Consider the following 230,686-nt stretch of genomic DNA (forward strand, 5'->3'; position numbering starts at 1 on the left):
AGCTTTGATGACCGGATAGATGCTGTGCGCTATATGGCGGCTCACCGCATGAACGCCTTCATGCATGCTCCCAAGGATGATCCCTATCACCGTGAGCTGTGGCGTGAGCCTTATCCTGAGGCTATGTTTGCCCAGATTCGTGAGCTCAAGCAGGAATGTGATGCCCAGATGGTGGACTTCTATTATTGCATTAGTCCGGGAAATGATCTGCAGTTTCGCAGTGAAGATGATTTTGCCAGTCTGGAAGCGAAGCTGAGAGCGATGATTGCCATCGGTGTCCGGCATTTCGCCCTGCTCATGGACGACATCGACTACGCATTGACAGGGGAGAATCTCCATTACCTGGAGCGCTCCGGACTGGCGCATGCTTATGTGGCAAACCGTGTCTATGACTATTTAAGCCGTCAATTGCAGAAGGTTACTCTGGTGATGTGCCCCTCAGAATACTGGTCTAACTGGGATACCGAATATAAGCGGGATATCCGCGAGAAGCTGCATACGGACATCAACATATTCTGGACCGGCTCTTCCGTCTTTGCCCGGCAAGTCGGAAGCAGGGATGCACGGAATAATTACAGCTATTACGGACATGAGCTGTGGCTGTGGGATAACATTCCCGTCAATGATGCCGACTACGACCGGTTGTTTCTGGACCCGGTTCGCGGACGTTATTCGCAGCTTGGTCAGACCGGGCATCAGGCAGTGGTAGCGAATCCGATGGTTCAATGGGAATGCTCCAAGATTACACTGAACACAATGGCCCACTATATGTGGAACAGTGAGCGTTATATGCCGGAGCTTTCCTGGGAGCTGTCGGTCCGGGAATTCGCCGGAGAGCTGGCAGAGGATATGATGTTCTTCTGCAGCCAGAATCTAAATAGCCAGCTCTATAGCGGCGGGTATGAGGAACTGAAAGAGGCCTTGCAGAGCAAAGATATCCCGAGGCTTGATTTGTATTTCGACCGCCTGGAGAGCGTCTCCTACCGGTTACTTGAAATGGAGAATTCCAAGTTTAAGGAAGAGGCAGGACCCTGGCTGCAAAGAGCCCTGGCGGATGTAGAGCTGTGGAGAGCCTTGCGGCAGAAGGTTGCCGGGACGCCTCTGCCCGGAGCCGGTGAAGAATTGCGCAAGCGGGCCGAAGCCTGTCAGGCCTTTGAGGTCCGGCTGGGGAGTGATCCGGCCTGGAGAGCCGCCGAGGCCTGGGGATTTGCTGCCAGGGAAGGAAAGAACGGATACCGGCTGACGTTGGATGCGGAGGCTGGAATATAATCGGCAGAGCACAATGTCGGCAGAGCACAGTGCCAGGCAGAAAAGTAATAAGCCAAGCGTAAACAGTTCTCCTGACTCATCATGCTTGGGGAAGCTGGAATTATAGCGCCCGCGCTTCAGACGACATGTTTAAGCCTTCCCTTACCCTTCAGGGTGGGGGAGGGTTTTTGGTATTTGAATTTTTGTAAGGTGTAAAGTGAATGAAATCACAATCTATTTTTGCCGGAGTGGTAAATTAAAGCTATCAAGTTAATCCGGGAGGAACTGTTATGACCAGATATGAACAACAAAGAAATTTTCTGAAATCCAATTTTCATGAATTCAAACATATTAAAACAGACAAGATCAAAGGAATTGCCCAGCCGCCAATTGTTAAGCCGTTTGATCCGGAATCACTAATTATTGATCTGCCGAAGGTTAGCAGAGACGTAGTGAGTAAAGAGGATTTTTTTGATTGTATCGGGCAAAGAAGAAGTACACGCTTCTATTCTGCCGACACTTTGAGTCTGGAGGAGTTATCCTATTTATTATGGGCGACCCAAGGGATCACCGGCATGAGCAAGAACGGGCTTACGCTGCGGACCGTGCCCTGCAGTGGGGCGACACACACCTTTGAAACCTATTTAATGATTATGCGGGTAGAGGGCATTCCGCAAGGGATCTACAGATACCTCCCGGTGGAGCATAAGCTCCTATTTATGTTTGAATTAGATCAGCTGGAACAGAAGATTGATGCGATCACTTTGGATCAGCCCTTTGTCCCTAACTTTGCCCGCAAAGCTTCTGTGCTGTTTGCCTGGAGTACCACACCCTACCGCTCCGAATGGAAATATGATATTTCCGCCCACAAAAAAATCCTCATCGATGTAGGACATGTCTGCCAGAACCTGTATTTAGCCAGCGAATCCATTGGTGCAGGTGCCTGCGCCATTGGCATCTATGATCAGAAGCTGATTGATGAGGTTTTAGAGTTAGACGGCGATGAGGAGTTTGTTATCTATCTTGGCGCAGTGGGGAAGAAACGGGAATAGCTGCCTTGGCGAATTGAAAGTATAGCTTCCGTCTTCTGAGGAGACGCGTTTAAACCTTCCTTTACCCTTTGGGTGAGGGAAGGTTTTTTCACACCCTACCGGCAGTAATGTTGTACATATTGCAACTCTGAGCCCTAGATATCAAGGTATTTCATAGGGATTGTTGTATAAAATGCAAGAATTATCCGGTTAAGCCGCTTGGAGGAAGAGAAATCCTGCCTTTTGTACAACATTTTTGAATTTTGACCGAGATGAGTGGGGAAATGTTGTATTTTGTGCAGGATTCTCAAAAGTAAGTGAGAGGGAGGTTTGTGAGCCCTTATCGATTCTCAATAATATATTGAAGATAGTCTGCTGCGCTCTGATTGATTGCTTCATCACCCGCCTGAAAGGAGGCTCCGAAGACGGCGAAATAGGGTAATGCGATCGCACCCACATGTCCTGCGCTGGCTTTAAAGGGTGCAATAACCTCATCTACAGTAAAAGAAACGGAACCGGCAGGCAGGTAATTTTCCTGCTTATCCCCAATGGACATAGCTATCCCCAGCTTCTTTCCTCTCAGCTTATTCCCGTTTGAACCATACGCCCAGCCGTGGGTGAAGACGTCATCCAGCCACTTTTTCAGTAAAGGCGGGTAACTATACCAATATAAAGGAAATTGAAAAATAATATGGCTGTGTGCTTCGAGTAAACTTTGCTCTTTCGGAACATCAATGCTCCAGTCCGGATATTCCTTGTAAAGCTCATGGATCGTAACTTCCTCTGGATGCTGCAGCAGCTCCTGTTTCCATCTTTTATTTACTCTTGAATTCTCAATATGAGGGTGTGCTAGGATCACAAGGGTTTTCATATTTAATCACCTTTCCGGCGGATATTGGTTTTGTGCAGCTGTTTATATTATTTTGGATGCCTGTAAAAATGTAAATACACACAATAAAGTAACATGGTTACCTCAAAGTGTGCATTGGACTCCGGATCGTTATATGGCATGATAGAAATCATAAGATAAGATAGGCTAAATTAATTAGGGTGTGATGAGGTGGAAGGTATGAAAGAATATCATTTAGGCATAGAAGCAACGCTTGAAATTCTCGGAGGAAAGTGGAAAGCGTTAATCATATGTAATCTAATGTCGGGTAAGAAACGGACAAGTGAATTACAGCGCAGTATCCCGGGCATCTCGCAAAAGGTTCTGATCCAGCAGCTCCGCGAACTTGAAAGGGACGGAATGATCGGCAGACAGGTCTATAATCAAATGCCGCCCAAAGTTGAATATTATATAACGGAATATGGAACTACAGCCAATGGAATTATTGACGTAATGTGTTCATGGGGCAGAGCCAACATTGCAATCAGACAGCAGCAGGGTGAAGATGTGGTGTTGCTGGAAAATATTCCGGACGATGAGTAAACCTGCGTTGCCTCACTATATAAAATGCCCGCCATTGACAATGGTTTGATATCAAACTATAATCCCTGTATGGAAACTAGAGATGTGATTTCGCTGATCTCCAAGATCAGGGAGAAGGTTAACCGGTTCATTGTTGCAGAGATGGTGAAGCAGGGGCTGGAAGGTATCGGCACTTCGCACGGGGACATTATTTATGCGCTGCTGCAGAAGCCCAGACTTACAATGGCAGAGATCTCCGCCAAAATTAATAAAGACAAATCGACCGTCACGGCACTGGTTGATAAGCTGGTCCGGCTTGGCATGGTGACGAAGGAAAGGGAGAAGGAGGACACCAGGTTTGTATACGTTGCTCTGACGGGGAAGGGGAGGGAGCTGGAAACGGTTTTTGAGGCGATATCTGCAGACATGCTGGAGCAGTTTTACCTCAATGTCACCGAACAGGAGAAGGAAGCGCTGCTGGGCATTCTAATTAAAATCAATAACAACTTCTAAAAAATATATTATATAGTTTGATATCAAACTAAAGTTCAAAGGAGGAAATACTTGTGAGAGATTACACGACAGAATTGCCGCCGCACACAGAGAAATACATCGGAGAGAACGATCTGTATCTGCAGATATTCGCAGGAAGGAACCTCCCGGAGGATGCTGACCGCAGGCCTCCTTTACTATTCGTGCATGGTGCCTTTACCGGAAGCTGGATGTGGAGCAAATACATTCCCCATTTTATCCGTGAAGGCTGGACCTGTTATGTCATGAATCTGAGAAGCCATTACAGAAGCCGGGTGCTGGATATGACGGAGATAACCTTCGGGGACTATCTGGAGGATATAAGCGAGGTTATCGCTGAATGCGGGGCTCCGCCTATTGTGATCGGGTTCAGCATGGGCGGGATTCTAAGCCAAAAGCTGGCGGAAACGGCAGATCCGGCCGGGCTCGTGCTGATCGATTCAAGTATTTGTAAGGAAGTTCATGACCAGGTGCCTTACCGGGACATCGTCCGGACACAACCTGGCCTCGTAGTGCCTGCCCCGGTTCGTGAGGAGCTGACGGGCATAGATGAATCGGCAGAGGATATAGCTTTTCAAAGAAAGTACCTGACTATGGAGTCTGCCAAGGCGTTTAGCGCTTTTTCTTATCATTACGGTGCGGACGGAATCCCGGTGGACAGCCGGTCCATTAAGTGCCCTTGTCTGGTTATCCATGCTGTTAACTGTGCGGAGGACGACCGCCGGGGCAAAGTGAACGCAGAGCATTTCCATGCAGACTACAAAGGCCTGTGGGACACCACGCATACCGGTCTGCTCGTAGGGCAGCGGTATCTGGAAGCAGCGGAGACTGTTCTGGAGTGGCTGAGAAGAGAATTTTAACCAAAATAAGCATAAAGATCCGAGGTGACAAAATCTCGAATCTTTATGCTTTCTATTTGTTTGTTTATTGCTTGCAGTGGGCTATGAAATTCTCCAGCCACTCTATCGTTACCGTCTCACGCAGAATTGCGCCATCCAGCACAAGATAATCACCGAAATTATCGCTGTCGAGTGGGGGGATGCTGTCATACCGCTCTTTATTCCTGCTTAAATGCTTCAGTCTCTCCTGATGCTGATGCAGCTGATGCTCCAATAGATGAATCCGGGTGGCTATATCCAGATTATTGGAGAAGTACATTCTCAGCCGGAACACATCTTTAGGCGTAGGCTCAAGCGGCTCTTCTTTTTTCAGCCATTGCAAAAAAGCCTTCTTGCCCTGCTCCGTAATCGAATACAGTTTTTTCTCCAGTATTTCTCCGCTAATTTGGATCTCGAATACAATAAGTCCCTCATCCAGCAGCTTTTTTAATTCCGGATAGATCTGACTGTGCTTGGCATTCCAGAACTCACCTAAATCCTTGCCGAATTCCTTACCTATATCATAGCCAGTCATTGGCTCTTTGTTTAATAACCCCAAAATAGCGTATTTCAAAGTTCTCATAAGCTTCGCTTCCTATACATATTCGTCGTTTTCTACTTCGTTAGTATAGCATATTTAGCCAGTCGACAATAACATTTGTTACATATGTGAATAAACGTGTTTTATTAAACATATAAATATATACATGTTTGTATTGATATAAATAAGAGCCTGTGCTAATATGAAATCGGATTAGATGTGAATAAATTCACAATACGATTGATGAAGGAGAAGAAGATTGCAGTGGAACTTACAAAGAAGAGATGGATTATTCTGATTGCGAGCTGCTTTATTAACCTGTGTATTGGCTCAATCTACGCCTGGAGTGTGTTTGCTGCCCCGATGGCAGCGTATTTGAGCGAACTGACAGGACTCAGCTTAACGCCGGGGGATTTGGCTATCGCTTTTACGATTACCAATTCAGTCGGTCCAATTACGATGATTTCAGGCGGATGGATTAATGACAGATTCGGGCCTAAGCGGGTAATTCTGGTAGGTGGCCTGTTATTCGGGGGCGGGATGATATTGTCCGGGTTTGCAACCTCGGTTAGTTTCCTGGTCCTTACGTACGGCATCGTACTTGGCCTTGGAACTGGCATGGTCTACGGCTGCACTATCAGTAACTCCATCAAGTTCTTCCCTGACAAACGGGGATTGGTTGGCGGAGTAACCACTGCTGCCTATGGATTAAGCTCTGTCATCATCCCTCCAATTGCCAATGGCTTGATTAGCTCGTCTGGAGTGAAATCAGCATTCTTAATCATCGGCAGCGCATTTCTTCTTATCATCTGCTCCGCTTCTTTCTTCATTGAGAAATGTCCGTCTGATTTCGTTCCGGCAGGCTGGACAGCCAAGTTGCCGGGTACTGGCCGTTCTCTAAAAAGCGACAAAGACTGGAAAGGCATGCTGGCAAGTCCGCTATTCTACGTAATGATCCTGTTATTAATCAGCGGTGCTTTTGCCGGACTAATGTGTACCTCACAAGCTTCACCTATCGCTCAAAAAATGGTTGGCCTGTCTGCGGCGGCGGCAACGACTGTGGTTTCTGTACTGGCTCTGTTCAACACGGGCGGACGCATCCTAGCGGGCTATATTTCTGACAAAATCGGCCGGATCAACACGCTTACCTTTGCTTCACTCTTATCTGTAGTGGGGCTCACCCTGCTGTATATTTCAGGAGCTAACAGTGTGGCGACCTTCTATATCGGTATTTCTGTGATCGGCTTAAGCTTTGGCTCCCTGATGGGCGTATTCCCCGGATTTACTGCAGATCAGTTCGGTGCCAAGAATAATAGTGTGAATTATGGAATTATGTTTATCGGCTTTGCATTAGCGGGCTATTTTGGCCCGTCCATTATGAAGAATGTGTACAGTGCAGACGGCAGCTATCAAAGAGCCTTTGTGATTGCGGCCATCTTTGGCATCACCGGAATTATCCTGACCTTTGTCTATAAGTGGGCTGTCAAATATCAGGCGAGAACTGCTGCTAAGCCTCAGGAAGCTAGTATATAAAGAACAGAAGCAATGTATAGAGAGAAGGAGAATGAAATCATGATTAGAAAATATCCGAACCTGTCTAAACCCATCACAATTGGTAATGTAACCTTCAGAAATAGAATGTTTGGCTCTCCTATGGGCGGAACCGATATTACAGCAGACTGTACGATTGGACCCAAATCCACAGCGTTCTATGAATTAAGAGCTAAAGGCGGCGCTGCCTCAGTTACAGTCAGTGAAGTTGTTGTACATCCCGAAACCGAAGCCTCCCATATGTACCATCTGGACCTGGGAACTGTAGATTCTCTTGCCAGCTTTACTTATACTGCAGATGCCATCCGCCGTCACGGAGCTATTGCGAGTGTGGAGCTATCCCATTCCGGACAGTACGCCGGTACATATCTGACGGACAAGAATAAGAAGCAGGAATTGGCCCAGTGGGGGCCCAGCCCCGGAGTACGCCCAGACGGCAGGGAAGTGAAGGAGCTTACACAAGCACTAATTGATGACATCGTAGCAGCCTATGGCAGATGTGCCGGACTGGCTAAGAGAGCCGGTTATGAGATGATTATGGTCCATGGCGGACATGGCTGGCTGATCAATCAGTTCTTTTCTCCGTACTTCAACCGTAGAACCGACAAGTATGGCGGAACTTTGGAGAACCGGGTACGGTTTGCCCAGGAGGTTCTTGACAGTGTCCGCAACGCTGTAGGCCCTGGCTTCCCTATCGAGTTCAGAATAAGCGGTTCGGAGTTGTTTGAAGGCGGATATGACCTTACTGAAGGTATTGAAATTGCCAAGCTTGTCGAATCTAGAGTCGACCTGCTGCATGTATCTGCGGGCACGTATCAGACCGGCTTCGGAATCACCCATCCGTCGATGTTCTTGCCGCATGGCAGTAATGTGTATCTGGCAGCAGAGATCAAGAAGCATGTAAGTGTCCCCGTTGCTACGGTCGGCGGTTTAAATGACCCGGCTCAGATGGAAGAGATCATTGCCAGCGGTCAGGCGGATGTGGTTGAGATGGCCCGCGCACTGCTGGCTGATCCAGAGCTGCCCCGGAAGGTCATGAGCAACCGTGACGAGGACATTATTAAATGTCTGAGATGCTTCACCTGTATGGCGGAGCGTGCGGAGACCTCTACAAGACGCTGTACGGTGAACCCGTTAATCGGCCGTGAAATGGACGGGACAGAAATTTATCCTTCGGCTAATCCGCGTAAGGTTCTGGTAGCGGGTGCTGGCCCAGGCGGGCTGTATGCGGCGATGACTGCTGCCAAACGCGGACATCAGGTCATTTTATGTGAGAAGTCGGATGATGTGGGCGGTATTCTGCGGGGAGAGCAGGCGCTGCCCTTCAAATATGAGATGTATGAGCTGGGAGTTACTCTCGGGAAATTAGCCATAGACGCAGGCGTCGAGATTCGTCTAAATACACCTGTGACCCAAGCGTATGTTGATAATGAAAATGTGGATGCGTTAATTATAGCCGTCGGTTCCGCAGCCATTGTCCCGCCAATCCCGGGACTTGATGGTGATAATGTAGTTGTAGTTAATGACTACTATCTGGAGAAAGATAAGGTTACCGATAGTGTGGTTGTACTGGGAGGGGGCCTTGCGGGCAGTGAAGCAGCGATTCACCTTGCCCAGGAAGGCAAAACGGTACATTTGGTCGAGATGAGAACTGAGCTGGCACCGGATGCCAATATCAGACATCGCCCGATTACGCTGAAGGAGATCGACAAGCTGAATATTAAGGTTCATCTGGGGTACAAAGGGTTATGTGTTACGCCGGAGGGCGTAGTTTGCCTGAATCCAAGCGGGGAAGAGCAGCTGATTCCGGGAACCTCCGTAATATGTGCACTTGGACAACGGGCAAGAAGAGATATCGTAGAGGAGTTAATTGATTGTGCTCCTTATGTGGCTCAGATCGGGGACTGTGTAAAAGCGTCAACGATCACTACTGCAATTTATCAGGGATATCATGCAGCGCTTGATATTTAGTTTGACACATATCCCCCCCCAGGGGGGATACTGGGTATAGATGTTTATATAGGATATGGGGAATTCCATAGGCAACAAAGCAAAGAACTGCGGTCATTTGGGCGATCCTCGCGGCTGCACTATATGCCATCCGCACGCCGGTATCCAAAGAGCTATATCAAAGGGTTCGGTTCAGGGTTAGGCGCACGAAATAAATAAAAGGCCGCATGAACCGGATGATCCGGTTCCTTGCGGCCTTGTTTGAGTGTGGATTTTTAAGTATCAAATATTGTTCAATCTATATACATCCGGTTAGATTAATGGAATTTGACAGTCTTGATCCGTGATTCCTGTTCGTAAGTAAGCGGGCTTGGCGTTTGCGGTGTGTGCAAATGGCGCTCTACGCTGTATTCCATTTTCCGGTAGTCTTCTTCTCCCGAAGCCATTCCAGGCTGCCACATTCCGGTTACCCAATTCTTCAGTTCCTTAATTCCTGCCAGCATTGCATTCATCCTCCTTGGCGATGAAATCCGATGGAAAATAGGGTTTCGATCACTTTTGTTTACGCTTTCATTATAACACGGATCAGACGAAAATCAAAGGTGTGTCCGTGTGAAATAGACAATAAAAGAGTACAAAGTGTGAATTGGAGAGGCTTTGTGCTTTGTGAAAGGAGTTATGTCCTTGTGGGAGAGACAATAGGGGATGAGGAATGGTAAAAGAAAAAGCGACTGCCGGATATGGCGGTCGCTTGCAGCAAACTCCTGTAGGGAAAGCTTATTTGATACGTTTCAATGCGGCTTCCTGATCAATAGAACGTCTGGCCAGCATGTCCAGTGTAGCATCATGTACGGTTAATGTTTTGTCTATCCGCTCAAGAGTGTCCCGGGTTGCAATGACTTCAGCATTGACTTCGGATACAGCCTGCTGGATCAGCGGGATCAGCTTCGTATCTTCTTTGATGCTGTCAATATCAGCCTTCATTGTGCCCAACTCGGACCGTATCTCTTTGATATCGGATTTCATATCTGTAAATTCAGCCTTCATCTCTGTCACTTCAGATTTCATTCCCTGTAATTCCGTAAGAATCTGTTGCAAAATCGGATCGCTCATCGTCACAGCTCCTCAAATATGGATTACATCAGAAGCGGGCTCTTTGGATTATGTTTAATTATTATAGCATAAGACGGGGGGACAGGCCGAGGAAAAAGAGCAAAGTTGCGGAAGCACGGCATTCCTGCCTGGAACAAAGAAAATCTCTAATTATGAGTGTTTTTTACACTAATAATTGGGATATTTACCAATCGGCAAAGATGCTATATTAATTTTGGTAAGCGGTTGCATAAAAATCATGAAGCTGATTTTATGCATCAGCCGATCACAACAAACCGGGAGGAATAAACGATCCATGCCAAAAAAGAAATCGTTTCTTTCATTCATCTTCACCTTTGTCTTGCTGTTTGCTTTGGCCACACCTATGGTCTCTGCCGCAACGGAAGAACAGGCGCCGCAGGCGCAAGCACCCGCAGCTGCAGCTGCATCCACGGGTCTTCAATCCTACGTAGATGCCATGCAGCCGGGATGGAATCTGGGCAATTCACTGGATGCGACCGGAGCCGATGAGACTTCCTGGGGCAATCCGGCAGTCACACAGGCTCTGATCAAGAAGATTGCTACCCAAGGCTATAAGAGCATCCGGATTCCCGTGACCTGGGATGTACATACGGGAGCGGCTGCCCCCTATACAGTGGATGCAGCCTATCTGTCCCGTGTCCAGCAGGTTGTTGATTGGGCAGTAGCGGAGAATCTGTATGTCATGATCAACGTTCATCATGATTCCTGGCTGTGGATCAGCAAAATGGAGCAGCAGCATGATCTGGTACTGGCCCGCTATAAGGCGGTCTGGACACAGATTGCGAACCGCTTCAAGGGATATTCCGCCAAGCTGATGTTCGAGAGCGTCAATGAGCCGCGTTTCACCGATGGTGGAACGACGGATGAAGCGAAGGCTATTCAGATGCTGGATGAGCTAAATGTGGCTTTCCATGGCATCGTCAGAGCCTCCGGAGGGAATAATACCACCCGTCCGCTGGTGCTGTCCACACTGGAGGCTTCACCGACGCAGACCCGGATGGATGCCCTGTACCAGACCATCACCAGGCTGAACGACTCCAATCTGATCGCAACCGTACACTATTACGGGTTCTGGCCGTTCAGTGTCAATATTGCCGGGTATACCAGGTTCGAGACCGATACCCAGAACGATATCGTGACTACCTTTAATAATGTCTATAACACCTTTACGGCCAAAGGCATTCCCGTTATTGTGGGCGAGTATGGGCTGCTCGGTTTTGACAAGAATACAGGTGTGATCGAGCAGGGGGAGAAGCTGAAATTTTTCGAATACCTGGCTTATTATCTGAAGTCCAAGCAAATTACACCGATGCTGTGGGACAATGGCCAGCATTTCGGCCGCACTTCCTTCCAGTGGTCCGATCCGCAGCTCTACAATATGATGAAGGCAAGCTGGACCGGCCGTTCGTCCACTGCTGAAAGCGATCTCATTCATTTGAAAAAGGGTGCCGCAGCCAAGGATGTGACGGTTAAGCTGAATCTGAACGGCAATACGCTCTCTTCAATTCTATACGGTAGCCAGCAGCTGGTGCAGGGAACGGATTATACCCTAAGCGGTGACCAGCTGACGTTCAAAGCAGCGAAGCTCACCAGCCTGACTTCTTCCGGTAAGCTTGGCGTCAATGCAGTTTTGACGGCCCGCTTCAACAAAGGAGCGGATTGGAATTTTAACGTAATTCTCTATAATACGCCAAAGCTAAGCAGCGTTCAGGGAACAGCCAGTGCTTTTAAAATACCGGCTGTGTTCAATGGCGATACTCTCGCTACCATGGAAGCCGTATATGCTTCAGGAGGGAATGCCGGCCCGCAAAACTGGACGTCTTATAAAGAATTTGCTTATACGTTTACGCCTTCCTATACCACGGGTGAAATCAGTCTGCTGCCGGCGTTCTTCAATGAAGTGAACAATGGTGACGTGATCCTGAAGTTCCATTTCTGGAGCGGCGAAGTCGTGAATTACAAGATCACCAAGAACGGAACGAGCGTTACCGGTACGGCAATGTAGATGTAGCACAAGCAGAAGATGTACATGATAGCCTTCTTTTATCCTGCGGGATGGAAGAAGGCTTTTTATTGCGGCAGCCTTAAATATCCAAGAAAATCTTGGGGATACTATACCAAACGAACGGGGAAGGAGGGCATCTATGGAACCGGACACACAGAATATTCCTACGCTGCGGCATATTCTTGATGAATTCGATCAGTGTGCGGATCTCAGCCACCGGCGCTTTCCTGAACTCTCCGCCGATATTGTGTATTTCCCGCATACGGTGGATAACAACCTGCTAATCCAGGAAATATTGCTGCCCTTTGACCGGCTTCAGGCGGATGGGCTGGATAAGTTGTTCCTCCAGTCCCAATTTGTTGAGACAAGAGAGTCCAAAGCCGTGGTGGTCGGCATACTGGAGGGCTGTGTAGCTGTCTTCCACGGGGAAGCTGTCTACTTACTGGACGCCTACGGCCCGGAAGGCCGCAGTGTACAGCAGTCGGAAACGGAGACGGTAATTGCCGGCCCTCATGATGCCTTCGTGGAATCCGCTCCTACTAACCTGAGCTTAATCCGCCGCCGGATCAAAAGCTCGCATCTGAAAATTATCCGGTGTGAGATCGGAGAAATTTCCAAAACAACTGTGTACATCCTTTATATCAAGGATATTGCCAATCTTAAATATGTCCAGGATCTGCAGAACCGGATCAACCGGATTGAGACAGATGCGATTAATGACGGCGGGACGCTGACCCAGTTCATTGAAGATATGCCGAATTCGGTGTTCCCGCAGTTTCTGACTACGGAAAGACCTGATGTGGCTGTGTCGAAGCTGGCGGCCGGGCGGATCATCACCATCGTTGACAATAGTCCGACAGCGATCAGTGCGCCCTCCTCCTTTTTTGAATTCTTCTCATCACCGGATGATTACTACCAGCGCTGGGCACTGGGGACGGCACTGCGGCTGCTCCGGTTTCTGGCTCTTGTAATAACGATATCATTCACGGCGATGTATGTATCGGTAACTACCTTTCATTACGAGATGATTCCCGAAGCGCTGCTCCGAACGTTGGCTGAATCACGGAACAGGGTGCCGTTTCCTCCTGTTTATGAAGCGCTGCTGATGGAAATCATGATCGAGCTGCTGCGGGAAGCCGGAGCGCGCCTGCCAACCAAGATTGGGCAGACGATCGGGATCGTGGGCGGGATTGTGATTGGTCAAGCGGCTGTACAGGCTGGCCTGACAAGCAATGTGCTTATTATCGCAGTAGCCTCATCTGCCATTGCCTCTTTTGTGATTCCCAGCTATATGATGAGCGCCTCTATCCGCCTGATCCGCTTCGGAATCATAATACTCACCGGAATATGGGGCAATATTGGACTTGTAATGGGTATAGCCCTGATCGTAATTCATTTATCCAACCTGACGAGTCTGGGTTCGTCCTATCTGACCCCTATTGCTCCAATGAAGACGGGAGACTGGAAGGATGTGTTTATCCGTGCTCCTTTCTCGAAGCTGAGCAGCCGTCCGTCCCAGAGCAAGACCATGAATTCCATCAGGCAAAAAAACAAAAAGTAGGAGTGGACGTTATGCCCGAAAAGCTGCGCCCCTTTCATATTGCCGTTCTAATGCATATGACCCAATCCGGAATTGTGATCTTCACATTGCCCCGCAATCTGGCCGACTATTTCGGTACCAACGGATGGCTTTTTCTGGTGCCGTGTATCGTAGTCTCTACCTTCAATATCTATTTAATTTCACTGGTCTTCCGGCTTGGCCAAGGGAGGTCTGTATTTGAAATTATGGAGCAGACAATTCCAAGGCCGGTGCTGTATCCCTTTTATGGCGGCCTGGCTGCGGTCTGGCTTGTTTTTGGCTGCATGATCGGCAAGAAATACGTACTAATCTTCCAAATGCTGTCCTTCCCGACAACGAATCCCATGGTGTTCAAGCTGGCTGTGGACATTCTGGCCTTTCTGATGATTACCAAAGGAATCTATTCCATCTCCAAAGCGGCAACGCTGTTCTTCTGGCTGTCTGCCTGGATGTATCTGCTCATGCTGTGGTTTTTTCCGGCGTTCCGCTGGGAACGCCTGACTCCGTTTATTCTCAAAGGCGGGCATAATCAGTTCAAAGGAGCGATGGAGATCTATTCCGCTTTTCTCGGTTACGAATTATCGATACTGCTGTTCCCTTACGTGAACAAGAACAAAAAGGCTATGGCGGGCGTCTATGCGGGAAATCTCTATTTAGCTGTGCTGTATATCTCGCTGGCGATCATCTGCTTCGGGTTCTTCAGTCTGGGGCAATTGAAAAAACTGCTCTATCCCTTGCTTGATTTGCTGGCGTATATCCAATTTCCGTTTATAGAGAGGCTGGAGAATCTGCTGTACGGGCTGTTTCTGTTCCCGGTTCTGGTCACTGTTGTAATGTACTGGTGGGCGGCACAAGAGTCGGTACGAAGAATGCTCCCCAGAATAAAACTATCCGTGCTCTCTTTCTTACTGATTGCGATTTCCTACAGTATCTCTTTTATTCCGAAGACACTGGATGCAGTGGGGGTCTGGATCACTAACCTGGGGTATGCGGTGACCGGGATTGCTTTCGGGTTTCCTGTACTATTGCTTCTATTGCTGCTGATTCAGCGGAAAGGGGGAGAGGTCCGTGCATAGACAGATTTATAGCTTGGCAAGGTTGTCCCTGAGTCTATTGCTTCTGCTTCCTCTGCTGCTGACCGGATGCAAAAGCGACGAGAGAATCCTTGAGAAGCTGGGCCTGGTGCAGACGGCGAGCTATGATCTTGCAGAGAATAACAGGATCAAAGTTACCTCCTGCGTCCCGGTCATTGACCCGGATTCCTCCGCACGCCGTGAGCTGTTGTCTACTGTCTCGGATAGCATTAAGGAAGCGAGAATCATGTTCTCCAGACAGACGGATTTGACGGTTGTCAGCGGGCAGCTCAGAGATGCATTGTTTGGTCTGAAGCTGGCCAAAGCCGGACTCGGGGATTACATTGATACCCTGCTGCGTGATCCCTCTATAGCCCTTGGCGTCAAGGTTACAATTATTAACGGGGATGCCGGTGAAATTCTGGCCAAGGATTACGAGCCGCATACGGATACCGGAAGATATATCAATCATCTGCTGGAGAAAGAGGCGGCCGGCAACAGCATTCCCAATACCACTCTGTATGAATTCTCCCGTGACTATAATGACGATGGCATAGATCCGGTGGCACCGATAGTAAAGGATAGCGGGGACAAAGCCGTTATTGACGGCATTGCCTTGTTTCAGGAGGACCGTTACAGAATGAAGATTCCGGCTCAAGACGGGATCTTCTTCGGGCTTTTCCGTGATGACCTGAGGCAAGGGGAGGCCGCTCTCCATTTGGGGGAAAAGGATGGCCGGCAGGTGGTAGTGATGTTCAGTTCATTATTGAATTCACGCAAGGTGAAGGTTCATCGTCTGGGGCCCGGCCGGTTCAAAGTCGAGCTTCTGGCGAATATCCAGGGCTCCGTGCTTGAATATACCGGACACCATTATCTGAATAAGGCCGGGGTAAGACAACAGCTGGAGCGGGATATCGCAGATGTGATTATGGCCAAAGCCAAAGAAATGGTGTCGCAAATGCAGCAGCATAACGTAGATAGTCTCGGAATCGGGATACAGATAAGGAATACTTTGAGCTATAAAGAGTGGAATCAAATGAATTGGCGGGAGGTTTATCCGCAGGTGGAGATAGAGTGCAAGGCCAAGGTGACAATCAAGGATTACGGGAAATACATGTAGGCACTACCCTGATTATTTCAATTTATAAATATACAAAATAGGGCAATGGGTGTAAAATTGCATTACTTAGGTCTTCCCGGCGAGCAGAATAGCATGGATATACAGAGAAACGGGTGCTGCCCTTCAAAGGGGGGGCATTAACGTTTCTACTTCTATGCCTATATGTGAATAAATGCGCATGGACCTCAGGCCTGAGGGGATTATGCTGCATTGCACCACAGGGTTATCCTGCTCCCGGAAGCAGAAGCGAAGGTACAGCAACAAGATGAACCGAAAAGAGACGGAGGAATTAAGAATCATGGAGAGAAGAAACTGGAAGCACCTTATGAAAATAGCAATGTTGACCGCTGCGGTTGGTCTGGTAGCGGCTGGCTGCGGAAATTCGAATAATGCCAATGCAGGCAATGCCAATACTGCAAGTACCGGAAATGCTGCGGAAGCTCCCGCCGAGGCGGTTACCATATCGCTGGGTCTGCTGCCTTCTATTGATGCGATTCCGTTTATTATTGCGCATGAGCAAGGCTTTGATAAACAGCATAATGTAAACCTCGATATCCAGACCTTCAAGAGCGCCAAGGACCGTGATGTAGCTTTTCAAGCCGGCAAAGTAGATGGTCTCAGCGCAGATCTTGTAGCGATTTCCATCTATAATGAAGCGGGACTGGATGTCAAAATTACCAGTACTACCACGGGTGAATTTGATCTGCTGACCGGAAATGATGAAGTCAAAGAGGTGAAGGATCTGAAGGGCAAAACTGTCATTCTGTCCAAGAATACCTCGACCCAATATACCGTGGCGATGATGCTGAAGCAGGCCGGTCTGACCGAAGACGATATTACAGTGACCGAAGTGCCGCAGATTCCAACCCGTCTGGAGCTGCTGAAAAGTAATAAGGCTGATGCAGCCGTCCTTCCGGAGCCGTTCGTGACCATGGGCAAAACTGCTGGCCTGCGTGTCCTCAGCTCGACCCATAGTGCGGGAATCAATCCGTTCGTGCTGGCTTTCCCGCAGAGTGCGATTGATGCCAAGGGACAAGGTATCCGTGATATGTACGCCGCTTATGATGAAGCTGTAGATTATATGAAAACGCATGACCAGTCGGAATATATCGATCTGATTATCAAGGAAGTGGGTTATCCGGACACGCTGAAGAATGAGATTAAGGTGCCGGAATATCTCCCTGCTTACCAGGTGGATGTGAAGGAAGTAGAAGCGGCCTTCGCCTGGGCGCGTGAAAAAGGACTGCTCACCAAAAATATATCGGCTGAAGAAGTGATCTCCGATGTCCAGTTTAAAGAATAGCGGACTCCGCATTAACAACCTTCATGTAGCCTACGAAAAGGGACAGCTGGCACTCGGAGAGATGAATCTGACCCTGCCGGAGCATGGGATATACACAGTAATCGGTCCTTCCGGCAGCGGCAAATCCACGCTGCTGCGGGCGATTGCCGGCCTGCTGCCGGGGTATGAGGGGGAACTGCTCTTCAACGGCAGATCCGTCCATGAGAAGGAGACGCTGATTGGCCTGGTGCCGCAGAATTATGGCCTGCTGCCCTGGAAGACAGTCCGTGACAATATCAGGATTGCCATGAAAATTGCCCGCCCCGGCAGCGGGAGCACAAACAGGCAGGAGCAGGACGTGCAAATCCTGCATTGGCTGGAGTCCATGGGTATAGCCGGGCTGGCCGGCCGGTTTCCGCTCTCCCTGAGCGGAGGACAGCAGCAACGGGTAGCTATTGCCCGTGCATTCGCCATTCTGCCGACTATTCTGCTGCTGGACGAGCCGTTCTCGGCGCTGGATGCCATTACGCGGGAAGGGCTGCAGCAGATTTTTATCGACAACTGGCAGGCGCATCCGGCAACCACGCTGTTCGTCACCCATGATATAGAAGAAGCGATTCTCCTGGGACAGAAGATTATCGTGATGCTGCCCGGGCAACAGGAGCCGCCGGAGATTCTCGATAACTCCGCTGTGTTTGCCATGAAGCATGTGGACAAGCGGGAGAGCGATGAGTATTTCGAGCAAAGTAAGAGAATCAGAAAGGTAATGATGGAGAAATGGTGAAAAAACGGCATCTCCCTCACCTGCTGCGGCTGCTGTTCGTTTTTGCGGGCATGAATGTAATCTGGTATATAGCCTATCTGCTGATGAATCATTCCATTCTGCCAAGTCCGGGTGCAGTCTATGAAGCTATGTTTCATCTGGGTGCGCGTGATGTGGCGCTGAACGTCGGCTACAGCCTGCTCCGGATCTTCGAGGGTGTGCTGCTGGCGCTGCTGCTCGGACTGATGGTAGGCCTGCTGATGGGCCGCTCTCCACTCTGGAACAGGCTGCTGGATCCGGTAGTGTATCTGACCTATCCGATTCCCAAGATTGCGCTATTGCCTGTAGTGATGCTGTTCTTCGGCCTCGGAGAGACCTCCAAAGTGCTGATGATCATGCTGATCCTGCTGTTCCAGGTAATCATATCCGTACGTGATGGTGTGAAGGCGATCCCTGAGAGTACATATGATGTTCTGACGAGCATCGGCGCCAGCTCCATGCAGAAGTTCTGGAATGTGACGCTCCCCGGCGCATTGTCGGTCATTCTCAGCACCATTCGTATCTCCCTTGGAACGGCAATATCGGTGCTGTTCTTCACCGAAATTTACGGTACGGAGCATGGCATGGGCTTCTTCATTATGGATGCCTGGCTGCGGCTGGATTATCCGGAGATGTATGCGGGAATTATGCTGTTCAGTCTGGTAGGCTTTGTCCTTTTCCTGCTGGTGGATCTGCTGGATTACCGGTTTATGAAGTGGCGGCGGTAGTCTGTACACGGGTATTGTCCGCATAAGGACGGTGCCCGTTTTTTTTGAAATATAAGAATTTATATGTTTCACACGATAACTTATCCTTCTATTTCTCGCTGAAACAACACCGTCCCTTAAAAGGACGGCAAAGCCGTTTCTACTTGTTTGAGAATGCTGTAATTTCCTGTCGCAAATATAACATGGTAAATATATCTAAATATAATTATAATTAGAATATTCATGTTACTTATTTGAGGAGGATGAAATGTTTTGAACAGTAAACGCAATCAATTTATTCAGCAAACCGCCCGGACAGCCCTGATTACTTCGGTAGCGCTTGCATTACTGCTGCCTGGCGGGCTGGCTGCTGCGGATTCCAGCTACACTTCGGTAAGGGTGCCTCTCTCCACAGCAGCTGCCGGACAGGCCGCCAATTCCGCAGCCCCGGACCCGGCCAAGGCCAAAATCACACAGGAGCAGGCCATTGCCAAGCTAAGAGAGCTGTTTCCCGTTCTGAAGGAAGCGACGGTATCCAATGTACGGCTTGGCACGGATTCTTACCCTCCTTCCGGGAACCAGATGGTGTGGAATGTCCAGTGGCAGTACCAGCTGGGCAGCTCAGGTTACGGGTTCTCCAGTTTGGTCGATGCGATGACAGGTGATCTGGTGAATACGTATATTTCTTATCCTATGTTGAGGGAGAATGCCTTTTACCCTCCGGAATTCTCCCGGGAGGAGGCGCTGGCGAAAGCCCGCAGCTTCATTGCCGCGGCCGCACCATCCCTGGCAGCCAAGGACCTTGTACTGGATGATAACGACCAGACTTATATGGGCAGGGACGCGCTCTTTGGTATGTTTGAATATAGATTTCCGTTCAGAATCTTGAGAAACGGGCTTCCCTCAGCAGCGGATATGCTGAACATCTCCGTCGATGGAAACGGGAATATCGTTCAATTCAGCAAACCGGCTACAGACGGAGTGTATCCGTCAGCGAAGCCGGCGGTCTCCCCGGAATCAGCTAGCAAGCAATTTGCCGGGAACTTTAAGGTTGGCCTCTATTATATCCCTATATATAAAGATGGCGCGGCAGTGCGCTGGATTCTGGGCTGGCGCCCTGAGAGTGAATCCCTGTCCCTTGTAGATGCCCAGACTGGCAAAAGCATAGATAATGAAGGCGAAGCAATTACGGCAGCTGTCACTTATGAGGCGGTTCCAGAGCGGAAGAATACTTTCCAGCCTGCAAGCGCCGCCGGGCTGACCGCAGCTGCAGCGGCGAAGCTGGTACAGCAGGTCGCTGCGATTCCTGCAGAACGCAAGCTTTCAGGCCAGAACTCTGGCGTGAATTCCCAGAATGATAAGCAAAAGCTCTGGAGATTATCCTGGGAAGCAAGCCGCACGGCTGCTAATATGGCAATGCCGGAGCGTACGTACGCTGAAGTAGACTCCAGCACCGGAGAAATCATTCAATTCCAGCTGGAGCAGTATGGAGGCCAGGCATTGAAGGAACAGCCTGCACCTGCAGGCGGAACCAAACTGACGCAGGCACAAGCCAAGGAGAGGGCGATAGAGCTTATCAACCGTCTGTATCCTAAGGCCAGCGGAAGTCTTAAGCTGGCTGAGCATGGAGGAAAGTGGAGTATCCTTGAGGACGGGAAGGGGTACCGTTACCAGTTCTTGCGCTATTATCAGGGTATTCCGGTTAGTGACAGTAATATAGTCATGACTATGGATGTTTACGGCAGACTGCAAAGCTACATGAATACAGGCAACACCGGTTATGAAGCGCTCAAAGATAAGCCTGTTCCGGCAGTTTCCGGGGCGGAAGCACTTCAGAGCTATCTCGGCCGATATGATCTGAAGCTGCAGTACAGCAGTATAGGCGGATATAATATAGACAATAAGTATGTTGAACCGGTAGTTAAGCTGGTATATGCTCCGACTCCGGCAGATTCTCAGGATACCTATAAGGTACTGGATGCGCAAACTAAGGAATGGGTCACGACCTACGAGAGCCCGTTGCAATCACGGAGTGGAGCGGAGGCAGTTGATCTTAAGGGGCATGCAGCAGAGCAGGCACTGACCGAGCTGCTGAACTACGGCGTGCTGAGCGTAGATGCGGATAAGAAGGTGAATCCGGACCAGGAGATAACGGCCGGAGACTGGTTCACCCTGATTGCCAGATCCTCAACACCGTATTATGCAGGGTATTCGAATGGTTCTGAACCTAAAGCCGTGGCTGGAGTGAGTCCGGACAGCCCTTATTATGAAGCCGTCAGCTATGCGGCAGAGCGTGAATGGATCAGCAGAGGGGCTGCGCTGCAGCCTGAGAGTAAGTTAAGCCGCGAACAGCTTGCTGTTCTGCTGGCCTCCTTCCTGAAGTACGATAAGCTTTCAGCTTTTCTGGGTAATGATTCTGTCATAACCGGCTTCAGTGACAATGCGGCAATTCAGGATAAAGGGGCAGTAGCACTGGCTGTTAAGCTGGGATTGCTGCAGGGAGAGAACGGGAAGTTCAATCCACAGCAGATTGTAACCAAAGCGCAGGCAGCTAATGTGATCATGAAGCTCGTAGAGCTGCAGGGCAGAACCGATCAGGTGATCGGCCAATAGAGAATGGAGCACAGCAAAGCCCGTTTCCGCCACTATGGCGGGAACGGGCTTTTTGACGTCGCATTATGAAGTGGAGAAGCTTATTTGCCGAGCTGTTTGTCGACTTCCTTGACGGGATTCTCGCCGACATTGTCTTCGGTCTTGATGCTGCTCATGAACCAGCCTGTAGCCGCAATAATAATCAGAACCACGTAGAAGGTCAGTTTCCACCAGGTGCTATGCGCGAAGTCTTCAGACAATACACCCAGCGAAGGATGTGCAAGAGTGATGACGGCAAGCTTAATCCCTACCCAGCCGACAATGAAGAAGGCGGCAATTTCGAGACCTGGACGTGTGTGGAGCAATTTGACGAAGAAAGAAGCGGCAAATCGCATAATAACCAGGCCGATGAATCCGCCCGCAAAGATTACCAGGAACTGTCCGCCGTCAAGCCCGCCAATGTGGCCGATTCCGCTTGGCGGAAGAGCAACGGCGAGGGCAACAGCTGCGAGGATGGAGTCTACTGCAAAGGCGATATCTGCAATCTCAACCTTAAGTACGGTGAACCAGAAGCTGGATTTCTTCTTGTTGACAGCCCCGGAAGTGCCGCTTTCAGCTGCTTCATCCGTGACCGGTTTCTTGAACAGCAATTTCCGGAAGATATGATTCCCCGCGATAAATAACAGATAAATTGCGCCGATAGCTTGTACCTGCCAGATGTCGACCAGATAAGAGATGACGAAAAGTGATCCAAACCTGAACACAAACGCTCCTGCCAATCCGTAAAAGAGCGCCTTCTTACGTTCCTCATCAGGAAGATGTTTAACCATGATTGCCAATACAAGTGCGTTGTCTGCGGCAAGCAGCCCTTCCAGTGCGACCAGAACGAGCAATACCCATCCGTATTCTAATAATAATCCCCAATCCATTGCTGTTTCCTCCTCATGTGGCTCTGGATACTTTTCGTAAAAAATACCCTTATTACCATTATTGTAACCAAAACTATATAAAAAAGACCTTTACCAAACAGATTAGCCTTTGGAATAAAGGTAACCTGATTGGTAAAGGTCTCGCTAACAATGATAAATTGCCGATAAAACCGGAGAATATCCTCATATTCTCGTATTGACGATTTTATCTAACAGCTACTCCCCTTTACGGGATATATGAAATTTTAGGATTTACGTATCTGACTAAAAGTATCATATATGAGTTGAGAGGCGTTGTCAATGTTTATGAGAATAAATATCATCAGGAAATGATTGTTTTGAAAACGGAAACATGGCATATACGAGTTATATAACTTGACATACCATATGTCGAAACTGCAAACATAAGGAAATTAAGGGCAAATCAAGCTTTAAGCTAATTGACGATGCCCTGTTATGAAAATATGATGAGACTAATTAAAGCAGCAAGCAAGGTTTGTGTTAATTAACATAACATTAAACCGAGCTGGCAGCCAGTTGACTGTCGCATATGGGAATGTCAGGGAAGCTTAGCTTACAAAACTTGAGTGATGCTTCCGAAGCGAGTTTTACTGCGAAGTGGTTTCAATGGAGTAATACTCCGTAAAACTTTTAGGAGGTGGGAAATGATGCAGCCGTCATGTATATCAAGTGAAGCGGAGGAGGAGATTAGCCGCCACCCTTGCTACAGCGAGGAGGCCCACCGGTTTTATGCCCGGATGCACATCCCGGTTGCTCCCGCCTGTAACATCCAGTGCAATTACTGCAACCGCAAGTTCGACTGTGTAAATGAAAGCAGGCCGGGCGTGGTCAGTGAAGTGCTTACGCCGGAGCAGGCAGAACGTAAGGTGAGAGGCGTTGCTGCCCAGCTGATGCAGCTCTCGGTAGTGGGTGTGGCCGGACCCGGAGATCCTCTGGCGAATCCGGAGCAGACGTTTGATACCTTTGCCCGGGTCAAGAAGTATGTGCCAGACGTGTCACTCTGCCTTAGTACCAACGGACTTACGCTGTACCGGCATGTGGATGAGATTATCGAGCTTGGCATCCGGCATGTCACCATCACCATCAATGCCATTGATCCTGATGTCGGCCAGGCGATTTATCCCTGGGTATTCGATGAAGGGGTCCGGTACGAAGGAAGGGAAGCAGCTGAGCTGCTGATCAGCCGCCAATTGCTGGGGCTTGAGATGCTGGCGAAGCTGGGGATTCTGGTCAAAGTGAATTCGATTATGATTCCGGGGGTCAACGATCATCATCTGCCCGCCGTGTCCCAAAGAGTAAAAGAACTCGGGGCCACGCTGCATAATGTAACACCGCTGATTATCGCGCCGGGCAGCCAATACGAAGCGGATGGACGCAAAGCGCCCCGTCCGAAGGAATTGCTTAACCTGCAGGAGCTGCTAGGCCGTGACGGGATGAAGGTCATGCGCCATTGCCGCCAATGCCGGGCGGATGCGATCGGGCTGCTTGGCCAGGACCGCAATCAGGATTTCCAGCTTGAAGCGATGGAAGCTGAACCGGTCATTAATGAAGAAGCCAGGGCAATGTTCCAGAGTGAGCTGGATACCAAAATCCGCGAGCGCGTCAAAGCCAAGCAGGCCAGACGCATTCAGGCAGGCGGGCCGAAGACCAGAGTCGCAGTTGCCACTAGAGGAGGCGATAAGGTGAATCAGCATTTCGGTCATGCCACTGAGTTTCTGATTTACGACACTGACGGCGCAGATGTACAGCTCCTGGGTGTCCGCAAAATACAAGCATACTGTCATGGCAAAGCAGACTGTAACGGCGACAAAGCCGCCACGCTGCAAGAAATCATCTCTATTCTAAGTGATTGCCGCATTCTTCTCTGCTCCGGTATCGGCGATGCTCCAAGAGCCAGCCTGAACAAGATCGGAGTCCTGCCCCTCGTCCGCAAAGGCGGAATTCAGGAAGCCATTCTCGAAAGCGTCAAGTACAGCTCTTATTTTGAAAATATAAACATTTCGAAGGGATGATGAACAATGAGACAAATAGCTTTCTACGGTAAAGGCGGTATCGGTAAATCGACAACTTCACAAAACACCCTGGCTCAGCTGGCTACAAAATTCGGACAAAGAATAATGATCGTAGGCTGTGACCCTAAGGCAGACTCTACCCGTCTGATCCTGAACACGAAAGCCCAGAACTCGGTGCTTGAACTGGCGGCTGAGCTTGGCTCGGTAGAGGATCTTGAGCTTGAAGATGTATTGCAGACAGGTTTCGGTGACATTATCAACGTAGAATGCGGCGGCCCTGAACCTGGAGTAGGCTGCGCAGGACGCGGGATCATCACCGCCATTAACTTCCTGGAACAGGAAGGTGCCTATCAGGATCTGGACTTCGTATCCTATGACGTACTTGGTGACGTTGTATGCGGCGGTTTCGCCATGCCAATCCGCGAAGGCAAGGCGCAAGAGATCTACATTGTCTGTTCCGGCGAGATGATGGCGATGTACGCAGCGAACAATATCGCCCGCGGTATCCTGAAATATGCTACCAGCGGCGGTGTAAGACTGGGCGGCCTGATCTGCAACAGCCGCAACACGGACCGTGAAGATGAGCTGATTATGGAATTGGCCCGCCGCCTGAACACACAGATGATTCACTTTGTGCCGCGCGATAACATCGTTCAGCATGCCGAGTTGCGCAGAATGACTGTTGCCCAATATAATCCTACCCATCAGCAGGCGAAAGAATATGAAACGCTGGCTGAGAAAATCCTCAATAACAAAATGCTGACCATCCCTACTCCGATTTCCATGGAAGAGCTGGAAGAGCTGCTGATGGAATTCGGCATCATCGAAGATGAAGAAGCGGCAATCAAGAAGCTGCAGGCTTCCGGTCAATAAGACTCTAAGCCGTAATCTACAGAGTGATCCGGTGAACGGGAGTGGAGAGACGGCCTTCGCCGGATCATCTCAGGTGGTATTAGCCACGCAGGCGGCTTAGACGTCCTGCATCAAGAAAAGGAGGGTCAATACATGGGACTGAATATCGAAGATAATAAAAAACTGGTAGAAGAAGTTCTGGAAGCTTACCCGAAAAAAGCGAAAAAAGACCGCGAGAAGCATTTTCAGGTCGCTACAGATAACGCAATAGATTGCGGTACTTGTGCAGTCAAGTCCAACATTAAATCCCGTCCGGGTGTGATGACTCCGCGCGGTTGTGCCTATGCAGGTTCCAAAGGGGTAGTCTGGGGCCCGATCAAGGATATGGTTCACATTAGTCACGGACCGGTCGGCTGCGGCCAATATAGCTGGGGCTCACGCCGTAACTTTGCGAACGGGACCCTGGGCATTGACAACTTTACGGCGATGCAGATCACCAGTGATTTTCAGGAGACGGATATTGTCTTCGGCGGAGATAAGAAGCTGGCCGTAATCATGCGTGAAATCACCGAAATGTTCCCGCTGGCCAAGGGGATCTCAGTTCAATCCGAATGCCCGGTCGGTCTGATCGGTGATGATATTGAAGCGGTATCCAAAAAGATGTCCAAAGAGCTGGATATGCCGATTGTTCCCGTGCGCTGTGAAGGGTTCCGGGGGGTCAGCCAATCGCTGGGTCACCATATTGCGAACGATGCTATCCGCGATTTCGTCATGGGCCGTGCGGACCTGGCGGAGACAGGCCCGTATGATGTCAACATTATCGGCGACTATAATATCGGCGGTGATGCCTGGGCATCCCGTATCCTGCTGGAGGAGATGGGCCTGCGCGTGATTGCCCAGTGGTCCGGTGACGGCTCCCTCAATGAACTGGAAGTAGCTCATAAAGCAAAGCTGAACCTGATTCACTGCCACCGTTCGATGAACTACATGGTGGATCATATGGAGAAGGCCTACGGTATTCCCTGGCTGGAATACAACTTCTTCGGACCGACCAAGACCTATGAGAGTCTGCGGGCGATCGCCGCCCTGTTCGATGCTACGATTCAGGAAAACTGCGAGAGAATGATTGCCAAATATAAGCCGGTGATGGATGCCATTATCCATAAATTCAGACCCCGGCTGGAGAACAAAACGGTCATGCTGATGATCGGCGGATTACGTTCCCGCCATACCATCGGAGCGTATGAGGATCTGGGGATGGATATCGTAGCTTCCGGTTACGAATTCGCCCATAAGGATGACTATGAGAAGATGCTTCCGATGCTGCAGGAAGGAACGATCATTATGGATGACCCAACAGCCTATGAGCTGGAAGAGATCACCCAGAGAATGAACATAGATCTGGTAGGTTCAGGTGTGAAAGAGAAGTATGTGTATCACAAAATGGGTGTTCCATTCCGCCAGATGCACTCCTGGGATTACAGCGGTCCTTATCATGGCTTCGACGGCTTTAAGGTTTTTGCCAAGGATATGGATATGACTGTGAACAGCCCGGTATGGGATCTGGTAACCCGGAAATCCAAAATCCAGCCAGAGGAGGCGAGCATATGAGCAAGGACGATCTGAACATTAAAGATAATACCAGCTTGTTTAAGGAGGAGCGTTATGTTCAGCAGCGGGAGAACAAGAAACAGTTCGAAGCGCCTTGCAGCGAGCAGGAAACTGCTGAAGCACTCGCTTACTCCAAATCCGCTGAATATATGGAAAAGAACTTTGGCCGCCAGAATGTGGTCATCAATCCGCATAAAGCCTGCCAGCCGCTGGGTTCCGTAATGGCTGCGCTCGGATTCGAGAAAACACTGCCGTTTGTACATGGCTCGCAGGGCTGCAACGCCTACTTCCGCAGTCATCTCAGCCGTCACTTTAAAGAACCGACGCCATCCGTCTCCACTTCAATGACCGAGGATGCGGCCGTATTCGGCGGAATGAACAACCTGATCGACGGTTTGGAGAACAGTGTCGCGCTGTACAAACCGGAGATGGTTGCCATCTGTACCACCTGTATGGCTGAGGTTATCGGGGATGACCTCAACTCTTTTATCGGCAATGCCCGGATCAAAGGGGTGATTAGTGAAGAATACCCGGTAGCTTTCTGCAACACACCAAGCTTCGTAGGTTCGCATATCACAGGCTATGACGCCATGATCAAAGGCATTCTGAGCTACCTCTATACCCGTTCGGGAATCGAGAGTAAGCCGGGAAGCGGTGCGGAAAGCGGAGAGAAGCTGAATGTTCTGCTGGGGTTCGAGCCGTACACCGGCAACTTTGCTGAACTGCGCAAGATTCTGGCGGCTTTTGATACGAAGTACACCATCCTGGGAGACCACAGCGGAAACTATGACTCACCTGCTACAGGAGAATACGAGTATTACTATGGCGGCACGAAGCTTGAGGATGTTCCGCAGGCAGCGAATGCACTGGGAACCCTGTCTCTGCAAAAATATACGCTGAAAAAGACGCAGGAATATATCAGCGGAACCTGGAAGCAGCAAATCTCCGCATTATCGACACCGCTTGGGATTAAAGGTACTGATAAATTGCTGGAAACGATCAGCGAACTGACCGGCTTGCCGGTTCCTGCTTCACTTACCGAAGAACGCGGCCGCGTAGTAGATGCGCTCATGGACAGTCATCCTTACCTGCACGGCAAGCGGGTTGCGCTTGTAGGTGATCCGGATCTGCTGATCGGTCTGATCGGATTCTGTCTGGAAACCGGGATGGAGCCGGTGCATATCGTCTGCTCGAACGGTGATGTTGATTACAATGAAGTGAAGTTCAAGGATGAAGCAGAGGCGCTGCTGGCGGCAAGTCCCTACGGTTCAGAAGCAACTGTGCATGTGGGTAAAGACCTGTGGCATATGCGCTCGCTGCTGCTGAATGATACGGTTGATCTGGCAATCGGCAGCTCCCATCTGAAATTCGCCGCCAAGGATGCCGATGTTCCGCTGATCCGGGTCGGATTCCCGATCTTTGACCGTCATCATATGCACCGTTATCCCATTATCGGGTATCAGGGGACGTTGAATCTGCTCAGCTTGATTGTGAATACCATCCTCCAGCAGCTCGATGATAATAATTCCGGATTTAACTTTGAGCTGGTGCGCTAAACATAGTTTTATCAGCTATCTAAGTTAAAGTGATCACTAAGAGTGAGAGGGATTACTGAAAATTTCTGAAATGAGATGTATATTATCAATGTAATTATTTGAATAAATGTAAAAATACTCAACCTGGCATCCTTCGTCCCCCGGTACATTTCGGCAGCAGTTATTATGACCGGAATCCGCGGGGGCAGCGGAGGGCCGGGATTCTTGCCATCATGTGCAAATGCCGCCTCAGGAACAGCGCAAGATTTGCGTGAAACACAGCATCTTAAGCGAAGGAGATGAAGAGCCGATGGACCCTGTTCGAAAAGACGGATTTGATTCCGAGGCTTGCGGGAGCATAGCCCCAAAAGCAAAGCCCTGTCCGCGGCCCAAACCGGGTGAAGCAGCTGGAGGCTGCTCCTTCGACGGAGCCCAAATTACGCTGCTGCCGATTATGGACGCTGCACATCTTGTCCATGGACCGATTGCCTGTGCCGGTAATAGCTGGGAGAGCAGAGGAACGTTATCAAGCGGCCCCTCCCTGTCCCAATATGGCTTCGCTACGGATCTTACGGATTCCGATATTATTTTTGGCGGCGAGAAGAAATTGAAGGAGAGTATCGACTATATTGCCGAGCGCTTTGCGCCTCCGGCAATATTTGTATATTCAACCTGTGTGACAGCGCTGATTGGCGAAGATATGGATGCGGTCTGCAAGACTGCGGCAGAGCGGATCGGGATTCCTGTGATCCCCGTGAACAGTCCCGGCTTCGTCGGCAGCAAAAATCTCGGTAACCGCCTGGCCGGGGATGCCCTGCTGCAGTACGTCATCGGTACGGGAGAGCCGGAGCCGTTGACGCCGCTGGGCGTGAATCTGATCGGAGAGTATAATATCGCCGGTGAGATGTGGGATATCGAGAAGCTGATGAACAGCGCAGGGATAGCGGTAACCTCACGGATAACGGGAGATGCCCGTTACAAGGAGATTACATGGGCACACCGGGCGAAGGTGAATATGGTGGTCTGCAGCCGGGCGCTGCTGGGCCTTGCCAAGGAGATGGAGTCCAGATACGGCATTCCTTATTTCGAAGGTTCGTTCTATGGTGCCAAGGAAACGACCTATTCGCTGCGGCAAATGGCGTTTCTAATGAATGACCGTGAGATGGAGCGGCGGGTGGACCGGCTCACCGAACGGGAAGAGGCCCGGTTAAGCCAGGATCTGCGCCCATACCGCAAGCTGCTGAAGGGGAAACGGGCAGTGCTCTATACCGGCGGCGTCAAAAGCTGGTCGGTGATCTCGGCGCTCAAGGAGCTGGGTGTCCAGGTAGTCGGGGTAGGCACGAACAAGAGTACTGAGGATGATGTGCGGCGGATTGCCGACCGGGTGGGCGACGATACGGAATACATTCCCGAAGGCGGAGCAAGCCGGATTATTAAGACGGTCAGGGAACGCAAGGCTGATATTATGATTGCCGGCGGACGCAATATGTACGTGGCAATGAAAGAGCAGATCCCGTTCATCGATATTAATCAGGAGCGGCACAAGGCATATGCCGGATATGAGGGACTGCTGAGGCTGGCCAAGGAGCTGACCTATTCGCTGGCTAATCCAATCTGGAAGCTGGCCGCAAGTCCTGCTCCATGGGATAAGGAGGATCCTCCTTATGACCGTTAACCGGAGAAAGAAGCCGGCATCGGTCAACCCGATGAAGATCGGGCAGTCGCTGGGTGCCGTGCTGGCACTGCAGGGCTGTTACCGGGCCATGCCGCTGATTCACGGCTCCCAAGGCTGCTCCGCTTTTCCGAAGGCGCTGCTGACCCGGCATTTCCGGGAACCGATTGCCGTGCAGACCTCGGCGCTGCAGGAGATGGATGTCATCTTCGACGCCAACCGCAATCTGGAAGAGGCGCTGAATCTGGTGCTGAGCAAGCACCGTCCCGATATCATCGGCATTATTGGAACAGAGCTGACTGATGTGGCGGGTGTGGATTATCAGAACATGCTTAAGACGTATAAAAGAGAGCGGAATATGCGCGGCGGCCTCGCCTTCTCCGTCGTGCTTCCTGATTTTCGCGGATCACTGGAATCGGGCTTCAGCTCTACGGTAGAAGCCATGATTGACGAGATGATCCAGCAGGTCGGACACCGGGGATCCAGGAGTGTAAACACCCGGCAGATCACCTTGCTGCCGGGATCATTCTTAACCCCGGCCGATGTAATGGAGCTGAAGGAGATCATCTCCTCCTTCGGGTTCGAGGTGATTGCGCTGCCGGATATCTCAACGTCCCTGTCGGGCCATCTGCTGACAGGCTTCTCGCCGCTGACCCGGGGCGGGGTTCCGCTGGATTCCATGCTGCAGAGCCTGCAGTCCGGGCTGACGATTGCCATAGGCGGCAGCATGGAGCGTCCGGCCCGGCGGCTGCACAATGCTCTGGGCACGCCTTATAAGGTATTCGAAGGCGCAATGGGGCTAAAGGCTTCTGATGAACTGCTGCATTTCCTGCATCAGATCAGCGGGGAGCCGGTGCCGCTGCGTTATTGCTGGCAGAGGGAGAATCTGCTCGACAGCATGCTGGATGCCCATTTTCAGTTTGCCGGAATGTCGGCTCTGACGGCGCTGGAACCGGATCATTTGTATTCGGTCTCGGGATGGCTGGAGGAGCTGGGGGTAGAGCAGAAGGCGCTGATTACCTCATACGAAACTCCGCTCGTTGCCGGAATGGAACGCGAGGTATGGGTGGGGGATCTGGATGATGCCGAGGTACTCGGCAAAGGAGCGGATTTGTGGATCAGCAATTCCCACGGGCTCGCAGGTGCGCAGCGGATCGAAGCAGCGTTTATGCCGGCCGGATTCCCGGTCTGGAATGAGCTGGGTGCTTATATGTCTGTCTCGGTCGGGTACCGAGGCGCTATGGAATGGAGTAATAAAGCAGGGAATTTGTTAATGCAGAGGGAGGCAGGACACCGTGAAAGTAGCGTTCGCCACAGATGATGGAAACCGTGTAAATGCCCATTTCGGCCAAAGTCCGATGTTTGCTGTATATAATGTAACGAAATCAGGCGCCTCACTGGTTGAGCTGCGCAAGCTGCCAGCGGTGCTGAACCAGGATGAAGCAGGCAAAATCGACAGCCGGCTGGATGCGGTAAGCGACTGTACCCTGATCTTCATCATGCAGATCGGTGCGTCAGCGGCCGCACGGGTGACGCGCCGCAAGATCATGCCGGTGAAGGTGCCTTTCGGAAGTCCCATAGAGGAACAGCTGAAACGGCTGGTGGAGATGCTTCAGGGTAAGCCGCCCATGTGGCTGGCCAAGGTTCTGCGGGCGGAGGAGAATAGCGGGAGTGAAGGGGGAGAAGCAAATGGAACCCATGGCTGACGAGCATGCGGTGCAGCAGGATACGGGGAACACGGAAGCCCCGGCAATGAGGCTGCGCAGCCGGAAAGTGCGCAAGGAACTGAATCAGGAGACAGCGGATGCTCTGGTCCGGCGGCTGTGCCATCTGCTGGATGCCGGAGATTTCTTCGGGCGTAATGCCATGCTTCCGCCGCTGGAGAAGATCGGGAAGCTGTTCCTGGCTACTGCCGAGGATCAGAATCAATCCGAATTCAATTGTGCCGTGTCACCGAAGGTGCGCCAGCAGGTACCGCTGCTGTTCCAGGCGATGGCCGGAGTGATGGAAGAAAGAACGGGCCTTATGATCCAGAGTACCGCTGAGATTAACGGCGAGGGTTTTGGACGGGGGCTGCTGTATAGCGGCAGAGTTATCCTGGTGCTCAAAAGCTTACGGGCGGGCGCACCTTTCCCGTTCACTTCTGCAGAGAAGACGATCCGGTACGGGGTGGAGTGTATAGAAGAAGGGCAGGCTTTTCTGGATAAATACAAGGCGATGACTTCAGAGCACGGGCTGCTCAGCCTGGAGGGCTAGGGCAGATCTCAATTCGCAGTTACAGGGGGATTCAGGGATGGAGCAGCTTGCCGGAGAGTTGGAGCTGGAACGGTATACCCGGCAGCTGAAGCTGCTCGGGGAAGACGGGCAGAAGGCACTGAAGGAAGCAACGGTCATGGTGGCCGGCATCGGCGGACTTGGGGGAACAGCTGCACTCTATTTGGCGGCGGCGGGTGTCGGCAGGCTTATTTTGGCCCATGAGGGAAACATTCTCGCGCCGGATCTTAACCGGCAGATTCTGATGGATAGTGATCATTTGGGGCAGGAGCGGATGAGTACGGCTATTGCCCAGCTGCAGCGGCTGAATCCGTATGTGGCAATTGAAGGCTATAATTCTAAGATTGAATATAACGCGGCCAGACCCTGGGTAGAGGCTGCCGATATTGTAATTGACGCCCGGTATGACTTCCCTGAGCGGTACGCGCTGAACCGTCTGTGTGTCGATACGAACACGCCGATGGTGGAAGCGGCAATGTATGGCTTTGAAATATCGCTGACTACTGTGATTCCGGGACTGACGCCTTGCCTCGAATGCCTGTATCCGGATGTGCAGCCGCAGTGGGAGCCGTTCGGATTTCCTGTTCTGGGTGCGACTTCCGGGATTGCAGGTTGTCTGGCAGCGCTGGAAGCCGTAAAATGGATTACAGGGGTAGGGACAACTTATGCGGGCGTAATGCATCGCTTCAGCTCACTCGACTTCGCCTGTTATAGCGTCCATATTACCCGTAATCCGAATTGCGCTTGCTGCGGAGAAGGAGGTAAACCGTGAAAAGTCTCAAGCTATGTGACACGACACTGAGGGATGGTGAACAGGCGGCTGGAGTTTCATTCACGAGGGCGGAAAAGCTGGAAATCGCAAAGTTGCTGTCGGAGTGCGGAGTAGAGCAAGCAGAGGTAGGAATTCCTGCCATGGGCAAACGGGAGCAGGAGGATATCGCGGCCATCGCTGAATTGGGACTCCCCATGAAGCTGATGACGTGGAACCGTTCGGTTCCCGGAGATATTGACAAGGCAAAGGCTACCGGAGTGAACTGGAGTCATATCTCCATTCCGGTGTCGGAGATTCAGCTGCAGGGTAAGCTGGGGTTGTCGCAGCGTGAAGGTCTGAACAAGCTGCTTCGTGCAGTGGAATACGGGCTACGGCAGGACATGACGGTGTCGGTAGGCATGGAGGATTCCTCCAGGGCAGATATGAATTTCCTCATTGAAGTGGTAAATACATTATATAAGGAAGGTATCCGCAGGTTCCGTTATGCGGATACCGTCTCGGCGCATCATCCGGGGCAGATGGCAGACCGCGTGAGCCGGCTGCGGGGTGCAGTGCCTGGGGATGTGGAGCTGGAGGTGCACTGCCATAATGATTTCGGTCTGGCCTGCGCGAATACGCTTAGCGGCATCGCGGCAGGGGCGGTATGGGCCAGCACAACGGTAGCCGGAATCGGTGAACGGACCGGCAATGCGGCCATGGAGGAAGTAGCCATGGCCTGGCGCTATTTGTACGGCGGAGAATGTGCGGTCCGGCTGGAGCTGCTCAAAGGCTTGGCTGACAAGGTGATTGCCGCCTCCGGCCGCAGTGTCGGCGACGCGAAGCCGATTGTGGGGCAGCTTGCCTTCACCCATGAATCGGGGATTCATGTGGACGGGCTGATGAAGGAGAAGTCCACGTATCAGTCCTTCGATCCTGCGGAGGTAGGCCGGGCTCACCGCTTCGTGCTCGGCAAGCATTCCGGCAGCGGCGGTGTGACCCATGTGCTGGAGCAGCGGGGGCTTGAAGTCAGTGCCGATACGGCCGGCCGTCTGCTGGAGAAGGTGCGTGAATATGCGGAAGCCCGCAAAGGCACCGTGCCGGAGTATATGCTGGTGCAGTGGCTGATGGAAGAGCAGCAGCGGGCCCAGAATGCGGTATAGGACAGCTTTGGAATGTTGATTATTTTAAGCAGTGCTGATTTTCCTTAGGGAGAACAGTGCTGCTTTTTTGCTGTGAAACCGCCATTTTCAGAAAAGATAACTTGCATCGCTTGCAGGAAGCATCTACACTTTGAGCAGGATGTTACTTCGGAAGAAAGCAAGGAGAATGGGCAGCTATGACATTGAGGAAAACGATCTTTTTTGATATTGACGGCACGATTTATGATGAGGAAAAGCAGATTCCCCCGTCCGCCAAAGAAGCGATAGCTGAACTGAAAAGACGCGGCCACCATGTGGCGATTGCTACCGGAAGAGCGGACTATATGTTCGAGGAGCTGCGCGCGGAGCTGGGGATCGATTCCTATGTTTCGCTTAACGGGCAATATGTAGTATATGAAGGAAAGCCGGTGTACAGCAATCCGATTGAGAAGCCTACACTGGAGGAGCTTACCTTGTTCGCTGAGAAGCTGGATCATCCGGTGGCATACACAGATACGGCGGGCATGAAAGTAAACGTGGCCGATCATGAGTATATCAAGACGAGCATCGGTTCGCTGAAGCTGGTGTTTCCGACGCATGATGCAGAATATTTCCTGAAGAATGACACGCATCAGGCGATGATTTTCTGCCCGCAGGAGAGTCAGGCTATATACACTGAGCGGTATCCGCAGCTGAACTTCATCCGCTGGCACCCGCTGTGTATGGATGTGCTGCCGGGCAATGGCTCCAAGGCTAACGGAATTGCGGAAATGCTGAAGGTTATCGGCGTCCGGAAGGAAGATGTATATGCTTTTGGCGATGGTCTGAATGATGTAGAGATGCTGGGGTTCGTCGGCTACGGTATTGCTATGGGCAACGGGGAAGCTGAAGCGAAGGCTGCCGCCGCTTACGTAACGAAGCATGTAAGCGAGGACGGGATTTACGAAGGCTTGAAGATGGTCGGACTGCTGTAAGGCAGGGATGGATGGTGTAAGCGGAAGCCGGGCGTTACCTGGCCTGAGAGATGCCGAAAGAGTATTCTATTGCAGATTGTGCAGTAGGATGCTCTTTTTTTTGTGCCCGGCTTCCAAAGGGCGGGTTGTCCGGCAATAGTATATGTTTTGGCTGGACGGGGTGTGATAAGGCGGGTGAACAATTTTGGCTCTGCCCGGTTGAAAACAGGTTGTCCAGCCGGTACAAACAACCCGTTTCTCCAAAAATAAATATTTGCCTACGGGATGAATGTCCATGCCCTATCTGGGTCAACGGAGTAGGATACATAAAGTCTATTGGAGGTGCTAATTATGGGTCGTCCGGAACTTAAGAGAAAAAAACGTATTTGCAAAGACGATGTATTGGAGTGTCCGCTGCCAAAAATTAAACGTCCGAAAAGAAAAGTGCATGATAACAAATGCAACTGCAAGAAGATTATCGTCAAAAAGCAGATCGTACGCGTTAATATTCCATTAGGGGCATTGGGGGCAGCCGGGGCAGCAGGTGCCCTGGGTGCTGCCGGAGCTGTAGAGGCGCTGGGAGCAGCTGGCGCTGCAGGTGCGGCAGGTGCGCTTGGCGCAGCAGGTGCAGGCGGAGCGCTCGGTGCACCGGGCGCCGCCGGAACACTCGGCGCAGTCGGTGCGGCCGGAGCGCTGGGCGCTGTAGGCGCAGCGGGTGCCTTGGGTGCCCGTGGAGCAACCGGCACATTGGGCGCCGTAGGTGCCGCCGGGCTGCTGGGAGCGGCTGGAGCCGCTGGAGCGCTAGGCGCAGTTGGAGCCACAGGCGCACTCGGCGCTGCGGGAGTCGCCGGCGCCTTGGGTGCTGCCGGAGCTGCCGGTGCAGCGGGAGCGCTGGGCGGGATCGGTCCGGCGGGAATTGCCGGACTGGTCGGTCCCGCAGGGCCGGCGGGCGCAGCAGGACCTGCAGGACCTGTAGGACCGGCAGGAGCAGTGGGGCCTGTAGGGCCAGCCGGAGCAGCCGGAGCAGTGGGGCCAGCAGGACCGGCCGGGGCAGCCGGGGCAGTGGGGCCTGTAGGACCGGCCGGAGCAGCGGGGGCAGCCGGGGCCACTGGTGCCACAGGTGTGGCCGGCCCGGCGGGAGCCGCAGGAGCGGCAGGTCCGGCGGGGGCTACCGGAGCAACCGGACCCGCTGGCGGGATTGCCCAGTTCGGTTATGTATATAACCTCGGCGCACAGGTGGTGCCGATTGAGGCGGATGTATCTTTTGATACGAATGGTTTCCTTACGCCCGGGATTACGCATGCTCCGGGTACAACCACCATTTCGGTCACCAATGCGGGTGTCTACGAGGTTAATTTCTCGGTATCCGGTGTAGAGCCGAGCCAGTTTGCCCTATTCGTGAATGGTGCCCAGGTTCCGGGGACGGTATATGGTTCGGGTGCAGGAACGCAGCAGAATACCGGGCAGGCCATTTTCTCCCTGTCATCCGGAGATGTGCTGACGCTGAGAAATCACAGCTCGTCGGCAGCAGTCACACTGCAGACACTGGCTGGCGGAACACAGGCGAATGTCAATGCGTCGATTGTCATTAAGCAGCTGGCCTAGCAGTAGCAGAAAGCAGAGTGAATTGAAGGTTACAGAACAGGCTTGGAGGGAGGCGGGGTACCGGGTAGAGGGTATCCTGTCTTTTTGTTGTGCAGGAAATTACAAAATATAGGGTATCGCCGCAACCTAGAACCATTAGCCTCCGTCAGATTAAGAGCTGGAGAGGGAGAGGGGGGAGATCATGAGTGTAGCCGCAAAGGTTAACTACAGGTATCTGATGATGATCATTGTGCTGATCTTGACGGCCGGATTCGCCCTGCTATTAGCAGGCTGCAGGCAGGCGGAGAATTCTGCACCGGAACAGGTCCGTGTGCTGTCCCGGGAGGATGTCATTGCTGTTTTTGCCGATCAGGGACTGTCGCTGCAGACGGGGGAAGAGGTACCTGGCTCTATTTTTCAGCTGGAATTGAACGGGCTTAAGCCGCAGGTCTGTTCCATGGACGGAGTGGAGCTGTCGCTATATCTCTTCGCTTCAGCAGAGGAGCGGGCTGCAGGCTGGGGAGAATTCGGGGAGCTGACGGCTGCTGCGGATTTGATTCCTTTTAAAGCCTATCAGGAAGGGGCCATACTTATGTTCTACATCCACGGGGAATCTGCGGCAGAGGGGCAGAAGTGGAATGAGCAGCTCGATAAGCGGCTGAAGGCAGCCATACGGGGATTGATTGCGGCGGAGTAGGCGCATGCTTTTCGAATAAATTGTTATCCTCTTCCTTCGGTCTGGTTAAGATATATTAATATGTCTTACAGAGGCAGGAACCAATAGAAGCGGAGGGAATCTAAATTGAACCCCAAATGGTGGAAAGAAAGTGTTGCCTACCAGATTTATCCGATCAGCTTCATGGACAGCAATGGTGACGGGAAGGGTGATCTGCGCGGAGTGTTATCGAAGCTCGATTATTTGCAGGACCTCGGTGTAGATGTGATCTGGATCTGCCCGATTTATAAATCACCGAACCATGACAACGGCTATGATATCAGCGACTATTGCGACATTATGAAGGAATTCGGCACGATGGATGATTTTGACCTGCTGCTGCGTGAGATGCATACCCGCGGGATGAAGCTGATGATGGACCTGGTGCTGAATCATACCTCGCATGAGCATCCGTGGTTCGTTGAATCCAGAAGCTCGAAGGATAATCCCAAACGGGACTATTATATATGGAGAAAAGGGAAAAACGGCGGTCCGCCGAACAACTGGGAATCCTATTTCAGTGGTTCGGTCTGGGAGCTCGATCCCCGTACGGATGAATATTATCTGCATTTGTATTCCCGTTTTCAGCCCGATCTCAACTGGGAGAATCCCGCGGTGATCGACAAGCTGCATGAGATGGTGGAGTGGTGGCTGAAGAAGGGGGTTGACGGCTTCAGGTTTGATGCGATTGCCCATATTGTGAAGGCCGAGGGTTATCCGGATGCCCTGAATCCCGGCGGCACGCCGACCGTGCGCGCGTATGATATGTTCTCGAACCTTGAGCATGTGCATACGCTGCTGCAGAATCTGCATGATCAGGTGCTCTATTACTACGATATTATGACGGTGGGGGAAACCTCGGGTCTTGGGCCGGAGCAGGCGCTCGATTATGTCGGTGACGGACGGCGCGAGCTGAACATGACCTTCCAGTTCGAGCATATGAATCTGGATGCCGCTTCACCAGGCAGCGGGAAATGGGATGTCGTGCCCTGGAAGCTGGGTGACCTGAAGAAGATCATCAGCAACTGGCAGACCGTTCTGCATAACCGGGGCTGGAACGCCAACTATCTGTGCAACCATGATCAGCCGCGCTCGGTGTCGCGGTTCGGCAATGATCTGTTCTACCGTATCCCGTCAGCCAAAATGCTGGCCACCTTCATCCACATGCTGGAAGGCACCCCCTACATTTATCAGGGTGAAGAAATTGGGATGACCAATGTCGCTTTCGAGTCGATTGATGATTACCGGGATGTAGAGACGCTGAATTTCTACGAGGAAAAGCGGACCGCCGGCGTACCCGAAGCCGACATTATGGCCGCTATTCATACCAAAAGCCGCGATAATGCCCGCACGCCGATGCAGTGGGACGATAGTGAGGATGGCGGATTTACGACGGGGGTTCCCTGGATCAGGGTGAACTCGAACTCCCGGGAGATTAATGTGGCTAATGCAGTCAAGGACCCGGACTCCATCTACAATTACTATAAAAAGCTGATTCAGCTTAGAAAACAACATCAGGTGATCGTCTACGGCGAATATGGTCTGCTGCTGGAAGAGCATCCTGAAATCTATGCCTACACCCGGACGCTGGAGGACCAGCGGCTGCTGGTCATTCTGAATTTCTATGAACGTGAGCCGATATTTGAGCTTCCGGAGGAATATCAGGCGGCGGAGAAGCTGGAGCTGCTGATCTCTAATTATCCAGCAGCCAAAGAGGATGATCTGCGCAGTCTAAAGCTGCGTCCGTATGAGGCGCGCGTATATCTGCAGCGCTTAAGCAGCAAGGCGTAAGGCCGGACCCGGGTTCCCCGGACCGCCGGCTGAAGAAACCAAAACAGCAGTCCGGGAGTGGTCTCCGGGGATTGCTGTTTTTTTTCACGAAAATAAATAATTATTCAATCTATGTTCCGGCGAATTGTGATCCTGATGCTTTGTTTCCACAGTAAAAGACGGTACAATAAGCGTTATTAAAGAGAGGCATAAGACCGTACTGGGAAAAAGGCTGTGGAGGGAGTAATAGAGAGATGAGTGAGTGGTACGAAACAAGCTTTGGCGAGGACTATTTAATCGTTTATAGACACAGGGACTTCGGCGGTGCACGCCATGAGGTGGAGACGATGATCGGCTGGCTGGACTTGCACAAGGGTGCCAGGGTGCTTGATCTCTGCTGCGGTATGGGCCGCCATTCGCTGGCTTTGTCGGAGGCCGGTTATGAGGTTACCGGGGTTGATCTATCCGAGGCGCTGCTGCATGAAGCGCGTTCGCAGGCGGGTGCGGAAGCCGTAACCTGGCTGCGGTCTGATATGCGTGAGCTTCCCTTGGAGGGCGGATTCGATGCAGTGGTCAATTTGTTTACTTCGTTCGGATATTTCGAAGAAGACGAGGAGCAGATCAAGGTGCTGAAGGAAATCTGCCGGATGCTGAAGCCGGAGGGCAAATTTATTATTGATTTTCTGAATCCGGCTTATGTCATCCGCCATCTGGTGCCCCACTCTGTCCGTGAGGACGGGGATACTCTGATCGATGAATCACGCCGGATTGAGGAGGGTTACGTGAAGAAGGATATCCTTCTGATCTCGAAGGCCGGGGGGGCGCCCCGGAAATATCATGAACGGGTGAAGCTCTATTCCGTGGACAATTTCCGCGAGATGATCGCTGCTGCCGGGCTGCGGCTTGAAGCTGTGCATGGCAGCTACGATGAAGAGGAATATGATGCTGAGTCCTCAACCCGGATGATCTTCACAGGAGCTAGACCATAGATGGCGGCGGGAAGAAGAGCCGGAGGAGGAGAGAGGATTTTGCACAAGGCGGATATTCAATCTTGGGATGGCGGAGTTCTGCAGGTATCTGTGCCGATGGGGCTGCCGCTCCGTCAGGTGAACAGTTATATTCTGCCTGACCGGGACGGCAGGATTACGGTGATTGACCCGGGCCCTCACACCCCGGATGCAGAGCTTGCCTGGCAGGGCGTGCTGGAGGAATTGGATCTGTCCTGGTCCAAGGTGCGGGACATCGTCGTTACCCATCATCATCCCGACCATTATGGTCTTGCCGGCTGGATGCAGTCGCGCAGCGGTGCTCGGGTATGGATGTCGGAGCGGGCTCATGCTGAAGCCGGCCTGGCCTGGGGCAGCGGGGCGATTCTGGATGAGGCTTTGCCGCTGTTCTTCCTGCGGCACGGCATGCCGGAGGCCTGGATTCAGGGCATCCGGGAGCATCTGGAGAGCTTCCGGCCGGAGGTGACCCCGCAGCCGGAGGTCACCTATATCAATGAGGCGGAGCCGTTTGTGATGGGCAGCCGCAAATGGCAGGTTCTGATGACCGGCGGGCATGCGCCGGGTCATGTGTCGCTCTACCACGGCGGCAGCGGGCAAATCTTCTGCGGCGATGCTGTGCTGCCGCAGATTTCGCCCAATGTCGGCCTGCAGCCGGGCAGCGATCCGCAGCCGCTGCGGACGTATCTGCAGGGGCTGCGGGAGCTGCGCAGCCTTGAGGTAGAGCTGGCGTTCCCGGGCCACCGGGAACCGTTCAGCGGGTTCACGGCGCGGGCGGACAGCCTGCTCCGGCATCATGAGGAGCGGCTGGATACTACAGCCGCATTGCTTGCCGGCGGACCGCTGAGCGGGTTCGCCGTCTGTGAGGGGCTGTTCCGCAGCCGGATCGCGACTGCGCATCAGATGCGGTTCGCGATGAGCGAGGCGCTGGCCCATCTGGCCGAGCTGGTGCGCCGGGAGCGGGCGGCCGAGACGGAGGGCGGCCCCGGCGGAGGCATATTGTTCACGGCGGCGGTGTCCGGGTAAGCTGCAATAGGATGCTTGTTGCAGACATAAGTCCATCTGTGCCCGTTGCCGTCTCTCCTTGAGGCTGTTCTTACAACAGTCGCGGGAACCTTACCCTTTACTGTTACCACTACTACTACGACGACTACTACGACTATTTCCAATACCAAACAACTACCAGAATACAGCATACTTAAGAGAAACGGGCACTATCCGCTAAGGAGGGTACCCGTTTTTTGTGTTAGTTAGAAAAGTACCAAGTTACTCCGAGCATGAAAATAAGAAGCTTCTGAAACCGCCGGAAGTGGGCATATGGGCCAAATGTATGCGAAAAATCGCATACAATGAGCTACCCCGAAGGTAATCAGGCCGAATGTATGCGAAAAATCGAATACAATGTGCCAGCGAGAGGGTAATCGGACCCAAGGTATGCGAAAAATCGAATACAATGTGCCAGCGCGAAGGTAATCAGGCCAAATGTATGCGAAAAATCGAATACAATGTGCCAGCGCGAAGGTAATCAGGCCGAATGTATGCGAAAAATCGAATACAATGTGCCAGCGCGAAGGTAATCAGGCCAAATGCTCCACAGCCCCCTAATGAAGTTGGAGTCCTCCCCCATAAAAATGTAGACTGAATACAGGAGGAGGATGAACACAATGGGACACTTAACGGGAACAAGAGAGAAGGCAGCGCAAGAGGTGTTGTCTGGCATTAAGGCAGCGGTGGTTGCCCGAAAATATGGGGTGACCCCAGCGACGGTGAATCAGTGGGTGAGAGATTACCGAGGGGCCCATGGGGAACAAGATCATCCGTATCCCCAGGAGCAGGTGGAGGAACTGAAGCGCCTCCTGGAAGTGGAGCAGAAATACGAGAAGGCCGTCAAGATACTCGGCGAAAAGGAGTTAGAGATTGAGATTCTGCGTGAACTGCTAAAAAAGCCAACCCCTGCTTATCCGAAAAAATCGAGGTAGCCGACATGTTCATTAAGCAGGGGAATACCGCAGCTTTGGTACTGCGTCTCATGGGGCTAGCAGAGTCCACGTACTACGACCGTAAGAAACGCAGGTCACTGTCCCCAAAGGCCGATCAAGGGGGGCGTGGAAGACCCCAGCCAGGCTACTCCTTTAACGAGTCTGGGGAAAAGATTAGTGACGAGGAGATCCAGGAATGGCTGCTGGAATTAATCGCTGGAGAAGAGCACGTGTACGGGTACAAACTCCTGGCCAAGTGCTTGTGGAACCAGCACCGGTTGAAGCTCAATCACAAGAAAAGCTACCGGCTGTGTCAGGAGCTGGATATCCTGCAGCCCCAGCGTCAGAAGCGCTTTAAGCATCCCCGGAAGCTGCCGGAGAACCGAGTCATTACAGGAGCGAGCCAGCTCTGGCAGATGGACATTAAATACGGGTATGTGGAGGGACGTGACCGGCATTTCTTTGTCCTGAGCATTATCGATGTGTTTACCCGTGTCATCGTCGGCTACCACCGGGGATCGTCGTGTGAGGCCAAGCACGCCTGCCAGACGCTGGCGCGCGCCATGGAGCATCACTGCGCCCCTGACAGCGCTCGCCCTGTGATCCGCACCGACAACGGCCCACAGTTCGTCAGCCACCTGTTTGGCGACATGTGTGAAAGCTGGGAAATGACCCATGAACGTATTCCGCCTCGAACGCCGGATTTAAATGCTTTTATTGAATCATTCCACAGTAATATCGATCGGGATTTGTTCCGCAAAGAGGCATTCGAAACGTTCGAAGAGGCCTATGAAGCGGTGGACCGGTACATGGACTTTTACAACAATCGCAGAATGCATACGAGCCTTCGTAACCTGCCGCCAGCTACCTTTGCAGAGTGGGTGCTGACCCTAGAAGACCGCTCCCGCTTCTTCTGGCCGAGAGAAAAAGCGAAATAAAGAGCATATCTACAACAAGTACTGATTTTATACGGAGGACTCCGGGATAAGGGGGTCGCACCGAATGTATGCGAAAAATCGAATACAATGGGCTACCCCGAAGGTAACCGAGCCCAATGTATGCGAAAAATTGAATATAATGTGCTACCGCGAAGGTAACCAGCCCAATGTATCCCGTTGTGCTGAACCGCTGGGCGCATATAGCGCAGTATGGCGGGCAGAGCAGAGCACGGTGACGATGTGCACACTTGTTGATTTATTGACATTTGTTAAATATAATAAGTGCACTAAGCAACTGGATGACAAGTGAAAGGGAGAAGCTTATGGACAGACGTATAGGCAAAACGCGGGAAGCTATTTTCGAGGCTTTTATCAGCCTGATGGCCGAGAAGAACTTTGAGCAGATTACGGTAAATGAGATTGCAGCGCGTGCCAATGTAAGCAGAGGAACAATCTATCTCCATTATGTAGACAAGTACGATCTGCTGGATCAGTGTATAGAGACGCAAATGGAACAGCTGTGCGAGAGTTGCCTGGCCGGCGGGGAGGACGCCCATATCGCCTCCGGGGGCGCGCTGCTGCGCACAGCCGAATATCTGGAGCGGCACGCATGGGTCTTCACTACACTGCTTAACAATAAAGGCGTTCCGGCCTTCCGGACCCGTCTGCATGCGATTCTGCTGCAGGGTCTAAGTGAGCAGATCGACATGAGCGGCCTGAACCGCGGGATGAACAAAGAGATGCTGATCCAGTTCCTGGCATCGGCTGTAGTAGGTGTAATGGAGTGGTGGATCACCCATTCGATGCCATACCCGGCCAACGAAATGATCGAAGACATCCTGGCTCTGATGGAGCGCAATCAAATGGCACCACGGCCGCTGGATACTGTGCAATAGATCTGTAGAAGCTGGTAGGTTGCAACATTATTCCGAAAAAAAGACATCCCGCTGTTTATATGCAGCAATTGATGTAGTAGCTCCGAGCGGAATTCAGTGATAGTTGTAGAACGTACACTTAAAAACAGCTAAACGGTACTCTAGTATCATATAACTGTATTCTGTACAACTAAATCTGCCTGAATGGTGAGAACCAATCTATAAATCGCAGTTTAATTGTACGAAATACAACTAAACGGTTAATCGGTTGAAAATCAGACGATTTAGTTGTACAAAGTGCAATTAAGCATACCGCCTGATACGCAATCGGGTCATTGCATATCTTCAGCAAGCAATTTACTAGGACTCTAGGAATCCTATGAATCCGGATCGATTTTTTTCATTTTGGACGGGTTGTTGACCTTGTATTTAACCGGATGCTGCGTGAGCTTCTTGGCGACGATCTTGGCTTCGAAGGATACTTTATCGCCGGGATTAAGCTCCAGCTTCTTCAGCGTGGCGCTATGGCTGGACCAGACTTCCTCAATCGCCAGATCATGGCCTTCGACCGAAACGGCTTCATATATAATAACTTCATCATCGTTGTCCGAGAAATGATTGGGGACGGTTGTGAACTCTTTGACCCTAGCGGTAATCGCGAGCTTGTCTTCAGGCAGCTGGACAGCGGCTTTCTTTTTGGAGGCGGCTGCTTTTTTCTGCGGAATTTCCGGTATCGCTTGCTTTGGTGAATCTGAATCTGCGCTGTCCGGAGCAGCCAGAATCTCCTTGCTTGCTGTTTCTGCTTCCGGTACTTCCTGGCTTTCCTGCTCCTCCAGAACGTTCACGGCTGGCAGAGTCTCTTCCGTTACCTCTGTGGAATCATCCGCCTTGGCTGCTTCAGCCGCCGAAGCGCGTTGTCCAAAAGCAGCCGTCTGCATTTCTTTCAGATAAGCGGGATGTATGCAGTGCTGCTGTTTATTCTCAAACTGTATCACCACGGTCAGGCTGTCCACGTAGCCTACAATTTCTACCGGCAGTGTCAGGCCGTTTCTTTTATACTGATAAGTTTTGACCCGGGTGGCTGTAGCGGGCAGGAGATTCCATTCCTTACACCGGTCAATCAGCTCATCTTCACTGTCAAAATCAAGAACGGACACAGGCTCAACTACAAACGAATAGGTCATTCACACTTCGCACCTTTCAAAATAAAATCAATGTAATATCGGCTTACTCCAGCTCCTCATTCTCCGGAACCTTTCTCCGCGCGGCCTCTTCAACATCCTCCGGTGCATGCGGCAGCCCAAGCTCCTGTTCGCGTTCTGCCTGCTTCCGGTGGGCAATACGGCTGCTGGCAGCTGCGGCTACAGCACCTACGATGTCATCCAGATACGTATGGATCTGGCCGGTTGTCTTGTCATTCAGCCTCTCCAGTACTCCGGGCTTCAGCTTGTCCACATAGCCATAGTTAGTGAAGCCGATGCTGCCATATACATTCACGATGGAGAACGCCAGAATCTCATCCACCCCGTACAGCCCTTCATCATTCTCAATCATATCCTGCAGGGGAGCGAACAGCTTGCCTTCCTCGGCCAGTACATCAAGCTGGATGCCGGTCAGCACCGCATTCTGCACCTCCCTTTTGCTCAGCACCATCTCCACATTATGAACGCATTCCTCCATGGTCAGGTTCGGATAATACTTCTTCTGCAGCAGCATGACAAGCTCGGCAATCTCAAGTATGGTTACCCCGCGTTTCTGCAGCCAGAACCGGGTGGCTTCGGCGACGGCTTTGCTGTTGAGGCTGTAAGGGATTTTGGAATCAGTCATGAGAAGTCCTCCATTCGTAATTAAGTTAGGATAGCTGTTTGTACTAAATTGTACGCAAGCGGCAGACTGATGTCCAGAACCGTGCGGATTCATGGGCTGTATCTGGCTGCATCGGTCCGGATCTGGCTGCATCTGCCCGTCCAGACAGAACTTCTGCAATTTAGGATAAGCTGTTGTTATTTTTTGGACTAAGGGCTCGTATACATAGCAGTACAAACTGATCTTAGCGTTGAAAGGGGTAATGAAGATTGAATAAGCCTATGAAACACATCCGCGGGGTTTCCGCGGCTTGCCTGCTGGCCGTTCCGATTATGCTCTCCGGCTGCAGTCTGTTCGGTTCGGAATCGGCAGCGGTAGACCCGCCTCCGGGTGAAGTCGAAGCACAAATGCTGCAGGTCAGCGGAGAAGGCACACTCGACACCGGGGTTCTAGGACCGGTCTCGCTGGATGAGAGTGATCTCGCAGCGGGGGTTAAAGATGCGGCAGTCTCCGCTGCGGCTGGAGAACGGACAACCGTGTACCTGGAGGATCAGCACGGCCTGCTGGCACCGGTGTCTCTGGCTCTTCCGCAAGGGGAGGGCACAGCAATGCTGGAGGATTCTCTTACTGCGCTAGTCAGCAAGGGGGCATACAAATCTGTACTGCCCGAAGGCTTCCAGGGCGTACTGCCGGCAGGGACGGAAGTGAACAATGTATCTATCGGCCAGGATAAGGTGGCCATCGTTGAATTCAATTCGGCATTCAATGACTATGATCCGGCGGATGAACGCAAAATTCTGGAGGCAGTCACTTGGACCCTGACGGGTCAGGAAGATATCCAGGGCGTACAGCTCTGGGTCGATGGCAAAAAGCTTACCGAAATGCCGCTGCAGGGTACTCCGCTGGATCGGCCGCTGTCCCGCGCCATGGGCATTAACCTGCCGAAGCAGAGTGCGCTCATGATGAACTCCAGCGCAGTGACCGTCTACTTCTCTGCTGCTTCTCCGGATGGCATTCATCAGTATTATGTTCCGGTTACGCGCTTTGTACCCGCAGGGGGAGATTCGGTGAAGGCAGCTCTGAACGAGCTGATTGCCGGACCACAGTCCGAGAATGGCCTGGAGATGGTCATGACGCAGGGCACGGTGGTTGATTCCGTAGAAGCAGGCCAGAATGGGGTAGTTACCGTTTCCCTGAAGGATGAGATGTTCGAAGGCAGCACAAGCGTTCCTGAGGAAATGCTGGAATCGGTCGTGCTGACGGTTGCCCAGAATACGGACGATGCCCTGGTGCAGATCCGCCTGAACGGTAAAGAAACAGTTACGGGAACCAATAATATCGATTACGGCCAGCCGGTCTCGGCACCGGAATATGTGAACGAGCTGCCGCTGTAGAATGATATGCATGCCTAAAAGATGCTTTTGTGCCTGCTCTTTGATAGAATAAAGGTTCATTGATCCGGATATCTTGACAGGAATAGCGGTGCCGTTCTCTGAAGCAGAGGACGGCACCCGTTTCTGCGTATAAGATAAGGGATGGATTCGTGTACACACAAACTTAGGGCTATACGATGTAGGAGGCAGAAAAGATGAGATCAAACGGGCGCCAAGAAGACCAGCTCCGGCCGCTGACGATAACCACCCAAACCAACAAATATGCAGAGGGCTCTGTAATTATTGAGATGGGAGATACCAAAGTCATCTGCACGGCAACCGTGGATGAGAAAGTTCCGCCGTTTCTGAAAGGACAAGGCAAAGGCTGGGTCACTGCCGAATATTCCATGCTTCCCCGGGCCACCCAGACCCGTAACCAGCGCGAAGCAGCACGCGGCAAGCTTACCGGACGGACGATGGAAATTCAGCGTCTAATCGGACGGGCACTCCGTTCCGTAGTGAATCTGCAGGCACTGGGCGAACGCAGTATTACGCTGGATTGCGATGTGATTCAGGCGGACGGGGGGACACGGACAGCTTCGATTACGGGCGCTTTTGTAGCGATGGCCTTTGCCATGAATAAGCTTGCGCTGCAGCACAAGCTGGCCGTATTTCCGATTACGGATTACCTGGCGGCGATCAGCGTCGGTGTCGTCGGTGACAAAACGCTGCTCGATCTGAACTATGAAGAGGATTCCAAAGCGAAGGTTGATATGAATGTGGTTATGACAGGCGGCGGTGCGTTTGTTGAAGTGCAGGGTACAGGCGAAGAGCGGCCGTTTACCCGCCAGGAGCTTGACCAGCTGCTGGGTCTGGGCGAGAAGGGGATCTACGAGCTGATCGCCGTTCAAAAAGAAGTACTGGGCCCCATTGCGCTCAAAATCCCTTCCGGCCAGCCTGGCCAAGAGGTGTAATATGAAGTCCGGCAGCGGGATTCTGATTGTCGCGACGAAGAATAAAGGCAAGGTGCGGGAGTTCCAGCACGCCTTTGCTCCCCTTGGACTCACCGTCAAAAGCATGTTCGATTACCCCGATCTGCCGGATGTGGTGGAGGACGGGGTGACTTTTGCCGAGAATGCCTTCAAAAAATCCCGGGCGGTAGGGGATGCACTCGGATTTCCGGTGCTTGCGGATGATTCCGGTCTATGCGTGGAAGCGCTGGACGGCAGTCCGGGAGTATACTCGGCACGCTACGCCGGGGAGCCTGCAGATGATGAAGCGAACAACCTGAAGCTGCTGAGCGAGCTGGAGAGGCTGAAGCAGGGTGAGGATACCGGCCAGCCGTTGCTCAGTCCGGCCCGGTTCGTCTGTGCTCTGTCGCTGTATGATCCGGCGGACGGGCGGGAGCTGACGGCGGAAGGAACAGTGGAAGGCTGGATTACCTCGGAGCCTGCGGGCGGAGGAGGCTTCGGCTATGACCCGCTCTTCTATCTTCCGCAGTTTGAGAAGACGATGGCGGAGCTGACGCTGGAAGACAAGCAGGCGGTCAGCCACCGTGGCGCGGCACTGCGTCTGCTGACAGAGAAGCTTGCTGCCGGCAGCGGGACGTGAAATAGAAGCTGAAGCTTATCCGGAAGCCTCCATGCATGTGTAACATGCACGGGGCTTCCGGATTTTTTAAAATATAAGAATTTATATATTTCATGCTATAAATTATCCTTCTATTTCTCGCTGAAACGGTACCGTCCTTTAAAAGGACGGCAAAGCCGTTTCCACTTGTTGAGATATGGAAATTAGATGATAATCCCCCCTCAGTATGGAAATTTACCCCTAGCGCAGCAGCGTGCTTTGTATGAGAATAAGAGTTGACTTCACCCCTTTCGAACATTCTGCATTCTTCCGCTACCCCATTCCCTTCACAAGTTTTGCAAACAGAGGCAGCCTAGCTGAATGACGCAAAACTTACTACACAAGCATAAGCCATAGTTACGAGTAGACACCCGGCAAGAGAGCACGAGATCCGCAGGTATGCAGCTTAGCTGCGCTTTTTTGGGCTGGCCTATAGCATTTCAGCCTGCTAGTTGTGAATTTAATAGATTTACAGGGTGGGGGTCAATAGGGTCCTGGAGGTGAGCGCTGAAGCTTTCTGATTGGGTAACGCATTGAACCGGGGAGGTAATAACGAAATGTTCTTTATCAAAAGTAAAGCTCGTAAACCCTTTGTGCTTGGCTTGGCGGCAGTTCTTATCCTTACCCTTTTTTCGGCTTTCGGTACAAATCCCAGAACGGCTAATGCAGCTTCGGATTACAAGCTTGTCGGGTATTATGCTTCCTGGGCCGCTTACGGGCGGGCGTACAATGTAACGGATATTGATCCTAATAAAATGAATGTAATCAACTATGCGTTTGCGGATATTTGCTGGAACGGGATACATGGCAATCCAGACCCTACCGGTCCGAATCCGGTAACCTGGTCCTGTCAGAACGAGCAAGGCCAGACGATCAGCGTTCCGAACGGAACCATTGTGCTGGGTGATCCCTGGATCGATGCCCAGAAAAGCTTCGGCGACGATAAATGGGATGACCCGATCAAGGGTAACCTGAAGCAGCTCTGGAAGCTGAAGGAGAAGAATCCAAACCTGAAGACGGTCATCTCCATCGGCGGCTGGACGTGGTCGAACCGCTTCTCGGATGTGGCTGCTAGTGCGGCAACCCGTGAGGTATTCGCCAATTCAGCCGTTGATTTCATCCGCAAATACCAGATGGACGGCGTTGATCTGGACTGGGAATACCCGGTCAGCGGAGGACTGGCGGGCAACAGCTACCGTCCGGAGGATAAACAGAACTATGTTCTTCTGCTGCAGAAGATCCGCGAGAAGCTGAATGCGGCAGGAACTGCCGACGGCAAAACGTATCTGCTGACCATTGCTTCCGGCGCAGGACCTGCTTATATCCAGAACAATAATCTCAGCGGGATCGCTGCAGTGGTGGACTGGATTAATATCATGACCTATGACTTCAACGGAAGCTGGAATACAACTACGGGACACAACGCGCCGCTCTATTATGATCCGGCTGCAGCTTCATCGGGGCTGACCGAGCCGGCGAATTACAATATCGACAAAGCGGTTACCAGCTATCTGAGTGCCGGCGTGCCGGCGGGTAAACTCGTGCTCGGCATGCCGTTCTATGGCAGAGGCTGGGGAGGTGCTCCGGCTGCGGGGAATGGCCAGTACCAGGTCTCGGCGGGAATCTCCTCCACAGGCACCTGGGAGAAGGGCAACTATGATTTCAGTGATCTGGAAGCCAACTACATCAACAAGAACGGCTACACCCGCTACTGGAACAACACTTCCAAGGTTCCTTATCTTTATAATCCTTCAAATCAGACATTTATCAGCTACGATGATGTAGAATCCATTGGCTACAAAACAAGTTATCTGAAATCCAAAGGCCTGGCCGGAGCCATGTTCTGGGAGACCAGCGGCGACCGTAACCGGACACTGCAGACGAAGCTAAGCGCTGATCTTAGCGGCGGAGTGGTGACTCCTTCACCAACGCCTTCGGCGACGCCAAGCCCTACGCCAACAGCAACAGTGAAACCGTCGGCAACGCCGAGTGCAACGCCATCGCCGACACCTACGGCAACGGTTAAGCCGAGTGCCACACCGACTGCAACAGTTACACCTACTGCAACACCAGGCCAATGTACGGCAGCGGCTTGGAGTTCAACCGCCGTCTACACTCAAGGACAGCAGGCCTCCTACGGCGGACTGCTCTATCAAGCCCAGTGGTGGACGCAGGGCGAACGGCCGGATCTCAGCGGTGCCTTCGGAGTCTGGAGGGTTGTCGGCACTTGCGGCAACACTACACCGCAGCCTTCCGCTACAGCCACTCCCACTGTAAGTCCTTCGGCTACGCCGACAGCAGCACCAACCGCGACGCCTGTGGTCACGGCAACCCCGACGGCAACCACGGGTGCCTCAGCCTGGGCTGCCGGAATTGCTTATAAAGCGGGTGATGTTGTAACCTACAGCGGGAAATCATATACATGTCTGCAGGCACACACCTCGCTGGTAAGCTGGGAACCGTCTACAACACCGGCTCTTTGGAAGCTGAACTAAGAAATGAAGACTTATCAGCAATAATATATCTCCACACGAAGAAACGGTGCCGGCATAAGCCTGCACCGTTTTTTATGCGCTCTAGCCAGAGTATCATTTTGCCATTCCCGCCTTTTACTGCTTCGTTTGAATAATTAAATGTTTACATATACTTAGGTGGAAATTATGCGTTGTAATACATAGAAGTACTGCCAGCGTTCATAAGCTTCCATAAGCTGAAATATAATGAAGAGGCAGGCTGCTGTCCCGGTTTTATTTATTTATGAAACGTGATGCTGTTTATTTCGTTATAGTAGTATATAGCGGAAGGTGGTGGGTTCACCGATGGTTGTTTGGGTATTATGGTTGATTGCCGCTGGCGTCTTGTTTGTTGTAGAAATGTTTACGTTTACATTCTACCTATTATGGCTTAGTCTCGGAGCATTGGTTGCCGGCTTGGTCGCGCTTCTGCTCCCGGAAGCATTATTGCTGCAAGTGGTGGCCGGTTCACTGGTGGCCTTGATATTGACGGTTTTCACCAAACCCTTGGCAGCGAGATTACGCAATTCCAGGGGCTTCAAGGATACCGGTACCGATATTGTCGGCCGAAAGGGTCTGGTCGTCGAAGCGATTGAGCCTGGCCGTTACGGACAGGTCAAGGTAGGCGGCGATACATGGAGTGCAACATCCACGGTGGCGCTGGGCAAGGATCAAGAGGTTATTGTTGTAAGAAGAGGCACCACAATTATCGAAGTAGAACGATGGGGGGATATGTACTGATGGAGTTAGCTATTATCGGAATTATTGTTGTTGTTGTCGTAGTATTTATCGCACTGACTATCAAGATTGTCCCGCAGCAACGAGTGGGGGTCGTGGAGCGTCTCGGTAAATTTAACCGCCTGCTTACACCGGGTCTGAATATTCTGATTCCGGTAATTGATCAGGTGCGGGTCTATCATGACCTGCGGATTCAACAGGCGAATGTACCGCCGCAGACGGTAATCACGAAGGATAACGTACAGGTACAAATCGACACGATTATTTTCTATCAAGTGGTAGGACCGGAAGAAGCAACTTACGGAATTTCCGATTATGTCTATGGTGTACGTAATATCTCTACAGCCACGATGCGGCAGATTATCGGTAAGCTGGAGCTGGATGAAACCTTGTCCGGCCGTGAAAAAATCTCCTCGGATATCCGTCTTGCGCTGGATGAAGCCACTGAGAAATGGGGCGTGCGGATTGAGCGTGTAGAAGTTATCGACATCAAGCCTCCGCTGGATATCCAGGAAGCGATGGACAAACAAATGAAGGCTGAGCGCAGCAAGCGTGCGATTGTACTGGAGGCGGAAGCCGCCAAACAGGATATGATCCTCCGCGCTGAAGGGGATAAGCAAAGTAAGATCCTGAAGGCTGAGGGGGATAAGGAAGCGCGTATCCGTCAGGCGGAAGGTCTCGGCCAGGCGCAGGAGCTGGAAGCCCTCGGCCAGGCCAAGGCGATTGAAGCGGTCGCGCAAGCCGAGAAGATGCGGATTGCCCTGATCGCCAGTGCAGGACTGGATGAAAGAGTACTGGCTTATCAGTCCTTCGAAGCATTGACTGAAATCTCCAAGGGACCGGCGAACAAAGTGTTCCTGCCGACCAGTGCTGTTGAAACGCTTGGCAGTATCGGAGCTATTGCAGAAGTATTCAAGGCGAGCAAGGACGGCAAATAAGCTCAGAACTATTTTACAATTGCGGCACATTCCGTTAAAGTTAAAAGCAAAACTAAGCCTATGCTTACGAAGCATGCAACGCAAAACTAAGCCTATGCTTACGAAGACAGTTTTGCTACGCAAAACTTTAAGGAGAAGATACTGTGACGCAAAAAGAGATTTCACCGCTCGTAGAAACGCTGGGGCTGCAGCCTCACGTTGAAGGCGGATGGTACAAGAGACTTTGGAATTCATCCTTCGAGATTCCCCAGGAGACTCTGGGCGGAAGCTATTCGGGGCCGCGTGCTTCAGCTTCCTCGATCTATTTCCTGCTTCATGCTGACGAGACTTCGGATTGGCATACTGTGCTGTCCTCCGAAATCTGGCTGTATCATTCCGGTAGTCCGATTGTGCTAAGCCTGGGCGGCAGCGGTGAACAGCCGGAGAACGTGACGGAAGTGATTCTGGGGCTGGACATCGCCGCAGGCCAGCAGCCGCAGGTAGTTATTCCTGCCGGAGTATGGCAGGCAGCCCGTCCGCTGGGTGAAGAGCCGGTGCTGGTCTCCTGCATCGTATCACCGGAGTTCCACTTTGATGATTTCAAGCTGATTGACAAGAAATAAGAGCAGGAATGAAATGGAGTACAGCCGGAGAATAGGCTGTACTCCATTTTTTATCCGAAGCAGCCAACGATGACCGGACATGTTTTTGCCACTTTTGGCGGCTTTGCTCCTATCTGTTATACTGATTCTGATTTTGGATGATTATGAAGGCGCTTTTAAGGTTAAGGATGCTTGATGAACTCAAATTAGGCTTGGAGGGTAAACATATGAGTCAATTAAACGCACCATTTACAGGCGGGCCTACCTTGAACGACGGAGTGACCATGCCCTGGCTGGGTCTTGGCGTATGGCAGACCAAGGATGGCGATGAAGTTATCCAGGCAGTGAAAGCTGCCGTGGAGACCGGGTACCGCAGCATTGATACGGCAGCCGGGTACAACAATGAAGAAGGCGTTGGACAAGCTATCCGTGAATGCGGGGTACCCCGTGAAGAGCTGTTTATCACCACTAAAGTGCGCAATCCTGATCAGGGCTATGAATCTACGCTGAAGGCTTTTGAAGTCAGCCGGAAGAAGCTGGGTCTGGAGCAGATTGATTTGTACCTTATTCACTGGCCGGTTGCCGGCAAATATAAAGAGACCTGGAAAGCACTGATTCATCTGCAAAAGGAAGGCCTGGTCAAATCAATCGGCGTCAGCAACTTCCAGACCCATCATCTGCAGGATATCATCGATGACAGCGGTGTTGTACCTGTGGTTGACCAGGTCGAGTTCCATCCGCTGCTAACCCAGAGCGAACTGCTGAAATATACACGGGAGCATGACATTCAGCTGGAAGCGTGGAGCCCGCTGATGCAGGGGAACCTGGATGTGCCGCTGCTGAAGGAGCTGGCGGAGCGGTACGGCAAGACCGTGGCGCAGATTGTCCTGCGCTGGGACCTGCAGCAGGGGGTTATCACGATTCCGAAATCCGTGCATGCGGAGCGGATTATTGAGAATGCAGGCTTCTTCGACTTCACCCTCAGCGATGACGATGTTAAGGCCATTGAGGACCTGAATCAGAATCACCGCTTCGGCCCGGACCCGGATAATTTCAATTTCTGAGGTGGGATAGATTGACGAAGAACAGTTTACAATTTAGATGTTGGCCGTAACTGCGGTGAATATTTGGACTTCCGGCCGCTGTTGTCCCCAGATTTCTTGATTCATACCGCTATAAGCGGTAGAAATCCGGGGACTGCTTATGCTTCCGTTGCGAGCTTTCCTTCGGAAAGCTTTCAGGCGGTCGCTGACGCTCCTACAGTTCCAAAATCCCCCTCCGTACGATCATCTTTTATTGGTTTTCTCTTAGTTCAATCTATGGGTGGCGGCGTATAAAGAAAGGAGCAGGCTCTAATGGGGCCTGCTCTTTGCTTTTAAAAGCAGGACAACAATCCAATGGCAAGACATCAAAGCTCATCGACATCCGCTGCCCCGGCTTTTATGCTGAGAAAAGAAGGAAGCAATGGGAGGGCACAACGTTGGAATTGATAAGAGATTATCCGGAGAAGCATGGATTATCTTCGCAGGCTTTAAGCCGTTTTGTCATGGAGGTCAGGGAGCGGGGGCTTGAGGTTAACAGCTTCATGCTGCTGCAAGGCGGCAAGGTTACGGCAGAGTTTACCCGGATGCCGTACCGTCCGGATACCCCGCAGCTGCTTTATTCACTTAGCAAAAGCTTTACCTCTATAGCCATAGGCATTGCCTGGGACGAGGGATTGCTGCAGTTGGAGGATGCGGTGATCTCCTTTTTCCCGGACAAGCTGCCTGAAGCTGTATCTTCTAATCTGGCGCAAATGACAGTGCATCATCTGCTCTCCATGAATGCGGGCCATCATGAAGATATTTATCCTGCTGTAGTCAAGGAACAGGACTGGATCACCGCCTTCCTCGCCCAGCAGGTTGAGCATGAGCCGGGAAGTTATTACCGCTACAGTACCCCCTCCAGCTATATGCTGGCGGCCATCCTCGAACGGGTGACCGGGCAAAGTATGGTCGATTACCTGATGCCGCGTTTGTGCGGACCACTGGGTATCCCGAGACCATCCTGGGAGACTTGTCCGCAGGGAATCACTGCTGGCGGGATGGGACTCAGCCTGTCTACAGAAAGTGTAGCCAGGTTTGGCCTGCTGCTGCTGAATAAAGGCATATATAACGGGCAGAGAATTGTATCGGAGCAGTACATACAGCGTGCTACAAGTGAGCAGAGCGACAACCGTTCCGGAGCGCAGCGGATTGACTCGGCGCAGGGCTATGGTTACCAATTTCATCTATGCCGTAGGGGCTGCTACCGGGGAGACGGATCTTTTGGACAGCTGTGTCTGGTGGCTCCGGAGCAGAATATAGTCATTGCTGTGGCGGCAAGCTTCGGGAGTATGAACCGGCTGCAGGTATTGCTGGATCTGATTTTTGAGCATATTTTTGATACGCTTGGGGGCAGTCCGCTGCCGGATTCCGGGGATAACGCCGGTCTGCAGGAGCTATTGTCCGATTGGAGTACTTCAGCCTTACCTGTGGCGCAGCAGTCTTTTTCGGAGAAATGGCTGATGTATGGTCTCAGCGGTACATACCAGATCAGCAGCAATCCCCACGGGCTGCGGGAGATTTCTTTTACCAGGAATAACACGCTGCTTAAGCTGCAAATGGTGTATGGCGATCAGCGGGACAATGTGCTGCCATTCGATTTCAGCAAACCGGTATGGACGGAGGATGTGTTTAGCAAAGACCTCTCGTTACACCGGCAACAGGTAATCACTTACGTAAACTGGCTGGCTGAGGATACGCTGAAGCTTACGCTGTACTACATTGAGACTCCTTATGTGGTCACGTACACGATTATTTTTGAGGACAACAAGCTGGAATTCCGGTTCAATATTAACGTTTCGCTTAATATCCCGGAGTATGCGGCTGTAGGCGGGCTTGTACAGGCTTAGTTCATATTAATGTAAAAAACATGCCCGCCTGAACGTATGCTATACGGTCTTGGCGGGCATGTTCACATCTAATTGGCATTAGCCGATGGAGACATTGTATTTCCGCAGCCACAGATCCACCTGGGCCAGATAAGCGAATAATTGCGGGCCGGACATCAGCTGGCCGAACCACGGCAGATTGCTGGAGGATTCCGGTGATGCGGCGATTTCCCGGATTTTGGCCGGATCAATCAGCGGAAGGATTGGCGAAGAAGGATCATCCAGTATACTCAGTACCTGTGAGCGCACCTTGTTCAGATAGGCAGGATTATGTGTTTTAGGGTACGGGCTTTTTTTGCGGTAGAGCACATCGTCCGGCAGTACACCTTCGAGTGCTTTGCGCAGGATGCCTTTTTCACGGTTGCCTACGGTCTTGATCTCCCAGGGAATATTGAATACATACTGCACCAGGCGGTGGTCACAATAAGGAACGCGTACCTCCAGGCCCACGCCCATGCTCATCCGGTCCTTGCGGTCCAGCAGCGTAGGCATGAAGCGGGTAATGTTGAGGTAGGACATGACGCGCATCTGCGCCTGTTTGCCGGTCTCACCGTCAAGCTTCGGCACCTCGGCCACGGCGTCGCTGTACCGGTCACCCAAATATTCCAGCGGACGTATCCACTCATTCATTTCCGGCGACAATAGACTGGCACGCATTTTGGGTGCTACCGACCAGGGGAAGGTGCCGGAAGACAGCATCTCCTCACGGTGGAACCAGGGGTAGCCGCCGAAAATTTCATCTGCCGCTTCGCCGGAGATAGCGACAGTCGCCTTCTTTTTGATCTCCTGGCAGAATAAATAAAGTGATGAATCCACATCGGTCATCCCCGGCAAATCGCGGGAGTAGAGGGCGTTGTCGAGCGCTGTTACCAGTTCAGGTGTATCAAAAGCAATAAAGTGATGGTTCGTATTCAGTTCATCGATCATCCGCTGAATCCAGGGGCCGTCGGCTCCGGGCTGGAAGGAATGGCTTTTGAAATGCTTGTCGTTGTCTACATAATCCACCGAGTAGGTATCAACCCGGCCTTGGCCGGTCCGGTTGTAATAATCTACGGCAAGCGCAGTTAAGGCGCTGGAGTCCAGTCCGCCGGAGAGCAGAGAGCAGACCGGAACATCGGAAACAAGCTGGCGCTCCAGCGTATCCTGGAGTAATTCCCGCACCCGGGCTGCCGTTTCATCCACGTTATCCGTGTGCTGGTCGCTCTCCAGCTTCCAATATGCGTAGGTACGGATACCGCTGCGGCTATAAATCATGGCATGACCTGGACGAAGCTCGAATATATCTTTGTATACACCATGTCCCGGTGTCCGGGCCGGACCGATAATGAAGATTTCGGCAAGGCCTTCCGGTCCAACCTTCGGCTGGACTTTGGGATGCTGCAGCAGCGCCTTCGGCTCGGACCCGAATACGAAGACATCGTCCACTTGGCTGTAGAACAAAGGCTTCACGCCCAGGCGGTCGCGGGCCAGAAAGACCTGATCGCGCAAGCTGTCCCAGACGGCAAAAGCGAAGATGCCATTCAGCTTCTCCGTGCAGTCCGGTCCCCATTCGATATAGGCATGCAGGAGTACCTCGGTATCGCATTCTGTGAGGAAATGATGGCCGCGCTGCTTCAGCTCTTTTTTGAGCTCAGGGGCATTATATAGCTCGCCGTTATACACAATTGCATACACCTTATCGTCATGGCGGGCAATCATCGGCTGTGCGCCGTTCTCGGGATCAATGACGCTGAGTCTGCGGTGTCCGAAGGCAATGGGTCCTGAAATCCAGGTTCCGGCTGCATCCGGTCCGCGGTTCGCTAAAGTTTCAGTCATTCTGACAAGCAGTTGCGAGTGCCCTGTAAGATCACCGCGCCACTGGACAAATCCGGTTATTCCGCACATGTTGGTTCATCCTCTCTTTTGTGCGATTGTTGTCTGTCCTTTCTTTTTTGCCAAGTAATACAGATATATGCCGAAGGAAGGGATAAAATGTATGTCCTTATCCGAACACTAGGGGAGAGGGAAATTTGCCAGGAGGGATGGATGACAAGTGTATTACATTAAAGACGCCAAAATCCGCAGAATGACCGAGTATGACGGAGCACCTTGCGCAGAGGTTGGCGTATTGCCTGGAGCTGTGGGCGATTCAGCACTTTTGGTGTATATTGTTGAGGACCAGCGTGAGGAGGGTTACGAAATTGTCCGTATTTTGACGAATGACGCGGACACCGCCACCGATTGGTTTGATAACAATCTGCATGATGCTTTCAAGGATGTGACGGTCAACGGCTTCACCGGCAGCACTGTAATGAGCCCGGAGGATGAACGGTCCAAGTTCCAGCGTGAGCTGCTGATCTTCGGAGAGCTGAAGAAGCAGCTGGGTGAGCATTTCAGGCAGTACTCTTGATTCCGGCGGGACCTCTTGCTTCGAAGCTTCACTGCACAATTACCAACCAATAACCTATAGGATGGGCCATAGAGCAGGAAGCTTGCCGCATTCAGGATGCGGGAGGCTTCTTTTTTATTGGGGTTTGTGTATCGGGAAATCTCATGGACTGATCAGAAGTCGCCTGCACGGTGGGATGTAGGGGCTTCTTTTGCCGGCTGGGAGAGTTTAGTCTTGATAAATTCTGTGATTCAGGTATAATAAATAACGTTGCATTAATACATATGATCTTTACAGCGTTAGGTTTCATGATTCTTCATTTGTCCCGGTAGCTCAGTTGGATAGAGCATGCGCCTTCTAAGCGCACGGTCGGGGGTTCGAATCCCTTCCGGGACGTCAAGTAAGAGCCTTCCTTCGGGAAGGCTGTTTTGTTGTCCGGGGGGATGAGAACCCTAGGCGCCAGCCGGGGACGTTGGAGCATAAGCTTCGATAGGAACACATCGCAATCAGCCGAAATTTGGCTGTATCCCTTCCGGGACGTCAAGTAAGAGCCTTCCTTCGGGAAGGCTGTTTTGTTGTCCGGGGGGATGAGAACCCTAGGCGCCAGCCGGGGACGTTGGAGCATAAGCTTCGATAGGAACACATCGCAATCAGCCGAAATTTGGCTGTATCCCTTCCGGGACGTCAAGTAAGAGCCTTCCTTCGGGAAGGCTCTTTTGTCGTCCGGAGGATGAGAAGCCGGGCGGCAGCGGGGATACCCAAGCGTCTGAGCATTCAAGTCACTCTTTGTACAGCCATCCGCTAGACTATTACTATTGTTACTCAAACCCAAACCCCCGCTCGCCTACAGCGATCCCCCAAGTAACCAACATCATTTTCACCCGATGAGTACAGTTATCTACTATAAGCCCTACTTGAACTATGCGGGACTCTCTACCGCTTCTTCGTCCCAGCTTACATCCGCTCCGGCTTAGGCAGACCGAGTACATCCAGCGCCTCGCCTAAAGTATCGGTGAAGCTCCGGGTTAGCCATAGACGGAAGGCTACGCTGGAAGCCTCTCCTTTGAGGATCGGGCAGCCGGAGTAGAAATTGCTGAACAGTACGGCCAGACTGTGCGCATAGTTACAGATCGTATTCGGCGTAAGCTCCCGGCTTGCCGTATATAGGGTATCCTGCCACAGGCTGAGCTGTCTCAGCAGGGCGAGCTCGGCTGCCTCAAGCTGCGGCGGAAAGAGCGGAAGCCCGCCATGCGCGTTGCTCCCGTCAGGCCCGCTGCTCGCGCTATGCTTGCTGCTCCCGTTATCCCCGCTATTCCCGTGCCCCCCGTACTCCCGGCTCCCGCCATGCTCGTTGCCGCCGCTATTTCCGGTACCTCTCTCCGCCAAGGCGCTGCCTTTACTGAGCACACGGCTTGCCCGGGCATAGGCATACATCAGATAAACGCCAGTGTTGCCGGAAATCTCCATGGCCTGTTTGAAATCAAACACAATCTCTGTACCCAGATTGAAGCGCAGCAGATAGTAGCGGATGGCAGCGGTGGCGATGAGCCGGCTGGACAGGCCGTTTTTGTCGGAACGGGTAGCCTCAATGGAATGCTCCATAAGCCGGACCAGCTCGGTAACCTTGATGCCGATGCCCTGGCGTCCGGACATGGCGTAGGAGCTTTTGCCGGCGGAGGTATCAATACCAAGTTCAGCGGCGGAAGCCGGACTTAGCGAAACCACACCATAACTTACATGATGCAGCCGATCCGCCTGCTCGCTGTAGCCCAGTGCCTGGAAGGCCTGCTTTACCATCGCCTGCGGATACTCCTGTCTGTAGTCGATCACGTTCACGACCTTATCTGCGCGTCCAAAAGGCAGCGTCTCACCCCTCAAGCCGGTCGTCCACAGCCCGCTGCCAAATTCACTGTAGGCGAAGTCCTTGTCCAAGAGGCCGAATTTCCACAGATGATAAGCGATATCCTTGGCCGTATAGGTCAAAATCCCGTTCGAGCGCACCAGCACCTTATCCTTCAGATGCTCCTCTTCTGTCTCCTGTGTCTCCTGTGCGCCAGTGCCAGCGGATTGCTTCAGCACCCAGCAGCCGGCCAGCTTGCCTTCCTTCTCCTGAACGAACACTTCTGTCTGCGACAGAAGGTCAAAGGCAGAAGACCAGAAGCCTTCCTTCAGAATACTGCTCTCCCAAACAAGCAGGTCGTAGTGAATGCCGAAGCTGCGCATCTCCTCCACATGCTCTTTTACAATCTGTCCGGCGACAAGGTTGCCAATCCAGGCGGTATTGCCATGCCCCTCTTCCAGCGCGTGAAGAATTTCAGTCCGTTTATTTACACTTTCAGGATGCTCCGCGTACTCCTTGTTGATCTCAGCGTAAATATCCCAGCAGTAATCTCCGAAACGGACATGCTCCCCGGCAAGCGGGACATTCAAAAGGCCGACTACAGTATCTGCAAGCTGATTGCCGAGATCATCCACGTAGTTATGTACCTCGACCGTATAGCCGGTTTTTCTCAAAATTCTAACCAGTGCATCCCCGATACAGGAGTTTCTCAGGTGTCCTATGTGCATGCTCTTATTCGGATTAACGCTAGTATGCTCTACAATAACCTTCTCACCGTCAGCCTGCGGAATTGCAAAATCAGTCTGGGCCCACACCTGCCAATCGATGTACATATTAATGAAACCCGGCGGCGCAACCTCAATTCTCTGCAGCAGTCCGTTTACGGAGCCCGATGACTTCAGCTCGGCGATGATCAGTTCTGCGATGACGGCCGGGGCTTTGCGCAGGGTGCGGGCCAACTGCATGGCAATATTGCTGGAATAGTCCCCATGCTCCGCATTCGCAGGCTGCTCCAGAGCCGCTTTTACCTGAGTGCTGCCGGGAACTCCCAGTTCTTCAGATACTTTGTGAATACATTGTTCCAGACTGTCTTTAATTAGCTCGCTTAACATGAATAAGTACCTCCCGAAATAGTTGTGAATGGTGTAAGCAGTGGCTGAGGGCGGAAGACTTCAAGGGTCCGTAAGGTGAAAAAACAACAAAAAAAGCCTTCGTCTCAAAAGAGACGAGGCTTATGCGCTCGCGGTACCACTCTCGTTGCTGAACATACAGTTCAACCACCTTGCAGGTTAACGGTCTTTAGCCGGGGCTTCCTACTCTTAAGGTTCAGAAGTCCATCTCACGGGTGCGCTTCATAATCCTGATCTGTACCGGCTTACACTCTCCCGGCTCGCTGGGGACTAGGGTTCAGGGCCATTACTCTCCCGGTCATTGATTCAATATGATTTTTATCAGTATAGCGAATTTCTGGAAGAAAGCAATAGCGGAATGTCAAGCGGAACCTTGTTTCCGGAAAATGCAACCCATAACATCCGGTATTTGCAATAGATATCCGGCTTTGTCCACACCTCCAGTGATGGCTCGAATATAGTAAGTTGTTATCACTATTAAAATATTCGGAGAGGAGAACTCAAGATGAGCTTTTTATCTACAGGACCGATTGAAAATAATGCGGTAGGCGGGCTAAGACCTACCCAGCAGGTCACGGTCAAAATCGATAACCGAAGTGATACCATGTCTTCCTTGGTGACGGTAGAGGGTTACTATCTGGATGGAACCCGCACGCTATATGTCAGTGAAACGTTGAATGTACTGCCTAATCAGGTAATGACAACCACGTATTATGCGGATCTGGATGCATTTGAGTTTATTTTTGTCACTTCAGGAACCATTGATGAACAGGTGCAAATCTCAGTCTGGGGAAAAAATAGCTCAGGCGGCTTAGTAACGCCACACCGCCTGGTTTCTGCTGAACTCCTGGGAGCTACCACAGGAGTGACGGGCATCACAGGCGCGACCGGGGTTACGGGTGCGACGGGCGTAGCTGGAGCAACTGGGGTTACGGGTGCGACGGGCGTAGCTGGAGCAACTGGGGTTACCGGTGCGACAGGCGAAGTAGGCGCGACTGGGGTTACAGGCGCAACAGGCATAGCTGGCGCAACTGGGGTTACCGGTGCGACGGGCGTAGCAGGAGCAACTGGGGTTACGGGAGTGACGGGCGAAGCAGGAGCGACTGGGGTTACAGGTGCGACAGGCGCAGCAGGAGCAACTGGGGTTACAGGTGCGACGGGCGTAGCAGGAGCGACTGGGGTTACGGGTGCGACAGGCGTAGCTGGTGCGACTGGGGTTACAGGTGCGACAGGCACAGCAGGAGCGACTGGGGTTACAGGTGCGACGGGTATAGCAGGAGCAACTGGGGTTACGGGAGCGACAGGCACAGCAGGAGCGACTGGGAGTACAGGTGCGACAGGTATTGCTGGAGCGACCGGGGTTACAGGTGCGACGGGCACAGCAGGAGCGACTGGGGTTACAGGTGCGACAGGCACAGCCGGAGCGACTGGGGTTACAGGTGCGACAGGCACAGCCGGAGCGACTGGGGTTACGGGAGCGACAGGCGAAGCAGGAGCGACTGGGGTTACAGGAGCGACGGGCATCACAGGCGCGACCGGGGTTACAGGTGCGACAGGCGTAGCTGGTGCGACTGGGGTTACAGGTGCGACGGGCATCACAGGCGCGACTGGGGTTACGGGTGCGACAGGCGAAGCAGGAGCAACTGGGGTTACGGGAGCGACGGGCGAAGTAGGCGCAACTGGGGTTACCGGTGCGACAGGCGCAGCTGGAGCGACCGGGGTTACGGGTGCGACGGGCGTAGCAGGAGCGACTGGGGTTACGGGTGCGACGGGAATCACAGGTGCGACAGGAACCAGTCCGGCTGGTCTTTCCGAGTATGCGTATATTTATAATTTGGCTGCCCAAACGGTTCCATTGGAGGCCGATGTCACTTTTAGTAATAATGGTCCCATAATTGGGGCGATTACACACACGCCAGGGAGCTCTGTGATTACTATAGGTACTGCTGGAGATTATGCAGTCTGGTTCAACGCAACGGGAGTGGAGCCCAATCAATTTTCACTTTTTCAAAATGGTACTTCTGTTGCAGGCGGCATATATGGTTCCGGCGCCGGAACTCAGGCCAATCCCGGAATGGTGATTGTTGTAGCGGCAGCGGGAGATTCCCTGACTCTGCGCAATCATTCCAGTTCAGCGGCAATTACGCTGCAGACGCTGTCAGGCGGAACACAAGCCAATGCCAACGCCTCTATCCTGATTCAAAAAATAAACTAAGCTTGGCAGAGTAGAATTCAGAGATATTCGGATTCCAGTAAAGCTAAATAGCCCGTCACCGATGGATTGTCGGTGACGGGCTGCTTAAACTTACCAGGCGTTTTGATCCCTGCCTCACAAACAGGGTACAGTCCCCAGTAAAGTTAAGGCAGCTTTTTGTATCATAAGTAATCACATGGATGCCGCTTGGCAATGGACTACAAAGCCAGCTCGGCAAGCAGACCTCTTCAGAATCTCTGATAGAGGAAATGCCTAGTCCGCAGTAGGCGCACCGGTCAGATTCTTGATGTCCGTAGAACCATAAATCAGCAGGGCAATTACAATCACCAGCAGCAGACCACCGGCGAAACCCTCCCCGTCAAAACTGTCCATATCCCCGCGCCTCACTTTCACTTTCTAATTAGGTGGTCAGGAGTTTTCGGCTTTCTTTTTCAAAGCGGTCATAATCTCGTTCAGGGTGAGACTGCTGTTGTCATCAAGGAAGCTGACCAGCTTATCGACGTTGTCGTTGCTCAGATCACTTAAGGTTTTATATTTGCCTACCAGACTGACGAACATGGATGCGTCCGTGTACATCTGGATGGAGTCTACTTTCAGCTTGCCGGTCAAAAGAAGGGCAGCCACGGCGAACTCAAGCCCTTTTGGAGTTTGTGTTTTGGAGCTGGCTGGTGGTTTTTTGGCGGCAGGTCTCTTTCCTTTTCCAGGAGGGGGCATGGGACTCCCTTCTTCCGTTGGTCATTCTGCAGGAAAGCGGCAGCAAGGGCGGTCTCTCCTTAATTAAAAGATATGCGCCCCCGCAGATATTGGTGAATGGAACCTGTCTTATGTCCACACCGACCGGAGGACGCCAGAATATTATTATATTGTGCGATTAAAGATCAACCGTCGCTAGTAACTGAGTTTCACGCCGTAAATGCTAGATATGGAAGGAGGGATGAGACGGGATGCCGATTTTATCAACAGGACCTATCGAGAACAATGCCGTTTCGGGAATAAGACCTACGCAGACAGTTACGGTAAAGCTGGTGAAGCGTGATGGCATGGTAGGCTCTTCAGTCAGTATTCAGGGCTACTTGCTGGGAGCGACAAGAATATTGTATGTAAGTGAGGTTATTAATATTGCTCCGAATGAAGTGGTAACCAGGGATTACTTTGCCGATTTGGATGCGTTCGAATTTATTTTTACGATCGGAGAAGCAACCGGGGAGGAGATCGGGATTTCAGTATGGGGCAAGTCTTCTACCGGCCTGCTGGTGAATGCCCATCGCATTGTTACACATGAGAAATTAAGCTCCGAAGTATAGAGATTCATCCTATTCTACTAGGAAAAGGAGTGCTGAAACGATGAGTTTTTTATCCACGGGACCGATAGAAAATAATATGGTTGGCGGTGTGAGACCAACTACCCAGGTTACAGTCAGAATTGATAACCGCAGTGATATCACTGCCTCCACAGTATCGGTTCAGGGATACTATTTGAGTGGCAGCGTCAGAAACCTGTATGTCAGCGAGGCGATCGATGTTGCTCCGAATCAATCGATAACCACTACCTACTTTGCTGATCTGGATGGTTTAGAGTTTACTTTCTTAACACCTGCCACTGTGAATGATCCGGTCCAGATTTCGCTCTGGGGTAAGAGCAGCACCGGGGCACTGGTAACCGCGCACCGTCTGGTTTCTGCAGAACTGCTGGGCGAAATCTTCGGTATTACCGGAGCAACGGGTGCCACCGGAGCTCAAGGCGCCACAGGAGCGACAGGTTCGGGTGGCGGAGCTACCGGTGCCACAGGTGCAGCAGGAGCAACAGGTGCCACCGGGGCTCAAGGCGCTACAGGAGCGACGGGTTCTGGCGGCGGAGCGACTGGGGTTACCGGCGCGACAGGCACAGCTGGAGCGACTGGGGTTACCGGCGCGACAGGCACAGCCGGAGCGACTGGGGTTACCGGCGCGACAGGCACAGCTGGAGCGACTGGGGTTACCGGCGCGACAGGCACAGCCGGAGCGACTGGGGTTACAGGCGCAACAGGCACAGCTGGAGCGACTGGGGTTACGGGTGCGACAGGCACAGCTGGAGCGACTGGGGTTACCGGCGCGACAGGAACTGCTGGAGCGACTGGGGTAACCGGCGCGACAGGCACAGCTGGAGCGACTGGGGTTACCGGCGCAACAGGCACAGCCGGAGCGACTGGGGTTACCGGCGCAACAGGCACAGCTGGAGCGACTGGGGTTACCGGCGCGACAGGCACAGCTGGAGCGACTGGGGTTACCGGCGCGACAGGCACAGCCGGAGCGACCGGGGTTACGGGTGCGACAGGCACAGCCGGAGCGACCGGGGTTACGGGTGCGACAGGCACAGCTGGAGCGACTGGGGTTACGGGTGCGACAGGCACAGCCGGGGTTACCGGTGTTACTGGCGCGACAGGGGCAACGGGTTCAGGGGCAATCATTCCGTATGCTTCCGGCCTTCCAGTATCTTTGACAACGGTACTCGGCGGACTCTTGAATACGTCCAGTCTTGTAGGTTTTGGCAGCAGCTCTGCAGGTGTTAGTGTTACAGGCGGGATCATTGATTTGACAGGTGCGGCTGGAACCTTACTCAACTTTGCCTTCTCAGTACCGCGTGCAGGCACCATTACCTCACTGGCAGGCTATTTCAGTACGACTGCGGGACTTAGCTTAGTGGGTTCAACCGTAACCATAACTGCGAGATTATTCCAATCGACTACACCCAATAATAGCTTCACGGCAGTACCGGGCGCCACAGTAACTTTAGCTCCGCCATTGACAGGAGTTCTTTCCCTCGGTACGATCAGCAGCGGTCTGACTACCGGGCTTAGTATACCGGTAACTGCCGGCACTCGTTTGCTGATGGTCTTCTCGGCAACGGTATCAGCCGGAATTGATGTAGCGACAACGGTTGCCGGTTATGCCAGCGGTGGAGTTACAATTGTCTAAACCCGGCGCTGCAAGCCAAAAGAAATAAAACAGGGATGCTCCCAAGCCTATAGGCTCAGGAGCGTCCCTGTTTTATTTACATAGAGCACTCAATTGTAGTTGTATATTTGTACTTCTGTATAGCTAATGTTGAAGTAGGGGGGGGCTGATTTCATCCGCTGTTGGTGGCACAGATCAGGTAACTTTAATAAAATCCTGCACAGAATACAACATTCCCCCCATTAACACGCCCTAAATCTATAATTGTTGTACAAAAGGCAGCAATTCCCTCGTTCCAGGCCGATCAACGAAGCTATTGTTGTATTTCATACAACAATCCTCCCGCACACCCAGGTATCTAGGGATCAGAGTTGCAAAACGTACAACATTTATGCCTTCGTGCGTACTAAGAAGCCTACATTCTGCCGGCAATGAATTGTGTGTAAGGAATTAACAAATTCCTCTCGTCCCGCCGCGATTAACCAGTAAGCTGGTTAGGTTGTTGTCATAAGTGTGGTTTATATAGCCGGCCGTGTTACACCAGATCGCAAGCCTCAGCCGGCATCCAGTGGGCATCCTGGCCGTCCCATTTCACATTGCAGCCGATCGGGTTGGTCAGGGGTTCACTGACCGGTTGCCCGGATACCAGCTCTGTCAGGGCGTTATCCAGATTGTTGACGGTCAGCTTGCCGGTCTCGCGCGGATTATCAACGCCGCGTCCGGTGTAGACCAGCTTGCGGGCTTCATCGAAGATATAGAAGTGGGGCGTGCGCAGTGCGCCATAGGCCCGGGCGGTCTCTTGCGTATCGTCACGCAGATAAGTCCAAGGGAACTTATGCTCCTCCATCCGGGCAACCATATGCTCGAACGAATCATCGGGATGCGTGGTTTCACTGTTGGCATTGATGCCAACGAATTGGACACCCTGATCGCAGAATTTCTCCGCTGCCTCACGGGTAAGCTCATCGGAACCGACTACAAACGGGCAATGATTGCAGGTGAAAAAAACAACCAGGAACCTGGCGGACGCGAATTGCTCCAGGGAATAAGTCTGTCCGTCCGTCGCCTTCAGGGCGAAGTCAGGGGCTGAGTCTCCAAGCGCCAACGTAAAGCTCATTTACAAGCACCTCCTGAATAAGATACAAGCCTTCCCTTGTATTATACCGGACTTGCCAAACGCTTCCAAACTGAGCAAGATTACCTTCATTCCCCAAGCATCACAGGAGATCTTCAGCATGATTGTACTTTGTGCAACAGAAGCCGTATGATTTGGCGCAGAAAGCTATTCTATTGCAAGCCTGCCGTTGTCATATCGCGAGTATCTCGCGGATGTCCTGCTCGCTCAGGCTGGACAGGGCTTCCTGTCCCGGCTGAATTACTTCATCAATCAGATTCTTCTTCTTCTGCTGCAGCTCGTACATCTTGTCTTCTACGGTTCCCTGCGCAACCAGGCGGATGACCTGCACGACCTTCTTCTGTCCGATCCGGTGGGCGCGGTCAGCAGCCTGCTGCTCGACAGCCGGATTCCACCACAGATCGTAGAGAATGACCGTGTCGGCTCCGGTCAGATTAAGGCCGGTGCCGCCCGCCTTCAGCGAGATCAGGAATAGATCACGTTCCCCTTCATTGAAACGGGTGCACAGCTGGGTACGCTGGGAAGCCGGTGTTTGTCCGTCCAGATAGAAGTGCGGCACACCCAGCAGGGCCAGTTCGCGCCCGATCATCCCCAGCATTTGCGTGAACTGTGAGAAGATCAGCATCCGTTTGCCGGAGCTGCGGCATTCGTCGATAATCTCCAGCAGCTGTTCGAATTTGCCCGATCCTCCAGTGTACCCGTCCACGAACAGGGAGGGGTGGCAGCACAGCTGGCGCAGCCGGGTGAGACCGGCGAGGACTTTGATCCGGCCGTTGCCGAAGCTGTCGCTGTCCAGATGCTTGAGCGCTTCCTTGCGCAGTCTGGCCAAATAAGCGACGTAGAGCCTTTTCTGCTCCGGCAGCAGCTCAGAGGCCTGCAGTGATTCGATTTTGTCCGGCAGCTCCTTCAGGACATCGCTTTTGAGGCGGCGCAGCAGGAAGGGGCGGATACGCTTTGCCACAGTCTCCCGGGGAAGGTCATGGAAGGCCTTCTTGCCGGGGAACAGCCCGGGAAATACCACGCCGAAGATTGACCACAGATCCTCGAGCGCATTCTCCACCGGCGTTCCCGTAAGCGCGAAACGGTACCGCGCTTGAAGAAGCTTAACTGCCTGGGCAGTCTGCGTCTCATGGTTCTTAATCATCTGCGCTTCATCCAGGATGAGGGTATGGAAAGACCGCTTGGCGTATTCCACGGCATCTCTGCGCAGCAGCGGATAAGAGGTAATGATGACATCATGGCCGGCTGAATTCCGCAGCGTCCGGTTGCGTTCGTCCGCACTGCCGTCGGCAATGGCTGCCTTGATGTCCGGGGCGAAACGCTTCAGCTCATTATGCCAGTTGTAGAGCAGCGAGGCCGGGGTGACAATGAGCGCAGGGACTCCGCCCTGACGGATATCATCAAGCTCGGAGAGCAGGAAGGCGATACTCTGCAGCGTTTTGCCGAGACCCATATCATCCGCCAGAATGCCGCCGAAGCGGTAGTGGGCCAGCGTCTTCATCCACTGGTAGCCGTACTGCTGATAGTCGCGGAGTACAGAGGCCAGACTCTCCGGCACAGGGAAGTCCAGATTCTCGGGACTCGCCATATTGGCCAGCAGCCGCCGGAACGACCGGCCGATCTGGACGGAATCGCCTTTGCCGGTATCCGCATGCAGGCGAAGACCCCGCACCAGCGGCAGGGAGAACTCTGCATGATTGAAGTCCCCGTTCTGAACGCCAAGCTCATTCATCAGGGCGATAATTTCCAGGAATTCTGCAGTTTCCAGCGGGAGCAGCGCACCATCCGGCAGCCGGTAATACTTACGCTTCTCCTGCAGGGATTTCAGCACCAGCACGATGTCCTTCTCCGGAATACCATCCATGCTGAACTTGAAGTCCAGCCAGTCGGTCTTCTCATTCCAGCTCAGGCTGACCTTGGGCATGGCATGCTCCGTAAGCACTCTTTCCTTGACCGCAGTAGTGGCATAGACCTGAAGCAGCGGCTCCAGCAGCGGAATGGTATGGTGGAGAAAATCGAATTCCCCGTCCTCATCCCGCATGATATATCCGCTCTCCGTCCGTGCGAAGGACTCATGGGCCATCAGGTCGAGAATCCGCCGTTCGGCCTCCCCGTCCCGCATCAGAATCACTTCATTGCTCCGCTCATGCGCCTTCTCATCCAGCGGGTTAATGACAATCCCGCCATATTGGAATTCAAGCCCGGCGAGCAGCCGGTCTCTGACCCGGTCGAGATAGAGTCTGGCGTGAAGCTGCGCCTGAACGATTCTGTCCGCGATGGCATCGGCAATGAATACCTGGCCCAATTTTTTGAGTCCGGGAATGACGCCCTCCATGAATGGCTCCATCTGCTCCGGGGCAATGGCAATTCCGTCCTGCCGCGAGGGGTTCAGCAGCTTTTTCAGCTCAGCGAGACGCCCGCATTCCTGCACCGGCAGCTTCAGCAGCTTGCCCTCAGACAAGACAAGCCCGTAATCTTCCAGAATCGTAAGCTGCTGAAGCCCCTGGACATCCAGCCGGTACCCCTCTCCTTGCGCCTGATCGAACTGGAAGCTCAGCGGGAGTGCCTCAGCGGAGAGAGATAGACGTTCGTGCAGGACCTGGCCGTGCTGCAGACGGGCTGCAGGTACAGCCAAGAGTGCCGGCAGCAGGCTCTCCCAGAAGAAGGGAGGAACAGCCAGCAGCCGTTCATTTCCCGAAGTGCCGGTATGCGGAGCGTAAGGGCTGATGCTGCTGCGGTATATTTTTTCATTCAGCATGATTTCAATCAGCTTCACGAGCACCTCATTATCTTCCTTCGAGAAGCTGTGCAGGGCGGGATCATAACTGAAATGTCTGGAGAATTCAAAAGGCTCACCCCGGTGAACACGTTCCAGAAACCCCCGGATTTTGGGCACGATATAGAGGCGCTTAGGGCCTACTTTCAGTTCTATGCCCAGCATTGTGCTGCCGAAGCTGTAAGAGAAAGGCTTGCAGATGAACTCTACCTGAAGCGGTGTCCGCAGATCCATATAAGCTCCGGCTCCGCTCGGCCGCTGCCGCACTCCGGTGAACATCCCGAGCATGCTGCTCACCAGCTGCCGGTCTCCACTGCGCCCGGTGTATCCGTCTCCGGCAGAGCCGGAATGGCGGGGTGTAAGTATACCGGTCTCTCCCGTGAACGCCTCCGGCTCTTGCCCATCCGGATCGGGAGTCTGGCCCATGTCCATATCTTTGCCGAGATAAAGGACACTAACCAGTGCAGCTGCAATATGTTTGCAGAAAGGTCCGCCGCGGTAGTAGGCCGGGCAGGTACACTCCCCGTTAACATCACCGTCACTATCTATGGTCAGCACTACTTCATGGCTTTCCAGACCATGAACCGCAGCGCGGTATTTCGAATATTCCCCTTCAACGTTGTGCTCTGTATAGATAAGATCAACCTTATGAGCGTGATAATAAGCTACCCCCTGATCAAAAGCGGCCCTGCCGCACAGCAGCTTGATTACCCGTTCCGGTACCTGGAAACCCAATGTAATCCTCACTTCCTTCTATTCCTGATGGCTAACTGGCTCCCAAGCCAAAGCCTGGTTTGTCCCGTTCGACAATCGTTATAGTACCCATAATAACAGAACAGGCGTACGCCTTCAAAAGGGATTATGCTGAGAGCAGTTCTGTATGCTCTGTCCTGAAGAATTAAGCAATGCGGGAGTTATCTTGATGGATAGCAGCGGACTGGGGTGCTCTATTTGCCCGGACAATATCATTCACCGCGCCTGCGGACCCCATTACAGTTATTTATGTGTAAATTGTGTACAAAGAGTAGTAAGGTGGCAAATAGAACCGGGCAGGTGCATGAGCAAGAATAGCAGAGAAGCAGCAGTTCGCAAGGTATAAGTGAGGGAGTAGAAGCGGCAGAACTAGTATAGCGTCAGATTTAAAGTAGTGAAAATCACATGGGTAAATCGCTTGCTGAGGGTTTGAAGTGACCTGATTATGGCTTATGCGTATGCTTAATTGTACATTGTACAACTAAATCATCTGATTTACAGGCGATTCTCCGTTTAGTTGTATTTCGTACACTTAAACTGCCTTATGTAGACTGGTTATCACCAATTCGGCAGATTTAGTTGTACAGACTACAGTTATAAGAGACAAGCAACGTTTTTCGCTGTTTTTAATTGCATAGTATACAACTATCACTGAATTTCCACTTGGAGGAACTGATTACATCAATTGTTGCATTGTTGAACCAGTAGAACTAGCAGCAGCCAACCAAGTAAAAGCCAGCCTGGCCAGCACGATGTGCTCCCAGACCGGCTCAGACTGTCCCGAAATGGCGTAGCTGCTCCAGCAATGTCCCATCCAGCCGCCTACAGTGTCCTTGCCCCGCCAATTCCGTGCATGATGAAGCTGACGGTCTGCTCAATTTCTTCCTCGTCATTCCAGTCATGGTCCGGCATCAGCAGCAGGCGGGCCAGCAGATAGCCGATGACCGAAGAGATGGTGAAGCGGATGATCGCAGGAGTAGGAGCATCCATAATCTGGCCCTGCTCCTTGAAATGCTCCGTAATTACAGTGACACGCTCCAGCACCTGGCTGAGAATATTCTCGACCAGCTGTTCTCTGAGCGCGGGCTGGAAGGGGATCTCCTGGATAAGGATTCTGATAATTTTGAGATTCTTACGGGCGAAATCGAGCCGGTTCACCATAAATGCCTTAAGGAAGGCTTCATAGCTCTCAAAGGATACATCCAGCACACCGCTGAAATTACGCATCACAAACGGAGCGATCATCCGGCTCATGGTGGGGACTACGATGGCCAGCAGCAGATCTTTTTTGGTTTTGTAGTAGCGGAAAATCGTTCCTTCAGCCACGCCTGCCTTCTGGGCGATCTCACTGGTGGCCGCTGCCGAGAACCCCTTCTCCGAGAATGTATCAATGGCCGCCTGCAGAATGGATATCTGCTTGGGAGTCATTTGTTCCTTTTCACTGAGGGCCAGCAGCTCTTGAATCCACTGCTCCTGCCCCTGCTGCTCAGCAGCATTGTCTTTCTCCATGATGGACCCTCCAACTCTCTTGCTCTTACCTCCAAGTGTACCACAGCCTATACCGCTAATTCGAAGTTACATTTTGCGGTGCTTGCGCAAGGCCAGCACATTCAGCAGCATGAACAGCAGGGAGAAGCCGATCAGCATGAATACATCAAGGGCGATATCATTCCAGCCTTTGCCGCGGATCATGATATCCATCAGCGCCTGGGCGCCGTAGTAGATGGGGGTTGCCAGTCCTACGCGCTGCAGCCAGAGCGGAAGGGTATCGAGCGGAAATAGTCCGCTCAGGAAAATCTGCGGCACAATGACCAGGGGAATGAACTGGATCATCTGGAGCTCATTGGCGGCAAATGCCGAGAGCAGGGTGCCCAGCGTCAGCGCCGACATCGAGAGCAGCAAGGTCATCAGCAGAACGTAGCCGAAGCTGCCGGCCATCATAATGCCAAGCACCTGGATTGAGAACCAGGAGATCAGCAGCGCCTGAAAGACGGTGAAGATACCGAAGCCGCAGACATATCCAAGCACGATCTCCCAGCGCTTCAGCGGAGTGGAGAGCAGGCGTTCCAGTGTTCCCGTGGTCCGCTCGCGCAGGAAGGAGACACCCGCGATCAGGAAGACGAAAAAGAATACAAATACCCCGATCATAATCGGGCCGAAACGGTCGATCGTCTTCATATCCTCGGCGCCGTAGAGATAGCTGATCTGCGGCTGATTCTGTACACTGCCTGCCGCTGACGGCTGCAGGCTCTGCATAGCTTCCTGCAGGGCCATCATTACGGCACGGTTAGCGGTCGGGTTGCTGCCTTCCAGCATGATCTCAGGAGTGGTTCCTTTCATTGTAATATAAGCATCAATGTCCCCGGCCTGAAGGGCGGCGTTGCCGGATTCATCATTATCATAGCCGGTAATTTCAGCCTTCTGGGCTTCCAGCGCGGTGCTGAACACTGCAGCACCGGGGGCTACACCGATCTTCGGCTCATAAGCATCACCGTTAAAGACCAGGCTCATCAGGCTGAGCACCAGCAGGGGCGCGATGAACATCAGCGCCATAGTTCTTTTATCATGGATGAATTGCTGCAGAATTCTCAAGGTAATCGCACGGATTCTCATGGACGTACACCTCCATAGTACAGGAAGGCTTCTTCAATAGTAGCGGAGCCGGTTGCCTGCAGCAGTCCGGCGGGAGTATCTACTGCGAGCAGAACGCCATCCCGGATCATAGCCAGCCGGCCGCATTTCTCCGCTTCATCCATAACATGTGTGGTGAGTACAATCGTGGTGCCATTACGGTTCAACGCCTTGAGTTCCTTCCAGATCGACTGGCGCAGCACCGGATCAATCCCGACCGTGGGTTCATCCAGCAGCAGCAGGGGCGGCTCATGCAGCAGCGCGATGGCCAGTGACAGGCGGCGTTTCATGCCTCCGGAGTATTGGTCTACTCTTTTGCGCAAATGCTCCTGCAGGTTCACCAGCTCCATTACATCTCTGATCCGCCGTGTGCGGTTGCCGCCCTTCAGCCCGTAGAGGGAAGCGAAGAACTCCAGATTCTCCTTGGCGCTCAGTTCCGTGTATAGCGCATCGGACTGGGCCATATAGCCGATCTGCTGCAGCATGGCAAGCTTCGGCATCCGTACCCCGAGCACATTAATCTCGCCGGAGGTAACTTCGTCTATGCCCGTGAGCAGCTTGACCAGCGTGGTTTTGCCGGAGCCGGACGGGCCCAGAATCCCGAAGGTTTCCGCATGCTCCACCTGTAGCGTAATATCCTTCAATACCTTCTTGCTGCCGAAAGCACGGTCAACATGAGTTACTGTAATCACTGGGTTGGCTTGTTTCATTGTGATCTCCTCAATTCTCCGCATAATGAGTGAGTACTCACTCATTATAATAATGATTCTCTTGGTAAAAGTAAATCTCTTTTCCAAGTACACAAAAATATATATCTGGTGCTCTATTGATCTCCGCTATTGCGGACAAATAAAGGAATCTGAGTCCGATTAACCTGGGAATCTGCATGTTTTACCCGAAATAGCTTCTCATAATCTGTCCGCCAGACTGGCGGACAGATTATGAGAAGCTTCGTCAGGCTCCCGCAGAGCACATGCACGATGTATTAAGGACGAGGAGCCGTTTCCGCTTGCCGGCGCAACAAACATATTAAATTTTATGGATTACCCGTTTCCTTATACCGGTTATCAGGGTAATAAGGAGAATACTGGAGATTGCCGGCAACCGGAACCCATTACATTAGAAGGTGGTGCGAATCATGGCAGGACATAAGCTGCTCCTTACTCTGGGAGTGCTTCTGGCAGCGGCCGGACTTAGCGGCTGCAGCAGTACAGACGGAGCAGAAGCGGACAGCGGAGCTTTTCATACCCTGGCGGAAGAGAATGCGGACGCGCAGCAGTATTTGCCTGACGATCTGCCGATACCGGAAGGCGCGGGCATCACTTTTACCCAAGGTGAAGTGGCAGAGGGGAAGAAATCCTCTATGCTGATCTATGAGACAGAGGAAAGTATGGCCGCTCTTGGAAGTACATATCAGAAATATGTAAGAGACAAGGACCTGGAACGCGGAACAGAGATTGTCGACAGCAACAACATTCTAATTAATGGCAAGGTGAGCGGTTCCTATTCGTATTCTATTATCGGCAGCAGCTCGGACTCGAAGCCCGGCGGTAATGAGATTATTGTGACGTGGATACTGAATTAACATAACTTTTACGGTAAGGCCGGCCCAGGATTCATTCCTGGGCTGGCCTTTTTGTATTTACTTTTACAATTAATATTTCCATAACATTCCTCTGCAACAGAATTGACATTCGTAGATGAAAATAACATTAGCAGTTACCTATAGGAAAAGGGTGAATCTAATTGACAAACAGTAAATGGATCGGCGCAGCTTTGGCTTCAGCACTTCTCGTAACAGGGGGATCAGTAAGTGTTTTGGCTACAAGCAGCAGTGTGAGCGCCGCCGCCGTCAAGACAGCCGCAGTCGGGGAGGGAAGTACTACATGGAGTATCAATGGTACGCCGGTTGCACTCAGCACAATCAACAGCGGTGGATATAAACTCTATTCGTTAAGCCAGGTGGCAGGGGAGCTTGGAGCAGGACTTGTGCTCGGCAGCAGCGGATTTCTATTAAATGACAGCAAGGGCCTACATAATGTACAGATTCAGGCGGGTGTAAAAAGCTATCAGGTTGATGGTGAAGCACAGGAATTTACAGTAGCACCTGTCGTTCATAACAGCAAAACCTATGTTGAACTCACGAAGCTGGTTACCGCACTTGGCGGTGAACTGCAGGCTGAAACCAGCAGTATCCTGAGCTTCGCCCGGCCGGCCGGCCAATTCGATACCCTTCACTGGAGTGCGGACGGCGGTCTGATCGCCAGCCAAAGCGACGCTGAATCCACACTGCTCTATAAATTCAGCCAGGTGCCCGGCAATTATGAATGGTTCTCTTCCAACAGCAGTGCTGTGGATTATGCAGTTTCTGCGGACCAGCAGTGGGGTGTGTTCAGCAATGAGACAGGCCTTCTGCAGCTGATCAACCTGTCCAGCGGAGTGATCACTACCCTTGGCAAAGACACCAGCGTGAAGACGGACCTCGTATGGTCCAGCGACGGCAAGACAATCTATTTCATTCAAGGCGACAAGCAGGAGAAGCTGGCGCAGATTTCTGTAGAGACCGGAGAGGTCAAAGCGCTGCTTGAGGATAAAGTGGAGAATAAATCGGAGCTTCGCGTATCGGCGGACGGCAAAACTGCCGTGTACATTGTCAATGTAACAGGCACAGCCAAGAATGATGCCGACAGTACAGAAGATTCACTGACTGTAGACTTCAGCAAAGCCGGAGAACAGCTGTACAAGCTGGATCTGGCCACCAAAGGCGCGAAGCCGGCAGCCCTGACTACTGCGCTCGACAACAAGCTGTACCCTGAGATCCTTGCTAACGGCAGCGTAGTGTACCTGAGTGCAGATCCGGAGGGCACTGCCGCCAACACCCTGAAGTCGATTACAGCTGACGGCACCAGCACAGATATCACCTTGAGTGCTGAAGCCAACTGGTCTGCCGGAACAAGTACAGGTCTGGTGGTTGCAGGCTTGAGCGCAGATGGCAGCACTGTAATCTACTCTATTGCAGGCGGCGCGGCACCGGTTGAATTATTCCGCACGGCAGAAGATGTGTCCGAGGTGTCTGTCTCGAATGACGGCAGCAAGGTGGCCATTGTCAGCGACGGCAAAATCCTTGTAATTCAGAACGGCAAAGCAGTGCAGCTGTCCAATTAATACTGACTAATACTAAGCTTCACTGATTCACAACAACATATATCGGCGCTGGCCGCCGGGAGGAGAAATTATACATGAAGGTTTTCCGGAAATTAACAGTTACAGCGCTCACCGCGGTTATCGCGGTTACCGCAGCTTTTGCAGGGGTTGCCGCTGCTGCGGACAGTCTCAAGGGTAAAATCACCGTTAACGGTTCGACCGCACTGCTTCCATTGACGCTGCAGGCCGCCAAAGAATTCCAGAAGCTTCACCCTAAAGTGAAAATCGCCGCTTCAGGCAAAGGCTCCGTAACCGGACCTCAAGCCGTGAAGAAAGGCATTGCGGATATCGGCGCCTGCGACTGGGATGCCAGCATCGATGTTCCGGGCTTCAAAGCTTTTGAAGGACAGGTAGCGAACAAGGTAGCGGTCATTCCTTTTGCAACCATCGTGAACAAAAACGTCGGTGTAGACAACTTGACTACAGAACAGCTTAAAGGAATCTACTCCGGCAAAATCACGAACTGGAAAGAAGTCGGCGGAGCAGATGCCAACATCGTGGTTATCACCCGTGCCTTCGGTTCCGGTACCCGGGTCAACTATCAGGCGAAGGCACTTGCCGGCGGAGATATTGTGAAGAAAGAGAAGAACTACAAGGAAACCGGCTCCAGCGGCGACATGAAAACAGCTGTGGGCACTACTCCTAACGCTATCGGATACATCGACCTTGTCTACGTGACCGGCAGTGACATCAAAGCCGTGAAGTTCAACGGTGTGGAAGCGACTACGGACAATGTTATCAACGGTTCGTACAAGATTTGGGCTTACGGCTACTACATGACCAATGGCCAGCCTACCGGCGCTACCAAAGAATTCATCGAATACGTGCAGAGCAAGAAGTTCCAGCAGGGTTCGCTCAAAAAGCTTAAATTCATTCCGATTGCCGCCATGCAATCCTAGGATCAACCATAGTACAAGGTAACAGACTGATAGGTAACAGCGGCCAGCTCCGGAGCTTCATGCGGGGTTGGCCTCTTACAGGAGGGAAAGTATGGGGGCACCGGTTCATAGCCTGACAGCACAGACACAGAAGAGCCTTGAGGAAGTTAGAGTGAATACCAGAAGACATAAGAGACATCTGCTTGGCAACACGTTATCCCGTTATTATTTCCTGTTCAGTATCCTTGCGCTTTGTGTGGTGCTTGGACTAGTTATTGTATTCATCGGCAAAACGGCGCTGCTGCTGTTCGGGAGCGTCTCGCCGCTCGATTTCTTCTTCTCGTTCAACTGGACACCGGAAGAGGATGCCTTCGGCGCCGCTGCCTTTATTGTAAATACATTATCGCTTACCGCATTGACCCTGGTCATCGCCGTACCAATCTCAGTCGCTATGGCCGTGCTCTGTGCGGAGATCGCGCCTAAATGGCTGACAAGCTTCATCCGTCCGGTGCTGGATCTGCTGGTCGGTATTCCTTCTATTGTATATGGTTATCTGGGCTTGACCGTACTGCTTCCCTTCCTGCGAAGAGTGAGCGGAGAAGGCCTGGGGGACGGACTGCTCGCCGCAGCCCTCGTGCTGGCGCTGATGGTGCTGCCGACCATTTGCCGGATCAGCGATGATGCCATTGTGTCCGTTCCGCGCAAATACCGTGACGCCGCGTATGCGCTGGGCTCGACCCGTCTTCAGGTCATTATGCGCGTTGTACTGCCGGCAGCAAGCCGGGGGATTGTCTCGGCCGTTATTCTCGGCATGACCCGTGCGATCGGCGAGACCATGGCGGTGGTTATGGTGATCGGCAATACGCCTCAGCTGGCGAAGACCCTGTTCACGCCAACCTCCGTGCTGACCAGCAACATTGTAATGCAGATCTCTAATGTTGAGTTTGAGTCCACCTGGAACTACTCCCTGCATATGATGGCCTTCCTGCTGCTGCTCATTTCCTTTGTGCTGATTCTAATTATCCGCGTGCTGGGCCGGAAACGGAGGGATGCCTGATGAACGGGTTTACTCGTACACGATATACGGCAAGGGCGCAGCGGCGCAACAAAATAGCAACCATCGGTTTCTACACACTGGGCGCTCTGGTGATGCTGCTGATTTTCTGGCTGCTGTTCACCATCTTAAGCAAAGGCCTGCCGGCGCTCCGGCCCGACTTCCTGATCAAGCAGCCGGAAGAGATGGATGCCGGCGGGGGGATCGGCCCTGTGCTTTTCAACTCCTTCTATATTCTGTTCATCTCGCTGCTGATCTCGGTTCCGATCGGGATCGGGGCAGGTATCTATATGGCAGAGTATGCGCCGGATAATGCCTTCACAGGCGCATTGCGCATCTGTGTGGAATCCCTGGCCTCCGTTCCGTCCATCGTGTTCGGCCTCCTGGGCCTGGCGATCTTCGCCGAGTACTTCGGTGTCGGCCTGACCATCCTCGGCGGAGGCGTGAGCCTGGCACTGCTGAACCTGCCGATGCTGGCCCGCGTCACGGAAGAAGCCGTGCGCGCGGTCCCCGGCGAGATCCGTGAAGCCGGCTATGCACTCGGCATGACGAAGTTCCATGTCATCCGCAAGGTCGTGCTGCCGGTAGCCCTTCCGGCTATCATCACCGGCGTCTGCCTCGTGGCCGGACGCGCCTTCGGGGAATCGGCGGTTATTATCCTGACCGCCGGACTCAGCACCTCCGGTGAGATGTGGGATTTCAATCTGTTCTCGCCGGGTGAGACCCTGGCGGTCCATCTGTGGTACGTGCAGTCCGAGGCGATTGTCGAGGATGCGCGGCAGATCGCGGACAAGTCCGCTGCGGTGCTGGTGTTCGTAGTCCTGCTGATTAACTTTATTTTCCGCTTTCCGCTGTGGCTGGGGAACCGCCGCCGGGGGCGCTGAGACTTAGACTTGGAGCGGTATATGTGAATGACAGGCTGCCTTTGCTGTGGATAATCCACGGCGGGCAGCCTGTTTGACGTGACAGGAGACGCGGAGGATCGCAGACGCCGGAGGGCTTTTTTTCACAGGGGAGCCTATCTATTTCCATTGCTTAAAATTATAATAATACTAGAATGAATGAAAGCGGTTATAAGGAACAGGGGGTATGCCGAATGCCTGACCGTATGTCCGAGCAGGAACTGAATAAGCTGATTAATATGCTGGAGCTGTCGCAGGGTGACGGTGATATCGAGTTTGATATTTCATTTATGGTATCCGGTGACCCGGATCATGACCACGGGGGGCGGGTGCTGGTCCGGGCTGACAAAATCTTCGTACAGGACCCGCTGCCCGGCGGTTCGCCCGCAGTGATTATGGGAGTTCTTCCGGTTAATCTATATGTCAACGGCGAGCCGGTTTCCGGCCCGGCCGAGGTAACTACGGAGGATACTATAGAGTGGGAAATCTCGGAGCCGCCGCTGTATTCGATTACCGTGTCGGAGGATCGTCTGCTGGCTTTTTTCACCCTCCATTCCACGAAGAAATTCTCCTGGAAGCTGAATGATCATTTATCCGCCGGAATGGTGGAAGTAGACGCCGTGATGAATACGGAGAATGTTGTCGGAATTCTGGGCCTGAACCAGATTATTGCCGACTTTGAGCGCCGGGGAATCATTCAGAACCTGAATATCTCCGGAATTCATGCTGAACTGCAGAATCCCACTTATCAGCCAATTACCGCTGCCCAGGGCAGAGCGGCTGTGCCGGGGGAGAATGCGCATCTTGAACTGTTTTTCTCCGAGACGATTGAGAATGAATTCAGCGAGATTGAAGGCCAGGTGGATTACCGCAGCCATCTGCGTATTCCTTCCGCGATCCGCGGTGAAGTGCTGGCGCGCAAAATTCCGGTAATCGAGGGGATTCCCGGCTATGATGTATATGGAGAGATTCTATATCCCCCGCCGCCTGCAGACCTTACGATTCTCGCCAAAAATAATACAGTGCTGCTGATCGGCAATGAAATCCGCGCCCTGCGTGAAGGCCGGCCCCGGGTAACCGGTGACCGGATCAAATATTTCGACATCTGCACGTCCTACATCGTACCCGGCAATGTGAACATTAAATCCGGCAATATAGTATTCTCCGGAGATGTCATTATACGGGGCGATGTCGAGGACAATATGATCATTGAGTCGCTGGGTAACGTCTATGTTGCCGGCAGCATCTATAACTCCACCATCACAGCCACCGGCAGTATTCTTGTCAAAGGCAATGTAGTGAACAGCAATCTGTACTCCGGGTATTTCGGCGTGATGTACAACCGGATCTACAACTGCTCCAAGCTGCTGATTGAAGAGACCAAGATCCTCCAGACCGCGGTCCGGATGCTGGTTCAGGCCGTCCAGGGGCGGAAGCAGAGCGTGAAGTACGGACAGGCTGTGCTGCTGCTGCTGGAGAGCAAGTTCCAGAAGATCCCGCAGCTGATCAAGGAGCTGCTCTCGGTGCTGGCAACGGTTCAGGCCTCTTACCATCAGGATCTGGAGCAGACGCTGCATTTCCTGAATCTGTTCCTGAAGCCGGCCCAGCTGGTGGATTATATGAGTGAAGCTTCGCTCAGCGGAGTGATCGGCATGCTGGAGGAGCTGCATATGGGTGTGGCCCGGATGCAGGAGACCAAGGTCGAGGTTAACATCGGCAAATGCCAGAACAGCACGCTGAAATCCAACGGCGATATCATCATTCACCGGGACGGGATTGTGCAGAGTGAGCTGTTCTCTTCGGGCAATATTACGTTTCTCAAAACATTCTCCGTCTGCCGCGGCTCCAAGCTGGAGGCCGGGGGCAGCATTTCTGCCTTTTATGTCGGCGGGGAGAGCGGCGCACAATCCTACCTCAAGGCCAAACAAAGCATCTCCGTCCGCAAAATGTACCTGGGCAAAGTCACCATTGACCGCTATACCGCAGACATCACCGAGCCGGTGGAGAACCTGGTCTTCAACGCCGAGAGTCTGCGGAGCATGAAGCTGGCTGCGGAGTCCGGGAGAGGGTAGTGTAATATTAGAGCGTCCTGTATGCCTTGTGGCTGCGTGGGCGCTCTTTGTTTATGTTGCAGTGAGAAATAGGGGTGAAGTGAAGGAGAACGTCAGAGTGCGGGGATACGGGTGCGGGTGGCAGGGATGAAGCGAAGTGAGGGTAAGTGGAGGTAAGTGAAGGTAAGTGAAGGTAAGCGGCAGGATGATGCAAGTGTAGGGAGTAACAGGCAAGATAGAAGAAGCGGTGAGGAATAAGGTGAAGACGATGAGGGGCGCTGTAGACTGTATGCGAGGAAATAGAGCATTCCGGGATATATGCGGACTCAGAAGCGCTTATATTGTAATTTGGAGCTCAGAATGAGGTGAAACGGGTTACTTAACGGAATCTGTGTCCGCATGGCCTGCGGAATGGCGCGATCCGCCCAAATAAGGGCCCTCCAGTCCGCAAGGGCCCCGCTATGTGCTGGCACGTACCGTCCCGGAAGAATACAGCCCATTCGGGCTGATTGCGAAGCAGATCCTAACGAAGCGTATGCTCCAACGTCCCCGGCTGACGCCAAGGGTTCTCATCCTCCGGACGCACAAACAGCCTCCCCGAAGGGAGGCTGTTCTATGACGTCCCGGAAGGGATTCGAACCCCCGACCGTGCGCTTAGAAGGCGCATGCTCTATCCAACTGAGCTACCGGGACATGGTGCCTGACTGAAAAGCAAGCAAAAATTATGTTATCATACATAGATTATTTTTTCAACTTGTTTTTTTGAAACCGTACGGGGATATGCTATAATCAACAATTGATTAGGGTTCGGATGAAGAGGAACGGAGAAAAGGAGGTGCCCTCATGAATCAATTCAATTCCCCTGCCAAAGAGAATATCGTGCTGTTCCCGAAGACGCTGGATTATTATCAGATCCAGCTTACGGTAATGCTGGAAAGTGAACGTTACGGGGAAGCGATGGAACTGCTGCGTTTTCTGCTGCAGTGCCAAGGACAGGAAGAGCGGCACTACGAGGAGTGGCAGTCGCTGCTGGATTGGCTGGAGGCGGCGTTTCCCTACGCCGCACAGGGCGGGGATGCGGATGATGCCCCCTCTGCAGAAGAGCAGGATCTGAAGGAAGAGGATATGGCCCGGATTCTGGCCAAATCCAAGCTGGAGGAGGATGCGGATTATCCCGATAAGCTGCTGAAGCGGGTCATGAATGAGCCGCTGTCCGAAGCGACCGTGCTGGCGCTGGAGCAGCTCTCCTACCTGGAGGGAAGCCATGTAGATGAAGCGCTGACCGGCTGGCTGCAGCAGGCTGAGGTGCATCCGCTGCTGCAGTTCCGCACGCTGCAGACGCTCCGCCGCCGCGGGGCCCAGGGGGCGGTCAGGCTGAGCCGCGGCCACGAAGCCGCTGAGGTGGAGATCGAGGCTGTGCCGCTGCAGAATGACGAGTTCCCGCCGCAGGTAAGCCAGGTGCTGGAGCGGGTGGCGGAGCAGGCCGAGGTGCATGAGCCGACGCTGTACTATTTTGCCCAGGAGCTCTGGGGGCAGTTCATCATGTCGATTTATGGAACGAAGGAATACCGCGAGCTGCTGGACGGAGAGTATTCACTGCTGGATATTTGGGCCGGAGCCTTGCACCAGATGGTGTCGGAGAGCCTGAACGGAAACCGCAATGAAGAGGAAACACGGAGTATGTACGGGATCACGGACAGCATGCGCTTTCAATTCGAAGCGGCCTACCGTTCGCTCAAAGGATTTGTAAAGAGTTCTCTACTTGATAAATAAAGTAATGTTGTATATAATATAATGGTTATTCTGTGCGTGAATTGTATGACTTTTTTTAAGTAAACATGTAACCAATTTTGGAGGGAAAAGTATATTATGAAAGCAACCTGGGAAAAAATAGAGAAGAACCTTGGAGTTCTTGAAGTCGAAGTAGAAGCAGACCGTGTAGCTGCAGCACTCGACAAAGCTTTTAATAAAGTGGTTAAGAAAGCAAACGTACCTGGATTCCGTAAAGGTAAAGTGCCGCGGCCAATTTTCGAATCCCGTTTTGGTGTGGAAAGCCTGTACCAGGATGCCATCGACATTCTTCTTCCTGAAGCTTATGGCGAAGCAGTTGAACAAACCGACATCTTCCCTGTAGACCGTCCTGAAGTAGACATCGAGCAATTCGCCAAAGGCCAGCCGTTCATCTTCAAAGCGAAGATCACTGTTAAGCCAGAAGTGAAGCTGGGCGAGTACAAAGGTCTGGAAGTTCCTGTACAGAAGGCTGAAGTAACTGATGAAGAGCTGGACGCTGAACTGACACGTCTGCAAGAGCGTCATGCTGAGCTTGTTGTAGTTGAAGATGAAGCAGCTGTTAACGGCGACATCACTGTGATCGACTTCGACGGTTCCGTTGACGGCGTTCCTTTCGAAGGCGGACAGGCTGAGCGTCATTCCCTCGAACTGGGAAGCAACTCCTTCATTCCGGGCTTCGAAGAGCAAGTAGTTGGCATGTCCACCGGAGACTTCAAAGATGTTGAAGTTACTTTCCCTGAGGCTTACCATGCTGCTGAGCTTGCCGGCAAAGTAGCTGTATTCAAAGTGAAGCTGCACGAAATCAAACGCAAACAGCTTCCTGCACTGGATGATGAATTCGCTAAGGATGTAAGTGAATTCGACACTCTGGAAGAATACAAGGCAGATCTGAAGGCACAGCTGGAGTCCCGCAAACAGGAAGAACTCAAAGGCGTTCGCGAAACTGCAGTAGTTGATGCAGCTGCTGCTAATGCTGAAGTTGAAATTCCTGAAGCTATGATCGCCAGTGAAGTAGAGAACATGGTTCGTGATTTCGACACCCGTCTTCGCCAGCAGGGCATGAACATGGATATGTTCCTCAGCTTCTCCGGCCAGACACGTGAAGACCTGCAGGAACAGATGAAGGGCGATGCCGAGAAGCGCGTTCGCAACAACCTTGTTCTGGAAGTCATCGCTAAGGAAGAGAAGATCGAAGTTTCCGAAGAGGAAGTTACTCAAGAGCTTGCTACTATGGCAGAAGCTTACAAACGTACTCCTGAAGAAATCCGCAGCATTCTGGCGGCCAATGGTTCCCTGAGCAGCCTGAGTGACGAAATTTCGCTGCGCAAGACTATTGAGTTCCTCGTTAGCAATAGCGTAGAAGTTGATGCTCCGGCTCCTGTTGTAGAAGCGCCCGTTGAAGAAACGGCTGCAGAAGAAGCAAGCGCTGAGTAGTCATCTGCTGAGTAGTCTTCTTTAGAAATTTTACCTAGCACGGCCATTTCCATTAGGCCTCCATAAAGAGCAGATAAGGCACGTAAGTTTTTGTTACGTGCCTTATTTTTATCGGGGCGGACGTTATGTGAGTACATACCACGAATCAAGAATTGGCATTGCCCGCGGAATTGCGATATAATGGCATGCACATGAGCAGTGCGGTTAAGAGCAGCAGTGAATAAATGACATCCCGCTTTGAACGTGTTAAAATATTTCTGAAACGGAAAGACTAATCTGTATAGAGAAAAGAGGTTGGTGGCATGAGTCTGGTACCAATGGTTGTGGAAACGACAAGTCGGGGAGAACGCTCATACGATATCTATTCGAGATTGCTCAAGGATCGCATCATCTTCCTAAGCAGTGCGATTGACGATGATGTCGCCAATCTGGTTATTGCCCAGTTATTGTTCCTGGCAGCAGATGACCCCGAAAAAGACATTCACTTGTACCTCAACTCGCCCGGTGGTTCTGTCACAGCCGGCATGGGTATATATGATACGATGCAATATATCAAACCGGATGTTTCAACGATTTGTGTAGGGATGGCTGCCAGTATGGGATCATTGCTCCTTACAGCTGGAGCGCCTGGCAAGAGATTTGCGCTGACCAACAGCGAGGTTATGATTCATCAACCGCTTGGCGGCGTTCAGGGGCAGGCATCCGATATCTGGATCCATACCGACTGGATTCTGAAGACGAAGGCGAAGCTGAATCAGATTTATGTAGAGCGCACAGGTCAGCCCCTTGACAAAATCGAACGGGATACGGACCGCGATAACTTCATGAGCGCGGAAGAAGCGAAGGAATACGGGCTCATTGACCAGGTACTCTCTTCACCGATCATATCTTAAAGGGGTGGTAAGATGTTTAAATTTAATGATGAAAAAGGGCAACTGAAATGTTCTTTTTGCGGCAAATCGCAAGAGCAGGTTCGTAAGCTGGTAGCAGGACCTGGCGTTTATATATGTGACGAATGCATCGAGCTGTGCACGGAAATCGTGGAAGAGGAGCTCGGTCACGAAGAAGAACTGGATATGAAGGATATTCCGAAACCGAAGGAAATCCGCGATATTCTGGATCAATACGTAATCGGCCAGGAGCAGGCGAAGAAATCGCTCTCCGTTGCCGTATACAATCACTACAAGCGTGTGAACAGCCAGAGCAAGATTGAAGATGTGGAGCTGACGAAGAGCAACATCCTGCTGCTCGGACCTACAGGCTCGGGTAAGACCCTCTTGGCGCAGACGATGGCGAAGATCATCAACGTTCCTTTTGCCATTGCAGATGCCACTTCCCTTACGGAAGCAGGTTATGTCGGTGAAGACGTTGAGAACATCCTCCTGAAGCTGATTCAAGCGGCTGATTATGATGTGGAGAAGGCCGAACGCGGCATTATCTATATAGACGAAATTGACAAGGTAGCACGTAAATCCGAGAACCCGTCCATTACCCGTGACGTTTCCGGTGAAGGCGTACAGCAGGCTCTGCTGAAGATCCTGGAAGGTACAGTGGCTTCTGTTCCACCGCAAGGCGGACGTAAGCATCCTCATCAGGAATTCATCCAGATCGATACCACGAACATTCTGTTCATCGTAGGCGGTGCTTTTGACGGCCTGGAGCAAATGATCAAACGCCGTATCGGCAAAAAAGTCATCGGCTTCAACGCAGGGGCTGAAGGTCAGAAGGATCTCAAAGCCGGCGAATACCTCTCCATGGTATTGCCTGAGGATCTGCTCAAGTTCGGCCTCATTCCTGAGTTTGTCGGCCGTCTGCCGGTCATCTCGACCTTGGAGCCGCTTGATGAGAACACACTGGTACGTATCCTCTCCGAGCCGAAGAACGCGCTCGTGAAGCAGTACATTAAGCTGCTCGAGATGGATAATGTAGCGCTGAAGTTTGAACCGCTTGCCCTGGAAGCTATTGCCAAGGAAGCGATCAAACGCAACACCGGTGCCCGCGGACTGCGTGCAATCATCGAGAGCATTATGCTCGACGTGATGTATGAGGTTCCTTCGCGTGATGACATCAAGGATTGTGTCATTACCGAGAAGGTTGTCCAGGAGAAGTCCCTGCCGGAGCTTAGTCTCAAAAAGGATAAGAAAAAAGAAGAAAGTGCGTAAGCAATGAGTAATCATCTGCTTAGTGCAGCTTAACAATACAATTCAGGGTCTCCACTTTCTCCCGCACACCCCGCAGTACCTGCGGGAGCGGAGAGGGTGGAGCTTTGATCGTTATGGGGGAGAAAACCATGTTCCTGAGACACCAGACCCGTCCCGTCAATGTCGGCGGGGTTATTATTGGGGGAAACAACGAGGTTGCTATCCAAAGCATGTGTACGACCAAAACCGCCGATGTGGAAGCGACCGTAGCCGAGATTCTGCGGCTGGAGGAAGCCGGATGCCAGCTCGTGCGTGTGACGGTTAATAATGAAGAAGCGGCGGCGGCAATTAAGGAAATCAAGAAACAGATTCATATCCCGCTGGTAGCGGATATTCATTTCAACTATAAGCTGGCCCTGCTGGCGATTGAGAACGGCATCGACAAGGTGCGGATCAATCCCGGCAATATTGGACGCCGCGATAAGGTGGAAGCTGTAGTTAAAGCCTGCAAGGATAAAGGGATTCCAATCCGTATCGGGGTTAATGCCGGTTCCCTGGAGACGCATTTGCTGGAGAAATACGGCTATCCTACACCGGAAGCTATGGTGGAGAGTGCCCTGTACCATATCGGAATTCTCGAAGAGCTGGATTTCCATGATATTATCGTATCGCTGAAGGCATCCGATGTGCCGATGGCCATTGAAGCCTACCGCAAAGCGGCGGAGGTTATTCCGTACCCGCTGCATCTGGGGATTACCGAGTCCGGTACACTGTTCGCAGGAACCGTGAAGAGCTCCGCCGGGATTGGTGCGCTGCTCTCCATGGGGATCGGCAGCACGGTACGTATCTCACTGAGTGCTGATCCGGTAGAAGAGGTGAAGGTGGCACGTGAGCTGCTCAAGACCTTTGGTCTGATCTCGAACGCGGCTACACTGATCTCCTGCCCGACCTGCGGACGCCTGGACATTGATCTCTTCTCTATCGCCAATGAAGTAGAAGAGTACATCTCCAAGCTGAAGGTGCCGATTAAGGTATCTGTACTGGGCTGCGCAGTGAACGGGCCGGGTGAAGCAAGGGAAGCCGATATCGGCATCGCCGGCGCACGCGGGGAAGGTCTGCTGTTCCGTTACGGCAAGATGATCCGTAAGGTTCCTGAGGCAGAGCTGGTCTCCGAGCTGAAGAAGGAAATTGACATCATTGTGGCGCATTTTGAAGAAACGGGTGAGATTCCCGGCCGCAAGCATGCGGGACTGGCTCCGGCTGTAGTTGTTGGTAACCCAGAGGGCAGCAATTAACTGAACTGATTCTATCGCATCCTATCCTAATAGCAACTATGTTTATATACATGAAGCGCCCCGCTGCAGAGGTCTGGTTCGTTCAGACCGACTGCGGCGGGGCGCTTTTTAATAGCTAAGAATTTAGATGTTTTGGGGGTTATTTTATGTTCTTTTCCGGAAAACAACCTTCTTCAGCAGGGTTAGAACGTAGATCATGAACGGGATCAGCAGGAGGAAAATGAACGAGAATTTCCCCCATACCGTTCCGATAATGTCATTGACGTAGACGGTGTTGATATATGTATTCCAGGCGATGATGAGGAACAATACGGCCAACGGGTAGATCAGATGCTGTGGAGCTTTGAGCCCGAAGACCGTTTGGATACCCTTCAGGATGGAGAGGTAGAGCAGCGAAATTTTGATGAAAAAGGTTAATATCCAGATGGTGATCAGTAATCCTTCGACGCGCTGCAGAATGTTCCCGATATTGATCGTTTTGGCCAAGGCGTAAGCAGGGAAGGTGCTATTCTCGGTCTGCTCAATGCCAAGCACCAGAATGCTGAGCAGTACAATAAGGAGCAGCACGATACCGCCGGTCAGAGTGCCCCACAAGAAGGCCTTCTCCCCGCTTTTTCGCTTATGGACCAGGGGCAGGAACGTCATCATCACAATCAGCTCCTGAAACATGGCGGCCTGAAAACCGGCCTGGAAAACGGGACCTGTGCCTCCCTCCAACACAGGCTTGATATGATTCCATTCAATCTGGGGGATCAGCGTGAGGACAAGGATCAGGAACAGAAATAATACCCAGGGAAACAGCAGCTCCCCCAATCTGGCGAGTATGACAACCCCCATGCCGGCACTCATAACCGCAGCAATCAGGAACACAATCTGGACGGCCTCAATCGGCGTTTCCGGCATAATCTCACTCGACATGAAGAATCCAAGGTCACCCAGCAGAGTGCCGGTGAGAATGAGGAAATAGAACAGATACAGCAGTGAAATTATTTTACCGGGCCATTTACCGAAGGCAGCTTCGTGAATTTCAAAGAGATGTTTGCCGGGGTGAAGCCGTGCGATGAATAGATACAGCACCACCATGACCAGGTTGATCATAAGGCTGCAGAGCGAGGCGATCCAGGCATCTTCTCTGGCGGTATGCGCAAGTCCGCTCGGGATGACCAGAATAGAGGTGCCGATGGTTAAACCGAATGTCATAATGTAGAACTGCCTCGCGGCAATACCGGTACGGCTTTTCACCTCTATCTCACATCCTTTCCGCAAAAAAATATTCAGGACAGCAGCTCCATTATGCTGCGAACCCAGTCAAGCGGCCTAAGCTGGGGCAGATCCGCCTTATCTGCGAGAGTAACTATGACAGTCAGAGCCCAGATGCCATAGAAAGCAGCGGTATCCCGGGCGGAACGGAGCCTAAGAACGCCGGGTGTCTTCAGGAAGAGTACAAACAGCAGGAAGAACAGTAGCAGCAGACTCCAGTTCATTTCTCCTCGAGCTCCCTTTTGAGCGGCTGTATGACCGAGCCGATGCGCCGGACCGCCACCTTGGAATGAACATCAATCTTAACGGTCTTGAAGGTGTCCGCCCAATGGTCGCGGTAATCCTTCCACAGCTTCGGATATTTGCGGTGCAGCGCTTCTCCGAAGCCGAAGATATCCGAGTTATATTTCTGCTGGATCTCCCGGATATCACTGGCCATTCTGTCGTCGAAGCGTTTCTCCAGATTCTTCTCAATGCCCTCAATGCTGGACGGCTTGTTCAGATCTAGGGTTCCTTCCACTGTCGTCAGATTCGCTTCTATATTCAGCCGCACCGTGAATTCGGGTTTGGCCTGGTCATTCAGCTTGATATCCATCGAAGTGTCTGCCCGGTAAACAATGAAGCCTACGGTTCCGCCATCCGGGCCGGGGACATTTCCAACCGTTGAGTCTACATCGTTCAGCGTATAATTAACACTCTTGCTGAGCGGTTCGCCCAGCCAGCCGACCAGCTTGTCTTTTTTGAACACGGCGATGCCGGCATGCTGGATCAGGGCCTTCGGGCTGATGCTCTGCACATTTTTGGCGGACTCCCCGTCCTCCAGATCTCCTTTTAACTGTACTCCCGACATGATCGGGTTCGAGCCGCCGCGCTCCAGCTCGGTAATGAACTGCTGCAGGGTTACCTTCCCGGTCGCTGCCCATTTCTTATGGGAGACGAGAATGGAAGAATACAGGGAGTTCGCCGGAATATGCTCGAAAGGTGTGATAATCTCCAGGATCTTCGAAGCTTTCGAGTTCTTGGCTACCAGCAGGTAGAAATCGGTACGAAGATCATGGTCGCGTGAGATGAAGTCCAGCGCATCGCTGACCCCGCTGCGGGCCAGTTCTTCCCCAAAGACAAGCACACGGATATGGGCCAGATACAGCATACGGGGAGTCATGCCCAGCATCCGCTGCAGCGCATCGGGGACGGTACGGCCTACGGATTTGTAGGTTACGACAGGCAGGCTTCCTGAGGAGGCTCCCTTCTGGTTACCGGCCTCGCTGGGATTCATAACCTGGACGGTGACCGCATACCCCTCCGGAACCAGATCAATGCCAAGCGCCATGACCAGAGCGAGATCATTCAGTTCTTTGCGGCTCCAGCATCCGGTAAGTGACATGAGACTTAGAATCAGGAGGATCGTAAGGGCACGTCTTCCCCGCATTAGGCAGCGTTCCTTTCGTTATAGATTCACAGGCAACCTCTAGTTTCGTCCAAAAAACTTCTTCATGCTGCGCCGCGAGACGCGGATGAAGGTGTCCCGCTGGCTCTGCCAGCGCATAGGCGCGAAGGAGGTCATGTAAGGGACGCCTACCGATTCCAGGCTGCACAGATGCAGGCCCAGAATAATCATCGCGATAATCATCCCGTACAGGCCGAAGGAGGCGGCAATCGCCATTAGCACGAAACGCAGCATCCGCACAGAAATGCCGACATTGAAGGCCGGTAATGCGAAATTAGCGATCGCTGTGATCGACACTACGATGACCATGGCTGCTGAGACCAGCCCCGCATCAACCGCTGCCTGACCGATAACCAGGGTTCCGACGATAGACACGGACTGGCCGATGGATTTGGGCAGCCGGATACCGGCCTCGCGCAGAATCTCGAAGGTAATCTCCATGATGAAGGCTTCAAGGAATGCCGGAAAAGGAATCCCCTCGCGCTGCCCGATCAGGCTGATCAGCAGTGTGGTCGGAATCATCTCCTGATGAAAAGTAGTGATGGCGATATAGAAGGAAGGGGTCAGCAGAGCAATGGCGAAACAAAAAAATCGCAGCAGCCGCACCAGACTGGCGAAATCGCTCCGCTGGTAGTAGTCCTCACTGGATTGAAAGAATTGCACCAGCAGTGCGGGAACCACAAGCACAAACGGAGTCCCTTCCACCAGAATGGCGATCCGCCCTTCCAGCAGTGCCGATGCCGTGACATCCGGACGCTCGGTATTATAGACGGTCGGGAAAGGGCTGTAGCGCTTGTCCTGAATCATCTCCTCGATATAATTGCTCTCCAGTACGCTATCCAGCCTGGCATCATCCAGCCGTCTGCGCAGCTCCTCCAGTACGACGGGATCGGCATTGCCTTCAATGTACATCACCGCGACATCCGTCTGGGTCTGCTCCCCCAGCTTGCGTGACTCGATCCGCAGCTTCGGGTTCTGGATGCGCCTGCGGACCAGAGCGGTATTCTCCCGCAGGGATTCGGTGAAGCCTTCTCGGGGCCCGCGGACTACCGACTGGGAGACCGCATCCTCCACCGCACGCTGCTTGAGAGCCTCTGTACCGGCAGACAGCGCCGTAACGCTGCCTTCAATGAAGAGAATCGTGTTGCCCGCCAGAATTTCCGTCTCAACCTCTGTATAGTTGCTGATCTCTCCAACCTTGCCCAGGGTAAGCGTCCGTTCCTGCAGCAGCTTGAGGCAGGTTACCGGCGTGAATTCGTCCAGTTCATGGAACAGGCCGGCATCCTCGTGAACCGCTTGAATGAGAGACTGCGGATCAGACAGGCCTTCAATAAAGACAAGCACAGCGGACAAAGGGCCAAGTGTGATGAACCGGTAGATGATATCTGTACTTTTGCCCAGGCGGACTTGCATTCCCTCTATAAAAACGGACAGAGATTCCGGCAGCTTCTCCTGCGGTGATCCTGCATTTTCCAGCTGCGTCATGTGCATTCGCCTCCTGTTATCCGGTATAGTCTTTCCGTTTATGGGAATCGTATGCAATCTGCGGGCCGGGAAGGGTGCAGGAGTCTTCTGTTTTTTTGGCACAGGCGTTTATGAATGATTGAAACGGCTATACTACCTAGTAGTAGTTAAATACTGGACAGGCAGACGGAAGGAAACAGGAGGGTGTGCTATGCAACTAAGTATATTGCTGATGATCGTGCAGCTCTTTTTCGCGCTGGTCATCGGCGTTTATTTTTGGAATCTGCTGCGTGGACAGAAGACCAACAAGACGGCGGTAGACCGGGAATCGCGCAAGGAGCTGGATAAGCTGCGCAAGATGCGGATGATCTCTCTGACCAAGCCGCTCTCAGAAAAAACACGTCCGGCCTCCATCGATGATATCGTCGGACAGAAGGACGGGCTGCGCGCACTTAAGGCCGCGCTCTGCAGTGCCAATCCGCAGCATGTTATTATCTACGGGCCGCCTGGTGTGGGCAAGACAGCCGCTGCGCGTGTGGTCATGGAGGAAGCGAAGAAGAATGCGCTATCCCCGTTCAAGCGCGATGCCAAATTCACAGAGATCGATGCCACTACCGCGCGCTTCGATGAGCGCGGGATTGCCGATCCGCTCATCGGCTCGGTGCATGATCCAATCTATCAGGGTGCGGGGGCCATGGGGGTGGCCGGAGTTCCGCAGCCGAAGCCGGGAGCGGTAACCAAGGCGCATGGCGGGATTCTGTTCCTGGATGAGATCGGGGAGCTGCATCCGATTCAGATGAACAAGCTGCTGAAGGTACTGGAGGACCGCAAGGTGCTGCTGGAGAGTGCGTACTATAATTCAGAAGACAGCAACACACCGGCGTATATCCATGATATCTTCCAGAACGGCCTGCCCGCCGATTTCCGGCTGGTTGGTGCAACGACACGTTCGCCGGATGAAATCTCGCCTGCGCTCCGTTCGCGCTGCATGGAGATCTATTTCCGGCCGCTGCTGCCGGAGGAGATTGCGGTGATCGGACGGGATGCCGTCCAGAAGGTCGGGCTGAAGCCAAGCCCCGAAGCGGTGGAAGTGGTGCAGCAATATGCCACGAACGGCCGCGAGGCCGTGAATATGATCCAGCTGGCCGCCGGATTGGCCCTGACCGAAGGCCGGGATACCCTGAGCGCTGCCGAAGTGGAATGGGTCGCGGGCAGCAGCCAGCTGCCGCTGCGGACGGAGCGGAAGATTCCAACGTCTCCACAGATCGGGCTGGTTAACGGCCTTGCCGTCTACGGTCCGGGCATGGGTACGTTGCTGGAGATCGAAGTCTCCGCCGCACCTGCTGCTAATGGACAAGGCAGACTGAATATAACCGGTGTAGTCGATGAAGAGGAGCTGCGCGGCGGCTCACGGACGACCCGGCGCAAGAGTATGGCCAGAGGCTCCATCGAGAATGTGCTGACCGTACTGCGTACGATGAAGCTGGACCCGGACCACTACGACCTGCACATTAACTTCCCCGGCGGCACGCCGATTGACGGCCCGTCCGCCGGAGTGGCTATGGCGGTCGCTATCGTCTCCGCCATCCGGCAGCTGCCGGTGGATAACACGGTAGCGATTACCGGGGAGATCGGCATCCACGGCCGAGTGAAGCCGGTTGGCGGCGTGGTCGCCAAGGTCGAGGCCGCGTTCCAGGCCGGTGCAACCACCGTGCTAATCCCTAAGGAGAACTGGCAGTCGCTGTTCGCCGACCTCGGCCCCCTGCGGGTCATCCCGATGGACACCGTCGAAGAAGTCTTCCGCCACCTGTTCGGCGCGGATACGGCAGACGTGAGAATGCCCGCCGTGTCGGGCGAGACCTTCTCTTCGGCGCCTTCGCTGCTGAAGGCGGATGCTTCGGGGGAGAGTCTGCCGGGATAGCAGCAGTCTATATGAAGAGGTCCCTCAGATGATATACTGGGGGATCTTTTTTGCGGAACTTGCTGGAACGGTACCGGAGCTAGACCGGATATAGATGGATTTTCTACACTTGCTAAGGAACGAATGAACCCGGCGCAAACAGCTTGCTTGCTCCCGATCCGCCGAAATCAACAAATTAAGATACCTTTATCCACTTGCTTGTGGCATCACTCGGTATCCCCGCGGCATCCTCCCCTTTTGTTCGCAGAATGTAGCTCTTGAGGTCCCTGCAAATTTCATCTTCGAAGCTAAAACACCACTTTGTGGGGTTAACTTTTAGCAGCCCGAAATGGTATAATGAATAGATCAGTGTGTGGAGATATTAGTCTTTGATAGACTAAATTGAATGTTACAGTATTATCGATTTCACTTTCGGTTATTGGCACATGGGTTGGAACGGGACATGTAAGTCTGGAACCCATCAGAAACTTCCTTCATATCTGGCCAAGAAACTTTGGGATAGCCTTCTGGATTGAACTGCTGGTTGCGCAGCCGATCGCAAGATTGGCAATGAAGACGTTGCATGCAAGCAAGACCGTAAGGCACAAAGTGTAAATGCGTGATCAGGGCTAATCGTCCAAAATAACAATACATTCGGGGAACGTCCATGCCGGGCGTTCTTTTCTTTTTAATACATTAAAATCATCCATTCTTATCGGAGATATTTCCTGTTAATTTTATTAGCGGTAACTGCACTTATTCCTCGGTGGATGTTACGCATGTTGTGCGGTCTGGTAGAGGGAGGATGATGTGATATAGAGATGGTTAAGAGGTATTGCACTTGAATGGAAATAAAATATCTTAATTATGAAGATACATATTTCATGTGCTAAGTTAAACGTTGGTAGGCATTACTATTGCGTAGTTGGCGTAAACTGCGGATCATGTGACCAGTCTTGTAGTCAACGTTAAATATCCACCGATACCGCTTGTAGGGGCTAAAGGAGACGGGACAATTGATGACACTGTTACTATTCAAAACATCATTAATTATGCACAGTCGCTGAACCCAGGAGCTGTTTTGTATTCTAACGGGAGCAACTCAACACTGCTAGGAATTAGGTTGTATTTCCCTATGGGAGTATACAAAATCACAGCGCCTTTAATTATTAACGCTACCAATAAGACACAGACGAGCGATGCATCCAATACAATCGTAGGTATTGAACTAACCGGGGATGGAATCACCTCTACTATTATCGATTCTACATCAGCAATGAGCGGAGAATCGATTTCGATCCTGGGCGGATTTACTAAGGTATCCGATATGCAGATACTAAATTCCAAAGGATCGGGCATTGTCTCTAATCAGTAGGGTAATGTTTTTGAGCGTGTATTTGTTAACAATCCGGCTATAGTCGGAATCTACGTTGCATCTGGATTTAAAATCATGATCTCTAAATGTTTTGTTTTTGATGCTGGAGCATATGGATTCTCCTTCAATGACTATCATACGACTTGTTTGGTTGAAAACAATTATGTACTTCAACCTACGCTGGGCGGGTACTTTGTAGGCAATAGAGATAACATATCGCTTTCAAAGGGTATGACATATAGTACGTTTGCTTCAAATGCTTGCGATGGTGGGGCTATAGCGTACACTTTTGCGGGATGCAGAGCATTGGCGGTGAATGGCTGTGGATGCGAAGTGGTTTCTAATCGTGCTATTTATGTATCAGGCACAGAATCCTCAGTTTCTATTGATGGGTTTTTAGGGGATAGGGTAGGCGGAAATGGCATCTACATCGAAGGAAACCGGGCCAAAGTTACAATTGACGGATATGTAGACTCTAATCCTATTAATATAGGTATACCTTTAATTGCTGGCGGGGGAACGGATGCCAAAGTTATCATTGCTAACATCACCAACAAACGCACCTATCTGTATGATTCCGCCGCCACACTTGACGTAAGTTCCTTGAATAACAAAAAACATAAAGTCGTCAATTTTTATGTTAAAAATAAGGCAGTGGCTACGTTTAAACATCCGAGCGGATACAGTATAAACTATGGCGGATTGATTTCGATACGTTGCTTTCATGGAGGATCATCGGCTCCAAATGGATCAATAAACACAGCAACCTATTACTTACTGCTGAATAAAGGGACTGGAGGATCTAACATTGCAACAGTATCTTTTGCCGGCCTAAAAGGAGACGAGACAGCATTACAGTCTTGGCCCTCGTTCGATTTTACCTTTTCCGGGGATTCATAAACTGCCACACACAAATACAGGCACATGGACTAGTCGTGACTTCTCATTTCGATAGAAACGACAGGTGATATTGTAACCGTCTAGTGTAAATTCATTGCCACACTATCATATCTTTGATAGACTATTTCCATATGTTTTCGACAACTGGGCGAGGTGGAATGGTTAGTGTTTACTTTGGTAGTGTGTTTAAGTGGGGCCTTTGCATTGTTAGAACTGGGTAAATTAAGCAAATACATGAGTTGGTTTCTCGGCTTGATCCCCCTATCTTTACTTTTCGTAATGGTCAGCTTCAATAGGTTGAACCGTGATTATTTCGCGTATAAAAATGCGTTTGTAATCTTTGGATTTCGAGATACCTTCGATTTTGGTTATGCGTTTTTAGTTGATACCGTTGAAAAATTGGGTGGAGACCATGAGCACATTGTGTTTATGGCAGGCGTGTTGCTAGTAATCGTATTGCTGAAATGGTTGAAAACAAGCAGCTACATTAATCTGGTAGTGCTATTTTACTGTGCTTATCCCTTGATTTATGACATTAATCAGATAAGAAACTTTTTTATGTATCTTATAATGATTTTGTCTTTTGGATACGTGATTGATCAAAAACCGATAAAGCACTATTTGGTATGGGCTGTGTCATTCTCAATGCATAAGTTCGCCCTTGTTTACCTTCCTTTTTATTATTTTTGCCGGGAGAAAATGAGTCGGCAGCGTTTTTTCTGGTGGATTATTAGGATAACGATTATACTCGCTATTTTGTCTCCTTTTGTAATCAGGCTAGCATCAAGATTTTACCCTGCAAAAATGGCGGCTTACTTAGTACCTCAGCCGAGAGTTCAAATCATTGCCGTATTTATATACGCTATTATAGATTTTGTAACGGTGTGGTGGATTGATAAACGGATTGCGAACAAGGTTAGCCCCGAGGATTCGCGTAAGATGGAAATCCTTTATCGCTTCGTATGGTTGTCCATTCTAATACTGCCTATCGCTTTTTATTTTGTCGAGGTCAGCCGAATGCAGCGCAATGCGATATTAGTAAAGTACATTTATTGTGCGTTAGCTATGCGCTACCTAACCTTTAACGAGAGAGTAGTAGCAGTTGTATTGTTAGCATCCTCTATTGTATTTTACTTATTTATGATTAACTATAACCACAATTGGGATTTATATCGGTATCTCGATGAGAACACATTGAGATATTACTTTAAGCGATATCTATTCTAATTCATTAAAGGACCCTACTGTTCACTAAGATATATGGTTAGGGAGCCTTCAGAATTGGAGTCTGTGGGCTTTTTTAACGTATAAATATATTGGTTAAATGCAGATTATTAACTTGATAACTCAATGAAAAAATTAGAATGTTCTAAATTAATAATCCTAAATCTCCAGTTCCATTAGGGAACCAGGAGATACAATGATCTCCTACAGTAACTCCTCACGGAACGTTCGTGCTCTTTGTAATAGTCAAGCGTCAAATTAGTTATAATTGAACTGAATAAAATAATAAAATCAGATGAGGGCCGGTTTAAAGCTAAACTTTAGAAAATCCGGCTTTTTTGATGTGCTAGTAATGACGGAGGAGTTGTTCTGATAATCTGAACGTCTTCATGATTTCTGCGAATGAAAAACAATGCACCAACGCAATAAAATGAAAATTACGATTAAATCATCGAACATGTCTATGACTTGGTTGTAATGGATAAGAAACTGTAAATGAGCATTAACCCATTTTTTCTTTTGTCATTATTGCAAGTACGGAACACTGGCATAGTACAGAGAATAGAAGCGAATACTAAAAGACGACTGCGCCACAGCATTTGCCGCGGCACAAGGCTTGTTGGTGTTTTCATGCCGCTTTTGTTAGAATGAATGCATATGACACTACTTATGAACCATGGGAGGTGCGAAAGCGATGATACAAAGCAAATCGAAAGGTCGTCGTTTTCCTTTATTACCGCTTAGAGGTCTTCTTGTATATCCCAGCATGGTTCTGCATTTAGATGTAGGCCGCGAGAAGTCAGTCCGGGCACTGGAAAAAGCTATGGTTGAAGATAACCTGATTCTCCTCTGCTCCCAGTCGGAAGTGAATATAGAGGAACCGGGACAAGAAGATATTTTCCGGGTGGGTACAGTTGCGAATGTGCGGCAGATGCTGAAGCTTCCCAACGGCACGATCCGTGTGCTGGTGGAGGGCGTGGAGCGGGCCGAGATTATTCATTATACGGATAACGAGGAGTATTACGAGGTAATGGCGCGCGAGCTGCCGGAGCAGGAGGATGTTGATCAGGAGAGCGATGCCCTGATGCGTACCGTACTGAGCCAGTTCGAACACTACATCACTTTGTCCAAAAAGGTTACTCCCGAGACGCTGGCCGCTGTCTCCGATATTGAAGAGCCGGGCCGGCTGGCCGACGTGATCACCAGTCATTTGGCGCTGAAGATTAAGGAGAAACAGGAGATTCTGGAGACCATTGACGTCAGCAAACGCCTGGAGAAGCTGCTCGATATCCTCAATAATGAGCGTGAAGTGCTGGAGCTGGAACGCAAGATCAGCCAGCGCGTGAAGAAACAGATGGAGAAGACCCAGAAGGAGTATTACCTGCGTGAACAGATGAAAGCGATCCAGAAGGAGCTTGGCGAGAAGGAAGGCCGGGCAGGCGAAGCGGATGAGCTGCGCGCCCAGATGGAAGAGAAGAAGCTGCCGGAGCGTGTGCAGGAGAAGATTGAGAAGGAAATCGACCGTCTGGAGAAAATGCCGGCAAGCTCGGCCGAAGGCAGCGTCATCCGCAACTATGTGGATTGGCTGCTGGGTCTGCCGTGGAGCGAAGCAACCGAAGATGATCTGGATATCAAGAAGGCGGAGCAGGTGCTGGATGCAGACCACTACGGTCTGGAGAAGCCGAAGGAACGCGTACTGGAATATCTGGCTGTACAGAAGCTGGTCAAGAGTCTGAAGGGTCCGATTCTATGTCTGGTAGGTCCTCCGGGCGTTGGTAAAACCTCACTCGCCCGCTCCATCGCCCGCTCGCTGAATCGTAAGTTCGTCCGCATCTCGCTGGGCGGAGTACGGGATGAAGCAGAGATTCGCGGTCACCGCCGTACCTATGTCGGTGCTATGCCGGGGCGGATTATTCAGGGGATGAAGACTGCGGGCAGCATCAACCCGGTCTTCCTGCTGGATGAGATCGACAAGATGGCAGCGGACTTCCGCGGCGATCCGTCGGCTGCACTGCTGGAGGTGCTTGACCCTGAGCAGAACAATACGTTCAGCGATCACTTCGTAGAGCTGCCGTTCGATCTCTCGAACGTCATGTTCGTAACGACAGCGAATGCTGTGCATAATATTCCGCGTCCATTACTGGACCGGATGGAGATGCTGTTCATTCCGGGTTATACGGAGCTTGAGAAGCTGCAGATTGCCAGCCGCTATCTGCTGCCGAAGCAGCGCAAGAATCATGGGCTGGAAGAGGAACAGCTGTCCATTGAGGACGATACGCTGCTGAAGATTGTGCGCGAGTACACCCGGGAATCCGGGGTGCGGAACCTGGAGCAGCAGATTGCTGCCCTATGCCGCAAAGCCGCCAAGCAGATTGTCTCGGAAGAGAAGGAACGCGTAAGCATTCTTCCGGAAGAGATTAAGGATTATCTGGGCGCCTCGAAGTACCGCTATGGAATGGCGGAGCTGGAGGATCAGATCGGCACCGTGACCGGGCTGGCCTGGACCGAGGTTGGCGGCGACACGCTGCTGATCGAAGTAACGGTTGTGCAGGGTACGGGCAAGCTGACGCTGACCGGACAGCTGGGCGATGTGATGAAGGAATCGGCGCAGGCCGCCTTCAGCTATACCCGCTCTAAGGCGGAGGAGCTGGGACTGGCACCGGATTTCCATGAGAAGAACGATATTCATATCCACATTCCCGAAGGCGCGATCCCCAAAGACGGTCCGTCCGCAGGGATTACGATTGCAACAGCCCTGATCTCCGCCCTGACGAAACGTTATGTCTCGAAGACTGTAGCGATGACCGGCGAGATTACGCTGCGCGGGCGTGTGCTGCCGATCGGAGGCCTCAAGGAGAAATCGCTGGCTGCCCACCGTGCAGGCTACAAGAAGATCCTCATCCCTAAGGACAACGAGCGTGACCTTAAGGATATTCCCGAGAGTGTCCTGAACGATGTGGAGTTTGTGCCGGTAGCCCATATGGATCAGGTGCTGAAGCATGCACTTGTGGATCATGAGGCCGTCAGCGGCAGAGACACAGATACGGATACAGAAATAAGTATTGAAGCGCCAAGTAGTGTGCATTAGAAAGGAAGTCCTATGAAAGTTAACAATGCCGAATTTGTGATCAGTGCCGTGGGCCCTGATCAGTACCCTGAGGATGACTTGCCGGAGATTGCTCTGGCAGGGCGCTCCAATGTAGGGAAGTCCTCTCTGATTAACCGCATGATCAACCGCAAGAATCTCGCCCGCACCAGTTCTACACCGGGTAAGACGCAGCATATGAACTATTATCGTATTAATGAAAACATGTATTTCGTTGACTTTCCGGGTTACGGCTACGCCAAGGTCTCCAAGACGCAGCGCGCCTCCTGGGGCAAAATGGTTGAGAAATACATGTCCGAGCGTGAAACGCTGAAGATGGTCCTGCTCGTTGTAGACCTTCGTCATCCGCCAACCGGCAATGACAAGATGATGTTCGACTGGCTGAAGCATTATGATCTGCCGCTCTGTGTAGTGGCAACCAAGGCGGATAAGATTCCGAAGACCCGCTGGCCGAAGCATATCAAAGTGATGAAGCAGGAGCTCGGTGTGCTGCCGGGTGATAACTTCATTGCCTATTCTTCAGAGATTGGACTTGGCAAAGACGAACTATGGGAACTTATCGATAGACATACTCTTCCTACCGAAGAAGAACCTCCGGCAGAACCGGACGATCAGGATTCCGGGGATGAACCACAGCACGAAGACTCTTCTGAGACTTAAGGGTTTGTCATAGAATTGAGGGATGGTTATGGCTCAGCGTCTGGCTATGGAATATGTGAATGCAACAATGCAAATGACCGAATTTCAGCTGAACCAGTTTCTGCTTACCGCCGATACCAGCTATATCAGCCACCGTGTGAAGATCCTTGGCGCGGGTGAACAGGAGATTGTGCTGGAGGAAGCCGGAGGCGAGGAGGTACATCTGTCTTTTGAACGCAAAGGCGGCATCTATATTGGTTCCTTGTCCTGCAGGGTAGTGAATCCTCATCTGATCAATGCGGTCCGTAAGCTCTTCTTCATGTATAAGGGCACGGGAACCGTGAACCGGATTTATAAGGAATTAACCATGATGTATTACTATGAGGGCGGCTCGGTGCGCCGGATCTCGGAAGTGAGACCCGGCGGCACCAAGCTGATCTATCAGCATAAATATTCATTAGTAGAGATGATGTCTATTTACAAGCTGCAGACGGTAGAGCAGGAGATAGAACAGGAGCGCCGGAAGATTAATAGCCTGTTGGATCTCCGCAATACTTGTCAGCATGAAGCGGACATCCGTGAAGTAGACGAACAGCTTAAGATGGCAACTTATCGGCTGTTTCAATTAGAAGCTTAACGAAATTTATTTTAAAATTTAGCAATCATTTCCTAGTGAAATGGTTGTATTTTTTTGCGAAATCTATACATATCCTCTACGAAAGGACCGATAAACTACATATGATAGATATCCATAGCCACATTCTACCCTTCATAGATGACGGAGCCGCTGATATTGACGCCGCTCTCGCCATGGCGCAAGACGCCCATAACGATGGTATTACCACTGTAGTTGCTACGCCGCATCATGCGAACGGAGTCTATATGAATCCGGCTCCGGATATTGAAGCAGCCGTGCGGCTGCTGAACGTGAAGCTCCAGGAGGCTGGCAATCCGCTTCAGGTACTGCCCGGACAGGAGATTCGTATCTACGGCGATCTGCTGGATGATCTGGAGAAGGGACAACTGCTGACGCTTGCCGGTTCCAGATACATTCTGCTGGAGATGCCCTCTTCGCGGGTGCCGCGTAATATGGAGGAGACCTGCCATGAGCTGATCATCCAAGGTTATGTACCGGTGATCGCCCATCCGGAGCGTAATGCCGAGGTTGCCGAGAATCCGTCCAAGCTGGAGCGGTTAACCGAACTGGGAGCACTGGGACAACTGACGGCGCAGAGTCTTGCCGGGACCTTCGGGAGTAAGCTGCAGAAGCTGTCACTAGACTTGTGCCGGCGGGGGACTATACATGTGATTGCATCAGATGCGCATGATTCTAGTAATCGTCCGTTTGGTTTAAGCGAAGCTTACGAAGTCGTGAAGAAACATTTGGGAAATGAGACATTCGACTTTTTTCTACACAATGCGCGTAGAATTGTTGCTAATGAGGAGATCATTCGAGTCAATTCTGTTCAATCCAACAGCAAACTTCATAGATTGTTCGGATTTTTTTCTCGTAAAGGGTGACCTTCCAATTGTTTAATGGTAGAATGGGTATTACTGGGTTATTGCTATATTATTTATAAAAATACATACAAGAGGTGGATGACAAGTGACTTTGAAGAAAAAATTGGCAGTATCTACACTAGCAGTAAGCATGGCGGCGGCATCCGTTGCCGGATTGCCCCTAAGCAGTATTCTTGGACAATCTGGAATCGTGGGTACAGCTTCTGCAGCGAGTGCAAACTATGACGCTTTGAAAGCCCGTGCCAATCTGTTGTACGGCAAATTAAGTGATGCATCCAAGCAGACACTCCGTGAGTTCCGCGCAGAGCTCCAGTCGGTATCCCGTACCGAACTTGAAACTGCTCTTGCACCGATTCTGGATCATGTGACTCTCACTTCTACAGAGAAGACAACATTGTTTGATTTCTATCTAGAGGTAGTAGGTTCTTACTACAATCCTGATGTAACAGCGATTACAGATATTCTGGAATCACCGAATTATCCTGCTTATCAAGCGCTGGTGAAGAATATTGGTGAACAAGCCGGTATTACAGATCTGACTGTCGGCAAAGTATATAATTTCATTTCTGTAGTTGAGCAGAAGGAAATTGCAGCCTTCAAAGGAGCAAACCTGGCGGATCTGTATGCAGCAGCCAAAAATCCAAGCAGCGCATTGGCAGTTCAAGCGAAGAATATTGCGCTCAATACTAATGTAGTAGCAGGAACAGATTACACACTGAAGGCCGCGCTTCTGGAACTTGGCGTTGATGCTAACCTCGTATCCACACTGAAGACTAATCTGGAAGCTATTCCATCTGTTACAAAGGCTAAAGACGCAGCTGTAATCCTTGCGGCTGCTTACTATGACGTTTATCTTAAGTCTGGTGCAGTTGTTGATCCTGGTACTGGTTCTGGCGGCGGTGGCGGTAGCTCGACAGTAACAACTCCGGTTACCAATCCAACAGCTACACCTGGAATTTACGATGTATCCAAGCTGGTAACTATTGTTGGAGACAAGGCGACACTTAAGCTGGTTGATGCTGACGTACTGAAGGCATTTGATGCACTCGTTGCTTCAAGCACAGTTAAGACAGGTCTTACACTTACCTTGAACCTGGGTACAGTGAATGCTGCAACAGTGGAAGTTCCATTGTCCAAAGCAATCATCGAAGCTGCCAAGGCTAAAGGTATTGCTAATATCGCTATTACCTTCAACGGCTTGACCGTAACGATTCCAGTGGGCCAATTCAGTGAAGCTATTACACTTACAGCATCGACAATTGCTGATTCTACTGTAACTTCGATTTCCAGCCTGAAGCTGGCATCCAGCGTGTATGAATTTGATCTGACTGTAGGCGGCGTTGCAACAACAACCTTCCAGCAGCCAATCATCATTAAGCTGCCACTGAAGAATGCAACTGGCCTTGACAAAGAATTGCTCTCCGTTACGAAGATTGTATATAGTGCTCTGCAATTCCAGGGTGGTACCGTTGATGGGGATTACATCATTGAACCACGCGATACTTTCTCTTCCTACGCAGTAGTGGAGAACAAAGTAAGCTTCAAAGACATTGCAAGTGTACAGGCTTGGGCGGGAAGACAAATCGCCGTTGTAGCTGCCAAGGGCGCAATTGAAGGCGTGGGTAACGGCAACTTTGCTCCGAAGAGCAATGTGACCCGTGCTGAATTCGCCAAGATGCTGATTCGTGCATTGAACCTGGAGAACAACTCCGCTAAGCAGAGCTTCAATGATGTAAGCTCTACTTCCTGGTATGCTCCATATGTAGCTGTAGCTGCTGAGAAAGGTATCATTACCGGACGCAGCGCTGCTGAGTTCGATCCTAATGCAACTATTACCCGTGCAGAAATGGCGACTATGATCTCCCGTGCGATCAAGTCGGTTAACCCTGCTGCAACTACAACTGCAAGTGCGCTTAGCAAATTCTCTGATGCTGCTAAGATCAGTGCATCGCTGAGAGACGGAGTTGCCTTCGCCGCCAGCAATAACCTGGTTATCGGTAACGCAGGCAAGTTCAGTCCTAACAACACTGCTACTCGTGCAGAAGCGGCAGTTATTATCTACCGTACAATCAACTTCAAGTAAGTAAATAGTAAGTGTGGAGAGCCTCCTCTCGTCTATTAGAGAGGAGGCACTTTTTTAGAAATATAAGAATTTATATGCTCTACGCTATAAATTATCCTTCTATTTCTCGCTGAAACGGTGCCGTCCTATAAATGGACGTCACAGGCGTTTCTGCTTGCTTAGATGAAATATTACAGAAACAGCTTGGAGGGAAATTCACTTGTCAGCACAAGAATTGGATCTGCGCGATTATTTCCAGATTGTCAGGAAGAGACTGTGGATGATTGTCAGCATTGTTATCGTGGCATGTGTTCTTGCCGGGGTCTACAGCGTATACATCAAGAATCCGGTGTATGAGGCTTCAACGAAGATTATTGTTAATCAGACACCTACCCAATCTACGGTAGGACAGCTGGATCTTAACCAGATTAATACGAATATTCAGCTTATTAACACGTACAAGGAAATTATTAAGACACCGGCAATCCTCGACGTTGTGGCTAAGAACTATCCGCAATTCGCTATTACTGCGGAGGAGATGCTGAAGAAGGTTAATGTTAGCTCCGTAAACAACACGCAGGTGATGACACTTGTCGTTCGAGATAATTCATATCAGAGAGCCGCAGAAATCGTGAATGCCATATCACTTGTGTTCAAGCAGGAGATTCCGAGCCTGTTCAACGTGCAGAATGTATCTATCCTCAATGAAGCCAAGCTTAATCCACCTGTAGCACCAGGACCGGTAGAGCCGAATGTGGTGATGAACCTCGCGATTGCCTTCATTGTATCCTTGATGATCGGTCTGGGAATTGCCTTCTTGCTGGAATACCTGGATGATACGCTCAAGACAGAAGATGACATTAAGAAATACCTTGGACTGCCAACGATCGCCATGATTACACGGCTTGGACAAGAAGAAACAAAGACTACAGAACAGCAAGTACAGACGCAGACCAGAAAGGCGGGGGAACTTGAACATGTCACAGCAGCCAAATAAACAACGCCATCTGATTACCGTGACGAACCCGCGCTCTCCTGTATCTGAAGCATTTCGGGCACTGCGCACGAACATTGATTTCTCCTCGGTAGATGAACGGATTCAGATTATTATGGTCACTTCTTCCGGACCGGAGGAAGGGAAGTCTACAGTGACAGCTAACCTTGCCGCTGCGTATGCTCAAGCGGATAAGAAGGTGCTGCTCATCGATGGTGACTTGCGCAAACCTACTGCACACAAGACCTTTTCTCTTAGTAATCGTTATGGCCTGTCTTCATTATTGTCTCAGCAGGCAGATTTGTCTGAGGTGATTCAAGAATCAGGAGTGAACAACCTTTCTTTAATGACTTCTGGTCCTATCCCTCCAAATCCGGCAGAGATGATGGCTTCCAACCGAATGAGTGCTGTCCTGCAAGAGCTGCGCCAGTTATACGATGTTGTTTTAATCGATACACCGCCATTACTGGCAGTTACAGATGCGCAGATTGTGGCCTCCAAGAGCGATGGTGTCATTATGGTCGTGAGTTACGGTAAGGTGAAGCGTGATATTGCCGCTAAGGCTAAGGCGGGTCTGGACCGGGTAGGAGCGAGAATGCTGGGCGTAGTACTGAACAATGTTAAGCGTAAAGCCAGTGAAGGCTATTATTATTACTATTATGGCAATTAAGTTTCCTATTGAAGAAAATTGTTATTTTTGGAGGCACTAAAAATGACAGCGAAAACCAGAGTATTGGTACTATTTCTGATCGATATTGCGATCATTTGGTTCAGTATCGTGACTTCCTACCTGTTCCGTTTCTATAACCATATTCCTGAGGAATATGTTGTGCAGATGGTGGTGTACGGGCTGATCTCAACGGTTGCTATCGGAGGAAGCCTGGTCTATTTCGGGCTGTACCGCAGAATGTGGCAGTATGCCAGCATAGGCGAGATTATATCCGTTCTTAAGGCTATTGTAGTAGGAGCCATACTCTCATACGCAGTAGCTTTTGTTATCCTGCCGCAGCGCGTGCCGCTCAGTATAGAAGTCCGGTCGATGGAGACGATACTGCTGCTGGTAGGGGGCGCCCGCTTCTTCTGGAGGGTGTTCCGCAATGACCGGATCAACAATAAGGATACGGAGACTCACACGCTTATTGTGGGAGCTGGAGATTGTGGGATATTGATTGCCAGAGAAATGATGGGCCCTTCATTCGCTGATACACGACTGGTCGGATTCATTGATGACAGTACAGATAAATATCACTTGTCTATATTGGGTGTTCCTGTGCTGGGTAACCGTTATGACATTCCACGAATTGTGAAGGAACGGGAGATTCATGAGATTATTATTGCGATGCCTTCCGTCTCCAGAACAGAAATATCCGAGATCATTAATCTGGCTAAGGCTACAGGCGCGAAGCTGAAGATTATACCTGCACTCAATGACCTGATTGCAGGCAAAATCTCTGTCAAGAAGCTGCGGGATGTCAGTGTTGAAGATTTGCTGGGCCGTGAGCCGATTGTAGCAGATATGAATAGTATTCTGGGTTATGTTCATAACAAGACCGTACTTGTTACGGGAGCAGGCGGTTCTATCGGATCAGAGCTATGCCGCCAGATCTCTCCGTTTGCACCGGACAAGCTATTGATCCTGGGACACGGTGAGAACAGTATCTATACGATAGAGATGGAGCTGCGCAAGAGCTTCCCTTACCTGAATATTGTTACAATCATTGCCGACGTTCAAGATCGTGCAAGGCTGATGGATATATTTCAGAGTCACAAGCCGCAGGTTGTCTTTCATGCGGCAGCACATAAGCACGTTCCTCTGATGGAGCGCAACCCTTCTGAGGCGATCAAGAATAATGTCTTCGGTACACGCAACGTGGCAGACTGTGCGGACAAATACGGTGCGGAACGTTTTGTGCTGATCTCATCGGACAAGGCGGTTAATCCTACCAGTGTCATGGGTGCAACGAAGCGAATCGCTGAGATGTACGTTCAGAGTCTTAATGTAAATAGTCCAACCAAATTCTCGGCAGTACGTTTCGGTAACGTACTTGGTAGTCGAGGCAGTGTAATACCTGCATTCAAGCAGCAGATAGCTGCTGGGGGGCCAGTCACTGTTACGCATCCTGAGATGGTTAGGTACTTCATGACGATTCCTGAGGCCGTACAGCTGGTGATTCAATCGGGTTCCTTCGCCAATGGCGGCGAAGTGTTTGTGCTCGACATGGGTGAACCTGTGAAAATTCTAACTCTAGCTGAGGACTTAATTACATTGTCTGGTTATGAGCCTTATAAGGATATTGAGATCACCTTCTCAGGTATTCGTGAAGGCGAGAAATTATATGAAGAGCTGCTGACAGATGAAGAGAACCTGGGTTCTACACAACATGACCGGATCTTCATCGGCAGACCTAATGTTATTAGTCAGAGTCAAATGGAATTGGAATTCAAACGGCTAGAACGTGTTATTGCTGAAGACGGAGAAGCCATTCGTGAAGTGATTAATCAGATCGTGCCGATGCAGCCAGTGATTCAGGCTGCGATCAGCTAATTACAATTTGGAGGTACCTGAAGTGAAAAGATGGAAGAAAGTATTGATCTGGACACTGTCGGTCATCGTTGTACTGGGAGTTGGCGGACTATTCGCTGCCAATTATGCTGTAGACAAGCTGATGAATTCTATGGCTGATGGATTTGATGTAGAGGCGGACGATACTGGTAATGTGCCTCAGGGGCAGGTTGTTGAGCCTACAGTAGCGGAGAGTGATCCAACTGCTGAGCCAACCGATTCTGTTGATCCGACAACAACATCATCACCAGACAGCACTCCAGCTTCTACAGCTGCCGGAGAACAAACGGCTGTCAGTACCACTAAGCCAGTAGCTACTCCTGCTCCAGTGGCAGAGGGTGTGGATGGAATTGCACATATCTCAACTGATAAAGCTAAAGAAGTTCAAGAGAATGTTTCGATTACAGATAAAGCCAATGTAGCGTCAATAGTAGCACAACAGTTGAGTGTGTCTGATATTAAGAGATTGCAAGAGTTAGCCAAAGGCGGACTAACTAATGAAGAAAAGCGGGAAGCACGTAGTATTATTCTTGGTAAAGTCTCCGAAGAACAATATAATGAGCTCTCCAAAGTAGCCAAGAAATACGGTGTTAGCCAAGGCAAGACACGTGATCAAATAATTGCTGAAGAAGAACAACTCAAAGCACAAGAAAAAGGAAGTGAATGATCTTGTTTAAGGTGAAAATTCCCGCAGCGGCTCTACTGACAGTAGCGTTAATAGGATCAGCACCCTTAACAGCATCGGCGCCTATATCGGCTTCAGCTGCTGTTGCTACAGTAACTGCTTCCACAGCAACTACCAAGGCTTCAAATACAATCAAAGTGCAGAATGTAGATGTGACAATGCTCTTTGATGGTGTGGCTCTACAGCCACCGGCAGGTCAATATGTGTTCATGTACAATAACACTACGTATGTTCCGCTACGGTTCATGTCCTATGCACTGCAGAAGAGTGTAAGCTGGGATGCCAAGAATCTTAAGGTAACAGTGGCAGAGCCGAGCAGTTCGGAGTTGGTAGTTATTAAAGAATACTTGATGAATGCTACAACTAGTGCTTCTTTTATAAGTAAGAGTATTGCTCTGAACAATGTAAATGCAAGCTATGTATTTAGTGGGAATAATAAAGCTTTACCCAAAGGCCAATCCAGTTATCTGCTGAATGGTTCCATATATGTACCACTAAGATTCTTATCGGAATCCGTAGGGAATTCCATTAGCTGGGATCAGAAGACTAAGTCAATTACTGCTAATTCTAAAGGTTATGAAGAAAAGAATAAAAATGTGAATTCGAATGGCAACGGATCGGGTCTATCTGCTATTGCAACACCGACAGCAACTGCTGATGTAAGTGGAGCCGGAACAGGTTCGGGTAAGGTTTCCTATGAGTCCATTACAAGCGCAACAGAAGCGAAGCTGAATGCGTTACAGTCGCAAAGTGAGTCTACACTAATGGGAACCTTATTGGAATATGTGAGTGCGAAAGATGATGCGACCAGAGAAAGTATCAAAGCCAAAGGGAAACAGCAGATAGCATCCTTTAGAGCTTCTTTCAACAGTATAATCGCTGACGCTGAACAAAAACTAAACAATAATGGTTATAGCACAGCTATCATTCAGCAGTATAAAGATGCATTTGATGCGAGCCTTCAAGGAGGTATAGATGGAGCTGCATCACTAGTAAATTAAAATTTGAAGAATCATCAATATTAGCAACGTGGTTCACCGCTATCCTCATTCATCTCAGGTAACGATAGCGGTGACCATAGTATCCTAAGGACATGGTGAGCGTATGAAGCCGTATATTTTTATCAAACAAACTTTAGACTTTGCATTGGCTCTAATCGGAATGCTCCTGTTGTGGCCTTTTTTCTTGATTATCGCTATCCTGATCAAGTCTACATCTAGAGGACCTGTCTTGTTCCGTCAAAAGCGGTTGGGGAAGAATAAGAAAGAATTCTATATTCTCAAGTTCAGATCGATGCGAACTGATACTCCGGCAGAAATGCCTACGCATCTGTTAGAAGATCCGGATTTCTTTATTACTAAAGTTGGGAAATTCCTCAGGAGGACGAGCTTGGATGAGCTTCCTCAGATTATAAATATTCTTAAGGGTGAAATGAGTATTATTGGCCCTCGTCCAGCGTTGTGGAATCAGTATGATCTGATTGCTGAACGTGATAAGTTTGGTGCCAATAATATCAAGCCTGGACTTACAGGGTGGGCGCAGATCAATGGCAGGGATGAACTGCCAATCGAAGCGAAGGCTAAACTTGATGGGGAGTATGCTGCAAGTATCACCTTCAAGTTTGATATCAAGGTATTCTTCAAAACCTTATTAAGTGTTGTGAAGTCTGATGGTGTAAGAGAAGGCACAAGTGAGCAAGAAGTAACATCGAACACCGAAGGAGTTACTCTATAAGATGAACAAGAAAAGGATTTTGATTACTGGTAAAGGTAGCTATGTTGGGACTAGCTTCATGAAATGGGTAGAACAATGGCCTAAAGAATATGATGTAGTAGAAATTTCGGTCAGGGGCGAGGAATGGAAGCAACATGATTTCTCGGTTTATGATGTTGTACTACACGTAGCAGGTATAGCACATGTGTCTACTGATCCTTCTATGGAAGCAGAGTATTATAAAGTGAATCGTGATTTGACAATAGAAGTTGCAAGCAAGGCAAAGCAGGACAAGATAAAACAGTTTATTTTTTTGAGTAGTATTATTGTATATGGTAATAGTACCCATATTGATAAGAGAAGAATTATAGATAGAGGTACGATACCTCAGCCGTCTAACTTTTATGGGGAGAGTAAGCTCCAAGCAGAAATAGGCATTAAACTCTTAGAGAGCGATACCTTCAAAGTAGTTATAATTAGGCCACCTATGATATATGGGAAAGGGTCTAAGGGGAATTATCCTAGATTGGCAAGTTATGCGCGTAAATTACCATTCTTTCCTGACATCGACAATAAAAGAAGTGTGCTTCATATAGATAATCTTTGTGAGTTTACTAGACTAATGATTAAGAATCAAGAAAATGGTCTATTTTTTCCTCAAAACAAAGAATATATTAAAACTTCATCCATGGTGAAAACCATAGCAGAAGTACACGGGAGGAAAGTTTTATTAACAAATAAATTTAATTTTGTGTTAAAGCTAATGATTCCAAGAATAGGTGTCTTGGATAAAATATTTGGTAATTTGATATATGAACATAGTGTAAGTGCTTATAAAATGCCTTACTGTGTTAGAAATTTTCATGAGACAATTGTCGCTACTGAATTGGAGAGTGAAGATTCATGAGGGTTACCATAGTTAATTGTTTTGATACATATGAATACAGAGTAGATATGTTGCATGATTTTTTTGAGAATGAGGGCCATGAAGTTTCAGTAGTACAGTCGGATTTTAGACATTTCAAGAAAATTAAACGTACTGAAGAGAAAAAGGGGTATACATTTGTAGAAACAAAATCATACAATACAAATATGTCAGCTGCAAGGCTAATATCTCATTATTATTTCGCTAAAAAGGCTTTTGAATATGTAGAAGTATTGAAACCTGATTTGCTTTATGTAATTATTCCGCCGAATTCATTGACTAAATATGCTGCGAAATACAAAAAAAAACACAGAAATGTAAAGTTGATATTTGATTTAATGGATCTCTGGCCAGAGACGCTCCCCATTAGAAAAATTAAATGGTTCCCTCCAATAACAAGTTGGAGAAGAATAAGAGATAAAAACTTAAAATTTGCGGATTTTGTGATAACTGAATGCAATCTATATCAATCTGTACTGAAAAAGGTATTGAAAAATTTAAGATTTACCACAGTTTATTTGGCAAAAAGAGAACTTGATATTATAAAAAATCTTAAACTTGATACAGATGATTTTCACTTATGTTATCTAGGTTCAATTAATAATATTATTGATGTCCCTAAGATAAAGGAAATAATAAAGGTATTACAAAACGAAAAAAATACTACAATTCATATTATTGGCGATGGTGAAAGTAGAGATCTACTAATAAGAGAAATAAAAAGTACTGGTGCAAATGTTGAATACTACGGACAAATATTTGATCATCAAAAGAAACAAGATATATTTAATAAATGCCATTTCGGTTTGAACATAATGAAAGACAATGTTTGTATTGGGCTTACTATGAAGTCAATTGATTACTTACAGGCTGGGCTGCCGATTTTAAATAATATACCAGCAGATACCTTTGAGATAGTTGATAAGTTTCAAGTTGGCTTTAATATTTCAACAGATAACCTTCAAAGTGTTGTACAAAAGGTAACCAGTTTAGATTTAAAAGAAATATTAACTATGCGTATGGAAGCAGAACAGGTTTACAAAAACTTATTTTCAAGTGATGCATTTTATGGGGGAATAAAGAAAATTATTGATTCTATTTTTGTTAGATAGGAGAAGGGTATAATGAAATTTAGATGTGCCGGGATTGTCTTATATAATCCAGATATGGATAAACTAAGAGAGAATATATCAGTGATAATAAAACAAGTTGATACCATCATACTTATAGATAATTATTCAAATAATTCAATTGATACATTAAATGAATATAGTCAGAGTGAGAATATTGTAATTGTAAGAAATGATGCAAATATGGGTGTCGCTACTGCATTCAATCAAATATGTAGTATTGCTTTGGAATTAGGATATGATTTTGTACTTCTATTGGATCAAGATAGTATTTGTAGTTTATCTATAATGAATTCTTACGAAAAATACTTAATAGACGGATCAGTAGCTTTGCTTACCCCTTATATTGTAGATATAAACAAAATCACACTGCAAGAATACTACTCTTTTGTATTGCCGGAGATATCACAAGTTGACTGGGCAATATCGTCTGGATCATTAATACGTCTTTCTACTTGGCTGGAAGTTGGAAAGTTTGATGAAGATTTATTCATAGATGCTGTTGATTTTGATTACAGCGCAAGATTGAAAATAAACAACTATTTACAATTAAGGGTTAATAGCGAATTTATACTACACGAGGTTGGAAATGCTGAGGCTACTCCAATACTACGATTCCATAAAGATAATAGTGGAAAATGGTCGATAAAGAGATATTACAGAACCAATCATTCATGCTTAAGACATTATTATATGACCCGAAATCATATTATTGTTGCTAGAAAGTATAGTGAATACAAACCAGTTTGGAAAGGTATAAGTTTTATAATTTTAATGTCATTGCCTAAGTTGATTGTAGAAAAGCAAAGAATAAAACTGTTAATAACATTGTGGCGAGGATTATACGATGGGTTTAGATTCCAAATAACTAGATATAGGAAATATTCCTGAGGAAGTAGGGAGAAGTTTTGATTTCGATTGCAATGACTACATATAACAGCTCTCTTTATATAGAAAAACAACTAAATTCATTAATAAAACAAACTCTTCTTCCTGACGAGGTGATCATAGTTGATGATTTTTCTGAGGATAATACCTTGGAAATAGTTGAAGAGTTTATAGATAAACATAAATTAGAGAATTGGGTATTAATTAAATCTGATGTAAATAAAGGATATAAAAGTTCCTTTTTTAAAGCTATTAAGGAGACCAAGGGCGACATTATTTTCTTGTGTGATCATGATGATATTTGGATGCCTGATAAACTTAAAATAATGTCAGGAATAATGGAAGATAATCTGGGAATTCTAGTTTTAAATTCAGGATTCACTAAAATAAATCATCTGGGTGAAGTGATAAAATCTAAAAACAACATATTTTCAACTAATCATAATTTAATCAGAAAAAAAATAAAAGTAGGTTCGTGCAGTTGTATTAGTTTGAATGAGGTGATTAGTTATAACATTTCTCCAGGATGCACTAGCGCATTTAATAAAATAATTAAGGGGAAATTAGAAAAACTTCAAGGACCTGAATATGACTTAGTTCATGATTGGAAGATTAATATTATTGGAGCAACTATGGGAGGGCTTTTTTTTCTTAATGAGGTCACCACTTTGTATAGATTACATTCAAACAATGCTATCGGATTAAAACGTAATTATGAAAGTGAAAGACGCATTTATCTGTATAAGAGCGCTTTAGAAGAAAGAATATATATGGCAAATATAATAGGTAAGCTTAAAGGCTCTCATAATATATTTAAAGAAAAAGAAATGGAAAAATCTATAAAACAAATAGATTTAATATCAAAAAGTTTAATTGAACGCATTAACGCCTTAAATAAACGGAGTTTCTTAAGGCTTTTCACTATATTATTTAAATACAAATTATTGAAAAATAGAATGATAGAGAGTTGGTTAATGGATATTTTTATTGTTTATATGAGTAAACGCAATAATCAGAAAGGATTAAATTAATTATGAATTCATGTGTCATTTACTTTGGTGTTTTTTTTATTTCAATTTGGTTTAGCCATCAGTATCAAATATCGGAATTGAAAAAAATAGAACTAAAAATACGATTAACTACTCGCAATATTTTTGGTTTACCATTGTATTATCATTACCCATTTTAATTGCAACGTCCAGGTTTGGAATTGGCACGGATTATTTTACATATTATTCTATATATCAAAGTTATAGTAATCTAAGCTTTATTTCACCAAGACACCTTTCGGTAGAATATGGGTATTATTTAATTAACTTCATCGCAGCTTACTTCTATATATATCTTGTTTTTCTAGAGATTTTATTTATATTTGTTGGGGCTTATTACGTTTGGGGCGTAAGATTGACTTATTATACGATGTCTGTACAAGTTATTTTAGTACCTGCGATAGTTCGTAACATAAGTGAAAAGTATAAAAAACTGCTATATAGATTGAACTTGAAAATATACAGACAGGGAAAAGTGACTGAGGAGAATTTTGGAACTGTAGGAGCGATAGCGTCCGCCTTTGTCCCCGGATTTCTACCGCTAGCAGCGGTTCAAAATCAAGAAATCTGGGGACAACAGCGGCCGGAGGGCCAAACATTCTTTGGAGTCAGGGCAATCCCATAACAGGAAAAATACAAGTACAGTCTATATAGTTAGTTTTTATTTTATTTGCTGGTATATAATTTATTTTATATATTTGTTTTCTTTAAAGGGAATGATGGAATATTTCCTTACCGCTTTATGAATTGAGTTTTTAAAAGTCAGAAAGTGAATTTAATACCTAGTTAAGAGAGGGAAATTATGATATCTGTAATAATGCCAACCTTTAATCGAGCAAAGACTATTCAAAGATCGATTGACAGTGTTTTGAAACAGACATATCAAAATCTTGAGCTTATCATTGTTGACGATAATTCTACAGACAACACAATTGAAATTATTAAATCCATTCCAGATGACAGAATTAAGCTTATAGCACATGCTAAAAACAAAGGCGCTTCTGCAGCTAGAAATACTGGGATTCAAGCTGCACTGGGAGATTATATTGCATTTCAAGATAGTGATGATGAGTGGATTTACAACAAGTTAGATATACAAATTAAAGAACTACTTAGTTACAATGTAGATGTTGTATCATGTGCTTATTATCAACACAAAAATGGAAAAATCAAGAAGTTGCCGATTGTGGAGATAGAAGATAACAATATTTTCAGTATGTTGCTTTATGGGAATTTTATCGGGACACCATCTATTCTAGGAAAACGAGAATGTTTTATAAATGAATTATTTGATGAGAGATTACCACGATTTCAGGATTGGGATCTAATGCTTAGGTTAGCACAAAAGTGTAAGATTCATTTTATTAATGACTCACTTATGAATGCATATGTTCAAACGAATAGTCTTTCAGAAAATCACAGTAGTGCAATTGTAGCTCTTGAAATAATTATGGGAAGAAATATAGAAGCATTGAAAGCAGACAATAAAGCTATGAGTTCAATGTATAAAAAGATGGGTATTTTTAAGATGAAAACTAATGATTTTACTACAAATTATTACCATATGGCGATGGATGTAGGAGGGTTTGATTGGAAAATATTAATTAGACTAATTGAATTCACGATCCGGAAAAAAATGAGAAAATAAAATAGCTTGATAGATCCAATGCTATGATAATTCAGCCTATGGACATACCTTAAACGTATGGTTAAAGATTTGGTTCGATATCGGATATCCTAAGGAGAGAGAAAATATAATATGGATTTATATAATAAAATAATAAATAAACAAGAGAAAATTTCAATTGTAGGTCTAGGTTATGTGGGTATGCCTCTAGCAGTTGCCTTTGCTAAGAAGGCTCTTGTAATTGGGTTTGATCTAAATGAAGAGAAAATTGCTCTATATAAGTCCGGTATAGATCCTACTAATGAGGTGGGAAACAATGAGATCAAACAGACTAAAGTGATTTTTACATCAAATGAAAAGAAACTTGAAGAAGCAAAATTTCATATTATAGCAGTTCCAACTCCCATTAATTCAGACAAAACCCCTGATTTGGCTCCTGTTGAAGGTGCTAGTACTATTGTTGGCAGAAATTTAACGAGCGGTTCGATTGTAGTTTATGAATCTACTGTTTATCCTGGAGTAACACAAGATATCTGTATTCCTATACTTGAAAGAGAGTCGGGATTGGAGTGTGGCAAAGACTTTAAGGTAGGATATTCTCCGGAACGGATTAATCCTGGAGATATCGAACATAGATTAGAGAATATTGTGAAAATAGTTTCAGGTATTGACCATGAAAGCTTGGAAGAGATCGCTAAGGTTTATGAACTTGTAATAGAGGTTGGAGTACATAAAGCTAGTTCAATAAAAGTAGCGGAAGCTGCTAAGGTGGTGGAAAATAGCCAACGTGATATAAATATTGCATTTATGAACGAACTGGCTATGGTGTTTGATCGTATGGGTATTGATTCTAGAGAAGTAATTGATGCAATGAACACAAAATGGAATGCATTGGGATTCTATCCTGGATTAGTTGGAGGACACTGTATAGGTGTTGATCCCTATTATTTCGTTTATCAGGCTGAAAAATTAGGTTACCACAGTCAAATCATTCTTTCTGGTAGAAAAATAAATGATGGAATGGGTGAATTTATAGCAGATGCAATTATAAAAAAATTGATTCTCGCTAACAAGGTTGTAAAACAAGCGAAGGTCGTAATATTGGGAATCACTTTTAAAGAGAATTGTCCTGATACAAGAAACTCAAAAGTTGTCGATATTATTAATAGATTAAAAGAATATGGTATAAGTCCAATAGTGGTGGATTCGCAGGCGAATAGTGAAGAAACAAAAAAAGAATATGGTATTGAAATAGTTGAAATAGAATCTGTTAAAGATGCCGACTGTTTAGTATTTGCAGTTGCTCATAATGAATTTAAAAATATTAACTGGGAAGATATAGATGCTCTTTTTGGAGACTATGATAATAGTGAGAAGCTTATTGTAGATGTAAAGAGCATACTGAATAAAAAAGAAACTGAGGCAAAAGGATATAGTTATTGGAGTTTATAAATAATCGTAACAACAGGGAAAATAGTTGTAGTGATGGGATTGAAACTTAAAGAGATGGTGAAAATGTGGAAAACTATAGTTCGCATAATTGTAAAGTGTGTTTTGTTATACTTCATTATATAACTTTGGAGGATACCAAAAAATGTATTGATTCGATAATTGAAAAGATCGATGTTGAAGAATATAGAATTGTAGTAGTAGATAACGCTTCGCCAAATGACTCTGGTATTCTTTTGAAAGATATGTATTTAGATAATTCAAAAATAGAAGTTCTTATACAAAATAGAAATTTAGGGTTTGCGAAGGGGAACAATATAGGTTTTTCTTACGCGAAAAAAGTTTTTAATTCTAAATTTATAGTCCTACTAAATAATGACACATATTTACTTCAAAATAACTTTTATAGAATAATATGTGATGAGTATGAAGAAAATGATTTTGCAGTCCTTGGTCCTAGGGTATACACACCAGATGGTTCTATAGTAAATCCAGCACGTATCCAACTAATGACATTAAATGAACTCCAAGAGTGGGAGGCTTTTTTAAAAAGACATCTTTTTTTTAATAAAATTTATCTAGAAACTTTATTTATGTATGTTAGCAAAATATGCAGAACATTTATAAGATTTATATTGGATAGGGGGCTAAAAGATAAAAAGGAAGCGATTGATATACTGGAAAAAAAGGAAAATGTCCAATTACATGGATGCTGTTTAGTCTTTTCAGAAAGATATTATGAAAAATTTGATGGATTAGAAGATAGAACATTTTTATATGGTGAGGAGGATATATTATTTGCTAGATTATTACTAAATGGATTAAAAAGTGTTTACAGTCCATATTTGGAAATTTATCATTCAGAAGATGCCTCGACAAATGCAGTCTTTGCAAAAAAAAGATTGAAAAGAAGGTTTTTATATGAAAAAAAATTGGAATCCATGAAAATCATGGAGGAATATATCAGTGAAGTCTATAGAGAATCAAAATAATTAGTGAATTAGATGTATTATAAAGAGGAAGTTTTATTTCATGTTTAACTATTTCTAATGAATTAACTTTTCAAGGAGAAGATGAGTAATGATTTTTATCGCGTGTCCTGAAAAATATGCAACCGGTGGCACAGAATTGCTCCATCAATTATATTTCAAACTAAGGACCTACACGGAAAAAGTAAAAATGTACTACTATAATTTTTCTAATAGCGAAAGTCCGATAAGCCCAAGATTCGAAAAATATCAAGTATCTTACGTGAATAAAATAGAGGATAGTGAACGAAATATACTGATTGTGCCTGAAATGAATACTGATTTATTAAAGAAGTTTAAAAATATTAATAAATGTATCTGGTGGTTAAGTGTTGATAATTACTATAAAGCAATTGGGAAACACCGAAATCCAATTAAAACTATTATAATAAGATCTATGAATATTATAAAAAAAGATTATTATTTTAAGAAACTTGTTAATTTTAGTGATAATAAAATAATTCATTTATACCAATCTTTTTATGCAAAAAGGTTCCTCGAAAAGATGGGGGTGAAAAATTCAGAGGACTTATCTGATTATTTAGGAAGTAACTTTTTGGAAGAAATTGTGGATTATAAGAGTTTGGATAGAATAAATAGAGTATTATATAACCCTAAGAAAGGTATTGATTTTACAAATAAAATAATTTCTCATGGAGATAATTTACGCTTTGTTCCATTAATAAATATGAGCCAAGAGCAAATTATTGAGCTGTGTAGAACCAGTAAAATATATATAGATTTTGGTAATCATCCTGGGAAAGATAGATTTCCTAGAGAAGCGACTTATTTGGGTTGTGTGGTGATAACTGGAAGGAAGGGTTCTGCGAAATATTCTCAAGATGTTATGATTCCAGCGGATTATAAATTTAATGATGATATTAAACTTATACCAGATATTATAGAAAAAATAAATTATGTTTATGATAATTATGATAAAGTTATAAATTCCTTCGATGATTATCGTAGTAAGATATTAAATGAGGAAAATGAATTTGAAAAAAATGTAGAACTATTATGGGAGAAACATTTTAAAGTGTACTCTTAATATGGCTCAAAACCAAAATTAGCGGTTGAAAATTGAATCGGAGAAAAAACGTGGATAGAAATGGAAAAACATCTGCAAATCCTGTATTGTTGTAAGTCCTTCCCCACAACATGAAAAGGAAATGACAGATGCCACTCCAGTATATCAACGAAATGCTCGGATTACCAGAACTACAACTTCATAGTGTTCTCTATCAATGTATCAGAAGTGCATTTGGAAGCCTCACCGGCGGCGTATAAAAAGCCTTGCCCTATCTGCAATTCTGAACAATCTGTGAGGCGAAATGGCCGCAATAGGTCGCGTCAGATTCAGCGTTTTTGGTAAGAAGTGCTTTTTGCACATTCCCTCGCAGCGCTTGGCTTGTTCACGGTGTAATATTGGGTTTGTTTGGACGTATGCATGGGTAGGTCCGAAGGAACAATACAGCCGTATGTTTCGCTCACAGACGGTAAATCAGGCACTCGGCTCCACGGCAGCGCATAGCGCGAGAATACAAGAAGCGCCCGCCAGCACGGTTCAGCGCATGCACCAAGAGGCCCTGCCCGCAGAGAACGATCGTTTGCTCAAGCAGGCTTGGTGTCAAGCCAAAGACACACCCGAGCTCGTGCTCGGCATCGACGACTTTGCGATCAAAAAGGGACATACGTATAACACCGGTATTCACGATCTTCGAGGGGAAACCATGCTAGACCTGCTTTCGGGGCGAAAGCTAGACGCACTTCGTGCGTATGCCGAGCAGCATCCGGAATTTTTAAACCTAAAAATCCCAAGGCTGTCGTCATGGATCTGGCTCAAACGTATCACACCTGGATCAGCGAGTGTTTTCCGAGGGCTCTTCGAATTGCAGATCGCTTTCATGTTCACGGTTATGTGATTGAAAGTGTCCAAGCGGTCCGAAAATCCGTTCAGTCCCCCCTTTCTCCCCGGGCCAAAGGGATGTTAAAAAGTCATCACCGACTGCTCAATCTGCCAGCAGATTCGTTACCAGACCAGAGCCGTATTCAGTTAGAGCAGCTACTGGCATTCTCCCCACTCCTCCGCGAGGTATGGGAATGGAAAGAATACTTCTCCCGTTGGTATGACTACTCGCCAAGTTTTAATGTGGCTCAGTTGGGTTTCACCCGTTGGTGTCAGCAAGGCGAACGTATCGCGCATGAAGCTGTACAAAGCGCTTTGAAAACGATGCGGAACTGGGAAGAGGAAATTGTGAACTACCATCACTGCCGCTGGACGAACGCGACCGTCGAAGGACGACATAATCGCATTAAATCCTACCAACGAAGACACTATTTCACGCGCAATCGCCAATGCTATAAAGCCGGCATTTTAATCGAGTGTAATCGGCACCGCTTATTAGGATGATAATATCAACCGCTAATTTTTAGATTGAGCCCTTAATATTTTGATTTAATGGTTTGAATTTATGAAAAGTAGAATTGAGATGGTTATGAATATGGTAATACAGAAGTCAATAAAAAAAAATTTCATGTACAACACATTGCTGAAAATATTAAATATGATATTTCCACTAATTACTTTTCCTTATGTTGCAAGAATTCTGACAGCAGAAGGCGTGGGGAAAGTTGATTTTTCACTATCTGTTATACAATATTTCATCCTTATTGCTCAAATTGGAATACCTACTTATGCAATAAGAGAATGTGCCAAGCATAGAGATGATAGAGAAAAACTTTCAAAAACTGTCCAGGAGATACTTGTTATCAATGCATTAATGATTTTTATAGCGTATTTATTATTTTTCATTACCATGTTTAGTGTTAATAAACTCGCAAATTATCAAACTTTATTAATGATAATGAGTATTAATATAATTACTACAAGTATAGGAATAGAATGGTTTTATCAAGCAATCGAAGAATATCGTTATATTACTATAAGAAGCTTATTTGTTAAGCTTCTTTCATTGATTTTAGTTTTTACTTTTATTAAGCAAGAAAATGATTATGTATTGTATGGATTAATAACTGTTTTATCAGTGTCTTTAGGAAATATATTTAACATTGTACATGTAAATAAATATATTACTTTATTTAAAAGATTTAAAAACTATAATTTTAAACGTCATATTAAGCCTATAGTTGTACTGTTTGCTATGAGTTTATCAATAAGTATATATGTTAATCTCGATACAGTAATGTTGGGATTCATTTCTGGAGACCATTCTGTAGGACTATATGCTGCAGCAAATAAAATTTTGAAAGTAGTATTGGCTCTAGTTACTTCGTTAGGAGTAGTTTTATTACCTAGAATGTCGTATTACATTCAAAATAATGCCTTTAATGAAATCAACAAGCTAATTAAGAAATCATTAGATTTTATATTAATGATATCAATACCCGCTGTAGTTGGTATATTTATGTTGGCAGAACCCATAATATATCTATTTGCGGGTAATGACTATACTGATGCAGTACTGGCAGTTAAAATAATGTCTCCGATAATAATTGCAATGGGCCTTAGCAACTTGATTGGGATACAAGTATTGATTTCGCATGGTAGAGAAAAGATAACTTTGATTTCAACAATTATTGGAGCATTTATTAATTTTTCTTTGAATATAGTTCTGATTTCTCGGTTTCAACAAAATGGAGCTGCAATAGGTACATTAATTGCTGAGGTGGCAGTCATTATAACTCAAATTATCTTTGCGTATTCGTTTATTAAGGGGAATATAAATTTCAAGAATATACTTAACTATATAGTTGGAGGAATATTAATAGTTTTGACCTGTGTTTTTGTTGACCTATTAAATTATGGTTTGATATTAACTACACTCTTATCAATAATTATATCAGTAATTATTTATGTGGGATTTTTATATGGGAGAAAGAATGAGTTAATATATGAATTAATTAATAAATTGGTTACAGGGCTAAAACATCGAATCTTATAAAGAATATGTATGTGAGAGGAAGATAAATAATGATGAAGAAATATGATTATATTATTGTAGGTTCAGGTTTATTTGGAGCTACTTTCGCATATGAAGCAACTAAACGAGGAAAAAAGTGCCTAGTAATTGATCGAAGGAATCATATTGGAGGAAATGTATATTGTGAAAATGTTGAAGGTATAAATGTCCATACTTATGGAGCTCACATTTTCCATACAAGTGATAAGGAAATTTGGGATTACGTTAATCAGTTTGCAGAATTCAATCGATATACAAATTCTCCTATTGCAAACTTCCATGGTGAAATTTACAATCTTCCCTTCAACATGAATACGTTTAACAGACTTTGGGGAGTACTTACCCCCCAAGAAGCACAAGATAAGATTAATGAGCAAAGATTAGAATCTAATATAAAGGAGCCGAAAAACCTAGAAGAACAGGCGATCTCTCTTGTAGGAACCGATATCTATGAGAAACTTATTAAAGGATACACAGAAAAACAATGGGGAAGAAAAGCGTCTGAACTACCTGCATTTATTATTAAAAGATTACCCGTAAGGTTTAATTATGATAATAATTACTTTAATGACAAATATCAAGGTATTCCAGAGGGAGGGTATAACGTAATTATTGATAAAATGCTTGAGGGAATTGAAGTTAGGTTGGAAACGGATTTTTTTGAAAATAGAAGCGAATGGGAAGAAAGCACACTCAAAATTGTATTTACAGGTATGATTGATGAATATTATAATTATCAGTTCGGAAAATTAGAATATAGAAGTTTGAAATTTGAAAACGAACTATTAAACCTAGATAATTATCAGGGCAATGCTGTAGTAAACTATACCGATAGTGATACACCGTATACAAGAATTATAGAACATAAGCATTTTGAATTTGGCACTCAAGATAAAACGTTAATAACAAAAGAATATCCAAGCGAATGGAAACCTGGTGACGAACCGTATTACCCGGTAAATAACAAACAAAATAACGAATTATTTCAAAATTATAAGAAACTAGCTGAACAGGAGGATAGAGTTCTTTTCGGGGGGAGATTAGCTGATTATAAATACTATGATATGCACAATGTTATTTCACAGGCTTTACAACTTGTTGAAAAGGAATTCAGTAATATATAATAAAAACCACAATCACGAGAATGCGTTCAGTAGAACCTCTGAAGCTGATATTTCAGGAAATGAATTCGTAATCCCTATAAAGTTATTATGATTCTATAGGTTGAGGCACAGAACAGTGATACAGAAAGATGTAGTTATTCAGTAACAAAAGGAACTTTGCGTTATAAAATTATAAGGTGATCCTTACAATTCTATAAGTACGTAAACGGATTGATGATCTGAATTTAATATTTATATTACGATTATCGTGGATTAATAAGTTAACTTTTTGATATTGAGGAGGAGATAGTTTGAAAGGCATAATCCTAGCCGGCGGCTCCGGAACCCGCCTCTACCCATTAACCATGGTAACCAGCAAACAACTGCTACCCGTTTACGACAAGCCCATGATTTATTACCCATTATCTACCTTAATGCTTGCCGGAATTAATGAGATTCTTATCATCTCCACACCTGAAGATACTCCGAGATTCCAAAGTCTTTTCGGCGACGGGTCTCAGTTCGGCATCTCCCTACAATACATAGTTCAACCAAGTCCTGACGGTTTAGCTCAGGCTTTTATTTTGGGGGAAGCGTTTATTGGTGAGGACTCAGTAGCAATGATTCTTGGAGATAATATTTACTACGGGAATGGGATCCGCAAAATGCTTCAGCGTGCTTCGGACAAAGCACAAGGTGCGACTGTGTTCGGTTATCACGTACAAGATCCGGAGCGTTTCGGTGTGGTTGAATTTAATGATGAAGGCAAAGTGTTAAGCGTGGAAGAGAAGCCTGCACACCCTAAGTCCAATTATGCGATCACTGGTCTCTACTTCTATGATAATCGTGTTGTGGAGATTGCTAAGAATGTACAGCCTTCCTCCAGAGGCGAACTTGAGATTACTTCGATTAATGAAGCCTATCTCAAAATGGGTGAGCTGGATGTTGAACTCCTGGGGCGTGGTTTCACCTGGCTGGATACCGGAACTCATCAGAGTCTTGTGGATGCTACGAACTTTGTCCGGACGATTGAGGACCATCAAGGGATTAAGATTGCCGCTCTTGAAGAGATTGCATATATTAATGGGTGGATTACGAAAGAACACCTGTTAAGCTGCGGGCAGAAGCTAAGCAAGACGGGCTACGGCCAATATCTGATCAAGGTAGCTACCGGGAAGATTCAATATTAAGCAGTAAAGGTGTGGAGGATATGAAATTAACGGAAACGGCGCTCCCTGGCGTATTTATCGTGGAACCTGCGGTGTTCGGTGATCACCGGGGATGGTTTATGGAGACGTTCAGTGATGCGAAATTTAGAGAGCAGGGCATTGATATAGCTTTTGTACAGGATAATCAATCGTATTCAGCTACCAAAGGAACGTTGCGGGGATTACATTATCAGCTGAATCCTAAAGCTCAGACGAAGCTTGTCCGCTGCACACGTGGAGTCATATTCGATGTGGCAGTGGATGTCAGACAAGGCAGTCCTACGTACAGCAAGTGGTTTGGAATTGAACTGAGTGCCGAGAACAAGAAGCAGCTGCTGATTCCTAAAGGGTTCGCTCACGGGTTCATGACACTGACTGAGGATGTTGAAGTTCAGTATAAATGTGATGAATTGTATGCTCCGGAATGTGATGGTGGCATTCTGTGGAATGATCCTGCCATTGGAATAGAGTGGCCGTTACATGTTACTCCAGTACTATCCGGCAAAGACGAGCAGGCTCCTGTGTTGAAAGATGCTATTCTGAACTTTACCTATAATAACTGAAGCAGAGTAGATACCAAATCGAATAATTCTGAGGTGTAATTCATGAGTCGGAAGAAATTGCTGATTACCGGAGGTGCCGGTTTCATTGGCGGGAACTTTGTGCAATATATTGTGGATAAATACTCCGATTATGATGTCTATAATCTGGATCTGTTAACCTATGCCGGTGATTTAACCAAGCACAAGCAGATTGAAGATAGAGATAACTATCATTTCATCCGGGCGGATATTGCTGACCGTGATGCGATTATGTCGATTTTTGAACAAGAGCGCTTCGACTATGTGGTACATTTCGCAGCAGAGAGTCATGTGGACCGCTCGATTACAGATCCGGCTATATTTGTCCGCACGAATGTAATGGGAACTCAGGTACTGCTGGATGCTTCACGGACCATTGGGGTAGCGAAATTTGTTCATGTGTCCACGGATGAAGTGTACGGCGAACTGGATTTCGATCCTACGGTATTCTTCACAGAGGAGACACCGCTGCAACCTAACAGTCCTTATAGTGCCAGCAAGGCATCGTCTGATTTGTTGGTTCGCGCGTACTATGAAACCTTTGGCCTGCCAATGAACATTACCCGCTGCTCTAACAATTACGGCCCTTACCACTTCCCTGAGAAGCTGATTCCGCTTACGATCTCGAAGGTCTTGAATGAACAGAAGGTTCCTGTCTATGGGGATGGTGCCAACATCCGGGATTGGCTGCATGTCTGGGATCATTGTGCTGCTATTGACCTTGTATTGCATGAAGGTGTAAGTGGGGAAGTCTACAATGTAGGCGGACATAATGAACGTACGAATCTCGAAGTGGTGAAGACTATTATTCATACCTTAGGGAAGTCTGAGGAATTGATTGAATTCGTTGCAGACCGGCTGGGTCATGATAAACGTTATGCTATTGATCCGACCAAGCTGGAAAGACTGGGTTGGAAGCCCACCTATACCTTTGAGACGGGAATTGCTCAGACGATTCAGTGGTATACGGAGAATGCTGAGTGGTGGGAGCAAATACTTAGCGGCGAGTACCGGAAGTAGCTTATGAGCAGAAAATTAACCAGTAAAAAGATGGGCAAGCGTAGAAAGAGAATCCTCTTTCTGTACTTGCCTGTTCTGTTAATGGTCCTGTTATTCCTGTATGCAGGGCGGTTCCTACCTCTATCTGAATCTCCAAAGAAGACTGATGTCATTATCGTACTTAGCGGCGGTGGAGGCCGGGTTGAGCAAGCGGTGGAGCTTTTCAAGGAGGGCGTCGCACCGTATATGCTATTATCGGCAGTTTCAGAAAATGCAGGCCCCTCCGGCGACATGCACCAAACCGCCCTAGCCCTTGGCATCCCTGAAGAGGCCATCCTCACCGAAGACGCTGCTCAAAGCACCTATCAGAACGCCCAGTTCACGCTTCCTATTATGGAGCAGCACGGCTTCAAGTCTGCCATTGTTGTGTCCTCGGACTTCCATATGCGGCGGGTGAAATTCATTTTCGATCATGTCTATAAGAAATCAGGGATTGAATTGACCTATACAGGCTCCGACTCCGGCTATAATGCGAAGACATGGTGGAGTGACAGGTATAGCCGGGAGACTACTTTTAACGAGTATATCAAGATGATTGGCAATGCCTTCGGCTATAATGGCCCGGAAGCGAAGAGTTCGCTTGAACAGATTAAACGCTGGTTCCGCCGGTAAAAGGAAATATGGACACCTTTGCGATGGATACAGATCAGGTTCTACCGGGATGATGCGGATCGGCTTTGGGTGAAGCGGGGATCGCAGCGGCGGCGGCTTTTAAGCAAACGGGATATCGAAACGACAGAGACCTTACGAGACCTATAGGGTCTCTATTTTTTTGGCTCTCTTTTACTTTTCACTCAAGGTGTTTCTGCTACCACATAATGTCCAAAAAATGACGGGGTAGGATGTCCTCAAATAGCTGGAATTGTTGACCGACACCGTGAAGCCGTCAAGGCCGCGAAGCGTTCATTTAGCCTTGACGGGTGTTTCCAACCTGCGTGTTCCCTGTTGCTGCTAGCTCATAATGTCCAGAGGTTGACGGTATAAGTTGTCCTGCTATTGACGGTCAATCAGTCCGCAGCAAGGGAGAAAAACAGGGAGAATCATGACAATTCTTCCTGAATCACATGCTTGACTATATGGTCGTCCACAATCCGGTGCCTGCTCTGTGCGCCGTAGATTAAGGCGTGCGTGCATAGCTTGTTCACCAGCCGGCAGCTCTGCTGGAAAAACGGTAGATTTCATCTATCGCCGCCTCCATAAACAACTCGTGCGCTTCACCGGCAGCGCTCAGATGCCTCTTCATATAGGCCTCCCATTTCTGCGCGGCCCAGATGTGGAAGATAAACACTGCATATCGATTCGCTGGCGGATCGCCGCGTATGCTTGTCGCCCGAGTCGGTCCCACAGCTCACTTTGTCCGACGAGTATTAAGGCCATAGGGCTCTCGGAATCCATTTTCATGTTCAGCAGAAAGCGTAGCTCCTCCAGCATCTCCCGGTCCAATAAATGGGCTTCATCCATTGTTAGAATCGCCCACACAAGTGTGTTAGATCTTTTTGGTGTGGTGTGCTTCTTCTCTCAGGCGGGGCCAATGGTTTTTTAAACTATTGGATAAGTCAAAAGGCTCGAATATAATTTGCTCCAAGCTTGGATTTTGTGATAGCCATATATAATACCATCCTGATATTATGAATAAAATAGATTATATTCAATTTATATCCTTTTAAGAAGAAAATATTTACATAAATGGATTCTTCATGTACGATTTAGACTAGGGTGAGGTGGTATTTGTAGCATATTTTATATGAACATAAAGAGGGGAATGATCATTATTAATAAAAATAAAAAAATATTATTGAATATATTCTTATTTTCAATGTTTATAACATTTAGCGGGTGTGATGACAGTCATACGGGAATTGTTGAGATAATCGGTGGAAAAGAGAAAATTGAATATAATACATTGAATAATACCGAAAAAGGTTCTTCATTAAACGACACAAAAAAAATATTTTTATTTGCCTTTGAGGGAGGGAATTCAAAAAAAATAAAATTTTTAAAAAGTGGTGATGAAATTTCGCTGGATTTTGGATCGAATCCACCTGACAAACTTTCCATAAGTGATGGATTAATTAATTCGAATGGAGATTATTTATATACACCTAAAGAAATAGTCGAGGTTCCATACGTCAAAAAGAAAGGAATTTATAGTTTTAAATTAGAAACACACATTGCATCTCGATTGAGTTCCTACTCTAAAATAGATAAAACTGTATTTAGAGGTTTTATAATAGATGCATTCTGGGGGAAGGGTGAATATAAATACGCATTTGTTATCGAATCAAACGCTCTCTGAGAAGGCGGTTTTATTACGAAAAATTTAGGAAGGGCAATGGGGATAAGTAATCTGGAATAACAAAGTCCTTGTTTTTCTTAGATTTAGAGAATATTACTGCAATCTGAGATCTCTATGTCAATTGATCCTATCAACCGTATCTATCATACGGTATAGCGAAAGATAATCAACTATTAACTGAGGAGGTGGGAAACATAAGAAATTAGAGTTTAGTTATAGAGATAATTAACATTCTTGTCATGCTGTAATAACAAATCAAGAAAAGACTAACAAATTGAGAGGAGATTCAAATGAAAATTAAAGAAAAATCTATTTCTTTCCTTTCTGTAATTCTATCCGTTTTAATTTGCGTTAGTTTGTTTTCAATTCCTGCCTATGCCAACGAGACCAATGAATTACATACAGCAGCAGCAATAGGTTATGATTATCCTATAAAACCTGGAACGAGTTCCTGGAATGAATTGATAGATCATACAAAAATGATAGAGGTATCTCAAATTCCGGATGATACTCTTAAGAAATTAACAACAAACGAGTTAATAGAAACAGTATTAAATTATCCACTTTTAATGGATATCTATGCGTATGATACTCTTCAACAAGGTATTGATGTGGTATCGAAAACGTTTAACGGAATTCAAGAGTTATACCAAAGAGAGGATGCACCTAATAAACTTATTGAAAAGTATCAACAAATGCCTGTAGCAAAAGATACGAAAACAGTTACTTCAAATCAAATATTTGATTTATCTAATATGGAAATAATTTTAAGACAAGATGAAATACAAAAAAAACTCAACACATCTGAAGCTGAAAAGTTAGAAAAAGAAGTAGAAAATAAATATTTACAAAAACAAGCACAAAAAAATATTTATGGTTTAACCGCAGCAAGTTCCTATTCGGTATTAGCAGAAAAACAAGGGATAAATGTTGGCACAATGTCAAGTTATACTGTGTATACACCAAATGGTACAGCAGTACAGGTTGATAAAAGTGCTGAGCAACTGACTTCTGATGAAAAAAAAGCTGCTGATAATTATGTAGCAGATAAATATTCAAGCGCTACCTTATTAAGCCCTGCTACATCAATTTATAACTGTCACTCCTACGCATGGTATAGCCAAAGCACAACTAATCCGTATTGGATGAATTATCCAAACGCTTATATGACTGATGGGAGCTATTATCAAAGTTCTTCTCCATCAGTGGGAGGTAAAGTCTATTACAGTACAGCTGGAAATGAACATTCAGGTGTAGTAACTAGTTTAGGAAGATTGACTGGATATTATGTGACTTCTAAATGGGGGCAATTGGGACTTGTTCAACATTACTATACCACATGTCCTTATTATGTAAGTGATAGTGCCCTAAGATATTATTACAGATAATATGAATTTTAATTTGCGTGTACAAACCATGGGGGTTGCAAAGTGTGGTAGCTCGAAGGGGCAATTCTATGGTTGTTGGAGTTTTTCGAATGCTAGAATATTAAAACAATCGAAGTAGTATGACAGAGCACTAACACATTGCTAGGTTCTTTGAATCCACTGGATTTGAGGTGTGATTTTCTATAAAACAGGCTATGGTATGAGACAGAAGTCGCATACCATAGCCTGTTTTTTCAAAAGCATGTCTCACTCAGTGTTCCCAATCAGATATATCTATAATTCAAAATCAGAAATTTTCTTTAAATGTTCAAACCCAGAGGGGACTCCGTAAATTGCCGCGGCTTCTTGCACAGTATAATCCTTATGTATGGACTCATAAAGCAATTCATCGGGCATCAACAATTCCACAGTAAATTGATTCGCTTCTCGTTCAATAATTAGAACCAAATCTATTTATAGTCTGGGCGAGATGTACCATGCCTTATTATTATTATTTTAAAGAAGTGTGGACACCTTTGCGATGGATACAGATCCGGTTCTACCGGGATGATGCGGATCGGCTGTGGGTGAAGCGGGGATCGCGGCGGCGGCGGCTCTTAAGCAAACGGGATATCGAAACGACAGAGACCTTACGAGACCACTAAGGTCTCTATTTTTTTGCCATAACCGCGAATCGTAATCTATTTTCAGTAATGGGTTGCCCGCAGTTCACGGATTATACTAATCTGCAACATTCTACACTATTGAACATTGGGATAATGTGACATATTATTACATCTATAAAAGAAATATATAATATTTGGATTCCAGTTAGGTGGTGTCTGCGTGGTCCCTACTACAACTATGATTCGCGATGCACTGGCGATGTATCTGTCGCAGAAGGGAATGTCCATTAATCAATTCTCCGGACAATCCGGAATTAATTCAGGAACACTCAGCCGGATACTTAGTGGTCACCAGCCAATTGCTATGGACCATCTGGAGCGAATCACCAAGGCGATGGATCTGCCGGAGGATCATTTCTACAGCTTATACGTGGATGAATGTTTCTATTACTCGTCACCAACCTGGCGGCGTCTACGGCCCTTTCTTGTGCGGTCGGCTGCGCTAGGCCGTCTGGATTGCGTCGAACAGGTGGTTCAGAATCTGCTAGAGAATCTGGTCTATGCCCCCATGCTGTTCGAAGTGGCTGAAGGATTGTTTCGAGAGGGACTGTGGCAAGCAGCCGAATTGTTGTATAAGAATGTGAGTGCCAGTGAGAAGTATCAGAATTCCGAGCGACTCGCGGTATGCCAATACCGTCTGTTCCGAATCGCCATTGGTGACGACCAGACGCAGAATTTGCAGGCGGCACATCTCTTCGAATGTTACCTGGACCGGCTGGATGAAGCGGATCAATTGGACGGGTTGAAGCATTTGGGTCATGTCTATGGTTCAATGAATCGGTGGCATAAGGTGGATGAACTAGCGAAGGAGATGCTGCAATTAGCGACTCTTCGTTATAATCTCCAGCGTCAGTCGGACCGTAGAGAAAGTAACGAGAAAAAAACCGAGAAACCCCTGTACTTCTATATCCTGTACGCGCAGCTTATCCGTTCAACAGTGTGTGAGGAATTAGGAGACTACAATGCAGCATTAGAATGGGTATCTCTCTATATGGATGGGAGCTGGATACAGGAGAACAATGAAGAAGTGAAGCGGACTGTAGCTCAGTTCCAGGAGTGGGGGATAGCGAACCGTCTGCTCTATCGGGTGATGGCAGGACAATATGAGGGACTCTCTGACTATGTCGAATATATCTCCGAGCGACCAGATGAAATATTCATAGCGTTATACAATATTATCTTGTCGGCTAACCGCTACGATTGGAATGTTGATTATATTCTGGAGCGTTTTGCTTCCTATATTCCTTACCGGACAAATCTTGCAGAGTATGGCATTCTTCACAACAAACAAGTCATAGCTAACCAATACTCCCGATTTCTTGCTGAATTGGCGGTCTATTATTTACATAACAAGCGCAAAGAAGGGATTAGATTCATCCTGCAAAGTTTGGAATCGTCTGCTAGAATCAATAACGAGAGCAATGTAATTAAATGTGTCGACCTGTTTGGACAGCATCGGAATCAAGCAGATGAAGAAGAGAATGAACAATACAAAGTTCAAATTGGAGCATACCTATAAGTACAATTAACCCCTAGCAAACAGCAGCACTCATATGTCGATTCAAACTATGGGGCACGGTTATGGTGGCGGTTGATGCTTGTCGGGCAACAATAATATATTCCGCAGACTAAGCAACGTTCCCGGAATACCGAGAACGTTGCTCTATTTATGTAGATGTTCAAATTGGTGTGAAACAATAAAATTGTAAATTGTCATTTTGCACCTAGTGAAAGTAATGAAGTACAAAATACATTGTTAAGCTTTTAGCCAATTCCGACAAAATCACTTATAATATTCTAGCCTCTGCATCCACAAAATGACAAACAAATAGTGCATCCCGGTCTATACTTAGAGGCAAATCTATTTATAGTCTGGGAGAGATGGACCATGCCTAATTATCATTTTAGGGAAATATGGACACCTTTGCGATGGATACAGCTCCGGTTCTACCGGGATGATGCGAATCGGCTGTGGATTAAGCGGGGATCGCAGCGGCGGCAGCTATTAAGTAAACGGGGAATAGAAACGACAGAGACCTTATGAGACCACTAGGGTCTCTATTTTTTTGCCATAACCGGGAATCGTAATCTATTCACAGTAAAATCCAGTGAAAATGGCAAGTAGGTTGCCCGCAGTTCACGGATTATACTAATCTGCAACATTTTACACTATTGAACATTGGGATAATGTGACATATTATTACATCTATAAAAGAAATATATAATATTTGGATTCCAGTTAGGTGGTGTCTGCGTGGTCCCTACTACAACTATGATTCGCGATGCACTGGCGACATATCTGTCGCAGAAGGGAATGTCCATTAATCAATTCTCCGGACAATCCGGAATTAATTCAGGAACGCTCAGCCGGATACTTAGTGGTCAGCAGCCGATTGCTATGGATCATCTGGAGCGAATCACCAAGGCAATGGATCTGCCGGAGGACTATTTCTACAGCTTATACGTGGATGAATGTTTCTATTACTCGTCACCAACCTGGCGGCGTCTGCGGCCGTTTCTTGTGCGGTCAGCTGCGCTAGGCCGTCTGGATTGCGTTGAACAGGTTGTTCAGAATCTGCTAGAGAATCTGACCTATGCCCCCATGCTGTTCGAAGTGGCTGAAGGACTGTTTCAAGAGGGGCTGTGGCAAGCTGCCGAATTGTTGTATAAGAATGTGAGTGCCAGTGAGAAGTACCAGAATTCCGAGAGACTCGCGGTATGCCAATACCGTCTGTTCCGGATTGCCATTGGTGACGACCAGACGCGGAATCTGCAGGCGGCGCATCTATTCGAATGTTACCTGGACCGGCTGGATGAAGCGGATCAATTGGACGGGTTGAAGCATCTCGCTCATGTATATGTTTCGATGCATAAGTGGCATAAGGTGGATGAGCTGGCGAAGGAGATGCTGCAATTAGCGACTCTTCGTTATAATCTCCAGCGTCAGTCGGACCGCAGAGAGGACAACGAGAGAAAAACTGAGAAACCCCTGTACTTCTACATCCTATACGCACAGCTTATCCGCTCAAATGTGTTTGAGAAAATAGGAGACTACCCATCGGCATTAGATTGGGTGTCCCTCTATATGGATGGAAGCTGGATACAGGAAGACAATGAAGAAGCGAAGCGGACTGTAGCTCAGTTCCAGGAATGGGGGACCGCGAACAGACTGCTCTATCGGGTGATGGCAGGACAATATGGGGCTCTCTCTGAATATGTCGAATATATCTCCGAGCGACCAGATGAGATATTCATAGCTTTACACAATATTATCTCATCGGCTAATCGCTATGATTGGAATGTTGATTATATTCTGGAGCGGTTTGCTTCCTATATCCCTTACCGGACGTATTCTACAGAATTTGGCGATTACAATCGGCAGGTTATGTTGGACCAACACACCCAATTCCTCGCTGAAATGGCAGCCTATTATTTACATAATAAGCGTGAAGAAGGAATAAGATTCATCCTGCAGAGTTTGGAATCATCTGCTAGAATCAATGATGAGAGCAATATCCTCAAATGTGTCGATCTATTCGAGCAGCATCGGCATCTGGCAGATGAAGAAGAGAAAGGGCAATACAAACTTCTAATTAGAGAGGTGCAGGACTCACATGAAAAGAAAATTGTTCAAGCTTCTAGCTTCCTGTAGTCTGGCTATTGTAATTATTATACCTGTTGTTACTGTTGAGCCCGGAGAAAACATCAGCACTCAGATTCTAGTTCAAACTATGGGACACGGTTTAGGTGGTGGTTGATGCTTACCAGGCAGCAATAATCTAATCGGCGTACTCAGCAACGTTCCCGGAATACCGGGAACGTTGTTCTTTTATACAGTACATAATATTCTAGCCCTTCCACCCACAAACCGACAAACAAACTAGGTATCCCGGTCTATAATTAGAAGCAAATCTATTTATAGTCTGGGAGAGATGGACCATGCCTAATTATCATTTTAGGGAAATATGGACACCTTTGCGATGGATACAGATCCGGTTCTACCGCGATGATGCGAATCGGATGTGGATTAAACGGGGGAAACAGCGGAGGCAGCTGCTTCGCAAACGGGATATAGAGACGACAGAGACCTAACGAGACCTGAGGGGTCTCTATTTTTTTGGCTTCAAGTGCACTTCATTCCCTGTACCTTACACATACACGCAAAAATGTTATGGAAGGCTACACTTTGGAGGGATGGCGGATCTTGGATTTCACTCTATACTCTAGTTGAAATACATATGAACGGAGAGGAAGGTGAAGGGTTGAAGCCATATGATTATTCCTTGGATGCGATTAAGGGGATTAGCTGTATTTTGATGATTATTGCGCATATTCCGCTGTACTTCCACGGCAATGAACGGGTGTTCCAGATTGTTGCGGGTGTGGCCCCTGTCCTGTTCTTCGCGGTCTCAGGTGTGACTACTACGTTGCAGGTGAAGCGGCGCAGCTTCAGTTCCCTGCTCGGCTTCTATGTGCTGTTCGCAGTCATCGGGTTCGCCTACAATCTGATGTGGAGACCGGATGTACAGGCTTTTCGCATCATGGATGTTCCCCAGATCATCGCGCTTGGCGTCCTCAGTGTCTATTTGCTGGAAAAATATCTTAAGCCCCCGCTCTATCTGTATCTGCTGCTGTCACTGGCCGTGTTTGCGGTACATTCGTTCATCGGGCACCGGCTGCCGGACTTTCCGCTTAAATCTGTTGTGTTCACAGAGACGGTCGGGTTTACGTATTTTCCCTGGCTGTTTGCTTTCTTGGCGGGAGTCTTTGCGTACCGGGCCAGTAACCGGGTGAACCTCATCCTGACTTTGGTTGCCGCCGCACTGCTGGGGATTGTAAGTTACGGTGGCGTGAGTGAGGCGGATTACGTGAAATATAATATGTCCATGCCCTATCTGCTGTTGTCTATGACTGTGCTGTTCGGGGCTTTCTCTCTCTTCCGAAGCATCAAAAGCTATGCTCCCGCAAGTCCGCTGCTGTATGTCGGCAGGCATTCGCTGCTGTTTCTGTTTACCCATCTGTTCCTGATCCTCGCGTTTGACCGGCTGGGTCTTGGCCGTCTGCACATTGTGCTGATATGGGGGCTGGTGCTGATCTGCACCTATGTTGGCATACATATTTTGCTGTGGCTTAACCGCTTCATCGCGCAGTATTTGGAACACCTCCTGCCATGGGGGATCATCGTCATTGGTGTAATTGCCATTCCGCTCGTGATCCCGAACAGGGATCTCATCATCCTGATGGAGGCGGCGCTGGGTATGCTGTTCGCCATGAATTATAAGCAGCTCTCCAGCCTGATGTCGGCAAGTGCGTCGGCGCGGCGGGAGCCAGCTCTTCCAGAGGTTGTGCGTGAGCGGGCTTGATTGCTTTTTGCTCGGCATAAGCGGAATTGCTCCGTGATTGGTATAGAAACGATAGAGACTTTTTGAGAATGAAATCTTGCTCATATGACGATGGGAACCTGAATGGTTTCCGTCGTTTTGCGCTGTTCATTTACATTTTTATAGCGAACATTTGTTCTTTTTATCATATACGAATCCAGTAAAATGGAATATAATCACATGGGACAAGCTGTATTTTTTGAAACGGGAGGCGATAGAAATATCCATACCGCATGATGAGGCTTTTAAGAAGCTGCTGGAGACGTTCTTCAAGGAATTTATTGAATTGTTTTTTCCTGAGCTGGATTCTATGCTTGATTACAGTGAAAGCCGGTTTCTGATGCAGGAATTGTTGGTGGACATCGTTGGCGAGGAAGCACGGGAACTGGATTTGCTGCTGGAGATCCGCTACAAAGGGTTTGACGGTTATATTCTAATCCATCTGGAGCCGCAATCGTATAGAGACACACAGTTTCACGAACGGATGTTTATTTACTTCAGCCGTCTGTTCGAGCGCTACCGGAAAGAGCATAAGCTGATTATTCCGATTGCGGTTTTTACTTCAGACGAGATCAGGGAAGAACAGGACACTTTGGAAATGAGTATTCCGGAGCACCAAATCCTTCGCTTCCAGTTTCTAAAGGTGGAGCTGCGTAAGCAGAACTGGCGCCAATTTATTAATTCGGATAATGCAGTGGCTGCTGCGTTACTAGCCAAAATGGGTTATACTACAAGAGAAGCGAGAGAAGTACGCGGGGAGTTCCTGCGAATGTTCATGCAGCTAAAAGCACATTTGGATCAGGGACGGCTGGCGCTGATTATGTCCGTGGCAGATTTGTATTTCAAGCCGGATCGTGAACAGGATGAAGAGATTCTAAGAGAATTAATGAAACAATACCCGGAGGAAGGTGAAGCAATAATGGAGCTGATGCCACACTGGAAACGTTGGGGATACGAAGAAGGAATAGAAGAAGGAAAAGAAAAAGGAAAAGAAGAAGCCCAAGCGGAGATTATCCGTAAATTGCTGCTTCATGGATTTACTCCGGAAGCTGTATCCAAAGCCGTTGAGTTACCACTGGATGAGATTAAGAAGCTGATGTAAGAGAGCCTTCTGAATAGATATATATCTATAATAATCTATAGAAGACCTTGGTGAGTGAGAGTACCCAAGGTCTTCTTTTCATTGTATAGGAAAATCAGTACGTTTATCCACCCGTTAGTGTAATAGCATTTCTGCCATCGGGCTCAGAGGTCGATTGTCTACTACCCTTCCCCCTCCTCCCGCTAATCAGCAAGCTAAGCACCGGTACCTTCTGAATCACCAGGTTCAAGGCGAGCGATCCGGCTACTGCAATTATAGTGGTCGGTAACCAGCCCAGATAGGTCCCCAGCACATAATGTTCGAGGAAGTTCAGCAGCAGGATGAAGACGCCGTAATGGAAGATCAGGATGACCAGGGATTCTTGGCCGATGTAGGTCAGGAGGGCCGCGAATAATTTGGACTTGGACAGCAATTGGGTGCCTTTGATGGCGAGCAGGCTTCCGGCGATACCGGCGAGGTAGAAGAGGAGCAGGTTGCCGTACACCCGGTTGTTCATATCGACATAGGAGTTGAAGTAGGCGGCAGCCAGGAAGATGAACAGCAGGATTAGCGTATTCAGATTGAAAATTCGGATATTGCTCAGTGCCTGATGCTGCTTCAGCTTATAGCCGATGAACACATAGAGCTGGGCCACGAGGGCCACATCGATGTTCCAGGGCAGGAAGATGACCCGTCCCAGGCCGTAGCCGGTCAGGCTTAAGGCAAGCATGATTCCGAGCTGGAGCTGCCAGGAACGTGTGTGTATGTAGCGCATGGTGATGCAGAAGACGATCTGTGTGACGAACAGGCAGGTCAGGAACCAGATGGGGATGTTCAGCAGCAGTCCATCGGAATAGTTGCCGTAGAGGAGGGCGGCCAGCGGCTGGACCCAGCCAACACCCGGACTATGGTCGCTGGCGAGCATCCGCAGGAGTGCCCAGAGGCAGTAAGTCAGCAGCCCGGCTGTGAAGTAGGGGAGGACGAGAGTCAGGAGCTTGGTCCGCAGTAATAGCTTAAGGTTGTCAAAATACCTGGAGGCGCTGAATAAGTAACCGGAGACGATGAAGAACAGCGGGAGGCGGAAATCTCTGAACATATCGTTCAGTACAGCTGGAGTCAGGCCGGCATGTCCAACGACGACCAGCAGGATGGTGATGCCGCGGACCATATCGATAACTTTCAACCGTGTGGTCTTCGGCGTACTGCCATTTCCTGCAGATAATGAAGGCTGTGATGCTTGCATGGGGTGACATCTGCCCCCTTCCATAGGTGTGTTATAGCCTACGATATCGGATATAAGTGGCAGGGACAATGGTACAAAATAGTTATTTCTATATACTACCTCAGCTGGTTGTATATTCTTCATTGATACATATCCGTCCTGCTCCGGGCAGTAAGGAGCTCTGCGCTCCTTGCCTGAGGGGGCAGAGAGAATCAGCGGTGGACCGTCTCCTGGAAGAGAGCCGTGAGCTGGCAGAGAACAGAGCCTACAAAGAAGCGCTGCTCTTCGCCGAGCTTGCCCACTATATGGATCCCGGCAATCCGGCTGTGCAGCAGCAGCGCAGCCTGGCTCAAGGGGAAGTAAGCTGCTCCTGGAAACCGACCGGCTGATCAAAGACAAGGGCATGTACCCGGGCGTACAGGCCAAAGCCTATGATTTCTTCACCGCGGAAGGGTATAGGCATCCGGCAAATGAAGCGTAAGTACCCGCACGTGTATAAGTCTTATCAGCAGCTATGGGACAAGCTGATGTCCTAAAAGCGTATAAGGGCCGTGGATCAATGCTGATCCACGGCCCTTATACATTCTGGTAAATTGAGTGTTAAGAGTTCAGATTCACCCGCTCTGGAATTACAAAAGAAACGGTGGTGCCGGCTCCTAGCTGGCTGTGAATGACCAGTCCCTGGCCATACAGCTGTGTCAGCCGCCGGTTGGTATTCAGCAGTCCGATGCCGCGGGAAGGCAAGCCGAGTCCGCTGTCGTCCAGCAGATGACGAACCTGCTCATCGGGCATCCCTTTGCCGTTATCCTCTACTTCAAATGATGTGTACCCCTGCCGGCGGTGAATGCGGATATGCAGCAGGCCGCCGGCCTTCCGGCTCAGCAGGCCGTGTCTGACCGCATTCTCGACCAGCGGCTGGAGGGTGAGCGGCGGGAGGAGCAGCTCGATCCCCGGTTCCACATCCCATTCGATCTGCAGGCGTTCGTCAAACCTGGCCTTCTCAATAAACAGATAGGACTCGACCAGCTCCAGCTCATGGGACAGTCCGACCCGCTGCTGCGAGTTCATATAGTCGAAGCTAATTCGCAGATAGGAGGAGAACGCCTCTCCGAGATCACGCATCTTCGGGAGATCGAATTCACTTAAGGCCAGCAGTGCGTTCAGCGTATTGAACAGGAAGTGCGGCTGAATTTGCGCCTGCAGGTATGCAGCCTCCAGCCGCAGGCTCTGATTAATAGACTGCTTCAGTCCGGTCAGGGAGCGGACCCGGTATTTCAGCTCCAGAGCATCCACAGGCTTCGCGACATAATCATTGGCTCCGGATAAGAACCCTGTATAGATATCCACCGGCTGATTGCGGGCAGTGAGCAGCAGGATCGGCAGCTCCGAGACAGAGAAGCGCTGCCGGGCGATCCGCGTTAGCTCGTAGCCGGACATGTACGGCATCATGACATCGGCGATCAGCAGGTCCCAGGGTTCGGTGCCGAGCAGCTCCAGGGCTTCCTGGGCGCTGGTGACCGTGACCAGCTGATGCTGTTCATCCGAAAGTATGCTGGCGAGCACCTTGAGATTGATCGGGTCATCATCTACGGCGAGAATTAGAGTCTTGGCTGTCATGGAGGTGTCCTGCAGCTGAGGGAGAGAAGGGATCTCTTGTGATGCAACTGCAGTGATACTGCTGGTATCAGACTGCCGGAATAACAGTCCTCCCTGTTCAAGCAGCAGGTCTTCCATGTCGGGGCTGTCATTCATCCTTGCAGCCGCGGCCTCTTCCGGCACATGCCGGACCTCAGAAGCAGATGCCAGGGGAAGGGTGAAGGTGAACACGGACCCCTTCCCGGGTTCGGAATCCACGGTAAGGTCTCCGCCGTGAAGCTCTGCCAGCTGCTTGCTGATGCTTAAGCCGAGCCCGATCCCGCCTCCGTCATTGATGCCCTTACTGCCTTGCTCATAAGGCGAGAAGATCCTCGCTTGTGTCTCCTTGTCGATGCCTATACCGGTATCGGACACGCTAATCCTTGCGGTTTTGCCTGTAACCTCGGCAGATATCGTGACTGATCCGGCCTGCGTGTATTTGATGGCATTGCGCAGCAGGTTATAGAGAATCTGCACAATCCGCTTCTCATCACCCCAGACGGGCGGCAGGGAAGCGGGTAATTCGTTACGCAGCTGCAGCTGTTTACTGTCCGTCATGAATTCAAACATATTCAGAATTCCGGTTACGAGCGGCCCGATGGCCAACGGTTCACGCTGTAATACAATCCGCTTCTCCTGCAGACGGGTCACATCGAGCAGATCATTCAGCATATGGGACATCCGGCGGCTGATGGTAATAAGCAGCTCCAGATCCTGGTAGCTTTGATGATCCAGGAGGGATTTCTCCTTCGCTGTTACGGTTTGGGCGATGCTGATGATGCCGTGCAGCGGTGTTCTGAGTTCATGTGCGGTATTCGCCAGGAACTGATCCTTCAGATGATCGCTTTCCTTCAGCTGCTGGTTAAGCAGCAGGTTCTCCTCTGCATTGCGGAAATACCGCTTGAACCAGTAAGCGGAGAAACCGATGATGGCCACGATGACATCTACCGGATAATACAGAATACTTGCCTTGCTGTTCGATTCCAAGGAACCGCCAAGGACACTGGAGCCGATAGCCGCGGCGGCAAACAGCAGAAATACGGAGTCCTGCTCCTGCCGGGCGACCATTCGGCCAATGGAGTACACGACTCCTGCGATCGGAAGCAGGTAGAGCACTGAGAAGAGAGGCCTTGCATATACAACATACTGCGCAGGCAGTACCAGTACATAGACGGTGTAGAGGCACAGGGCAAGGAGGTAACCTTTGAACAAGCGGCCCGGGCGCTCCTGTGCGGAGAAGCTGCGGGTCAGCAGCAGCATGAACAGGGAGATCGCAGGATAAGCCAGCATTTTGAGCTTCAGCGCCCAGGTATAGTTGATCGGCAGCCAGAGCAGCAGCAAGGTATCATTATCGGTCACTATTGAAGCACCTACCGCCAGGAGCAGCAGGCAGAACACCAGGAACGCTTTTTGCCGGCGGTTGAAAAAGAACAGGATGCCTGCATACATCGCATGCAGCAGCATGATCACAAAAGTGACCATCTGGAAGCCGATAGAATACATCCGTTCCGTATCCACCGCTGCCTGGGAGCCGAAACGGATGGAGCGGACAATCCCTCCTTCAAGCGGGTGATCGTAATTGGCTGCACGGACCAGCAGCGTGATCTCCTGCTGTCCTGCCGCATTATAGGCCGCCGTATAGGAAACAGCCTTAGGTTTGTAGTCCTGGCGGCTCACGGCCGGTTGCCCGAAGCTGCCTTCGGTCTGTCCGTTAACCTCAATGCTGGAGGCCGCCTGGATACGCTGAATCCAGAATCCGTAAGGCTTCTGCAGCGACGGGTCTACCAGTATACGCAGCCTGTAAGTGCCGTAGCCGAAGGAGGAGTGCCCCTCTTCAGGGAAGCCGCTGCTCCAGTCGCCGGGAACCTGCACAACCTGCTGCGCATCCGGGGGGTGTCCGGCGAAGTTCTCATAGGTGAGGAATTGGCCGGGATAGAATTCCCATTCACCATCCAGCCGTACAGACCGGGAGTTCTCGAAGTCCCAGCCCCGCATATCCAGGATACCCTGCTTCGCTTCCGGATGCTCAGGCGCCTCATACGCGTTGAACCACAGATGACGTATGCTGATCAGGAGGGTCAGATATAACAGCAGCAACAGAGCGTGCTTGAGATTCAATATGCTTTTAGTATGGATCATGGTTTGCTTCGGTAAGTTAGTCTTCATCATACGTTCTCTATTCGACATGTTTCGGGGTTATCCTGCCGGGAAATGGCGGGTGCCTGCTTTACCCCCATACCCCGACAAGCAGAATGCCGCCGAAGATGACTACTGAGCACAGAATCCGCCGTAAGCCCTGCTGCTCTTTCAGCAGGAGGATGCCCAGGAATGTAGCGAATATGGTCCCGATCTCCCGCAACGGGCTGATATGGGCGAGCGGCGCCTGCTGCAGCGCGAAGAGGAACAGCAGATACGAGCCCGGATTCAGCACGCTTCCCAGCAGGATAGTGAACTTGTTGCTCTTCCACTCCTCCAGCAGCTTGCGCGATTTCAGGACTGCCGGAGTCAGACCGGCGACAAAACCGATATTGGTGACCTCAAGCAACGCGAGCGGAGACATATGCTGTAGGTTCAGCTTATCAACGAATACATAGCAGGTTGTGCAGAGTCCCACGCAGAGCGCCATAAGAATCGGCGTATATCCGGATTTCCGGGAGGCGGCGGATGTGGATGCAGATAGGGATGCGGATGAGCTTCTGGAGCCCAGTCCGCTGAGCACTGCGAATCCGCCGAGCATGAAGGCAATACCGGCCCATCCATAGACAGACAGCGATTCGCCCAGAAAAAGAACACCGATCAGCGGGATGAGCAGCGTGCTCGTCCCCCGCATCACCGGATATATCTGTGATAAGTCACCCATCTCATAGGTTCTGGATAAAAGCCAGGAATATAAGGCCTGCAGCGCTACAGACAGCAGCAGCAGGGCATAAGCTCCGGCTGTAAGCGGGTGAGTCCACAGCTCGGTTATTAGGATAGGGAGCAGCAGAATAGTAGAGATCATCATGATCGACCACAGGAAGATGCTTTTGTCCCGGCTTCTTTTGGTGAACATGCTCCACACCGCGTGACACATTCCGGAAGCCAGAACCAAAAGAATTGGCAGCAGCATTAAAATTCAACCCCTTAAGACATGATTAGTGTTCTGAATCAGCGGCAGGTACAGGGGGATGGGAGGGTTGTTTCAGCAGAGCCGAGCCATCCTCAAGCCGGAGCCAAGTCTCGAACTGCTTATCACCCTCAGTCAGCCGGATGACACGTGCACCCCGCATGAAGCCTTCCCGCCCGTAAGTATTGTAGCCGGTGGCCCGGCCATAGCTGAGCCAGATGCCATGCAGGCTGCCGGTGAAGTCGTTAACATGATCATGTCCGCAAAAAGTACCTGCCACATCGCCCATTTCCACCATAGCTGTGAAGAGTCCCGAATTAAGCATTGGAGCACAGACCTGCTCGAATTTATGGCCATAGCAGGTCTGAGTGGACCACATCTCGGCATATTCCGGCAGCGGGATATGGAAGAATGCCAGCGCAGGCAGCTTGGCCTCACCTGCCTGGGGATTCAGCCGGGCTGATTGCTCCGTCAGCCAGCGGATCTGGCTTTGCCGGACCCAGTTATAGCCGGGAATCTGCGCAAGCCCGGAGTAGGCACCGGTGTCCAGCATATAGAGAATGGCGCCCGCCCTGGTGCCGGTGCCCGCAATCTCAAGCGTATAATTCCCAGAACCGGCCAGCTCTGCCGGACCTGGTTCAGCCAGGCAGTGGGGATGCTCTAGTGCAATATCCATCAGCTCACTATAGGAGACACCTTGCTCGGTATCATGATTGCCGAAGACGAAGGCCCACGGAGTACCGCTCTTCTCTATAGCGGACACAGCCTCCCGGAACGCCTGCTTGGGCTGCTCGCATGCCTTCTCTCCTTCCGGGACAGGTCCGGTATAGATCAGATCACCTGTGAAAATAACGAGATCCGGCTGCTCTGCATCCATCACGCGTTCCATAAGCTCCCGCGTCCGCTGATCCTCCGCTCTTCCATCCATCCAGTGAAGATCGGTGAATTGTACGATGGTAAAGGTTCCATCCTGGCGGAATGATAATTTATGCTTCATGTGAAAATCCCCTCTCTGCCTGAATAAAGTTATGAATTTAGTTCGTTAGGTGTTCAAGTGCTTTTGTGTTGTTTTATATTTTATTATGTTGTTTCATGTTGATTTTAGGATGATAATCCGTTTCTGTCAATCTATAATTGGATAGATTGCACTTTTTGCAATAGAATTCGTTCCAACCGGCGTGAAATCTCATTCTGCTGTATTTCATACATCTGATTCCTCTAATTTCGCTCCAAAAGACCTCTTTTACAAAATTCTAGTGTACAGAGTGCAACAGAATCTATTATTCGGTGGAATTAGGGGGTATCTGCTGCAGAAAATGCAGTAGAACTATAATTGGAAGTGCGACCGGTGCGGAACCGTACTCCTGCTTGAAGCAGAGCGTTTTCTCGCTTCGCAGGCTTTAACTGTATTTTGTACAACTAAAGTTGCCGGATGCGGTGCGCCAGAGCATTTTAACTGCACTCTATACAATTAAATAGCCCGCCATTCCCTGAATGATCGCCACGCGCTATGTTTAGTTGTACAGAATACATTTATCGCAATAAATTCACGCTTTAGCTAACTTTTAATTGTACGAAATACAACTATTCAATGAATCGCCGCCTTCGATACGTACGCAAACAGCAGGCATATGTGTGAACAGAAGATAATGACGCTAAGTGCAAGGAAACATGGTGGGGTAAGAAACTTAAGGAATTAAGAATTAAGTGATTAAGGATTTAAGGAATTAAAGTTTCTGATCCGTAAGCCTAAGCAGATTTACTCGTCCACTAGAGAAATCTTTTGATAAAAGCAGCTGCATTGACAAGTGGGATTCGGGTCCATATACTGAGGAAATCAACAACAATACACTCAAAACAACATTACATATACGTATGGATAACCTAAATCGGATAAGGCAATTAGCATTCGCGAACGCGAGTTCACTATAACTGGAGGAATCATACATGTCCCTGACCTATGAAGAACGCAGGCAGACCATCCTCTCCCAGCTGGAGCTGGAGGGGAAGGTGCAGGTGCATTTTTTGGCTGAACGGTTCGCTGTAACCACAGAGACGATCCGGCGTGATCTCGACCGGCTGGAGAAGGAAGGGCGTCTGCGCAAGGTGTATGGGGGAGCCGTACGGATTCGTTCCGGGAATAATGAACCCACCTTCATGAAGCGTTCCCAGATGAATCTGACGGACAAGCAGGCCATTGGCAGGCTCGCGGCTTCGCTTATTCAGGATGGCGAGACAGTAATCCTCGACAACGGGACGACCACACTTGAGATTATGCGCCAGCTTACAGACCGCGCCCATGTGACGGTCATTACCAACTCGGTTCCGGTCCTGAACTGCGCGCTGGAACAGTTTCAGGGAAAGATTATTTTTGCCGGGGGTGAGGTGAATGCCGCTTATCAGGCGGCTGTAGGCATCACTGCTCATGAGCTGCTGGGCCAGTTCAAGGTGAATAAGGCTTTTATCTCTGCCGGAGGTCTGTCACTCTCGGAAGGAATTACCGATTATCATCTTGAAGAAGCACTCATCTCCCGCAAAATGATGGAACGGGCCGAGGAATCGATTCTGGTCGCCGACCATTCGAAATTCGGGGTCACTACCTTTGCGCAGATTGCCCCGATGGAACATATCTCCATGGTTCTGACCGACAGCGGCTGCTCAAGAGAATGGAAGGATACCTTTGCCCGGCTGGATATAGAGCTGCTGACAGGGTCATAACATACAGGAGCATAACTTACAGAAGCCGCATAGAAAATTCAAAAAAGCGCCAATCCTCTTACACCCTAAGGTGAGGAAGATTGGCGCTTTCTGGTGTGCCGCCAGCTATAGGTGGCTTTCTGGTGTATAGCTAGCTGGTTATAGACAGCTGTCTGAAGCAGTGCTGCACCCGCCTGAAGCTATATGCAGCTAACTGAAGCTGTACTCACCTGCCTGAAGCTATATGCAGCTAACTGAAGCTGTACTCACCTGCCTAAGGCTGAGTGCAGCCATTAGCAGCATCTCAGCCGATCCAGATCCGCTGCGTAGCGTGATCGCCGGAGTTCCGGCCGATCATTATGTCGAAGTCTCCGGGCTCGAACACAAGCTCATCGTCCTGGCCGTAGAACATCAGCATCTCGCGGGTGATCTCGAAGGTTACAACCTGCTTCTCATGCGCGGCGAGCGTAACCTGCTTGAAGCCCTTCAGTTCCTTCACGGGACGGACCACACTTGCCGTAACATCGCGGATATAGAGCTGGACGGTCTCCTTGCCGGTAACCTCCGAAGTGTTCTCTACCTCAATGGAGGCGAGAACCCGGCCATCAGCCGCAGCTTCAACGATGAAGCTGCTGTAAACAAAGCTGGAGTAGCTCAGGCCATAGCCGAAGCAGAACAGCGGATCATTCGGGATGTCCAGATACCGGGTTACATAACGCACATCCGGATACTGGGGATCATACGGGCGTCCCGTCTGATAAGCATTATAATACACAGGAATCTGTCCCACAGAGTAAGGGAAGCTCATGGACAGGCGTCCGGACGGATTATAATCGCCGAACAGCACATCCGCAATGGAATTCCCCGACTCGCTGCCCAGGAACCAGGCTTGTACCAGCGCGTCGCTTGCATCAAGCACTGGCGCAAGCTCCAGCGGACGGCCGCTGAATACGATGGTGATGACAGGCTTGCCGGTATCCTTCAGACGCCGGATCAGCTTCTCCTGATTCGCGGACAGCCGCAGGCTGGCTTTGCTTCCGCCTTCCCCGGTGTCATGCTGATTCTCGCCGACAGCGGCTAGAATGACATCGCAGTCTTTCAGCTGTTCGAAGGCTTCCTCAGCTGCGTCCTCCACATCGAAGACACCCTCCAGCATGCTTCCCAGCTCGCCGGTCATTGCGGTAACAATATCTGCTGCCGGAATTTTGCCGGTGATGCCGGTGTAGAGGGATACGGCCGGATCTTTCTCAGCGCCTGCCCAGCCGCCCAGTACATGAATAGAGGTGGCGAATGGACCGGCCAGACCGATCTTCATTCCCCGCTTCAGCGGCAGCACTTCATTCTCGTTCTTCAGCAGTACCACCGAGCTTGCACCGAGTTCCCGTGCAGCCAGCAGATGCTCATCGCTGGGCTTATCTGCTTCGTCTGCCACCGGATCGGCATCCTTGAACGGATTGTCGAACAACCCGAGGGCATCCTTCAGCTCCAGTACCCGGGTGACCGCTTCGTCAATCAGGCTGATATCGAGCAGCCCTTCTTCAACCAGTGCGGCTCCGTGGTTCAGATAGTGGGTGGACATCATCTCGATATCCAGGCCTGCGGCAAGGCTTTTGTGGGCAGCTTCGCGGCCATCCTGCGCAGCGCCATGGGGCACTAGCTCATTGACAGAGTTGAAGTCGGCGATAGTGACGCCGTCAAAACCCCATTCCTCCCGCAGAATTCCGCGGAGCAGCTTGCTGTTGCCGCTGGCCGGAATACGGTCAATGGTATTGAACGCGGCCATGACCATGGCGACACCGGCATCTACTGCAGCTTTATAAGCCGGCAGATAGAATTCGCGGAGTACACCGGTGGACATATCCACCGTGTTGTATTCACGGCCGCCTTCAGGCGCGCCGTAGCCGGCGAAATGCTTCACGCAGGCTGCGATCCGCCCCGGCTCCTTCAGGTCTGTACCCTGATAGCCCCGGACCATGCTCTCGGTCACGCGGGCGTTCAGGTAAGGGTCCTCACCGGAGGTCTCCATCACCCGGCCCCAGCGCGGATCGCGCACGAGGTCAGTCATGGGGGAGAAGGTGACATGAATACCGGCAGCGGCGCTCTCTCTGGCTGCGATTTCAGCGAAGCGTTCGATGGCTTCAAGGTCGAAGCTGCTGCCCATCGCCAGCGGTATCGGCAGGATGGTCCGGTAGCCGTGAATGACATCCGCCATGAAGAGCAGGGGAATCTTCTGGCGGCTGGATTCCAGATGCCGGGTCTGCAGCTCAATGACATTCCGTGCGCCAATGCCGTTCAGAACGCTTCCGATGTTCTCCATCACCTGCGGCTTGATGTTCAATTCTTTGAATGGACCCGTTAAATCCACGGTATCATCCAGACCCCAATAGTAAGGACCGAGCTGGGTTAGCTGGGCCATCTTTTCGTCTAGTGTCATATCGTTCACGAGATCTTGGATAAACGGTTTAGTCATGGCTAACTCCTTCGTTAAGCGTACTGAAAGTTATCGTCTGTATATATTATTGTGCCAAATAGATATGCAGTTCATCACCAGGCAGTGTAAGCAGGTTGTTCTTGGCGATGCTTACGGCACCCGGGCGGTACGGATTGGACAGGACCTGGCCGGTAACCGCTACTCCCGCTGCATGCAGCTCCGGAGTACGGGCCGGGCCTGAGCCGATGTGATAGACAAAGGTTAACGGACGGCCGAAACACTCGTAAGTGAAGCGCAGTCCGTCAAGGCTGGCCGGCAGCACCGGATCAATGATCAGCTCTTCATCGCTGAAGCGGATACCCAGAATAGCTGAGATGAGCTGATTGAGATAGATTCCGGGACCGCTGGAATACAGGCGCCAGCCGCCTTTGACTTCTACACTGCCGTCGCGCAGCTGATCGAAGTTCTGCTGATAGCTGTAACGGTCAGGGAAATTCCCGTCCGAGCTGCTGAAGTACATATTGCTCTGGCGCAGCTGGGCATTTGGGACGCTCTGCCGGATGTTGATCGGATTGATTTGGAACAGGCCTTCCCAAGCGCGGTCAGCTTCGCCAAGCTTGGCGGAAGCTTCGAGATAGCGGATATGGGCATGCACATACTGCAGGCTGATCTCGCGGCCGACACTGGCGGCTTGCTCGGCACGGCGGAAGATCGTACTTACGCCGCCTTCATAGCGGGCGGGACGATCCATCAACCGCACGCCATCCGGGTGATTCAGATACTCGTCAATCAGGCGGAAATTGGCAACCGCCTGTTCCGGGGTGACCAGTTCAGCGATGATACTGCGTGTCATCGGCAGTAACCGGTACTTAATACCCGTCTGCTGATCCAGCGGATGAAGCATATAATCAATGCTTCCGTCTTCCTGGAAGTAAGCGAAGCCGGCAATGACGCCATCCTTGATCAGCAGCGTCCGGAAGGATTCCTTCATCTCTTCGGCCATTACAGCAAGGCTGGCGGAGAATTCGGCATCGGCTGCCGTGACCTGTGACAGGTTGCGGATGACCTGGAAGGCCAAAGCGACAGTCCAGGCGCTCACAAGCTTGGTCTTCAGGGCTTCATCGGCAGGCTGCAGCGTATCATCCCAGTCGCCGCCGGCATAATTGATCAGGGAAGTGCCCGGTACGAAGCGTTCGCGGATTGTCTCTACAGCAGCTTTGACATGCTCAAGCACCGTTTCGGTCTGCTGGCTTGGCAGAGCATCTGCCAGATGGTGGTAAGCTACCTGTTCCTGAAGAATCGTGTAGTCTCCTGTAGCCATAATATAATCGCTGATGCATTTCAGCGGCCAGAGTACGACATCGCCATGCCATTCATGGGCTTGTACCGGATGCTGGTCGAACATGAACCATTGCGGCCATTCCTTGCTCTCCCACAGCTGATGGGAGTAGATCTTCAGCAGTACATTTCTGGCCAGCTCATAATGCTGGGTCATCAGGAAATACTCCATCGGTCCCTGGCATACATCGCGTGTGCCCCATGCGGCTCCGCCCGGCTGTTCAAGGCCATGCGGCATAATGAAATGGGTCATCGCATTATGGGTGTACCACCATACAGTTTCGTTCAGAATATCAATCCGTGACTGCTCTTCTCCTTCAAGCTGGAGGTGGAAGCCCGAAGTAAATGTCTCATAGAAGCCTTTAAACAGCGCTTCCTCGGTTTCCGGAGTGTAAGGAGAGACCAGGGGAAGACTGTCGGCCTGTGTGAGCCGGCCTTGGATTACAAGCTGGAAGCTTGCCGACTGCGTGACGGAAATCGTCAGCAGCGTTCCGTTGCGCGGCTGTCTGTCCGTATAGAACATCCGGTCATCGCTGTACGTATAGGCCGTTCCCGGAAGCTGGATATCGAAATGCAGACCGGGATAAGGAAGCTGCTGCACGGACGCTTCGTCAGGAAGAACCTGCAGAATTCCGTCCTTGGCTTCAACTCTTACCGGATGCTGGAATTCATGCTCACCCATAACAAGCTGGTTCGTGATCAGATAATCATAGGATTTGCCGAGCTTCGACTGAACCTGCAGGGCAACATCCGGCTGGCCTGCTGCGGCAAAGACGGTAACCGTGAGCAGATCATCCTCAATCTGGTAATGCCATCTGGCAAAGTTAACGCCCATTTCGTAAGCTGCCGGGAGCGTAAGAATCCGGTAGACCCCATCCAGGCGGACATAGATCCGCTGTCCGCTGTTCCGCTGAATATTCAGCAGGCCGCGTGGTGTGGAGAGCAGCTTATGGAAAGAGGTATTGCCGACAACCGTCTGGCCGTTGAAGATTCCGTACATATAGTTAGTGGAAGAAATTAGGTTGTTATCGACTTGGCTTTTATCGAGCAGCGTAGTGATGATATGGCCGTGCGGACGTTCAACCAGCAGCTCCTTGGGCTGCAGTACAACATGGACATGCTCATCCGTGAAGAAGGAGAGCAGTTCCCCGTTCTCAATTTCTTCAAGCTTCCGGTTAGGGTAAGCCGCCTCAATCTCAGCTTGTGACCACTGTGCAGAGACATAAGGTGCGCCAATATCAGTACTTAGCACAGGCACATCTCTGCTCGGCACAGCCTCACCCGCGCTCCAGTCGATTTCATCGTAAGCTGCCTGCAGCTCGGCCTGGAACTCAAGCTCTGTAACAGCAGCCGGATGAGTAGGGCGGAAGAGCCCGTAGAAGGCGAATTCGGCGGGAGCGGACAGCGTCATAAGCTCTGTCTGCAGCGCGGTATAGGCCAGCTCGTATTGATAATTGCTGTTCTGCAGATTGCCGCTAAGCACCTCAGGTACATAACTGCCTTTGTAAGACACGCCGAAGAACTGCATACCGTCAGTAGAATAGCCTACTGCGCGCGTACCCACTGCACCCTGCTGGAGATAAGGGAAAGCAATGCCCTGCGGCTGGTTCTGGCGCGAGCATACGGCATAGCCGTTCGTGCCTTCCCAGATGCTGTGATCCAGGTATTGGCTCATGTACAGCTCATTGGCCAGCACGCCGCCTTTGCCTGCGACACCGATATCCTGTCCATAAACCACATCCACGGTCTCACCGCTGCCGGAGAGCTGAATATGCCAGAACCAGATTCCGTCCCGGGCAGGCGCGAAGGTCACACGGTAGCTGATTGCTTCTATAGAACCTTCAAAAATCAGTTGGTCTTGACTATGGGACAGCTTGGAGCCCGAGCGGATTCCAAGTAAAGGATAGCTGCTGATTCCTTGCTCCGTATGCACGCGCAGATAGATATTATTAGCTGAACCATCTACAGGATTGCCTTGGAACTGATTAATGAGAGTAGACTCATGGGTGAACTCGAAGATGTCTCCTGTTGGCAGGAACGTATAACTAAGGGCATCCCGGGTTAAGGTAATCATGTTTGATTGTTGTTTGAAAATCATAATAACCCTCTCTTTCCAGTACGTGATTGGGACATGAATTAGGTTAGGGGGAATTCATCATCAGATGTCACAAGAACAAGGTGACATGTCCGTGTAAAGAATAAATAGAAACGTTTCCATAAGTGATACATCTCGATATTAGTCTGAAGACGAAAAAAAGTCAATTATCTGCGAAAAAACGACCGAATTATCGTTTTTATATCGCGGAATGTAATTTTTTTACTTGTAATTCGAAAATAAAAAATGTTTGACAGCGTATACAACTTGGGAGTATGCTCTGAACAAGGGGAAACACAAAGAAATAATGGAAACGTTTCTATAATGTCCAATACGGTTAAATATTAAAGGTATGCACGCAGTTGTTATTCCGGCTGCAGGACAAGAAGTGAAACAAAGATATGCATGCGGTAAGAATGCATCGTTCAATTTGGAGGTGGGCTCATTGGCAAGATTTGTACATGCGGGCGGAAATATCGTCCGGGAACTATTTAAGAACAAAGTGCTGTATCTCATGCTGCTGCCTGTCATTGTGTATTTCGCGGTCTTTCATTATGCGGTAATGCCCGGCGCTTATGTTGCATTCGTGGATTACAAGCTCAACAAAGGCATCTTCGGCAGTGATTTCATCGGTCTGAAGAACTTTGAATTCCTGGTGCAGACCGGAGAACTCTGGAATATCACCAAGAATACGCTGCTCTATAATCTGGTATTCCTTGCTTTAGGCAATATTATTCAGATTGTGTTTGCCATCATGTTGTCGGAGATTACCGGGAAATGGTTCAAGAAGATCTCCCAGTCCGTTATTCTCCTGCCAAACTTCATTTCGATGGTTATCGTCGGTGTGTTTGCTTACAATCTCTTCAACTTTAACTCCGGATTCATCAATACGATGATCTCGGGGGCAGGGCTGGACCGTTATGAGTTCTATAACGATCCGGGCATCTGGAAATACATTATTGTGGCCTTCAAGATCTGGGCGGGTACCGGCTACGGTATGATTGTCTATCTGGCTGCGATCACAGGGATCAACCATGATCTGTACGAGGCTGCCTACATGGATGGTGCTACTACCTGGCAGCGGATCCGCTACATGACCCTGCCTATTCTGAAGCCGACCTTTATACTGCTCCTGCTGTTCGGTATGGGCGGGATTCTCAAAGGCTCCTTCGACCTGTTCTACAATCTCATTGGCACAAACTCCGTGCTGTATCCGCAGACGGATATCATAGATACGTATGTCTTCCGCTCCCTGGTGGGACAATTTAACTTCTCGATGGGTGCTGCAGTAGGATTCTACCAATCCTTATTCGGCCTGGTCCTGGTGCTTGTGGTTAACTTTATTGTACGCAAGGTTGAACCGGACAGCGCGTTGTTCTAAGACAAGACACGAAACAGGGGTGATGAAAATGGCAAGCTCAACTATTAAAATCAAACAGGATTCCGGCAGTGTTTTCATAAAAGTGATCAGTTACATCTGCATCACGATCTTTGCACTGTTCTGTGTGTTTCCTTTTGCGCTGATGATCTCTTCCTCCTTCATGAATGAGCAGGAGATTGTCCGCGAGGGATATAAGCTGATTCCGAATGAAGTTTCCTTCAAGGCCTACGAATTGTTGCTCAGTAACTCCTCCAAGCTGGTGGATGCTTATCAGGTTACGATTTTCATTACGGTGGTAGGTACAGTACTTGGTCTGTTCATGATGTCCATGGCCGGATTTGTCCTGAACCGCAAGGATTTCAAATACCGTAACTTCTTCTCCTTCCTGATCTATTTCACAACCTTGTTCAGCGGAGGATTGATTCCGACTTATATTCTGATGGTCAAGCATCTGCATATGAAGGATAACCTGTTCGCCATGATTCTGCCGGCTGTGGTAGGGGCGTGGTCGATCTTCCTGATGCGTAACTTCATGAAGGCGATCCCGGATTCCCTGTATGAATCAGCCACGATTGACGGCGCGGGCGATTTCCGCATCTACTGGCGGATCTTCATGCCGCTGGCGATTCCTTCACTGGCGACTATCGGGCTGTTCTCGGCGCTGGGCTTCTGGAATGAGTGGTACAACGGGATGCTGTACATGGACTCTCCGAGCAAGTTCCCGCTCCAGTACTTCCTGCAGCGCATGATCAACCAGGCGAATATGGGCAGTCTCATCAACTCGGGAGCGGTCATTAATACAGCCGATCTGCCTACCCAATCGATCAAAATGGCTACAGCCGTGCTGGCCACAGGCCCGATCATTCTCCTGTATCCATTCATTCAGCGTTACTTCGTAACCGGTCTTACCGTCGGTGCTGTTAAGGGTTAATAGACGCCTGCTTCAATCGAAGGGTGTTTGTTATAGATGCAAAATCCATATTATAGAAAAGAAAAGGGAGGCTTACCGAATGAAAGGTAAAAAGATTGCTTCTTCTCTAGCTGCTGTCCTCATGCTTACTGGAGTGCTATCCGCTTGTTCGTCAAGCAATAATGCAAATGGAAATAATTCAGGTTCGTCGAACACTCCATCCACTTCCACCAATGCTGGAGGAGTAGACACCTCTAAGGAAGCAAAGCTGGTGTACTACCTGTGGGGCAGTGAAGGAGTTACCAATAAAGAAATTCTGGCTGAGATCAATAAGAAGCTTAAGGCTGATCTGAATACTACACTTGAAATCAAGTATATTGACTGGCCGGACGTAGGTACCAAGTATCCGCTGTTGTTCGCTTCCGGCGAATCGTTCGATCTGTCGCATGCTTCCCCGGGTGCCGCTGTGTCTTACTACACCCTGGCTACTGAAGGGGCACTGACTGACATTACCGACATGCTGGACAAGGTGGCGCCTAAGCTGAAGGCGGAGATTCCTGAAGCCTCCTGGCAGAACACCAAGGTCAATGGCAAAATCTACGGCGTACCGAGTCTGTTCAGTGAATATACGCCTGCCGGTTATGCATACCGTACGGATCTGCTGAAGAAATACGGCATGACCGAAATTAAGACAATCGATGATATGGTTAAATACATGGATAATGTGGTTGCCAACGAATCCTTCCCGCCAATCAACGGTAAGGCTGAGGATGCACAGAACATGTACAGAATGCTCGTAGATACTACAGACATGTGGCTGAACGCACCTGGTATCTCGCTGAATGAATTGAATCTGGTCACCAAGAGCCCGGAGGATTACAAGACCGTATTCCATCCAGCCTTCACCCAGGAATTCGAGGATTGGGCTGTGAAAATGCGTGAGTGGGGCGACAAGGGCTATTGGGGCAAAGACGTTCTGTCCGCTTCCCTCGGCAGCAAGGACAACTTCAGAGCAGCGAACTCTGCGGGTTATCTGACTCATGCCCAGGACTGGATCGGGCAGTACGGCGGAGATATCAAGGCACTGCCTGACTCTCCAACAAGCTTCTATACTTTTGCTGAAGCGAATAAGAAAATCAAGCGTAAAATGGGTGTAGACAACTCGACAGTAATCAGCGCGAATTCCTCTAATCCGGAGCGCTCTCTGATGGTAATTGAGAAATTCATGACCGATGAAAGCTACTACAACCTGATGCAATACGGTATCGAAGGCAAGCACTACGTCATTGAAGACGGCGTGAAGAAGCAGCCGGAAGGCTTCAATGAAAAAACAGATGGCGGAGGCTTCTCGGCCTGGTCCCTCAGAAACGACAAATTCGTGATTCCGAGTGATACTGAGAACCCGATCCGTAAAGACCTGTTTGCTGCATGGGATAAAGAAGCAATCGATGATCCGTACAACGGCTTCAGCTTCGATCCTTCGAATGTAACAACTGAAATTGCTTCGATCTCGAACGTCAATGCACAGCTTGGTATTCAGCTGATGCTGGGTAAAACAAGCAAAGATCCAAAGGCAGCTGTAGCAGAATACCGCGATCAGCTGACAAAAGCAGGAGTTGACAAGGTCATTGCCGAAGTAGAGAAACAATTGGCAGAATTTACACCTGTTAACTAAAGAATGAAATAGGTTACAGGGGAGCTATAGTCTATAGCTCCCTTACCTATAAATGGGGGAGTAGTGTGGACGTTAATATTAAGGATATCGCGCGGATATCCGGAGTCGGCATCTCGACTGTATCCAGGGTTATCAACAATAAGGGACTGGTGAGTGATGCGACCCGCGAGAAGGTTCTGAGTGTCGTGAAGGAATACAATTATATTCCGAATTCCAACGCACGGAATTTAAAAACCACGCAATCCAAGAACATTGCACTCATGGTCAAGGGGATTACCAATCCGTTCTTCGCCATCATGATCAAGGAAATTGAACGGCAGGTCAATCTGCGCGGCTATCCGTTTCTCATCCATCAGGTAGAGGATGGGACTGATGAGATCAATGCGGCGATTCAACTGGTGAAGGAGAAGAACTTAAGCGGGATTATTTTCATGGGCGGTACGTATAATCATTCCGAAGAGAAGTTCAAGCAGCTGACGGTTCCGTTTGTACTGACGACGATCACTACATCACAGGAAGTGGACCCGGCCATATTCTCCAGCGTAACCATCAATGAATCGAAAGAGGCCTACAAGGCGACCAGTTATTTAATCTCACTTGGACACAAGAACATTGGCTTCCTGGCCAAATCACCTTTATTGGATGAAACTACGGGCAGCCGGCGGCTTATGGGATATAAGCTGGCATTAGAAGAAAATAATCTGCCTTACAATGCCGGGCTTGTAGAGGATTGTGAATACAGTCCGAGCTCGGGCTTCAACGCTGCACGCAGACTGCTGAACCGGGACAGAGCGGTGACCGCAATATTTGCTGCTTCCGATACCATTGCCATCGGTGCGGCCAAGGCTGTGCTTACCGCCGGCTTGTCCATCCCTGATGATATTTCGATTATCGGCTTTGACGGCATTGAGATGGCAGAATATTATCATCCTGCGCTGGATACGATCAGCCAGCCGGGGACGGAAATGGCTCTATCCAGTGTAGGGGTATTATTTGATCTTATTTCGAATCGCACCAACCATCAGCATATTGTCTATGATGCGGTATTGCTCAAACGGGGCTCTTGCAAAATGATCAAGAGCCGTTAAGAGCGGCGCTGACTATAAACCCATTGGAGTTGGTAACCAGGATGCAAGAATCTTTGAGAATAGGCACTTTGGTCCGGGGCGGTGAAGCCGTCCAGGTCATTCCGCAGATTGTGAAGCATGGCTTCGAATCCTTCCAATTGAATTTCTGGCAGACGATTGGCGATACCGATCTGGTGGAGACAGCCGGCCGGATTCGGGAGCTGGCGGCTGAGCATCACTTCGTGATCTCTGCTGTCGGGATCTATGGTAATCCGCTTGGCGGCAACCCCGAGAGTGGAGATACCCTTGCCGGCTGGGAGCAGTTGATTGAACATGCCCACTTGTTCGGCACGGATATTGTCGGCGGCTTCACCGGGCGGCTGCCCGGCTCTTCAATTGACGAGTCCCTGCCGAGATTCGCCGAAGTATTCGGAGGATTATCGAAGCGGGCCGCGGACAAGGGTCTGCGGATTGCTTTTGAGAACTGTGCGATGGGCGGGGACTGGCAGAAGGGCGACTGGAATATCGCGCATAACCCTACAGCTTGGGAGAAGATGTTCAATAGCGTTCCGGCAGATAATCTCGGGCTGGAATGGGAGCCTGCCCACCAGTTGACTGCGCTGATTGATCCGGTCCCGCAGCTGCGCAAATGGGTGGATAAGATTTTCCATGTGCACGGTAAGGATGTCACTATCGCCTGGGACATTATCAAGGAATACGGGATTCATGGTCCCAAGCCTTATGTATGGGACCGCACGCCCGGCTTCGGCGATACCAACTGGACGGATATTATCACCATTCTCCGCCAGGGCGGCTATAAGGGCACAATCGACATCGAAGGCTGGCATGATCCGGTTTACCGCGATGAGCTGGAGATGACCGGCCAGGTACATGCCCTGAATTATTTGAAGCATTGCCGCGGAGGCAGCTTTGTGCCGAATCCGGTGATTTGACTTTGACGACAACAAGACCTCGTTATCCACGCATGTGGAGGATGGGGTCTTTGTTGTATTTGGAACTACTCCCCCTGTAGGGGAGTGACAGCGGGCTGGCCGGGAGCAGGACACGCCGGCGCGGGAGTGAGGCGGGAATGACGCGGGAAGGAGGGGAGTATAGGTCACCGCCAGAAATCTTGCAGAAAATACAACAATACCGGACTCAAAACTGCCGATACGCAGTAATCTTGCAGAAAATACAACAATAAAGGGCTTCAAGCTGCCCAACCGTCAGAAATCCTGCAAAAAGTACAACAATACCGGATTTGAAGCGCTCGACCGCCAGAAATCCTGCAAAAAGTACAACAATACCGGATCTGAAGCCGCCCAACCGTCAGAATTCCGCGTACAGAGGGAACGTGGGCATCTAATTCGGCTCCAAAGTGGGTCCGGCGCAGGAATAAGAAGCAGAAATACCCCTGCTTCATTCCGCCAAAAGTGAGGCCGGCGAAGGAAACAGAGGTAGATACTTTATTTTGGTGACAGTTCCGGAACACGGACCTTACACGAAACGCTTGATTGTCCAGTAAGGAACAGTGAAGCTGCCTTTGTTCGTTGCAATGTGTAGTGCATCTGTTGAGTGATCTATTTTACATACTCCGGTGTAAGTTTCTCCGCTGATCAAGTGAACGCGTTGCCACAGATTGGAGAGGAGCGCATGTTGAATGTCCTTTTTTATCATACTCGTTCACTTCCCTTATTTGCTCTTAGTAACTGTATGTTAGTAAGCTTCTGTACTTATTATTTAAACCACAGAGCAATAATGTAACAGTTCAATTGGTTACAGTTTTGTACCTTTTATAATATACGTTGAATTGCAGGAGTTTTACTCTTACTATACTCATAAGTGAATATAGACCCGCAACCCTCCGAGGTTAGGCTAACAGGTTGATTTCCCGAACAAGCGATAATCTCATCTTGAATGCTCTTGTGGATTGTGCCGGAAAAGCAATTACACAGCGCAGAGTAGCAGTCCGCATACAGGGTATATATATTCTAGGAGGTGTCACCAATGAATTGGACAACCAGATTGCAGCAGATCACATTAACTCTCCTTACCGCAAGTCTCCTTACTCTAGGCTGGGGGACCTCGGCTTCTCCGGTGCAGGCGGCGGCGCCGGCGCCAACCCCGGCTCCGTCCTGCAGCACGGGAGATCATGGACTGCTTCAGGAGTTGCAGGCAGCACATAGCGGAGCAGATGCGATCCCGCTTAGCTTCTCTGATGTAGAGTTTCTGAGTGCAGATACGGGGCGGGCAGCCGGGAACGGATTCCTGATTGGAACCTCGGACGGAGGCTGCCATTTCCAGAAGATTTATGAAGGGCAGTGGAGCTTTCAGCAGATCGACTTCCCTGATAATATCCATGGCTGGGCGCTTGCCGCGGTCAATGACGGTCAGGCTAAATATCTGATCCGGACCACGGATGGAGGCTCTACCTGGAAAAGGCTGTCGAATAAGGCTGTGACCTTTGAGCGGGTGGAGTTTCTGGACAGCAGCAAAGGATTCGGCTACAACCGTGCGTCCACCTATTATACGAATGACGGCGGAGAGAGCTGGAGTCTGATTAAGACACCAGCGAATACACGCGGAGCGTATTTCACCAGCCTGAGCAGCGGATGGGCCGTGGTCGTTGTACCGGGCAGCGGGTATCAGGTGATGCGGACGGCAGACGGCGGAACGAACTGGAAGCTGATGCTGAAATCTTCTTACGCTGAACCCTCATACGGACAAATCTATGCGAACGGCAGTCAGGTGTATGCCGTACTGTACGGCGGTTACGGAATGTCGCAGACTTCGTATTCGCTCTACGGCAGCGCTAACTCCGGCGGCAGCTGGACGCGGGTGATTGCCCAAGAGACGGCTGGAGGCGGTCCGGCTCCGGGAAGCGGCGCGGCCAAGGTGAAGAAGGGGCCCGCTTCGGGCAGCCCCGGCAATCTGGTGGTGATCGGCAAAACAACCGCCTTCCTGGTGGGATTCCAACCCGCAGCGGAACAAGTGGGGATCGGATTCACCAAGAATAACGGGCAGGCCTGGAGTAATCAGATGACGGTTCCCGGCTACGAAGGGACGATCTCCTTCACCGATCATAATCAAGGCTGGCTTGCGGTGAGAGACCTGAACAGCTCGACACTTTATGTGACGAAGGATGCAGGTGCCACCTGGACGTCCAAGTTTTCTTTTGAGACTACGGGGCGGTAAGGTTTCTAATGAATGAAGAAACGGGTGTCGTCCTGGCGAGGGCGGACCCGTTTTTTTGTACACCATAGATATATATATTGATTGAACTGAAAAAGGTACATGACATATAACGCGGAAGCCTGCGTACGGAGTTTGTAAAGCGTTTCGTTCGACATCCGTTCAGCGTCAATGGATAACTGTATTTCCTGCAATTAAAAGACGAAGAAAAACCCGATTTACCGGGCGAAGTGTATTCTGTACAACTAAAATTAAGGAAAGTGTACCTTTATGGCAAAAGTGGATTTTTTAAGTGTACGAACTGCAATTAAAGTTCTCAAGGGTGATTAAAAATCACTTTTAGTTGTAGAAAGTACAGTTAAAGTGTGGGCAAGTGTAGTTACGGTGGTGAATAGCAGATACCCTGTTTCAATCCAATTTGCAGAATATCTGATGCTGTGAAAAATTTACCAGTATGCCGGGTAATGAGATAGAGGTGGGAGGTGGAGCATGGTTAAAGCCGTTAAAATACTGTGGATCAGCGCTGTTGTGCTGAATATCGCTTCAATCGTGTTCTTTTTCATGCTGACGAATCATTGGCTTACCCAGGGGTGGATCATGGATATCATCAGTACGGTAGTGCTGCAAATTGTTGGAGTTCCATCGGCGGCTCTGATTGTTGTCTCGCTTTGTATTTTTAAATTTAACTGGAAACCCGCCAGCTGGGTGGGGTACTTAGGGGCTTTAATTATTATTGCTGCGCTGCTGTGGATCGCGGGATATCTGTTCCTTTTTGCATGGCTGTCTATATAGAGGAGCTGGATAAAAGGGAGGGGATGGAAGGGGATAGTTTTTACGATCAGGGTGAAGAAGCATATATCAGCGGGGATTTCGTTCGCGCGCTTGCACTGTTCACGGAGGAGTGGGAGTTAGGGCATTCCGGTGACTGTCTGAATTATATAGGTTGCTACCACTTGTCACTGGGAGAGTATCGGGCGGCGGTTTCCTGTTTCGAACGTCTTCAGCAGGAGAGTCCGGAGTGGGAAAGACCAGTGTTTAATCTCGGCCGGGTGTATTTCAGACTGGGGGAGCTGGACAAAGCGTTCCGTTATTATGAGACAGCTCTGAGAATGAATCCGGCCAGTGAAGATGCTCTATATTATATGGGAACCTATTATTATGAGGTTGAGGACTATGTACAGGCGCAGCAATGTTATGAACAATCCTTGAAGCTCAATGAAGCGCAGTCTGAAACGCATCTGAACCTGGGAATGTGTTACGTTAGGATGTCTGATTCCAAGTCGGCCTTCAAGGAGTTTGAGAGAGCCTTTGAACTGGATCCGTCCTGTTATGATGCTGTGCGTAATAAAGGTCTTGTTCTTCTGGAAATGCGTGAATTTAAGGCGGCACTGGAAGCATTCGGGCTGGCGGCCAAAATCCAGCCGGATGAAACGGAGTGCATGACCGGCATCATCTATTGCCATGCTAAACTGAAAGACTACGAGACGGCACTTAAGATAGCCCGTAAATTGCTGGAGCTTGAACCCGGCAGCAATCAGGCTTTGCGCTTTATTGAGAAGCTGGAGGTCTCGGTGACCAGGCAAATTCATGGAGAGAGTTAAGCGAGGGGCTTATTGAGAACACCGGTGAAATTAATACTTTACCGTTCGTTCTCAATATGCTAAGATTGCAAATGTGAGACGGATAAATTTTTTTGATAATAGTAGAACGTTCGGTCTCAAAATAACAGCTAGAAGCTTGATTACACAGTAACAACAAATAAACTTATAACTTAAGGAGTGTTCACGATGGGAAAGCTTGAGGGTAAGGTTGCTTTGATTACAGGAGGGAATAGCGGAATCGGGTTGTCTGCCGCCAAATTGTTTGTTGCTGAATGTGCCAAAGTCGTTATTACCGGCCGCAATCCGGTATCTTTGCAGGCGGCGGTAGAAGAACTGGGCGCGGAGCATGCCGTTGCGGTTCAGGCCGATGCGACAGATCCGCAGAGCGCTGTGTCGGCTGTGAATGCAGCCATGGAGGCATTCGGCAGACTTGATGTTGTCTATGCCAATGCAGGCATAGCGGCTTCAACACCACTCGGCAGCACAGACTTGGCTACTTTCGAGGAAGTGCTCAAGATTAATGTGACCGGTGTCTTCTTCACCGTTCAGGCCGCACTGCCTCATCTGAAGGCCGGGGCATCAGTTATTCTGACCGGCTCCGTGCTGGCTAAGGCTGGCAGACCCGGCAACTCCGCATACGCCGCCAGCAAAGGGGCGGTCAGCAGCATGACCAAAGTGCTGGCTTCGGAGCTCTCCCCGCTGGGCATCCGGGTTAACAACATTGCCCCTGGCGTGACGCGCACACCCATCTGGGGACAATCCGCGATGGATAACTGGAGCCAGGTGGAAGCAGGCATGTCGCTTTCCATTCCGCTGGGCCGTGCGGGTGATCCGGAAGAGATTGCCAAGGTGGCGCTGTTCCTGGCCTCGGATGATTCCTCTTATATCCAAGGTGCCGATATCGCTGTAGACGGCGGAGCGGGCAGTTCTCCCCTGGGTGCGCCGGTTTACCGGCAGAACGCATAAGCGCTTTTTAATGATAGAAGCACCTTAACCGGTGCTTTTTTTGATGTTATTATGCTAAAATAGAGTCGGATGTAAAAATATGTTATTTTAATCCATTTTAAAAATCTAATTTGTAGCGGAGGCTATCCTTTGAGATTTAAAAACCGGATTGTAATGACTATATTGGCCGGAGGGATATATATATCGCTTACCGGATTACCTCATAAGAAAAGTCAGATCGCTAGTGAAGTGAAAGAATATCTGGTTCATACAAGATTGTACCCGGCTGCAAATATTCAGGAAATCCGGGGAGGCTACAGCTTCAAATCGGGCGACTATGATGCAGATGTACTATTCAAAGATGAACCTGATGTGAACTATACGTATGCCAAAGTAAATGGGGAATTCAGACTTGTCGGAACCTCCAGCCTGTACGGGAAACATATGGACGAAACATACTATTGACAACCTTTTTCGCTTTTCCAATAAGAGGTAATGGGTATACATTGTCGAATAAGACATACATATACAAAAGCATTCACTTTGTGTACGCAGCCGAAAGATTGTAAACGCTCACAATAGACCCGGGAGGCGAATGGAAGATGGACGGAAGCAAGTCGTTGATCTATCAGATTCTCAAGACGATTGAAGAGGGCAAAGAACCGGTGCTGGAGAACCTGGAGGGTATAACAATCGGGGGATACCATAGTGCACTGGAACAGATTGTGGAGAATAAGCTGGCCAATAATATCAGTTTCTCCCTCAGCGGCAAAGGGAAAAAAGCAGTCCGCGTTGCGAATACGAGCGGCTCTAAACTGACCGCACAAGGCGTTAACTATATTCATGTTCAGGACAGCCGCAGCTACTAGCTATAAGCAAGATATACGATAACACCCGCAGAATGGAGATGCGATATATCTCCTGCTGCGGGTGTTATTTTCTATGGATTAATGGGGCTCAGTTGAATAGCCATCCCGCATCTTAAGCATTAGATAGAGAGAAGCACAAAAATAGAAACCTCAAAATCACAAATAAAGCAGACCGTCACAAAAGGTGCAGATAACACAAAACGATGCCAGATGGTAGGTTATAGGTGCTTTAGACTCTGAAAGAAAGGAGGAACGTCCGGAGCTCCGGCCGGAGAGCGAGAATAAGCGAAGCCAATTATAGCCGCAAAGGAGGCATTCGATTTTGAGAACCCAAAGGTATTCCGCAAGAGTTGCTGCCGTACTGCTCAGTGTGCTGCTGATCCTGGACAGCGGGATTAACATCCCCCCTGCATATGCCGCATCTGCGCCGATCGCCAATATTCCAGGCTGGCCAACAAGCTACAATAACAATGGGGTGGACGGGGAAGTCTACATCGACCAAACCGTATTCAGCGCAGGTCAGGCCGCGTTAAAAATAGTGAACCGGACGCCCAAGGCCAGCAATGTGTTTCTGGCGATCCGGCAGAATGTTCCGGTGAAGCCCAATACCACCTATCAGGTAAGCCTGAAGGTCAAGGGGGCTCAAGCCTCGTACTCAAGTATCGCACTGAATGCCGGCTGGTCGCTAAAAAAGGCTCTGCCGACGGGAACCTTCGATTGGCAGTCCATGGTGTTTAATATTACAACAGATGCCTCGGCCACCTCTTACCCGTTCACCGTTCTCTCCGAGGGCGTAACAGGGGCGCTTTGGCTTGATGATTTGACGATGGTGGAGGCAGGAACGGATACCAATCTGCTGCAGAACGGGGACTTTGAGACTGTGCCGCAAGCCGCGGCCGTCAGCGCCGATCCTCCTTCTGGACCCGTGGAATCAGGCACGACTGTCAGCTTGGCTACAGCAACCGTCTCTGCTGCCGTTTACTACACAACAGATAACACGGACCCTGTTTTGTCTCCGACAAAGCAATGGTACACCGGGCCGGTCGCCATCGATCGTTCATTAGTTTTGAAAGCGTATGCAAAAAGCCTGGGATATGCAGACAGTCCTGTCTCAACCTTCAGCTATAGCGTAAACGGAGCCGGGGCAGGCACGGTGACGGATGAGCAGACTTTCCTTGGAAGTCTGGCGGAAGGAAAGGCGGTGCCTGTCTATTATGCGGACGGGATCGTCCTGGACGGTGATTTAAGTGAATGGGACGAAGCCTCCTACATCGAATTGCCGCTGCCCGGAAGCAGCCAGGCCAATTTGGCCAGCTGGCAGGGACCTGACGATTTATTAGGCAGAGTATATTTTGCTTATAATCAGAATCTCCTCTATTTTGCCGTGAAGGTGCGCGATGATGTGCAATCCGGTGTGGCCGGAGCAGCGATGTGGTCAGGGGACAGTATCCAGTTCGCTTCGGGAACAAGTGTGTTGTATGGTCCGGAGTATGGATTCGCCCAGGTGAACGGAGCGCCTGAGGTATGGACATGGAATCAGGGAGATACGCCCGCAGATAAGCAGCCTATCCGGTTGCAGACCAAACGGGTTGGCTCCGAAACCATCTATGAGGCTGAAATTCCCTGGAGTGCGCTCCATGCGGATGAACCGGGGGCATCCATGCCTTTCAATTTTGTGCTGAATGACAATGACGGAGCCGGACGGAAGAATTGGGTGGAATGGACGCCGGGCATAGGGAAACTGAAGGACCAGTACAGCTTCGGGAATCTGTTCTTCATCCCGCAAAACAGTACGTGGGCGGCATGGCTGGACCGAGATTATATGCAACCGGAAGAGAACCGCTACACAGCGGAGCAGAATGAGCCGCTGGACTTTCAGCTGAAGCTGGTAAATTCCACAGATCAGGCGAAGCAATTCCAGACAAAGATAGCTCAAGTGGACCCGGCATGGAGGAATATCACAGTACCTGCGCATTCCGTATTGCAGTATCCGATTACGGCCTTCTTTGCCGGAACCGGAGAGCAATCGCTCACGGCAGAGGTCAGGGAAACGGGAACGGGCGAAGAGAGGACACTGGAGTGGGAGCTCGACATTCTTCCTTCCGGCACTCAGATTGAACAGGACATAGAGCAGCTTGAAGATAATATGGGTGAATTGAAAGCGCTGCTGGAGCAGGTGGAGGCGCAGGGGATTGCAGTGGATTATGAAAAGCTGGATATCGCGGTCATCGATAAATTTATTCCTTACGGCAAGGAAGATATTGCCCAAAATAAACTGGAACGGGCGCAATATGTCAGGGACCAGCTGTTGCTGTTGTACCAGCAGACCGAGGACCGCCTTGAGGCTTATTTGGCTGGGACACAGACGAGTTTCCCGGTTCCGCATTATGTTACCGGCGATGTGACTATCGACCGGCAATCTTTCATTGGCAACACGATCAATTCGCAGACAGGGACAGAGGAGTCAAGACCGGTCTTCTTTACCGGTTACGGGCATTTTGCCCAGGTGAAAAAGGATATTCCTGTTCTGTCCCAGCTTGGGTCGAACATGATCCAGATGGAGACCGGGCCTAACCGTATCCTCCAATCGCCCAATACGATACTTGGGTGGAGCACGGAGCTCAGGGGGGGAGCCAAGGCGAGCTTTTCTTACGGGACAGAAGTGGTTCACGAAGGAAGCCGTGCCTTGAAGATAGTCAACCTTACGCCCAAGGCTGCAAATGTGTACGGAACGGTATGGCAGAAAATAGCCGTCAAGCCAAACACCAATTATGAATTCAGCATGTGGGTCAAAGGCGCCAATGTAAACAACGTCTGGTTCGGGACCTTCGCAACCCGGCTGGGTATCCCGGCGGGAACCTATGATTGGCAGAAAATCACCAAAACCTATCGCACGGGCAGTGCCGAGACCTCGCTGGATTTCCGCATCGTGTCCGAGAATGTAACCGATTCTCTGCTGATCGACAGTATTGGCATTGTGGAAAGCGGGACCACCGCCAATCTGGCGGCGTATCCCGGATTTGAGGATGACGGTACGGTAGTGAAAGAGGATTATCTCATCTCTACGGCCACCATCCGCAATGATATCCAGCAGGCGCTGCAAAGTGCCGGTGAACATAATCAGGCGGTGAGCCTGCTGCTGTCACCGCACTATTTCCCGGAATTCCTGCTGCAAAAGTACCCTGAAATCCGTTCTACTAACAGCGGTTTCATCAAATTCAACTTTAATCATCCGAAGGCAAGGGAGGCGATTGAGGATTATCTGCGCACTCTGATTCCCATGGTCAAGGATTATCCTGCTCTCCAGAATATCGTATTGTCCAATGAGCCGGTGTTCATCTCTTATAAAGATCCTGCGCAAAAGCCCGCATGGCAGTCTTATCTGAAGCAGATGTATTCGGATATTGGACAGCTGAATGCCGTGTACAATACCGCCTATGAATCCTTTGAGCAGGTTGCGATGCCGCAGGCGGAGGAACGGACAGCACTTTATTATGACTGGATCAGCTTTAATGACCAGCTGTTTGCTGAGTGGCATGAATGGATGGCAGATATTATCCATGAAATGGCGCCGGATATTCCTGTAAGTGTAAAAATCATGGGTGGAGTGCTGGCCAAGTCCCAGTTGGCCAAGTCCCCGTTATCTTGGGGGATAGATCCGGAGCAGATATCCGGCCTCAGTGATCTGAATGGTCTGGATGCCTGGAATTATCTGCATGACGAGGGAGCAACGATTATAGAGAAGCTTAAATATTATGATCTGCTGTCCTCCTTTAAAACGGCTCCTGTGTTCAATTCGGAAGACCACATTATTCCCGACCGCGACAGCCGCTATGTGCCTGAACAGGCGCCCCATGTGCGCAACGATATATGGCAGGGAGCTATCCATGGACGAAGCGCTTCCACCATTTGGGTATGGGAAAGAACCACTGATCCCGCCAGCGATTTCGAGGGCAGTGTATTGTACCGTCCGGATGTCGTTTCGGCTATCGGCACAACAGGCATGGACCTGAACCGTCTGGCCCGTGAGGTGACCTCCTTCCAGAACGCTCCCGCAGAAACGGCCGTTCTGTATTCTAAGGCGTCCAACCTGTACCGTCCGGCTTATCTGGAGGCGGTGGACCGGGCCTATTCCGCTCTGTCCCTCTCCGGGCAGAAGGTCGGCTTTGTCAGTGAGAAGCAGATCGGGGAAGGCAAGCTGTCTTCCGTCAAGCTGCTGATTATTCCGGATGCCCGGAATGTGGACGCAGAGACTATAGAAGCCGTCAAAGCCTATATTGAACAAGGGGGGCAGGCGGTTGTGCTGGGCCAGGATTCCTTTATCCGGGATGCCCATAACCAGACGCATCCGGAAGCGGCCAGAAGCTATATTATGGCGCATGCTGCAGTTATTCCTGTAACAGGAACTGCAACCGCGTTAGCTTCGCCGACTCTCCCGGCATTGCAAGCGCAGCTTATTCCGCTGCTCAGACAGCTGAATCTGCTTCAGGTGGAATTGAAGGATGCTCAAACCGGAGAAACAGTCTCCAATGTGGAGTGGAGAACCAGTGTATACGAAGGCAGACTGCTGCTGAATGTCGCCAATTACAGCTGGCAGACCAAACAGGTAAATATACTTCTCAACGGACAGGCGCCGGAAAGCATACAGGAATTGATTCAGGGCAAGAGTCTTGGAGCATCGGCCGTAACGCTTGCCCCGTTCACGCCGCAGCTGCTTAACTTGGGAACCGTAGAGGGCGGCCATCCCGATCCTGGCAGCAATCCCGATCTGGGTGGCAATCCTGATCCGGGCAGCAATCCCGGCACCACGGACAGCGTCACATTGCCGGGATTGCTGAGTCTGGCGGCAGGGCAGGCCGGGGAGGTGCGGCTCGGAGATGAGGTCAGACTCGTTCTCCCCAGCGGATTTATGGATACTGCAGTGAGCTTCTCCATCAACAAGCTGCAGACTGGGCAGGATTCCGGCGGGACTCTGCCGGGAGGACTGATCAGTCCGGTCTATGAGATCACTATGATGCCCTACCTGACGCCCGCCAAATCTGCAACACTTAGCATCCGCTTTGATAAGGCGCAGTTGAAGGCGCATCAGCAGCCCGCAATGTTTGCCTGGAGCGAGCAGGAGCGTATTTGGGTGGAGATTGCAGGAACGGTGGACGGGGACCGGCTTACTGCCGGGGTGAATAGGTTCACGAAGTTTGCCGTATTCGCGCTCAGCCCTTCTCCGGCTGAACCGGAGAAGGACGGAACAAGCGCCGGAGCCGCACCGAGAGATATTGGCGGACACTGGGCCAAGGACAGCATCCTGCAGGCAATATCCGCAGGGCTCGCGAACGGCTATGCGGACGGAACCTTTCGTCCGGATCAGCAGGTTGTCCGCGAGGAGTTCCTGACGCTGCTGGCCCGGGCGCTGCCGCCGGCAGAGAGTCTGAGCGGCCTGTCCTTTACGGATGCGCAGTCGGTAAGCAGCTGGGCGCGAAGCTCTGCGGCCGCGGCTGTGCAGGCCGGATGGATAGAAGGCTACGCGGATGGCACCCTCCGTCCCGGAGCGCCGCTCTCCCGGGCGGAGCTGGCGGTTCTGCTCATGCGGGCGCACTACGGAACGGAAGTGAAGCTGGCTGCGGAGAAGATATCCTTCAAGGATGAAGCAGACATTCCGGTCTGGGCCAAAGCAGCGGTATCCGGCGCAACCGAAGCAGGCTTCCTCCAAGGTGACTCTCAGAGGAAATTCTTTCCACTGAAGACCGCGACCCGCGCCGAAGCGGTAGTGGTCCTGCTGAGAATAATGGAGCAGGAAACGGCTGTGTCTGAGTCTTAAATTAAGATAGAGGGCGGCGAATCTTTATAATGTTTGCACGGGCGGCATTCCTTCGGGAATGCCGCTATTTGTGCTATATAAACTTCCAAAAAAGGAACCGAATGTACTGCCCGGCTTAAAAAATGAAGGTTGGAACAAATGATGAAGGGTGCCGGATCGGGAAATGGTGTAGAAAACGGGAAAGTGAAGGTTTCGGAAGCTCCTTCTTTCATGCTAATTTGAGGGCAGCCGTTCAGACAGAGGATGCGCTTGCTGAACGAGCCTTTAGCAAGAAACAAGAAAGGAGAGATTAACTTGTCACAATCCGCAGAGCCCTATATTCCACCGGCGATGCAGAAAGGCTCCGGAGCCGCAGTATCCAAAAGCCGATTCCGGAAACAGCTGAAGCGGGATAAATATTTGTATTTCATGCTTATTCCGGTTGCTGTATTCTTTGTGCTGTTCAAATACGGCCCATTATTCGGAGAAATTATTGCATTTAAAAATTACAGGCTGGCGGATGGAATATGGGGGAGCGAATGGGTAGGTCTGGAGCAGTTCAGGAAGCTGTTTGCCAGCCCGGAATTTTATACAGTACTGCGCAATACGCTGCTGCTTAATTTGTACAGTCTCGTATTTGCTTTCCCGGTGCCGATTATTCTGGCTATACTGCTCAACGAGGTGACCCGGAGCAGCTACAAGCGTGTGTTGCAAAATCTGCTGTACATCCCGCATTTCATCTCCTGGGTGGTTCTGGGGAGCATAGTCATCGCCATCCTGTCCCCATCCACCGGGATCGTGAATCAACTGATGCAATGGGTTGGTCTGGAGCCGATTTATTTCATGGCAGACACCTTCTGGTGGCCGGTATCCTTCATTGCTTCAAGCATATGGAAGGAGGCGGGATTCGGAACGATTCTGTATCTGGCGGCTATAAGCGGCATTGACCCTACCCTGTACGAGGCGTCCAAAATCGACGGAGCCAGTAAATTTAGACAAATCTGGCATGTCACCTTGCCGGGTATCCGCGGTACCGCGGCAATTCTGCTGATTCTCCGGGTAGGCCAAATGATGGATGTCGGCTTTGAGCAGGTCTACGCCATGAAGAACAGCGCCGTCAGCCAGGTTGCCGAGGTTATCAGTACTTATGTCTATACCCGCGGGATCGAAAATCTTCAATACAGCTATACAACGGCCCTGGGGCTGTTCCAGTCACTTATCGCCTTTATCTTGGTCATTTCGGTCAACCGGCTGATCAAGACTATGGGAGAGCGGGGCCTGTGGTAGGAGGAATCATGCTTACAGAAAGAGGTCGATTACATTTATGAAAGCCAAAGCCGAGTTCTCATCCGTATTTTTCCGGTGGCTGAATTATATCGCGCTTGCCTTGTTTGCCGCGGCGACAGTGTTTCCCTTTATCAATATTATCGCCACATCCTTCAGCAGCAGCCGGGCGATCAGCGGCGGGGAGGTTTTCCTCTGGCCGGTTGATTTTAATCTGGACGCCTACCGCAATCTGTTGGACGACGGGCAACTGGTAGTAGCCATGAAAAATACGGTGTTCATCACCGTTGCGGGGACTGCTTTTAACATGCTGTTCACCGTGCTGTGCGCCTATCCCTTGTCCAAAAGCAGGCTGCGGGGAAGAAATGCTATTCTGATGGCTGTATTGTTCACCATGCTGTTTGGCGGCGGGATGATTCCCCATTTTCTGTTAATTAACGCTCTGGGGCTGGTCAACACGTATTGGGCGCTCTGGCTGCCCGCATTAATCAGCGTCTATAACATGTTTGTCATGAAGTCCTTTTTCGAGGGACTTCCGGAAGAGGTGGAAGAATCCGCCGCTATCGATGGAGCCAATGAATTGACCATACTCTGGAGAATTATCCTTCCCTTGTCCATGCCGGTCATTGCGGCTCTGACCCTGTTCTATGCAGTGGGCTGGTGGAACTCTTATATGAATGTGCTGATTTATATCCAGAGCACCGACAAAATGTCCCTGATGGTCAGATTGTATCAGATGATCGAAATGGTCAGTCCCGAACTGCTGAAGAGCGGGGAAGGCGTAGGGCAGATTTCCATTACACCGGAGGGAATACGCGCGGCATCCATTGTTTTCTCGATCACGCCGATTCTCTGTGTTTACCCGTTCCTGCAAAAGCATTTTGTCAAAGGCGTTATGCTGGGTTCGGTCAAAGGCTGATATCACGAGCTTACCACAAGCTTGAAGATATGCTAGATTAATAAGGGAGGTTATTTAAAAATGAAAATGCACAAAACCAAATGGCTGTCCTCAGCGTTGACGCTGGGGATAGCGGCGGCCACGCTGCTGAGCGGGTGCGCGAACAACACGGACACGGCGAATAACAAGACAGATTCGCCGGCAACCTCCAGCCCCGAGGCGACAAACAGCAAGTCCAAGGCTGTAAGCGTTTCAATGTTCGACCGCGGCGGCGTTTCCAGCGATGAGGGCACCTATGAGGACAACCGCTGGGTCAAATGGATCAAGGAGCAGAGCGGGATAGACGTGAAGATTATTCCGGTTCCCCGGGCACAGGCCCAGGATAAATTAAATGTGCTGATCGCTTCCAACCAGGCGCCGGACCTGATTTGGGAATTTGACCGCAGTTATATCGGAAAGCTGGTTACTCAAGGGGCGATCCAGCCGATTGATGAATATATCGAGAAGTACAGCACCTCTTACAAAGCCTATCTGGAAGCGCATCCAGAACTTAAGCCGTACCTGACGTTCGACGGAAAAATGTATGCGGTTGCCACGGAGCGGACCATGAATTCCGTTGCCAATCACGGCGCCTGGATTCGCCAGGACTGGCTGGATAAGCTTGGACTGGCCATGCCGACCACCATTGACGAATTGCTTCAGGTCGCCCAGGCCTTCAAGGATGGAGACCCGGACGGCAACGGCGCCGCGGATACGACGCCGATCGTAGGCTCAACCACCTTTGACTTCTATTCGGCCATTTATGCGGATATGAATAACCAGTGGTATCTGGAAGACGGCAAGATGGCGTACGGTGCCCTGCTTGACCGGTTTGGCGATGTCATGTCCCTGGAGAAGCAGGTATACGAGCAGGGGCTGGTCGATAAGGAATATTTGACCGACAAGAACAATCAGCGGGCCATCCAGCTCTGGACCACCGGCAAAGCAGGCATCTATATCGCCAACTGGGGCGGTGGAACGATGGAATCTCAGCTGAAGGATATGCTGGCCAATGTGCCGGATGCGCAGCCTGTGCCAATGGAGCCGGTATCCACGAAATACGGCAAATTCGGCCTGTATCAGGAGACTTCCCCATTCATTTATGTTGCCTTCAACAAGGATATGGCCGATCCCGAAGCGGCTGTGAATTATCTGGACTGGATGGTGGATGAAGGCTGGAAGGCACTTAACAACGGCTTTGAGGGCGAGCACTACACCGACGTGAACGGAGTCGCCAAGGTGATCGACCCTGACAAATTCAAGAAAGAAGTAGGATACGCCGGAGAATACGCCGTCCTGCGCAACAATACGTTCAAACCGGAAGATTTGCTGGTGAAGGCCGCTGCGGACGAAGTTTCCCAGCGCCTCGCCGCGCTCAGCCAGCAGGGGCTTGAGCTGGCGATGAAGAATGAATTCAGACGGGATATTCCATATCAGCCAAGCTTTGTGGAATTCAATGAAATCCAGACATCCATGACGCCCTTTATCAATGAGATCCGCGCCAAGGTTACCACACAGGGAAGCAAGTATACCGGTGCCTGGGCGCTTGAGGAAATCCGTAAGGAATGGAAACGGCTGGGCGGAGAGCAGGTAGAGGTCCAGGCGCAGGAATGGTACGAGCAGAACAAGGCAAGTTTTGAGTAACGGCTGAGATCAGTCGGGAACTAAAGGATGGGGAGCTTTGCAGAATAAATGGGCAAAAAAATTGATGGCGGGCTTGCTGATTCTTTTGTTCCTGATTGTGTGCATATCGGGGCTGTTGTTTTATTTCATCTTCACCGGCGATCTTAAGGACCGCCTGACGCGGACGAATATGGAGCTGCTGGAGCATATGAACCAGAAGCTGGAGCTGGTGCTGAAGAGTGTGGACAATGAGTCCGTGCAGCTCGTTCAGAATGATGAGGTCCAGAAGTTTTTTGATGAGAAGCTTCCCAGCGAGGAAGCGGCGGGCAATGATTTCCGGCTGGGCGGACAGATCGACCGGCTCATAAGCAGTGACGATTACATCTTCTCCATTGATATGTATTCTTACAGCCAGAACAGGCTGGTTTCCGGGGATGTGCTGACCGAGGAACGCAAGCTGGAGGATTACGGCTGGATCAATACGTTCGAGACGTTCGATGGCTATTTTGAGTGGCTGCCGAGCCGCCAGCTGGTCATTAACCGGTCCAGCTCGCCGATCTACAGAAATGTGGTCACGCTGGTCCGCACCTATCCGCTGCTTCATTCCGTGGGTGCCCGCAAAGGGGCAATGGCACTGAATCTGAAGACGGAAATGCTGCTCTCGCTGATTCACAATGAGGATGAGGATCTTGGGGAGACCTTTATTGTGGATGAGACAGGGCAGATCGTGCTTCATCCCGCCGAGAACAAGCTGGGGCAGAACATCGGCCAGTCCTCATATATTCATGAGGCACTGAGCCGTAAGAGCAGAACGGGGAATTTTCACTCACAGGTGGATCAGAAGCCGTCGATGGTCTTCTATACGGACTCTCCTTACACCGGATGGACGCTGATCCGCACCGTTTCCGATCTTAAGCTCAACCAGCCGCTTATTGCACTCCGCAATACGTTGGCCGTGATTTCGGCGATGATCCTCATTGCCGCTGCCGCCATGGGCCTGGCGCTCGGCAAGTGGACCTTCAGACCGCTGAACCGGTTTTTGCACACACTCTCCGTCAAATTGAACGAATATTCTCCACAGGCTAAGGAGACAGACCGGGCAGATGATCTGCAATTTCTGGAGTCCGCTTTTGAAGGGATTCTGGTTCAGAGCGACCAGCTGCACAAGCAGATGCGGGAAACCCATCCCATGCTTAAGTGGCAGCTGCTGATGGAGCTGCTCTCCAACTATAAGATCAATATCTACAATGTTGTGCAGTATATGGAGATGCTCGGAATCCAGTTTCATCCGAACCGCTTTGTCGTGCTGAACGCGGAGCTGGACCGGCGGGAGGAGATTGCCGCGATCCGGGATGTGCACCTGTACAATTATGCGCTTTGCAATTTGGCCGAAGAGTTGATTCTGGCAGAGGGAAAGGGCGCTGCCATCGAGCTGGAGAATGGCACCTGTGCGATCATCATCAGCTTTGCCGACGATGATGCCGATGCCGAGCTGCGGGCGGTGGCTGTGGCGGAACTGATCAAATCGTATGTGGAAGAGCACTTCCGGCGCACCATCTCCATTGGGGTGGGAGGGCTGGTGGAGTCTATGACAGAGCTTCACAAGTCCTTTAAGCAATCCAAAGAAGCCTTATCCTACCGCCTTGTCTTCGGCGCGAACTCGATCATTACCCGTGAGGATATTCACGGCGATCTTTCTCCCCGCTTCTACCGTTTGGTGGCGATGACGGAGGATATGATGGATTCGCTGAAGCTGCTGGACGGCACGAAGCTGCGCGAGCAGGTGGAACGATGGTTCGAAGCCTTCGCCGAATATGGCGTGCCGCCCCAGATCATCCGGCAGCTCAGCCTTCAATGCCTGATGAAGGCGGCGGAAATCGCCGAGGATGTTGGCATCGGCCACAATAATATCCAAATGCCCCAGGAGCTGCAGGAGTCGCTAAATCTGCACAAAAGCCTGGAAGAGATCAAGGAATTTCTAATGAAGACCCTGCAGGGGCATATGGAAGCCATCAAAGAGAAACGGAGCAGCAGGGAGAAAAACGGCCTGATTCTGAAGGTGCTGGAATATATTCATGACAATTACAGCCGAACCGATCTTTCGCTGAATTTGCTGGCTGAGGAATACCGGGTCAGCGTGTCCCATCTGAGCAAGCTGTTCAAGGAGCAGACCGAGGGCAACTTCATCGACTATCTGATGGCGCTGCGCATGGCTGAGGCCAAACGGCTGCTGGAGGAGACGGACGGCAAAATTATGGATATTGCCGAAGCGGTCGGCTACGGCAACGTCAACAGCTTTGTCCGCATTTTTAAAAAGTTCACTGCGCTGACGCCTTCCGAATACCGGGAGCAGCGGCGCAAGTAACAGGGAGCGGGAGAAGCCGGGGCATTGGCGGCTTCTCCTTCCTATATGAAGGGTAGGATCACAATGAATAATATGCTCGATGAACAGGCTCTCCTGCGGTGGAGGCTTGAACAATTGGAGAACCAATTCAGCCCGGTGCATTCGATGATCAGAGAGAAATATACAACCAACGGCTACCACACCGCACTTCAGAATGTGGAACAGGTGCATTCCATACGTTCTTCCATTGAATATGCCCAAGGGCTTTTGGATACCGGGCTTACGGATGCTGAGGATAGGGCTTTTGCCGTGATCCGGCAAATCGTTTCACTTCAGGACCATGATCCGGCCAGCGTGACTTATGGTATCTGGTCGTATTATCTGGAAGAGCCCTTGTCCAGCATGAGGCCCCCGGATTGGAACTGGGCGGATTTTATCGGGAAAGTACTTCTAACAACAGTAATCCGGCATAAGCACCGGATGCCTGCGGAGCTGCTGGATAGGGTGCGGGAATCGGTATTTCACGCCTGCGAGTCCATCATCCGGCGCAACATGGGTCCGCATTATACGAATATTGCCATTATGGGATCGTTTGTGACGCTGCTCGCGGGAGAAGTGTTTCAGAATCCGCGCTATCTGGATTATGGCTTGCAGAAATTCGAGGCCTTCCATCAATATGCCAGCCGAACCCGGACGTTTCAGGAATACAACAGTCCGACGTACACTAAGGTGGCGATTATTGAATTATCGCGCATCCGCTCCGCGACCAGGATCGGCCGGGCGCTGGAAATATGCGAGGATATGCTAAATTTGGCCTGGGATGGGGTGGCACGGCATTTTCACGCGTCCACAGGGCAATGGGCGGGGCCACATAGCCGCTGTTATTCCACCTTGCTGCCGGATGCAGCTAGGGCGTTCCTGCAGCTGGCGCTGGAGGGAGAACTGGATTTTTGTGCTCCAGCGGATATGTTCTACGATCTGGAATGGTACAACCTTGGTATTTCCTGTCCCGAATCCTACCGCGCCTTGTTCAGGGAAGCCGCTGAAAGGGAAGTACGCGAGGTGTATTACCGCAGTGAAGACGGCTATGAAAAAACCGCTGTTACTTACATGACTACGCGCTATGCGCTTGGTTCGGCCAGCAAGGAGGTCATGTGGAATCAGCGGCGCAATCTGCTGGCCTATGTGGACGGTCCCGGCGGAACGGTCTATGCGGCGCTGCGGATGCTGCATGACGGCTATGATTTTTCCGCACCCGTCTTTTCCGCCGAGCAGCGCAAGGGGAACGTGCTGTGCGGTCTTCAGCTCTCGCTGAACGGCGGGGATACGCATATCGGTCTGGACCGGATCGACGGCGGCATCCAGGCAGAGGATCTGCGCCTGCGGCTGGAAATCGGCGGCCGTCTTGACGGTGTAACCGCCAATGCCGTGGACGGCGGGGCGGTGGTATCCATAGGCGGGGTGAAGCTTTCCCTTCGCGGTTTGTATACCCGGTTTGCCGGAGGGGCAACTTCGCTGGTCCAGAATCCGGAATGGGAAATTGTCCACAGCTGCGACACCCTCTGCCTTGATCTGGTGCTGTACAGCGGTGAACGCCGGAGAATTGATTTTACGGCTCTGGACGAGGCAGCGGTCGTCTTTACCTTGTCGGTACGCGAGGATGAGGGACGGGACAGCAGCCCGGACTCCTTCTTCGTAACCATGTCGGCCGCAGGCAACGGGGAAGAAGTTACTGCAAGCTGGAGTACGGAGGATGGGGAACTGGCGCTTAATCTGCGGCTGAAGCCGGACATGGTGGAAGCGCTCAGAGGACAGGACTAAGGGGTAAGGAGGCCCGGAGACTGATCTTCGGTATCTGAACATTAAGTGCTAGGTATACAAGCCCGGCACAGACCAAAGGCACCGCAAGGATTGCGGTGCCTTTGGTCTGGCTTCCCCCCGCATAGGCAGGGTCTTGTGAACGGAGTCAGCCTTCACTTCATGGCTTCGGCCAGAAGAATGAGCACCAGGCCTTGACCGTAGAGAGTGGGTATACAGGAGATTTCATTATAGTCCTCCACAGTGGGCATCACCGGAGTGCCGCCGGACACGCCGCCGACCTCCCCATCGGCCTTGATCGTGCCCAGCACCGCTTCAAGTGCAGCTCTGGCAGGTCCCAGAGCTGCTTCGCCGAGCAGGCCCATCCGTACAGCCTTGAATATCCCGGCTGCGATGCCGGCGCTCCCGGAGGTTTCAAGATAGAAGTCTGTCCGGTCCATGACTGTATGCCAGAGTCCGGACGGACTCTGATAACCGATTAACGCCGCCATCAAGCGGCGGTATCTCTCCGTAATGGAGGCAGGCACAGGCAGCAGGCCCTCCACCTCCTGCAGAATCATGGGCGCTGCAAGGGCAATCCAGGCGTTGGCTCTTGTCCATCTGGCTGCAGACATATGGTCACCGGTGATACAGTTCCAGCCGTGAAACAGCACGCCGCTCTGTTTATCCTCAAGCAGTCTCAGGTGAAGCTCCAGCTGGCTGAGGGCTTCCCGGGCATACCCGGTTTCTCCGGTCAGCCGGGCCAGACGGGCCAGAAACAGCACAGCCATAAACACGGTATCCGCCCAGACCTGCTCCGGAAAGCTTGCCTGTTCGGTCACCGTATGCTCGAAAGCGCCTTCCCGGGTTCTTGGCGCTTCATGCAGCATCCATTGACCGGTACGGACTGCGCTCTCCTTAAAGACAGGATTCCCTGTGACGCTGTACAGTGCGGGAAAGATGGCAAACGGAGCCATGGAGTTAATAACCTTTGCATGCCCGGATTGGTGCAAATGCGCAAGGGCCCATTCTGACAGCCGGTTTATAATCTCATCGCCGCCGTCCTGCTGATAATATTCCAGAATAGAGGCGGCACCTACGCCGGGAACCCAATCCCAATGCGCCATGTCCATTCCCCAATTACCGGAATGGTTCCGCAGCATATAGGAGTACACTTTGCCCGCTGCATACTCAAGTGTTTGTGATGAAGGTAAGGTTGTCATAATCTACTAGTCCTCCTGTGATCTAGAGTTGAGCTTATATTAAGCAGTATAAATGGCTTGCCTGTATGAATTCTTGGGCGATCCTGCCCGATATATTGGAGAATTGTACACTTATACTGATGAGGAAAGGAAGCTTGGCATGTCTGGAATGAGATCTGTAAATGAGTTGGATTCGGCTTCTTCAGCGGGATTGAAGAAGCAGAATTCCTATATGGTCGATGATATGACGAACAGGGCGCTTGCAGATTACCCGGTTCAATGTGTACAGCGCATTAATGGCATCAAGCAGGCGGAACTGCACTCGCATCACGGTTATGAATGGTACTTCTGCCTGGCAGGAAGCGGGGGATTCATTGCGGGAGATCAAGCCTACGGGATTTTCGCGGGCAGCCTGATTATTGTGAGGCCGTCCGTGCTGCATATGCCCAGACCGGCCAATGGCCAGCCGCTGCACCGGCTGATTCTTTCGGTAGACGAGAGGTATCTGGACAGGCTTTGCAGCGTAGACCTCTCCACAGCGGAGCAAGTCTGCGAATGGCTGCCCGATGGAGTGTCTGCTTCTGTGCTCTGGCAGCTGAACACCGGACAGCTGGAGAGCGTCCGGGCTATTTTGCTCGAGCTGGAGAGCGAGCTTGCAGGCAAGAGGGAAGCGTACACCCTGGAAGTGCAAAGCCTTCTGCTCCGGCTGTTCGCTGTGTTGACACGGCAGAAGGCTTGCACGCCGCCCCGGCAAGCGGAGGAGCGCAGGAAGCTGCTCGCGGAGCAGATGACCGGCTACATTGCCGACCACTACAAGCTCCCCTTCCGGATGGAAGAGATGGTCCGTTATTTTCATTTCTCCCGCTCCTATTTGCACCGGATATTTAAGCAGGAGACCGGCATTGCGATCCTGGAATTTTTAACACATTACCGGATCAACCGTGCCAAGGAGCTGCTGGAAGCTGAGAGTATGCCGCTGATCGAGGTTGCGGTGACAGCCGGATTTCAAGATCTGTCTTATTTTTGCCGCAGCTTCAAACGCCTGACAGGTGTACCGCCGGGCCGTTACCGTAAGCTGCTCCGGCAGGGCGGTAGATAGCCCGGGCCGGTTGCTGTAAAGGCTTATAATTTCCCGGAACATTCAGGGGGCTACCTGCTGGCCGTTGTTCCCGGCAGACAGCGCAGTTCCATGAAACTGTACGCCCTGCTCAGCCAGCAGCTGATGCAGCCGCGGTATTGTAATATCCGCCATATGGACGGTGCCCTCTTCCTTGGCGACAGCTGCTGCGACTCCGGCTGCCTGACCCAGCGCATAGCAGGTGGCCTGCACGCGCATGGAGGACATGGCTACATGAGTCGCCGAAATGCTTCGTCCCGCTACCAATAGCCCCTGCACACCGGCAGGTACCATACAGCGGTACGGAATATCGTAGCTTCCCAGCTGGCGCTCCTCCGTCGTTTTTTGCCCGTCAGGGCTGTGAATATCGATTTCATAATTGGTCTGCGCCACGACATCCCCGAACCTGCGGGCTTCAAGCAAATCCTGTTCGGTCAATGTATACAGGCCAACGATTTGCCCGGTTTCCCTCACACCGGTCTGGCCGGGAATATGGGCAATAATGTAATTCTCAAAGCCGTTGCGCTGCAAATAATGGGCCGTTGAGAAAACCTGGCGCAGAGCCTCGCGCTCCGCGAAGTTGGTGTCTTCAATACGGGCACCGTTGCCCTTAACGCGGGTCATATTGACCAAAAGCGTGCCGTCATCATTCTTTTCCCAGTACAGGTGGCGTCCCTGCGGCAGATCGTCTACGGACTCATATATCTCACAGTCCTCAGGAAGATAAGGGACAACCGGCTTACCGGTATTCTGCATGGTGAACATAAGGGTCATAGGCTGTGTTAATCCGTCCTGTTCCCGGCCGTAGCGCATAGGCACTCCGGCATCCCTGGCCACAGCGGCGTCCCCTGAGCAGTCCAGCACAATCCCGCCCATGAAGGCCTTCAGCCCTTCGCGGGTCCGGGCCAGTACTCCGCGTACCCGCTGCCCCTCCATGACGGGCTGGACATAGACGGTATGGTAGAAGACCTTAACCTTCTCCCGGTGCAGTTTGCCGTTCAGATAATGGCGCACTGCAAAGGGGGAGTACTGGTCCTTCCGGGAGTGCAGCGACATCAGGTGGGAGCCGGGAACGGCTTCGGGAGTTGTCTCTTCAAGCATTTCACGGTAGATGCCGGTCACGTTGCCGACACTCATATAGATGCTGACATTAGCCAGTGTTCCCATCCCTCCAAGCTGCCCTGATTGCTCTAGTAGTATTACCTTCTGTCCGCAGCGGGCGGCGGAGATCGCCGCCGCTGTCCCGGCCGGACCGCCCCCGATAACAACGACATCGGCCTCCTCATATATCTCTGCAGCCACCTGCAGATTTATCTGTTCTTTTTTCACCATATTCATCCTTTCTATATAGAGCTTAGCTTTATAATAGATATAAGGAACAAGGGATTATAGCTTGATTTTAGTTGTACTTAGGGGATTGTGGGCTTGCATTGCAGGAGAGCTATGGAAGAATGGAATGGCCAAGTAAAAGGGGGAAGCCGTGTGTCAAAGAGAAAAACGGTCACGCTGCGCGATCTGGCGGACCGCCTGGGGCTGAGCGTGTACACAGTGTCCAAAGCGCTGCGCGGGCTGCCGGGCATGTCGGAACCGACCCGCAGGCTGGTATTCGCTACTGCCCGGGCAATGAATTATGCGACCAAAGCGCAGGAAGCGGGGCTTGCCGCTGAATCCATTGCCTATGCGGCGGGCAAGCCCCGCCGGTTCGTCATGCTGATGCCTGCAGACCACTCATTTCTGAATCTGCAGTTCCATGGTCTGCATCAGCGCATGGATGAACTGGGCCATCAGGTACAATCCGTATTGCTGCCGTTTGAGGGGCCCCAGCCGGACAAGCTGGCGGACTGGCTGGAGGAGAGCGGCATTCTATACTGCGACGGATTGTTTCTGTCGCCGCTGCTGCCCGTCTGGGCAGAGACCATTCTGCTGCAGCTTGGTCTTCCGAAGGTAATGATCAATTTCCCGCCCGAAGGTGCCGAGGTGGACAGTGTAATCTGGGATGTCCAGCATGCGATCATTCTTGCGGTAAATGCGCTCTGCCGCAGCGGTCATCGCCGAATTCTGTACGTGGGTGAGCCGGACGGACAGCGGGGATTCCGCTTGCGCTATCAGAGCTTCAGGGCCGCCTGTGCAAGCCGGGGAATTTCCGCTGCTGAACAGATGTATCATGTGAACCCCGCTGATCCTCAATGGCTTGCTGACTTATCGGCCATTCTTCAGACCGGAAGCCCTACGGCTATTCTCTCGGCGAATCATGGACAAGCCTGGCCCATTCTGCGGAAGGTGCAGGAATTGGGACTTAATATTCCGGAGCAGATATCAATTGTTGCGATGGAGCATGGGGAACTGGAGGCTTGTCCCGGCTTGTCGCGCCCGGCGCTGCTGGTCCAGGAGGCAGGGGAGCGGGCGGCTGAGCTGATGCTGCGGCGGATTGCCAATCCGCTGGCACCTTATGAGCAAATCCGGCTGCTGGGACCGTTTCTGACAGGGGAGACGGTTGCGGAACCATCTCTCTGCTGAACAAAGAAACCGTCAATTCTCCAGCTATAGGAGAATTGACGGTTTCTTAATCCTAGTTTAATCGCCCGTCTCCACAATCCACACCTCAGGAAGATTGCGGAACTGCTCGGCGTAATCCAGACCATAGCCGACAACGAATTCGTCGGGAATGTCAATGCCGCAGTATTCGACCGGAACTTCGACCAGGCGGCGGGAAGGTTTGCTTAGAATGGTACAGATACGGACGCTTGCAGCTTCGCGCAGGGCGAACAGCTGCCTCAGATGCTGCAGAGTCAGGCCGGTGTCGATCAGATCTTCGACGAGCAGCACATGTTTGCCGCGGATATCGGTATCGATATCCTTCTTGATCGTGATCACTCCGGAGGAAGTGGAGCTTGCCCCGTAACTGGACACCGACATGTAATCAATGCCGACCGGGAGGGTGATTTCGCGCATCAGATCGGACATGAATACAGCGCCGCCCTTGAGAATGCCGATTAGTACAAGCTCTTTGCCTTCATAGTCACGCGATATTTCTGCGCCCAGTTCCTGAACTCTTTGCTGCAGCTGGTCCTTGCTGACCAGAACTTTGATAATTTGTGTCATGGTTGACGCTCCTTATGGATTAGGATGTGATCAGGAGGATGATCTGTCCTTTTCCTTCAGCATAACATCATGTGCGCCTCCTTCAAAGATGGTTGTGGAGGAAACCAGTGTTATCTTCGCCTGCTTCTGCAGTGCCGGGATGGTCAGCGAGCCGCAGTTGCACATGGTTGATTTGATTTTGCTGATGCTGAGATCCAGATTATCCTTGAGCCGTCCGGCGTAAGGAATGAATGAATCCACACCTTCCTCGAACTCCAGCTTGCTCTCTTTGTCGGCATTGCCGAAGTCATAACGCTGCCAGTTGCGGGCGCGGCTCGACCCCTCACCCCAATATTCCTTGACGAAGTTCCCGCCGACCAGCAGCTTGCGTCCGGGGCTTTCATCGAATCTGGCAAAATAGCGGCCCAGCATCACGAAGTCAGCTCCCATCGCCAGCGCCAGCACAATATGGTAATCATGGACAATCCCGCCATCGGAACAGATCGGGACATAGATGCCGGTCTGCTCGTAATATTCCTGGCGGGCGGCTGCGACTTCAATGACGGAGGAGGCCTGGCCGCGTCCGATCCCTTTTTGCTCCCGGGTAATACAGATGGAACCGCCGCCGATGCCGACTTTGATGAAATCCGCCCCGGCTTCCACGAGGTACAGGAAACCTTCCTTGTCGACGACATTGCCCGCCCCGACCTTCACTTTCTCCCCGAAAGTATCCTTAATATAATGGATGGTTTCGGCCTGCCATTCGGAATAACCGTCAGAGGAATCAATGCACAGGACATCTGCTCCGGCTTCCACCAGCGCCGGTACGCGCTCCTTGTAATCCCGGGAGTTGATACCCGCGCCGACAATGAGCTGTTTGTTATCATCATGCAGCTCCAGCGGATACTCCTGATGGCTGTCATAATCCTTGCGGAACACAAGGTGGACGAGATGGCCGCTGGCATTAACAATCGGCAGGCAGTTCAGCTTATGATCCCAGATCATATCATTGGCTTCGGTTAAGGTGATGCCTTCTTCGGCATAGATCAGTGAAGATAACGGCGTCATAAATTCAGTAATCGGGCACTCCGGCGGCAGACGGTTCTCGCGGTAATCGCGGCTTGTGACAATGCCCATCAGCTTGCCTGTCGGTTCCCCGTTGTCCGTAATGGCAATGGTGGAGTGGCCGCTGCGCGCTTTCAGCGCCAGTACATCCTGCAGTGTATCCTCCGGCTTCAGATTGGAGTCGCTGAGGACGAAGCCGGCTTTGAACTTTTTGACCCGGCGGACCATCTCGACCTGCTGCTCGATCGACTGTGAGCCATAGATGAAGGAGATGCCGCCACTTTTGGCCAGGGCAATCGCCATGTTATGGTCGGATACGGCCTGCATGACTGCTGAGGTAACAGGCAGATTCATGGTCAGCGCCGGAGTCTCGCCCTTGCGGAATTTGGTTACTGGCGTCCGGAGATCGACATTCCCCGGGATGCACTCTTTGGTGGTCAGACTGGGCACCAGCAGGAACTCACTGAAGGTTCTTGAAGGCTGCTCATAATAATAAGCCATGGCTTGTCACTCCCCTGCTAAAGTTTCAACAATTCTGCGGTTGTTGATTTATACACTTCATACCTTGGATAGAAACCTTACCGGCACCCCGATGTCCGTTTCCAGTTGCTTGTAGTGTTCCCCTTTTGCCAGAATTGCCTGCACACCCACAAGCTCAATGCCCATAACGGACATTTGCTCAGCGATGCAGCGGATGGTAGCGCCTGAACTGATCACATCATCCAGCAGCAGCACCCGGTCACCGGCGGAGAATCCGTCAAAATAAATATAATTCTCGTTATACGCCGTTTCGCGTTTGATGCTGACCTCGTAATTCTCATACAGCTCCGTGCTGAGCCGCAGGATATTCATCGGCTTCATCAGCTTGTAGGCTGCAAGCATGCCCCAGGTATGCCCGCCCGGTTCAGGCGATACGATGTAATCGAAATCCGGGAATTGTTCCGTAACGGCCTCTGCCAGACTGTCGGTAATCTCGCTGATCAGCTCAGGGGTGATGTAGGTTCCGCGTTCTCCAAAAGGGTATAGCTTAAAGTCATAGGCTGTATCTTTATTCTTGTAGATCCTCACATTCTTGGCTTGGCTGATCGATTCGCTTAACCGTGCGTAGGATGCACTCATTGCCCTCACTCCTTCTATTCTAGATGCCAAAAACCCCAGGACCAAGAGGCGCAGGACAAGACTGGTACGTCAGGAGGAGAAGCCGGGCATAGCCGTGTTCCCTTCACTGGTTGCTCCAGTATCTTGTCTGGCCTCTTGTAGCCTGGGGCAATTTACGGTTGCCTGTAGATACGCTCATTCCAAATTAACGAGCTTATACAAGAGATGTTTGATTAGAGAATCTGACATATTAATGAATCGGATGGTTTATAAATGATTGTTTACGATTTTGGTGTTATATAATATTACGCATATCATTTGTTATATGCTATCATCCGCAATAATGTGTGTCAATATTTTGTTTTAATGTTATATAAGATCACATTTACGTGTTTGAATTGATTTTTAAAGCCGGTTTATTTGTGCCGGACCCTCAACGGATTATATTTAATACAGATAACCTGCGGATTCATAAAAAAACTCTAAATAACCCATTCTAAAGCATGGTGCTTTGGCGGATTTTTATTTATAATAATTATTATCTGCAATTCATAAATAGTTCAAAGGTTTTGTAAAAAGCCGTATTTTGATGTGATATACTTAACACAGCGATTTGAGATCTTGTGAAATTGATACTAATACATGCTAATAAGCAGTAACAGTGCCTACACCAATGAATAGAGATTAGGATGGTGAACAAGCGATGCATATTGTCGTCGTTGGCCTGAATTACCGTACGGCTCCCGTAGAGGTGAGAGAACAGTTCGCTTTTGCCGAGAAGGATCTGCCTGCTGCGCTTCATCAGCTGATGCAGACGAAGAGCGTTCTGGAAGGGGTCGTAGTCGCCACCTGTAACCGGACGGAAATTTATGTGGTCGTGGACCGCCTTCATATGTGCGGATATTTCATCCGCAGCTACATGGAGCAGTGGTTCGGTGTAAAAAGTGATGTATTTGCGCAGCATATGTATATATATGAAGACGAGCAGGCGATTGCCCACCTGCTGCGTGTAACCTGCGGCCTGGATTCCATGGTGATCGGCGAGACGCAGATCCTGGGACAGGTACGCAGTGCTTTTTTGACTGCCCAGGCGGAGGGTGTAACCGGAACGTGGTTCAACCGGCTGTTCAAGCAGGCGGTGACGCTCGGCAAACGTGCGCATAGCGAGACTTCCATCGGTGAAAGTGCGGTTTCGGTCAGTTATGCAGCGGTGGAGCTGGGCAAGCGGATCTTCGGGATGTTTACCGGCAAAAGAGTGCTCATTCTCGGCGCCGGCAAAATGAGTGAGCTGACAGTGAAGCATCTATACAGCAGCGGCGCGGCTGAGGTTATCGTCGCCAACCGGACGTTGTCCCGGGCGGTGGAGCTGGCCGAGAAGTTCTCGGGCAAGCCGAGCACGATTGAGGAAGCACTGAAGCGTCTGGATGAAGTGGATATAGTCATCAGCTCCACGGGAGCCGACGGTTATGTGCTGACGGCTGCCCAAGTGGCTGAAGGGATGAAGCGCCGGCCGTCACGGCCGCTGTTCATGATCGACATTGCCGTGCCCCGCGATATTGATCCGGCTGCGGCAAGTGTGCCGGATGTCTTCCTCTATGATATCGATGATCTGGAAGGCATTGTGGAGAGCAATCTGGAAATGCGCCGCAGTGAAGCTGCCAAGATTGAAGTGATGATCAGTGAGGCAATGGATGAATTCCAGCTGTGGCTGAAGACGCTAGGTGTCAGACCGGTGATCCGTGCGCTGCAGGACAAGTCGAACGGGATTTATGAAGAAACGATGGACAGTCTGTTCAACAAGCTGCCTGAACTGGATGAGCATCAGCGTAAGGTTATCCGCCGCCTGACCAAAAGTATTGTGAACCAGATGATGCATGATCCGATCAATGTCATCAAGGAGTTGTCTGGCGGGAAGCAGGGGAATGAAGCTCTGGAGTACTTCACCCAGATTTTTGCACTGCAGGAGCAGCTGGACCCGGGTCCGGATGACCGTAGTGCTATACCGGTTGAGGAGGCGCCTGCTGAAGTATCTTCCGGCGGAAAGTTCGCGGTGCCGGGGACGGTGTTTGCTCCGGCCGGCCTGCTGGGCGGGTGAGCGACATGCAACTGCTGAACGGAATATATGATGCCGCTCTGCTGCTATATGCCCTGAGCCTGCTGTTTGTTTTCTCGGATTGCCTTCGGCGCAATCCGGGCGGAAAGCGGCTGGGCACAGGGCTTCTTGCTGTTGTGGGCCTGCTGCAGCTTGCGGGGCTGGCGATCCGCTTCTCTCAGGAGGGCGGTCTGCCGATCTTCACACCGTATGACTTCCTGTTCTGGTTCTCCTTCAGTATGGTGGTGATCTCACTTGCCATTGCGTACACGCGGGGCGGCGAGTTTACAATTCTGCTGCTCAGCATGGCAGGGTTCAGCGTGTTTCTGCTGAACCGGGTATGGCTAACTGCAGAGGATCATGCCTTGCAGAGCTGGAGTGCGGTGCACGGCTGGCTGGCGATGCATGTGATTTTGGCCAATTTGAGCTTTGCCGCACTGACACTGGGGACCGTATTTGCGATAATGTATTTGTTTCTGCATAGCAAGCTTAAGAATAAGAAGTGGGATGACCGTGTCCGCAGGCTCCCAAGCCTGGAGACAATGGACAAATATTCGTATACTGCTATCCTTGCCGGTGTGCCGCTGCTGCTGGCCTCGCTGATTCTGGCAGGCTTATCGATTATTGCGGAAGGGCGGACGCCGCTGTTCCAGGATCTGAAGGTGCTAACTACGCTTATCGGCCTCGGAGTCTACATACTCTATATAGTATTGAAGGTTTCCGGCCGCAGAAGCGGTACGGCGATGGCACGCTGGGCCATTACTGGCTATGGCTTTATCATCCTTAATTTCCTGCTGAATTCATGGTCTGAGTTCCATGGCTGGGGCGGGTAGTAGGGCTGTAAGCTGGGTGCTGAAGTGCGGAGGCGGCTGGTGTGCTGAAAGAGGTAGCTGGTGTGTGAAGTACGGTGGCAGCTAGTGTGCTGAAGTGCAGAGGCGTGGCTGATGTGTTGAAGTGCGGAGGCGGCTGGTGTGTTGAAGTGCGGAGGCGGCTGGGTGCTGAAGTGCGGAGACGGCTGGTGTGCTGAAGTGCAGAGGCGGCTGGTGTGCTGAAGTGCGGAGGCGGCTGGTGTGCTGAAGTGCGGTGGCAGCTAGTGTGCTGAAGTGTGGAGGCGGCTGGTGTGTTGGAGTGCAGAGGCGGCTGGTGTGTTGAAAGAGGTAGCTGGTGTGTTGAAGTGCGGTGGCAGCTAGTGTGCTGAAGTGCGGAGGCGGCTGGTGTGCTGAAGTGCGGAGGCGGCCTGAATTGTGCTCGAGAGCACAGGTGGATGAGAAGCAAGGGGTTATGCTGGAATGTACAGACAAGAAACGGGAAGTTATACGGGCATGTTATGGTGGCTATGGAGCGATAGCTTATGGGCGAGTGATTGAACTGAAGTGTTATGGTGACTTATAGGGCGAGTGATTGAACTGAAGTGTAATGGTGGCTAATGAAGTTAGTGATTGTACTGAAGTGCTATGGTGACTTATGAAGCGAGTTATTGTACTGAAGTGTTATGGTGGCTATGGAGCGAGTGATTGTACTGAAGTGCTATGGTGGCTTATGGGGCGAGTGATTGTACTGAAGTGCTATGGCAGCTTATGGGGCGAGTGATTGTACTGAAGTGCTATGGCAGCTTATGGGGCGAGTGATTGTACTGAAGTGTTATGGTGACTTATGAAGCGAGTGATTGAACTGAAGTGCTATGGCAGCTTATGGGGCGAGTGATTGTACTGAAGTGTTATGGGCGGCTAATGAGAAAAGTTAATTGAGTGCGCGCCGGACTGCTGTCCTGCTGTAGTGGCAACCGGGGACTGATTTCTTAGTTGAGCAAGCTGGGGTATTGTGGTGTGGAGTATAGTAAATTTTCGGATGCTGGAGTGAGGCGGGATGAGCAAATATTTGCCCATTATGCTGGATGTTCAGGGCAGACTGGTGGTAATGATCGGCGGCGGAGCTGTGGCTGAACGTAAAGCGGCTCCGCTGCTGGAGGCAGGAGCGGGGCTGGTGATTGTCAGTCCTGCACTTAGCGGGACGTTGTCCGCAGCGGCTGCGGAGGGGTGGCTGAAATGGGTCAGCCGCCCCTATGCTCCCGGAGATCTCCAGGGAGCTGTCTTGGTCTATGCCGCCAGCAGCGACAGGGCGGTGAATGAAGCGGTGGCCGGGGAGGCCCGGATGCTGGGCCTGCCGGTCAATGTCGCCAGCCACGCCGAGGCGGGCAGCTTCATCACGCCCGGTATCCTCCGGCGGGGGCGGTTGACGGTTGCGGTCTCGACCTCCGGGGCGGGACCGTCCGCTGCTGCGCAGATCACGGCGCAGATCGCCGGGCTGCTGGGCGAGGAATACGAGCCTTATCTGGATTTCCTGCATGAGCTGCGCACCGAAATCAAGCGGCTGGAGCCTGTAGCTGAGATTCGCGCCCGGCTGCTGCGGAGGCTGGGGAAGCTTGATGTGTTGGATGAGATGCGGCAGGGCACCTTTATACCATGGACATCAGAGGTAATCGAATCCTGGATTGCATGTAACCGGGAGGAGTAGGCGGAATGATCGGGTGGAGTCGGCCATCGGGAGACGTAGATCGAAAGAGCGGATGGAGCAGGTTATCGGGAGGCGTAGATAGATTGATTGGGTAGAGCAGGCCATCACGTAGATCGAACAAGCGGATGGAGCAAGCATCAAGTACAACTGCTGCGATTGCGGAGTAAGTTTGCATCTGCTCTGGCTGCTTCAAAACTAATTCATCAATCATTGAGACTGCTTCGAAACTGAGTCTGCAAAGACATAAGCTGCGGCAGAAGTTGACTCAAGTTGCCGATTGAATCGTGCAGATGAATCTGTTCCAAACGAATTGGCGGGTTAATGCTTGACGGCCTGCTTATTTGAATAGACGATTGAATGGACCAACGGCTGAACGGCCGAATGATCAGAGAAATAGACGAATAAGTAGAATAAGTGGATGTGTTTATGACGTTGAAGTGGGCGGATTCGCGGGTATGTGGCTGGAATGACCAAAGCTGACTGTTGTGCGGTAAATTAGAGGGATAAATCCCTTTGATTTGGGCTAAATCCGCCGAAATGAGCATATTAGAGGGATAAATCCCTCTAATTCGGGCGAAATCGCCCGAAATGAACAAATTAGTGGTATAAATCCCCTTAATTCCAGCAATAGTGGCGCGAATGAGCAAATGAAGGGTAAAAGTGCCCTTGAATCCAGTAAAATTGGCGCGAATGAGCAAATGAAGGGTAAAAGTGCCCTTAATTCCAGCAATAGTGGCGCGAATGAGCAAATGAAGGGCAAAAGTTCCCTTAATTCCAGCAATAGTGGCGCGAATGAGCAAATGAAGGGCAAAAGTTCCCTTGATTCCAGCGAAAGTGACACAATTGAGCAAATGAGAGGTATCGTGCAGGAAACAGGGCGGGTGCAGGTAACTTGAACAGGGGGAATGGTTCATGCGGAAGATTATTGTGGGCAGCAGACAGAGTGCGCTGGCGCTGACGCAGACAGGGCATGTGATTGCCGATCTGGAGCGGCTTAGCGGGGAGCATGGCTTTGATTTTACTTTTGAGGTGCATAAGATTGTTACCAAAGGCGACCGGATTCTTGATGTCACACTGTCCAAGGTGGGCGGTAAGGGTCTTTTTGTGAAGGAAATTGAGCAGGCCATGCTGGCCAAAGAAATCGATATGGCAGTACATAGTATGAAGGATATGCCTTCCGAATTGCCGGGAGGCTTGATTAATGGTGCAGTGCCGAAGCGGGTAGATCCGCGGGACTGCCTGATCTCAAGCAGCGGAGCAGGCCTTGAGGATCTGCCGCAGGGCGCGCGCGTAGGCACAAGCAGCCTGCGGCGCTCCAGCCAGCTGGCCGCGCTCCGGCCGGATCTGGTTATTGAGCCGGTGCGCGGCAATATTGACTCGCGGCTGAAGAAGCTGGAGAGCGGCGAATACGACGCGATTCTGCTGGCAGCGGCAGGCTTGTCGCGGATGGGCTGGCAGGACCGGGTAACGGCTTATCTGCCGCCGGAAATCTGCCTGCCCGCTGTGGGCCAGGGAGCTCTCGGCATCGAATGCCGTGAAGACGATGAGGAGCTGCGCAAGCTGCTCGCGCTCTACAATGATGAGCGCACCGCTCTTACGGTGACGGCGGAGCGCACATTCCTCGGCGCCCTGAATGGCGGCTGTCAGGTGCCGATCGGCGCCTACGCTGTGCTGGAGACGGAGAAGGCCGGGACAACGGGAACAACCGGGACTATTCATTCCGGCGGGACTTCTGGAGAAGGCGGCCTGTTAATCACTTTAACCGGAATGGTGGGAACACCGGACGGATCGGTAATCCTTAAAGAAACCTGCACGGGAGAAGATCCGGTGCAGCTCGGTGCGGAGGTTGCCCGTAAGCTGATTGCCAGGGGCGCAGAGAAGATTTTGGCGGATGTAAAGGGACAGGATACTCAGGGATAAGGTGATAAGGGGATGACGGAGATGGCGGGGAAGGTTTATCTTGTAGGTGCAGGTCCGGGGGATGCCAAGCTGATTACGGTTAAAGGTCTGGAGTGTATCCAGAAGGCAGATGTGCTGGTCTATGACCGGCTGGCGAGTCCAAGGCTGTTGAAGTGGATGAAGCCGGGCGGGGAGAAAATATACGTAGGCAAGCTGCCGGACCGCCATACGATGAAGCAGGAGGACATTAATCAGCTGCTTGTCGATCTCGCTCTGGAGGGCAAAACGGTAGTGCGTCTGAAGGGCGGAGACCCGGTGATTTTTGGCCGGGTGGGTGAAGAAGCGGAGCTGCTGCGGCGGCATGGCATCTACTACGAGATTGTGCCGGGTATTACCTCGGCTATCAGCGTCCCGGCGTACGCCGGTATTCCGGTAACCCACCGGGAGGCTGCGTCTTCCCTGTCGATCATTACCGGACATGAGAGCCCGGATAAGCTGGATCATTCCATTCATTGGGATAAGGTGACGAATGCCACGGGAACCCTGGTGTTCCTGATGGGCGTCGCCAAAATCGGATATATCAGCGCCCAGCTGATGAAGCACGGGCGTCCGCCGGAAACGCCGGTGGCGCTGGTGCGCTGGGGGACACGTGCCGATCAGGAGACACTAACCGGCACGCTTGCCGACATTGAAGCGAAGGTCAAGGCGGCGGATTTCCAGCCGCCGGCCGTTATCGTTGTCGGCGATGTAGTGCTCCAGCGGGAGCACCTCATGTGGGTTGAAGCGATGCCGCTGTTCGGCAAGCGGATTGTGGTGACGCGGGCCCGCAGCCAGGCCAGCGAACTGGTAGACCGGATCGAGGAGCTTGGCGGCGAACCGTATGAGTTCCCTGTCATTGAGACGGTTATGCAGCGTGATGCGGACAAGCAGGCAGAGATTGCTTCAGCGCTTGGCCGGCTTCCAGAGTACGACTGGGTGTTCTTCACCAGTCCGAACGGCGTGGACTTCTTCATGCGCCATCTGGCGCAGTTGAAGACGGATCTGCGCGGTCTGTACCGTGCGCGGATATGTGCGGTGGGACCGGGTACGGCTGCGGCGCTTGCCGGGCGCGGGCTGATTGCCGAAGAACTGCCTGGACGCTTCCAGGCAGAAGGGCTGATTGAAGCCTTCGGCGATCAGCTGCAGCCGGGGCAGAAGGTGCTGCTGCCGCGCGGCGATCTGGCGCGCGAGTGGCTGCCCGGCAAGCTGAAGGAGCTGGAGCTGGAAGTGACTGAAGTGGATACGTATGAGACTGTGGTTACTGGTGAAGATGATATTGAACTGGTGAAGCTGCTCGAAGAGAAACGGATTCATGCGGTCACCTTCACCAGCTCTTCCACGGTGCGCAACTTCATCTCTATCCTGAAACGGATGGGCCTGGAAGATCCGCTGACGCTGCTGGCGGGGGTCAAAATCGCCTGCATAGGTCCGGTAACCGAACAGACTGCTGTGAAGGCCGGGTTGACTCCGGGCTTGCTCCCGGACGAAGCGACGATCGAAGGGCTGGTGCAGGAGCTCTGCCGCTGGAATGAAACAACGAGGCTCAGATAACCTGCGGCCTGGTTTCCGCTATTCCGCTATGCAGTCTGGGCCCTGCAATTTTGAACAATGCATTTCAACTTTGCGTTTTGTGATTTCATATTCGAATAAGGCTTGAGACAGATAGATGTGTTTAAATACTTACTGTACAGGAGGAAACAGCAATGAGCTTTCCAATAACTAGACACCGCCGCTTGCGCGGTACAGCCGGAATCCGAGGAATGGTGCGGGAGACCGTCCTGAACGTGCTGGACTTTATCCAGCCGATATTTGTAACCTACGGTACCGGTGTGAAGAATGAGATTGGCTCCATGCCCGGCGTGTATCACTTCTCGCTGGATACCCTGAAGGCGGAAGTGGATGAGATTGCCTCCCTGGGAATTCCGGCCGTATTACTGTTCGGCATTCCCGAAACGAAGGACGCCATCGGCTCCTCCGGATTCGCTGAGGACGGCATTGTGCAGGAGGCTACCCGGCTGATTAAGCAGTGGTATCCCGAGCTGCTGGTTGTCGCCGACACCTGTCTGTGTGAATTCACCGACCACGGCCACTGCGGTATGGTACATACCCATACAGTTGACGGCGTAGTACATGGCGATGTGCTTAACGATGCTTCGCTGGAGCTGCTGACCCGCACGGCGGTATCCCAGGCCCGGGCCGGTGCGGATATTATCGCGCCTTCCAATATGATGGACGGGTTCGTGCAGGCGATCCGCAGCGGCCTTGACGAGAATGGTTTTGAGCATGTGCCGATCATGTCCTATTCGGTAAAATACGCATCCGCCTTCTACGGCCCCTTCCGTGAAGCGGCAGATTCTGCACCGCAATTCGGTAACCGCAAAACGTACCAGATGGACCCGGCCAATCTGCGGGAAGCGATCCGTGAGGCTGATTCAGATGTGCTGGAAGGCGCTGACATGCTGATGGTTAAGCCCGCGCTGGCTTATCTGGATGTCATCCGGACGATCCGCGACCAGTTCGATCTGCCGCTGGTGGCTTACAACGTGAGCGGTGAATATTCAATGGTAAAAGCGGCTGCACAGCAGGGCTGGATCGATGAGCAGGCAGTTGTCCTGGAAATGCTGACCGGCATGAAGCGCGCCGGAGCAGATATTATTATTACGTATTTCGCCAAGGATGCAGCCCGCTGGCTGCGCGGCTAGACTATATTCAGCTGTATAATTCAGCAGAGCAGGAGTGAAGAAGCATGGGCAATGTGCCGCTTACACGCAGGGAAGAGGCTTCCCGCACAGCTTTTGAAGAAGCGAAACAGTATATTCCGGGAGGGGTCAACAGCCCGGTCCGGGCATTCAAATCCGTAGGATTGACCCCGGTTTATGTAGACAGAGGCGAAGGCTCGCGTATCTTCGATATCGACGGCAACAGCTTCATCGACTACGTCTGCTCGTGGGGACCGCTGATTATGGGCCATGCCCATCCGGAAGTGGTGAAGGCGCTGCAGGAGACTGCGGTTAAAGGGACAAGCTTCGGCGCACCGACACTGCTGGAGACCGAAATGGCCAAGACCGTGGTGGAACGTGTAGCATCGGTGGACATTGTGCGCATGGTGAACTCGGGAACAGAAGCTACGATGAGTGCCATCCGGCTAGCCCGCGGATATACAGGACGCAGCAAAATCCTCAAGTTCGAAGGCTCCTACCACGGCCACGCCGACAGCCTGCTGATCAAAGCCGGTTCCGGGGTTGCCACATTGGGATTGCCGGATAGCCCCGGTGTGCCGGAAGGTGTAGCCATCAACACCATAACAGTACCTTACAATGACCTGGAAGGGGTCAAAATCGCGTTCGAACGTTACGGCAATGAGATTGCCGCTGTGATTGTTGAGCCGATTGCCGGGAATATGGGCGTAGTGCCTCCGCTTCCGGGTTTCCTGGAGGGTCTGCGCAAGGTGACGACGGGGTATGGCGCGCTATTGATTTTTGATGAAGTGATGACCGGCTTCCGGGTGGACCGCGGCTGTGCGCAAGGGTTGTACGGTTTGGACCCTGATCTGACCTGCTTCGGCAAGGTTATCGGCGGCGGTCTCCCGGTAGGTGCCTATGGCGGCAAAAGAGAGATTATGGAGCAGATCGCTCCGTCCGGTCCGATCTATCAGGCAGGCACACTCAGCGGGAATCCGCTGGCCATGGCAGCTGGTTACAGCACGCTGAAGCTGCTGACACCTGAAGTATATACCCGTCTGGAGGTGTTGGGTGCACGTCTGGAAGCGGGCCTTAAGCGTAACGCGCAGGAAACTGGCATCCCTCTCACGATTAACCGTGTGGGCTCTATGGTCTGCCCGTTCTTCACTGAAGGACCGGTTGTCAACTTCGAGACGGCCAAGACCAGCAACCTGGATCTGTTCAAGCGTTATTTCGGCAAAATGCTTGATCAGGGCATCAGCGTTCCCCCATCCCAGTTTGAAGGCATGTTCGTATCCGCTGTGCACAGTGAGCAGGATATTGATGATACGATTGAGGGCCATTATAATGCCCTGAAGTCGCTATGACAGGCGGGCCGGAGGAGTTGTCCTGCACAAGTATCCCTAGTGGAGCGGATGCAGATACAGGGAATACTGGCGCGGTCATCAGGAACATCACCGGCGGCGGCAAATGGACCCGGCGCGGAGAGTGGCTTCAAGTCATGCCGGGCCGGGTGATTACGGCTGCGGCCGACAGGCAGACCGCCATTGACGCCTGGCTGCTCGGCACGGCCGGGATGCCGGAGAAGCTGCACTCGCGGCTGCGCCGCGAAGGCGGCATCCAGTGGAAGGGCGACCGGCTGATGCTATCCCTGTTCCCTTACCGGGAAGCAGGTATTGAGCCGGTATGGCAGGAGCTTGAAGTACTGTACGAGGATGACTTCTGCCTCGTGGTCCATAAACCGGCCGGCATGGCGGTTCATCCGGATGGCAGCGGAGAGGGCGTAACGCTGGATCATATCGTCGCAGCGCATTACGCCGCTTCCGGCGGAGGAGTAGCCGTCCGCCATATTCACCGCCTGGATAAGGATACAACAGGACCTGTGCTCTATGCGAAGAACGAATACGCCCAGCTTGTGCTGGACGAGGATATGCGCGACAAAACCGTATCCCGCCTCTACGCGGCGATTGTGGAAGGCATTGTGCCGCCTGAGCTTACCGTGATCGATGCCCCGATCGGCCGTGACCGCCATCATGCGGCGCGCCGGCGGGTCTCGCCGGGAGGACAGGCGGCGGTCACGCGAATCATAGGGCGGGAAGCGCTGCCTGGCGGAACTGTGCTGAAGGTGCAGCTGGAGACGGGGCGCACGCACCAGATTCGTGTCCACCTCAGTCATGCGGGTCATCCGCTGTACGGGGATGACCTCTACGGCGGACCCGGCTGGCATACAGCAAGTGTCCGTGCGGGCGGCAGCAAGAACGACAAGCTGCCGCTGCGTACGGAGCCGGGTAAGGTGAAGTCGGCGATTACAGCCTGGTTCGAAGAGCAGGAGAAGGCGGGCATTACACCGGGACTGCAGGAGCCAGGCAAGCTGGCTGGTCCGGGCCGGCCGGAGGTTAAGCTTAAGGCCAAGGCGAAGCCGGCAGGTGCAGACCGGCAGGCGCTGCATGGCGAGAAGCTTATTTTTGCCCACCCCTGGACCCGAAGCAGGGTCGAAGTATCCGATCCATGGCCGGAGGATATGCGGAAGCTTCGCGTGCAATTAGGCGGGGAGCCGCTGAACTAGTATAGCGCTTAGGAGTATGCGGCATGCTTAATTGCACTTTGTACAACTAAATCGTCAGTTTTACAACCAGTTATCCGTTTAGTTGTATTTCGTGCAATTAAACTGCCGTTTATAGAAGGTTTTCACCGATTCGGGCGGATTTAGTTGTACAGAATACAGTTATACGATGCAAGCACATCTTTTCGCTATTTTTAATTGTACAGAATACAACTATCACCGAGTTTCCATTTGAAATGGAATTTCATATAGCGGCTGATCGTCATCCGCGAAGCTATGTAAATTAACCAAGCAGCGATTCTCCCATAGGAGGTTGCTGCTTTTTTTTGCTATCTGCAGAACAAATTAATAGAAGTGACAGAGATTGGCTGAACAAGGCCAATGCCGCTATTTCTTTTCCGGCCCTTGCTGTTCTGTTACCCAAGCCTATCCGGCTGTAAATATTCCGGCGGAGCGCAGGGTTCCGCTGATACATTTCCGCATTGCTGTTCGTCTTACTGTAAAGGAGATGAGTCTATGAGACGCAAACGCAGAGTAATCCTGGCAACAGCACTGGGTGCAGCGGTTATTGCCACCGGACTGATACTGGCCGCACAGTTGAACAGCAAATACGGCATTTTGAGTATGGCTGCCCAGTTCCAGAGCTTCAAGGTGACAGTATACAATGAGTCCGACTTTGATCTGAGCATCCTTGAGACTGGTGTGGTTGCGAACGCAGCTGCCGGTGCCTCCACTGATGAACTCGGGAAAACGCTCAGCAGCGGAAAAACAATCAAAATCAGACCCCGGCTTAGCTTAAGCGGCGAGGGGGGCATTTATCTGAAATATACAGATCCAAGGGCGCCGGAGGTAGCTCAAACGGTTGGAATATGCTCCTACACCGAATCTTTATCCGGATATTCCAAGGTCACGATAACGAATAATAAAGTGACTGTGAAAGAGAATTGCAGCTGATATTGTTGCTGGTTTTATGGGGGCGATCTGCTTTTTAGCGCGTTTCACCTCCAGTTATCCCTTCATTTCCCTGTTAAAAATACATATTCCAATTTTTTGCAGTTTACTAGTAACATTTGTAACAGACGGATATCCAATATATTGATAAATATAGTATGTAAGCGTATCTCATAACATTAACTGGGGGAATCTTTGTGAAAAAAGTAACAAAACTAATGCTCGTAGCTGGTATCTCGTTGGCACTTGTAGGGGTAGGCAACAGCGGCGCCTTGAACAGTGTAACATCTGCAGCGAGCGCACCACTTAAGGTAGGCCGGGTGGAAGCGGCTGCCCATGGTACCAAATGCTTCACAGTAGCTGTTGCTGTAGTACAGAACGGTGTAATCGTTGCAGCTTCGCTGGATGATTATCAATTCCTGGGTACAGATGTAGCAACTGGCGTTCCTAACTCCGACAAAGAATTTGGCCTGAACGGCTACAAAGACCCTAACGTAGTTCTGGCTTCCAAGAAAGCTAACGCTAAATACTACAGCGAGCATATGGCTGAAGCAGCAGGCTCCACAGTTTCTTATGACAAGAACATTGCTGCTGTTGAGAAATTCGCTACAGGCAAAACAATCAAATCCCTTGAAATGACGCTTAGCAAGAAGTCCGCAGAGCAAGTAGTTGATGCTGTAAGCGGTGCTACTCTGGTGGATACCTCTAACTATCTGAAAGCAATTTTGGACGCTGCTAAAGCTGCCAAATAATTGCCCTTTTCATATTTACTTACGGGACTCCTTCACGGCTGCGGCTGTGCGGGAGTCTTTTTTATGTCCGCTTTACGGGGAGAGGCGAGTGGGACCCCTGTGTTTATGGGTATAACAGTATTAAGATGAAATACATCCTGTAAACCGGAATTCATAACTGGGGGTTGGGCCATGAAATGGCAGGGCAGAAGAGGCAGTTCGAATGTAGAAGACCGCAGAGGAAGCAGAGGCGGAGGCGGCAAGCTGATTGGCGGCGGAATTAGCGGGATCATTATTGTGGTGATTGTTACGCTGCTGAGCGGCGGGAATATCGGTGATATTATGGGCAATCTGACTTCCACAGGCTCCAGCACCAGCTCTAATGTTCCTTACGAGCAGACCGCACAGGAGAAGGAGTTGTCGGAATTTGTATCCGTAGTACTGGCAGATACCGAAGATGTCTGGTCCGAAGTCTTCCAGGAGCAGGGGAAGACGTACCAGGACCCTACGCTTGTGCTCTATAGCGGCAGCGTGGACTCTGCCTGCGGAACCGCCAGTTCGGCAGTCGGGCCGTTCTATTGCCCCGGGGACGCCAAGCTGTATATCGATCTCAGCTTCTACGACGAGTTGCAACAGCAATTCAATGCTCCGGGCGATTTCGCCATGGCTTATGTAATTGCCCATGAGGTGGGTCACCATGTGCAGACACTGCTGGGTGCTTCCGAGCAGCTGAATTCGCTGCGCCAGAGCCTGAGCGAGACCGAATTCAACAAAGTTCAGGTCCGCTTTGAGCTGCAGGCCGATTATTACGCCGGGGTATGGGCGAAGCATGCCCAAGGAATGAACCTGCTGGAGGAAGGGGATCTGGAGGAAGCCTTAACCGCGGCGAGCGCAGTGGGGGACGACACGATCCAGAAGCGGGCACAAGGCTATGTGGTGCCTGACAGCTTCACTCACGGCACCTCCGAGCAGCGCAAACGCTGGTTCTACAAAGGGTTCAACTCCGGCACCATTGAAGGCGGAGATACTTTTAATGCCACTGAGCTGTAGAGGCTAAGCTGTAGATACTGAACGGTAGAGGCAAGCGTATCCGTCCCAATGCTGGTTTATACTGGCGAAGACAGGCCCTCTGTCTTCTCAAAAGCCTTTAAATGTCAATAAAGCAGCGATTCTCTTGGTCATTGGAGGATCGCTGCTTTGCGTTATTGTTTATAGTTCTTTAAAGATTTTTGTAACCATTCCCGCTTAAACAGCGGAGCCTCCATCCAAGCGGCCATTTCATGGCTTTTGGGACAGCTCCCTCTTGCTTGCAATGCACAGCGCTCCCGTACCTGATCTTCACCGTTCTAAAGTCCGGCTACGGACGAAGGTCATTGCGGTACGAGAGCCGGTTGCGGCCGAGTTTTTTGGATTCAAGCAGAAGCTGGTCGGCGTAGACATAGCCTTTTTCCATAGAAGTCTTCTGGCCGGGGTCTGCCTTGTAATAGTACAGTCCGAAAGAGGCGGAATACGGCACGCGGATCATCTGGTCCTCGAATTCTGCGGCTACGCTGTGTCCGTGAAGGCTGTCCAGGATTGCCTGAATCTGTGACTGGCACTCCTCAAAGGTTCTGTTCCTGAGAAACACGGTGAACTCTTCCCCGCCGCTGCGGAACAGGATGTCTTCTTCCTGCAGAAATTGCTTCAGTGTATCGGCAAAATCAATAATGACGCGGTCACCGACGGCGTGGTTGAAGGAATCGTTGATTTTTTTGAAACGGTCGATATCCGCCACTACAATTCCGATATATTCCCCGCTCTGGTTCAGCTCCTTCATCATCTTGTCCATGTGGGCCCGGTTATAGGTTCCTGTCAGGAAGTCGCGGTAAGCCATCTGCTCGAACTTGTCGCGTTCATATTTGTGCTGGGCGCTTTGCGATTTGGAATAGAAGGAGAGGCTGACGATGTAATTGAGCAGGAAGAGGGCAATCAGCATTTCCCATTTCTCCATTTGCAGCAGGCGCAGGAGCAGCGCATTGGTCAGGGCTACCTTGCTGAAATCAAGCAGGTTACGGCTCCGGAACAGCAGGTGACGGGCTTCCTTGCGTGTCTTGATGTCTCCAGAGAGCGCGAAGGTTATGATCAGGAACGTGGAGGACAGCAATGTGGTGACACAGACGACCAGGAGAAACAGGAGCCAGTATCCGAGCGGAAATCTCTCCGCAAAAGGGTGAAGCACAGTGTACAGATAATACGCGGCCGAGCCGCCCAGTGTAAAGGACCCAATATTGTAGAAGGTGTCCAGAAATTCGCCGGGATCGGCGGTTTTTGTCTTCTTTTTATAGAAAAATACAACGAAGCGGTATACGGTTTCGAACAGAAAGGTGCCCAGCGGTCCGGCGAAAATTCCGAACGAAGAGGTATAGCTGATAGCATAATCGATCGTAGAATTCCCGCTCCGGGTCACGATGCGCAGTTGAAAGTAGAAGCTGGAGAAGAGCGTATAGAGCACCAGCGCCTTGATATATGTATGGTCCAGAACTATAGCATGTTTGGGAATGAAAGCTATAGCAACGGAAGTGGCAAACAGGGAAAGGTCAAATACCCGTGCTTTAGACATGACAGAAGTTTTCCTTTCAGGATTTATACCGATTATAACCGAAAAGACGTTTTTTGATTATAAAGTTATTTTGGGATTTTTATAGATTGAACCATACACCCATGTCCTATATCCGGCAGCGGTCATATAATACTTTGTTAATGTGGAGCCGTCTGCTCTCGTGCAGAAGTGAATCTATAAGCCGGGGAGAGGAAGTTATGAAAATATTGCTGGTTACCTACTGGGGCCTTACCAATATGGGCGGGATCTGGACGTATATGAAACAGCTTGCCGATAAGCTGAGCGAACAGGGACACTCCGTCACACTCATGGGAAGCCATGTGGAGAACAACACCTTGTATTTGCTCGGGCAGAATGCTTCTTTTGATAAAAAAGCTTTCTATACCCTGCTGCTCCCGCACCTCGATATTACCTTATTCCCGCATCTGCATCTGGAGCATGGGATATTCAGCTTTGAGCTGGGACGTTATGTATTTGAGGGTGGAGCAGCGGTTCTGGGGCTGGAGAATTATGATGTCATTCATGCCCAGGACCCCATTGCCTCCTACGCGCTGCGGCGGATTATGCGACGTCCGGTTCCTCTCGTATCCAGTGTGCACGGGGCATTGTCCCGGGAAGCTTATTATGAATACAAAGGGCTTGAGCCTGGACTTACCCGCGAGGAATATGAGCGTCGGCCGATCTGGCGGTATTTCCGGCGGATGGAGGCGCTCGCGGCCCGGTCAGCTGACTTGATTATGGTCTCTTCGAACTGGATTGGTCAGCTGACTCAGGAGCTCGGTGTAAGCAGAGAACGGATTCATACTTTGCCGTATGGAGTGAATCTGGAGCAGTATGCGGCCAGGGCGGCGAGGCCTTCACCGCTTAAGATCGGAGGCGGAACCAAAGTAATCATGTATGCCGGACGCCTCGAATATATCAAAGGTGTGCATGTACTGATCGAGGCTCTGGGAATGCTGCAGAAGCACCGCACAGACTGGACCTGTGTAGTGGCCGGCATAGGCAGCCTGCTGGAAGAGCTCAGGGAACAGGCGCGCCAGCTTGGGATTCTGGAGCATATCCGCTTTGCCGGGAAGCTGGATAATATTCCGGCAGCACTAAGTGAGGCTGATATTTATGTACAGCCTTCCCTGCAGGATACTCAGCCGTTCTCGGTCACCGAGGCTCAGCTTGCAGGCATTGCCCCGATTGTTGCCGGCACTTCAGGTATGCCGGAAATGGTCCGCCACGGGGAGACCGGCTGGATCGTTCCGCCCGGTGATGCCGCCCGGCTGGCCGGGCTGCTGGAACAGCTGCTGGATAATGAGGAGCTGAGAGTACGTACCGGCTTCCAGGCAAGGGAGTGGGCGCAGCGCAGCCGTTCACTGGATGTCATGGCGGCCGGAACGCTGAATGTATACCGTAAAGCCATAAGTATGCTGGAGAGCGTACAAAGCCCGGCAGTCCGCTCGGCCTTGGGAGCAGAGCCGGCGGCAGGACCCGTTCCCGGAGCCTTCCATCCAGCCGATGTGCTGAATGCAATGTATCCCGGCATTCCGCTTGCGGCGAGCATGCGGGCAAGGCTCCCGCAGGATTATTCCATTCCGGACCCTCTTACGGTACTCACCGATCCGAAATAATTTCCTGTCCGCCGAAGTAGGCGGCAAAGTTGTCATGCCTTCCTGATTGAAGCATATACATGAGTGGAGTAACATTTTGGGCTTATGCTCTGGGCTTGTCTCAGGGATAGATTATGCCAAGAAGGAGGACATTTCCCGTGTTTGACCAGTCACACGGCTTGCGGTTTGATATTTATGAACGCATTCACCTTTCGGAAGAGCTTCCGGGAATAGCTGAGCTGGAGGAAGTCGAGCTGATTCCCGACATCCAGGTAATCCAGCGGGAGGACCGGGCGGAATTGCACGGGCAACTGCTGCTCACCGGACTCTACCGGGGGGAAGATGATCGCACACAGCGTCTGGAGCATGCGATTCCTGTTGAAATCACAGTCCCGCTGACACGGGTCAGCTCACTTGAAGACATAGGGGTTGAGATCGAGAATTTCGATATTGACCTGCTTACGATGCGAACCGTCAACATAACAGGGGTGCTCTCGCTGCGCGGAATCGGAAACGCGGATGCCCAGCCGGCCTGGCAGCAGGAGGAATATACAGTAGCCTACTCCCCTGAGGCTGAAGCGGATAACCGCGGGCCGGAGAATGATGCGCTATATGAAAATTCGCTCTGGACCTACGGGGAAGGTGTCGCGGAGGTTTCAGTGGAGGATCAGGAATATGCGGATTCCGTGGAAGCCGCGGGTAATCCGCTATTCCTGGAAGGCTCTTTATACACTCAGCCTTCGGCCTTAGTATCCGCTCAGTTGAAGGACAAGGAACCCAAGGTAAGAACGCATAACCTGGATTCCTCACCCGCAACCGTTCCATCCGGAACAGCGGATTCCGGGCAGAACTACAGCAAATCTGCGGCTGAGCCGGTCTCCAGTCATTTTCTTCCTTCCCGGGAGAAGACAGAAGAGCCTGGTGCGGTAAATGATTCGTTCAAGGCAGGTACGGAGGAGCCCGGTTTCCAGACGGGGACAGCCGCGTTGAATACTGTGGATCATTGGGGTACTGCCAGTCTTCATGCAGTCAATCAGGCAGAGCCGGTATTCACATCCGCAGCCAGTGATGATACAGCAGTGCTGGCCGAGAATGAAGAAGTGCCTGAAGAGGTTCAGGCTATAGACAATGAGAGCTTCGTGTCCGAGGAGTTCTTACCTCCCCAGGAGGAGAAGCAGGATCTCAAGATTGCGCTGGGCAGCAAAAAAGATCCGGCAATTGCCGAGCAGGAGCCATTGACCTTCTCTTCGCTGCTCAGCTCCAGCCGTGCGCGCAAGGAGCAGGAGATTCTTCATTCCGAGGAGGTAGCCTCCAAAGCGGCGGTTATTCCTGAGGTAGGGAATGATACCGAATGGAAAAGCCGGTTCATCGGCGGCCTTGGCGGTACAGAGCTGTTCCGCAAAGTGCGGCTCTGCATCGTCCAGCGGGAAGAAACGCTGGATACGATTGCCGAGAAATATCAGCTCAGTACCAGAGAGTTGTCCATGTATAACCGGCTCTCCGGACAGAATGTAGAAGAAGGTCAGGTTTTGTATATTCCCTAGGATGGACTGGGGAATGCGGCAGGAAGTTGCGGGGGGCTGTCCCACAAGCCATGACATGGCTGCTTGGGGCAGCCTTATTTTTTTACATAGGGTATATCTTGGCCCGGCCTGTTGCGGGTTCATATTCGCTTAGGCAGGGTTAATGGTCACTACCGGCTTATGTCTTGGCAGATTCAACCAGCTGTGCGCCGGTATACACCACTTCTTGGGAGGATGAGATATTTATGAAGAAAAAAGTGACGGCAGCCGCGATCGCATTGGGCGTGGCGCTGACTGCTTCGGCCGGCGTCTATGGCGCGGGCAACCTGCAGGAGATCCGGGCATCACTGAATTACAAGCTCGGGATCATCGTGAACGGGCAGGTCTATACGATGAAAGACGGCAACGGTAAAACGCTTGCCCCGATCACGTACAATGGCACAACGTACCTGCCTGTACGCTCAATCAGTGAAGCGCTGAACACCTCTGTCACTTATGACGCCGCAAACAGCCGGGTCGTCATCGGCGGCTCCGCTTCTCCTGGCACATCCTCTCAGGAACCGGCCGCGGAACCGGTACAGCGTCCGAAGAGCCTGCCGTCCGACTTCCCGCTGCCGTCCGATGCCAAAGTATTCAATCTGATTGAAGGCTCGGCGACCGGCACGCCGTCTGCGACGTTCAGCTATCTGACGAAGCAGGACCTGGAGACGCTTGGCAATACGTACAAAGAGTATTTTGTGCGCAAAGGCGCCACCGCCAAATCCGAGGAGATCTCCGCGGAAGCCTTCTCGATTATCGATGCCGGAAGCACGTTTTCTGTTACACTGGACGCCTACCTGGGAACTGGCAGCTATGGAGGCTACAATATCGTCAACGTGATCTGGAGCGGGAAGTAAGCGGTAGATGGGCAGCTCTCTGTGTATTTATCTCTGTTAGCCCTGTGTATACAACTCCGTTAGACATTTTTTTGAACCGGGCGGTATAAACTCTGACCTTTGTGTGTATGCTGGTTGACTAGGAATAGGACTGAATGTATTATTGACATAAGTAATAACTAGCATAAAGACTGGGAACGGGAAGAGTAGGCGGTCAGCCCTTCAGAGAGCGGAATTGTAGTTGCTGTGAATTTCCGCAGGATGCAGCCCCCGAAGTCGCCCCGGAGTCGCCCTTCTGAGCTTGCCTCCATGTTTATGGAGACCAGGTTAGGATGTGGCCGGACGCAGCCGTTATCTGCATGAGTGTCGCGCTAAGCTTCCGGACCTGTAAGGGGTCCGAGGCAGGGGTTTATTTTTGAAATACAAGAAAGTATAGGTTTTACATTATACTTTATCCTTGTATTTCCGCTGAAACGGATACCGTCCCTTGAAGGACGGCACAGCCGTTTACACCTGATTAGCGCGAAACAAAGGTGGTACCGCGAAAGAATGGCCTTTCGTCCTTTGAGACGAAGGGTCTTTTTGTATTTAAATATAAGGATTTATATGTTTCACTCTATCAATTATCCTTATATTTCTCGCTGAAACGGTAACGTCCTTAGACAGGACGGCAAAGCCGTTTCCACTAGTCAGATCGTTACAGAATACAAAAAGCTTCTCATCATTTTCTCTAATGGAGGGTTCACAATGGCTGATAACAACAATACAGCAGCAGAGCTGACGAACCAGCTGGAAGCGGCAGAAGACACCGCTACTGCAAATCACAAGCAAAGCGATATGCCGACTACCTATGATCCGGGGTCGGCGGAGAAGAAATGGTATACTTACTGGATGGAGAACGGCTTCTTCGAAGCAGGCAAACGTCCGGATGCACAGCCTTACAGCATTGTTATTCCCCCGCCGAATGTAACAGGAATGCTGCATATCGGGCATGCGCTTGATTTCACACTGCAGGATGTTCTGATCCGTACCAAACGGATGCAGGGATTTGATACGCTGTGGCTGCCGGGAACGGACCATGCGGGTATCGCTACACAGACTAAGGTAGAGCAGAAGCTGCGCGAGCAGGGGATCTCCCGCCATGATCTGGGACGCGAGAAGTTCCTGGAGCAGGTATGGGCCTGGAAGGAGCAATATGCGGAGACGATTCACGGGCAGTGGGCCAAGATGGGCTTGTCGCTGGACTACTCGCGCGAACGGTTCACCCTGGATGAAGGAATGTCCAGCGGTGTCCGCCAGGTATTCATTCAGCTGTACCGGAAAGGCCTGATCTACCGCGGCAAACGCATTATCAACTGGGATCCGGCTGCACGCACGGCTCTGTCGGATATCGAAGTTGAATATAAAGAGGTAAATGGCCATCTGTACCATCTGCGCTATCCGCTTAAGGATGGCAGCGGCTATATTACTGTAGCTACAACCCGGCCGGAAACGATGCTGGGCGATACTGCGGTTGCCGTGCATCCGGAAGATGACCGTTACAAGGATCTTATCGGCAAAACGCTGATCCTGCCGATTACCTTGCGGGAAATTCCGGTTATCGCTGATGATTATGTAGATAAGGAATTCGGCAGCGGCGCGGTGAAGATTACCCCGGCACATGATCCGAACGACTTTGAGATGGGCGTGCGCCATAATCTTCCACAGATTAATGTGATGGATGAAGGCGGAATTATGAATGCGGAAGCAGGCAAATACCAGGGACTGGACCGCAGCGACTGCCGCAAGGCGATCATTGCTGACCTGAAGGAGCAGGGCGTACTTGTATCCATTGAGGACCACGTACATCAGGTTGGACACAGCGAGCGTTCGGGAGCCGTAGTTGAGCCTTACCTGTCCACTCAGTGGTTCGTGAAGATGCAGCCGCTGGCAGAAGCGGCCATCGCAGCGCAGAAGGATGGCAGCGGTGTTAACTTCGTACCGGACCGCTTCGAGAAGACTTACCTGAACTGGATCGAGAATGTACGCGACTGGTGTATTTCCCGCCAATTGTGGTGGGGCCACCGTATTCCGGCCTGGTACTCCGAATCTACGGGAGAGATCGTTGTTGCGAATGATGAAGAAGAAGCGCGCACAATCAGCGGTCTGACGGACCTGAAGCAGGATGAGGATGTTCTGGATACCTGGTTCAGCTCGAACCTCTGGCCGTTCGCTACACTGGGCTGGCCTGATGAGAACAGCAGCGACTATCAGCGTTACTATCCGAACAATGTGCTGGTTACCGGCTACGATATCATCTACTTCTGGGTAGCCCGCATGATCTTCTCGGCTCTGGAATTCACCGGACAGAAGCCATTCTCCGACGTGCTGATGCATGGTCTCGTACGCGATGCTGAAGGGCGCAAAATGTCCAAATCACTCGGCAACGGTATCGATCCGCTGGATGTAATCGAGCAGTATGGTGCAGACGCTATGCGCTACATGATTACTACAGGCAGCACAGCCGGTCAGGATCTCCGGTTCCGGATGGAAAAGGTAGAGCAGGCGCGGAATTTTGCCAACAAGATCTGGAATGCCTCACGCTTTGCACTGATGAATCTCGAAGGTGTTTCTTTTGAAGATATTGACATCACAGGTGAGCTCAGCACGGCGGACCACTGGATTCTGCACCGCCTGAACGAAACTTCCCGCGATATTACGCGTCTAATTGACTCGTACGAGTTCGGCGAGACCGGCCGGCTGCTGTACAACTTCATCTGGGATGATCTGTGCGACTGGTATATCGAATTCGCCAAGCTCTCGCTGTACGGAGCGGACGCGGCTGCGAAGGCCAAGACACAATCGGTTCTGGCCTATGTACTGGACCGCACGCTGCGCCTGATTCATCCGTTCATGCCGTTCATTACGGAAGAAATCTGGCAGCATCTGCCGCATCAGGGCGACACCATCACGCTGGCTGAATGGCCGAAGTATGATTCTGCGCTTGAGAATCCGCAGGCAGTGGCAGAGATGAACCTCCTGATGGATGTTATCCGTGCCGTTCGTAATATCCGTGCGGAAGTGAACGTGCCGATGAGCAAGAAGGTAGAACTGATTATCAAAGCCGGGGGTCAGGAAACCCTGGACATTATTTCCCGCAACGACAATTACATCGGGCGCTTCTGCAATACCTCTTCCTTCGAAGCAGGGCTTGCGCCGCAGACACCGGATAAAGTGATGTCTGCTGTGGTTACAGGAGCCGAGCTGCTTCTGCCGTTATCAGGACTGATCGACATTGAACAGGAAATTGCCCGTCTGGAAAAAGAAGTCCAGACACTGAACAGCGAGGTTGAGCGCGTGGAGAAAAAGCTCGGCAATCAGGGTTTTGTCGCCAAGGCGCCAGCAAAAGTCATCGAAGAGGAGCGGGCGAAGCAGGCGGACTATTCTGATAGACGCGAGAAAGTGCTGGCCCGTATCGCAGAGCTGAGAGGATAAGGGATATGGAAGAGATCACCCGGAGCGGCGGTGCCGCTCCCTTAAGTTCTTATACAGAAGCGGTAGACTGGATCAACAGCCTGATTCCTTTCGGAATCCGGCCAGGGCTGGAGCGGATAGAGCTTCTGATGGAGAAGCTGGGTCATCCGCACCGCAAGCTCAAGTTCATTCACGTGGCAGGGACGAATGGCAAAGGCTCTACCTGTGCTTTTTTGACCCGTGTACTTATTCAGAGCGGGTACACGGTGGGGACCTTTACTTCTCCTTATATCACGAAATTCACGAACCGTTTCCAGTACAATGGAGAAGATATTTCCGAAGAGACTTTGCTGGAACTCGTAAATAAACTGCGACCGCTGGTTCAAGAGATCGCGGGCGGTGAGCTGGGTTCGCCGACAATGTTCGAGGTGTCGACGGCACTGGCCATTCTCTATTATGGCGAAGTCTGTTATCCGGATGTAGTCGTATGGGAGACAGGTCTTGGGGGAAGGCTGGATGTAACGAATATTGTTACTCCGGTAGTGTCTGTAATCACGAATGTCGGACATGATCATACCGATGTACTCGGAGATACACTGGAGCTGATCGCCGGTGAGAAGGCCGGAATTATTAAGCCGGGCGTTCCTGCAGTCAGTTGCGTGAGCCAGCCGGAGGCCATCGCAGTACTGAAGGCTAAAGCGGCGTCTACCCGTTCTACTCTATATTTGGCTGGAGAAGATTTCAGCTATAGTGGTGTAGAGCTCAGGGACGGCCACCAGCATTTCACCTTCCAGGGTCCATTCCGCTCGCTAGGGCTTGATATCGCTATGAAAGGCGAACATCAGCTGGAGAATGCAGCGGGAGCTATGATGGTCCTTGAGGTGCTGCGGCAGTATATGGCCTTCATGCTGGAGGACGAGGATGTGCTGGAGGGATTCCGCGGTACATTCTGGGCCGGAAGGCTGGAGGAAGTAGGCACTTCACCCAGAATTATTCTGGACGGAGCACATAATCCGGAAGGTGCAGAGAGCCTGGCCAAGAGTCTTCCGCAGTTTGGGCCATACGGTAAATTAAATTTGCTCATGGGGATGCTGGCAAATAAGCATCACGAGTCGTATCTCAAGCATATACTGCCTATAGTGGATACGCTCATCCTGACCGAACCGGATTTCCGGAAGAAAATGGACGCGGAAGATCTGCAGGCCATCGCAGAAAGTCTGCGGAATAAATATGCCAAGGAAAACTTGGAAATCATAGTAGAACGTAATTGGGGCCAAGCGCTGCATCTGCTGCAGACGATCACAGCGGACGATGACCTTGCGGTCGTGTCCGGAACGCTGTATTTGATTTCTGATGTACGCAGTACGCTTTTACGGCAACCCGATTCTGAAAAAGGCTGGTGACGAACTGTTGGATACTACTGAACGTGTGCATTTTATAGGGATCGGCGGCTACGGTATGAGCGCGATTGCCCGGGTGATGCTGGAGATGGGATATACAGTTACGGGCTCTGACGTAGCTGCACAAGAGTTAACGGAGAAATTGATTGCCAAAGGTGCCAAGGTCTACATCGGACATACGGCCGAACAGGTCAAAGGCGCGGATCTGGTCGTATATTCTACGGCGCTTGCGTCGGATAACGTAGAATGGGTAGAAGCGGAGCGTCTCAAAATACCGATTCTTCACCGTTCGCAGATGCTTGCCCGTCTGCTGAATGAGCGCAAGGGTGTGGCTGTTGCGGGTGCGCACGGCAAGACTACCACCTCGTCGATGATTGCTCTGGTTATGGAAGACTGCGGAGTGGACCCTACGTATATTATTGGCGGGGAGATTATGAACGTCGGTACGAATGCCAAGGCAGGACAAGGGGAATTCGTCGTAGCCGAAGCGGATGAGAGCGATGGCTCATTCCTGCAGTACCATCCTTGGCTGGGCATTGTAACGAATATTGAAGCCGACCATCTGGAGAACTACGGCGGTGATTTCGGCCAGCTGAAGGAAGCTTATGTGCAGTTTATGAACCAGCTGCGTGAGGACGGAACGGCTATTGTGTGCGCGGATGATGAGAATGTGAAATCTCTGCTGCCTCAAGTAAAAGGTACGGTTATCACCTACGGAATTCATTCGGAGACTGCAGATTACACGGCGACCGACATCGTTCTGGGCGACCGCCAGGTGTCGTACACGATGAATCGCGGTACGGAGGTTCTGGGCCGTATTGAGCTTTCCATTCCGGGGCAATACAATCTGTATAATTCAATGGCGGCGGTAATTTCCTGTCTGAAATCCGGCATTGCCTTTGAAGCGATCGCTGCAGCAATTGTAAAATTCCACGGTGCCAAGCGGCGCTTCCAGGTGCTGGGAGAGATCAACGAGATTCTCGTCATTGATGATTATGCGCATCATCCAACGGAGATTCAGGCTACCATTAGTGCTGCCAAGGCTACAGGCAAACGGATTATCGCCGTGTTCCAGCCGCAGCGCTACACGCGTACCTTCTTCCTGCTGGATGCGTTCAGCCGTGCGTTCAGCGAAGCGGACGAAGTGATTATTACCGATATCTACTCGCCTGCCGGAGAGAAGCAGATCGAGGGAGTCACCTCCGCGAAGCTGGTGGAGCTGATTGTGCAGAACAGCAACGCCGGTGCACGGCATCTGCCGACGAAGGAAGCTGTGCTGGCTGACCTGCAGGACCGCATTGCTCCCGGTGATCTGGTGATTACAATGGGTGCGGGTGATATCTGGAAGGTCGGGTATGCTCTGGCTGATAATCTGAAGAATCGTGAATAAGGCTTAGGCCGTTCTATGCAGATTACACATATCTCTTTACAGTAATAGGATAGCTAGGCAATTTAACAGAAACGGTTTCCGTTCCTTGAATAAGGACAGCGAAGCCGTTTCTTCTTTTTTGTGTCTGGAGGTATCTGGAGTCTAAGAAATTAGAAGTGAAATTACACCGCCATTTTGCCGATATAGCTTGTGAATGATATTGTCCTCAATTAAAAGAAGGTATTCCCGCATATTTGGTGGTGTACTCATGAGCTTTCAGCTTGATATTAATACATTGTTGTACTTGTTCATCTTGGGGAACTTGTTTTCCGGACTGCTGATTACCTTCTACCGCTACCATTTCGCCAAGGATACCGCCTCGGTCCTTTTTATAACTGCAAAGTGGCTTCAGGTCGTCTTCTGGGGCTCTATTCTGCTATGGGATTATATTCCCCATTGGATCGCCATACCTCTAAGCAATGCGCTCATTCTGGCTGGAGGAAGTCTGGAAATTTCGGCGCTGCTGATGATGATGGGGATGATGGACCGTAAGGCGAAGCTCTATTATTCGGGGCTGGTTGCGGGCAGTGTTCTGAGCTTTTGTATCGTCGCCCTGTTCTTTAACCATGCGAACCTGCGGGTGGCCACGACCTCGCTATGGGTAATGCTGTTTGTGATCTACCCCGGCTACCGTTTGACGGCGGGTAAAGAACGTTCTCCGCTCCAGAAAATAATGGGAGGCGTATTTTATACCATTGCTGCCGTGATGCTGTTGCGGTCCTTTGTCGCGCTGATTCTGGAACCGGAGATGGGGCCGCTGACAGCTAATCCGGCACAGTATTTGTATTACCTGGGGATGTTTTTGATGCTGGTCGGGGGAATTGCGGCGTTCATCCTGCTCTCCAATGAGCATTCATATGAGAAGCTGAAGCGCATAGCCGCTTATGACAGCCTTACCGGAATCCTTGGCCGCAGGGCTTTTCTGATAGAGGCTGAGCTGAAGCTGGCGATGGCCGCAAGAAAGCGGGAATACTGCTCAATGCTGCTGCTGGATCTGGACCATTTCAAAATAGTGAATGATACATATGGACATGACAAGGGCGATGTAGTACTCCAGGATTTCGCGCTTACCATTGAGAGCCGGCTGGGAATCGGTGACTTGTTCGGCCGGGTTGGCGGCGAAGAATTCGCCATTATGCTCTATGGGCAGGATGTGGAGAACAGCAGCCGCAAGGCGGAAGAACTGCGCCAAGCCGTCAAGGAGGCTTCGGGAGACAGTCTTGCCGGCGGGTACACCGTAAGCATCGGAATGATTACAGTGCTTCCTGATCAGCAGACCGCCTTGAATACCTTGTACAAGCTTAGTGACAGAGCCCTGTATCAGGCGAAGCAGGACGGGCGGGACCGTGTGGTCAGAGCCGGGTAAAAGAACGGGATTATACACATCATACATATGACATCAATGAGCAAGGGGGTGGACGCTATGGCTGCCAGTTTGGATTTCAAGACACTGCTGGCGTGTCTCTTTTTTGGTAATTTCTTTACGGTTATGCTCACTCTGGCTTACCGGTCGCGTTATCCGAAAGATGGTACATCCCTGCTGTTCCTGACCGCCAAAATTCTGCAGCTGGTGATTATGATCCTTCTGCTGTTAAGGGAATATCGTGAATTTAAGGTTGTGCTTCCCTGCATTATTCTCTTGAATCTGGCCGGTGGAACCGCAGAAATCTTCGCGCTGCTCAAGATGCTGGAGGTCCATTCCGAACGGATAAAGCGGATTTATTATACACTAACCGGATGTGCCGCACTTGCTCTGCTCCTCCTGTATCTGCTGTCTCCGGACGTACCGCGGCTAATTGCAGCTGCCTCGCTTGCCGGGGCACTGCTGCTGATCTATCCTGCGTATATGCTATGCTGGAAAGTAAAAAAAACACCGCTTCAGGAAATTATGGGCTTGCTCTACGGAATTGTTATCCTCTCGATGCTCTGCAATGCAAGCAGACTGGTATATCCTCCGCCTGAGGGCTCACCCATTGGTGAGTGGATGCAAGTCTTTTTCTATATTGGAATATACCTGCTGATGTTTCTCGGAACCGCCGGCTTCATGCTGCTCTCCAGGGAGCAGTCCTATGCTGAACTGGAGCGTGCAGCCACATACGATGAGCTCACCGGCATTCTTAACCGCAGAGCCTTCGTGCTGCGTGCCCGGCCCCTGATTGCTGCGGCTGCCAAGGAGATCGCGCCCTTCTCTTTCCTGCTGCTGGATGTGGACCATTTCAAACAGGTGAATGATACCTATGGCCATGACACGGGTGACAAGGTGCTGCGCGACTTTGCCCGCAGAATTGAGCGCCAGCTTGGCAACGGGGACCTGTTCGGACGGTTCGGCGGCGAAGAATTCGCTGTGCTGCTGCACCGGGCGGATGAGGAAGCGAGTGGGGAAGTGGCTGAGCGGCTTCGCCGGTCCGTGCTGGACGCCACCATTGATGGGATAACGCTCTCGTATACAGTGAGCATCGGTCTGATTACGATCGTCTCGGGCGAGCGCGTCCCGCTCAATACCTTGTACAAGCTGAGCGATACCGCCCTGTACCAGGCGAAGCAGCGCGGACGCAATTGTGTGGTCCGCAGCCAAGGCCATGCAGCGAGGGAGCTTGAAGTACATTCCTGAATGTACTGACCATAAGTCTAAACTGCAATTTAAATAAAATCACAAAAATCAGGAAAAACAGCGCTTCTCCTTTTACTGGAGCAGCGCTGTTTTTGTGTCCGGGCTTCGTGAAATGACAGTTTTTTGAAATTATTTTTGCATTAGCCAAGAAACGACAAAACTCCGCAGAACTTTGGGGTAATATATGCTAGATACCTGGCACTGCCAGACACAGACAGATAAATGGAGAGTAGGAGAAAAAGCCATGAGGGAAAAATTGCTGTTCATATCTGCAGAGAATCCATTTCCGCAGGATAGCGGTGGCAAGCTGAGAACGGGCAATATTCTGAATATTTTACTCGCCAAATACGATGTGGATCTCTTAACGTATTCAGGTTCCAAAGATACGGAGGCCATACCGTCCCTTACCGTGCATGAGGTGAAGCGCACAATGAATTACCGCAAGGCGATGCTTCGCTCCTTGTACAAATGGCGCAATTGCTCTTATATGAGCCATGTAGATGTGGATATGAAAGAGAAGATTACAGAGCTCTGCGTACAGCATGCGTACAGCCATGTTTTTATTTCGCACAGTCTGCTCGGCTGCTGCATTGACATTGTGCGCCGTTCCCTGCCTGGCACTGTTATAATCACGGACGCGCATAACTTCGAGAGCGGATTGTCTGCACAGCTTGCCCGCAGGAAGAGGGGGATCGCCAAACTCTTTTATTCCCTTAATGCGGTATGGACGCGCAGAGATGAGCTTAAGCTGATGGACAAGACCAATCTGCTGCTTACAACATCCGAACAGGACGGGCTGAGCTTTAAGGCACTTTCTTTTAAAAATTCTTTCAAGGTCCACGTAATCCCTAACTTCATCCGTATGGGCGATTATCGGACAAATACGCTTTTTCCGAAAGAGCCGTGGATTATTCTTCCGGGCAATATGAACTACTTCCCGAACATTAATGCAGCTACCTATTTCTACCGTCAGATCTATCCGCTTATCAAAGCCAAGGTTCCGGGCATCAAATGGTATATCGTCGGCCGGGATGTGCATCCGGAAGTTGCCGCTCTGGCGGACCAGGACCCTTCCATCATCATCACCGGATATGTGGACAGTGTGGCGGACTATATACGGAAGGCGCAGGTTGTGATTGCCCCTCTGCAGGAGGGCAGCGGAACACGCCTGAAGATACTGGAGGCCTGGGCGCTCAAGACTCCTGTCGTTTCAAGCACCAAAGGAGCAGAAGGGCTGCTGTATGAGCATTCCGCGAATATTATGATTGCCGATGATCCGGTTACGTTTGCCGAAAGCGTGACTCAATTACTTCAGGATCACGAAAAGGGAGTAGTGCTTGCGGACCGTGCCTACCAGACCCTGCTGGCTAACTATGAGGCGGAAAGTGTCCGGGAAAAGCTGCTAAGTCTTGTCTAATTGTAAGGGGAATACAAAAAAAATATTATTTCATCCCATAAATCGACAATCTTTTTCCGGGAACTGCGTTACTATTGATCTACATCTAAAGATTCATAAATGAAGGCTGGATGTAATCCGGCCTATTTTTCTTTGTATACAATAATAACCATTTACATAGAACCAAGGAGCTATAGCCATGAGAGAGAAAATGCTGTTCCTATCAGCCCAGAGTCGTTATCCCGAAGATTTAGAAGGAGAAATAAGAACAGAGAATTTTCTTGATATTCTGCTGGAGCGGTTTGATATTGATCTGCTCGAGTATTGTCATTGCCGCCGGGAGCCGGCGGTAGAGTCTGGACCTGCGCTTACGGTGCACCAGGTGAAGAGGTCTTCTGCTTCACAGAGGTCACTGCTGCACCCGCTGAACAAGCTGCGCTCACATTCTCCGCTGATCGGTACTGACAAGTCTTTGCGGGCGGAAATCACAGAAATGTGCCGCTTGAATACATACAGTCATGTGTTTATTTCGTATTATATGCTGAGTAATTGCCTGGATATTGTAGCCTCAATGCTTCCGGAGGCCGTCATCATTACAGATGCCCACCGTTTCGGGAGCAGAATGCTGGAGAATAGGGCAGCCGGCAAACGCGGAATTAGCAAAAGCTATCATAAGCTGAATGCCGCACTGATCCGCCGGGAAGAGCGCCGATTAATGAACAAGACCAGTCTGCTGCTGACCGCTACAGAATGGGATGCCCTTTCTTTTAAGGCATTATCCTTTGCGGATGCAGGCAAGGTGCATGTAATTCCGCCTTACATTGACCTGAAGGAGCCTGCTTATGCCTCCGGTGAGACCGTAATCAAGGAGAAATCCATAGTCCTTCATTGGAATATGAATACCGGCCAGGGCAAGAATGTGGCTTTATTGTTCTTAAAGAAGATATACCCGCTGGTCAAAGCTGAGGTGCCGGATTTCCGGTGCTATATGATTAGCGATAAAGTACATCCGGAGGTTGCCGCCTTGGCCCGCAATGATGCTTCTATTGAAATTGTCAGGGAATTTGAACATACAGCCGATTACATCCGGCGGGCCAGCGCCGTGGTAGCTTCTTTGCGCGAAGGCTGCGGGGGGCAGATTAAGATCCTGGAAGCCTGGGCGCTGCGGACGCCGGTCGTCTGCAGCTTGAGCGGTTCGGAGGAATTAATCTGTGAGACGGGACGGGATATTCTGCTCGCAGGCACGAGTGCAGTCTTTGCCGGCCAGCTGGTGAAGCTGCTGACAACGCCTGAGCTGGGCTCCATTATTGCGGATCAGGCTTACCGGACACTGCTCAAGCATTACGCGGCGGAAGGGGTCAGGGAGAAAGTACTTAGTTTGGTGTAAATATATTAAAATAGCATATCCATCTCACATCTATCATATATTTCAGTATAGAACTGAAGATAGCGAGGTGGGAGCATTGAATAGCGGAAGAATGACATTCCGGTTTGATGGGGAGACGGCAGAACGTAAGGCGGAAATGGCAGACCGCCGTATAGGAAGAGAACCTGTTAGAGCCTTGGAGGTTGAGGACAGGGAACAGCGTGAGGAGATCAGAACGGCCCCGAATCTCCGTGCAGATGAATATATAGTTGATCTGGAGCGGGTGGAAATCCCCCGTGCAGCTGAAGTATCTTATATGAAATCCTCTGGTCCGCGCCGCCGCAACTGGGATGATTCAGATGGAGAGTATGATACTGGACAGTATTCATATCTCCCAGACTCAAGTACGCGCACAATTCCAGTTTATGCGGAGGTTTACAGGGACGATGATAATGCACCACCAGGTGAGCACTACCCGCTGTTTGAGGATGAGCGGGGCGCTGAGCAGGAACGGTTCGGGCAGTTCAGCACACACGGGAATCTGTATGGAGGCTCCTACCATACCCGCCGCCCTTCTTATTGGTGGAAGTTCGCTTTGTCAGTAGCAGGAGCATTAGGCACAGGAATCCTGCTCGGCTATGCAGCGCTGTCCTTCATCAGTGGCGGAGGGACGGGCACCGGGAATGGAAGCGGCAGTTCCGCTGTTCAGACGGGGATCGTTCAGAGCCAGAATGACACTGGCGGGGGAGCGGAAGCAGATATCACAGGCGTGCCGGTTGAAGGAACCGGTGAAGCGGTGGCAGTGCATGTTCCGGTACAGATTGCGGCGCAGAGCTATTATCTGCTCCAATACGGCGTATTCAGCACACCGGCTGGTGCTGCGCAGGCTCAGCAGGAGCTGCTTGCCGCAGGGCTTGCCGCAGGTCTGGACCCAGCGGACGGCAACCGGGTGTATGCCGGGATGTCGCCTGAGCGCGAGCAGGCCAAGCTGCTCAGCAGCGGTCTGAAGAATCAGGGCATCGAGCTGTATGTAAGGGAAGTGGCCTTGCCCGCTGTGGATCAGGTCAGCTATAACGGAACGGCGGAAGCAGTGGACAGCTATTTTGCAGTCAGCAGCCAGTTGTTGAGTGAGCTGAGCGGCCTGTCTGCTTCGCTGCTGAGCGGTATGGCCAGCGGTACAGACAGCTCAGCGGTAAGTGATCTTCATATGCAGTGGACCGAAACCGTCAAGCAGCTCGAGTCCGGGCTGTCTCCGGAAGGGAAGAGTATTGCCACCGGGCTGGAGAAATCCATGAGCCGGGGAATATCCGCACTGAACGAGTACGGCAAGAATAAGGCAGAGGGCCTGCTCTGGGAAGTGCAGGAGGCTATGATGAGCTTTTTGACCGGCCAGAAAAGTCTGCTGTCTGCGATAAGCTGAACGTTCACCCCATTGAATAAGATGTTGCCCATCCCCCGTACCGGCTGTTTGCCGGACGGGGGATTGCTGTGTTTCTCGCCAGTATAGCTGCTGCATGATAAATCAGTTGCCTATTGTGCCGGAGTCGGATAATGTTAGTGGACCACACCCGGCGGAGACTGGTGAAATCGGGCTTTATGCGGCACGGCTGTGGTAAACATTCCCTGAACGGATTTTGCGTTTGTATTGAACTCCGTTTCACCGTATAATAATTAGGGTGTCAAAAAATGGCGAGGGAAGACCAAAATGAAGAAGAAAAATGTAGGAACACTGCTGTTATTTCTAATTCTGGGCTGGCTGGCCGGAGCATGGATTGCCAAGCTGCTGGAACCTGTAAAAGCTCTGTCTTTTCTTACAACCTCGACTGTACTCAAGTGGTCGCCGCAAGCTGATTTGGACATCATAACCTATGACATCACTATCCATTTGAAATTGTGCCTGCTCAGTCTTGCCGGAATGATAACAGCTGTATGGCTGTACCGCAGACTGTAGCGTTCGCTGCCGGCATCTAGAAGGGACGTTTATTACAGTGGAGCATAACAACACGCGACACATTATTCTTGCTTCGGGTTCGCCGCGGCGGCGTGAACTGTTAGCCTCGCTTGGCCTGCCTTTCGAGGTTCTGGTCAGTGATGCTGATGAGAGTACGCCGCCGGAATGGACGCCTGAGACCATCGTGCGTAATCTGGCGGTGCGCAAAGCGGAGGCAGTACTCCCTGCAGCCGGAGACCGGGATGCTGTTATTGTCGGCAGCGACACGATTGTCGTGCTTGACGACAAGGTGCTCGGCAAGCCGGTGGACGAGCAGGACAGCGCTAAGATGCTGGCCATGCTGCAGGGAAGGACACATCAGGTATATACCGGGGTGGCCTGTATCGGTCTCGCAGAGGGTCGGACCCTGGTAGATCACAGGGTAACCTCTGTAACTATGAGAGCAATGAGCGAAGATGAAATCTGCGCCTACATAGCGACCGGGGAGCCTGCCGACAAAGCCGGCTCTTATGCAATACAAGGGCTTGGTGCCACCCTGGTGGACGAAATTGAAGGCTGTTATTTTAACGTGGTCGGTCTGCCGTTGTCGCTGCTAAGCGGCATGTTGTCCGGGTTCGGCATTTCTGTACTGAACCGGCAAGGATAGCAGGAAGAAAGAGGGTTAGGGATGGAGTCGCAAACATTTATGCTGCGTGACCTCCCCCATGAAGAACGACCACGAGAGCGCATGATGCATTATGGGGCGGAATCATTAAGTCAGGCGGAGCTGCTGGCAATTCTGCTGCGCACAGGTGCGCAGAGTGAATCGGCTATTCATATCGCCCAGCGGTTGCTGGGGATTACAGGCGGCCTCCGCGGGCTGGCGGACCTGAGCATTGAAGAACTGACAACAATCAAAGGCATTGGCCCTGCCAAGGCCGTGCAACTGAAAGCAGGCATAGAGCTGGGAAGACGGATGGCGAACTCCCGGCTTACAGAACCGGTTATCATCCGCAGTCCCCAGGACGCGGCGGAGATTCTGACCGAGCAGCTGCGTTATTTGCAGAAGGAGCATTTTATCTGCTTGTTTCTGAATACGAAGAATCATGTTATTGCGCAGGAAACATTGTCCATGGGCAGCCTTAACGCCTCCATTGTGCATCCCCGTGAGGTGTTCCGGGCAGCCATGAAATGCAGCAGCGCAGCTATTATATGCGCACATAATCATCCGAGCGGTGATCCGACGCCAAGTCCTGAAGACATCTCCTTGACCTCAAGGCTGATACAGGCAGGTGAAATTGTCGGCATCGACGTGCTGGATCACCTGGTCATTGGTGACAGCAGCTTTGTAAGTTTGAAAGAAAAAGGTTATATGTAATACAATTGTCTAGATCCACAAGGAAAAGGAGCATACAAGATGTTAGGTGGTTTTACGAAAGATTTAGGAATTGACTTGGGGACAGCGAATACGCTTGTCTACGTGCGCGGTAAAGGGATTGTTGTAAGAGAGCCTTCCGTGGTAGCCATTAATACTGATACTAAGACGATTGAAGCTGTAGGGGAGTCCGCCAAAAAAATGATCGGACGCACACCGGGCAACATTCGTGCCATTCGTCCGATGAAGGACGGGGTCATTGCCGATTTTGATACTACGGCAACAATGATCAAATATTTTATCCGCCAGGCACAGAAGCAGCGCTCGATGTTCCAGCGCCACCCGAATGTCATGGTCTGTGTACCATCCGGAATTACGGCTGTTGAACAACGCGCCGTTGAAGATGCAACGAAGCAGGCGGGAGCGCGTGAGGCCTATATCATTGAAGAGCCTTTTGCCGCTGCCATCGGAGCAGATCTCCCGGTATGGGAACCTACAGGAAGCATGGTTGTGGATATCGGCGGCGGAACTACCGAAGTGGCGGTCATCTCACTCGGCGGTATCGTAACAAGCCGTTCTGTCCGCGTAGCCGGCGATGAAGCGGATGAATCCATCATCCAATATATCAAACGCCAGTATAATCTCATGATCGGGGAACGCACTTCGGAGCAGCTGAAGATGGATGTGGGTTCTGCTCTGCCGCTCGAGAAAGCCGAAACTATGGAAATCCGCGGCCGCGATCTGGTAACGGGACTTCCTAAGACGCTGACTATTACCTCTGATGAGATCTGTGAAGCTTTGTCGGATACAGTGAATGCTATTGTTGAAGCTGTAAAAGTAACGCTGGAGAAATGTCCGCCTGAGCTTGCTGCCGACATTATGGACCGCGGTATTGTGCTTACAGGCGGCGGTGCGCTTTTGCGTAACCTGGACAAGCTGCTGGCGCGTGAGACCGGAATGCCGGTTATCGTTGCCGAGAATCCGCTGGACTGTGTAGCTATTGGTACAGGCAAGGCACTCGAGAATATTCATTTGTTCAAGAGCCGCAGCAGTTCGAGTCTCCGTTCCAAACGCTAGGACAATTCTGACCTGTGAACGTCAACCCCTGATGTGGGAGAAATTCGGTTGTTAGAGGGTGTTGAAACTGTTTAAGCTGTTTAATAATAAACGTTTATTTATATTGCTGATTACACTGGTCATGTTTATCGTGGTGATGGGCTTCAGCCTGGGACAGAGGAAAAACTTGTCCTGGCCGGAGAATTTCCTCAGAGATACGACCGGATTCGTGCAGAATTTGTTCTACAAGCCCGCTGGATACGTAGCGGGCTTGTTCCAAGATATCGGGAACCTGCATGATCTGGCTGAAGAGAATAAGCGGCTCAAAATACTGGCGGCGCAATACGCCCGGGATAAGGCGCAGTATAACTTCATTAAAGCCCGGAATGAGCAATATAAAATAGATCTTCAATTCACTGAAGCTCAAAAGAATCTGTATAACTATGAGTATCATATCGCTAACGTAGTCAGCCTGACGACAGAGCCAAGCAACAACATGCTGGTCATTGATCTCGGGGCTAAGGACGGCATTAAGCTGAATATGTCCGTGACCTCCGTTGAGGGACTCGTTGGAGTAATAAGTAACGTGAGTAATTTCACCTCCACCGTCAAGCTGATGACGATGATGGATATCAATGATCCCAACTCCCAGCCGGCGATTGCGGCAACGGTGTTCAACAAGGAAGGCGAAACCTTTGGGATGATTGAGAAATACGACCAGCAGACCGGTATGCTGATGATGAACAAAATTCCGGCAGGAAATCCGGTTGCCAAGGATGACCTGATCATCTCTTCCGGCATCGGCGGACTGTATCCGCTCGGAATGACCATCGGTACGGTTCAAGAGGTGAAGACTGGGGAGTTTGGTTTAACCTCTACTGCAATCATTAAGCCGGCGGCAGGATTCCAGGACTGGAAGGAACTCTTCGTTGTCTTTACGGAGGAGCGTGCGGAATAGTGAGGATGCGCAGATCCGTTCTAATTCTATTGTTGTTCCTCTTATTTATCCTTGAAGACACTATTCTCCCCTGGCTGATTCCGAATGCCTGGGAGATGCGGATTATCCCTGATCTCGTGTTCATCGTAATCCTGTTTGTGACGGTATACCATCACCGGCATACGGCACTTATTCTTGGCTTATCCTTCGGAATGCTGCATGATGTGGTGTTCTATGGCCGCATTCTTGGGGCACATTCTTTTGCAATGGGCTTATCCGCATATCTGATTGGTCTGATATTCCAGATTCCGCGTGCACCGCTGCCGCTGATGATGACGGTGGTGCTGCTGGGCAGCCTGCTGGAGGACAGCATGCTTTTTGCCATTTACAGTGTCTTTAATCTGAGTAAAGAACCCTATAACTGGGCGCTCCTGCACCATATGCTGCCTACTATGCTGTTTCATTTTGCTATCGGCTTGCTTCTCTACATCCCGCTCCGGCGTCAGCTGGAGCTGCTGAAGAAAGAGACCCGCAAAGAAGAAGCTGCTTAAGCCGCTGCTGCATTTTCTTATCCCATAAAGAAGGAATTTGCCCGGCCCGGCACGAATGAATGAGGATGGGGGGACAGGCATATGACAGTTAAATCCAAGCATGTAAGGATTAAGGGCATCAAGGATGGCCTGGTATTCCTGCTAGACGACAAGTGTCCCTTTGAAGATCTCTTAAGCGAGCTTCGCTATAAGCTGGAGCACAGCCATCAAAATATTCTGACCGGACCGATTGTGCATGTGGACATCAAGCTGGGCAACCGTCCTGTTACCGAAGAAGATAAAGAGGCAGTTCTGGATATCCTCAAGAGCCAAGGGAATTTATTAATCCGTTCCGTTGAAGCCTTGGAGGACCCTGAAGAGAAGGATACGGAAGCATTATTTATGATGAGCGGAATGCTCCGTTCCGGCCAGGTACTGCATCATGAGGGCAATCTGCTGTTTCTCGGCGATGTGAATCCGGGGGGAACCATTACCTGCTCGGGGGATATCTATATTCTTGGAGCGCTTAAAGGGATGGCACACGCCGGAATCAACGGCAATCAGGAAGCGATTATTGCGGCTTCGCTGCTGGCTCCTACCCAGCTCCGGATTGCTGATATTATCAGCAGGCCGCCGGACGAATGGGGAACCCGGGAGAGCAGCATGGAATTTGCCTATTTATCAGACGGTGCTATGCAAATCGACAAAATTCATAATATAGTCAAATTACGTCAGGATTTAAATGTGTTTAAAGGGGTGTAGCCTCCATGGGAGAAGCGATTGTCGTAACCTCGGGCAAAGGCGGAGTTGGCAAAACAACCACAACAGCCAACATTGGGACCGCGCTTGCATTGCAGGGCAAAAAAGTATGTCTGGTCGATACTGACATTGGACTGCGGAATCTGGATGTAGTCATGGGGCTGGAGAACCGGATCATTTACGATCTTGTGGATGTGGCGGAAGGCCGCTGCCGTCTGAATCAGGCGCTGGTCAAAGACAAGCGTTTTGAAGAGCTGTATATGCTGCCTGCAGCCCAGACCAAAGACAAGACCTCAGTCACTCCGGAGCAGGTCAAGGATATTATTCTTGAACTCAAGAAGGAATACGAATATATTCTGATCGATTGTCCGGCCGGGATTGAACACGGCTTCCGCAATGCCATTGCAGGGGCCGACAAAGCTATTGTGGTCACTACTCCGGAGCATGCTGCGGTGCGGGATGCGGACCGGATCATCGGTCTGCTGGAGCAGTCACATGTGGAATCACCGAAGCTGGTGGTCAACCGTATCCGTCCGGGTATGGTGAGATCCGGCGATATGCTGGATATCGAGGATATTCTGCAGGTGCTCAATATTGATCTGATCGGGATTGTGCCGGATGATGAGCTGGTCATCAAGGCAGCGAACAGCGGTGAACCTACCGTGATGAATCCGAATTCTGCAGCTGCAATTGCTTACCGCAATATTGCCCGGCGTATTCTTGGCGATGCGGTACCGTTGATGCAGCTGGACCAGAAACCGGGTGCTTTTAAGAAGTTCAAGAAATTTTTTGGAATGGGCTGAACCCTGGCCAGGCCCTTATTTATAGCGACCTTTCGTCTTGACCCGCCTGCTGAGAAATCCTTGGCGGGTTTTTTTGTGCGAATATACGGAGTAAGGCCGGTACAATCACTTACGCTTGGTAGTTATCTCCCCCCAGGGCTTGTTCTAAAGCAGCTTCCGCTACTCATAAAATGGAAGTAAAACAAGCCCGTCCGGAGGGATCAATATGGAATACGAGAAAGATATCAAAAATCGCCGTAAGAAACGTATACAGAGCTTATTAGAGGAGCAGACCGAAGCCGGATCAGCGCCTGCGCTTTTCACGCTGCCTGACAACACTATCCCATTCAGGGAATGGGGGGCGGCTCCCCGAAATGAATTCACTGCTTCAACGGAACCTGATCCTGAGGTGATGTGGAAGAAGCAGCGCAGCAGCTGGGAGGACGAAGGCGGGGATGGGCCGCGCTTTGGCGCAGGTTTCATGCGGAGGACGATAGCCAGCCTGCTGGTCTTCGGAGCGGTGTGGGGAATCTTCGCAGTGAGTGAGCCGTGGGCCGTGAAGTCGCAGTATTTCATCACTGGCGCCCTCAGTAATGATATGGATTTCGCTGCAGTGCAGGTGTGGTATGAGGAGCATTTCAATGGAGCCCCTTCGTTCATTCCGATCTTCGGAGATAAAGAGGTGCCGGCAGAGAAAGTGACAGCCGTTCATGAACTGAGCGCCCCCTTGGAGGGAAGCATTGTGCGTCCCTTTGCCGCGTCCCTTAAGGGGGTCGAAGTGATACCGGCAGATGATTCAGGCTCGAGTGTCACAGTAGAAAGTGTAGATACGGGCCGCGTATTGTCCGTGTCCAAAGAAGCACAGGGAGGCATCCGGATCACCGTCCGCCATACCGGAAATATAACGGCGGAATACGGCCATTTGAGCGGGACGAGGCTCGCAGTGGATGACTGGGTACAGAGCGGAGATGCGGTGGGCTGGATTCAGGGGACAGAGGATGCACAGATTCCGATGCTTTTTTTTGCGATTATGAAAGACAAGTCTTATATTGATCCTGCTGAAGTGGTATCGTTTGATTAGGATCTTCGGTATTGAGCTGTCTCTGCATCCGCTCTTCGTGCTGATTCTGTTTTTCTCCGTGCTTACCGGACAGTTCCTTGAAATTATTACTCTGTTTTCAATTGTATTTATCCATGAACTCGGACATGTATGTGCGGCACTATTGACCGGGGTTACCGTCAAGTCCGTGCAGCTGCTGCCGTTCGGGGGAGTTGCGGTCATAGAGGATCATGGACGGCTAACAGCCGGACGTGAAATGGGGATAGCCGTTGCCGGACCGCTTCAGAACGGGATTATGATCCTGCTGGCGCTGGCGCTCAAGCAAGCGGAGTATGGCAGCAGTGCTTATCTGGATTATTTCATCGGGGCCAATGCCATGATCGCGCTGTTCAATCTGCTGCCGGTGCTTCCGCTCGACGGAGGCAAAATCCTGCAGGCAGCTCTAAGCCTGCTGCTTCCGTATTATTACACCCTGCTGTGGATCGGCAGAGTCAGTATTGCGGCCAGTCTGCTTGTTGTGGTGTTCGCCCTGCTTCCGCTGGGAACCGGCGGCGGACTCCGTCTTAACCTGCTGATGATTGGTGCCTTTCTGCTCTATTCCAATGTAACGGACCAGCGCAACCTGCCTTACCGGTTTGTTGCCTTTTTGATGAACAGGGAACAGATCTATGAGCGGTACCTGCAGTCGGAGAGCGTTGCCCGGCCAATAGTTGCGTTCTCTGCGAAACCTTTGGATGATATATTGCGTCTATTTAAACGTAACCATTATCATTTTATCTATGTAATGAACGATGACAGGGATATAGTGGCTGTTCTCCCTGAGCAGCGTCTGATTTCTTCTTATTTCGGAATATAAAGCTAGAATGATTCAAACCAGAGGTGAAGCCATGAAACAAATGATCGTTCACTGCACACAGCATATTACTCGTATGGCACTTCTGGAGAACGGGAGGCTGGTGGAATATGCGGCTGAACGCGATCAGCAGCAAGGTCTGGTCGGGAGTTATTATAAAGGTCGGGTTATGAATGTGCTGCCGGGTATGCAGGCGGCTTTTGTAGATATCGGACAGAAAAAGAATGCCTTTCTGTATGTAGACGATGTGCTGCATCCCCATCTGGAGAAGCAGCCGGAGGTGAAGCCCTCTATTGAGACGCTGCTGCAGCCCGGTCAGGAGATCGTCGTCCAGGTTAGAAAAGAGCCGCGTGGCGGCAAGGGGGCGCGGGTGACTACCCATTATACCTTGCCCGGACGCTGGATGGTGTATATGCCTTTTGCCGAGTATGTCGGGGTTTCCAAAAAAATCAGCCGCGAATCCGAGCGCAGCCGGCTTAAAGGAATCGGCGAACGGTTGCGCCAGGGTGAAGAAGGAATCATTATGCGTACAGTCTCCGAAGACGAGCCTGTGGAGGCTGTTGAAGGGGATCTGGCCTTTTTGCGGGCCCAGTGGGAAGTAATTACCCGGCGGGCTAAGGAAGCGGACGCGCCGGCTTTGCTGCACTGTGATCTGAGCATCGTTCAGCGGTTTATCCGGGATGCCTTCAACCCGCAGCGTGATGAGCTGATGATTGATTCGGCCAAGGCGGTTAAAGAGGCGGAAGCATTCCTTACAGATATGGCTCCCGAAGGGTACAAGCCTGTAGGATTCTACCGTGGACAAGAGTCCATCTTCTCGGCATATGGTGTGGGAGATCAGCTCCATAAGAGCTTCAGCCGCAAAATCATCCTTGAAGGCGGGGCTACGCTCATTTGGGATGAGACAGAGGCGCTCACCGTTATTGATGTGAATACGGCTCAGTACACCGGCGGGACGAACCTCGAGGATACTGTAACACGGACCAATCTGCTGGCGGCGGAAGAGATCGGGCGGCTTGTCCGTCTGCGGGATACGGGCGGCATTATTATCGTTGATTTCATTGACATGGAGCGGGAGGAGCACCGGAAGCAGGTCATCGCGAAGCTGGAGAGCATCATCAGCCGTGACCGCACCAAGACGCATATTCTCGGCTGGACCCATCTGGGCCTGCTGGAAATGACCCGCAAGAAGGCAAGGCATGATTCGGCCGGATTTGCTCCGGTGATCTGTCAATGCTGCGGCGGGACCGGCAAAGTAGGGACATGGCTGGAGTAGGGCAGTTTTTTCACGCTAAGAAGGTACCGTCTGTTAAAAGGATGATAAAGCCGCTTTCTACTTGACTTAGGATAATTAGTATGATAATATCTTCAAGTATGTGTTTGGTTGTTAATTTCCTGCACATGCTGTAACCGCTCCGATCGGGTATATCAAGTGCAATTCCTCCGGGGGTTGCCACCTAGACTAGGCGAGTCTGAGACATGAGGAGGTGCAAGTACAATGTATGCAATTATCGAAACTGGCGGTAAACAATACAAAGTCCAAGAGGGCGACGTGTTGTTCATTGAGAAGCTGGAAGCTGAAGACGGCGCAAGCGTAACGTTTGACCGTGTCTTGGCTGTTTCTAACGAAGGTGGTTTGACTGCAGGAACTCCGCTGGTAAGCGGCGCGTCTGTAACAGCCAAAGTCGAGAAACATGGTAAAGGTCATAAGGTTGTAGTTTACAAATACAAACCTAAGAAGAACTACCACAAGAAACAAGGCCATCGTCAACCGTACACCAAAGTAACTATCGAGAAGATTCAGGCGTAAGAAGGTGCGTTAATGATTAACGTGCGGATTACACGGGCTTCTGCTCAAGGTGTCATTGTCGGTTTTGCCGTCAAAGGGCATGCGGAATACGCAAGGAATGGTAAAGACATCGTCTGCGCGGGTGTTTCGACCGTTACGGTTGGAACTGTGAATGCGATTGAAAGCCTGACCGGTGTAGTCCTGGATACTTCGATGAAGGATGGTTTTCTGAGTGGAACCCTGGTTCCCGTGAATGATCCTGAAGTCTCCGCCAAGGTGCAGCTTTTGCTGGAATCCATGGTGCTGATGCTCAAAGATATCGCTAAATCTTACAGAAAATTTGTTCAGATACAGGAAGTCATTATTTGAAGAAGGAGGTTGACAACATGTTGAAATTGGATCTTCAATTATTCGCATCGAAAAAAGGTGTAGGTTCCACAAAGAACGGACGTGATTCCCACTCTAAACGTCTTGGCGTGAAACGTGCTGACGGTCAAGCAGTAACCGGCGGCAACATCTTGGTTCGTCAACGCGGAACAAAAATCCACCCGGGCACTAACGTGGGCATCGGTAAGGATGATACACTGTTCGCACTTGTGGACGGCGTAGTGAAGTTCGAACGTTGGGGTCGCGATCGCAAAAAAGTGAGCGTGTATCCGGTTGATGTCGCTCCGGTAGCAGCGGCACTGGAAGCGTAAGCTTTCGGAACCTATTTAGATGAGAAGCCTCCGGCATGAGTGCCGGGGGCTTTTTTTGAAAATATTCGCACCTATAGAATTCAAGTCAAACACCCGGCAGGAATGCTGGTGATTGCAGGGAAAGCCTGTGTTATACTGGGAAATGGAAAATATCTAGCAATATAAGCAACCGCTACATTGGAATGAATTTTGCGAACCGAGGGACGGGGAGAAAGAATGAAATCCTGGAAAATTATTGTCTGGGCAGTCATGTTATCCGCAGTGCTTCCTTTAGGTCTCGTGTATTGGCAACCCTCCCTTTTCACATGCCTGCTGCTCGGTGTATGGGTAGCGGCAGTGCTTGCATTCAGCTTTCTTTACAACCGGCGTCATTATGAAGAGGAACTGCGTATACAGGAGAAGACTCTGCAGCAGGCGGCAAACCGGACACTGAATCACCATCGTCATGATTGGATGAACGATCTGCAGGTGCTTTACGGATATATCCAGCTGGGCAAGCCTGATAAATCCGTGTTATGTGTGGAAAGAATAAAGGAGCGTATCGCGCTGGACAGCCGTATCGCCAAACTGGGGATTCCTTCACTGGTATTCTACCTGCAATCCTTCCGTACCTACAGAAGCAGCCTGGAGCTGGAAATAGAGGTGGAAGAAGGGCTACAGCTGGAGGACAAGCTCAGTCCCGAAACAGGCGATGAGCTGACGTCTGTGATTATGCAGACCGTTAGGGCGTATCAGTACAGCGGACTTGCACCGCAAGGAGAAGCGCGGAAGCTTCGGCTCGGATTTTCACAGGAGGGAAGAGACATTCTTATCTCTTTCGAAGGTGAGGGAGATCATGGCAATCCCGAACTGCTGCAGGGGCAAATTTAT

The 230,686-nt window shown here is 50.4% G+C and carries 185 protein-coding genes, 2 tRNA genes, 2 pseudogenes, 1 riboswitch and 2 other annotated features (2 of these 192 cut by a window edge); of the genes and pseudogenes, 154 read left to right on the forward strand and 35 right to left on the reverse strand.

Features of this window, described 5'->3' with window-relative positions:
- Both NSU14_RS02825 and NSU14_RS02830 read left to right on the forward strand, forming a co-directional pair.
- On the forward strand, positions 1 to 1,269 hold the 3' portion of the coding sequence (locus NSU14_RS02825) for a protein O-GlcNAcase (protein ID WP_340942650.1). Its footprint begins 450 nt before the window's first position; only the last 1,269 of its 1,719 coding nucleotides appear in the window; its start codon lies beyond the left edge, outside the window; it ends in the stop codon at positions 1,267 to 1,269.
- A gap of 269 nt (positions 1,270 to 1,538) precedes the next feature.
- Positions 1,539 to 2,300, forward strand: coding sequence for a SagB/ThcOx family dehydrogenase (locus NSU14_RS02830; protein WP_042139726.1), 762 nt, complete (start codon positions 1,539 to 1,541; stop codon positions 2,298 to 2,300).
- 319 nt (positions 2,301 to 2,619) lie between these two features.
- On the opposite strand, the gene NSU14_RS02835 is transcribed toward NSU14_RS02830, so the two are convergent.
- Entirely contained in the window at positions 2,620 to 3,150 is a 531-nt protein-coding gene (locus tag NSU14_RS02835) for an NAD(P)H-dependent oxidoreductase (protein ID WP_340942651.1), read from the reverse strand.
- 198 nt (positions 3,151 to 3,348) lie between these two features.
- On the opposite strand from NSU14_RS02835, the gene NSU14_RS02840 reads away from it, so the two are divergent.
- The 3 genes from NSU14_RS02840 (at position 3,349) to NSU14_RS02850 (ending at position 5,081) form a co-directional block, all read left to right on the forward strand.
- Complete coding sequence (locus NSU14_RS02840) at positions 3,349 to 3,711, forward strand: winged helix-turn-helix transcriptional regulator (RefSeq protein WP_042139724.1); 363 nt, start codon at positions 3,349 to 3,351, stop codon at positions 3,709 to 3,711.
- Positions 3,712 to 3,780: 69 nt separating this feature from the next.
- Complete coding sequence (locus NSU14_RS02845; RefSeq protein ID WP_042141598.1) at positions 3,781 to 4,203, forward strand: MarR family winged helix-turn-helix transcriptional regulator; 423 nt, start codon at positions 3,781 to 3,783, stop codon at positions 4,201 to 4,203.
- 53 nt (positions 4,204 to 4,256) lie between these two features.
- A complete protein-coding gene (locus NSU14_RS02850; protein WP_042139723.1) occupies positions 4,257 to 5,081 on the forward strand; it encodes an alpha/beta hydrolase in 825 nt (274 codons plus the stop codon).
- Positions 5,082 to 5,145: 64 nt separating this feature from the next.
- On the opposite strand, the gene NSU14_RS02855 is transcribed toward NSU14_RS02850, so the two are convergent.
- Positions 5,146 to 5,682, reverse strand: coding sequence for a PadR family transcriptional regulator (locus tag NSU14_RS02855; RefSeq protein WP_039297747.1), 537 nt, complete (start codon positions 5,680 to 5,682; stop codon positions 5,146 to 5,148).
- 222 nt (positions 5,683 to 5,904) lie between these two features.
- On the opposite strand from NSU14_RS02855, the gene NSU14_RS02860 reads away from it, so the two are divergent.
- Positions 5,905 to 7,173 carry an L-lactate MFS transporter gene (locus NSU14_RS02860; protein WP_076248431.1) on the forward strand — a complete coding sequence of 423 codons (1,269 nt, stop codon included), beginning with the start codon at positions 5,905 to 5,907 and terminating at the stop codon, positions 7,171 to 7,173.
- Between the two features lie 39 nt (positions 7,174 to 7,212).
- On the forward strand, positions 7,213 to 9,162 hold the full coding sequence (locus NSU14_RS02865; protein WP_340942656.1) for an NAD(P)/FAD-dependent oxidoreductase: 1,950 nt from the start codon (positions 7,213 to 7,215) through the stop codon (positions 9,160 to 9,162).
- 296 nt (positions 9,163 to 9,458) lie between these two features.
- Here the strand turns inward: NSU14_RS02865 and NSU14_RS02870 are convergent, their stop codons facing one another.
- Positions 9,459 to 9,644, reverse strand: a complete 186-nt coding sequence (locus tag NSU14_RS02870) for a hypothetical protein (RefSeq protein ID WP_039297739.1) — start codon at positions 9,642 to 9,644, stop codon at positions 9,459 to 9,461.
- A 274-nt stretch (positions 9,645 to 9,918) separates the two neighbouring features.
- Positions 9,919 to 10,254, reverse strand: a complete 336-nt coding sequence (locus NSU14_RS02875; RefSeq protein WP_340942659.1) for a histidine kinase — start codon at positions 10,252 to 10,254, stop codon at positions 9,919 to 9,921.
- Positions 10,255 to 10,549: 295 nt separating this feature from the next.
- Between NSU14_RS02875 and NSU14_RS02880 the strand changes: the two genes are divergently transcribed.
- The 8 genes from NSU14_RS02880 to NSU14_RS02915 all read left to right on the forward strand — a co-directional run bounded on the left by NSU14_RS02880 (position 10,550) and on the right by NSU14_RS02915 (position 21,456).
- Positions 10,550 to 12,280, forward strand: a complete 1,731-nt coding sequence (locus NSU14_RS02880; RefSeq protein WP_336103867.1) for a cellulase family glycosylhydrolase — start codon at positions 10,550 to 10,552, stop codon at positions 12,278 to 12,280.
- A gap of 139 nt (positions 12,281 to 12,419) precedes the next feature.
- Complete coding sequence (locus tag NSU14_RS02885; protein WP_076248420.1) at positions 12,420 to 13,841, forward strand: spore germination protein; 1,422 nt, start codon at positions 12,420 to 12,422, stop codon at positions 13,839 to 13,841.
- A gap of 11 nt (positions 13,842 to 13,852) precedes the next feature.
- Entirely contained in the window at positions 13,853 to 14,935 is a 1,083-nt protein-coding gene (locus NSU14_RS02890) for a GerAB/ArcD/ProY family transporter (RefSeq protein ID WP_171718725.1), read from the forward strand.
- Positions 14,928 to 16,052, forward strand: coding sequence for a Ger(x)C family spore germination protein (locus tag NSU14_RS02895; protein WP_083705748.1), 1,125 nt, complete (start codon positions 14,928 to 14,930; stop codon positions 16,050 to 16,052). The genes NSU14_RS02890 and NSU14_RS02895 overlap by 8 nt, the downstream gene beginning before the upstream one ends.
- 325 nt (positions 16,053 to 16,377) lie before the next feature.
- A complete protein-coding gene (locus NSU14_RS02900; RefSeq protein ID WP_340942668.1) occupies positions 16,378 to 17,355 on the forward strand; it encodes an ABC transporter substrate-binding protein in 978 nt (325 codons plus the stop codon).
- On the forward strand, positions 17,336 to 18,118 hold the full coding sequence (locus NSU14_RS02905; RefSeq protein WP_340942671.1) for an ABC transporter ATP-binding protein: 783 nt from the start codon (positions 17,336 to 17,338) through the stop codon (positions 18,116 to 18,118). The genes NSU14_RS02900 and NSU14_RS02905 overlap by 20 nt, the downstream gene beginning before the upstream one ends.
- A complete protein-coding gene (locus tag NSU14_RS02910; protein WP_042139715.1) occupies positions 18,112 to 18,864 on the forward strand; it encodes an ABC transporter permease in 753 nt (250 codons plus the stop codon). The genes NSU14_RS02905 and NSU14_RS02910 overlap by 7 nt, the downstream gene beginning before the upstream one ends.
- Positions 18,865 to 19,116: 252 nt before the next feature.
- Positions 19,117 to 21,456 carry an S-layer homology domain-containing protein gene (locus NSU14_RS02915; protein WP_340942676.1) on the forward strand — a complete coding sequence of 780 codons (2,340 nt, stop codon included), beginning with the start codon at positions 19,117 to 19,119 and terminating at the stop codon, positions 21,454 to 21,456.
- A gap of 80 nt (positions 21,457 to 21,536) precedes the next feature.
- Here NSU14_RS02915 and NSU14_RS02920 read toward each other — a convergent pair whose 3' ends face one another.
- The gene (locus NSU14_RS02920) at positions 21,537 to 22,364 is read right to left on the reverse strand and encodes a TerC family protein (RefSeq protein WP_042139713.1); all 828 of its coding nucleotides are present in this window, start codon (positions 22,362 to 22,364) and stop codon (positions 21,537 to 21,539) included.
- Between the two features lie 665 nt (positions 22,365 to 23,029).
- Between NSU14_RS02920 and nifB the strand changes: the two genes are divergently transcribed.
- The 19 genes from nifB to NSU14_RS03015 all read left to right on the forward strand — a co-directional run bounded on the left by nifB (position 23,030) and on the right by NSU14_RS03015 (position 44,070).
- Positions 23,030 to 24,397 carry a nitrogenase cofactor biosynthesis protein NifB gene (gene nifB / locus NSU14_RS02925; protein WP_340942678.1) on the forward strand — a complete coding sequence of 456 codons (1,368 nt, stop codon included), beginning with the start codon at positions 23,030 to 23,032 and terminating at the stop codon, positions 24,395 to 24,397.
- Between the two features lie 6 nt (positions 24,398 to 24,403).
- Positions 24,404 to 25,270, forward strand: a complete 867-nt coding sequence (gene nifH / locus NSU14_RS02930) for a nitrogenase iron protein (RefSeq protein ID WP_039297719.1) — start codon at positions 24,404 to 24,406, stop codon at positions 25,268 to 25,270.
- Positions 25,271 to 25,402: 132 nt separating this feature from the next.
- Positions 25,403 to 26,860, forward strand: coding sequence for a nitrogenase molybdenum-iron protein alpha chain (gene nifD / locus NSU14_RS02935; protein WP_340942681.1), 1,458 nt, complete (start codon positions 25,403 to 25,405; stop codon positions 26,858 to 26,860).
- Positions 26,857 to 28,416, forward strand: coding sequence for a nitrogenase molybdenum-iron protein subunit beta (nifK, locus tag NSU14_RS02940; RefSeq protein ID WP_336102460.1), 1,560 nt, complete (start codon positions 26,857 to 26,859; stop codon positions 28,414 to 28,416). Before nifD ends, nifK begins: the two co-directional genes overlap by 4 nt.
- Positions 28,417 to 28,636: 220 nt before the next feature.
- On the forward strand, positions 28,637 to 30,070 hold the full coding sequence (gene nifE / locus NSU14_RS02945; RefSeq protein WP_340942688.1) for a nitrogenase iron-molybdenum cofactor biosynthesis protein NifE: 1,434 nt from the start codon (positions 28,637 to 28,639) through the stop codon (positions 30,068 to 30,070).
- Positions 30,060 to 31,388 (forward strand): nitrogenase iron-molybdenum cofactor biosynthesis protein NifN, encoded by a 1,329-nt coding sequence (nifN, locus tag NSU14_RS02950; protein ID WP_042139708.1) that lies wholly within the window; start codon positions 30,060 to 30,062, stop codon positions 31,386 to 31,388. The genes nifE and nifN overlap by 11 nt, the downstream gene beginning before the upstream one ends.
- Positions 31,363 to 31,773, forward strand: a complete 411-nt coding sequence (gene nifX / locus NSU14_RS02955) for a nitrogen fixation protein NifX (RefSeq protein ID WP_039297710.1) — start codon at positions 31,363 to 31,365, stop codon at positions 31,771 to 31,773. Before nifN ends, nifX begins: the two co-directional genes overlap by 26 nt.
- Complete coding sequence (locus NSU14_RS02960; protein WP_340942695.1) at positions 31,757 to 32,323, forward strand: DUF269 domain-containing protein; 567 nt, start codon at positions 31,757 to 31,759, stop codon at positions 32,321 to 32,323. The genes nifX and NSU14_RS02960 overlap by 17 nt, the downstream gene beginning before the upstream one ends.
- Positions 32,324 to 32,360: 37 nt before the next feature.
- On the forward strand, positions 32,361 to 33,113 hold the full coding sequence (locus NSU14_RS02965; protein ID WP_042139706.1) for a HesA/MoeB/ThiF family protein: 753 nt from the start codon (positions 32,361 to 32,363) through the stop codon (positions 33,111 to 33,113).
- Positions 33,110 to 34,252 carry a homocitrate synthase/isopropylmalate synthase family protein gene (locus NSU14_RS02970; RefSeq protein WP_340942701.1) on the forward strand — a complete coding sequence of 381 codons (1,143 nt, stop codon included), beginning with the start codon at positions 33,110 to 33,112 and terminating at the stop codon, positions 34,250 to 34,252. Before NSU14_RS02965 ends, NSU14_RS02970 begins: the two co-directional genes overlap by 4 nt.
- 176 nt (positions 34,253 to 34,428) lie before the next feature.
- Positions 34,429 to 35,205 (forward strand): Cof-type HAD-IIB family hydrolase, encoded by a 777-nt coding sequence (locus NSU14_RS02975; protein ID WP_042139704.1) that lies wholly within the window; start codon positions 34,429 to 34,431, stop codon positions 35,203 to 35,205.
- A gap of 330 nt (positions 35,206 to 35,535) precedes the next feature.
- Entirely contained in the window at positions 35,536 to 36,789 is a 1,254-nt protein-coding gene (locus tag NSU14_RS02980) for a BclA C-terminal domain-containing protein (protein WP_076248398.1), read from the forward strand.
- A 181-nt stretch (positions 36,790 to 36,970) separates the two neighbouring features.
- Positions 36,971 to 37,465, forward strand: coding sequence for a hypothetical protein (locus NSU14_RS02985; protein ID WP_340942705.1), 495 nt, complete (start codon positions 36,971 to 36,973; stop codon positions 37,463 to 37,465).
- 105 nt (positions 37,466 to 37,570) lie between these two features.
- Positions 37,571 to 39,274: a glycoside hydrolase family 13 protein gene (locus tag NSU14_RS02990; RefSeq protein ID WP_340942708.1), complete on the forward strand. Its 1,704-nt coding sequence runs from the start codon at positions 37,571 to 37,573 to the stop codon at positions 39,272 to 39,274.
- A gap of 233 nt (positions 39,275 to 39,507) precedes the next feature.
- Positions 39,508 to 40,242, forward strand: a complete 735-nt coding sequence (locus tag NSU14_RS02995; RefSeq protein WP_042139701.1) for a class I SAM-dependent methyltransferase — start codon at positions 39,508 to 39,510, stop codon at positions 40,240 to 40,242.
- 39 nt (positions 40,243 to 40,281) lie between these two features.
- A complete protein-coding gene (locus NSU14_RS03000) occupies positions 40,282 to 41,283 on the forward strand; it encodes an MBL fold metallo-hydrolase (protein ID WP_340942711.1) in 1,002 nt (333 codons plus the stop codon).
- Between the two features lie 638 nt (positions 41,284 to 41,921).
- Positions 41,922 to 42,236, forward strand: coding sequence for a helix-turn-helix domain-containing protein (locus NSU14_RS03005; RefSeq protein ID WP_052421685.1), 315 nt, complete (start codon positions 41,922 to 41,924; stop codon positions 42,234 to 42,236).
- A gap of 5 nt (positions 42,237 to 42,241) precedes the next feature.
- Entirely contained in the window at positions 42,242 to 43,174 is a 933-nt protein-coding gene (locus NSU14_RS03010) for an IS3 family transposase (protein ID WP_340942717.1), read from the forward strand.
- 323 nt (positions 43,175 to 43,497) lie between these two features.
- The gene (locus NSU14_RS03015) at positions 43,498 to 44,070 is read left to right on the forward strand and encodes a TetR/AcrR family transcriptional regulator (protein WP_042139700.1); all 573 of its coding nucleotides are present in this window, start codon (positions 43,498 to 43,500) and stop codon (positions 44,068 to 44,070) included.
- Between the two features lie 356 nt (positions 44,071 to 44,426).
- On the opposite strand, the gene NSU14_RS03020 is transcribed toward NSU14_RS03015, so the two are convergent.
- Positions 44,427 to 45,233, reverse strand: a complete 807-nt coding sequence (locus NSU14_RS03020) for a hypothetical protein (RefSeq protein WP_042139698.1) — start codon at positions 45,231 to 45,233, stop codon at positions 44,427 to 44,429.
- Positions 45,234 to 45,276: 43 nt separating this feature from the next.
- The gene (locus tag NSU14_RS03025; protein WP_042139697.1) at positions 45,277 to 45,876 is read right to left on the reverse strand and encodes a phosphatidylglycerophosphatase A family protein; all 600 of its coding nucleotides are present in this window, start codon (positions 45,874 to 45,876) and stop codon (positions 45,277 to 45,279) included.
- 260 nt (positions 45,877 to 46,136) lie between these two features.
- On the opposite strand from NSU14_RS03025, the gene NSU14_RS03030 reads away from it, so the two are divergent.
- The 9 genes from NSU14_RS03030 (at position 46,137) to NSU14_RS03070 (ending at position 56,559) form a co-directional block, all read left to right on the forward strand.
- Positions 46,137 to 47,249, forward strand: coding sequence for a GerMN domain-containing protein (locus NSU14_RS03030; protein ID WP_042141592.1), 1,113 nt, complete (start codon positions 46,137 to 46,139; stop codon positions 47,247 to 47,249).
- Between the two features lie 194 nt (positions 47,250 to 47,443).
- Complete coding sequence (gene rph / locus NSU14_RS03035) at positions 47,444 to 48,202, forward strand: ribonuclease PH (RefSeq protein ID WP_042139695.1); 759 nt, start codon at positions 47,444 to 47,446, stop codon at positions 48,200 to 48,202.
- 1 nt (position 48,203) lies between these two features.
- Positions 48,204 to 48,839, forward strand: a complete 636-nt coding sequence (locus NSU14_RS03040; protein WP_042139694.1) for an XTP/dITP diphosphatase — start codon at positions 48,204 to 48,206, stop codon at positions 48,837 to 48,839.
- 575 nt (positions 48,840 to 49,414) lie between these two features.
- Positions 49,415 to 51,352, forward strand: coding sequence for a glycosyl hydrolase family 18 protein (locus NSU14_RS03045; protein ID WP_340942722.1), 1,938 nt, complete (start codon positions 49,415 to 49,417; stop codon positions 51,350 to 51,352).
- Between the two features lie 324 nt (positions 51,353 to 51,676).
- Positions 51,677 to 52,111: an NfeD family protein gene (locus NSU14_RS03050; protein WP_336102444.1), complete on the forward strand. Its 435-nt coding sequence runs from the start codon at positions 51,677 to 51,679 to the stop codon at positions 52,109 to 52,111.
- Positions 52,111 to 53,046: an SPFH domain-containing protein gene (locus tag NSU14_RS03055; RefSeq protein WP_099052495.1), complete on the forward strand. Its 936-nt coding sequence runs from the start codon at positions 52,111 to 52,113 to the stop codon at positions 53,044 to 53,046. Before NSU14_RS03050 ends, NSU14_RS03055 begins: the two co-directional genes overlap by 1 nt.
- Positions 53,047 to 53,189: 143 nt before the next feature.
- Entirely contained in the window at positions 53,190 to 53,648 is a 459-nt protein-coding gene (locus NSU14_RS03060) for a cupin domain-containing protein (protein ID WP_039297676.1), read from the forward strand.
- A 206-nt stretch (positions 53,649 to 53,854) separates the two neighbouring features.
- A complete protein-coding gene (locus NSU14_RS03065; RefSeq protein WP_340942747.1) occupies positions 53,855 to 54,691 on the forward strand; it encodes an aldo/keto reductase in 837 nt (278 codons plus the stop codon).
- Positions 54,692 to 55,107: 416 nt separating this feature from the next.
- Entirely contained in the window at positions 55,108 to 56,559 is a 1,452-nt protein-coding gene (locus tag NSU14_RS03070; RefSeq protein WP_340942749.1) for a serine hydrolase domain-containing protein, read from the forward strand.
- Positions 56,560 to 56,637: 78 nt separating this feature from the next.
- On the opposite strand, the gene asnB is transcribed toward NSU14_RS03070, so the two are convergent.
- Positions 56,638 to 58,482, reverse strand: coding sequence for an asparagine synthase (glutamine-hydrolyzing) (asnB, locus tag NSU14_RS03075; RefSeq protein WP_076248375.1), 1,845 nt, complete (start codon positions 58,480 to 58,482; stop codon positions 56,638 to 56,640).
- Positions 58,483 to 58,630: 148 nt separating this feature from the next.
- On the opposite strand from asnB, the gene NSU14_RS03080 reads away from it, so the two are divergent.
- Both NSU14_RS03080 and NSU14_RS03085 read left to right on the forward strand, forming a co-directional pair.
- Positions 58,631 to 58,987, forward strand: coding sequence for a hypothetical protein (locus tag NSU14_RS03080; RefSeq protein ID WP_042139687.1), 357 nt, complete (start codon positions 58,631 to 58,633; stop codon positions 58,985 to 58,987).
- Positions 58,988 to 59,288: 301 nt separating this feature from the next.
- A tRNA-Arg gene (locus NSU14_RS03085) sits at positions 59,289 to 59,362 on the forward strand.
- Between the two features lie 558 nt (positions 59,363 to 59,920).
- Here NSU14_RS03085 and NSU14_RS03090 read toward each other — a convergent pair.
- Positions 59,921 to 61,918: an arginine--tRNA ligase gene (locus NSU14_RS03090; RefSeq protein ID WP_340942753.1), complete on the reverse strand. Its 1,998-nt coding sequence runs from the start codon at positions 61,916 to 61,918 to the stop codon at positions 59,921 to 59,923.
- Between the two features lie 106 nt (positions 61,919 to 62,024).
- Positions 62,025 to 62,247 (reverse strand) — a binding site (T-box leader).
- Positions 62,248 to 62,441: 194 nt separating this feature from the next.
- On the opposite strand from NSU14_RS03090, the gene NSU14_RS03095 reads away from it, so the two are divergent.
- Positions 62,442 to 64,151, forward strand: coding sequence for a collagen-like protein (locus tag NSU14_RS03095; protein WP_340942755.1), 1,710 nt, complete (start codon positions 62,442 to 62,444; stop codon positions 64,149 to 64,151).
- A 408-nt stretch (positions 64,152 to 64,559) separates the two neighbouring features.
- Here NSU14_RS03095 and NSU14_RS03100 read toward each other — a convergent pair whose 3' ends face one another.
- Entirely contained in the window at positions 64,560 to 64,865 is a 306-nt protein-coding gene (locus NSU14_RS03100) for a hypothetical protein (RefSeq protein WP_039310734.1), read from the reverse strand.
- Positions 64,866 to 65,095: 230 nt separating this feature from the next.
- On the opposite strand from NSU14_RS03100, the gene NSU14_RS03105 reads away from it, so the two are divergent.
- Both NSU14_RS03105 and NSU14_RS03110 read left to right on the forward strand, forming a co-directional pair.
- Positions 65,096 to 65,455: a hypothetical protein gene (locus NSU14_RS03105; protein WP_340942760.1), complete on the forward strand. Its 360-nt coding sequence runs from the start codon at positions 65,096 to 65,098 to the stop codon at positions 65,453 to 65,455.
- 40 nt (positions 65,456 to 65,495) lie between these two features.
- On the forward strand, positions 65,496 to 67,106 hold the full coding sequence (locus tag NSU14_RS03110) for an exosporium glycoprotein BclB-related protein (RefSeq protein WP_340942762.1): 1,611 nt from the start codon (positions 65,496 to 65,498) through the stop codon (positions 67,104 to 67,106).
- Between the two features lie 514 nt (positions 67,107 to 67,620).
- On the opposite strand, the gene NSU14_RS03115 is transcribed toward NSU14_RS03110, so the two are convergent.
- The 5 genes from NSU14_RS03115 to NSU14_RS03135 all read right to left on the reverse strand — a co-directional run bounded on the left by NSU14_RS03115 (position 67,621) and on the right by NSU14_RS03135 (position 75,090).
- Positions 67,621 to 68,202, reverse strand: a complete 582-nt coding sequence (locus tag NSU14_RS03115; protein ID WP_340942765.1) for a thioredoxin family protein — start codon at positions 68,200 to 68,202, stop codon at positions 67,621 to 67,623.
- A 190-nt stretch (positions 68,203 to 68,392) separates the two neighbouring features.
- Positions 68,393 to 71,743 carry a DEAD/DEAH box helicase gene (locus tag NSU14_RS03120; protein ID WP_340942767.1) on the reverse strand — a complete coding sequence of 1,117 codons (3,351 nt, stop codon included), beginning with the start codon at positions 71,741 to 71,743 and terminating at the stop codon, positions 68,393 to 68,395.
- 828 nt (positions 71,744 to 72,571) lie between these two features.
- A complete protein-coding gene (locus NSU14_RS03125) occupies positions 72,572 to 73,258 on the reverse strand; it encodes a TetR/AcrR family transcriptional regulator (protein ID WP_042139680.1) in 687 nt (228 codons plus the stop codon).
- Between the two features lie 66 nt (positions 73,259 to 73,324).
- Complete coding sequence (locus NSU14_RS03130) at positions 73,325 to 74,362, reverse strand: ABC transporter permease (RefSeq protein ID WP_042139679.1); 1,038 nt, start codon at positions 74,360 to 74,362, stop codon at positions 73,325 to 73,327.
- Positions 74,359 to 75,090 (reverse strand): ABC transporter ATP-binding protein, encoded by a 732-nt coding sequence (locus NSU14_RS03135; protein WP_340942769.1) that lies wholly within the window; start codon positions 75,088 to 75,090, stop codon positions 74,359 to 74,361. The genes NSU14_RS03130 and NSU14_RS03135 overlap by 4 nt, the downstream gene beginning before the upstream one ends.
- Before the next feature lie 428 nt (positions 75,091 to 75,518).
- On the opposite strand from NSU14_RS03135, the gene NSU14_RS03140 reads away from it, so the two are divergent.
- The 6 genes from NSU14_RS03140 to NSU14_RS03165 all read left to right on the forward strand — a co-directional run bounded on the left by NSU14_RS03140 (position 75,519) and on the right by NSU14_RS03165 (position 82,490).
- Positions 75,519 to 75,965, forward strand: a complete 447-nt coding sequence (locus NSU14_RS03140) for a hypothetical protein (protein WP_042139677.1) — start codon at positions 75,519 to 75,521, stop codon at positions 75,963 to 75,965.
- Positions 75,966 to 76,126: 161 nt separating this feature from the next.
- On the forward strand, positions 76,127 to 77,545 hold the full coding sequence (locus NSU14_RS03145; protein WP_340942773.1) for a TolB family protein: 1,419 nt from the start codon (positions 76,127 to 76,129) through the stop codon (positions 77,543 to 77,545).
- A 74-nt stretch (positions 77,546 to 77,619) separates the two neighbouring features.
- Positions 77,620 to 78,483: a phosphate ABC transporter substrate-binding protein gene (locus NSU14_RS03150; RefSeq protein ID WP_340942775.1), complete on the forward strand. Its 864-nt coding sequence runs from the start codon at positions 77,620 to 77,622 to the stop codon at positions 78,481 to 78,483.
- A gap of 91 nt (positions 78,484 to 78,574) precedes the next feature.
- Positions 78,575 to 79,519, forward strand: a complete 945-nt coding sequence (gene pstC, locus NSU14_RS03155) for a phosphate ABC transporter permease subunit PstC (RefSeq protein WP_340942778.1) — start codon at positions 78,575 to 78,577, stop codon at positions 79,517 to 79,519.
- On the forward strand, positions 79,519 to 80,400 hold the full coding sequence (pstA, locus tag NSU14_RS03160; protein ID WP_042139673.1) for a phosphate ABC transporter permease PstA: 882 nt from the start codon (positions 79,519 to 79,521) through the stop codon (positions 80,398 to 80,400). Before pstC ends, pstA begins: the two co-directional genes overlap by 1 nt.
- A gap of 212 nt (positions 80,401 to 80,612) precedes the next feature.
- The gene (locus NSU14_RS03165) at positions 80,613 to 82,490 is read left to right on the forward strand and encodes a FapA family protein (RefSeq protein WP_340942782.1); all 1,878 of its coding nucleotides are present in this window, start codon (positions 80,613 to 80,615) and stop codon (positions 82,488 to 82,490) included.
- A 598-nt stretch (positions 82,491 to 83,088) separates the two neighbouring features.
- Here the strand turns inward: NSU14_RS03165 and NSU14_RS03170 are convergent.
- Positions 83,089 to 83,162: transfer RNA gene (locus tag NSU14_RS03170), tRNA-Arg, on the reverse strand.
- A gap of 150 nt (positions 83,163 to 83,312) precedes the next feature.
- On the opposite strand from NSU14_RS03170, the gene NSU14_RS03175 reads away from it, so the two are divergent.
- The 5 genes from NSU14_RS03175 to ispG all read left to right on the forward strand — a co-directional run bounded on the left by NSU14_RS03175 (position 83,313) and on the right by ispG (position 89,130).
- A complete protein-coding gene (locus tag NSU14_RS03175) occupies positions 83,313 to 84,242 on the forward strand; it encodes a hypothetical protein (protein WP_042139669.1) in 930 nt (309 codons plus the stop codon).
- Between the two features lie 96 nt (positions 84,243 to 84,338).
- Positions 84,339 to 85,694 carry a trigger factor gene (gene tig, locus NSU14_RS03180; RefSeq protein ID WP_042139668.1) on the forward strand — a complete coding sequence of 452 codons (1,356 nt, stop codon included), beginning with the start codon at positions 84,339 to 84,341 and terminating at the stop codon, positions 85,692 to 85,694.
- Between the two features lie 302 nt (positions 85,695 to 85,996).
- A complete protein-coding gene (gene clpP, locus NSU14_RS03185; protein WP_042139667.1) occupies positions 85,997 to 86,587 on the forward strand; it encodes an ATP-dependent Clp endopeptidase proteolytic subunit ClpP in 591 nt (196 codons plus the stop codon).
- Positions 86,588 to 86,599: 12 nt separating this feature from the next.
- The gene (gene clpX, locus NSU14_RS03190) at positions 86,600 to 87,856 is read left to right on the forward strand and encodes an ATP-dependent protease ATP-binding subunit ClpX (protein WP_042139666.1); all 1,257 of its coding nucleotides are present in this window, start codon (positions 86,600 to 86,602) and stop codon (positions 87,854 to 87,856) included.
- A gap of 128 nt (positions 87,857 to 87,984) precedes the next feature.
- Positions 87,985 to 89,130 (forward strand): flavodoxin-dependent (E)-4-hydroxy-3-methylbut-2-enyl-diphosphate synthase, encoded by a 1,146-nt coding sequence (gene ispG / locus NSU14_RS03195; protein WP_039296744.1) that lies wholly within the window; start codon positions 87,985 to 87,987, stop codon positions 89,128 to 89,130.
- Between the two features lie 144 nt (positions 89,131 to 89,274).
- Here the strand turns inward: ispG and NSU14_RS03200 are convergent, their stop codons facing one another.
- Genes NSU14_RS03200 through NSU14_RS03215 form a run of 4 tightly spaced genes read right to left on the reverse strand, consistent with a single transcriptional unit; the run spans position 89,275 to position 93,322 of the window.
- Positions 89,275 to 90,372, reverse strand: coding sequence for a GerAB/ArcD/ProY family transporter (locus tag NSU14_RS03200; RefSeq protein WP_076248582.1), 1,098 nt, complete (start codon positions 90,370 to 90,372; stop codon positions 89,275 to 89,277).
- A gap of 32 nt (positions 90,373 to 90,404) precedes the next feature.
- Positions 90,405 to 90,614, reverse strand: coding sequence for a hypothetical protein (locus NSU14_RS03205; RefSeq protein WP_042139665.1), 210 nt, complete (start codon positions 90,612 to 90,614; stop codon positions 90,405 to 90,407).
- A complete protein-coding gene (locus NSU14_RS03210; RefSeq protein ID WP_042139664.1) occupies positions 90,611 to 91,819 on the reverse strand; it encodes a Ger(x)C family spore germination protein in 1,209 nt (402 codons plus the stop codon). The genes NSU14_RS03205 and NSU14_RS03210 overlap by 4 nt, the downstream gene beginning before the upstream one ends.
- Before the next feature lie 39 nt (positions 91,820 to 91,858).
- A complete protein-coding gene (locus NSU14_RS03215; RefSeq protein ID WP_179093646.1) occupies positions 91,859 to 93,322 on the reverse strand; it encodes a spore germination protein in 1,464 nt (487 codons plus the stop codon).
- Positions 93,323 to 93,512: 190 nt separating this feature from the next.
- Here NSU14_RS03215 and lonB point away from each other — a divergent pair, with 190 nt between their 5' ends.
- The 31 genes and pseudogenes from lonB (at position 93,513) to NSU14_RS03370 (ending at position 128,622) form a co-directional block, all read left to right on the forward strand.
- Positions 93,513 to 95,222 carry an ATP-dependent protease LonB gene (lonB, locus tag NSU14_RS03220; protein ID WP_042139662.1) on the forward strand — a complete coding sequence of 570 codons (1,710 nt, stop codon included), beginning with the start codon at positions 93,513 to 93,515 and terminating at the stop codon, positions 95,220 to 95,222.
- A 925-nt stretch (positions 95,223 to 96,147) separates the two neighbouring features.
- Positions 96,148 to 96,576 carry a glycosyl hydrolase family 28-related protein gene (locus NSU14_RS03225; RefSeq protein ID WP_340942794.1) on the forward strand — a complete coding sequence of 143 codons (429 nt, stop codon included), beginning with the start codon at positions 96,148 to 96,150 and terminating at the stop codon, positions 96,574 to 96,576.
- Between the two features lie 75 nt (positions 96,577 to 96,651).
- Positions 96,652 to 97,476, forward strand: a complete 825-nt coding sequence (locus tag NSU14_RS03230) for a hypothetical protein (protein ID WP_340942797.1) — start codon at positions 96,652 to 96,654, stop codon at positions 97,474 to 97,476.
- A 165-nt stretch (positions 97,477 to 97,641) separates the two neighbouring features.
- The gene (locus tag NSU14_RS03235) at positions 97,642 to 98,703 is read left to right on the forward strand and encodes an EpsG family protein (RefSeq protein WP_340942799.1); all 1,062 of its coding nucleotides are present in this window, start codon (positions 97,642 to 97,644) and stop codon (positions 98,701 to 98,703) included.
- Positions 98,704 to 99,394: 691 nt separating this feature from the next.
- The gene (gene lon / locus NSU14_RS03240) at positions 99,395 to 101,788 is read left to right on the forward strand and encodes an endopeptidase La (protein WP_340942801.1); all 2,394 of its coding nucleotides are present in this window, start codon (positions 99,395 to 99,397) and stop codon (positions 101,786 to 101,788) included.
- 12 nt (positions 101,789 to 101,800) lie between these two features.
- The gene (gene yihA, locus NSU14_RS03245) at positions 101,801 to 102,466 is read left to right on the forward strand and encodes a ribosome biogenesis GTP-binding protein YihA/YsxC (RefSeq protein WP_340942802.1); all 666 of its coding nucleotides are present in this window, start codon (positions 101,801 to 101,803) and stop codon (positions 102,464 to 102,466) included.
- A gap of 28 nt (positions 102,467 to 102,494) precedes the next feature.
- Positions 102,495 to 103,082 carry a non-ribosomal peptide synthetase module gene (locus NSU14_RS03250; protein WP_336102085.1) on the forward strand — a complete coding sequence of 196 codons (588 nt, stop codon included), beginning with the start codon at positions 102,495 to 102,497 and terminating at the stop codon, positions 103,080 to 103,082.
- 101 nt (positions 103,083 to 103,183) lie between these two features.
- Positions 103,184 to 103,966, forward strand: a complete 783-nt coding sequence (locus NSU14_RS03255) for a tyrosine-protein phosphatase (protein WP_340942807.1) — start codon at positions 103,184 to 103,186, stop codon at positions 103,964 to 103,966.
- An 85-nt stretch (positions 103,967 to 104,051) separates the two neighbouring features.
- On the forward strand, positions 104,052 to 106,049 hold the full coding sequence (locus NSU14_RS03260; protein ID WP_340942808.1) for an S-layer homology domain-containing protein: 1,998 nt from the start codon (positions 104,052 to 104,054) through the stop codon (positions 106,047 to 106,049).
- Between the two features lie 199 nt (positions 106,050 to 106,248).
- Positions 106,249 to 107,025 (forward strand): YveK family protein, encoded by a 777-nt coding sequence (locus NSU14_RS03265; RefSeq protein ID WP_340942811.1) that lies wholly within the window; start codon positions 106,249 to 106,251, stop codon positions 107,023 to 107,025.
- Positions 107,006 to 107,692 carry a CpsD/CapB family tyrosine-protein kinase gene (locus tag NSU14_RS03270; RefSeq protein WP_340942814.1) on the forward strand — a complete coding sequence of 229 codons (687 nt, stop codon included), beginning with the start codon at positions 107,006 to 107,008 and terminating at the stop codon, positions 107,690 to 107,692. Before NSU14_RS03265 ends, NSU14_RS03270 begins: the two co-directional genes overlap by 20 nt.
- A 42-nt stretch (positions 107,693 to 107,734) precedes the next feature.
- Positions 107,735 to 109,567: a polysaccharide biosynthesis protein gene (locus tag NSU14_RS03275; protein ID WP_340942816.1), complete on the forward strand. Its 1,833-nt coding sequence runs from the start codon at positions 107,735 to 107,737 to the stop codon at positions 109,565 to 109,567.
- A gap of 22 nt (positions 109,568 to 109,589) precedes the next feature.
- Entirely contained in the window at positions 109,590 to 110,252 is a 663-nt protein-coding gene (locus NSU14_RS03280) for a hypothetical protein (protein ID WP_340942819.1), read from the forward strand.
- Between the two features lie 11 nt (positions 110,253 to 110,263).
- Complete coding sequence (locus tag NSU14_RS03285) at positions 110,264 to 111,271, forward strand: copper amine oxidase N-terminal domain-containing protein (RefSeq protein WP_340942821.1); 1,008 nt, start codon at positions 110,264 to 110,266, stop codon at positions 111,269 to 111,271.
- A gap of 103 nt (positions 111,272 to 111,374) precedes the next feature.
- Positions 111,375 to 112,004 (forward strand): sugar transferase, encoded by a 630-nt coding sequence (locus NSU14_RS03290; RefSeq protein WP_340942823.1) that lies wholly within the window; start codon positions 111,375 to 111,377, stop codon positions 112,002 to 112,004.
- 1 nt (position 112,005) lies between these two features.
- Positions 112,006 to 112,890, forward strand: a complete 885-nt coding sequence (locus NSU14_RS03295; protein WP_340942826.1) for an NAD-dependent epimerase/dehydratase family protein — start codon at positions 112,006 to 112,008, stop codon at positions 112,888 to 112,890.
- Positions 112,887 to 114,020 carry a hypothetical protein gene (locus NSU14_RS03300; protein ID WP_340942828.1) on the forward strand — a complete coding sequence of 378 codons (1,134 nt, stop codon included), beginning with the start codon at positions 112,887 to 112,889 and terminating at the stop codon, positions 114,018 to 114,020. Before NSU14_RS03295 ends, NSU14_RS03300 begins: the two co-directional genes overlap by 4 nt.
- A 12-nt stretch (positions 114,021 to 114,032) precedes the next feature.
- Complete coding sequence (locus NSU14_RS03305) at positions 114,033 to 114,929, forward strand: glycosyltransferase family 2 protein (protein ID WP_340942832.1); 897 nt, start codon at positions 114,033 to 114,035, stop codon at positions 114,927 to 114,929.
- A gap of 17 nt (positions 114,930 to 114,946) precedes the next feature.
- Positions 114,947 to 115,957: a glycosyltransferase gene (locus NSU14_RS03310; protein ID WP_340942835.1), complete on the forward strand. Its 1,011-nt coding sequence runs from the start codon at positions 114,947 to 114,949 to the stop codon at positions 115,955 to 115,957.
- A 133-nt stretch (positions 115,958 to 116,090) separates the two neighbouring features.
- On the forward strand, positions 116,091 to 116,600 hold the full coding sequence (locus NSU14_RS35910) for an EpsG family protein (RefSeq protein WP_445670081.1): 510 nt from the start codon (positions 116,091 to 116,093) through the stop codon (positions 116,598 to 116,600).
- 177 nt (positions 116,601 to 116,777) lie between these two features.
- Positions 116,778 to 117,623, forward strand: coding sequence for a glycosyltransferase family 2 protein (locus NSU14_RS03315; protein ID WP_340942838.1), 846 nt, complete (start codon positions 116,778 to 116,780; stop codon positions 117,621 to 117,623).
- Between the two features lie 111 nt (positions 117,624 to 117,734).
- Positions 117,735 to 119,054 carry a nucleotide sugar dehydrogenase gene (locus NSU14_RS03320; RefSeq protein WP_340942842.1) on the forward strand — a complete coding sequence of 440 codons (1,320 nt, stop codon included), beginning with the start codon at positions 117,735 to 117,737 and terminating at the stop codon, positions 119,052 to 119,054.
- A 95-nt stretch (positions 119,055 to 119,149) separates the two neighbouring features.
- Positions 119,150 to 120,043 (forward strand): glycosyltransferase, encoded by an 894-nt coding sequence (locus NSU14_RS03325; protein ID WP_340948878.1) that lies wholly within the window; start codon positions 119,150 to 119,152, stop codon positions 120,041 to 120,043.
- Positions 120,044 to 120,131: 88 nt separating this feature from the next.
- Positions 120,132 to 121,127: a hypothetical protein gene (locus NSU14_RS03330; RefSeq protein WP_340942844.1), complete on the forward strand. Its 996-nt coding sequence runs from the start codon at positions 120,132 to 120,134 to the stop codon at positions 121,125 to 121,127.
- 128 nt (positions 121,128 to 121,255) lie between these two features.
- A pseudogene (locus NSU14_RS35915) lies at positions 121,256 to 122,489 on the forward strand (ISL3 family transposase).
- Between the two features lie 124 nt (positions 122,490 to 122,613).
- Positions 122,614 to 124,041, forward strand: coding sequence for a flippase (locus NSU14_RS03345; protein WP_340942851.1), 1,428 nt, complete (start codon positions 122,614 to 122,616; stop codon positions 124,039 to 124,041).
- A 29-nt stretch (positions 124,042 to 124,070) separates the two neighbouring features.
- Positions 124,071 to 125,183: a UDP-galactopyranose mutase gene (gene glf, locus NSU14_RS03350; RefSeq protein WP_340942852.1), complete on the forward strand. Its 1,113-nt coding sequence runs from the start codon at positions 124,071 to 124,073 to the stop codon at positions 125,181 to 125,183.
- Between the two features lie 290 nt (positions 125,184 to 125,473).
- Positions 125,474 to 126,352, forward strand: a complete 879-nt coding sequence (gene rfbA / locus NSU14_RS03355; protein ID WP_340942855.1) for a glucose-1-phosphate thymidylyltransferase RfbA — start codon at positions 125,474 to 125,476, stop codon at positions 126,350 to 126,352.
- A gap of 20 nt (positions 126,353 to 126,372) precedes the next feature.
- Complete coding sequence (gene rfbC, locus NSU14_RS03360; protein WP_171719801.1) at positions 126,373 to 126,933, forward strand: dTDP-4-dehydrorhamnose 3,5-epimerase; 561 nt, start codon at positions 126,373 to 126,375, stop codon at positions 126,931 to 126,933.
- Positions 126,934 to 126,975: 42 nt separating this feature from the next.
- Positions 126,976 to 127,971, forward strand: coding sequence for a dTDP-glucose 4,6-dehydratase (gene rfbB / locus NSU14_RS03365; RefSeq protein WP_340942858.1), 996 nt, complete (start codon positions 126,976 to 126,978; stop codon positions 127,969 to 127,971).
- 30 nt (positions 127,972 to 128,001) lie between these two features.
- Positions 128,002 to 128,622 (forward strand): YdcF family protein, encoded by a 621-nt coding sequence (locus NSU14_RS03370; RefSeq protein WP_076248648.1) that lies wholly within the window; start codon positions 128,002 to 128,004, stop codon positions 128,620 to 128,622.
- 627 nt (positions 128,623 to 129,249) lie between these two features.
- On the opposite strand, the gene NSU14_RS03375 is transcribed toward NSU14_RS03370, so the two are convergent.
- The gene (locus tag NSU14_RS03375) at positions 129,250 to 129,471 is read right to left on the reverse strand and encodes an ATP-binding protein (protein ID WP_076248642.1); all 222 of its coding nucleotides are present in this window, start codon (positions 129,469 to 129,471) and stop codon (positions 129,250 to 129,252) included.
- 283 nt (positions 129,472 to 129,754) lie between these two features.
- On the opposite strand from NSU14_RS03375, the gene NSU14_RS03380 reads away from it, so the two are divergent.
- On the forward strand, positions 129,755 to 130,306 hold the full coding sequence (locus NSU14_RS03380; RefSeq protein WP_076248644.1) for a hypothetical protein: 552 nt from the start codon (positions 129,755 to 129,757) through the stop codon (positions 130,304 to 130,306).
- Positions 130,307 to 130,596: 290 nt separating this feature from the next.
- Positions 130,597 to 131,694: a hypothetical protein gene (locus NSU14_RS03385; RefSeq protein ID WP_076248646.1), complete on the forward strand. Its 1,098-nt coding sequence runs from the start codon at positions 130,597 to 130,599 to the stop codon at positions 131,692 to 131,694.
- A gap of 273 nt (positions 131,695 to 131,967) precedes the next feature.
- Here NSU14_RS03385 and NSU14_RS03390 read toward each other — a convergent pair whose 3' ends face one another.
- The gene (locus tag NSU14_RS03390) at positions 131,968 to 132,141 is read right to left on the reverse strand and encodes an ImmA/IrrE family metallo-endopeptidase (protein ID WP_256704050.1); all 174 of its coding nucleotides are present in this window, start codon (positions 132,139 to 132,141) and stop codon (positions 131,968 to 131,970) included.
- Between the two features lie 378 nt (positions 132,142 to 132,519).
- On the opposite strand from NSU14_RS03390, the gene NSU14_RS03395 reads away from it, so the two are divergent.
- The 4 genes from NSU14_RS03395 (at position 132,520) to NSU14_RS03410 (ending at position 138,842) form a co-directional block, all read left to right on the forward strand.
- On the forward strand, positions 132,520 to 133,878 hold the full coding sequence (locus NSU14_RS03395; RefSeq protein WP_340942866.1) for a helix-turn-helix domain-containing protein: 1,359 nt from the start codon (positions 132,520 to 132,522) through the stop codon (positions 133,876 to 133,878).
- A 735-nt stretch (positions 133,879 to 134,613) separates the two neighbouring features.
- Positions 134,614 to 136,011, forward strand: coding sequence for a helix-turn-helix domain-containing protein (locus NSU14_RS03400; protein WP_339302362.1), 1,398 nt, complete (start codon positions 134,614 to 134,616; stop codon positions 136,009 to 136,011).
- A 610-nt stretch (positions 136,012 to 136,621) separates the two neighbouring features.
- A complete protein-coding gene (locus NSU14_RS03405) occupies positions 136,622 to 137,722 on the forward strand; it encodes a hypothetical protein (protein WP_340942870.1) in 1,101 nt (366 codons plus the stop codon).
- Positions 137,723 to 137,939: 217 nt separating this feature from the next.
- Complete coding sequence (locus NSU14_RS03410; RefSeq protein WP_340942873.1) at positions 137,940 to 138,842, forward strand: Rpn family recombination-promoting nuclease/putative transposase; 903 nt, start codon at positions 137,940 to 137,942, stop codon at positions 138,840 to 138,842.
- A gap of 103 nt (positions 138,843 to 138,945) precedes the next feature.
- Here NSU14_RS03410 and NSU14_RS03415 read toward each other — a convergent pair whose 3' ends face one another.
- A complete protein-coding gene (locus NSU14_RS03415) occupies positions 138,946 to 140,064 on the reverse strand; it encodes an acyltransferase family protein (protein WP_076247870.1) in 1,119 nt (372 codons plus the stop codon).
- A 197-nt stretch (positions 140,065 to 140,261) separates the two neighbouring features.
- Between NSU14_RS03415 and NSU14_RS03420 the strand changes: the two genes are divergently transcribed.
- Positions 140,262 to 140,432 carry a hypothetical protein gene (locus NSU14_RS03420; protein ID WP_179093625.1) on the forward strand — a complete coding sequence of 57 codons (171 nt, stop codon included), beginning with the start codon at positions 140,262 to 140,264 and terminating at the stop codon, positions 140,430 to 140,432.
- A gap of 211 nt (positions 140,433 to 140,643) precedes the next feature.
- Here the strand turns inward: NSU14_RS03420 and NSU14_RS03425 are convergent, their stop codons facing one another.
- The 3 genes from NSU14_RS03425 to NSU14_RS03435 form a co-directional block, all read right to left on the reverse strand.
- Positions 140,644 to 143,796: a hybrid sensor histidine kinase/response regulator gene (locus NSU14_RS03425; protein WP_340942876.1), complete on the reverse strand. Its 3,153-nt coding sequence runs from the start codon at positions 143,794 to 143,796 to the stop codon at positions 140,644 to 140,646.
- Between the two features lie 109 nt (positions 143,797 to 143,905).
- Positions 143,906 to 144,787 (reverse strand): DMT family transporter, encoded by an 882-nt coding sequence (locus NSU14_RS03430; protein WP_076247868.1) that lies wholly within the window; start codon positions 144,785 to 144,787, stop codon positions 143,906 to 143,908.
- Between the two features lie 25 nt (positions 144,788 to 144,812).
- Positions 144,813 to 145,781 (reverse strand): metallophosphoesterase family protein, encoded by a 969-nt coding sequence (locus NSU14_RS03435; protein WP_340942880.1) that lies wholly within the window; start codon positions 145,779 to 145,781, stop codon positions 144,813 to 144,815.
- 950 nt (positions 145,782 to 146,731) lie between these two features.
- Here NSU14_RS03435 and NSU14_RS03440 point away from each other — a divergent pair.
- Positions 146,732 to 147,502 carry a DeoR/GlpR family DNA-binding transcription regulator gene (locus NSU14_RS03440; protein ID WP_076247864.1) on the forward strand — a complete coding sequence of 257 codons (771 nt, stop codon included), beginning with the start codon at positions 146,732 to 146,734 and terminating at the stop codon, positions 147,500 to 147,502.
- 283 nt (positions 147,503 to 147,785) lie between these two features.
- Here the strand turns inward: NSU14_RS03440 and bglX are convergent, their stop codons facing one another.
- Together bglX and NSU14_RS03450 are read right to left on the reverse strand one after the other, a co-directional pair.
- Complete coding sequence (bglX, locus tag NSU14_RS03445) at positions 147,786 to 149,951, reverse strand: beta-glucosidase BglX (protein ID WP_340942887.1); 2,166 nt, start codon at positions 149,949 to 149,951, stop codon at positions 147,786 to 147,788.
- Between the two features lie 46 nt (positions 149,952 to 149,997).
- The gene (locus NSU14_RS03450; protein WP_340942889.1) at positions 149,998 to 153,324 is read right to left on the reverse strand and encodes a GH36-type glycosyl hydrolase domain-containing protein; all 3,327 of its coding nucleotides are present in this window, start codon (positions 153,322 to 153,324) and stop codon (positions 149,998 to 150,000) included.
- 466 nt (positions 153,325 to 153,790) lie between these two features.
- Between NSU14_RS03450 and NSU14_RS03455 the strand changes: the two genes are divergently transcribed.
- The 17 genes from NSU14_RS03455 (at position 153,791) to NSU14_RS03535 (ending at position 178,788) form a co-directional block, all read left to right on the forward strand.
- Entirely contained in the window at positions 153,791 to 154,726 is a 936-nt protein-coding gene (locus NSU14_RS03455) for an ABC transporter permease (RefSeq protein WP_231637716.1), read from the forward strand.
- A gap of 43 nt (positions 154,727 to 154,769) precedes the next feature.
- Positions 154,770 to 155,657 carry a carbohydrate ABC transporter permease gene (locus NSU14_RS03460; protein ID WP_076247879.1) on the forward strand — a complete coding sequence of 296 codons (888 nt, stop codon included), beginning with the start codon at positions 154,770 to 154,772 and terminating at the stop codon, positions 155,655 to 155,657.
- 79 nt (positions 155,658 to 155,736) lie between these two features.
- Positions 155,737 to 157,311 carry a DUF3502 domain-containing protein gene (locus NSU14_RS03465; protein WP_083705723.1) on the forward strand — a complete coding sequence of 525 codons (1,575 nt, stop codon included), beginning with the start codon at positions 155,737 to 155,739 and terminating at the stop codon, positions 157,309 to 157,311.
- A gap of 65 nt (positions 157,312 to 157,376) precedes the next feature.
- Entirely contained in the window at positions 157,377 to 158,399 is a 1,023-nt protein-coding gene (locus NSU14_RS03470; protein ID WP_042139624.1) for a LacI family DNA-binding transcriptional regulator, read from the forward strand.
- A gap of 53 nt (positions 158,400 to 158,452) precedes the next feature.
- Complete coding sequence (locus tag NSU14_RS03475; protein ID WP_340942895.1) at positions 158,453 to 159,331, forward strand: sugar phosphate isomerase/epimerase family protein; 879 nt, start codon at positions 158,453 to 158,455, stop codon at positions 159,329 to 159,331.
- 1,054 nt (positions 159,332 to 160,385) lie between these two features.
- Positions 160,386 to 161,573, forward strand: coding sequence for a hypothetical protein (locus NSU14_RS03480; RefSeq protein ID WP_340942898.1), 1,188 nt, complete (start codon positions 160,386 to 160,388; stop codon positions 161,571 to 161,573).
- A 486-nt stretch (positions 161,574 to 162,059) separates the two neighbouring features.
- Positions 162,060 to 162,362 (forward strand): hypothetical protein, encoded by a 303-nt coding sequence (locus NSU14_RS03485; protein WP_340942900.1) that lies wholly within the window; start codon positions 162,060 to 162,062, stop codon positions 162,360 to 162,362.
- Positions 162,347 to 163,171, forward strand: a complete 825-nt coding sequence (locus tag NSU14_RS03490; RefSeq protein ID WP_340942903.1) for a tetratricopeptide repeat protein — start codon at positions 162,347 to 162,349, stop codon at positions 163,169 to 163,171. Before NSU14_RS03485 ends, NSU14_RS03490 begins: the two co-directional genes overlap by 16 nt.
- 186 nt (positions 163,172 to 163,357) lie before the next feature.
- Complete coding sequence (locus NSU14_RS03495) at positions 163,358 to 164,137, forward strand: SDR family NAD(P)-dependent oxidoreductase (RefSeq protein ID WP_340942905.1); 780 nt, start codon at positions 163,358 to 163,360, stop codon at positions 164,135 to 164,137.
- 129 nt (positions 164,138 to 164,266) lie between these two features.
- The gene (locus NSU14_RS03500; protein ID WP_340942908.1) at positions 164,267 to 164,581 is read left to right on the forward strand and encodes a DUF3139 domain-containing protein; all 315 of its coding nucleotides are present in this window, start codon (positions 164,267 to 164,269) and stop codon (positions 164,579 to 164,581) included.
- Between the two features lie 137 nt (positions 164,582 to 164,718).
- Positions 164,719 to 164,985: a hypothetical protein gene (locus tag NSU14_RS03505; RefSeq protein ID WP_042139617.1), complete on the forward strand. Its 267-nt coding sequence runs from the start codon at positions 164,719 to 164,721 to the stop codon at positions 164,983 to 164,985.
- Between the two features lie 322 nt (positions 164,986 to 165,307).
- Complete coding sequence (locus NSU14_RS03510; protein ID WP_340942912.1) at positions 165,308 to 170,800, forward strand: S-layer homology domain-containing protein; 5,493 nt, start codon at positions 165,308 to 165,310, stop codon at positions 170,798 to 170,800.
- A 294-nt stretch (positions 170,801 to 171,094) separates the two neighbouring features.
- Positions 171,095 to 172,066, forward strand: coding sequence for an ABC transporter permease (locus NSU14_RS03515; protein ID WP_231575211.1), 972 nt, complete (start codon positions 171,095 to 171,097; stop codon positions 172,064 to 172,066).
- 37 nt (positions 172,067 to 172,103) lie between these two features.
- On the forward strand, positions 172,104 to 172,982 hold the full coding sequence (locus NSU14_RS03520) for a carbohydrate ABC transporter permease (RefSeq protein WP_340942914.1): 879 nt from the start codon (positions 172,104 to 172,106) through the stop codon (positions 172,980 to 172,982).
- Between the two features lie 60 nt (positions 172,983 to 173,042).
- On the forward strand, positions 173,043 to 174,644 hold the full coding sequence (locus tag NSU14_RS03525) for an extracellular solute-binding protein (protein WP_231575210.1): 1,602 nt from the start codon (positions 173,043 to 173,045) through the stop codon (positions 174,642 to 174,644).
- 37 nt (positions 174,645 to 174,681) lie between these two features.
- Positions 174,682 to 176,988 carry a helix-turn-helix domain-containing protein gene (locus NSU14_RS03530; RefSeq protein ID WP_042139613.1) on the forward strand — a complete coding sequence of 769 codons (2,307 nt, stop codon included), beginning with the start codon at positions 174,682 to 174,684 and terminating at the stop codon, positions 176,986 to 176,988.
- 63 nt (positions 176,989 to 177,051) lie between these two features.
- Positions 177,052 to 178,788, forward strand: a complete 1,737-nt coding sequence (locus NSU14_RS03535) for a hypothetical protein (RefSeq protein ID WP_340942918.1) — start codon at positions 177,052 to 177,054, stop codon at positions 178,786 to 178,788.
- Positions 178,789 to 178,940: 152 nt separating this feature from the next.
- On the opposite strand, the gene NSU14_RS03540 is transcribed toward NSU14_RS03535, so the two are convergent.
- On the reverse strand, positions 178,941 to 179,987 hold the full coding sequence (locus NSU14_RS03540; RefSeq protein ID WP_042139611.1) for a glycoside hydrolase family 88/105 protein: 1,047 nt from the start codon (positions 179,985 to 179,987) through the stop codon (positions 178,941 to 178,943).
- 148 nt (positions 179,988 to 180,135) lie between these two features.
- On the opposite strand from NSU14_RS03540, the gene NSU14_RS03545 reads away from it, so the two are divergent.
- Positions 180,136 to 181,065 carry an AraC family transcriptional regulator gene (locus NSU14_RS03545; RefSeq protein ID WP_179093623.1) on the forward strand — a complete coding sequence of 310 codons (930 nt, stop codon included), beginning with the start codon at positions 180,136 to 180,138 and terminating at the stop codon, positions 181,063 to 181,065.
- 42 nt (positions 181,066 to 181,107) lie between these two features.
- Here the strand turns inward: NSU14_RS03545 and NSU14_RS03550 are convergent, their stop codons facing one another.
- The gene (locus NSU14_RS03550) at positions 181,108 to 182,421 is read right to left on the reverse strand and encodes an FAD-dependent oxidoreductase (RefSeq protein ID WP_340942922.1); all 1,314 of its coding nucleotides are present in this window, start codon (positions 182,419 to 182,421) and stop codon (positions 181,108 to 181,110) included.
- Between the two features lie 144 nt (positions 182,422 to 182,565).
- On the opposite strand from NSU14_RS03550, the gene NSU14_RS03555 reads away from it, so the two are divergent.
- Positions 182,566 to 183,600, forward strand: a complete 1,035-nt coding sequence (locus NSU14_RS03555) for a LacI family DNA-binding transcriptional regulator (RefSeq protein WP_179093622.1) — start codon at positions 182,566 to 182,568, stop codon at positions 183,598 to 183,600.
- A gap of 57 nt (positions 183,601 to 183,657) precedes the next feature.
- Here the strand turns inward: NSU14_RS03555 and hpt are convergent, their stop codons facing one another.
- From hpt to NSU14_RS03570, 3 genes are read right to left on the reverse strand one after another with little or no spacing between them, the layout of a single operon-like run.
- Entirely contained in the window at positions 183,658 to 184,185 is a 528-nt protein-coding gene (hpt, locus tag NSU14_RS03560) for a hypoxanthine phosphoribosyltransferase (protein WP_076247831.1), read from the reverse strand.
- Between the two features lie 30 nt (positions 184,186 to 184,215).
- Entirely contained in the window at positions 184,216 to 185,730 is a 1,515-nt protein-coding gene (locus NSU14_RS03565) for an IMP dehydrogenase (protein WP_039308082.1), read from the reverse strand.
- 57 nt (positions 185,731 to 185,787) lie between these two features.
- Positions 185,788 to 186,348, reverse strand: a complete 561-nt coding sequence (locus NSU14_RS03570) for a phosphoribosyltransferase (RefSeq protein ID WP_039308084.1) — start codon at positions 186,346 to 186,348, stop codon at positions 185,788 to 185,790.
- Between the two features lie 118 nt (positions 186,349 to 186,466).
- A riboswitch (purine riboswitch) is annotated at positions 186,467 to 186,569 on the reverse strand.
- Between the two features lie 461 nt (positions 186,570 to 187,030).
- Between NSU14_RS03570 and hemA the strand changes: the two genes are divergently transcribed.
- The 3 genes from hemA to NSU14_RS03585 all read left to right on the forward strand — a co-directional run bounded on the left by hemA (position 187,031) and on the right by NSU14_RS03585 (position 190,933).
- Positions 187,031 to 188,422 carry a glutamyl-tRNA reductase gene (gene hemA, locus NSU14_RS03575; protein ID WP_076247829.1) on the forward strand — a complete coding sequence of 464 codons (1,392 nt, stop codon included), beginning with the start codon at positions 187,031 to 187,033 and terminating at the stop codon, positions 188,420 to 188,422.
- A 5-nt stretch (positions 188,423 to 188,427) separates the two neighbouring features.
- Positions 188,428 to 189,252: a cytochrome c biogenesis protein CcsA gene (gene ccsA / locus NSU14_RS03580; protein ID WP_076247827.1), complete on the forward strand. Its 825-nt coding sequence runs from the start codon at positions 188,428 to 188,430 to the stop codon at positions 189,250 to 189,252.
- 1,033 nt (positions 189,253 to 190,285) lie between these two features.
- Positions 190,286 to 190,933, forward strand: a complete 648-nt coding sequence (locus NSU14_RS03585; protein ID WP_076247825.1) for a precorrin-2 dehydrogenase/sirohydrochlorin ferrochelatase family protein — start codon at positions 190,286 to 190,288, stop codon at positions 190,931 to 190,933.
- Positions 190,934 to 191,136: 203 nt separating this feature from the next.
- Here the strand turns inward: NSU14_RS03585 and NSU14_RS03590 are convergent, their stop codons facing one another.
- A complete protein-coding gene (locus tag NSU14_RS03590) occupies positions 191,137 to 191,733 on the reverse strand; it encodes a hypothetical protein (protein ID WP_340942928.1) in 597 nt (198 codons plus the stop codon).
- Between the two features lie 112 nt (positions 191,734 to 191,845).
- On the opposite strand from NSU14_RS03590, the gene hemC reads away from it, so the two are divergent.
- The 8 genes and pseudogenes from hemC to ypfJ all read left to right on the forward strand — a co-directional run bounded on the left by hemC (position 191,846) and on the right by ypfJ (position 200,847).
- Complete coding sequence (gene hemC / locus NSU14_RS03595; protein ID WP_340942931.1) at positions 191,846 to 192,853, forward strand: hydroxymethylbilane synthase; 1,008 nt, start codon at positions 191,846 to 191,848, stop codon at positions 192,851 to 192,853.
- A 21-nt stretch (positions 192,854 to 192,874) separates the two neighbouring features.
- Entirely contained in the window at positions 192,875 to 194,422 is a 1,548-nt protein-coding gene (cobA, locus tag NSU14_RS03600; RefSeq protein WP_042141576.1) for a uroporphyrinogen-III C-methyltransferase, read from the forward strand.
- A gap of 152 nt (positions 194,423 to 194,574) precedes the next feature.
- Entirely contained in the window at positions 194,575 to 195,573 is a 999-nt protein-coding gene (gene hemB, locus NSU14_RS03605; protein ID WP_340942935.1) for a porphobilinogen synthase, read from the forward strand.
- A gap of 44 nt (positions 195,574 to 195,617) precedes the next feature.
- The gene (gene hemL, locus NSU14_RS03610; protein ID WP_042139601.1) at positions 195,618 to 196,919 is read left to right on the forward strand and encodes a glutamate-1-semialdehyde 2,1-aminomutase; all 1,302 of its coding nucleotides are present in this window, start codon (positions 195,618 to 195,620) and stop codon (positions 196,917 to 196,919) included.
- An 86-nt stretch (positions 196,920 to 197,005) separates the two neighbouring features.
- Positions 197,006 to 197,767 (forward strand): annotated as a pseudogene (locus NSU14_RS03615) (RluA family pseudouridine synthase); the annotation flags it as partial.
- Between the two features lie 864 nt (positions 197,768 to 198,631).
- Positions 198,632 to 199,069, forward strand: a complete 438-nt coding sequence (locus NSU14_RS03620; protein WP_340942937.1) for a hypothetical protein — start codon at positions 198,632 to 198,634, stop codon at positions 199,067 to 199,069.
- Between the two features lie 194 nt (positions 199,070 to 199,263).
- Complete coding sequence (locus tag NSU14_RS03625) at positions 199,264 to 199,818, forward strand: hypothetical protein (protein WP_042139599.1); 555 nt, start codon at positions 199,264 to 199,266, stop codon at positions 199,816 to 199,818.
- A 171-nt stretch (positions 199,819 to 199,989) separates the two neighbouring features.
- A complete protein-coding gene (ypfJ, locus tag NSU14_RS03630) occupies positions 199,990 to 200,847 on the forward strand; it encodes a KPN_02809 family neutral zinc metallopeptidase (protein WP_042139598.1) in 858 nt (285 codons plus the stop codon).
- A gap of 307 nt (positions 200,848 to 201,154) precedes the next feature.
- On the opposite strand, the gene NSU14_RS03635 is transcribed toward ypfJ, so the two are convergent.
- Positions 201,155 to 202,396, reverse strand: coding sequence for a GGDEF domain-containing protein (locus tag NSU14_RS03635; protein ID WP_340942940.1), 1,242 nt, complete (start codon positions 202,394 to 202,396; stop codon positions 201,155 to 201,157).
- Between the two features lie 197 nt (positions 202,397 to 202,593).
- Between NSU14_RS03635 and NSU14_RS03640 the strand changes: the two genes are divergently transcribed.
- The 26 genes from NSU14_RS03640 to NSU14_RS03765 form a co-directional block, all read left to right on the forward strand.
- Positions 202,594 to 204,015, forward strand: coding sequence for a glycosyltransferase family 4 protein (locus tag NSU14_RS03640; RefSeq protein ID WP_052422066.1), 1,422 nt, complete (start codon positions 202,594 to 202,596; stop codon positions 204,013 to 204,015).
- A 137-nt stretch (positions 204,016 to 204,152) separates the two neighbouring features.
- Positions 204,153 to 205,538 (forward strand): LysM peptidoglycan-binding domain-containing protein, encoded by a 1,386-nt coding sequence (locus NSU14_RS03645; RefSeq protein ID WP_076247815.1) that lies wholly within the window; start codon positions 204,153 to 204,155, stop codon positions 205,536 to 205,538.
- Positions 205,539 to 205,762: 224 nt separating this feature from the next.
- A complete protein-coding gene (locus NSU14_RS03650; protein ID WP_076247813.1) occupies positions 205,763 to 206,413 on the forward strand; it encodes a stalk domain-containing protein in 651 nt (216 codons plus the stop codon).
- An 816-nt stretch (positions 206,414 to 207,229) separates the two neighbouring features.
- Positions 207,230 to 209,866 (forward strand): valine--tRNA ligase, encoded by a 2,637-nt coding sequence (locus NSU14_RS03655; RefSeq protein WP_042141572.1) that lies wholly within the window; start codon positions 207,230 to 207,232, stop codon positions 209,864 to 209,866.
- Positions 209,867 to 209,871: 5 nt separating this feature from the next.
- Positions 209,872 to 211,248: a bifunctional folylpolyglutamate synthase/dihydrofolate synthase gene (locus NSU14_RS03660; protein WP_340942944.1), complete on the forward strand. Its 1,377-nt coding sequence runs from the start codon at positions 209,872 to 209,874 to the stop codon at positions 211,246 to 211,248.
- Positions 211,249 to 211,255: 7 nt separating this feature from the next.
- Positions 211,256 to 212,635, forward strand: coding sequence for a UDP-N-acetylmuramate--L-alanine ligase (gene murC, locus NSU14_RS03665; RefSeq protein ID WP_042139593.1), 1,380 nt, complete (start codon positions 211,256 to 211,258; stop codon positions 212,633 to 212,635).
- Between the two features lie 247 nt (positions 212,636 to 212,882).
- Positions 212,883 to 214,040 (forward strand): GGDEF domain-containing protein, encoded by a 1,158-nt coding sequence (locus NSU14_RS03670; protein ID WP_340942948.1) that lies wholly within the window; start codon positions 212,883 to 212,885, stop codon positions 214,038 to 214,040.
- Between the two features lie 57 nt (positions 214,041 to 214,097).
- The gene (locus NSU14_RS03675) at positions 214,098 to 215,285 is read left to right on the forward strand and encodes a GGDEF domain-containing protein (protein ID WP_052422064.1); all 1,188 of its coding nucleotides are present in this window, start codon (positions 214,098 to 214,100) and stop codon (positions 215,283 to 215,285) included.
- Positions 215,286 to 215,529: 244 nt separating this feature from the next.
- Positions 215,530 to 216,702 (forward strand): glycosyltransferase family 4 protein, encoded by a 1,173-nt coding sequence (locus NSU14_RS03680; protein ID WP_076247805.1) that lies wholly within the window; start codon positions 215,530 to 215,532, stop codon positions 216,700 to 216,702.
- 178 nt (positions 216,703 to 216,880) lie between these two features.
- On the forward strand, positions 216,881 to 218,068 hold the full coding sequence (locus NSU14_RS03685; RefSeq protein ID WP_076247802.1) for a glycosyltransferase: 1,188 nt from the start codon (positions 216,881 to 216,883) through the stop codon (positions 218,066 to 218,068).
- A gap of 76 nt (positions 218,069 to 218,144) precedes the next feature.
- A complete protein-coding gene (locus tag NSU14_RS03690; RefSeq protein WP_340942953.1) occupies positions 218,145 to 219,467 on the forward strand; it encodes a hypothetical protein in 1,323 nt (440 codons plus the stop codon).
- Between the two features lie 285 nt (positions 219,468 to 219,752).
- Positions 219,753 to 219,998, forward strand: a complete 246-nt coding sequence (locus NSU14_RS03695) for a DUF4321 domain-containing protein (RefSeq protein WP_039300531.1) — start codon at positions 219,753 to 219,755, stop codon at positions 219,996 to 219,998.
- A 37-nt stretch (positions 219,999 to 220,035) separates the two neighbouring features.
- A complete protein-coding gene (locus NSU14_RS03700; RefSeq protein ID WP_042139589.1) occupies positions 220,036 to 220,644 on the forward strand; it encodes a Maf family protein in 609 nt (202 codons plus the stop codon).
- Between the two features lie 21 nt (positions 220,645 to 220,665).
- Positions 220,666 to 221,355, forward strand: coding sequence for a RadC family protein (gene radC, locus NSU14_RS03705; protein WP_042139588.1), 690 nt, complete (start codon positions 220,666 to 220,668; stop codon positions 221,353 to 221,355).
- A 39-nt stretch (positions 221,356 to 221,394) separates the two neighbouring features.
- Positions 221,395 to 222,429 carry a rod shape-determining protein gene (locus tag NSU14_RS03710; protein ID WP_039300524.1) on the forward strand — a complete coding sequence of 345 codons (1,035 nt, stop codon included), beginning with the start codon at positions 221,395 to 221,397 and terminating at the stop codon, positions 222,427 to 222,429.
- Between the two features lie 58 nt (positions 222,430 to 222,487).
- On the forward strand, positions 222,488 to 223,366 hold the full coding sequence (gene mreC, locus NSU14_RS03715; RefSeq protein ID WP_042139587.1) for a rod shape-determining protein MreC: 879 nt from the start codon (positions 222,488 to 222,490) through the stop codon (positions 223,364 to 223,366).
- A complete protein-coding gene (mreD, locus tag NSU14_RS03720) occupies positions 223,366 to 223,896 on the forward strand; it encodes a rod shape-determining protein MreD (RefSeq protein ID WP_171718266.1) in 531 nt (176 codons plus the stop codon). The genes mreC and mreD overlap by 1 nt, the downstream gene beginning before the upstream one ends.
- An 81-nt stretch (positions 223,897 to 223,977) precedes the next feature.
- Positions 223,978 to 224,637, forward strand: a complete 660-nt coding sequence (gene minC, locus NSU14_RS03725) for a septum site-determining protein MinC (protein ID WP_042139585.1) — start codon at positions 223,978 to 223,980, stop codon at positions 224,635 to 224,637.
- 5 nt (positions 224,638 to 224,642) lie between these two features.
- On the forward strand, positions 224,643 to 225,437 hold the full coding sequence (gene minD / locus NSU14_RS03730; RefSeq protein ID WP_039300516.1) for a septum site-determining protein MinD: 795 nt from the start codon (positions 224,643 to 224,645) through the stop codon (positions 225,435 to 225,437).
- 205 nt (positions 225,438 to 225,642) lie between these two features.
- Complete coding sequence (locus NSU14_RS03735) at positions 225,643 to 226,497, forward strand: M23 family metallopeptidase (RefSeq protein WP_340942963.1); 855 nt, start codon at positions 225,643 to 225,645, stop codon at positions 226,495 to 226,497.
- Positions 226,490 to 227,332 carry a M50 family metallopeptidase gene (locus NSU14_RS03740; RefSeq protein ID WP_042139582.1) on the forward strand — a complete coding sequence of 281 codons (843 nt, stop codon included), beginning with the start codon at positions 226,490 to 226,492 and terminating at the stop codon, positions 227,330 to 227,332. Before NSU14_RS03735 ends, NSU14_RS03740 begins: the two co-directional genes overlap by 8 nt.
- A 31-nt stretch (positions 227,333 to 227,363) precedes the next feature.
- Entirely contained in the window at positions 227,364 to 228,605 is a 1,242-nt protein-coding gene (locus NSU14_RS03745; protein ID WP_039300508.1) for an Rne/Rng family ribonuclease, read from the forward strand.
- 122 nt (positions 228,606 to 228,727) lie between these two features.
- Positions 228,728 to 228,813, forward strand: a sequence feature (ribosomal protein L21 leader region).
- 14 nt (positions 228,814 to 228,827) lie between these two features.
- Complete coding sequence (rplU, locus tag NSU14_RS03750) at positions 228,828 to 229,139, forward strand: 50S ribosomal protein L21 (RefSeq protein ID WP_036698983.1); 312 nt, start codon at positions 228,828 to 228,830, stop codon at positions 229,137 to 229,139.
- 12 nt (positions 229,140 to 229,151) lie between these two features.
- Positions 229,152 to 229,487, forward strand: a complete 336-nt coding sequence (locus NSU14_RS03755; RefSeq protein WP_042139581.1) for a ribosomal-processing cysteine protease Prp — start codon at positions 229,152 to 229,154, stop codon at positions 229,485 to 229,487.
- A gap of 17 nt (positions 229,488 to 229,504) precedes the next feature.
- Positions 229,505 to 229,816 (forward strand): 50S ribosomal protein L27, encoded by a 312-nt coding sequence (gene rpmA, locus NSU14_RS03760; protein WP_020429282.1) that lies wholly within the window; start codon positions 229,505 to 229,507, stop codon positions 229,814 to 229,816.
- A 216-nt stretch (positions 229,817 to 230,032) separates the two neighbouring features.
- Positions 230,033 to 230,686, forward strand: partial view of a Spo0B domain-containing protein gene (locus NSU14_RS03765; RefSeq protein ID WP_340942968.1) — the 5' portion only. 87 nt of this gene lie beyond the right edge of the window; the window shows 654 of its 741 coding nt (coding positions 1–654); its start codon is at positions 230,033 to 230,035; the stop codon falls past the right edge of the window.

Source organism: Paenibacillus sp. FSL R10-2771 (assembly GCF_038000205.1).
Lineage (GTDB): Bacteria > Bacillota > Bacilli > Paenibacillales > Paenibacillaceae > Paenibacillus_AQ > Paenibacillus_AQ phytohabitans.

What these genes read in the sequence shown, in the direction of transcription:
- NSU14_RS02830 (WP_042139726.1), top strand. Translation starts at nt 1,539, where the DNA reads ATGACCAGATATGAACAACAAAGAAATTTTCTGAAATCCAATTTTCAT.
- NSU14_RS02835 (WP_340942651.1), bottom strand. Translation starts at nt 3,150, where the DNA reads ATGAAAACCCTTGTGATCCTAGCACACCCTCATATTGAGAATTCAAGA.
- NSU14_RS02840 (WP_042139724.1), top strand. Translation starts at nt 3,349, where the DNA reads ATGAAAGAATATCATTTAGGCATAGAAGCAACGCTTGAAATTCTCGGA.
- NSU14_RS02845 (WP_042141598.1), top strand. Translation starts at nt 3,781, where the DNA reads ATGGAAACTAGAGATGTGATTTCGCTGATCTCCAAGATCAGGGAGAAG.
- NSU14_RS02855 (WP_039297747.1), bottom strand. Translation starts at nt 5,682, where the DNA reads ATGAGAACTTTGAAATACGCTATTTTGGGGTTATTAAACAAAGAGCCA.
- NSU14_RS02865 (WP_340942656.1), top strand. Translation starts at nt 7,213, where the DNA reads ATGATTAGAAAATATCCGAACCTGTCTAAACCCATCACAATTGGTAAT.
- NSU14_RS02870 (WP_039297739.1), bottom strand. Translation starts at nt 9,644, where the DNA reads ATGCTGGCAGGAATTAAGGAACTGAAGAATTGGGTAACCGGAATGTGG.
- NSU14_RS02875 (WP_340942659.1), bottom strand. Translation starts at nt 10,254, where the DNA reads ATGAGCGATCCGATTTTGCAACAGATTCTTACGGAATTACAGGGAATG.
- NSU14_RS02880 (WP_336103867.1), top strand. Translation starts at nt 10,550, where the DNA reads ATGCCAAAAAAGAAATCGTTTCTTTCATTCATCTTCACCTTTGTCTTG.
- NSU14_RS02885 (WP_076248420.1), top strand. Translation starts at nt 12,420, where the DNA reads ATGGAACCGGACACACAGAATATTCCTACGCTGCGGCATATTCTTGAT.
- NSU14_RS02890 (WP_171718725.1), top strand. Translation starts at nt 13,853, where the DNA reads ATGCCCGAAAAGCTGCGCCCCTTTCATATTGCCGTTCTAATGCATATG.
- NSU14_RS02900 (WP_340942668.1), top strand. Translation starts at nt 16,378, where the DNA reads ATGAAAATAGCAATGTTGACCGCTGCGGTTGGTCTGGTAGCGGCTGGC.
- NSU14_RS02905 (WP_340942671.1), top strand. Translation starts at nt 17,336, where the DNA reads ATGTCCAGTTTAAAGAATAGCGGACTCCGCATTAACAACCTTCATGTA.
- NSU14_RS02910 (WP_042139715.1), top strand. Translation starts at nt 18,112, where the DNA reads ATGGTGAAAAAACGGCATCTCCCTCACCTGCTGCGGCTGCTGTTCGTT.
- NSU14_RS02920 (WP_042139713.1), bottom strand. Translation starts at nt 22,364, where the DNA reads ATGGATTGGGGATTATTATTAGAATACGGATGGGTATTGCTCGTTCTG.
- nifB (WP_340942678.1), top strand. Translation starts at nt 23,030, where the DNA reads ATGATGCAGCCGTCATGTATATCAAGTGAAGCGGAGGAGGAGATTAGC.
- nifH (WP_039297719.1), top strand. Translation starts at nt 24,404, where the DNA reads ATGAGACAAATAGCTTTCTACGGTAAAGGCGGTATCGGTAAATCGACA.
- nifD (WP_340942681.1), top strand. Translation starts at nt 25,403, where the DNA reads ATGGGACTGAATATCGAAGATAATAAAAAACTGGTAGAAGAAGTTCTG.
- nifK (WP_336102460.1), top strand. Translation starts at nt 26,857, where the DNA reads ATGAGCAAGGACGATCTGAACATTAAAGATAATACCAGCTTGTTTAAG.
- nifE (WP_340942688.1), top strand. Translation starts at nt 28,637, where the DNA reads ATGCCGCCTCAGGAACAGCGCAAGATTTGCGTGAAACACAGCATCTTA.
- nifN (WP_042139708.1), top strand. Translation starts at nt 30,060, where the DNA reads ATGACCGTTAACCGGAGAAAGAAGCCGGCATCGGTCAACCCGATGAAG.
- NSU14_RS02960 (WP_340942695.1), top strand. Translation starts at nt 31,757, where the DNA reads ATGGAACCCATGGCTGACGAGCATGCGGTGCAGCAGGATACGGGGAAC.
- NSU14_RS02965 (WP_042139706.1), top strand. Translation starts at nt 32,361, where the DNA reads ATGGAGCAGCTTGCCGGAGAGTTGGAGCTGGAACGGTATACCCGGCAG.
- NSU14_RS02975 (WP_042139704.1), top strand. Translation starts at nt 34,429, where the DNA reads ATGACATTGAGGAAAACGATCTTTTTTGATATTGACGGCACGATTTAT.
- NSU14_RS02980 (WP_076248398.1), top strand. Translation starts at nt 35,536, where the DNA reads ATGGGTCGTCCGGAACTTAAGAGAAAAAAACGTATTTGCAAAGACGAT.
- NSU14_RS02985 (WP_340942705.1), top strand. Translation starts at nt 36,971, where the DNA reads ATGAGTGTAGCCGCAAAGGTTAACTACAGGTATCTGATGATGATCATT.
- NSU14_RS02995 (WP_042139701.1), top strand. Translation starts at nt 39,508, where the DNA reads ATGAGTGAGTGGTACGAAACAAGCTTTGGCGAGGACTATTTAATCGTT.
- NSU14_RS03005 (WP_052421685.1), top strand. Translation starts at nt 41,922, where the DNA reads ATGGGACACTTAACGGGAACAAGAGAGAAGGCAGCGCAAGAGGTGTTG.
- NSU14_RS03010 (WP_340942717.1), top strand. Translation starts at nt 42,242, where the DNA reads ATGTTCATTAAGCAGGGGAATACCGCAGCTTTGGTACTGCGTCTCATG.
- NSU14_RS03015 (WP_042139700.1), top strand. Translation starts at nt 43,498, where the DNA reads ATGGACAGACGTATAGGCAAAACGCGGGAAGCTATTTTCGAGGCTTTT.
- NSU14_RS03020 (WP_042139698.1), bottom strand. Translation starts at nt 45,233, where the DNA reads ATGACCTATTCGTTTGTAGTTGAGCCTGTGTCCGTTCTTGATTTTGAC.
- NSU14_RS03025 (WP_042139697.1), bottom strand. Translation starts at nt 45,876, where the DNA reads ATGACTGATTCCAAAATCCCTTACAGCCTCAACAGCAAAGCCGTCGCC.
- NSU14_RS03030 (WP_042141592.1), top strand. Translation starts at nt 46,137, where the DNA reads ATGAAACACATCCGCGGGGTTTCCGCGGCTTGCCTGCTGGCCGTTCCG.
- rph (WP_042139695.1), top strand. Translation starts at nt 47,444, where the DNA reads ATGAGATCAAACGGGCGCCAAGAAGACCAGCTCCGGCCGCTGACGATA.
- NSU14_RS03040 (WP_042139694.1), top strand. Translation starts at nt 48,204, where the DNA reads ATGAAGTCCGGCAGCGGGATTCTGATTGTCGCGACGAAGAATAAAGGC.
- NSU14_RS03045 (WP_340942722.1), top strand. Translation starts at nt 49,415, where the DNA reads ATGTTCTTTATCAAAAGTAAAGCTCGTAAACCCTTTGTGCTTGGCTTG.
- NSU14_RS03050 (WP_336102444.1), top strand. Translation starts at nt 51,677, where the DNA reads ATGGTTGTTTGGGTATTATGGTTGATTGCCGCTGGCGTCTTGTTTGTT.
- NSU14_RS03055 (WP_099052495.1), top strand. Translation starts at nt 52,111, where the DNA reads ATGGAGTTAGCTATTATCGGAATTATTGTTGTTGTTGTCGTAGTATTT.
- NSU14_RS03065 (WP_340942747.1), top strand. Translation starts at nt 53,855, where the DNA reads ATGAGTCAATTAAACGCACCATTTACAGGCGGGCCTACCTTGAACGAC.
- asnB (WP_076248375.1), bottom strand. Translation starts at nt 58,482, where the DNA reads ATGTGCGGAATAACCGGATTTGTCCAGTGGCGCGGTGATCTTACAGGG.
- NSU14_RS03090 (WP_340942753.1), bottom strand. Translation starts at nt 61,918, where the DNA reads ATGTTAAGCGAGCTAATTAAAGACAGTCTGGAACAATGTATTCACAAA.
- NSU14_RS03095 (WP_340942755.1), top strand. Translation starts at nt 62,442, where the DNA reads ATGAGCTTTTTATCTACAGGACCGATTGAAAATAATGCGGTAGGCGGG.
- NSU14_RS03100 (WP_039310734.1), bottom strand. Translation starts at nt 64,865, where the DNA reads ATGCCCCCTCCTGGAAAAGGAAAGAGACCTGCCGCCAAAAAACCACCA.
- NSU14_RS03105 (WP_340942760.1), top strand. Translation starts at nt 65,096, where the DNA reads ATGCCGATTTTATCAACAGGACCTATCGAGAACAATGCCGTTTCGGGA.
- NSU14_RS03110 (WP_340942762.1), top strand. Translation starts at nt 65,496, where the DNA reads ATGAGTTTTTTATCCACGGGACCGATAGAAAATAATATGGTTGGCGGT.
- NSU14_RS03115 (WP_340942765.1), bottom strand. Translation starts at nt 68,202, where the DNA reads ATGAGCTTTACGTTGGCGCTTGGAGACTCAGCCCCTGACTTCGCCCTG.
- NSU14_RS03125 (WP_042139680.1), bottom strand. Translation starts at nt 73,258, where the DNA reads ATGGAGAAAGACAATGCTGCTGAGCAGCAGGGGCAGGAGCAGTGGATT.
- NSU14_RS03130 (WP_042139679.1), bottom strand. Translation starts at nt 74,362, where the DNA reads ATGAGAATCCGTGCGATTACCTTGAGAATTCTGCAGCAATTCATCCAT.
- NSU14_RS03135 (WP_340942769.1), bottom strand. Translation starts at nt 75,090, where the DNA reads ATGAAACAAGCCAACCCAGTGATTACAGTAACTCATGTTGACCGTGCT.
- NSU14_RS03140 (WP_042139677.1), top strand. Translation starts at nt 75,519, where the DNA reads ATGGCAGGACATAAGCTGCTCCTTACTCTGGGAGTGCTTCTGGCAGCG.
- NSU14_RS03150 (WP_340942775.1), top strand. Translation starts at nt 77,620, where the DNA reads ATGAAGGTTTTCCGGAAATTAACAGTTACAGCGCTCACCGCGGTTATC.
- pstC (WP_340942778.1), top strand. Translation starts at nt 78,575, where the DNA reads ATGGGGGCACCGGTTCATAGCCTGACAGCACAGACACAGAAGAGCCTT.
- pstA (WP_042139673.1), top strand. Translation starts at nt 79,519, where the DNA reads ATGAACGGGTTTACTCGTACACGATATACGGCAAGGGCGCAGCGGCGC.
- NSU14_RS03165 (WP_340942782.1), top strand. Translation starts at nt 80,613, where the DNA reads ATGCCTGACCGTATGTCCGAGCAGGAACTGAATAAGCTGATTAATATG.
- NSU14_RS03175 (WP_042139669.1), top strand. Translation starts at nt 83,313, where the DNA reads ATGAATCAATTCAATTCCCCTGCCAAAGAGAATATCGTGCTGTTCCCG.
- tig (WP_042139668.1), top strand. Translation starts at nt 84,339, where the DNA reads ATGAAAGCAACCTGGGAAAAAATAGAGAAGAACCTTGGAGTTCTTGAA.
- clpP (WP_042139667.1), top strand. Translation starts at nt 85,997, where the DNA reads ATGAGTCTGGTACCAATGGTTGTGGAAACGACAAGTCGGGGAGAACGC.
- clpX (WP_042139666.1), top strand. Translation starts at nt 86,600, where the DNA reads ATGTTTAAATTTAATGATGAAAAAGGGCAACTGAAATGTTCTTTTTGC.
- ispG (WP_039296744.1), top strand. Translation starts at nt 87,985, where the DNA reads ATGTTCCTGAGACACCAGACCCGTCCCGTCAATGTCGGCGGGGTTATT.
- NSU14_RS03205 (WP_042139665.1), bottom strand. Translation starts at nt 90,614, where the DNA reads ATGAACTGGAGTCTGCTGCTACTGTTCTTCCTGCTGTTTGTACTCTTC.
- NSU14_RS03210 (WP_042139664.1), bottom strand. Translation starts at nt 91,819, where the DNA reads ATGCGGGGAAGACGTGCCCTTACGATCCTCCTGATTCTAAGTCTCATG.
- NSU14_RS03215 (WP_179093646.1), bottom strand. Translation starts at nt 93,322, where the DNA reads ATGACGCAGCTGGAAAATGCAGGATCACCGCAGGAGAAGCTGCCGGAA.
- lonB (WP_042139662.1), top strand. Translation starts at nt 93,513, where the DNA reads ATGCAACTAAGTATATTGCTGATGATCGTGCAGCTCTTTTTCGCGCTG.
- NSU14_RS03230 (WP_340942797.1), top strand. Translation starts at nt 96,652, where the DNA reads ATGATCTCTAAATGTTTTGTTTTTGATGCTGGAGCATATGGATTCTCC.
- lon (WP_340942801.1), top strand. Translation starts at nt 99,395, where the DNA reads ATGATACAAAGCAAATCGAAAGGTCGTCGTTTTCCTTTATTACCGCTT.
- yihA (WP_340942802.1), top strand. Translation starts at nt 101,801, where the DNA reads ATGAAAGTTAACAATGCCGAATTTGTGATCAGTGCCGTGGGCCCTGAT.
- NSU14_RS03250 (WP_336102085.1), top strand. Translation starts at nt 102,495, where the DNA reads ATGGCTCAGCGTCTGGCTATGGAATATGTGAATGCAACAATGCAAATG.
- NSU14_RS03255 (WP_340942807.1), top strand. Translation starts at nt 103,184, where the DNA reads ATGATAGATATCCATAGCCACATTCTACCCTTCATAGATGACGGAGCC.
- NSU14_RS03270 (WP_340942814.1), top strand. Translation starts at nt 107,006, where the DNA reads ATGTCACAGCAGCCAAATAAACAACGCCATCTGATTACCGTGACGAAC.
- NSU14_RS03275 (WP_340942816.1), top strand. Translation starts at nt 107,735, where the DNA reads ATGACAGCGAAAACCAGAGTATTGGTACTATTTCTGATCGATATTGCG.
- NSU14_RS03290 (WP_340942823.1), top strand. Translation starts at nt 111,375, where the DNA reads ATGAAGCCGTATATTTTTATCAAACAAACTTTAGACTTTGCATTGGCT.
- NSU14_RS03295 (WP_340942826.1), top strand. Translation starts at nt 112,006, where the DNA reads ATGAACAAGAAAAGGATTTTGATTACTGGTAAAGGTAGCTATGTTGGG.
- NSU14_RS03300 (WP_340942828.1), top strand. Translation starts at nt 112,887, where the DNA reads ATGAGGGTTACCATAGTTAATTGTTTTGATACATATGAATACAGAGTA.
- NSU14_RS03305 (WP_340942832.1), top strand. Translation starts at nt 114,033, where the DNA reads ATGAAATTTAGATGTGCCGGGATTGTCTTATATAATCCAGATATGGAT.
- NSU14_RS03315 (WP_340942838.1), top strand. Translation starts at nt 116,778, where the DNA reads ATGATATCTGTAATAATGCCAACCTTTAATCGAGCAAAGACTATTCAA.
- NSU14_RS03320 (WP_340942842.1), top strand. Translation starts at nt 117,735, where the DNA reads ATGGATTTATATAATAAAATAATAAATAAACAAGAGAAAATTTCAATT.
- NSU14_RS03330 (WP_340942844.1), top strand. Translation starts at nt 120,132, where the DNA reads ATGATTTTTATCGCGTGTCCTGAAAAATATGCAACCGGTGGCACAGAA.
- NSU14_RS03345 (WP_340942851.1), top strand. Translation starts at nt 122,614, where the DNA reads ATGTACAACACATTGCTGAAAATATTAAATATGATATTTCCACTAATT.
- glf (WP_340942852.1), top strand. Translation starts at nt 124,071, where the DNA reads ATGATGAAGAAATATGATTATATTATTGTAGGTTCAGGTTTATTTGGA.
- rfbC (WP_171719801.1), top strand. Translation starts at nt 126,373, where the DNA reads ATGAAATTAACGGAAACGGCGCTCCCTGGCGTATTTATCGTGGAACCT.
- rfbB (WP_340942858.1), top strand. Translation starts at nt 126,976, where the DNA reads ATGAGTCGGAAGAAATTGCTGATTACCGGAGGTGCCGGTTTCATTGGC.
- NSU14_RS03370 (WP_076248648.1), top strand. Translation starts at nt 128,002, where the DNA reads ATGGGCAAGCGTAGAAAGAGAATCCTCTTTCTGTACTTGCCTGTTCTG.
- NSU14_RS03375 (WP_076248642.1), bottom strand. Translation starts at nt 129,471, where the DNA reads ATGGATGAAGCCCATTTATTGGACCGGGAGATGCTGGAGGAGCTACGC.
- NSU14_RS03380 (WP_076248644.1), top strand. Translation starts at nt 129,755, where the DNA reads ATGAACATAAAGAGGGGAATGATCATTATTAATAAAAATAAAAAAATA.
- NSU14_RS03385 (WP_076248646.1), top strand. Translation starts at nt 130,597, where the DNA reads ATGAAAATTAAAGAAAAATCTATTTCTTTCCTTTCTGTAATTCTATCC.
- NSU14_RS03415 (WP_076247870.1), bottom strand. Translation starts at nt 140,064, where the DNA reads ATGCAAGCATCACAGCCTTCATTATCTGCAGGAAATGGCAGTACGCCG.
- NSU14_RS03430 (WP_076247868.1), bottom strand. Translation starts at nt 144,787, where the DNA reads ATGCTGCTGCCAATTCTTTTGGTTCTGGCTTCCGGAATGTGTCACGCG.
- NSU14_RS03435 (WP_340942880.1), bottom strand. Translation starts at nt 145,781, where the DNA reads ATGAAGCATAAATTATCATTCCGCCAGGATGGAACCTTTACCATCGTA.
- NSU14_RS03440 (WP_076247864.1), top strand. Translation starts at nt 146,732, where the DNA reads ATGTCCCTGACCTATGAAGAACGCAGGCAGACCATCCTCTCCCAGCTG.
- bglX (WP_340942887.1), bottom strand. Translation starts at nt 149,951, where the DNA reads ATGACTAAACCGTTTATCCAAGATCTCGTGAACGATATGACACTAGAC.
- NSU14_RS03450 (WP_340942889.1), bottom strand. Translation starts at nt 153,324, where the DNA reads ATGATTACCTTAACCCGGGATGCCCTTAGTTATACGTTCCTGCCAACA.
- NSU14_RS03465 (WP_083705723.1), top strand. Translation starts at nt 155,737, where the DNA reads ATGAAAGGTAAAAAGATTGCTTCTTCTCTAGCTGCTGTCCTCATGCTT.
- NSU14_RS03480 (WP_340942898.1), top strand. Translation starts at nt 160,386, where the DNA reads ATGAATTGGACAACCAGATTGCAGCAGATCACATTAACTCTCCTTACC.
- NSU14_RS03485 (WP_340942900.1), top strand. Translation starts at nt 162,060, where the DNA reads ATGGTTAAAGCCGTTAAAATACTGTGGATCAGCGCTGTTGTGCTGAAT.
- NSU14_RS03490 (WP_340942903.1), top strand. Translation starts at nt 162,347, where the DNA reads ATGGCTGTCTATATAGAGGAGCTGGATAAAAGGGAGGGGATGGAAGGG.
- NSU14_RS03495 (WP_340942905.1), top strand. Translation starts at nt 163,358, where the DNA reads ATGGGAAAGCTTGAGGGTAAGGTTGCTTTGATTACAGGAGGGAATAGC.
- NSU14_RS03505 (WP_042139617.1), top strand. Translation starts at nt 164,719, where the DNA reads ATGGACGGAAGCAAGTCGTTGATCTATCAGATTCTCAAGACGATTGAA.
- NSU14_RS03520 (WP_340942914.1), top strand. Translation starts at nt 172,104, where the DNA reads ATGAAAGCCAAAGCCGAGTTCTCATCCGTATTTTTCCGGTGGCTGAAT.
- NSU14_RS03525 (WP_231575210.1), top strand. Translation starts at nt 173,043, where the DNA reads ATGAAAATGCACAAAACCAAATGGCTGTCCTCAGCGTTGACGCTGGGG.
- NSU14_RS03535 (WP_340942918.1), top strand. Translation starts at nt 177,052, where the DNA reads ATGAATAATATGCTCGATGAACAGGCTCTCCTGCGGTGGAGGCTTGAA.
- NSU14_RS03540 (WP_042139611.1), bottom strand. Translation starts at nt 179,987, where the DNA reads ATGACAACCTTACCTTCATCACAAACACTTGAGTATGCAGCGGGCAAA.
- NSU14_RS03545 (WP_179093623.1), top strand. Translation starts at nt 180,136, where the DNA reads ATGAGATCTGTAAATGAGTTGGATTCGGCTTCTTCAGCGGGATTGAAG.
- NSU14_RS03550 (WP_340942922.1), bottom strand. Translation starts at nt 182,421, where the DNA reads ATGAATATGGTGAAAAAAGAACAGATAAATCTGCAGGTGGCTGCAGAG.
- hpt (WP_076247831.1), bottom strand. Translation starts at nt 184,185, where the DNA reads ATGACACAAATTATCAAAGTTCTGGTCAGCAAGGACCAGCTGCAGCAA.
- NSU14_RS03565 (WP_039308082.1), bottom strand. Translation starts at nt 185,730, where the DNA reads ATGGCTTATTATTATGAGCAGCCTTCAAGAACCTTCAGTGAGTTCCTG.
- NSU14_RS03570 (WP_039308084.1), bottom strand. Translation starts at nt 186,348, where the DNA reads ATGAGTGCATCCTACGCACGGTTAAGCGAATCGATCAGCCAAGCCAAG.
- hemA (WP_076247829.1), top strand. Translation starts at nt 187,031, where the DNA reads ATGCATATTGTCGTCGTTGGCCTGAATTACCGTACGGCTCCCGTAGAG.
- ccsA (WP_076247827.1), top strand. Translation starts at nt 188,428, where the DNA reads ATGCAACTGCTGAACGGAATATATGATGCCGCTCTGCTGCTATATGCC.
- NSU14_RS03585 (WP_076247825.1), top strand. Translation starts at nt 190,286, where the DNA reads ATGAGCAAATATTTGCCCATTATGCTGGATGTTCAGGGCAGACTGGTG.
- hemC (WP_340942931.1), top strand. Translation starts at nt 191,846, where the DNA reads ATGCGGAAGATTATTGTGGGCAGCAGACAGAGTGCGCTGGCGCTGACG.
- cobA (WP_042141576.1), top strand. Translation starts at nt 192,875, where the DNA reads ATGGCGGGGAAGGTTTATCTTGTAGGTGCAGGTCCGGGGGATGCCAAG.
- hemB (WP_340942935.1), top strand. Translation starts at nt 194,575, where the DNA reads ATGAGCTTTCCAATAACTAGACACCGCCGCTTGCGCGGTACAGCCGGA.
- hemL (WP_042139601.1), top strand. Translation starts at nt 195,618, where the DNA reads ATGGGCAATGTGCCGCTTACACGCAGGGAAGAGGCTTCCCGCACAGCT.
- NSU14_RS03620 (WP_340942937.1), top strand. Translation starts at nt 198,632, where the DNA reads ATGAGACGCAAACGCAGAGTAATCCTGGCAACAGCACTGGGTGCAGCG.
- ypfJ (WP_042139598.1), top strand. Translation starts at nt 199,990, where the DNA reads ATGAAATGGCAGGGCAGAAGAGGCAGTTCGAATGTAGAAGACCGCAGA.
- NSU14_RS03635 (WP_340942940.1), bottom strand. Translation starts at nt 202,396, where the DNA reads ATGTCTAAAGCACGGGTATTTGACCTTTCCCTGTTTGCCACTTCCGTT.
- NSU14_RS03640 (WP_052422066.1), top strand. Translation starts at nt 202,594, where the DNA reads ATGAAAATATTGCTGGTTACCTACTGGGGCCTTACCAATATGGGCGGG.
- NSU14_RS03650 (WP_076247813.1), top strand. Translation starts at nt 205,763, where the DNA reads ATGAAGAAAAAAGTGACGGCAGCCGCGATCGCATTGGGCGTGGCGCTG.
- NSU14_RS03655 (WP_042141572.1), top strand. Translation starts at nt 207,230, where the DNA reads ATGCCGACTACCTATGATCCGGGGTCGGCGGAGAAGAAATGGTATACT.
- NSU14_RS03660 (WP_340942944.1), top strand. Translation starts at nt 209,872, where the DNA reads ATGGAAGAGATCACCCGGAGCGGCGGTGCCGCTCCCTTAAGTTCTTAT.
- NSU14_RS03670 (WP_340942948.1), top strand. Translation starts at nt 212,883, where the DNA reads ATGAGCTTTCAGCTTGATATTAATACATTGTTGTACTTGTTCATCTTG.
- NSU14_RS03675 (WP_052422064.1), top strand. Translation starts at nt 214,098, where the DNA reads ATGGCTGCCAGTTTGGATTTCAAGACACTGCTGGCGTGTCTCTTTTTT.
- NSU14_RS03680 (WP_076247805.1), top strand. Translation starts at nt 215,530, where the DNA reads ATGAGGGAAAAATTGCTGTTCATATCTGCAGAGAATCCATTTCCGCAG.
- NSU14_RS03685 (WP_076247802.1), top strand. Translation starts at nt 216,881, where the DNA reads ATGAGAGAGAAAATGCTGTTCCTATCAGCCCAGAGTCGTTATCCCGAA.
- NSU14_RS03695 (WP_039300531.1), top strand. Translation starts at nt 219,753, where the DNA reads ATGAAGAAGAAAAATGTAGGAACACTGCTGTTATTTCTAATTCTGGGC.
- radC (WP_042139588.1), top strand. Translation starts at nt 220,666, where the DNA reads ATGGAGTCGCAAACATTTATGCTGCGTGACCTCCCCCATGAAGAACGA.
- NSU14_RS03710 (WP_039300524.1), top strand. Translation starts at nt 221,395, where the DNA reads ATGTTAGGTGGTTTTACGAAAGATTTAGGAATTGACTTGGGGACAGCG.
- minC (WP_042139585.1), top strand. Translation starts at nt 223,978, where the DNA reads ATGACAGTTAAATCCAAGCATGTAAGGATTAAGGGCATCAAGGATGGC.
- minD (WP_039300516.1), top strand. Translation starts at nt 224,643, where the DNA reads ATGGGAGAAGCGATTGTCGTAACCTCGGGCAAAGGCGGAGTTGGCAAA.
- NSU14_RS03735 (WP_340942963.1), top strand. Translation starts at nt 225,643, where the DNA reads ATGGAATACGAGAAAGATATCAAAAATCGCCGTAAGAAACGTATACAG.
- NSU14_RS03745 (WP_039300508.1), top strand. Translation starts at nt 227,364, where the DNA reads ATGAAACAAATGATCGTTCACTGCACACAGCATATTACTCGTATGGCA.
- rplU (WP_036698983.1), top strand. Translation starts at nt 228,828, where the DNA reads ATGTATGCAATTATCGAAACTGGCGGTAAACAATACAAAGTCCAAGAG.
- NSU14_RS03755 (WP_042139581.1), top strand. Translation starts at nt 229,152, where the DNA reads ATGATTAACGTGCGGATTACACGGGCTTCTGCTCAAGGTGTCATTGTC.
- rpmA (WP_020429282.1), top strand. Translation starts at nt 229,505, where the DNA reads ATGTTGAAATTGGATCTTCAATTATTCGCATCGAAAAAAGGTGTAGGT.